The sequence below is a fragment of the Arenibacter sp. S6351L genome, from assembly GCF_023016025.1.
GTDB lineage: Bacteria > Bacteroidota > Bacteroidia > Flavobacteriales > Flavobacteriaceae > Arenibacter > Arenibacter algicola_B.
In genome coordinates this window covers 57,672-261,023 of sequence record NZ_JALKBB010000004.1, presented here as the reverse complement: position 1 = coordinate 261,023, position 203,352 = coordinate 57,672, and the positions used below count along the sequence as shown (strand labels likewise).

General features: G+C 39.0%; 184 protein-coding genes (1 of these 184 cut by a window edge). 82 read left to right on the top strand and 102 right to left on the bottom strand.

Features of this window, described 5'->3' with window-relative positions; all coding sequences use genetic code 11:
- The first annotated feature begins 170 nt into the window (after positions 1 to 170).
- From MWU82_RS05605 to MWU82_RS05590, 4 genes are all read left to right on the top strand, one after another.
- On the top strand, positions 171 to 1,001 hold the full coding sequence (locus MWU82_RS05605; RefSeq protein ID WP_247095540.1) for a S1-like domain-containing RNA-binding protein: 831 nt from the start codon (positions 171 to 173) through the stop codon (positions 999 to 1,001).
- Between the two features lie 180 nt (positions 1,002 to 1,181).
- Complete coding sequence (locus MWU82_RS05600; protein WP_215948306.1) at positions 1,182 to 1,793, top strand: SPOR domain-containing protein; 612 nt, start codon at positions 1,182 to 1,184, stop codon at positions 1,791 to 1,793.
- 1 nt (position 1,794) lies between these two features.
- On the top strand, positions 1,795 to 2,703 hold the full coding sequence (gene menA / locus MWU82_RS05595; protein ID WP_247095538.1) for a 1,4-dihydroxy-2-naphthoate octaprenyltransferase: 909 nt from the start codon (positions 1,795 to 1,797) through the stop codon (positions 2,701 to 2,703).
- 33 nt (positions 2,704 to 2,736) lie between these two features.
- On the top strand, positions 2,737 to 3,492 hold the full coding sequence (locus MWU82_RS05590; RefSeq protein ID WP_215948304.1) for a response regulator: 756 nt from the start codon (positions 2,737 to 2,739) through the stop codon (positions 3,490 to 3,492).
- Positions 3,493 to 3,748: 256 nt separating this feature from the next.
- Here MWU82_RS05590 and MWU82_RS05585 read toward each other — a convergent pair whose 3' ends face one another.
- From MWU82_RS05585 to MWU82_RS05515, 15 genes are all read right to left on the bottom strand, one after another.
- Positions 3,749 to 4,390 (bottom strand): response regulator transcription factor, encoded by a 642-nt coding sequence (locus MWU82_RS05585; RefSeq protein ID WP_215948303.1) that lies wholly within the window; start codon positions 4,388 to 4,390, stop codon positions 3,749 to 3,751.
- A 702-nt stretch (positions 4,391 to 5,092) separates the two neighbouring features.
- Positions 5,093 to 7,054: a PorP/SprF family type IX secretion system membrane protein gene (locus tag MWU82_RS05580; protein ID WP_247095536.1), complete on the bottom strand. Its 1,962-nt coding sequence runs from the start codon at positions 7,052 to 7,054 to the stop codon at positions 5,093 to 5,095.
- Positions 7,055 to 7,308: 254 nt separating this feature from the next.
- The gene (locus MWU82_RS05575) at positions 7,309 to 8,589 is read right to left on the bottom strand and encodes a cell envelope biogenesis protein OmpA (protein WP_215948301.1); all 1,281 of its coding nucleotides are present in this window, start codon (positions 8,587 to 8,589) and stop codon (positions 7,309 to 7,311) included.
- Between the two features lie 233 nt (positions 8,590 to 8,822).
- On the bottom strand, positions 8,823 to 9,410 hold the full coding sequence (locus MWU82_RS05570; protein WP_215948300.1) for a superoxide dismutase family protein: 588 nt from the start codon (positions 9,408 to 9,410) through the stop codon (positions 8,823 to 8,825).
- A gap of 220 nt (positions 9,411 to 9,630) precedes the next feature.
- Positions 9,631 to 10,272: a YceI family protein gene (locus MWU82_RS05565; RefSeq protein WP_215948299.1), complete on the bottom strand. Its 642-nt coding sequence runs from the start codon at positions 10,270 to 10,272 to the stop codon at positions 9,631 to 9,633.
- 122 nt (positions 10,273 to 10,394) lie between these two features.
- Positions 10,395 to 11,612, bottom strand: coding sequence for a bifunctional alpha/beta hydrolase/OsmC family protein (locus tag MWU82_RS05560; protein ID WP_247095534.1), 1,218 nt, complete (start codon positions 11,610 to 11,612; stop codon positions 10,395 to 10,397).
- Positions 11,613 to 11,616: 4 nt separating this feature from the next.
- Positions 11,617 to 12,300, bottom strand: coding sequence for a DUF2490 domain-containing protein (locus MWU82_RS05555; protein ID WP_247095532.1), 684 nt, complete (start codon positions 12,298 to 12,300; stop codon positions 11,617 to 11,619).
- Positions 12,301 to 12,532: 232 nt separating this feature from the next.
- Entirely contained in the window at positions 12,533 to 13,909 is a 1,377-nt protein-coding gene (locus MWU82_RS05550) for an amidohydrolase family protein (protein ID WP_247095531.1), read from the bottom strand.
- Positions 13,910 to 14,029: 120 nt separating this feature from the next.
- Complete coding sequence (locus MWU82_RS05545) at positions 14,030 to 14,764, bottom strand: NYN domain-containing protein (RefSeq protein WP_215948295.1); 735 nt, start codon at positions 14,762 to 14,764, stop codon at positions 14,030 to 14,032.
- A 42-nt stretch (positions 14,765 to 14,806) separates the two neighbouring features.
- A complete protein-coding gene (locus MWU82_RS05540; RefSeq protein WP_215948294.1) occupies positions 14,807 to 15,379 on the bottom strand; it encodes a YdeI/OmpD-associated family protein in 573 nt (190 codons plus the stop codon).
- A gap of 3 nt (positions 15,380 to 15,382) precedes the next feature.
- Positions 15,383 to 17,005: a M1 family metallopeptidase gene (locus MWU82_RS05535; protein ID WP_247095529.1), complete on the bottom strand. Its 1,623-nt coding sequence runs from the start codon at positions 17,003 to 17,005 to the stop codon at positions 15,383 to 15,385.
- Entirely contained in the window at positions 17,002 to 17,790 is a 789-nt protein-coding gene (locus MWU82_RS05530) for a dienelactone hydrolase family protein (RefSeq protein ID WP_247095527.1), read from the bottom strand. The genes MWU82_RS05535 and MWU82_RS05530 overlap by 4 nt, the downstream gene beginning before the upstream one ends.
- Before the next feature lie 25 nt (positions 17,791 to 17,815).
- Entirely contained in the window at positions 17,816 to 19,147 is a 1,332-nt protein-coding gene (locus tag MWU82_RS05525) for a M28 family metallopeptidase (RefSeq protein ID WP_247095525.1), read from the bottom strand.
- 55 nt (positions 19,148 to 19,202) lie between these two features.
- Positions 19,203 to 20,399 carry an MFS transporter gene (locus MWU82_RS05520; protein ID WP_247095523.1) on the bottom strand — a complete coding sequence of 399 codons (1,197 nt, stop codon included), beginning with the start codon at positions 20,397 to 20,399 and terminating at the stop codon, positions 19,203 to 19,205.
- A 67-nt stretch (positions 20,400 to 20,466) separates the two neighbouring features.
- The gene (locus tag MWU82_RS05515; protein WP_215948289.1) at positions 20,467 to 22,674 is read right to left on the bottom strand and encodes a bifunctional alpha,alpha-trehalose-phosphate synthase (UDP-forming)/trehalose-phosphatase; all 2,208 of its coding nucleotides are present in this window, start codon (positions 22,672 to 22,674) and stop codon (positions 20,467 to 20,469) included.
- A gap of 103 nt (positions 22,675 to 22,777) precedes the next feature.
- On the opposite strand from MWU82_RS05515, the gene MWU82_RS05510 reads away from it, so the two are divergent.
- Positions 22,778 to 24,589, top strand: coding sequence for a glycoside hydrolase family 15 protein (locus tag MWU82_RS05510; protein ID WP_247095522.1), 1,812 nt, complete (start codon positions 22,778 to 22,780; stop codon positions 24,587 to 24,589).
- A gap of 68 nt (positions 24,590 to 24,657) precedes the next feature.
- Here MWU82_RS05510 and MWU82_RS05505 read toward each other — a convergent pair whose 3' ends face one another.
- From MWU82_RS05505 to MWU82_RS05495, 3 genes are read right to left on the bottom strand one after another with little or no spacing between them, the layout of a single operon-like run.
- A complete protein-coding gene (locus tag MWU82_RS05505; protein WP_247095521.1) occupies positions 24,658 to 25,422 on the bottom strand; it encodes a TIGR02757 family protein in 765 nt (254 codons plus the stop codon).
- Positions 25,419 to 25,982 carry a CPBP family intramembrane glutamic endopeptidase gene (locus MWU82_RS05500; protein ID WP_247095520.1) on the bottom strand — a complete coding sequence of 188 codons (564 nt, stop codon included), beginning with the start codon at positions 25,980 to 25,982 and terminating at the stop codon, positions 25,419 to 25,421. Before MWU82_RS05500 ends, MWU82_RS05505 begins: the two co-directional genes overlap by 4 nt.
- A complete protein-coding gene (locus MWU82_RS05495; RefSeq protein WP_215948575.1) occupies positions 25,979 to 26,641 on the bottom strand; it encodes an ABC transporter ATP-binding protein in 663 nt (220 codons plus the stop codon). Before MWU82_RS05495 ends, MWU82_RS05500 begins: the two co-directional genes overlap by 4 nt.
- A gap of 208 nt (positions 26,642 to 26,849) precedes the next feature.
- On the opposite strand from MWU82_RS05495, the gene folE reads away from it, so the two are divergent.
- The 5 genes from folE to MWU82_RS05470 all read left to right on the top strand — a co-directional run bounded on the left by folE (position 26,850) and on the right by MWU82_RS05470 (position 30,633).
- Complete coding sequence (gene folE / locus MWU82_RS05490) at positions 26,850 to 27,449, top strand: GTP cyclohydrolase I FolE (RefSeq protein ID WP_215948285.1); 600 nt, start codon at positions 26,850 to 26,852, stop codon at positions 27,447 to 27,449.
- 140 nt (positions 27,450 to 27,589) lie between these two features.
- The gene (locus tag MWU82_RS05485; RefSeq protein WP_247095546.1) at positions 27,590 to 27,826 is read left to right on the top strand and encodes a hypothetical protein; all 237 of its coding nucleotides are present in this window, start codon (positions 27,590 to 27,592) and stop codon (positions 27,824 to 27,826) included.
- 194 nt (positions 27,827 to 28,020) lie between these two features.
- Positions 28,021 to 29,241 carry a sulfite oxidase gene (locus MWU82_RS05480; protein WP_215948283.1) on the top strand — a complete coding sequence of 407 codons (1,221 nt, stop codon included), beginning with the start codon at positions 28,021 to 28,023 and terminating at the stop codon, positions 29,239 to 29,241.
- Positions 29,242 to 29,724, top strand: coding sequence for a monoheme cytochrome C (locus MWU82_RS05475; protein WP_247095519.1), 483 nt, complete (start codon positions 29,242 to 29,244; stop codon positions 29,722 to 29,724).
- A 33-nt stretch (positions 29,725 to 29,757) separates the two neighbouring features.
- The gene (locus tag MWU82_RS05470; protein ID WP_215948281.1) at positions 29,758 to 30,633 is read left to right on the top strand and encodes a sterol desaturase family protein; all 876 of its coding nucleotides are present in this window, start codon (positions 29,758 to 29,760) and stop codon (positions 30,631 to 30,633) included.
- Between the two features lie 69 nt (positions 30,634 to 30,702).
- On the opposite strand, the gene MWU82_RS05465 is transcribed toward MWU82_RS05470, so the two are convergent.
- The 8 genes from MWU82_RS05465 to MWU82_RS05430 form a co-directional block, all read right to left on the bottom strand.
- On the bottom strand, positions 30,703 to 32,994 hold the full coding sequence (locus MWU82_RS05465; protein ID WP_247095518.1) for a TonB-dependent receptor: 2,292 nt from the start codon (positions 32,992 to 32,994) through the stop codon (positions 30,703 to 30,705).
- 241 nt (positions 32,995 to 33,235) lie between these two features.
- The gene (locus tag MWU82_RS05460) at positions 33,236 to 33,568 is read right to left on the bottom strand and encodes a hypothetical protein (protein WP_247095517.1); all 333 of its coding nucleotides are present in this window, start codon (positions 33,566 to 33,568) and stop codon (positions 33,236 to 33,238) included.
- Positions 33,569 to 33,619: 51 nt separating this feature from the next.
- Positions 33,620 to 33,940, bottom strand: coding sequence for a DUF6787 family protein (locus MWU82_RS05455; protein ID WP_215948278.1), 321 nt, complete (start codon positions 33,938 to 33,940; stop codon positions 33,620 to 33,622).
- A 30-nt stretch (positions 33,941 to 33,970) separates the two neighbouring features.
- The gene (locus MWU82_RS05450) at positions 33,971 to 34,426 is read right to left on the bottom strand and encodes a DUF6146 family protein (RefSeq protein WP_247095516.1); all 456 of its coding nucleotides are present in this window, start codon (positions 34,424 to 34,426) and stop codon (positions 33,971 to 33,973) included.
- Positions 34,427 to 34,592: 166 nt separating this feature from the next.
- Entirely contained in the window at positions 34,593 to 35,225 is a 633-nt protein-coding gene (locus tag MWU82_RS05445) for a DUF937 domain-containing protein (protein ID WP_215948276.1), read from the bottom strand.
- An 83-nt stretch (positions 35,226 to 35,308) separates the two neighbouring features.
- Positions 35,309 to 36,259: a D-2-hydroxyacid dehydrogenase gene (locus tag MWU82_RS05440; RefSeq protein WP_247095515.1), complete on the bottom strand. Its 951-nt coding sequence runs from the start codon at positions 36,257 to 36,259 to the stop codon at positions 35,309 to 35,311.
- A 152-nt stretch (positions 36,260 to 36,411) separates the two neighbouring features.
- On the bottom strand, positions 36,412 to 37,476 hold the full coding sequence (gene serC, locus MWU82_RS05435; protein WP_247095514.1) for a 3-phosphoserine/phosphohydroxythreonine transaminase: 1,065 nt from the start codon (positions 37,474 to 37,476) through the stop codon (positions 36,412 to 36,414).
- A 215-nt stretch (positions 37,477 to 37,691) separates the two neighbouring features.
- A complete protein-coding gene (locus MWU82_RS05430; protein ID WP_247095513.1) occupies positions 37,692 to 38,753 on the bottom strand; it encodes an acyl-CoA reductase in 1,062 nt (353 codons plus the stop codon).
- Between the two features lie 86 nt (positions 38,754 to 38,839).
- Between MWU82_RS05430 and MWU82_RS05425 the strand changes: the two genes are divergently transcribed.
- Positions 38,840 to 39,190, top strand: coding sequence for a 4Fe-4S dicluster domain-containing protein (locus MWU82_RS05425; protein WP_215948272.1), 351 nt, complete (start codon positions 38,840 to 38,842; stop codon positions 39,188 to 39,190).
- 172 nt (positions 39,191 to 39,362) lie between these two features.
- On the opposite strand, the gene MWU82_RS05420 is transcribed toward MWU82_RS05425, so the two are convergent.
- The gene (locus tag MWU82_RS05420) at positions 39,363 to 42,038 is read right to left on the bottom strand and encodes a TonB-dependent receptor (protein WP_247095512.1); all 2,676 of its coding nucleotides are present in this window, start codon (positions 42,036 to 42,038) and stop codon (positions 39,363 to 39,365) included.
- A gap of 171 nt (positions 42,039 to 42,209) precedes the next feature.
- Between MWU82_RS05420 and ychF the strand changes: the two genes are divergently transcribed.
- From ychF to MWU82_RS05400, 4 genes are all read left to right on the top strand, one after another.
- Positions 42,210 to 43,304, top strand: coding sequence for a redox-regulated ATPase YchF (gene ychF / locus MWU82_RS05415; RefSeq protein WP_247095511.1), 1,095 nt, complete (start codon positions 42,210 to 42,212; stop codon positions 43,302 to 43,304).
- A 339-nt stretch (positions 43,305 to 43,643) separates the two neighbouring features.
- A complete protein-coding gene (locus tag MWU82_RS05410; protein WP_215948269.1) occupies positions 43,644 to 45,506 on the top strand; it encodes a DNA topoisomerase IV subunit B in 1,863 nt (620 codons plus the stop codon).
- Positions 45,507 to 45,551: 45 nt separating this feature from the next.
- The gene (locus tag MWU82_RS05405; RefSeq protein WP_247095510.1) at positions 45,552 to 48,233 is read left to right on the top strand and encodes a DNA gyrase/topoisomerase IV subunit A; all 2,682 of its coding nucleotides are present in this window, start codon (positions 45,552 to 45,554) and stop codon (positions 48,231 to 48,233) included.
- A gap of 136 nt (positions 48,234 to 48,369) precedes the next feature.
- Entirely contained in the window at positions 48,370 to 49,326 is a 957-nt protein-coding gene (locus MWU82_RS05400) for a sterol desaturase family protein (RefSeq protein WP_215948267.1), read from the top strand.
- 343 nt (positions 49,327 to 49,669) lie between these two features.
- Here MWU82_RS05400 and MWU82_RS05395 read toward each other — a convergent pair whose 3' ends face one another.
- From MWU82_RS05395 to MWU82_RS05385, 3 genes are read right to left on the bottom strand one after another with little or no spacing between them, the layout of a single operon-like run.
- Positions 49,670 to 50,473 (bottom strand): TerC family protein, encoded by an 804-nt coding sequence (locus MWU82_RS05395; RefSeq protein WP_215948266.1) that lies wholly within the window; start codon positions 50,471 to 50,473, stop codon positions 49,670 to 49,672.
- Positions 50,474 to 50,475: 2 nt separating this feature from the next.
- Positions 50,476 to 50,856: a DNA topoisomerase IV gene (locus MWU82_RS05390; RefSeq protein ID WP_247095509.1), complete on the bottom strand. Its 381-nt coding sequence runs from the start codon at positions 50,854 to 50,856 to the stop codon at positions 50,476 to 50,478.
- 50 nt (positions 50,857 to 50,906) lie between these two features.
- Positions 50,907 to 51,284 (bottom strand): helix-turn-helix transcriptional regulator, encoded by a 378-nt coding sequence (locus MWU82_RS05385; protein WP_348646977.1) that lies wholly within the window; start codon positions 51,282 to 51,284, stop codon positions 50,907 to 50,909.
- Between the two features lie 303 nt (positions 51,285 to 51,587).
- On the opposite strand from MWU82_RS05385, the gene MWU82_RS05380 reads away from it, so the two are divergent.
- From MWU82_RS05380 to MWU82_RS05370, 3 genes are all read left to right on the top strand, one after another.
- Positions 51,588 to 52,715: a M14 metallopeptidase family protein gene (locus tag MWU82_RS05380; protein WP_247095508.1), complete on the top strand. Its 1,128-nt coding sequence runs from the start codon at positions 51,588 to 51,590 to the stop codon at positions 52,713 to 52,715.
- A gap of 85 nt (positions 52,716 to 52,800) precedes the next feature.
- Positions 52,801 to 53,280, top strand: coding sequence for a winged helix-turn-helix transcriptional regulator (locus tag MWU82_RS05375; RefSeq protein ID WP_031444145.1), 480 nt, complete (start codon positions 52,801 to 52,803; stop codon positions 53,278 to 53,280).
- A 126-nt stretch (positions 53,281 to 53,406) separates the two neighbouring features.
- Positions 53,407 to 53,928: a DinB family protein gene (locus tag MWU82_RS05370; RefSeq protein WP_215948263.1), complete on the top strand. Its 522-nt coding sequence runs from the start codon at positions 53,407 to 53,409 to the stop codon at positions 53,926 to 53,928.
- Here the strand turns inward: MWU82_RS05370 and MWU82_RS05365 are convergent.
- Positions 53,925 to 54,251: a hypothetical protein gene (locus tag MWU82_RS05365; RefSeq protein ID WP_247095507.1), complete on the bottom strand. Its 327-nt coding sequence runs from the start codon at positions 54,249 to 54,251 to the stop codon at positions 53,925 to 53,927. The genes MWU82_RS05370 and MWU82_RS05365 overlap by 4 nt on opposite strands.
- Before the next feature lie 120 nt (positions 54,252 to 54,371).
- Positions 54,372 to 55,433 (bottom strand): 3-dehydroquinate synthase, encoded by a 1,062-nt coding sequence (aroB, locus tag MWU82_RS05360; RefSeq protein ID WP_247095506.1) that lies wholly within the window; start codon positions 55,431 to 55,433, stop codon positions 54,372 to 54,374.
- Between the two features lie 92 nt (positions 55,434 to 55,525).
- Here aroB and MWU82_RS05355 point away from each other — a divergent pair, with 92 nt between their 5' ends.
- Complete coding sequence (locus MWU82_RS05355) at positions 55,526 to 56,692, top strand: proline dehydrogenase family protein (protein ID WP_247095505.1); 1,167 nt, start codon at positions 55,526 to 55,528, stop codon at positions 56,690 to 56,692.
- Here MWU82_RS05355 and MWU82_RS05350 read toward each other — a convergent pair.
- The 6 genes from MWU82_RS05350 to MWU82_RS05325 form a co-directional block, all read right to left on the bottom strand.
- Positions 56,689 to 57,069 (bottom strand): DUF4258 domain-containing protein, encoded by a 381-nt coding sequence (locus MWU82_RS05350; RefSeq protein ID WP_215948259.1) that lies wholly within the window; start codon positions 57,067 to 57,069, stop codon positions 56,689 to 56,691. The genes MWU82_RS05355 and MWU82_RS05350 overlap by 4 nt on opposite strands.
- Before the next feature lie 3 nt (positions 57,070 to 57,072).
- A complete protein-coding gene (locus MWU82_RS05345) occupies positions 57,073 to 58,272 on the bottom strand; it encodes an alanine dehydrogenase (protein ID WP_247095504.1) in 1,200 nt (399 codons plus the stop codon).
- Between the two features lie 57 nt (positions 58,273 to 58,329).
- Positions 58,330 to 58,887, bottom strand: coding sequence for a hypothetical protein (locus MWU82_RS05340; RefSeq protein ID WP_215948257.1), 558 nt, complete (start codon positions 58,885 to 58,887; stop codon positions 58,330 to 58,332).
- 92 nt (positions 58,888 to 58,979) lie between these two features.
- The gene (locus tag MWU82_RS05335; RefSeq protein ID WP_247095503.1) at positions 58,980 to 59,168 is read right to left on the bottom strand and encodes a hypothetical protein; all 189 of its coding nucleotides are present in this window, start codon (positions 59,166 to 59,168) and stop codon (positions 58,980 to 58,982) included.
- 210 nt (positions 59,169 to 59,378) lie between these two features.
- Positions 59,379 to 59,789, bottom strand: coding sequence for a tRNA (adenosine(37)-N6)-threonylcarbamoyltransferase complex ATPase subunit type 1 TsaE (gene tsaE, locus MWU82_RS05330; protein WP_215948255.1), 411 nt, complete (start codon positions 59,787 to 59,789; stop codon positions 59,379 to 59,381).
- Positions 59,790 to 59,873: 84 nt separating this feature from the next.
- Positions 59,874 to 61,418: a PglZ domain-containing protein gene (locus MWU82_RS05325; RefSeq protein ID WP_247095502.1), complete on the bottom strand. Its 1,545-nt coding sequence runs from the start codon at positions 61,416 to 61,418 to the stop codon at positions 59,874 to 59,876.
- 37 nt (positions 61,419 to 61,455) lie between these two features.
- Between MWU82_RS05325 and MWU82_RS05320 the strand changes: the two genes are divergently transcribed.
- The 20 genes from MWU82_RS05320 (at position 61,456) to MWU82_RS05225 (ending at position 81,983) form a co-directional block, all read left to right on the top strand.
- On the top strand, positions 61,456 to 62,685 hold the full coding sequence (locus MWU82_RS05320) for an HD domain-containing protein (protein ID WP_247095501.1): 1,230 nt from the start codon (positions 61,456 to 61,458) through the stop codon (positions 62,683 to 62,685).
- 23 nt (positions 62,686 to 62,708) lie between these two features.
- Positions 62,709 to 63,725, top strand: a complete 1,017-nt coding sequence (lpxD, locus tag MWU82_RS05315) for a UDP-3-O-(3-hydroxymyristoyl)glucosamine N-acyltransferase (RefSeq protein WP_215948252.1) — start codon at positions 62,709 to 62,711, stop codon at positions 63,723 to 63,725.
- A gap of 2 nt (positions 63,726 to 63,727) precedes the next feature.
- Entirely contained in the window at positions 63,728 to 65,128 is a 1,401-nt protein-coding gene (locus MWU82_RS05310) for a bifunctional UDP-3-O-[3-hydroxymyristoyl] N-acetylglucosamine deacetylase/3-hydroxyacyl-ACP dehydratase (protein WP_247095500.1), read from the top strand.
- Between the two features lie 5 nt (positions 65,129 to 65,133).
- The gene (gene lpxA, locus MWU82_RS05305) at positions 65,134 to 65,919 is read left to right on the top strand and encodes an acyl-ACP--UDP-N-acetylglucosamine O-acyltransferase (protein WP_093979885.1); all 786 of its coding nucleotides are present in this window, start codon (positions 65,134 to 65,136) and stop codon (positions 65,917 to 65,919) included.
- Between the two features lie 6 nt (positions 65,920 to 65,925).
- Positions 65,926 to 66,492 carry an elongation factor P gene (gene efp / locus MWU82_RS05300; RefSeq protein ID WP_215948250.1) on the top strand — a complete coding sequence of 189 codons (567 nt, stop codon included), beginning with the start codon at positions 65,926 to 65,928 and terminating at the stop codon, positions 66,490 to 66,492.
- 49 nt (positions 66,493 to 66,541) lie between these two features.
- Complete coding sequence (locus tag MWU82_RS05295) at positions 66,542 to 67,474, top strand: UDP-3-O-(3-hydroxymyristoyl)glucosamine N-acyltransferase (RefSeq protein ID WP_215948249.1); 933 nt, start codon at positions 66,542 to 66,544, stop codon at positions 67,472 to 67,474.
- 73 nt (positions 67,475 to 67,547) lie between these two features.
- Positions 67,548 to 68,420 carry a succinate--CoA ligase subunit alpha gene (gene sucD / locus MWU82_RS05290; RefSeq protein ID WP_031444162.1) on the top strand — a complete coding sequence of 291 codons (873 nt, stop codon included), beginning with the start codon at positions 67,548 to 67,550 and terminating at the stop codon, positions 68,418 to 68,420.
- Positions 68,421 to 68,607: 187 nt separating this feature from the next.
- On the top strand, positions 68,608 to 69,357 hold the full coding sequence (gene fabG, locus MWU82_RS05285; protein WP_215948248.1) for a 3-oxoacyl-[acyl-carrier-protein] reductase: 750 nt from the start codon (positions 68,608 to 68,610) through the stop codon (positions 69,355 to 69,357).
- 126 nt (positions 69,358 to 69,483) lie between these two features.
- The gene (locus MWU82_RS05280; RefSeq protein WP_247095499.1) at positions 69,484 to 71,520 is read left to right on the top strand and encodes a VWA domain-containing protein; all 2,037 of its coding nucleotides are present in this window, start codon (positions 69,484 to 69,486) and stop codon (positions 71,518 to 71,520) included.
- 12 nt (positions 71,521 to 71,532) lie between these two features.
- Positions 71,533 to 72,348 carry a prohibitin family protein gene (locus MWU82_RS05275; RefSeq protein ID WP_215948247.1) on the top strand — a complete coding sequence of 272 codons (816 nt, stop codon included), beginning with the start codon at positions 71,533 to 71,535 and terminating at the stop codon, positions 72,346 to 72,348.
- A gap of 241 nt (positions 72,349 to 72,589) precedes the next feature.
- The gene (hisG, locus tag MWU82_RS05270) at positions 72,590 to 73,447 is read left to right on the top strand and encodes an ATP phosphoribosyltransferase (RefSeq protein ID WP_215948246.1); all 858 of its coding nucleotides are present in this window, start codon (positions 72,590 to 72,592) and stop codon (positions 73,445 to 73,447) included.
- Positions 73,448 to 73,496: 49 nt separating this feature from the next.
- Positions 73,497 to 73,886 (top strand): GNAT family N-acetyltransferase, encoded by a 390-nt coding sequence (locus tag MWU82_RS05265; RefSeq protein WP_247095498.1) that lies wholly within the window; start codon positions 73,497 to 73,499, stop codon positions 73,884 to 73,886.
- Positions 73,887 to 73,888: 2 nt separating this feature from the next.
- The gene (gene hisD / locus MWU82_RS05260; protein ID WP_247095497.1) at positions 73,889 to 75,172 is read left to right on the top strand and encodes a histidinol dehydrogenase; all 1,284 of its coding nucleotides are present in this window, start codon (positions 73,889 to 73,891) and stop codon (positions 75,170 to 75,172) included.
- Positions 75,173 to 75,240: 68 nt separating this feature from the next.
- Positions 75,241 to 76,299, top strand: coding sequence for a histidinol-phosphate transaminase (hisC, locus tag MWU82_RS05255; protein ID WP_215948243.1), 1,059 nt, complete (start codon positions 75,241 to 75,243; stop codon positions 76,297 to 76,299).
- Positions 76,300 to 76,303: 4 nt separating this feature from the next.
- The gene (gene hisB, locus MWU82_RS05250; protein ID WP_247095496.1) at positions 76,304 to 77,482 is read left to right on the top strand and encodes a bifunctional histidinol-phosphatase/imidazoleglycerol-phosphate dehydratase HisB; all 1,179 of its coding nucleotides are present in this window, start codon (positions 76,304 to 76,306) and stop codon (positions 77,480 to 77,482) included.
- Between the two features lie 107 nt (positions 77,483 to 77,589).
- Positions 77,590 to 78,186 carry an imidazole glycerol phosphate synthase subunit HisH gene (gene hisH / locus MWU82_RS05245; protein WP_215948241.1) on the top strand — a complete coding sequence of 199 codons (597 nt, stop codon included), beginning with the start codon at positions 77,590 to 77,592 and terminating at the stop codon, positions 78,184 to 78,186.
- Between the two features lie 34 nt (positions 78,187 to 78,220).
- Positions 78,221 to 78,949 carry a 1-(5-phosphoribosyl)-5-[(5-phosphoribosylamino)methylideneamino]imidazole-4-carboxamide isomerase gene (hisA, locus tag MWU82_RS05240; RefSeq protein ID WP_247095495.1) on the top strand — a complete coding sequence of 243 codons (729 nt, stop codon included), beginning with the start codon at positions 78,221 to 78,223 and terminating at the stop codon, positions 78,947 to 78,949.
- Positions 78,950 to 79,044: 95 nt separating this feature from the next.
- Positions 79,045 to 79,800, top strand: coding sequence for an imidazole glycerol phosphate synthase subunit HisF (gene hisF, locus MWU82_RS05235; RefSeq protein ID WP_247095494.1), 756 nt, complete (start codon positions 79,045 to 79,047; stop codon positions 79,798 to 79,800).
- A gap of 22 nt (positions 79,801 to 79,822) precedes the next feature.
- Positions 79,823 to 80,443: a bifunctional phosphoribosyl-AMP cyclohydrolase/phosphoribosyl-ATP diphosphatase HisIE gene (gene hisIE, locus MWU82_RS05230; protein WP_247095544.1), complete on the top strand. Its 621-nt coding sequence runs from the start codon at positions 79,823 to 79,825 to the stop codon at positions 80,441 to 80,443.
- Positions 80,444 to 80,570: 127 nt separating this feature from the next.
- Complete coding sequence (locus MWU82_RS05225; RefSeq protein ID WP_247095493.1) at positions 80,571 to 81,983, top strand: Gfo/Idh/MocA family oxidoreductase; 1,413 nt, start codon at positions 80,571 to 80,573, stop codon at positions 81,981 to 81,983.
- 120 nt (positions 81,984 to 82,103) lie between these two features.
- Here the strand turns inward: MWU82_RS05225 and MWU82_RS05220 are convergent, their stop codons facing one another.
- Both MWU82_RS05220 and MWU82_RS05215 read right to left on the bottom strand, forming a co-directional pair.
- Complete coding sequence (locus MWU82_RS05220; RefSeq protein ID WP_215948237.1) at positions 82,104 to 82,493, bottom strand: hypothetical protein; 390 nt, start codon at positions 82,491 to 82,493, stop codon at positions 82,104 to 82,106.
- A 127-nt stretch (positions 82,494 to 82,620) separates the two neighbouring features.
- On the bottom strand, positions 82,621 to 83,436 hold the full coding sequence (locus MWU82_RS05215) for a DUF1853 family protein (RefSeq protein WP_215948236.1): 816 nt from the start codon (positions 83,434 to 83,436) through the stop codon (positions 82,621 to 82,623).
- Positions 83,437 to 83,513: 77 nt separating this feature from the next.
- Here MWU82_RS05215 and MWU82_RS05210 point away from each other — a divergent pair, with 77 nt between their 5' ends.
- On the top strand, positions 83,514 to 84,656 hold the full coding sequence (locus tag MWU82_RS05210) for a VWA domain-containing protein (RefSeq protein WP_247095492.1): 1,143 nt from the start codon (positions 83,514 to 83,516) through the stop codon (positions 84,654 to 84,656).
- Between the two features lie 91 nt (positions 84,657 to 84,747).
- Complete coding sequence (locus MWU82_RS05205; protein ID WP_215948234.1) at positions 84,748 to 86,217, top strand: magnesium chelatase; 1,470 nt, start codon at positions 84,748 to 84,750, stop codon at positions 86,215 to 86,217.
- Between the two features lie 11 nt (positions 86,218 to 86,228).
- Here MWU82_RS05205 and MWU82_RS05200 read toward each other — a convergent pair whose 3' ends face one another.
- A complete protein-coding gene (locus MWU82_RS05200) occupies positions 86,229 to 86,711 on the bottom strand; it encodes a hypothetical protein (protein ID WP_215948233.1) in 483 nt (160 codons plus the stop codon).
- A gap of 252 nt (positions 86,712 to 86,963) precedes the next feature.
- Between MWU82_RS05200 and truA the strand changes: the two genes are divergently transcribed.
- Both truA and corA read left to right on the top strand, forming a co-directional pair.
- On the top strand, positions 86,964 to 87,749 hold the full coding sequence (gene truA, locus MWU82_RS05195; RefSeq protein WP_247095491.1) for a tRNA pseudouridine(38-40) synthase TruA: 786 nt from the start codon (positions 86,964 to 86,966) through the stop codon (positions 87,747 to 87,749).
- A 139-nt stretch (positions 87,750 to 87,888) separates the two neighbouring features.
- Positions 87,889 to 88,983, top strand: a complete 1,095-nt coding sequence (corA, locus tag MWU82_RS05190) for a magnesium/cobalt transporter CorA (protein WP_247095490.1) — start codon at positions 87,889 to 87,891, stop codon at positions 88,981 to 88,983.
- A 21-nt stretch (positions 88,984 to 89,004) separates the two neighbouring features.
- Here the strand turns inward: corA and cysM are convergent, their stop codons facing one another.
- Both cysM and epsC read right to left on the bottom strand, forming a co-directional pair.
- Entirely contained in the window at positions 89,005 to 89,889 is an 885-nt protein-coding gene (gene cysM / locus MWU82_RS05185) for a cysteine synthase CysM (RefSeq protein WP_215948230.1), read from the bottom strand.
- On the bottom strand, positions 89,879 to 90,673 hold the full coding sequence (gene epsC / locus MWU82_RS05180; RefSeq protein ID WP_247095489.1) for a serine O-acetyltransferase EpsC: 795 nt from the start codon (positions 90,671 to 90,673) through the stop codon (positions 89,879 to 89,881). Before epsC ends, cysM begins: the two co-directional genes overlap by 11 nt.
- A 99-nt stretch (positions 90,674 to 90,772) precedes the next feature.
- On the opposite strand from epsC, the gene MWU82_RS05175 reads away from it, so the two are divergent.
- On the top strand, positions 90,773 to 91,453 hold the full coding sequence (locus tag MWU82_RS05175; protein WP_215948571.1) for a DUF2461 domain-containing protein: 681 nt from the start codon (positions 90,773 to 90,775) through the stop codon (positions 91,451 to 91,453).
- A gap of 5 nt (positions 91,454 to 91,458) precedes the next feature.
- Here MWU82_RS05175 and MWU82_RS05170 read toward each other — a convergent pair whose 3' ends face one another.
- Complete coding sequence (locus MWU82_RS05170; protein ID WP_072861371.1) at positions 91,459 to 91,872, bottom strand: glyoxalase; 414 nt, start codon at positions 91,870 to 91,872, stop codon at positions 91,459 to 91,461.
- 360 nt (positions 91,873 to 92,232) lie between these two features.
- Between MWU82_RS05170 and MWU82_RS05165 the strand changes: the two genes are divergently transcribed.
- Positions 92,233 to 92,628, top strand: a complete 396-nt coding sequence (locus tag MWU82_RS05165) for a hotdog domain-containing protein (protein WP_215948228.1) — start codon at positions 92,233 to 92,235, stop codon at positions 92,626 to 92,628.
- Here the strand turns inward: MWU82_RS05165 and MWU82_RS05160 are convergent.
- Positions 92,625 to 93,914: a dipeptidase gene (locus MWU82_RS05160; RefSeq protein ID WP_247095488.1), complete on the bottom strand. Its 1,290-nt coding sequence runs from the start codon at positions 93,912 to 93,914 to the stop codon at positions 92,625 to 92,627. The two genes, MWU82_RS05165 and MWU82_RS05160, sit on opposite strands and share 4 nt — an antisense overlap.
- A 127-nt stretch (positions 93,915 to 94,041) precedes the next feature.
- On the opposite strand from MWU82_RS05160, the gene MWU82_RS05155 reads away from it, so the two are divergent.
- A complete protein-coding gene (locus tag MWU82_RS05155) occupies positions 94,042 to 95,829 on the top strand; it encodes a sensor histidine kinase (RefSeq protein ID WP_247095487.1) in 1,788 nt (595 codons plus the stop codon).
- Positions 95,830 to 95,858: 29 nt separating this feature from the next.
- A complete protein-coding gene (locus MWU82_RS05150) occupies positions 95,859 to 97,673 on the top strand; it encodes a hypothetical protein (protein WP_247095486.1) in 1,815 nt (604 codons plus the stop codon).
- A gap of 651 nt (positions 97,674 to 98,324) precedes the next feature.
- Here MWU82_RS05150 and MWU82_RS05145 read toward each other — a convergent pair.
- On the bottom strand, positions 98,325 to 99,188 hold the full coding sequence (locus tag MWU82_RS05145; RefSeq protein ID WP_215948224.1) for an RNA polymerase sigma factor RpoD/SigA: 864 nt from the start codon (positions 99,186 to 99,188) through the stop codon (positions 98,325 to 98,327).
- Positions 99,189 to 99,407: 219 nt separating this feature from the next.
- On the opposite strand from MWU82_RS05145, the gene MWU82_RS05140 reads away from it, so the two are divergent.
- The 5 genes from MWU82_RS05140 (at position 99,408) to MWU82_RS05120 (ending at position 104,672) form a co-directional block, all read left to right on the top strand.
- Positions 99,408 to 99,917 (top strand): DUF6155 family protein, encoded by a 510-nt coding sequence (locus MWU82_RS05140; protein ID WP_247095485.1) that lies wholly within the window; start codon positions 99,408 to 99,410, stop codon positions 99,915 to 99,917.
- Positions 99,918 to 100,109: 192 nt separating this feature from the next.
- The gene (locus MWU82_RS05135) at positions 100,110 to 101,621 is read left to right on the top strand and encodes a DEAD/DEAH box helicase (protein ID WP_247095484.1); all 1,512 of its coding nucleotides are present in this window, start codon (positions 100,110 to 100,112) and stop codon (positions 101,619 to 101,621) included.
- A gap of 17 nt (positions 101,622 to 101,638) precedes the next feature.
- Positions 101,639 to 102,880: a glycosyltransferase gene (locus tag MWU82_RS05130; RefSeq protein WP_247095483.1), complete on the top strand. Its 1,242-nt coding sequence runs from the start codon at positions 101,639 to 101,641 to the stop codon at positions 102,878 to 102,880.
- A 74-nt stretch (positions 102,881 to 102,954) separates the two neighbouring features.
- Positions 102,955 to 103,800 (top strand): 1,4-dihydroxy-2-naphthoyl-CoA synthase, encoded by an 846-nt coding sequence (locus MWU82_RS05125; protein ID WP_247095482.1) that lies wholly within the window; start codon positions 102,955 to 102,957, stop codon positions 103,798 to 103,800.
- Positions 103,801 to 104,054: 254 nt separating this feature from the next.
- The gene (locus tag MWU82_RS05120) at positions 104,055 to 104,672 is read left to right on the top strand and encodes a DEAD/DEAH box helicase (RefSeq protein WP_215948220.1); all 618 of its coding nucleotides are present in this window, start codon (positions 104,055 to 104,057) and stop codon (positions 104,670 to 104,672) included.
- Positions 104,673 to 105,019: 347 nt separating this feature from the next.
- Here the strand turns inward: MWU82_RS05120 and MWU82_RS05115 are convergent, their stop codons facing one another.
- Positions 105,020 to 105,157: a hypothetical protein gene (locus MWU82_RS05115; RefSeq protein ID WP_247095481.1), complete on the bottom strand. Its 138-nt coding sequence runs from the start codon at positions 105,155 to 105,157 to the stop codon at positions 105,020 to 105,022.
- 24 nt (positions 105,158 to 105,181) lie between these two features.
- On the opposite strand from MWU82_RS05115, the gene MWU82_RS05110 reads away from it, so the two are divergent.
- The gene (locus MWU82_RS05110; protein ID WP_247095480.1) at positions 105,182 to 106,048 is read left to right on the top strand and encodes a carboxypeptidase-like regulatory domain-containing protein; all 867 of its coding nucleotides are present in this window, start codon (positions 105,182 to 105,184) and stop codon (positions 106,046 to 106,048) included.
- Positions 106,049 to 106,090: 42 nt separating this feature from the next.
- Here the strand turns inward: MWU82_RS05110 and MWU82_RS05105 are convergent, their stop codons facing one another.
- A complete protein-coding gene (locus MWU82_RS05105; protein ID WP_247095479.1) occupies positions 106,091 to 107,881 on the bottom strand; it encodes a carboxypeptidase-like regulatory domain-containing protein in 1,791 nt (596 codons plus the stop codon).
- A 529-nt stretch (positions 107,882 to 108,410) separates the two neighbouring features.
- Here MWU82_RS05105 and MWU82_RS05100 point away from each other — a divergent pair.
- From MWU82_RS05100 to MWU82_RS05085, 4 genes are read left to right on the top strand one after another with little or no spacing between them, the layout of a single operon-like run.
- Positions 108,411 to 109,226, top strand: a complete 816-nt coding sequence (locus tag MWU82_RS05100; protein ID WP_247095478.1) for an FRG domain-containing protein — start codon at positions 108,411 to 108,413, stop codon at positions 109,224 to 109,226.
- A gap of 60 nt (positions 109,227 to 109,286) precedes the next feature.
- Positions 109,287 to 109,748: a hypothetical protein gene (locus tag MWU82_RS05095; RefSeq protein WP_348646976.1), complete on the top strand. Its 462-nt coding sequence runs from the start codon at positions 109,287 to 109,289 to the stop codon at positions 109,746 to 109,748.
- A gap of 41 nt (positions 109,749 to 109,789) precedes the next feature.
- The gene (locus MWU82_RS05090; protein WP_247095477.1) at positions 109,790 to 110,449 is read left to right on the top strand and encodes a peptidoglycan recognition family protein; all 660 of its coding nucleotides are present in this window, start codon (positions 109,790 to 109,792) and stop codon (positions 110,447 to 110,449) included.
- 4 nt (positions 110,450 to 110,453) lie between these two features.
- Positions 110,454 to 111,923, top strand: coding sequence for a M14 metallopeptidase family protein (locus tag MWU82_RS05085; RefSeq protein WP_247095476.1), 1,470 nt, complete (start codon positions 110,454 to 110,456; stop codon positions 111,921 to 111,923).
- 2 nt (positions 111,924 to 111,925) lie between these two features.
- Here MWU82_RS05085 and MWU82_RS05080 read toward each other — a convergent pair whose 3' ends face one another.
- Positions 111,926 to 112,093 (bottom strand): hypothetical protein, encoded by a 168-nt coding sequence (locus MWU82_RS05080; RefSeq protein ID WP_215948213.1) that lies wholly within the window; start codon positions 112,091 to 112,093, stop codon positions 111,926 to 111,928.
- A 353-nt stretch (positions 112,094 to 112,446) separates the two neighbouring features.
- Here MWU82_RS05080 and MWU82_RS05075 point away from each other — a divergent pair, with 353 nt between their 5' ends.
- On the top strand, positions 112,447 to 114,261 hold the full coding sequence (locus MWU82_RS05075; RefSeq protein ID WP_247095475.1) for an alkaline phosphatase: 1,815 nt from the start codon (positions 112,447 to 112,449) through the stop codon (positions 114,259 to 114,261).
- 102 nt (positions 114,262 to 114,363) lie between these two features.
- Here the strand turns inward: MWU82_RS05075 and MWU82_RS05070 are convergent, their stop codons facing one another.
- Together MWU82_RS05070 and MWU82_RS05065 are read right to left on the bottom strand one after the other, a co-directional pair.
- Positions 114,364 to 115,191: an OmpA family protein gene (locus tag MWU82_RS05070; RefSeq protein ID WP_215948212.1), complete on the bottom strand. Its 828-nt coding sequence runs from the start codon at positions 115,189 to 115,191 to the stop codon at positions 114,364 to 114,366.
- Between the two features lie 156 nt (positions 115,192 to 115,347).
- On the bottom strand, positions 115,348 to 116,439 hold the full coding sequence (locus tag MWU82_RS05065; RefSeq protein ID WP_215948211.1) for a VWA domain-containing protein: 1,092 nt from the start codon (positions 116,437 to 116,439) through the stop codon (positions 115,348 to 115,350).
- Between the two features lie 345 nt (positions 116,440 to 116,784).
- Here MWU82_RS05065 and MWU82_RS05060 point away from each other — a divergent pair, with 345 nt between their 5' ends.
- From MWU82_RS05060 to MWU82_RS05005, 12 genes are all read left to right on the top strand, one after another.
- Positions 116,785 to 117,495 carry a galactosamine-6-phosphate isomerase gene (locus MWU82_RS05060; protein ID WP_247095474.1) on the top strand — a complete coding sequence of 237 codons (711 nt, stop codon included), beginning with the start codon at positions 116,785 to 116,787 and terminating at the stop codon, positions 117,493 to 117,495.
- A 175-nt stretch (positions 117,496 to 117,670) separates the two neighbouring features.
- Complete coding sequence (locus MWU82_RS05055) at positions 117,671 to 118,132, top strand: (2Fe-2S)-binding protein (RefSeq protein WP_215948209.1); 462 nt, start codon at positions 117,671 to 117,673, stop codon at positions 118,130 to 118,132.
- Between the two features lie 93 nt (positions 118,133 to 118,225).
- Positions 118,226 to 120,454: a molybdopterin cofactor-binding domain-containing protein gene (locus tag MWU82_RS05050; protein WP_247095473.1), complete on the top strand. Its 2,229-nt coding sequence runs from the start codon at positions 118,226 to 118,228 to the stop codon at positions 120,452 to 120,454.
- Between the two features lie 2 nt (positions 120,455 to 120,456).
- A complete protein-coding gene (locus tag MWU82_RS05045) occupies positions 120,457 to 120,711 on the top strand; it encodes a MoaD/ThiS family protein (protein ID WP_215948207.1) in 255 nt (84 codons plus the stop codon).
- A gap of 19 nt (positions 120,712 to 120,730) precedes the next feature.
- Positions 120,731 to 121,714: a GTP 3',8-cyclase MoaA gene (moaA, locus tag MWU82_RS05040; protein ID WP_247095472.1), complete on the top strand. Its 984-nt coding sequence runs from the start codon at positions 120,731 to 120,733 to the stop codon at positions 121,712 to 121,714.
- A gap of 67 nt (positions 121,715 to 121,781) precedes the next feature.
- On the top strand, positions 121,782 to 122,375 hold the full coding sequence (locus MWU82_RS05035; RefSeq protein WP_247095471.1) for an NTP transferase domain-containing protein: 594 nt from the start codon (positions 121,782 to 121,784) through the stop codon (positions 122,373 to 122,375).
- Positions 122,376 to 122,424: 49 nt separating this feature from the next.
- Positions 122,425 to 123,501, top strand: a complete 1,077-nt coding sequence (locus MWU82_RS05030) for a HesA/MoeB/ThiF family protein (RefSeq protein ID WP_247095470.1) — start codon at positions 122,425 to 122,427, stop codon at positions 123,499 to 123,501.
- A 232-nt stretch (positions 123,502 to 123,733) separates the two neighbouring features.
- Positions 123,734 to 124,600, top strand: coding sequence for a polysaccharide deacetylase family protein (locus MWU82_RS05025; protein ID WP_247095469.1), 867 nt, complete (start codon positions 123,734 to 123,736; stop codon positions 124,598 to 124,600).
- 31 nt (positions 124,601 to 124,631) lie between these two features.
- Positions 124,632 to 125,831, top strand: a complete 1,200-nt coding sequence (locus tag MWU82_RS05020) for a molybdopterin molybdotransferase MoeA (RefSeq protein WP_247095468.1) — start codon at positions 124,632 to 124,634, stop codon at positions 125,829 to 125,831.
- Between the two features lie 2 nt (positions 125,832 to 125,833).
- Complete coding sequence (locus tag MWU82_RS05015) at positions 125,834 to 126,844, top strand: XdhC/CoxI family protein (protein ID WP_247095467.1); 1,011 nt, start codon at positions 125,834 to 125,836, stop codon at positions 126,842 to 126,844.
- The gene (locus MWU82_RS05010) at positions 126,844 to 127,449 is read left to right on the top strand and encodes a nucleotidyltransferase family protein (protein WP_247095466.1); all 606 of its coding nucleotides are present in this window, start codon (positions 126,844 to 126,846) and stop codon (positions 127,447 to 127,449) included. The genes MWU82_RS05015 and MWU82_RS05010 overlap by 1 nt, the downstream gene beginning before the upstream one ends.
- A 671-nt stretch (positions 127,450 to 128,120) precedes the next feature.
- A complete protein-coding gene (locus MWU82_RS05005) occupies positions 128,121 to 129,215 on the top strand; it encodes an amidohydrolase family protein (protein WP_247095465.1) in 1,095 nt (364 codons plus the stop codon).
- A 19-nt stretch (positions 129,216 to 129,234) separates the two neighbouring features.
- Here the strand turns inward: MWU82_RS05005 and MWU82_RS05000 are convergent, their stop codons facing one another.
- On the bottom strand, positions 129,235 to 129,375 hold the full coding sequence (locus tag MWU82_RS05000; RefSeq protein ID WP_215948198.1) for a hypothetical protein: 141 nt from the start codon (positions 129,373 to 129,375) through the stop codon (positions 129,235 to 129,237).
- A 715-nt stretch (positions 129,376 to 130,090) separates the two neighbouring features.
- Here MWU82_RS05000 and MWU82_RS04995 point away from each other — a divergent pair.
- A complete protein-coding gene (locus tag MWU82_RS04995; RefSeq protein ID WP_215948197.1) occupies positions 130,091 to 130,636 on the top strand; it encodes a hypothetical protein in 546 nt (181 codons plus the stop codon).
- Between the two features lie 211 nt (positions 130,637 to 130,847).
- The gene (locus MWU82_RS04990; RefSeq protein ID WP_247095464.1) at positions 130,848 to 133,076 is read left to right on the top strand and encodes a TonB-dependent receptor; all 2,229 of its coding nucleotides are present in this window, start codon (positions 130,848 to 130,850) and stop codon (positions 133,074 to 133,076) included.
- Between the two features lie 387 nt (positions 133,077 to 133,463).
- Here MWU82_RS04990 and recQ read toward each other — a convergent pair whose 3' ends face one another.
- Positions 133,464 to 135,590, bottom strand: a complete 2,127-nt coding sequence (recQ, locus tag MWU82_RS04985) for a DNA helicase RecQ (RefSeq protein WP_247095463.1) — start codon at positions 135,588 to 135,590, stop codon at positions 133,464 to 133,466.
- 169 nt (positions 135,591 to 135,759) lie between these two features.
- On the opposite strand from recQ, the gene MWU82_RS04980 reads away from it, so the two are divergent.
- The 3 genes from MWU82_RS04980 (at position 135,760) to MWU82_RS04970 (ending at position 138,742) form a co-directional block, all read left to right on the top strand.
- Positions 135,760 to 136,839 carry a metallophosphoesterase gene (locus MWU82_RS04980; protein ID WP_215948194.1) on the top strand — a complete coding sequence of 360 codons (1,080 nt, stop codon included), beginning with the start codon at positions 135,760 to 135,762 and terminating at the stop codon, positions 136,837 to 136,839.
- A 202-nt stretch (positions 136,840 to 137,041) separates the two neighbouring features.
- Positions 137,042 to 137,824, top strand: coding sequence for a hypothetical protein (locus tag MWU82_RS04975; protein ID WP_215948193.1), 783 nt, complete (start codon positions 137,042 to 137,044; stop codon positions 137,822 to 137,824).
- Positions 137,825 to 138,403: 579 nt separating this feature from the next.
- Positions 138,404 to 138,742 carry a hypothetical protein gene (locus MWU82_RS04970; RefSeq protein ID WP_247095462.1) on the top strand — a complete coding sequence of 113 codons (339 nt, stop codon included), beginning with the start codon at positions 138,404 to 138,406 and terminating at the stop codon, positions 138,740 to 138,742.
- Positions 138,743 to 139,709: 967 nt separating this feature from the next.
- Here the strand turns inward: MWU82_RS04970 and MWU82_RS04965 are convergent.
- The 3 genes from MWU82_RS04965 to MWU82_RS04955 form a co-directional block, all read right to left on the bottom strand.
- The gene (locus MWU82_RS04965; protein ID WP_247095461.1) at positions 139,710 to 142,580 is read right to left on the bottom strand and encodes a hypothetical protein; all 2,871 of its coding nucleotides are present in this window, start codon (positions 142,578 to 142,580) and stop codon (positions 139,710 to 139,712) included.
- A gap of 193 nt (positions 142,581 to 142,773) precedes the next feature.
- Positions 142,774 to 143,025, bottom strand: coding sequence for a hypothetical protein (locus tag MWU82_RS04960; protein WP_215948189.1), 252 nt, complete (start codon positions 143,023 to 143,025; stop codon positions 142,774 to 142,776).
- Positions 143,026 to 143,075: 50 nt separating this feature from the next.
- Positions 143,076 to 145,652: a DUF4838 domain-containing protein gene (locus MWU82_RS04955; RefSeq protein WP_247095460.1), complete on the bottom strand. Its 2,577-nt coding sequence runs from the start codon at positions 145,650 to 145,652 to the stop codon at positions 143,076 to 143,078.
- 337 nt (positions 145,653 to 145,989) lie between these two features.
- Between MWU82_RS04955 and MWU82_RS04950 the strand changes: the two genes are divergently transcribed.
- Entirely contained in the window at positions 145,990 to 146,388 is a 399-nt protein-coding gene (locus tag MWU82_RS04950; RefSeq protein ID WP_247095459.1) for a hypothetical protein, read from the top strand.
- Entirely contained in the window at positions 146,389 to 147,282 is an 894-nt protein-coding gene (locus tag MWU82_RS04945) for a hypothetical protein (protein WP_247095458.1), read from the top strand.
- A gap of 228 nt (positions 147,283 to 147,510) precedes the next feature.
- Here the strand turns inward: MWU82_RS04945 and MWU82_RS04940 are convergent, their stop codons facing one another.
- From MWU82_RS04940 to MWU82_RS04825, 24 genes are all read right to left on the bottom strand, one after another.
- On the bottom strand, positions 147,511 to 148,662 hold the full coding sequence (locus MWU82_RS04940; protein ID WP_247095457.1) for a radical SAM protein: 1,152 nt from the start codon (positions 148,660 to 148,662) through the stop codon (positions 147,511 to 147,513).
- Between the two features lie 2 nt (positions 148,663 to 148,664).
- Positions 148,665 to 148,865 carry a hypothetical protein gene (locus tag MWU82_RS04935; RefSeq protein ID WP_247095456.1) on the bottom strand — a complete coding sequence of 67 codons (201 nt, stop codon included), beginning with the start codon at positions 148,863 to 148,865 and terminating at the stop codon, positions 148,665 to 148,667.
- A gap of 28 nt (positions 148,866 to 148,893) precedes the next feature.
- Positions 148,894 to 149,076 (bottom strand): hypothetical protein, encoded by a 183-nt coding sequence (locus MWU82_RS04930; RefSeq protein ID WP_247095455.1) that lies wholly within the window; start codon positions 149,074 to 149,076, stop codon positions 148,894 to 148,896.
- 660 nt (positions 149,077 to 149,736) lie between these two features.
- Positions 149,737 to 150,336 (bottom strand): DUF6642 family protein, encoded by a 600-nt coding sequence (locus MWU82_RS04925; RefSeq protein WP_215948186.1) that lies wholly within the window; start codon positions 150,334 to 150,336, stop codon positions 149,737 to 149,739.
- Positions 150,337 to 150,699: 363 nt separating this feature from the next.
- Complete coding sequence (locus MWU82_RS04920) at positions 150,700 to 151,560, bottom strand: SDR family oxidoreductase (protein ID WP_215948185.1); 861 nt, start codon at positions 151,558 to 151,560, stop codon at positions 150,700 to 150,702.
- A 23-nt stretch (positions 151,561 to 151,583) separates the two neighbouring features.
- Positions 151,584 to 152,003: a hypothetical protein gene (locus tag MWU82_RS04915; protein ID WP_215948567.1), complete on the bottom strand. Its 420-nt coding sequence runs from the start codon at positions 152,001 to 152,003 to the stop codon at positions 151,584 to 151,586.
- Between the two features lie 161 nt (positions 152,004 to 152,164).
- Positions 152,165 to 153,487 carry a helix-turn-helix domain-containing protein gene (locus tag MWU82_RS04910; RefSeq protein ID WP_247095454.1) on the bottom strand — a complete coding sequence of 441 codons (1,323 nt, stop codon included), beginning with the start codon at positions 153,485 to 153,487 and terminating at the stop codon, positions 152,165 to 152,167.
- Positions 153,488 to 153,719: 232 nt separating this feature from the next.
- Entirely contained in the window at positions 153,720 to 153,941 is a 222-nt protein-coding gene (locus tag MWU82_RS04905) for a hypothetical protein (RefSeq protein ID WP_247095453.1), read from the bottom strand.
- Positions 153,942 to 154,074: 133 nt separating this feature from the next.
- The gene (locus MWU82_RS04900; RefSeq protein ID WP_215948183.1) at positions 154,075 to 155,004 is read right to left on the bottom strand and encodes a carbohydrate-binding family 9-like protein; all 930 of its coding nucleotides are present in this window, start codon (positions 155,002 to 155,004) and stop codon (positions 154,075 to 154,077) included.
- 48 nt (positions 155,005 to 155,052) lie between these two features.
- Positions 155,053 to 156,150 (bottom strand): histidinol-phosphate transaminase, encoded by a 1,098-nt coding sequence (locus tag MWU82_RS04895; RefSeq protein ID WP_247095452.1) that lies wholly within the window; start codon positions 156,148 to 156,150, stop codon positions 155,053 to 155,055.
- 364 nt (positions 156,151 to 156,514) lie between these two features.
- Entirely contained in the window at positions 156,515 to 157,492 is a 978-nt protein-coding gene (locus tag MWU82_RS04890; protein ID WP_247095451.1) for a phosphotransferase, read from the bottom strand.
- A gap of 10 nt (positions 157,493 to 157,502) precedes the next feature.
- A complete protein-coding gene (locus MWU82_RS04885) occupies positions 157,503 to 158,486 on the bottom strand; it encodes a nucleoside hydrolase (protein WP_247095450.1) in 984 nt (327 codons plus the stop codon).
- A gap of 457 nt (positions 158,487 to 158,943) precedes the next feature.
- Positions 158,944 to 159,690, bottom strand: a complete 747-nt coding sequence (locus MWU82_RS24245; protein ID WP_281502400.1) for a hypothetical protein — start codon at positions 159,688 to 159,690, stop codon at positions 158,944 to 158,946.
- Between the two features lie 603 nt (positions 159,691 to 160,293).
- A complete protein-coding gene (locus MWU82_RS04875; protein ID WP_247095449.1) occupies positions 160,294 to 161,997 on the bottom strand; it encodes a hypothetical protein in 1,704 nt (567 codons plus the stop codon).
- A gap of 193 nt (positions 161,998 to 162,190) precedes the next feature.
- On the bottom strand, positions 162,191 to 163,297 hold the full coding sequence (locus MWU82_RS04870; protein WP_247095448.1) for a hypothetical protein: 1,107 nt from the start codon (positions 163,295 to 163,297) through the stop codon (positions 162,191 to 162,193).
- 29 nt (positions 163,298 to 163,326) lie between these two features.
- Positions 163,327 to 164,454, bottom strand: a complete 1,128-nt coding sequence (locus MWU82_RS04865) for a hypothetical protein (protein ID WP_247095447.1) — start codon at positions 164,452 to 164,454, stop codon at positions 163,327 to 163,329.
- Between the two features lie 669 nt (positions 164,455 to 165,123).
- The gene (locus MWU82_RS04860) at positions 165,124 to 165,882 is read right to left on the bottom strand and encodes a phosphoribosyltransferase family protein (protein WP_247095446.1); all 759 of its coding nucleotides are present in this window, start codon (positions 165,880 to 165,882) and stop codon (positions 165,124 to 165,126) included.
- A 12-nt stretch (positions 165,883 to 165,894) separates the two neighbouring features.
- Entirely contained in the window at positions 165,895 to 167,349 is a 1,455-nt protein-coding gene (locus MWU82_RS04855) for a nicotinate phosphoribosyltransferase (protein WP_247095445.1), read from the bottom strand.
- Positions 167,350 to 167,437: 88 nt separating this feature from the next.
- On the bottom strand, positions 167,438 to 168,115 hold the full coding sequence (locus MWU82_RS04850; RefSeq protein ID WP_247095444.1) for an NUDIX domain-containing protein: 678 nt from the start codon (positions 168,113 to 168,115) through the stop codon (positions 167,438 to 167,440).
- A gap of 152 nt (positions 168,116 to 168,267) precedes the next feature.
- Positions 168,268 to 169,485 carry an ABC transporter permease gene (locus tag MWU82_RS04845; protein ID WP_247095443.1) on the bottom strand — a complete coding sequence of 406 codons (1,218 nt, stop codon included), beginning with the start codon at positions 169,483 to 169,485 and terminating at the stop codon, positions 168,268 to 168,270.
- Between the two features lie 9 nt (positions 169,486 to 169,494).
- The gene (locus MWU82_RS04840) at positions 169,495 to 170,241 is read right to left on the bottom strand and encodes an ABC transporter ATP-binding protein (RefSeq protein ID WP_247095442.1); all 747 of its coding nucleotides are present in this window, start codon (positions 170,239 to 170,241) and stop codon (positions 169,495 to 169,497) included.
- Between the two features lies 1 nt (position 170,242).
- On the bottom strand, positions 170,243 to 171,460 hold the full coding sequence (locus MWU82_RS04835; protein WP_247095441.1) for an efflux RND transporter periplasmic adaptor subunit: 1,218 nt from the start codon (positions 171,458 to 171,460) through the stop codon (positions 170,243 to 170,245).
- A gap of 357 nt (positions 171,461 to 171,817) precedes the next feature.
- On the bottom strand, positions 171,818 to 174,022 hold the full coding sequence (locus MWU82_RS04830) for a hypothetical protein (RefSeq protein ID WP_247095440.1): 2,205 nt from the start codon (positions 174,020 to 174,022) through the stop codon (positions 171,818 to 171,820).
- A gap of 419 nt (positions 174,023 to 174,441) precedes the next feature.
- Complete coding sequence (locus MWU82_RS04825) at positions 174,442 to 175,029, bottom strand: DUF6515 family protein (protein WP_215948169.1); 588 nt, start codon at positions 175,027 to 175,029, stop codon at positions 174,442 to 174,444.
- Between the two features lie 238 nt (positions 175,030 to 175,267).
- On the opposite strand from MWU82_RS04825, the gene MWU82_RS04820 reads away from it, so the two are divergent.
- The gene (locus tag MWU82_RS04820) at positions 175,268 to 177,295 is read left to right on the top strand and encodes an NADPH-dependent 2,4-dienoyl-CoA reductase (RefSeq protein WP_247095439.1); all 2,028 of its coding nucleotides are present in this window, start codon (positions 175,268 to 175,270) and stop codon (positions 177,293 to 177,295) included.
- Between the two features lie 98 nt (positions 177,296 to 177,393).
- Here MWU82_RS04820 and MWU82_RS04815 read toward each other — a convergent pair whose 3' ends face one another.
- From MWU82_RS04815 to MWU82_RS04785, 7 genes are all read right to left on the bottom strand, one after another.
- Entirely contained in the window at positions 177,394 to 178,668 is a 1,275-nt protein-coding gene (locus MWU82_RS04815) for a phospholipase D-like domain-containing protein (protein ID WP_247095438.1), read from the bottom strand.
- A gap of 11 nt (positions 178,669 to 178,679) precedes the next feature.
- Positions 178,680 to 179,189: a phospholipase D family protein gene (locus tag MWU82_RS04810; protein WP_247095437.1), complete on the bottom strand. Its 510-nt coding sequence runs from the start codon at positions 179,187 to 179,189 to the stop codon at positions 178,680 to 178,682.
- On the bottom strand, positions 179,186 to 179,467 hold the full coding sequence (locus MWU82_RS04805) for a hypothetical protein (RefSeq protein WP_215948165.1): 282 nt from the start codon (positions 179,465 to 179,467) through the stop codon (positions 179,186 to 179,188). The genes MWU82_RS04810 and MWU82_RS04805 overlap by 4 nt, the downstream gene beginning before the upstream one ends.
- A 10-nt stretch (positions 179,468 to 179,477) precedes the next feature.
- Positions 179,478 to 179,768, bottom strand: coding sequence for a hypothetical protein (locus MWU82_RS04800; RefSeq protein WP_215948164.1), 291 nt, complete (start codon positions 179,766 to 179,768; stop codon positions 179,478 to 179,480).
- A gap of 11 nt (positions 179,769 to 179,779) precedes the next feature.
- Positions 179,780 to 180,061, bottom strand: coding sequence for a hypothetical protein (locus MWU82_RS04795; RefSeq protein WP_215948163.1), 282 nt, complete (start codon positions 180,059 to 180,061; stop codon positions 179,780 to 179,782).
- A gap of 62 nt (positions 180,062 to 180,123) precedes the next feature.
- Positions 180,124 to 181,257, bottom strand: coding sequence for a hypothetical protein (locus MWU82_RS04790; protein WP_215948162.1), 1,134 nt, complete (start codon positions 181,255 to 181,257; stop codon positions 180,124 to 180,126).
- 27 nt (positions 181,258 to 181,284) lie between these two features.
- A complete protein-coding gene (locus tag MWU82_RS04785) occupies positions 181,285 to 183,249 on the bottom strand; it encodes a zinc dependent phospholipase C family protein (RefSeq protein ID WP_247095436.1) in 1,965 nt (654 codons plus the stop codon).
- Between the two features lie 530 nt (positions 183,250 to 183,779).
- Between MWU82_RS04785 and MWU82_RS04780 the strand changes: the two genes are divergently transcribed.
- Complete coding sequence (locus tag MWU82_RS04780; RefSeq protein WP_215948160.1) at positions 183,780 to 184,640, top strand: RNA polymerase sigma factor RpoD/SigA; 861 nt, start codon at positions 183,780 to 183,782, stop codon at positions 184,638 to 184,640.
- A gap of 181 nt (positions 184,641 to 184,821) precedes the next feature.
- On the opposite strand, the gene MWU82_RS04775 is transcribed toward MWU82_RS04780, so the two are convergent.
- Both MWU82_RS04775 and MWU82_RS04770 read right to left on the bottom strand, forming a co-directional pair.
- On the bottom strand, positions 184,822 to 185,877 hold the full coding sequence (locus MWU82_RS04775; RefSeq protein WP_247095435.1) for an NAD(P)-dependent alcohol dehydrogenase: 1,056 nt from the start codon (positions 185,875 to 185,877) through the stop codon (positions 184,822 to 184,824).
- A gap of 126 nt (positions 185,878 to 186,003) precedes the next feature.
- Entirely contained in the window at positions 186,004 to 188,031 is a 2,028-nt protein-coding gene (locus MWU82_RS04770) for a M13 family metallopeptidase (protein ID WP_247095434.1), read from the bottom strand.
- Between the two features lie 28 nt (positions 188,032 to 188,059).
- Here MWU82_RS04770 and MWU82_RS04765 point away from each other — a divergent pair, with 28 nt between their 5' ends.
- Complete coding sequence (locus MWU82_RS04765; RefSeq protein ID WP_247095433.1) at positions 188,060 to 188,302, top strand: hypothetical protein; 243 nt, start codon at positions 188,060 to 188,062, stop codon at positions 188,300 to 188,302.
- Between the two features lie 77 nt (positions 188,303 to 188,379).
- Here MWU82_RS04765 and MWU82_RS04760 read toward each other — a convergent pair whose 3' ends face one another.
- From MWU82_RS04760 to MWU82_RS04705, 12 genes are all read right to left on the bottom strand, one after another.
- Positions 188,380 to 188,976 (bottom strand): DUF6515 family protein, encoded by a 597-nt coding sequence (locus MWU82_RS04760; protein WP_247095432.1) that lies wholly within the window; start codon positions 188,974 to 188,976, stop codon positions 188,380 to 188,382.
- A 415-nt stretch (positions 188,977 to 189,391) separates the two neighbouring features.
- Complete coding sequence (locus tag MWU82_RS04755; protein WP_215948156.1) at positions 189,392 to 190,090, bottom strand: hypothetical protein; 699 nt, start codon at positions 190,088 to 190,090, stop codon at positions 189,392 to 189,394.
- 2 nt (positions 190,091 to 190,092) lie between these two features.
- Positions 190,093 to 194,892, bottom strand: a complete 4,800-nt coding sequence (locus MWU82_RS04750; protein WP_247095431.1) for a BspA family leucine-rich repeat surface protein — start codon at positions 194,890 to 194,892, stop codon at positions 190,093 to 190,095.
- Between the two features lie 153 nt (positions 194,893 to 195,045).
- Entirely contained in the window at positions 195,046 to 195,498 is a 453-nt protein-coding gene (locus MWU82_RS04745; RefSeq protein WP_247095430.1) for a GNAT family N-acetyltransferase, read from the bottom strand.
- Complete coding sequence (locus tag MWU82_RS04740) at positions 195,488 to 195,907, bottom strand: hypothetical protein (RefSeq protein ID WP_215948153.1); 420 nt, start codon at positions 195,905 to 195,907, stop codon at positions 195,488 to 195,490. Before MWU82_RS04740 ends, MWU82_RS04745 begins: the two co-directional genes overlap by 11 nt.
- 4 nt (positions 195,908 to 195,911) lie before the next feature.
- A complete protein-coding gene (locus tag MWU82_RS04735) occupies positions 195,912 to 196,205 on the bottom strand; it encodes a hypothetical protein (protein WP_215948152.1) in 294 nt (97 codons plus the stop codon).
- Positions 196,198 to 196,554: a 5-carboxymethyl-2-hydroxymuconate Delta-isomerase gene (locus tag MWU82_RS04730; RefSeq protein ID WP_247095429.1), complete on the bottom strand. Its 357-nt coding sequence runs from the start codon at positions 196,552 to 196,554 to the stop codon at positions 196,198 to 196,200. The genes MWU82_RS04735 and MWU82_RS04730 overlap by 8 nt, the downstream gene beginning before the upstream one ends.
- A gap of 46 nt (positions 196,555 to 196,600) precedes the next feature.
- Entirely contained in the window at positions 196,601 to 197,440 is an 840-nt protein-coding gene (locus MWU82_RS04725) for an NAD(P)H-binding protein (RefSeq protein ID WP_247095428.1), read from the bottom strand.
- A gap of 44 nt (positions 197,441 to 197,484) precedes the next feature.
- A complete protein-coding gene (locus MWU82_RS04720; RefSeq protein WP_215948149.1) occupies positions 197,485 to 197,991 on the bottom strand; it encodes a DUF1772 domain-containing protein in 507 nt (168 codons plus the stop codon).
- A gap of 4 nt (positions 197,992 to 197,995) precedes the next feature.
- Positions 197,996 to 198,397 (bottom strand): DUF5367 family protein, encoded by a 402-nt coding sequence (locus MWU82_RS04715; RefSeq protein WP_215948148.1) that lies wholly within the window; start codon positions 198,395 to 198,397, stop codon positions 197,996 to 197,998.
- Between the two features lie 92 nt (positions 198,398 to 198,489).
- Positions 198,490 to 199,344 (bottom strand): AraC family transcriptional regulator, encoded by an 855-nt coding sequence (locus tag MWU82_RS04710; RefSeq protein ID WP_247095426.1) that lies wholly within the window; start codon positions 199,342 to 199,344, stop codon positions 198,490 to 198,492.
- 167 nt (positions 199,345 to 199,511) lie between these two features.
- Complete coding sequence (locus MWU82_RS04705) at positions 199,512 to 200,957, bottom strand: CotH kinase family protein (RefSeq protein ID WP_247095424.1); 1,446 nt, start codon at positions 200,955 to 200,957, stop codon at positions 199,512 to 199,514.
- Between the two features lie 316 nt (positions 200,958 to 201,273).
- Between MWU82_RS04705 and MWU82_RS04700 the strand changes: the two genes are divergently transcribed.
- Together MWU82_RS04700 and MWU82_RS04695 are read left to right on the top strand one after the other, a co-directional pair.
- On the top strand, positions 201,274 to 201,510 hold the full coding sequence (locus tag MWU82_RS04700) for a hypothetical protein (RefSeq protein WP_247095422.1): 237 nt from the start codon (positions 201,274 to 201,276) through the stop codon (positions 201,508 to 201,510).
- A 158-nt stretch (positions 201,511 to 201,668) separates the two neighbouring features.
- Positions 201,669 to 202,235, top strand: coding sequence for a hypothetical protein (locus MWU82_RS04695; RefSeq protein ID WP_247095421.1), 567 nt, complete (start codon positions 201,669 to 201,671; stop codon positions 202,233 to 202,235).
- 609 nt (positions 202,236 to 202,844) lie between these two features.
- Here the strand turns inward: MWU82_RS04695 and MWU82_RS04690 are convergent.
- Positions 202,845 to 203,352: the 3' portion of an LLM class oxidoreductase gene (locus MWU82_RS04690; RefSeq protein WP_247095419.1), read on the bottom strand. Its footprint extends 467 nt past the window's final position; the window shows 508 of its 975 coding nt (coding positions 468-975); its start codon lies off the right edge, out of view; the stop codon is at positions 202,845 to 202,847.

Genomic DNA, 203,352 nt, shown 5'->3' with positions numbered 1-203,352 from the left:
AGATTGTAATCGCGTTGTGTCCGCTTATTACCTGTAATCTTTGAATGTTTCATAAATAAGTCGATTTTGTGTCAACTTATTTTAGGACGGGACTGTATAATAAATATGAGCCGCCTTTAAAAAGAGCGGCTTTTTTTTATTGAGATTCTTTTTAAACGTATTTTTGCGCCATGATAGCACTTGGAAAATATAACAATTTAGAAATACTTAGGGATACTACTGTAGGTCTCTTTTTAGGAGATGATGAAGGTAATGACGTTTTACTGCCCAATAAGTATGTACCAGAAGAATTTGAGATCGGAGACCACCTAGATGTATTTTGCTATCTGGACCATGAAGAGCGAATTGTGGCAACCACATTGGTGCCTTTTGTGACCGTTGAACAGTTTCAATTGCTCCAGGTTGCAGAAGTAAATGAATACGGTGCGTTTATGGACTGGGGGCTGGAAAAGCATTTGTTGGTTCCTTTTAGGGAACAACGCAATAAAATGCAAGAAGGTCAATGGTACGTTGTATACTGCTATTTGGATGAAAAAACGGATAGATTGGTAGCTTCCAACAAACTGGATAAATTTTTGTCCAATGATGAATTAACAGTGCAAGCACTGGACCAGGTGGATCTTGTGGTTACCAGACTGACCGATTTAGGCTGGGAGGTGATTATCAACCATAAGCACAAAGGATTGGTCTACTCCAATGAAATTTTCAAAAAAGTAGCCGTTGGGGACAAACTGAAAGGATATATTAAGAATATAAGACCGGATAACAAGATAGATGTTAGCTTACAACCTATTGGATACCAAAGTTTAGAGCCGGCGGCGAACCTAATTTATGACAAACTTGTTTCCAATGGTGGGGTCTTAAATTTGCACGACAAATCCGACCCTGAGGATATCAAACGAATGTTGCAGATGAGCAAGAAGACTTTTAAAAAAGGAATAGGAGCCCTGTACAAGGAACGCAAAATAGAAATTAGGCCAGATAGTATTAAGTTGCTATAATCGACTTGCTGTAAATAACAGTCTTTAAATTAATGGTGTCCAAATATTTAAGGATTTTAGTTTCAATTTTTTGCCGTTTTGCAACAAAAACCATTACTTTTACAACAACCATGTTTGAAAACATAAATAGTCGATTTATTTTTACTAATTTTAGTACTCATCCCCTAAACAATTAAGACTATGCCATTCATAGAGGAAAGTGATTTATTGGAATTGCATAAAGACATAGACAAGGCTCAAATTATAAATGAGCGTCTATTGGATCAAATAAAATACAAGAACAAAGAATTAAAGCGCAGTAAGATACAACGCAATCTATTTGGCAGTATTACCGTGCTTTTTTTAATTGGCACCCTGGCCATTTTCTCGTACAATGCGGGATTTATCAGGTCTTCCAATTATGAAAATAGGAATAACATGGGCAATAACCTGTTGGTGTCCATAGATAGCCTTGAGGTAATAAAGGCCAGAATAGATAATCTTAAGGAGCAAAACGAAGAACTTAGTTTGGTGAAGGAGTTTTATTTGGCCAAAAAGTTTCTGGATAAAGAAAAAATTTATTCAGTACAGGTTAAATCCTTTGTAGACAACAACATAACACTTGCTTCAGAATCACTTAACAATACGATATTTGTAAAAACCAATCCCTTTTATTCCTACTCCCTAGGAAATTTTGAAACCTTGGAAGAGGCCAGATCTTTTAGGTTCCAATTGGTGAAAATGGGTTTTGAGGATGCATTCGTAGCGTCCTACAAAGAAGGAAAGCGTTTAGAAATAGAAGACCCATATTAAATTGCCTAAAATTAAAGCATGGATTAGTGCGGCTCGTTTGAGGACACTCCCTCTTTCGTTGTCCGGAATAATTATGGGTACAGCACTTGGAAGCATGTACAGCCAATTTCGTTGGGACATTTTTGTATTTGCACTATTAACCACCGTCGGATTCCAGATTACTTCAAATTTTGCCAATGATTATGGCGATGGTGTTAAAGGCACCGATAATGAAAATAGGGTAGGACCCAAGCGCGCCCTGCAAGGCGGACAGTTGTCCCGGAACGAGCTTAAAATGGGGATTATTATTTCGATCGCTATATGTATCCTCTTCACAGTAGCCCTTTTATATTTCTCATTTGGCACCGAGAACCTTCTTTTCACCATAATCTTCGGAGCACTTGGAATTCTAAGTATATGGGCAGCCATAAAATATACCGTTGGATCATCGGCCTATGGATATAAAGGCTTAGGGGATTTGTTCGTATTTCTCTTTTTTGGCCTGCTAGGGGTAATGGGCTCCATGTTTCTTTATACCAAAGCGCTTTATACAGTGACTATTTTCCCAGCAGTGGCAATAGGCCTTTTGAGTACAGGGGTACTTAATCTTAACAATTTAAGGGACTATGAGTCCGATAAGAAATCCAGTAAAAACACCCTTATAGTAAAGATGGGCATTAAAAACGGAAAAATATACCACGTTTTCCTCATCATAATTAGTTTTATAAGCATGTTGGCCTTTACCTACATCCATTACGATAATTGGAAAAATACTATCCATTTGGTGGCATTTGTACCTATATTTATGCATTTAAACAAAATGTGGAAACTTAAGAATACGGTTCTACTGGATCCCGAATTGAAAAAGCTGGCATTGAGTACTTTTTTATTGTCGATTCTGTTTTATTTTAGTTTTAATAATTTTTCGTAATTTTGAGATAATAACCAATCAAATAAATACACTTTGGAACAACCAATTAGAATTCTTATTGTAGAGGACAACGTGATTATTGCTGATGATATGCAATCTATGTTGGAAGAGATTGGATACGAAATCGTGGACAATGTTATTGTTTACGAGCAAGCAGTTGAAGTCTTAAAAAACAAGGAAGTTGACCTTGTATTGATCGACATAATCTTAGCCTCCGATAAAACCGGAATTGATTTGGGCAAGCACATTAGGGAAAACTATAATATCCCCTTTATATTTGTAACGTCCAATTCCGATCGTGCCACCGTTGAAAATGCCAAGACCGTAAAGCCCAATGGTTATTTGGTCAAGCCATTTGAGCAGCAGGATTTATACACCTCCATTGAAATTGCGCTATCCAACTTTACTTCCGTCAAGAACAATGGATCATCGGAAAGTCAGGAAGAGGAAGATGACAGGCTAATGTCCAACAAGGTATTAAAGGATTCTATTTTCGTTAAAAAACAACATTTGTATTATAGAATCCAATTTGGGGATATACAGTTTATTAAAGCGGATAACGTTTATTTAGAGGTAAATACAGTAGATAAAAAGTTTTTGGTTCGATCTCCGCTCAAGGATTATTTGGAGAAACTACCGCAACAAAAGTTTTACAGGGCACATAAATCCTATATTGTTAACGTAGATCATATTGATGCCATTAACTCCAAGGATATCTTAATTAACAATACGCTTATTCCTATTTCCAAGGAATTCAAGGAATTTATTATTTCAGCAATGAATTCGTAACGAATAATTTTATACAAGAATACAAAGGTGCTTCAAGGCACCTTTTTTTATTACTACAACCTTTTACTCCATAGATTTAATCTTATAACTAAAGTGGAAATAACTTCGGTAACGGTGTCCAGGTATTAAACCAGAAACCCTGGCAAAAAGCCGGGGTTCTTTATACTATCGTCTTTCAATGGGCCTGTGGCTTTCAAAATACGGGTCTTACAAATAAAATTTAAAGTAGTTATTTAATCATACAGTACCTTTTACATTAAATTAAAGTGGCAGAATACTCCATTTCCCTCAATTTGGACAAAGCCTCCGATTTTGAGTTTACATTTAATTTCAGGTATATATTCTGTATATGAAAATTTACGGTACTCGGGGTAACAAATAAATTATCCGCAATTGTCTTATAAGTAGCTCCCTGACATAAATAATCAATAATCTGATTTTCCCTTTCAGAAAAAGAAGCATACGATTTTCTTTGGAACATAGAAATTATTTTCTTGGCTATATCGTTGCTTATGGTAGCACCTTCATACTTAATTGCATTCAGGGCATGGTACAAACTCTTTATGCCAACAGGCTTGGAAAGATAACCATTTGCCATATTTTTGAAGGCCTTTTTTACGATACCAAAATCACTTTGGCCACTTATCATAATAATTTTAACTTCAGGATCTTTTTTACGAAAGTGTCCAATACCTTCAATACCACAGCCATCCGGCATAGTAACTTCAGAAGCAATAATATCGGGCCGAACATTGTCGTAATCCAATAGCGCTTCCTTTACCGAAACATATATTCCTACAAGTGAATATTCCTCATAAGTTTCGAAATAATATTTGTAGGCATCGTGGAACGACAGGTCATTGTCTATAACAATAATTTTTAGAACGTTAGGTTTCATATCTTTTGGGGTTTGGGGGTATTTCTTTATGCTTTTATGCCAATAATAATCAAGTATTATGCTCAGAATTGATAACCACTTGATCCAAGTTAAGAACTATTGTTCCTAGAAGTGGAAAAGAAATATTTTGCTGGCTGTAATGCCGTTATAATTCCTTTGTTTTCTAAATTGGTAAGGGTAGGTTTTCATGCTTTGGTGATTTGGGATGTAATTAATATTTACTCTATTTCTGTTTTATGCTTTTATTGGAAAATATGGAACATGCAGCTAAACTTCATATTAAGACTGTAGGTAAATCTTAAACGATATGCTTTATCTTCCAATTCTTATTTTTAAAACTTAAAATTATGTTAATAAAATTTAAATATAGATATAAAATCTTGAACCTCCATAAAAAAACGATGTATTTTCCTACAAAATAAAATTGTAAGGGAGATTATGAATTATTAATAAAAATTAACCTATTTCACTGAATTATTATAACTACAATTGTATGTTGCTCACAGCCAAACCAATAGAGTATATTACTCAAATTGGAAGCCCAAGGGATTCAAAATTTATCAATTAGGCTATGTATCTGAAGGGTAGGAGCTGAGTATATTAATACACCAATAGTACACCACAAAATTTTCAATAAAATTTGCAAACCCTCTGTTTGTCTAGACTATCTATACAACACAGTCCTTCCAATTAGATTTTGACCTATTCAAAACGGTCAATTAGCTCATCCCCATCTTCATATAAGTTCTCGGCGGTTGCCGTGTTGTTATTGACCTTCATAATCCATTTTTCATTTAGATACTTACCATCCAAATCCGTGGTATAAGCCATTTCCGCCTCGTTTTTCTTATTGTAATCTGCCAAATACACATAATACAGGCCATTTTCCTTATTGAAAAATTGCTTGGCACTTATACCCTTGTGTTTTAGGTCGCTTATAAAGGAATCCACGTTTTCTTTATTCTTATAAACGTTGGCAATCAAATAATAACCTGTCTTTACCCCGGCTATGCCCGATTGCTGCTCCATCCTTATGGGTAATTTGGCATAATCTTTATTCTCAGCATTATTAATTCGGTATATGGTTTTTTCTTGTATATCGGTAACAGCAGTTTCGTATTGTTCACTATTTAATTTCTGAAGGTCGGTTTTCATATTCTGCTTTATTTCGTCTTTTAGTATTCGTACCAACATATCGAACCTCTTATCTATTTCCCTCTTGTTTGCAGATTCCAACGAGTCCTGTCTTAGTATAAGTCCATCCAATATTAACCGGTTTTCATAGGCAAGAGTATTTTGGCACCCTTCACTTTTGTCCACGTTGTCGGCATTGGCGGTATTAACAGTAAGGTTTATTATGTGATCTTTGGAGTCATCATTTTTGGCGTATTGATTTTTAAGCAACTCCTTTAAGAGCAAGTGATTTTGGTATGCCAATGCACTCTGACATTCGCAATTGCTATTGCTACCATTATCATCGCCAGAACCCAACCTTAACATATCGTTCCCGGAGCCCGCGCTAACGGTATAATCATCAATTACTTCTGAATATTCAGAATCATTTAATTTTATGTTTTGATCCCTTCGCTGTATTTCAGCTTTCAATTTCTTAATCTCTTTCTCATAGTTCTTGACTACTGGGTCCGATTTTCTCTTCTTAGTTTTACTTGAGGTGGGTTTTCTATAGGTCGAATTTACTATTGGTCTCCTGGTATCCCCAAAGTCATTTTTAAACGTGTATGCCAAGGATAGTTCGTGGTTCCAACCAAGGCTGGCACCGTATTTTAAAAAATTCTTTTCAAATACATATCCAAGGGTCATCTTTTTTCCAAGATTAAATCCCAGACCTACAGACAGGCCGTACCTATCATCAAGGGTAGACTGTAGCCATCCATAATCCGGTAAGTCCAACAATACCGATCCCGCTATAGAAAAATTCTCCTGATCATCCCTATGGACCTGTAACAACGGCATAATCCTACCATTGGTAAACAATCCTCTCCTGGCGTCTAGCTCATGTGTATATTGGAGCGAAGCTTTTAGGGTTTTGTCGCTAAAATCCGTGATAACACTATTGGTCGTTTGATTATAACTAATGAGGTCTTGGGCATACAGGCCAAAATCGAACTGACCTATGGAGAGTACGGCCCCAGGCTGAAGTGCCAATCTAGTCTCTTTTCTGGCATCCAATATTTCCGGGTCGTTTTCTGAAGCTATAATCCTGTTTTTATCTATTCCTGCATTGAGATAGGTGATATTGGTTCCGAAACTTAAATTACTATTCCGACCTAATTGTACCGAAGTGGCATAATTGGCGTTTATTCCAAATTCCTGCATAACACCCGCCCGATTGGTATAAATACCAATTCCCATGGCGGTATTATCGTTTAATTTGTTGCCAAATCCCAGAAAATAATTTTGATTATTGTCGTTAAAGGTGGCATACTGATTTTGGTGTAGAATATTTACATAGGATTTGTTTTCCCTTACCAGTGAAAAAGCGGGATGAATTAAAAACCTATTGAAGACCAATTGGTTGTGATAGGAGGTAGAGGAATTGAAATCGGAATCGGCTTCTTGACAAAGCACGGCATCATTGCAGAGTACAATGCAAAATAATATTAGGAGTAATACCTTCTTAAAAATGGCACCTCTGCAGTTCATCCAAGGGGAAAAATTTATGTTAATCCGATTATAATTAGTTTCTTATAATCATATAGTGCGTGTCTCTCGCTAAACTTGGATCATTTATCTTAAGTTGACCGCAAACCTGGTCGGGGCTTTAGAAAAATTCAATTGAAATGGTCCAAAAAAATATAGAGGACCAAATTACAAATATGTAAGTAAATTCCTACTGTTAATTTATCACAGTATTACTCCTGTACAATTTATCCGATGCTTACTAATTGATAAAAGCCTTACTCTTCAAAAACAGTATTTGAGTAATTAATTTGCGCCTTGTCATCAATACTTTCCAAAATATTGAATTGCCTTTTCTCCAACAACCTGTCCCTTTTCTCTTTGGAGTAGGTGAATGCCACCCTTTGTGGATTACTTTTGCTTTCACCTCTATTGGACATAACGTACCCCATTCCGTTATTACCGGTTAGTAAAATTGAAAAGTCATCTTCAACACTATTGATATCGGTTCCAAGATTAACGGAAGTCCCCACTTTCCTTTGATCAACCTGAACCATGTACACATCCAGTCCACCAAAACCTTTTCTTCCTTCCGAAGCAAAGACCAGGGAGGAGCCTCCTATTATTTTTGGATAAAGATCGTTATCGTCCGTGTTTACCTTTTGACCTAAATTTTTAGCTACACTAAAAGATCCGTCGTTTTGAATGTCTGCTACGTAGATATCATATTTCCCAAAAGTACCGGGCATATTGGAGGCAAAGAACAATCTTCTTCCATCCGGAGAAACGGTAGGGTGGATGGCCGAATAATGCTGTGGTGCCAATGCAACTTCTTTTATGTTCTGCCATTCGCCATTTACCTTATTGGCCTTGAATATTCTGTGAACCAATTCTTTTTTTGAAAAGACCCCATACAAAGGTTTTGTATATACGGCCTTACTAAAATAGGCGGTACGGCCATCTTCGGTGATTGCAATTGGCGCATTATAGGCAAATTTAAACTTTTCCTTATCCTCAATATCAGACACCAACTCATTTTCTAATCCCAGATCTTCCAAAGTCAGTTCCCCGGACACCACTGGTTCTTGGGGCTGTTGAAAGTTGAAATCCCTATATTTGCCCACTTTTTCAGGATGATTGATATTTTCTACAGGGGCGCGTTTTATTTGATAGTCCCCTTTAATTTGGGCCAGCCAATCCTTATCTTCGGAAGTACTTTCCACAACTGTGGATCTAATTTTTTTTAGTGCGAAAAGATATCGTTCATAATAACTTGCCTTTGCTGTAGAATTGGTATTTGTATCTATTAACTTGGTATACCAAAATATAGCTTCCTCATAATTTTCGACCAAAAAGTTGGCGTTGCCAAGGTCCTCGAATATTTCGTTTTCCTTATAACCCAGTTTTAGAAGTTGTTGGTACTTGTCAGCTCTTTTGCTGTTTTCGTTACCATTGGACTGGCTGTAGGTAGAAACCTTGGATTCTTGGGCGGACAAAGAACAGAAGAATAACGTAATAATGCAGCCAAGTATCCCTTTAGTGCTATTGGATAGGTTCATATTATTAGATATTGGGGTGTTAAACTAGACAAAGGTCTATTAATTTGTAGGAATAATTATTAGTAAAATTTCATAGGTTTTTATTTTATTTCAATATTCCATCATCCAATTAGGGCTTGGAAGGTTGGCTCAGTGGCCGTGTACCAATGTGTTGCAACCATATCCCTTCCGGAATTTTCAAGAAAAAAAAACTGCCCAAAAAGGCAGCTTAATAAATTTTTCTATATTGATCACTATTCAATAATACCGGCGCAACTTATCCTTCCCCCGGCGTCGCCAGTGGGCTGGGTAACAAAATCATCCACACCTTGGTGTACTATCACGGCTTTGCCCAATAGGTTTTTGGTTTCGTCCGCGCATCCCAAACACCATTCGTCAGTAGAAAACTCCACGGTTGCATTACCTTGCTCGTCTGCTACAAAATTTCCAATATCTCCCCTGTGGTAGCCATCCGAAGAACCCCATTTACCATGAGAGGCAAAGGTTGGATTCCAATGTCCACCGGTAGATTTTCCGTCGGCCGAAGAACAGTCTGCTTTTTCATGGATATGAATGGCGTGTTCCCCTGGTGTTAGTCCGGACAAGCTAGCTTTCATGCTTACAGTTCCGTTTTCTTCAGTAAAGCTTACCTCACCTTTAACATTACTATCACTTTTTGGCTCCATGGGAAACTTTAGGGTCTTAACCTCAACCTCATTGTTTATTTCCTCGGCCATTGCTTCAACATTTTCCATAGCGTCTTTGGTTTCTTTCTTAGCCTCCTTACAACTGTAGGAACCAAGGAAAAGTAATACCAAGAACAATAATTTAATGTTATTCATCTTTCATTTTTTTTAGGTTCTCTTAAAATTAGCAATTTTGAGAAAGGATGTCAAGACCAGAAAGGATACACGTTATTTAATAACTTAATTGAGTCAAAAATTGGTCGATATAAACTAAAAATCCCCGTATTTGTACAAAACAAATACGGGGATTTTTATTCAAGCCTATTATTCCAAGGGAAGGAAACTTAGAATATGCTCATTCCTGAATCTTTAAGAATTATTTTTTTTGCACAAGGACATCGGCATGAACTGCAACTTCACTCCAAGTCTTACTAACGCCATCCTTACCTGTATGTAAAGCCTCACAGGCTTTATTTATGGACGCAACCGCATTCAAGGCGTCCCAGTTCTCCAAATTCATCACACCGTTAAAGGAATGGCCGTTATCGCCAGACACTTCATGTTCCAAGGGAATATTGGCAGTTTTTCCGTTAAGGGTAACATCTATAGAACATTTATCATCACCTGAAACTTTAAATACCCCTGAAATAAGTTCAGTATTATCCATAACACCGAAAAAGAATTCCAAAATCTTTGGATCTCTGGTTCCGGTAGCATCATTGGTAAATAAGCTGCTTACGGGAATACTAAAAGTGGTGCCGTTCAGGGCTTCCATGGCCGTACTGCCTTCAGTAGTATTTGTAATATTAATTTTGGTAAACTTGCCACCAACAGGCAATTTTTCAGTGGTCTTATAAGCCGTAAAACTTACTTTGGTTGAATCTTTGACCAGGCTAAATTTTTCGGAAGAGGCGGCCTCCAATTCTATGGTCCCACCATCTTGCCCTTTTTTGGCATCCTTACAGCTTATCCCAGTAATTAAAAGTAAACTTAAGCATGCAAAAGCGATTTTTTTCATGATTTTTTATTTGAAATATTAGCTATAAAGTTAAGCATAAAAAATATTGTCGAACAATTCTTTAAAATGAATTAATCATATTTTATTAAAGACCCGTTATTTTGGGATAGTGCATTGGCAAATTAATCATCCAATAATGTAGTAGTGATTTTTATCTCGCTTTTCAAGGTCCTGTGGACCGGGCATTTATCTGCGATCTCCATTATCCTGGCAATTTGTTTATTGTCCAGGCTGCCCGTAAGCTTAATGGCTCTCTGGAAAGTATCTATTTTTGCCTCACTTGAATCACAGTTCTCACAATCCGCTACATGTAATTTTTGATAAGAGGTGTGCACTTCCACATTCTCTAAAGGCCATTTCTTTCTTTTTGCATACATCTGTATGGTCATCACCGTACAGGCCGATAGACCGGCAGATACCAATTCGTAGGGAGAGGGACCAAAATTATTGCCACCATATGAAATAGGCTCATCTGCGGTGATATAATGACTCCCAACTTTCATTTGAGTAGTAAATCCATCAGCACTATCCAAACTGGCCACCACTTCTTTTTCCGTTTCCAAGGCTATGGCACCGGGCATCTCCAAATACCTTTTGGACCATTTTCCAATAATCTCCCCGGTATAGGTAGCGTCCTTGGGGTTACTTAGCAAATGGTCTGCCCCATCCAAAGAAACAAAGCTTTTCGGATGGCGAAGGGCAATGTAAATCTCCTCTGCATTTTTTATTTCAACAACTTTGTCCTGGGGAGAGTGAAGAATCAAAATAGATTTTCTATTATTCTTTAAAGTTTCCTGATAGGATTGTGATTTTAAATCCTCCAAAAACTGTTTCTTTATGGTAAAGCTTCTTCCTCCAATATTTACTTCGGCAGTTCCATGATCCTTAATGGTTTCGATATCATTTTTAAAAATGTGTTTTACATGTAAAGGATTGGACGGTGCACCAATAGTTGCAACGGCCCTTATGGATGATATTTTTTGCGCGGCAAGAATGGCCGCAGCTCCACCCAAGGAATGGCCAATGATCAATGTTGGAGCAGTGTAATGCGTTTCCAAATATTTGGCCGCTTCCAATAAATCTTCCACATTTCCAGAAAAATTGGAATCTGAAAATTCACCCTCACTTTCACCAAGACCAGTAAAATCGAATCGTAAAACCCCAAAGCCTTCAGCGGTAAGGGCCCTGCTAATATTCCTAATGGCGGTAAAGTTTTTATTACAGGTAAAACAATGGGCAAATAGTACAAAATTATGCGGATGTTGGTTGGCAGGAAGGGACAAACGCCCTACCAAAGTTTCTCCGTCCACATTTTTAAAATTTACTTTTTGATGGTTCATAATATTATTTTTTCTTCAGTACACCCCTTAAGTCGGGATTATAGGTAACACCTATCTGTAATCGGTCATAATCTGCCCCTGAAAAATGATTTTTTAGGTAGCCAATTTGTACGCTCAAATTATTGGTCACATTAATTCCAAGAGCAGCGTAAAGGCGGTTTTGACCAAAAATATCATCCTGAAGATTGATAAAGATCTCATCGTAGAAATTAAGGAAAAAAGTATTTGTCAAAGGAAGTGTCATCTGCAAACGATACCGCATCCTATGTTGCACATCGTTACGATCCCCAAAATCCAAAAAACGTTGTTCCAGGGTATATCTGTGTTCAAAGTTAAATTCCCACACCTTATTTTTCAGGAAAAATCGTTCAAAAATGCGGTGCTCAATAGAATTAGTTTCATCCGGGAATTCCTCAAAACTGCCATCCGTAACAATATAGCCATATCCAAAAGTGGCCCATGCATTGGCATCAATATGATAGTTTAAACCCGTTCTCAAAAGCAATTGGTTAAAATTTTCGGCCTGTTCGTAATAGCGGAGCTGTGCTTCCGTATGGATACTTAATTTATTGCTAATCTTGTTAGTACCAAAATACATGTGCCAAGATCCCAACTTATTTTCACCATTTTCCTGTGCTTTCATTGTAAGGGTTGAGATAAGGATAAGTAAGCCTAAAATTTTCTTCATAATGTTAACGCGTTTCTTTTTTTGTGTTTGTTTCTATTTTTTAAGTTTAATTTTAGGGAGTCGATAGCACCCAAGTCCCAAAAATACAGTTTCTACAGAAATCCCTATTTATTTCGGGATATCCGGTCAAAAACATTCTATTTCATCATGATTCCGGACCCCAAACAAACATCCAAAATCCTGAATGAATTTTCAAAATCCAAGTAAGGTTTTTTTATGGGAATAACAGATATTAATTGTTTTTGGCATTAATGGCAATTTCCTTCAACTTTTCATCTATAGATTCCTTGGACAACCATTTTCCCCGTACCATAACACCGGAAATATCTTTGAGCATCGAAATATCCATTAAGGGATTGGAATTTAATAATACCAAGTCGGCATCCAGACCTTCCTTTATGCTTCCAAAGCTATCCTCCATCCCAAAGAATTTAGCCGGGTTAATGGTTCCGGATTGCAAAATCTCCAAAGGAGTGAGTCCTGCGGCTATCATCCCTTCCACCTCATGATGAATGGAAAAGCCAGGCACGTTGAACAATTGTGGTGCATCCGAACCTAATAACATTCCATGCCCATTCTCCTGTAGTTTTCGGATCAACTGCCTTCTTATGGCCGTAAATTTATTCCATTGCTCTTCGTTAAAACCGGTTTCAGGTTTAGTGGATTCATCCTTTCTTCTCTTCCAATTATCCAAAGTGGAAACGGGCATATATTTCATTTCCGGTTGCTTCAACAATTCGTCGGAACTTACCGGAGCAAACCACCTCTCAAATAAACTCTGTGTGGGTACAACCCATATCTGGTTCTTTTTGGACAGGGCCACCAATTCATCAATTTTGGAAGTATCGGCCATAGGGGTAAAGGAGTAGCCAAAAAACCCATTGGCAGAAGGGTCAACGCCTTCAGATTCCGGCACAAGTCCTTCCAAATAGCCATCAACATGGTCTATGGAAGCATATTTACTTTCCAGTGCGTGACGTATGCCAACCATTACAGGCACATGGCCAGCAAAGGGAATATTAAGTTCATTGGCGGTTTCCACCATTTGATCAAAAACCTCCAACTGCATCCCCGGGTGTATTTTAAGAAAATCGTAGCCCTCATTCTTATAAGCGGTAACTTTCTGGACAGCCTCTTCCTTGTTGGTAACGGAATTGCCATTAAATGAAGGGCTTGAAGTAAAAATTCTCGGACTCAAAACTTCCCCTTTTAACGCCTTTTCCCTTAATACCAGATGGGTAGGATGACCCAACATTCCCCTAATGGTGGTGACACCATTGGATAGGTATAGATATAAAGTTTCCTCAATACGGGTATCGCTGGTAGGAGGCTGGGGAATGTGCGCGTGCATTTCTGCCAGTCCGGGAATAAGGTATTTGTCCTTAGCTTCAATTTTATTAGGATATTCCTCAGCGTTCTCGACAGACTCAACTATTTTTTTAATTTTCCCAGAGTCGATTACTACCTGCCTATTTTTTAGGATATTACCGTTACTGACATCAACAATATTGACATCCGTTATCAATATGGCCGTTGTGCCAATACTTTTCTTTTTTGGAGAACAGGAAAGAAACGTTACAATACAAATGAGTAAACTAATTATTTTCATGTTGATATAGGTTTAAAGTTAATACGCAATGCCGTTATTGGTGGCAGGGGGAATTAACCAATATGGACAACATGTTTTGTCCTGAATTATATATTCAAGCTAGCCTAAAAAATAAGGGGTCTACCTGTTTCTAACATATATTAATTTAAAACGTCCCTTGACATTTTCGCGTTGGTCTATTTCAAAGTTTTTAATGGACTTTATCAATGGTGTCAATTTTTGAAAACCATAGTTACGTGAATCAAAATTTGGCTGCTTCTTCTGAAGGAGGCTACCTACATCTCCCAAGAAAGCCCATCCATCCTCATCGGCAAGATCTGATATAGTGGAGGCTATAAGCTTAATTTCCTTTTGGGTAATCTTATCCACATTATCTTTCTTATCCCGCTTACTATCCGAAGTTTCAGAGGAGCTTTCCTCTGATTGATTTTTAAGAATTTCGATATAGATAAACTTATCACAAGCTACAATAAAAGGATTGGGGGTTTTCTTTTCCCCAATGCCAATTACATTCATACCGGCCTCCCTTAACCTTGTGGCCAAACGCGTAAAATCGCTATCACTGGAAACAATACAAAAACCACTGACCTTATTGGAATAAAGTATATCCATGGCATCAATGATCATAGCAGAGTCTGTAGCATTTTTACCAGTGGTATAAGCATATTGTTGAATTGGGGTTATGGCATTTTCCAACAACAAATTCTTCCATTTGGACAATTTGGGATTGGTCCAGTCGCCATATATTCTTTTTATGGTAGGGTTGCCATATTTGGCAATTTCCTCCATCATTTCCTTTACATAGGCAGAGGGAATATTGTCACCGTCTATTAGTACTGCTAGATTTATGTCCATTTTAATAAATTATTGGATTTAGATTTTTACGAAGCTAACCATTTATTGGTCGCGCGACTTTTTATTTTCTTTGCAAAGCGATATTATTTCACTTATCCGCTTCTGTCTTGTGACTTCCCGTTTGGCTTGCTTGAGCCAATAAAGATAGCTCTTTCTATAACTGGGGGCAAACCCTTGATAGTTAGCGTAGGCCCCCGGCTCCGCATCGAATGCAAGTTGCAGATCCTCAGGGACAACACCATTTTCAACATCGTCCAAAGCATTCCAGGAACCATCTATTTTTGCTTCCTTAATTTTCTCCAGTCCGCTGGGGTGCATTTCCCCCCTAGATTTGAGTTCTTTAATATAGTTTTTATTTAATTTACTCCAAACACTTTTTGGCTTTCTAGGACAAAAATATTGCTGTCGTTTACCATCCCCAAGACTTTTAACCGTACTGTCTATCCATCCAAAACACAGAGCAACCTTTACCGCATCCTCCCAGCGCATACTATCCTTTTCGTGTGCTACTTTATAGAAAATAAGATGTACACCAGTGCAACTGCTGTGATTGGCCTCTAACCAAGCGCGCCATTCGACGTCCGATTTAAAATAAAATTTTTCAATTGCTTTCAAGAATTACATTTTCTTTTGGTCCACATAAAAGTTCTTTTCCACATTCACCGATATGATATCCTTTTTAAAAGATTTTGACTTCCAATCGGAGGTGGGGTAAAACCACTCTTCGGTACTATTTACATTGATTTTTAGCGGCATGTCAAAACCATCTACTATGTTGGTATATCTAAATAACAGTTGTTTGCCTTTTACCTGGTATTCCAGCATGGGTATTTTAACAGTACGCAGATATTGGTCAAAAAATTGGGTAAGGTCTATTCCCGAAGTGCTACTGATATATTCTTCTATCTGTTTTGTAGTAACAGTCTTATGATAGAACTCTGTATTGAGACCACGTAAAACGGTCCGCCATTTTTCATCATCATCCACCAATTGCCTTATGGTATGCAGCATATTGGCACCCTTGGAGTACATATCTCCAGAACCTTTTTGATTAACGTCATAGACCCCAATAATAGGTCTGTCGTTTTGAATATTCCCCCTGGTACCAATAACATATTCCGATGCAGCTTCTTTACCAAAGTGGTAATCCACATACAAATTTTCCGAATAGGCGGTAAAACCCTCATGAACCCACATGTCGGCTATATCCTTATAGGTAATATTATTGGCAAACCACTCATGACCCGATTCATGGATAAGGATAAAATCGAATTTTAGTCCCCAACCTGTTTTTGAAACATCCTTGCCCAAATATCCATTCTTGAACTGATTTCCGTATGTAACCGAACTTTGATGCTCCATCCCAGGGTATGGCACTTCTACCAGTTTATAACCGTCTTCGTAAAAAGGGTAGGGGCCAAACCAATGCTCCAAGGCTTCCATCATCATTGGAGCCTGTTTAAACTGTTCCCTGGCCTTTTCCTCGTTATCCCGAAGCACATAATAATCCATAGCCAATTTTCCCTTTTCCCCATTGTAGGTTTCACCAAAATGAACATAATCGCCCATATTGATGTTTACCCCATAATTGTTGATAGGATTGGACACATACCAATGATAGGTATTACTATCCTTATTTTCCACCACTTTTAGAAGCCTACCATTGGAAACATCCATCAAATCTTTTGGAGTTGTAATGTTTATGGCCATACTATCTACCTCATCGTACATATGGTCCTTATTTGGCCACCAGACGCTGGCGCCCAAACCTTGACAGGAAGTAGCTACAAAATGTTTTCCATTGTTATCTTTTTTCCACGAAAAACCTCCGTCCCATGGGGCACGGACCGCCTCTTTTGGATGGCCGGAGTAATATACTTTTATTTCATTTACCTCCCCTTTAAGTTGTGGCTTCTTAAGGGTGACAAAATGGGCATTCCCATTTGATTCCCATTTTAAATTTTCTCCTTCCTGGGTGATTTTTTCAATAATTAAGGGCGGTTGAAGGTCTACTTGAAGCCGCTGCTGTTCCTCCAAAACCGTATAACGAATTATATTACTACCCGAAATAAATTTTTCCTCAGGTTTCACTTCAACACTCAAATTATAAAAATTAAGGTCCCACCAAGAGCGCTCCGGGGTAATACTGCCCCTTAGGGAATCCTGTTCTGTGAAATTATGCTGTTGGGCATAGGAGGAAAGTCCAATAGCCAACAACAATGTTGTAGTAATTTTTTTCATTTTAAAAGAGTTATTAATTTCTTCCATGACTTTTCGTAAGCCATAGTATTAGGTCCATAAGCTTCTTCGGCACCCCTACTCATAAAAGCATGCCCTGCATCTTCATATATGTCAAAAGAATAAGGGTTGCCATAATCTTTCATTGTTTTTTCGGTGTCCGGAATCGTTCCATTTACCCTATTATCGGCAGCACCATAAAAACCATAGACTGGCGATTTAATATTTTTTAAGGTCGTTAAATCCTTTGGGGCTGTACCGTAATAAACCATCACACTTTCCAGATCCGGGTTAAGTGCCGCATATTCAAAACTCTGGGATCCACCCCAACCGAATCCAACAACGGAAATTTTACCATTGACGGATGGGTCATTTTTTACGTAATTATAGACCAGGTTCAAATCTTTTGTTATTTGCACCTGATCCAGGGCATAAATGGCTTCCCTGACTTTATCTGCATTTTCAAAATCGGTCGTTTTTTCAACACCTTCAATGCTATTAGATATCAGATCTGGGGCTATTACCAAAAATCCCTGTCCTGCTACCTTCTTTGAAAAAGTCATAATCCAATCATTCAATCCCAAATTTTCGTGAATTATAATCACTGCTTTGGTAGCTGCACCGCTTTCAGGATATACGACCAAAGCCTTTAATAGGCTACCGTTATCCCTTTCGAAATCTACCCATTCCTGATGTATGGGGCTTTCGGAAAGTTGCTGTGATCCTTGGGCTGATAAAATCCAGGTAAAACCCAAAGTGAGGACAAGTAATTGCAAATTTAATTTCATAAAATTTATTTCTAACCTTCCTATCTTACCTTATAATTGCATTTGGAAACACCACTAAACTTTCAAAACCGCCCTTCCCAACAGCAGACACCCCAAAGAAAAAATTGTCGAGCACTACGCCTTCCAAAGTAAATTCAGAAACGTCACTTACAAACCTGCTATGGTCCCAAGTAGGGGAGGTGGTATCCCTCCAATAGATTTTATATCCGGTTGCTCCGGGAACCTTGCTCCATTTAAACTTTGCCGAGGGTTCTACAATACCTCCAATACTCACCTCTTTTGGGGACGGGGGTGCCCAAGCCAAGGAAGCCAGATTAATGGCGTTCACTGAAGTTAGTTTTTTGGCGTAATCAAAATTTACATGCTCCAAAACATCACCATAGGCAATTCCATTTTCAACCCGAATATCCTGATGCTGTTGGGTGTAATTTTCATGTGCCTCCATTATCCTTATTCCGGCATAGCCAGCATCATTAAAAGGGCGGTGGTGTCCACCACGTCCAAACCTATCCAATCTATAGATCATCATTGGGTTCATTTCCGGCATATAAGTTTTCACGTTCTTATATACGTATCTGGCCAATTGTCTGGAAATACCGTCCACTTCTCCTCCATAAAACCTGCGCATATTCCTTTCCCTTTCCGTCTCGGTCGGGGGCACAGGTTCAGAAAAAATCCTAAAATCGGTATTGCTAATAATTCCATCTCCCCCCTTAATATTGCCTATCATATCATTATTGAATATTCCAATAATATCCCATCCCTTTTCCTTGGCGCTTTTTACCAGGCCCTGGCCTCCAAAAAGACCTTGTTCCTCTCCTGAAAGTCCTAGGTATATGATACTGTTCTCAAATTTATAATTGGATAGGACCCTTGCAGCCTCTATAGTCCCCGCCATACCACTGGCATTATCATTGGCGCCAGGAGAATCTGAGGTGTAATTATTGGCGTCGCTAACGCGCGAATCAATATCCCCGCTCATAATTATATAGCGATCCGGATATGTAGTACCCCTTTGAATTGCCATAACATTAACTACCCAGACATCCTTAGGTATCCGATTGCTTTCTTCCTTTTTAACCAGGTCCCTTTGATAGGTCACTTCAAGACAATTATTGCAGTTGTTGGAAATTCTTTCGAACTCACTTTTTATCCAGCGTCTTGCTGCACCTATTCCCCTGCTATTGGAAATAGTATCACTCAGAGTATGACGTGTACCAAAGTTCACCAAAGTAGTGACATCATTTTTAATTCTTTCGGCCGAAACTTTGTTGATTATATCATAGATACGCTGGTCTGTTTGCCCCATTAGGCATAAAGAAAATAGGAATATACAAGCAATAGCAAATTTGTGCATTCGTCTTGGTTTTTAACTTGGTAATTTACGTTTATCCGTAAAATTAGCTTCTTAATTATTTGTTAAGTCCTCCTTTTCGCATAGCCCATAATCCAAGGACAGGACCAATCGTCAGAACTGTAAAAATATAGCTTGAATCTACAACTTCCAACCAGAAAGTTAGCAATTGTATGCTGATTATACTGATGGAAAAACCAATGCAGTTTACCAAGGTAAGGGCAGTACCCTTTAACTCTAAAGGGACTGCAGACGCAACCAAGGTGGAGAATTGGGGCGAATCTGAAACTACAAACATTCCCCATAAGCAAAATGCCAACAGGAACAGAGAAGCGGGCAAGAGAAAAAACAATGGGGAGGTCATACAAAGAAACCCTGACAGCAGCAATGAAATCACAGCTACTTTCTTACTGCCCCACCTAAGTGCAAAATGGCCGCCAATAGCACATGAAATACCGCCCAGACCAATAATAAAAAATGTCCATAAGGAAAATGGAAGATGGTTATTATGAATGGAATTGTATGTTTTAATTGCAAAAGGAATGAAGGCCCAGAAGGCATATAGCTCCCACATATGCCCGAAGTAGCCTATGGCTGCTTTCTTAAAGGCAGGAATCTTAAAAAGTGCTATTCCCGCTCTTAGCTGCAATACCTTACTTGGTTTTCTATAAGGACCATTGGGGACCAGAAAGTAAATGAATACCCCACCCAGTATAGCCAATAAGGAGGTTATTTTTATTACAATGGTGTAATCTTCACTCAATTTCAAACCCTGCAGTAAATGTGGAAATGCCGTACCCAACACCAACGCACCCACCAAATATCCCAAGGCCTTGCCCAGGCCTTTTTCATAGTAATCGGCTGCAATCTTCATCCCTACAGGGTAAATGCCCGCAAGAAAAAAGCCGGTACCCAATCTGGCAATAAAAAGTGTAGCATTGGAGATGTCCTGAAGCAGAAGCAACATATTACATGAGGCCGCCAAGAAGGCGCTGAACATAAAGACTTTGGAAGGGGAGTAGCGATCCACAATCATTAAAATGGCAAACACCAAGGTTCCCAAAATAAAACCTATTTGGACCGAAGACAGTACATAACCAATGATTTCGGTTCCCAATCCTGTTTTTAAGATTAGGTCATCCAAAACGGCGTTCCCTGCAAACCACAAGGAGGTGCACGCAAACTGCGAAATAATAATGATAGGCAGTATATACCACCCCGTCTTCAATTTAGTACTGGGTTTCACAATGGACATGCAAGAACAAATATGATGGAAAATGCTTGTAATAACCCACTATGGATTACGAAAGATTTTCCTTATTCTATTCGATAAAATGCTCCAATAATCCACGGACATTTTTAATACTGTCCAAATAATAGCTGGCCTGGGTTTTTTGTCGACCCACCTTTACCGTAATGGCACTTTCCGGTAATTCTTGAAACATAAACTCATCGGTCCAATCATCGCCTATGGCAAATACAAAATCATATTCCTTTTGTGAAAACACACGCATAGCCGCCCTACCTTTGTTTACATTGCTGCTCTTAATTTCTATGACCTTATTTCCGTTAAGAATACTCAGATCGTCGTTGGCTATTAGACTTGTAAGTACCGTATTGAGTTCGGTGGCCCGTTTTTGCCCAAAATCTGGATCGGTCTTTCGGTAATGCCATGCCAAGGAATAGTTTTTTTCTTCAATAAAACTACCCGGGGTCCTATCCACAAAGGATTCCAGTACTGGGTGAATTTTTTCCATCCAGTCTTTTTTTACATTCTCCAGCATTCTAAAAGCTTCCCCATTTTCGGAAATCCACACCCCATGTTCCACAATCATATTGTACTTCTTTGGCAAAAACCATTTGGTAAAGGTGTCCTTGTCACGACCGCTAATTAAATAGACATCCGTGTTCTCCAATGCGGACAAGCGATCTAGCAAACCATATAATGCTTCATCTGGATTCGCTTTTTGGGGATCGCCATGAAACCCTGCCAAAGTACCGTCATAGTCCAAGAACATCAATCTTTTTTTAGATTTCCCATAATCCTTCATTATAACCTTTAAAATGTCATTGGACAGCCTGCGCGACTTATAGGAATGGTCTATTAGTTTTTGATTTTTCAAGGAGGTCATAAAATCATTGGCCCATTTTTCAACGTTATACCTTTCCAATCTTTTTTGCAAAATGGCATTTCTTGCCTGCTGCTCTTCTACCGGCATATTTATAGCCTCGTATAGTGTATCGGCAATTTCTTCAAAATTATTGGGATTTATGAGTAGGGCTTCATTCATTTCATTTGCGGAACCAGCCATTTCACTAAGGATAAGAACACCGGTTTTATCCGTTCTTGTTGCAATATATTCTTTGGCCACAAGGTTCATCCCGTCCCGGATAGGGGTCAGCCAGGCAATGTCGCTGGAGGTATATAGATCTATTAGGTTCTCGAACGGCATGGAGCGGTAGAAGTACCAAATGGGTGTCCAACTTACCGTAGAGAATTCGCCATTGATCCTCCCAACCAATTCGTCTATTTCTTTTTTTAATAATTGATATTGTGGCACATTTGACCTTGATGGCACCGCTAGTATAATAAGTCTAACCTTTTCTTTGTACTGGGGGTATTTGTTCAAAAAATACTCAAAAGCATTAAGTCGCTTTGCAATCCCCTTGGAATAATCCAATCTGTCTATAGATAAAAAGAATTTGGCATCTGGGTCCGATTCCTTGTGCATATCCAGCCTGCGCTGTAATTCGGATCGTTCACCGGTTTTGTTTTCATCATGTTTTTTTGCGGCATCGCTAAATTTCTTATAGTCGATTCCCATTGGAAAAGAATCTACTTTAATGACCCTATCCTCTAAATAAATATCATTAAAACTAACCTCAAGCCCCAATAACCTACGTACAGAACTTAAAAAATGCCTTTCGTAATCATAGGTATGGAAACCGATCAAATCCGATCCCAACAACCCCATAAGAACTTCCTTACGCCAAGGTAAGGTTCTAAAGATCTCGTAGGACGGAAAGGGAATATGCAAAAAGAAACCAATAGAAATATTTGGGCGTTTTTCCCTAACCATTTGTGGTACCAGCATTAATTGATAGTCATGTACCCAAATGGTATCGTTTTCCCCAGCTTCTTTAAGAATGGCATCTGCAAATTTTTGATTAACGGATTTATAGGTGTCCCAGCTTTCCAGCTCAAACTCTGAATACTCCAAAAAATAATGAAAAAGAGGCCATATGGTACGGTTGCTAAATCCATAATAAAAGCCATCTACTTCCTCCGAAGTTAGATTTACTTTGGACGATCCGTGTTTTGCCAATGCCTTGTCAATTTCAGGAGCAAGTCCGTCCGGAATCTCTTCATCCGTTAATCCACTCCAACCGATCCATAAACTATCTCCTCCCGTATGAACAGATTTCATACCCGTTGCCAATCCACCTACACTTGGTATTGCAGTGATGCTTCCATTGTCAATTTGTAATTGTACGGGTAGTCTATTTGAGATTATGATAGTTTTGTCCATAATTTGCTTTTTTTAAGAGTTTATAGCATTAAATTTCCTTAAATTTCGGTAAAATGATGTGTAAAACCTACTATTTAGGTTTATTTAAAGAATAAAATGATATATGGATAATTTAGACTACGGAATAATAGGAAATTGTAGAAGTGCAGCTTTGATTTCTAAGAAGGGTTCATTGGATTGGTGTTGTTTACCAGAATTTGATTCTTCATCCATATTTGCAAAAATTCTTGATGAACAAATAGGAGGTAGTTTTGAAATCCTAGTGGATGATACTTACACCATAGAACAGAAATATATTCCCCTTACCGCAATCTTGGTCACTAAATTTTCTGATGGTCAAAATAGTTTTGAGATACAGGATTTTATGCCCCGTTATTACAAGCATAGTGGTGACTACAATGCACCACCAGAAATTATACGATATGTAAAGCACCTTTCCGGCAAACCGGTGTTCAAGGTATTGTACAATCCAAAGTTGGAATATGCCATGGGGAAAACAAATACCTATGTCAAAGAAGATTTTATAGCTAGTTTAACCCATGAAGTAAAGTTCGATACCTTTTTTCTTTACACTTCCTTTGATAAGGAAAGTGTCCTGGCTCAACAGGAAATAGTATTGGAAAGCGATGGTTATTTTCTCTTAGGCTACAATGAAAAAATTTTTTTACCAACCCTGGAAAGGGTGTATTTGGAACTGGAGCGTACCAAGGTGTATTGGCTAAACTGGTCCAGTAAGACACCCACTTATAAGAAATACGATGCCGAAATAAAAAGAAGCGCCCTAACTCTAAAAATGCTGAGTTACGATAAGTCGGGGGCAGTTCTTGCTGCTGCAACAACCTCGCTTCCCGAAACCATAGGGGAGGTTAGAAATTGGGACTATCGCTTTTGCTGGATCCGGGATGCCTCCATGGTTATCAAGGTTGTTGGCCAGTTGGGACATAAGAATATAGCCAAACGGTATTTACAATTTATAATAGACCTTATTCCTGATAAGGATGAGAAATTGCAGATTATGTACGGCATCAACAAAGAAAAAAAGTTGACCGAAGAGACTTTGGACCACTTACAAGGTTACAAGGGTTCCAAACCTGTAAGAATAGGAAATGCCGCTTACAAGCAGCGACAAAATGATATTTATGGCATCCTAATGGACGTCATATATACCCAATTGGAAAAATTTGACACGGAAATAGAAAATGGGGAAGAGCTTTGGGGAATTACCAAGGGTATAGTGTGGATCGTAAATAAGCATTGGCAAGAGGCCGATAAGGGAATTTGGGAATTCCGTACAGAGGATAGGCATTTTACGTTTTCAAAAATTCTTTGTTGGACAGCCGTTGACAGGGCTATTAAAGTGGCCGAACTTTTTGGTAAGCATCGTAAAATGGATAAATGGCGTACTCTGGAAAAACAGATCAGGGAAGATATCCACCAACATGCTTGGAATGAAGAAAAACAGGCATTTACACAATCCTATGGGTCGCCGCATTTGGATGCCTCGGTCTTATTAATGGAATCCTACGGCTTTATCGACCCCAAAGACCCAAAATATGTAAGCACAGTACTGGCCATTGAAAAAGAACTTTGCAATGACGGATTACTGTATAGGTATAAAAATGAAGATGACTTTGGACTGCCCTCCTCATCCTTTACCATTTGTACCTTTTGGTTCATCAATAGCCTTTTTAAGATAGGTCACGAAGAGAAAGCTATGAAACATTTTGACCAATTGTTAAGCTATAGCAACCATTTGGGCTTGTTCAGTGAGGATATAGATTTTAAGACCAAAAGGTTACTGGGGAACTTCCCGCAAGCCTATTCACACTTGGCATTGATAGAATGTGCTATGAACTTCTCCAAAAAACACAGTGAAATGGAAATCTTGGAATCCCTTCAAGACCACGACAAGTGATGTAGTTGGCATAATAATTACAAAAGGAAATCCATTGATGGAAGGGGAATAATTATAATTGATCGGAACTAAAATTTCTCAAAAACACCCAGACCAAATAAGGCAAAATCATATTTTACCGGATCCTGTGAATCCAATTTTCTTAGATTAACATCCAATTCCGCCAGGGCCTTGCCGTCGTTCTGTTTGCGTTGGATCAGGCCCAGTTTACGGGCCACATTGCCCGAATGAACATCTAGTGGGCATGACAATTGCGAAGGTGAAATTTTATCCCAGATACCAAAATCCACGCCGCTGTTATTATTTCTTACCATCCAGCGCAAGAACATATTGATTCGTTTTGCCGCAGACCCTTTTTGAGGGTCGGAAACATGTTTTGTGGTTCTTGGCTGATGGTCCAGCTCAAAAAAAATGGTCTTGAATTGGGAAATGGACATTTGCAGGGATGTTGTATCCCCTTTCAAGGCGAATGTATTCTCCAATCCACCATGTTGCTTATAAATATTGTTTAAACTGCGTATGAAATACGTTAGGTCCTCCCCATTAAAAGTCCTATGCACAAACCCTTGAAGGTTTTCCAGATCCTTTTCTTGATGGTTCATTACAAAGTCGAACGGGGAATTATCCAACAGTTCCATCATTCGCTCCGAATTGTTGATGATACTTTTTCTATTGCCCCAAGCAATCGTAGCGGTTAAAAATCCACTGATCTCAATATCTTCTTTTTTTGTGAATCTATGTGGAATCCCCAAAGGGTCTGTAGATAAAAAATCTGGGCGATTGTATTGTTCTACCTTAGCATCCAAAAATTCTTTCAGTTCTTCCTGCGTCATGGCAAAGGGAAATTTAAAAAATTATAAAGAAGTATGGGAGTGATGAGTACGCCATTATACATGGCGTGCAAACAAATAGACCATCCTAGTCCCAGTTTAACACGAATGTACCCCAAAAATACACCTAAGATTAATTGTGGCGCCACTAATAGTGGTGCAATATAATATACTTCCCTAGACATTTCAAAATTGGTCATATGCACGGCCGCAAATAATAAAACAGAAGCATAAAGAATAAATTTGAAATATTTCTTATTCTTAAACCAAATCAACGGGCCTCTGAACAAAATCTCCTCGACCGCTGGAGCAAAAATCACTGCCATAAAGAAAAGCGGAACTATGGAGTAATTCTCTAGAAATTTGTCAATGGCATGTTCTCCTAGATCAATTTTTAGAAGACCTATCAACCATTGATTAAAAATGCCAACAGTCACACCCATTATAATACCCCATTGTAGAAGGGCTAATACAATCTTTATTTTTAAGGGATTTGGGACATGGTCCAAGCGTTTATAAACAGGAGCTTTTGTAAATTCCCAGACCTTGGCAAGCATTTTCATTGCGAAATGGAACCATCCACCATGGTTAGCTTTCTATCGGCCATATTGGCAAGTTCCTCATTATGGGTTACAATGACAAAAGTTTGCCCAAAGGCATCCCGAAGATCGAAGAACAATTTATGAAGATTATCCGCACTTTCAGAATCCAAATTACCGCTGGGCTCGTCCGCAAAAATAACGGCAGGGCTGTTCACCAAGGCCCTTGCTACGGCTACCCGCTGTTGCTCGCCGCCAGAAAGTTCATTGGGTTTGTGTTGCAACCTATGTGAAAGTCCCAGAAACTCCAGAAGTTCTGCTGCCCTTAATTCTGCCTTTTCCTTTTTCGTTCCCTTAATAAATGCAGGGATACAGACATTTTCCAAGGCTGTAAACTCTGGCAACAACTGATGAAATTGAAAAATGAAACCAATGTGGCTATTTCGAAATTTGGCCATAGCCTTATCCGATAATTTAGTTACATCCTCGTCATTAATCAGCAAGGTACTGTCATTCTTATTGCTTAGGGTATCCAAAGTACCCAGTATTTGCAAGAGAGTAGTTTTACCAGCTCCAGAAGGGCCAACAATAGATACCACTTCTCCCTTTTTAATATGCAAATCAACTCCTTTGAGCACCTGGAGATTGCCGTAAAACTTATTGATATTGGTAGCCTTGATCATCATTCTTAATTATGGGTTGAAAGTAAACATTAACAAGAAGAATACAAAATAGTTATTACCCACATGGCCCTTTCTTATCAAATTTAACGGTAGGTAGAAAAAACACGACCGTTTAGGAAAAATTCTGATAGAATATTCTTTTTATTATAATACGGTAATGATTATATTGTGATGGCGACAAAAGAATAAATTTTAGGACAAGGCATTTATGACACAATATAGAAATTTGGAAGAATACAACCTGGAAATTACCGACGAGGTAAAATCCAGATACTCATCTATCATTAAGGAAATAGGGGAGGACCTCAACAGGGACGGACTTATAAAAACTCCGGAGAGAGCGGCGAAGGCCATGCTTTTTTTAACCCAAGGGTACAAGCAGGATGCTGTAGAAATTCTGAAAGGAGCCATGTTCAAGGAGTCTTACGATGAAATGGTAATCATTAAGGATATTGAAGTGTATTCTTTGTGCGAACACCATATGCTGCCCTTTTTTGGCAAAGCCCACATAGCCTATATCCCCAATGGCCATATCGTTGGCCTAAGCAAAATTCCTAGGGTGGTGGATGTTTTTGCAAGACGTTTGCAGGTGCAGGAGAGACTCACCAATGATATCCTGGAATGTATTAACAACACTTTAAAACCACAAGGTGTGGCTGTTGTTATAGAGGCTTCCCATATGTGTATGATGATGAGAGGAGTGCAAAAACAAAATTCCGTAACCACTACATCAGGCTTTAGAGGTCAGTTTGAAAAAATAGAAACTCGGAACGAATTTTTGAAATTGATAAGTTCAAAGTTATCTTAGGACTTTGTACTATCAAAAGTTCAAAATTTTGGCATCTTATTTGATTTAAGGCTGCTGTAAATTAATTGGTAAATACATCTACATTGAAAGACCATAAATTAAGAAACCTATTTTTGGGATTGCTTTTTGACGGGATAGGAATGCTTTCTTTCGTTATTCCAGGGATCGGGGAATTTTCAGACGTGATCTGGGCTCCCGTTGCCGGCTGGCTAATGACCAGATTATACAAGGGCAAAATAGGACGGGCTGCAGGGGTAATAACCTTTATTGAAGAAATGCTGCCCGGCTTGGACATTGTTCCAACATTTACGATCATGTGGTTTTATACTTATATTTTTAAATCTAGTAAAAACAAAAAAATTATATCGGCCGAGTAATTTCATTTTGAAGTTATTAAAGTACATTCAATTACCTTAGGACAAGCCAGCCCCTTCCGCTAAAGCTGGCAAACGTCGGAGCATTCAAATCTCACTTAGTGAATAAAGTCCAGTATAAATATATTAAGTGACCAATGTTACTCAAGTTTTCCGATATCTTTCTTAGATTTATCTTGTATTATAATATTAAGTAAATGAAAAGAAGAAATTTTGTCAAAAAGACCAGCTTAGGGTCTTTGGCAGGAATACTGGGTTTGGAAATTGTATTTGCTGCTAAAATCCCAGAAAACTACACCCCATTGGGGCTTCAGGATCCGGACCCATTTCAAATGTTCAACAAGGATAAGGCAATGGTAGTCTTAAACAGCAAACCGTGGAATATGGAGGCGGTAGCCCATTTGTTAGACGATAGGATTACTCCCAATAAATATATGTTTATCCGAAACAATGGACTGGTTCCAGAAAATATCAATGTCAATGAATGGACTATTACTTTTGATGGTGAATCGGTAAAAGAAAAGAAAACTTTCACCTTGGAAGAATTAAAATCAAAATTTACCCATCATACCTACCAACTTACAATAGAATGTGGCGGCAATGGACGGAGCGAATTCGATCCGCCTGCAAAGGGAAACCAATGGACAGTAGGGGCCGTAGGTTGTGCCACCTGGACAGGGGTTCGCCTTAAGGATGTACTTAAAGAGGTAGGGGTCAAGGATGATGCCGTGTATATAGGCTATCACGCTGCAGACCTACACCTAAGTCGAGATCCCAACAAAGAACCTATCTCAAGGGGGGTTCCCATTTCCAAGGCCATGATGGAGGAAACCCTGTTGGCCTTTAAAATGAACGGAGAGGATATTCCCCTAGTACATGGATACCCATTGCGTTTGGTATGTGGGGGCTGGCCAGCCTCTACTTCAGGAAAATGGGTAAATAGGATCAGCGTGCGAAACATTGTCCATGATGGGGAAAAAATGACGGGAACCTCCTATAAGGTGCCCTGTCATCCAGTTGCTCCTGGAGAAGATGTTAAAGAGGAGGATATGTGCATCATAGAATCCATGCCAGTAAAATCCTTGATTACCTATCCCAAATCAGGAGCGGTGATTCCCAAGGGAAAAAAACTGAATATTAGAGGCCATGCTTGGGCTGGGGAATTGGAAATTTCCAAAGTATCCTATTCCATTGATTTTGGGGCCACTTGGTCCAATTGTATTTTGGAAAAACCTGCAAACCGATTGGCTTGGCAGCATTTCAAAGCGAGTATAGATTTTCCAAAGACAGGGTATTATGAGGTTTGGGCGCGGGCTACAGATTCCAACGGAGTAAGTCAACCCATGTTGTTGCCCGGATGGAACCCAAAGGGATACCTTAATAACGCATGCCATAGAATTGCGGTAAAAGTAAGTTAAATGAGCAAACAGAATAATTTTAGAAAACAGGTCAAGTCCTTCTATAGCATTTTAGTGGTTGCCTTTGTTATGGTACTACTGATAGGCGTCTTGGGCGTTACCTATATGATGGACCCGTCCGCATTTTCATCCAAAAAGGATTCTCCAAATTCAGAAGTCGTTAATGTAACGCCTGATAATGATGATTGGGATAAAATAGAAAATGGCATCCACCTAAGAACAGGGTTTAAGGATGGGGAAGGTTTAATGACGGTGGTCAACAACTGCACCAATTGTCATTCCGCCCAATTGGTCATACAAAATAGGATGAACGAAGAGCGATGGATAGAGACCATTCGCTGGATGCAAAAAACACAGAACCTATGGGATCTAGGGGAGAATGAAAAGGTTATTGTGAATTATTTGGTCACCAATTATCCGCCGAAAAGTAAGGGAAGGAGGGAAGCGCTGACTAATATAGAATGGTACCCATTGGAAGAGTAATGGATCATGGGTATAACGTAAAGGAAAAAGATCGTGGAAAAATATTTTGAAGGTTTCATCAATGCGATTGTAGGAACTGCAAACTGGACATGGAAATCCATAATATTTGAAGTTCCCTGGTATACCAATTATTTTTGGGGGCTGATCATTATTTCCCTAGTGGTGTGGATGCTGGAAATTTTATTTCCTTGGCGTAAGGAACAATCTATTTTTAGAAAGGATTTTTGGTTGGACGGCTTTTATATGTTCTTCAATTTTTTCCTTTTCGCCATTGCCATAAGTGGGTTTTACAAATTATTGGGCCTTCTTTTCAACGATTTGGGAATAAGGCAAAGTAGCCTTGCCCTTATAGATATGTCCCACTTTCCCAATTGGCTTCAATTATTGATCTTTTTCCTTATTTTGGATTTTGTACAGTGGTTTACCCATATTTTGCTCCACAAATATCCATTTTTATGGAAATTCCATCAAATACACCACAGTGTTAAAGAGATGGGCTTTGCAGCCCACTTGCGCTATCATTGGATGGAAAATGTATTCTATAAGCCCTTAAAGACCTTTGGAGTAATGATTTTGGGCGGTTTTGAACCTGAACAGGCCTACATTGTCCATTTCTTTGCCATTGCCATTGGGCATTTCAACCACGCCAATATTAAAATAACCTGGGGTCCTTTAAAATATATTTTAAACAACCCTGTAATGCATTTATACCATCATGCCCATGATTTGCCAGATGGAAAATATGGGGTGAATTTTGGAATTAGCCTCAGTCTTTGGGATTACATTTTTAAAACCGATTATATCCCCGAAGATAGTGGCACCATTGAATTGGGCTTTAAAGGGGATGAAAAAATTCCAAATTCATTTTGGAAACAAATAACCTACGGCCTAAAAAAGTCTAAGCCGTAGGTATTTTTTATAATGGCAATAATTGTTGCGCACAATTTGGAATGAAGATTCCGTTATGGCAAACTTCTTTTACAATAGAATGTTTAGGCCCACAACAACCGATCTTCCCATATTCAATATATCATCACTTTTCAGACGGGACAGATGGGCAATGTATTTTTTGTCCAAAAGGTTATTCGCACTAATGGTGATATTCATAGATTTTTTCAAAAATTGAATGTCCCCTCCTAAGCCTGCGTTTAAAAGGGAGTACCCTGGGGTAACTGTTTCAAAAGTACTTACTTTTCCCTGCTTAAAGTTAGTATTCAAAGAAACAAACGCATTGGACCTAAGCCACCATCCCTTGGCATTGTTAAACTCTACCCTCAAAGTATTGGTCAATTTATTGGCGGGTATCAAAGGCAAGGCGTCACCGGTCTGCAATTCACCGAACACCGTTTGGTAACTACTTTCAATATGCAGCCAATCGTACGGATGGGGGTGTAAATGAAATCCAATTTCCCCTCCATAAAGTGTGGCATCTTGTTGTAGATAGTTGTAAACAGGAGTTTCATCCATAAAGGTTCCGCTAGGTGCTATGAAGATATAGTCCTTTATACTGTTGTGAAAACCGTTTAGAAAAAATTCATAATGTTCATTTTGAAATTCCAAAGCCAGATCAATTTGAAGGTTCTGTTCGTTCTTGAGGTCTGCATTTCCTATTTCGAACCTGTTGGTACCCTCATGGCTACCATAGGAAGTTAGTTCCGCCAAATTGGGAGCCCGGAAGCCTGTAGCAATATTGATTCTACCCGTGAATTGCTCTGAAATATTGTTCTTATATCCCACTGCTCCATTAAAGCTATTAAAGTTCCGTTTTAAAGGAGCAATATATCCTTCATCCCCGCTAACACCGTAGGCCTTTCCGTCTATTTGCCTGTGGTCATAGCGCAGTCCCACTTGAAAATCGTTGTTTTGATCGAGGTGAAAATGTGTGGTTCCCAAAAGCCCTATGTCTTTGGTCGTTGCATCCGGAATTAAGATCTCTTCCCCAAAATTTCTATTGGTTTGATGAATTCCTTGTATACCCACTACTGTTTCAAACCTATTCCACTCAGGAAAATGGTAAAGTACATTATAATTAAAGGTGTTGAGCTTCATGTCTAAAGCAGCTTCCTCATGGCCTTCTTCTTCATGGGCTTCATGATCTTCTTCGCCTTCTTCATGATCTTCCTCATCTTCCTCATGGTGATGGTGGTCTTCAAACTCCTTACGATTATTTCCTATATACCCCAAGGTGATGTCCAAGTTAGAGTTGTTGAAGAATATTTTGGTATTGGAACTCAAAATATGGTTGTCCAATTTTTGATAAGGTAAATCGGGTGTCCTTGAGGTGGTCTGCAATCCTATCTCTTCCGGAATCCCTAAATTGGATTGGTTGTAATTATACCTAAATTCACTTTTAAAGGAAGTTGCCTGGTAACCCAATCCCGCTTTTAAATCTTTTTCGTTAAATCTGGAATTGGTAACCCTATTGCCATCTCCACCTAAATAATCTACATGGTTATTGGTTGCCAATCGTAGAAGGTATTTAAATCTTTCTCCTGAAGATCTTATGCCAGCTCCACTATTTAAACCTTGGGTATTGGTATTGTAGTTGAGGTTTATATCTCCCTCCGTGCTATTAGGGGCCGCAAATTTTTCCGGGTTTAAATAAAGTACTCCCCCCATAGCGTCAGAGCCATATAATAGGGAAGCAGGACCCTTAATTACCTCAACACTTTCTATTCCCGCTTCGTTTACTCCCAGGCCATGTTCTGCCCCAAACTGTTGGTTTTCCAGCCTAATTCCCTGGGTGTACACCAAAACACGGTTGGAAGTAAGTCCCCTGATTACTGGTTTCCCTATTCCCACCCCGGTAGAAACAACATCCACCCCGGGTATGGACCCTAAACCTTCCACAAGAGTAGGAGCTCCCTGGGCCTTGAGGGATGATAGCTTTGCAAACTCCACCTTCATAACATTTTCACGTTGCAATTTGTGGAATGGGGTAGATACAATAACTTCTTCCATTTCAATAGCGCTTGGAAGCAATGAAATATCCAAGGTATTGCTGCCTTTTTCTATAGTAATATTGCCAGAAAAAGTTAAAAAGCCGATATAGGAGGCTACTATTTTATAGGTCCCCGTTGGTAAAGCTTCAATTTTGTATTCCCCATCGCTATTGGTAATACCGCCCTTTTCCATTTGTGGAAAATATATGGTGACCTGTTCCAAGCCTTCTTGATTCTCTTTATTAATTATTTTACCGGATAGGGTATTTTGGGAATTTGCTGATATATATGTCAAAATGCAGAGCATTGACAGAATTACATTTCTCATTTATTTTATTTTAGGTAAAGGCTATAACTCCTAATGAAAGGCAATTCACCTCCAAAGTATTGTTTAAAATTGCTTGGTGTACTTATATGGTAAGGCTTTAAAACCTACAACCCCCTAAAGCTTATGATATAATGCGGCATACCAACATCTATAAATGTATCGGGCCACCTTCTTTATAACTATAGAGTTTCATTGGCAAACAATGTGTATGTCCATGAATATATAAGTCGCGTAAAAAGTATTATATGGCCGATGGAGGTCCCCTTCTTGAGAAATGAAGTTTTTGGTACTTACTTAAAAAATTATAGAAGTTTATAATTTTTTCTGATTTAGGTAATATTGAAAATGTGGTAAACTCCTGTTGCGTATGGGTATAATAATGCGTAAGGTTGAATTTATGGTAATCACAATCCAATTCTACTTCATGTATATGCAGTTTACCTTTTTCCTTACAAACAAAGGTATGGTGCTCAAAGATGGCATGTTTTAATTTTAAGACAGAAGGAAGAATTATTAAACCGACCAAGAGGACGGCAATAAAAGAAAATAGGATATTTCTTAAATTTATCTTCACTTTTCAAATCTAGTGGTATGCCAACAAAATGTTTGTTAAGAAAAATATAATTTATTTAAGCATGAAGCCTAAGCCCAAACGGCTCAACATCTTTTTTTCAAATTCCCAAAAGAATTTGAACTGACCGAACAGCCATCCATAAATAACCAAGAGGAATTGATAAATGGGAAAAATCAACAATATTCTAAAAGTCAGATAAATAAGACCTCCCCATAGAAAATCAGGAGAAAAATTTTCTCTATTAAGTCCGATCCAATTTAGAAACGGCTTTGCAGCATAAACCGCAGATGAACCAGTAATGGAGAATACTATAAAAATTATAGCGAGCTGCAAATTGGAGCTTACTCCCCAACGTTGTTTTAATTTCTTCATACCTTAAAAAATCATTACAAAGATAACTTTTTATACGCGGGGAACAAATGGTCCCAATCTTTGATTGTATTTGCGCTGAAAATAAATAAAGTAGTTGTACAATTTATAATTTACCTCGTACCCATAATCTATATTAGGGTCATAATCGATTCGGAGCTCATATAAATTGGAATTATATCTATATGGTTGCATTACCCTTTGGTTCCATTCTATTACCATAATTCTATTCCTATTTTCCAGAAAGGATTGGGAATAATAACCTTCAGGCTTGGCTATACTTTGAAGCCAAAAATCGAAGCCAGGCTCAATTATAATAATTTCATATTCCGTTTTTTCATCCCTGATGGTTATAGTATCTCCCTCCGTTTGGGAAAAAGCGGCCTTCTCTTCGTCCGTAACCGAAATAGCTTGCTTGGTACTAGTACAGTTAGCCAAGGATAATACAAACAGGATAGCAACCCCTAGTGTAAAAATAATCTTTTTCATCGCTTATATATTTTCAAAAGTCATAGAATAAATACGTAACAGCACAGGTTTTCCAGATGTAATGCCGAAGATTCACTGTGCTTACAGATCCTCCATTTCCTTCTTATAAGATACAAAAAAAGCCATTTATGTTACAAATGGCTTTCCTTATATTATGTTAAAACTGTTATTTTCCAAAAAGCCCGCCAAGCAAACCTCCCAATCCACTTTTCTTTTTACTGGTTCCCATGACCATCCCAGCAACATCATCCAATACACTACCATCGCCGTCAGAATCCAACAAAGTCATAATTAGGCTCTGGTTCTGTTCTGGTTGCCCACCAAGCATACTTCCCAATAAGCTATTTAGTCCATTGGCATCATTTACATTGCTTTGTGCTTTTTCTTTACCCAAGTAGGCCATTACCAAAGGTGCGGCAATTTTAAGGATTTGGGCAACAGATCCTGCGTCCAATCCCGATTTCTGACTTAAAGCATTTTCCACATTGGCCTGCTTTCCTCCAAATACATGTCCTAAAATCCCTGCTCCATCATTAATAACGGATTGATCGACTCCGCCACCAAACAAACCTCCTAGATTATCCAACAATCCACCATCATGTTTAGAAGATAGGGCATTCATTAGACCTTCAGCCCCTTGTGGGGAAGACACGTTCTTCTTCATGGCACCTAATAAAAGCGGCATTGCCATGCTCAAAACGTCTGCCGTTTTGTTTTCCGGTTGTCCAGTTTGACCGGCAACCCCACTAATTAATTGTTTGCCCATTGGGCTGCTTAAAAGATCCAATAATCCTGACATTTTTATAAGTGTTATGATTAGTAATTAATATGCTTTAAGATACAAAAAACAGTTTGAACTGCTTGATTTTATCTTTAATTCCTTTATTTATAAAGTTCAATAATTTGCGAGGCCAGTTCCAATCCTATACGATCCTGGGCCTCCTCTGTAGCAGCACCAATATGTGGACTAAGGGAAATATCCGGATGCATCAGAATCCGTATTTCCGGAATAGGTTCGGACTCATAAACATCCAATCCTGCAAAGGCAACCTTCCCACTTTCCAATGCATCCACAAGGGCTACCTCATCCAGGATACCCCCACGGGCCGCGTTTACTATGCCAACACCGTCCTTCATTAAACCAAATTCCCTCTTGCCTATAAGATAGGATTTTTGAGCAGGAACGTGCAGGCTAATAAAATCAGCGCTTTTCAACAAATTTTCCAAGGGAGTACTAGTAAGTTCAAAAGAAATTGATCGGTTATCAAAAAAGGGTACGGTCACCGTAGCATCATCCAAAAAAGGGTCGGTAAAAATAACCTTCATGCCAATCCCCAGGGCTATCCTGGCGGTTGCCACACCAATCCTCCCAAAACCTATTATCCCTAAAGTCTTACCTCTTAACTCTATGCCCTTGGCATAGGCATTTTTAAGTTTCTTAAAATTACTATCGCCTTCCAACGGCATATTCCTATTGGCATCGTGCAAAAATCTTACGCCACTGAACAAATGGGCAAAAACCAATTCGGCCACAGAGGAAGATGAAGCTTCTGGAGTATTAATAACATGGATGCCCTTGGATTTGGCATAATCCACATCTATATTGTCCATTCCCACGCCACCCCGGCCTATGATTTTCAAGGCAGGGCAACCATCTATTACATCCTTAAAAACTTTAGTTGCGCTTCTTACTAGCAGTACCGAAACCTTATTTTGGTTTATGTAAGACACAAGCTGTTCTTGCGCCACATTCACCGCCAAAACTTCAAAACCGGCATTTTCCAAGGTTTGCACGCCACTTTTTGATATTCCGTCGTTTGCTAAAATTTTCATGCTAATTGTTAATTATAATACTATTAAAATTAAATATTGGCGCCAAATTGATCTATCTGGACACTCAAGCTAATATTTTGATGAATTGCCTTCGCTCTTGGCATAGGCACTATGCCGTGCTATTACAGCAGGCCCAAGACCTATCCGAACTTTTACGCTTTTCGCTCCAATTCGCTCATTACATCTACCAAGGTACCCACACTCTCCAAAGGAAGGGCATTATACATGGAAGCCCTATATCCGCCAACAGAACGATGTCCGTTTATTCCATTTATTCCAGCTTCCTTGCACATTCCGTCAAATACATCTTTAAGCTTTTCCTCTGCTAGCGTAAAGGTTGCATTCATATTGGAACGGTCCTCTTTATGGGCGTAGCCGTTGAACAAAGGATTCAAATCTATTTCTGAGTACAACAGTTGAGCTTTCTTTTCATTAATCTCCTCAATGGCTGCAATTCCACCCAACTTTTGAAGCCACTCCAACGTTAGCATGGAAACGTAAACTGGAAATACGGCAGGGGTGTTAAACATACTTTCTTTCTCAATATGAACCTTATAATCCAGCATAGACGGTATTTTTCTGCTTACCCTGCCCAGGATTTCCTCTTTCACCACTACTAAGGTGGTCCCTGCAGGACCCATGTTTTTTTGGGCTCCGGCGTAAATTAGGTCGAATTGTGAAAAATCCAATTGTCTGGAAAATATATCGGAACTCATATCACAGACCAAAGTAGCTTCCGTTTTTGGAAATTTCTTTATCTGTGTTCCATAAATAGTATTGTTTGAAGTTAGGTGCAGGTAGTCCAAGTCGCTAGGAATAGAATAACCTTTGGGGATATAGCTAAAATTCTCATCTTTGGATGAACCCACCTCAATGACCTCACCAAAAAGCTTGGCTTCCTTTAACGCTTTATCGGCCCAGGTACCTGTATTAAGATATCCAGCTTTCTTCTCCAATAAGTTGTAGGCTACCATTAAAAACTCCATGCTAGCGCCTCCTTGTAGGAATAAGGCCTGATAGCCTTTTCCTTCCAGATCCAATAGCTCCAAGGCGAGGGATCTGGCTTTATCCATTACAGCGACAAAATCCTTACTTCTATGTGAAATTTCGATCAGGGAAAGTCCCAGTCCATTAAAATCCAACACAGCCTCAGAAGCTTTTATGATTACTTCCTGTGGCAGGATACAAGGGCCGGCACTAAAATTATGTTTTTTCATTTATCACTAATTAGGGTTATTCAAAGATTGCATTACATCTCTGAGAGGTTAAAAAAATATTACAATTTCCAGGTAACACGGAACTTAATTATTTTTACCATTTGTCCGTACTACACATGTTATTGGGCTATTTTTAAATTCAGTTATACTTTTTTCAAAGGTTAAAGGTCATAAATATTTTAGGAAGTAGGGTAGTGCCTACCTAAATTATTACATTATATTTTCAACAAAAAATCAACAGTATCAATATTATCCGCATAATCCGTCAAAGATGGTTTTTGGGTCTGTCCAAATGGTACCTCATCTGCCATAAATCCTTTGGCCACCAAACATTGAATCCTATCCTTTTCATCAGCTAGTCTAATTTTCAACTCCTCAGGGGATTCATAAAACTCATAAAAAACGGTAGCAATAGGGGATGCATAATTTTTATCCTCCTTTAACATAAGGAAACCATTTTCCAAAATCTTATATAAACTCATTAGGTACACCGCCTTGTTATAGTCATAATTGTTGGCGTACTTAAGTTGTTCGATTATGCTATTATAAGGGTAAAGAGCCTTAAACAGGGTATCAAAATTATAATCTATTGGAACAAATAATTTGGAAACACTTCTACAGCCCAATCCATAATACCTAAAAATGTCCTCGCCCAAGGCGGTCAACTCATCTTTGGTTTCATTGCCACTAAGGATGGCCACCGAATTCCTGTTTCTCCTGATAATATTGGGCTTTTTTCCAAAATAATGTTCAAAATAGCGCGATGTATTGTCGCTTCCTGTGGCAATAACAGCATCAAAATGTTCCAGTTTGCCTTCATAAAATGAAATTTGATCTTTTAACAAAGGCTCTATTTCAATTAGATATTGAGCAATAAAAGGCAATAAAACTTTGTCGTTGGAAGAGAGTTTTACCAAGACTCTGTTACCTGTTATCAGAGCACTTATAAAGTCATGGAAGCCCACCAAGGGGATATTACCCGCCATGATCAAGGCCACTGTTTTAGGCCTGTTTTTGTTCAGTTCATAGGTGGACAACCAATTTTCGAGCCCTGATGGCGTTAGTAATTCTGCCCAACTTTCTAAACTAAATAAAATATTTTCAGGGGTAAACCAACCATTATGATGTCCGGCCAATTCTAGTATTTCATCGAATTTTACAAACCATGCATACTGATTATCATCTAATTGAGTTTTGTTTTTAGCATATTTGCAATATTCTTTGAAAAAACTACCAAGTTTAACAAAAGCATTAAGTCTATGTCTAAGGTCAGTCATTATATTTGTAAAAGATTTTATTAGGCTTTACCTTTGTACAAAAGTATTGATACTGAAATTAAATCAGCATAAAAGAAATATAAAATATGGCAATTATAATAACAGATGAGTGCATAAATTGTGGAGCTTGTGAACCGGAATGCCCAAATACTGCAATTTATGAAGGTGCGGATGATTGGCGCTATAGCGACGGAACCCTTTTAAAAGGTGATGTTGTACTGCCCAATGGCAAAGCAGTCAATGCCGAGGAATCACAGGAGCCCGTAAGTGACGAGATATATTTTATTGTCCCTGATAAGTGCACGGAATGTAAAGGTTTCCATGACGAACCACAGTGTGCCGCCGTTTGTCCAGTAGATTGCTGCGTACCTGATGAAGACCACGTGGAGACTGAAGAAGTACTTTTGGGCAAGCAACGTTTTATGCACCCTGAATAGGTCAGGCATAAATATAGATGCACATTCCCCAATTGAAATTTAATTGGAGGATATCTAAATTTTTCTGAAAATTCTATGGCAATTACAGTACCTGACAAAGGTTCTTGCCAATGTTTCAAAATAAAAAAGGCTGCTCAAGAGCAGCCTTTTTTATTTTGGGTTCTAGAATTTTTTAAAATGTAAAGCCTATTTTGGCATAGTAATAAGCTCCCCCAAAGCCCATTTGTACGGAGTCCCAATAACCTCCTCCTTCTACCCAATCGTCCTGTTGGTCAGGGTAAACGTTAAATAAATTATTGGCGCCTATATTTAATTTAAGGCCATCAGATAATTTATAACCAAAAACCAGATCTGTAACCAGCCTGGCATCATAGGTATCCGTTGCCTGATTAATTTGATCTTCAAAACTGGCATAATCGGAGGTGGGCTCATACATCTGGTAATCCAGTAACTCCATCTTGCTAAAATGGGTGAAGGCCAGGCCGGCATCAAACTTGTCCCTGCTGTAATTCATATTCAGGGTAAATTTGCTTTTTGGGGCCGAGGCCAGTAGAAAACCCTTATCCCTTTCTCCAAAAAAGGTTTCCGCATCCAAACTACCATTGTTTACCTTATCTATTTTCATATCATTAATATTGCCCGTAAAAGTGGCAGACAACCTATTGTCGTCAAAACTTTTCTTCCAAGCCAAAACAATATCCAAACCTGTAGTTTTGGTATCCACCCCATTTACAAAGAATTGCGCCGCCTCTACATTAGGGATTTGGGGCGCATCAAAATTACCTGTAAGCACTATACGATCGTCTACCTTAATATAGTACCCATCCACAGTTGCCGTAAAATCTCCAAAAGTTGCCGTAAAACCTAGGCCAGCATTTAGGGCTTTTTCCTCTGTCAGCTGATCTATTCCGAATGAAGCTGTTACAGGACTGTTATTGGGAGACAATAGGGACTCCAAGGCAGCCCCACCTACAAAATTCGTAAACTGTAGATTGTAATATTTTTGGGCCAAGGAAGGAGCTCTAAAACCTGTACTTACAGAACCTCTTATATTCACATTGTCCGATGCTTTTAACCTAGCGGCCAATTTGCCGTTTAGAGTACTTCCGAAATCACTAAAATTCTCAAATCGAGCTGCAGCACTTAGAAGAAAGGTTTCGGTTAGATCAAACTCTCCGTCCGCATACAGTGAAAAGTTACTCCTACTTCTATCCACTTCGTTTTTGGGACTGTATCCAGGAAAACCTTGGGATCCTCCGGGACGGGGATCGCCCGAATCCGGATCGATGGGCTGGGTTTGGTTGGCCGGATCTGTAATTAATAGGCCATTTACGTCATAAGTGCCCCAAGATCCTTCCTCACCGGCAAAAATGATAAAGTTTTCCGTTCTATATTCAGCACCAAAAGCCAAGTTCATACCCTCCAAAACATCTTCATAATACTTGGAAAAATCCAAATTCACCGTGTTCTGGGTTAGACTATGTCCACCAGCATCAAAATCGGTGGGAGATACATCTTCCAAAGAAGCATTAAGGGTTCCTTTTATATAATAATGAAAATTATTCTTGCCATAAGTATTGCTTATATCCAGTTTCCAGCCATTATCCAATTCCGTCCTAAAACCGGCCGAAAAGGAATTATCTATAATATTGGAAGTAATCCTTGGGGTAAATCCGTTGGGATAAATGGACGGAATTACCCTATTGCCACCATTCCTGGTAAAGGCGTAGGCATCTGTGTCCCTATAATTTCTTCCACCAAAGGCATATAATTCCGAATTATCAGAAAGGGGAACGGAGGCATTCAACATTAAATTAAATCCGTCAATGGCCGCCTCCCCGAAACCTCTCCTGAAATCGAACCCAGGTCTCAAGGTCTTGTTCTTGCTGATATATTCCGTAGTAACATTTACAAAACCACCATCGTTGCCGATAGCCGCCCCAAAATTAACTCCAGCTTTTAGAGAACCTCCATCAAAACTCTGATCACTACCTATTGCGTTTCCATCCTTCTCCGTGTCCAATCGGTTGCCATCGGTATTAGGTGTTCCTGACGGAAAATCTCCTTTTGCGTTGGTACTATAGGCCCCATAATTAATAAAGCCAGATACCTTATCCGTTTGGTTTTTCAAAACAATGTTGATTACACCTGCAATGGCATCAGAACCATATTGGGCAGCGGCGCCATCCCGCAATATTTCTATTCGTTTAATGGCCGATGACGGAATAGCATTCAAATCGGTACCTGTGTTGCCACGCCCCCTGGTTCCAAAAATATTGATCAAGGAGGATTGGTGCCTTCTTTTACCATTAATAAGTACCAAAGTTTGGTCTGGACCAAGGCCTCTAAGGGTAGCGGGATCTATATGGTCGGCACCGTCCGACCCTGATTGTTTATTGGCATTGAATGAAGGCGCAGCATATTGCAATAGTTCATTTACTTCCACGCGGCCTGTTTGGGTAGAGATTTCCGCAATATCTATAACATCCACAGGAACCGCAGTATCGGTAGAGGTACGTTTTGGACTTCTAGAACCCACTAATTGCACCTCGTCCAGCATCATTCCACCGGACAGGGCAACATTGATAACGGATTTTCCGGAAACATTTTCCTCCTTGGTATCATACCCAATATAGCTAAAGACAAGGGTTGCATTATCCATGACCGATATTTGATAATTACCATCAAAATCGGTAGTTGTACCATTGGTAGTGCCCTTTTCCACAATGTTTACCCCAACCAAAGGTTCGCCACTATCATCCGTAATGTTCCCGGACACCGAATTTTGGGCAACTGTTAAGGCAAAATTGCCCAGAATAAAAGCAGTCAATAAGATGATTTTTTTCATATTAATGGTTTTAAGTGTTTCGACTTCTAATTTAGGTAATTTATTTTTACATAATTAAGATTGTCAATGTGTGTTCATAAACGTACATAAATAGTATCTTTGCAGCTGTTTTAAAAAAAGGCTGGGAAATAAACTTTAATTAATGTTTCCCGTTTAATATAGATCTCGACCATGAAAGCAGGTATTGTAGGATTGCCAAATGTAGGAAAGTCCACACTTTTTAATTGTTTGTCCAACGCAAAGGCGCAAAGTGCCAATTTTCCTTTTTGTACCATTGAACCCAACATTGGGGTGGTAAATGTACCGGATACACGATTACAAAAATTGGAAGAACTGGTAAACCCGGAAAGAGTACTGCCTGCAACTGTGGAGATCGTAGATATCGCAGGATTGGTAAAGGGAGCTAGCAAGGGCGAAGGCCTAGGTAACCAATTTTTAGGTAATATTCGCGAGACAGATGCAATTTTACATGTGCTACGGTGCTTTGACAACGAAAATATTGTACACGTAGATGGTTCTGTAAATCCGGTAAGGGATAAAGAGACTATTGACATTGAACTTCAATTAAAGGATTTGGAGACCGTGGACAAAAAGCTTGAAAAAGTAAAACGGGCAGCCAAAACTGGAAATAAGGAAGCTCAAAAAGAGGAAGCGGTACTATTGAAGATCAAACAAGGACTTGAAACTGGTACCTCTGTACGTGCCCTGGATATCAACAAGGAAGATCGCGCAGAATTTGTTAAGCCTTTACAATTCATTACGGATAAGCCAGTAATGTACGTATGCAATGTGGATGAAGATGCTGCTACCACTGGTAACGCATATGTAGAGCAAGTAAAGACAGCTGTTGCCAACGAAAATGCAGAAGTAATCTTTTTGGCCGTTGGCACGGAAGCCGATATTACGGAATTGGACAGTTATGATGAACGACAAATGTTCTTGGAAGATTTAGGACTGACCGAACCTGGTTCCGCCAAATTAATCAGGGGAGCCTATAAACTATTGGATCTGGAAACCTATTTTACCGCTGGAGTGAAGGAAGTACGGGCCTGGACTATTCCTGTGGGAGCCACGGCACCTCAAGCTGCAGGAGTTATACATACCGATTTTGAAAAAGGTTTTATTAGGGCAGAAGTTATTTCCTATAACGATTTTGTTTCTTTTGGCAGTGAGGCCAAGGTCAAGGAAGCTGGAAAAATGCGTGTAGAAGGAAAAGAATACATTGTCAAGGATGGCGATGTAATGCATTTTAGGTTTAACGTATAAGTTATTATACCCTCTTAAAGCAAACCCAACTAGGCCTAGAAATCCTAGAAGTATTCACAATGGTCCTCTTGGTAGAAAAAAGGCATTTTCAATGCCGATATCTATAAGGTCGTAAAAGCTGGACGGAGTTGCCCTTGATTTTTTTGTCGCCCCAAAGAATCAATAAAATTTCATACTTTTGTTATTGCTATTTTTCTTATAAATAAGAATTTATATTGCACAATACCCCTTACTATCAACAAAACGTTGGTTTCCTTTGTTAATTACTTTAACGCCTAGGGGTTTCATCTTTTTATAACACTTGCTATATTAGCAACACTTTGGATAAAGCCCTAGACCATGTCAGATAACGCCCAATATACAGAAGACAACATTCGCTCATTAGACTGGAAAGAACATATCCGGATGCGTCCGGGGATGTATATTGGTAAATTGGGAGATGGATCCTCTGCTGATGACGGCATCTACATCCTTTTAAAAGAGGTTATAGACAACTGTATAGATGAATTTGTAATGGGTGCCGGCAAGACCATAGATATCGTGATAAAGGATAACATGGTCAATGTGAGGGATTATGGTCGGGGAATACCTTTGGGCAAGGTTGTGGACGTAGTCTCCAAAATGAACACTGGTGGTAAGTACGACTCAAGGGCCTTTAAAAAATCTGTTGGTCTTAACGGGGTTGGTACTAAAGCCGTAAATGCACTCTCCAGTTTTTTCAAAGTGCAGTCCTCCAGGGATAATATGCTTAAAACTGCAGAATTTCAGCAGGGAAACCTAGTAGCAGAAGTAGGCCCGGAAGAAACCTCCAAGCGAAAAGGAACCAAGGTTTCCTTTACTCCGGACGAAATTATCTTCAAAAAATATAAGTACAGAAACGAGTATGTGGAACGCATGCTCAAAAATTACGTATACCTTAATCCTGGTCTCACCATTATTTACAATGGGGAGAAATTCCATTCCGAGAACGGTCTAAAAGATCTATTGGAGGACAATAATAATATTGAGGACATGACTTACCCTATTATACACCTAAAGGGTAACGATATCGAAATTGCCTTAACACATAGCAAAACACAGTATAGCGAAGAATACCATTCGTTTGTTAACGGACAAAATACCACCCAGGGCGGAACACATCAGACAGCATTTCGGGAGGCAATAGTAAAAACCATAAGGGAATTCTACGGCAAAAATTACGATCCATCCGATGTTAGGAAATCTATTATTTCCGCCATAGCCATTAAGGTAATGGAACCTGTTTTTGAGAGTCAGACCAAAACCAAATTAGGATCTACGGATATGGGCGGCGATCTACCAACGGTGCGTACCTATATTAACGATTTTGTGGGTACCCAGCTAAACAATTACCTACACAAAAATCCAGATACCGCAGAAAAGCTTCAGCGTAAAATTATGCAGGCAGAGCGGGAACGAAAGGAGCTCTCCGGGATTAGAAAATTGGCCAAGGACAGGGCAAAAAAAGCCAACCTCCACAATAAGAAATTAAGGGATTGCAGAGTACATTTGGCTGATTCAAAAAATGATCGCTGCCTGGAAAGCACCTTGTTTATCACAGAGGGTGATTCAGCTTCGGGTTCCATAACCAAATCAAGGGACGTAAACACCCAAGCGGTATTTAGCCTAAGGGGGAAACCTTTGAACTCCTACGGCATGTCCAAAAAAATAGTGTATGAAAACGAAGAGTTCAACCTTCTCCAAGCTGCATTGAATATTGAGGAGTCCATGGAGGATTTAAGGTACAACAAAATAGTAATTGCAACGGATGCCGATGTTGATGGGATGCACATTCGCCTTTTATTGATAACTTTTTTCCTGCAATTTTTCCCGGAACTAATAAAAGAAAATCACCTTTACATACTTCAGACTCCGCTGTTCAGGGTCCGCAACAAAAAGGACACCTATTACTGTTACAGCCATGAGGAAAAATTACAGGCCATTGAAAAGTTAACTGGGAAACCCGAAATAACCCGATTCAAGGGATTGGGCGAAATCTCCCCAGATGAGTTTCAACATTTTATTGGCGAAGATATTAGATTGGAACCGGTAATGCTGGACAAAGCGATGTCCATAGAGAACCTATTGGAATTCTATATGGGCAAAAACACCCCTGACCGTCAGGAATTTATAATAAATAACCTTAAAGTAGAGGTAGACCTAGTAGAGGAAAACCAAATATAAACCAGCCCGCCCGCAGGCAGGCCAAACTAATACGAATCTTTCTTTATGGAAGAGAATGAAGAACTGAACGAAGTACCAAAAGAAAACCAAGAAGAAACCCAGGATACCCTTACCAAGGTTACGGGGATGTACAAAGACTGGTTTTTAGATTACGCTTCCTATGTTATTCTGGAGCGCGCAGTACCCGCAATAGAGGACGGATTCAAACCTGTTCAGCGAAGGATAATGCACGCATTAAAGGAATTGGACGACGGCCGATACAACAAAGTAGCCAACGTTGTAGGCCATACCATGCAGTACCACCCCCACGGTGATGCGAGTATTGCGGACGCCATGGTACAAATTGGACAAAAAGACCTCTTGATTGACACCCAAGGTAACTGGGGAAACATCTTAACGGGCGATAGTGCAGCTGCATCCCGTTATATTGAGGCCCGATTGACAAAGTTTGCCCTTGAAGTGGTATTTAGCCCAAAAATTACAGAATGGCAACTCTCCTATGACGGCAGAAAAAAAGAACCTGTAAATCTCCCGGTTAAATTTCCCCTTTTACTGGCACAAGGAGCAGAGGGCATCGCGGTAGGACTCTCCACAAAGGTCCTGCCACACAATTTTATTGAACTTATCGAAGCCTCCATAAAACATCTTAAAGGACAAAAATTCACCATTTACCCAGACTTCCCCACCTCCGGTATAATAGACGTAAGCAACTATAACGACGGATTAAGAGGAGGTAAGATCAGGGTCAGGGCCAAGATACAGCAGTTAGACAAGAACACATTGGTAATCAGAGAAATACCATACGGTACCAACACCTCTTCTTTAATAGATTCCATCCTAAAAGCCAACGAAAAGGGAAAGATAAAAATCAAGAAAATTGAGGACAATACCGCTGCGGAAGTAGAAATATTGGTACATCTACCATCAGGACTTTCTCCGGATAAAACCATAGATGCCCTATACGCCTTTACCTCCTGCGAATCATCCATTTCCCCATTGGGCTGTATTATAGAAGACAACAAACCTCTTTTTATAGGAGTCACAGAGATGCTGCAACGCTCCACAGATTATACCGTGGAACTTCTAAAGGCCGAATTGGAAATACAACTGGGAGAACTGGAGGAACAGTGGCATTTTGCTTCCCTTGAGCGCATCTTTATAGAGAATAGGATTTACCGGGATATTGAAGAGGAAGAGACTTGGGAAGGCGTTATTGCAGCTATAGACAAAGGCCTTGCTCCACATACGACCCATTTAAAAAGAAAGGTTACCGAAGACGATATTGTCCGACTTACAGAAATTAGGATCAAAAGAATCTCCAAGTTCGATTTGGACAAGGCCCAACAATATTTGGATAGTCTTGAAGAAAGGATCGCTGAGGTAAAACACCATTTGGCCAATCTGATCGAATTTGCCATAAACTATTTCAAGTCCCTAAAGGAAAAATACGGAAAGGGACGGGAGCGAAAATCGGAAATTAGGATTTTTGACGACATCGAAGCCACCAAGGTGGTTATAAGAAACACAAAATTATACGTAAACCGCGAGGAGGGATTTGTTGGCACCTCCTTAAAACGGGATGAGTATGTAACCGATTGTAGCGACATTGACGACATTATTGTTTTCACCAGGGAAGGTAAAATGATGATTGCCAAGGTAGACTCCAAAATTTTTGTAGGCAAGAACATTATTCACGTGGCCGTATTCAAGAAAAAAGACAAACGGACCATTTACAACATGATCTACAAAGACGGCAAGGGCGGAGCCAGTTACATTAAACGATTCAGCGTAACGGGGGTTACCAGGGACAAACCTTACGACCTTACAAACGGCAAACCACAATCCGAAGTCCTTTATTTTTCAGCCAATCCCAATGGGGAGGCCGAAGTAATCACCGTCCTTTTAAGACAGGTGGGCAGCGTAAAGAAGTTAAAGTGGGATATAGATTTCGCCGACGTACTGATAAAAGGAAGAGCCTCCAAAGGAAATATTGTCACCAAATACTCGGTAAAACGCATTGAGCTAAAAGAAAAAGGGGTTTCCACCCTAAAGCCGAGAAAAATTTGGTTCGACGAAATAGTTAGAAGACTTAATGTGGATGGCCGCGGAGAACTCCTTGGAGAATTTAAGGGAGACGATATGCTATTGGTCGTCACCCAAAAAGGGGTTGCAAAAACTTTTATCCCCAACCTTTCCACCCATTTCGATGAAGACATGGTTGTTCTGGAAAAATGGAATCCCAACAAGCCATTATCTGCCATATACTATGAAGGGGAAAAAGACCGCTACTATGTAAAACGTTTTATGATCGAGAACGAAAACAAGGAGGAATTGTTTATTTCGGAACACCCAAAATCGTTCTTGGAACTCGTTTCTACCGATTGGCGACCCGTTGTTGAAATTGAATTTTCAAAACCAAGAGGCAAGGATGTTAAACCTAATCAAATAATTGATTTAGAGGATTTTATATCGGTTAAGGGAATAAAAGCTTTAGGCAATCAACTAACTTCGGACAAGGTGAAGAACATAAATGCCCTGGACCCACTTCCTTTTGAAGAACCCAAAGAAAACGAAACTAGTGAAATTGAGGTTATAGACGAAGAGAACATAGAAGCCAAGGAGGACCAAAAGGCGGATTCCCCAAAAACCGGAACAAGCGAACAAGAACCAAAGAAGGAAAAGAACTCGGACAAAGAGGATGACGAAGGACAGACAACACTTTTTTAAGACTTTTCAAGGGTATCTGCAAGATAATATAAAAGCTAACACCCTTTTTAATTGTATTAATTAATGGTTAATTGGGTTAATTCCTTAAGGAAATACCCCAAGAATAGCCTATATTTGCACAAATTGATTTTTTTATATGGATTTTACCAACCCCCTGGTATATGGAGTTCCTTGTTTTATAGCTTTCATTTTACTGGAACTTACTTATAGCAAAACACATGGCGACGATCATTTATATGATTGGAAAGATTTGGCCGCGAGCGGATTTATGGGTGTTGGTTCGGCCATAATAGCACCTTTGATCAAGGTTATATCCGCAATTGTAATATTTGAATTTACCTATGAATTGTTCAATCCAATTACCGACGGGGTAAGGACCAACATTCTTGGATATGAATCTTTTGGATACGCTTGGTATGTTTGGCTCCTTTGCCAGCTAGCGGACGATTTTACATATTATTGGTTCCACAGGGCCAATCATGAGGTTCGTATTTTATGGGCTGCTCATATAGTACACCACTCCTCGGACAATTTCAATTTAGGGACAGCCGTTCGTAACGGATGGTTCACCATTTTATACAAGCCCCTCTTTTACATGTGGCTCCCAGCCATAGGTTTTCCTCCAGAAATGGTAGTTGTATGCCTAGGAATTGAAGCCTTATGGCAATTTCAATTACATTCTGTCTACATCCCAAAGATGGGATTTATTGAAAAAATATTCAATACCCACACCATGCACCAAGTGCACCATGCCCAAAATGTAGAATATCTAGACAAAAATCACGGCGGTTTCTTGAATATTTTCGACAAAATGTTTGGAACTTGGAAAGAGCTGGATGATGATATTGATGTTAAATACGGGGTTATTCACGCACCCAATTCCCACAATCCAGTAGTTATCCTAACACACGAGTTTAAGGATATTTACAATGACGTTAAGAAATCAAAAAAACTATCACACGCCCTAATGTATATTTTTGGCCCTCCAGGATGGAGTCCGGACGGAAGCACACTTACCGTGAAACAGCAACAGCGACTGTTTAAGCAGCAAAAAACTTCAAATCCAGAGGTAGCCTTTAGTCGACCCAATTAACACATTACATCTTACACACATTTCGTTAGACCTATGGATCAATGGCACTACTTGCCACCTTATAAATAATTTAAGGGACTGATCAACGAAACCTATCACCCAAAAAGCTTTAAGAAATTATTGGAACGCATGTTATATAAGATGAATAACAATAACATTGCCTTCCTACAGCGCCCATAGAATTACCTCAATCCTTCGCGAACCTACGTTGCAACAACTATTACATTACCAGAAATTACCCGTATCCAAACAGTCGAAACCTAACCCCTAAATAATTGTTTTTAAATCGAACTACAAAGGAAACAAAGCATAACAAAAAAAGAATCCGCTACGACCAAGACCCTTATTCCTTTACTTCCGAAGACTTATTCTTTTGCATTCGAATATTGAGAAATTCCACAAATAAAGAGAAGGCTATAGCAAAATAAAGGTAGCCCTTAGGAATTGCACCTACTTCATTGCCGAAAAATTTAGCGTGACTCAAATGCGCTGCCTCCATAATCAACATGAATCCGATAAGTATCAAAAAGGAAAGTGCCAGAATCTGCATAGACGGGTGGGCACTTATAAATTGTCGTATTGGATTAGCAAAGACCATCATGATGATAATGGAAATAACGACAGCTATGATCATAAGCAATAATGCATCCCCCGGCTTGTTACCAATACCATTGGTCATACCCACCGCAGTAAGGATGGAATCTATAGAAAAAATAAAGTCGATCAGGATAATCTGTACAATGGCACTGGACAAGCTGGTAATACCCTTGGCACTAACTTGATTCTCATCATGGTCGGGCATTTCTATTTTTTCATGAATTTCAGAGGTGCTCTTATACAATAGAAACAGCCCCCCAAAAAACAAGATCAATGCCTGACCACTAATCCCCAAATAAACCCACGAGCTCTCTATATAGAAAAACGGATTTTTAAGCCCTATTAAGAAAGAAACGGCAAACAACAATATGATCCTTTGCACCATAGCCAAAAGCAGCCCTAGATTAGTTGCTTTGGCCTGCAGTTTTCGGGGTAGTTTGTTGGCGATTATAGAGATGAAGATAATATTATCTATTCCCAAGACAATCTCCAAAAAGGTTAGGGTAACCAACGCTACCCAAGCATCCGGAGTCGATAAGATTTCAAACATAGCTACTCAATTTTAATTGCGGTTCCCTTGGATTTTTTGGTACTGCCAACAACGTTGTATTCAAATTTATACGAATTATCGCTAGTAGACAAAATCTTCATATGAATTGATTTCTCCTCGGCCATATTCTTAGGATGAAGTTTTTTAACGATGTACTCACAATCATTTATCCATCTAACCGAGGAGGTATCAACCCTTCCCTGAAAATAATCCAATTCAATACTATCGTTCCTCACAAATGTTGTAGTAAGTTCCTCCCCGTTAACCTCTGCGGTAAAGGAAAATTTTCCGTTTTTAAAATTGGCGCAATTGCGTTCAGGTTGATAACAAGAGCATACCACCAACAAGAGTAGCACCACCCCTAAAGTCATGTTTTTAGTCATGCTACAAAATAAAGAAATTTGATGCTGAAATCACCTAAAAAACTAATAATTCAACCTCCTTTTTCCGAATAGGATTTAAAACTTCCGTCAGAATAAAAAATAACAATTTTATCTATGGCCTGGGTCTGTGATAAAGCACTTATAGGCACTTCATTCTTTACAACCGCTTTCGAATCGGATTCCACACTAGGGGCCGGTTTGGATTTCTTGGGAAAAGAGCCCTTACCGAACAACAGCCAATACAGATCAACATCCGGAAAAGAGGTAATGACCTTAAGAACAAATTCCAGACTGGGTTTATTTCTGCCCGCTAAAAGATGGGAGATACTGGATCGCTGAACACCTATGGTGTCTGCAAACACAGAAGCGGATAAATCATGGAACTTCAAAATTTGATCTATTCTATTTATAAAATCAGGAGTATTCACAATTGTAAATTTATATTCACAAAAGTAATTAAAAACTGTCAAAGTCTAATAACGAGCACCACCTTTTAGAGCTATAATTATTAATCTAACACTTTAGGTAACTGTACTAATAAACTTGAATAATAATAACATGTATTTTAATAATAGACAAGGTATATTTTATGTCCAAAGACTCAAATTAGTTCCAATATCGACAGTTTTTCATACCCATTTTTGATTTACATTTGTAACATTTATAGTTTACAAATGTAAAACTTTTTGATACTACCTTTGCACGGTTCAAACAAAACCAGAGACTATCGCATGCCGTTAAATTATAAGGATATAAAGGAAGTAACGATAACAGGGAGATACGTTACCGATAAGGACATTGCCCCATTTCTAAATACTGTCGCCAAAGATTTTACAGTTAAAACCGAGGGATTATCGGTTGAAGGACGAGCTATAAAAAGTATAGTGCTAGGTAAGGGGGATTTGAAAATTTTGATGTGGTCCCAAATGCACGGAAACGAATCCACTACAACAAAAGCTGTTTTGGATTTAATAAATTTTTTAAAATCGGATTCAGATCTGGCCAGTTTCATTTTAAAGGACTGTACCCTTAAAATTGTCCCTATATTAAATCCGGATGGAGCCATTGCCTACACTAGGGTCAACGCCAACGAAGTGGATTTAAACCGGGATGCCCAGGAACGAACCCAACCTGAAAGCGTGGTGTTAAGAAAAATATACGAGGATTTTAAACCCAACTATTGTTTTAACCTACATGACCAACGCACAATTTTTAATGTAGGAAATACTCCAAAGCCCGCAACGGTTTCTTTTTTGGCACCTGCCCATGACCCCGAACGCAGTATATCCACAACCAGGGGGATCAGCATGCAGCTGATTGTTGCCATGAACGAAGAATTGCAAAAGTTTATTCCTGGTCAGATGGGAAGATATGATGACGGATTTAACAGCAACTGTGTTGGCGATACATTTCAAATGTTGAATATCCCTACTATATTATTCGAGTCGGGTCATTTTCCCGGAGATTATGACAGGGAAGAAACAAGAAAATATATTTTTACCGCCATGCTCAAGGCCATTGAGGTAATTTCAAAGGGAACCATCGACCAATTCAACAGGGATTCCTATTTTGATATTCCTGACAACAACAAATTATTTTTTGATGTTATAATAAAGAATATCCACCTTCTTGAATCCAAGTACGAATTAGGCAGTAGTGCGGCTATACTATTTGTAGAAACTTTGACAAACGGAAAGATTGAATTCAAAGGGAAATTGGAAGAAATAGGTGATTTGCAAGGTAAATTTGGTCACAAAACATATAATTGCCTTTATTCTAAGGACTTAACGGAGCTTAAAAACAATCCTGACCTGGTCGACCTACTCAACTCCAATGGAATATTTTTTCAAAAAATCTAAAAATGTTACGGTTTTCATAAAAAAACAATGTATTCATTACATTTAATTCGATATTTTATTATTTTTGCATTTAAATAAAACACTAATGGGTAAAGTAAAATTAGACGAAATAGACCACCAAATTCTGGACATGTTAATTGACAATACCAGAACACCATTTACCGATATAGCAAAAAAGCTTCTGATATCTGCAGGGACTGTTCATGTTCGTGTAAAGAAAATGGAGGAAGCCGGCATTATCAAAGGATCATCATTAACATTGGATTATGTTAAACTAGGTTATGCCTTTATCGCATATGTTGGTATATTTTTGGAAAAAACGCATCAGACCAAGTTTGTGCTGGAGCGATTAAATCAAATTCCAAATGTTACCGTAGCCCATATCACTACAGGGAAATTTAATATCTTCTGTAAAATACGAGCAAAGGATACCAATCATGCTAAAAATATTATTTTTAAAATAGATGATATTGACGGTATCGATAGGACAGAGACCATGATTTCATTGGAAGAAAGCATCAACGACAAAAAACGTCTTATGCATACGATCTTCAACGAAATGTAATTAATTCTTAAAGGCAAGAAAATGTAAAAGGTCCCAAGCAGTTTTTGTTTGGGATTTTTTTGTTTTTAAGAAGGTGGGAGCAAAGAAGGCATATTCTGCTCAGAGCAAACTTTTATTATTTACAAAATGAGAAAATCCGATCTACCCAAAGAAGCATACGATCAGTTTTATGGAACTTATTTATCCGTATTGGACGATAGCGAATTAAAGGTTTTATTGGTCAATGGAAAAACAGAGTTTGCAAATTTTATCAAAAACATTCCCGACAATAAATTACATAGCACCTACGAAATAGGCAAATGGACCATTGCGGAAGTAATTTTACATATTATTGATGCCGAACGTGTTTTTCAATATAGGGCCCTGCGCTTCCTGCGAAATGACAAAACACCTTTGCCCGGTTTTGACCAGGACTTATTTGTTAAGCACTCCAATGCCAACACTAGGGACAAGGACAGCCTAATTGCAGAATTTAAGGCCGTTAGGGAGGCATCCATTACCCTGTTCCTTAATTTAAAAAATGAAGATCTTTCCCGTACTGGGACAGCCAGTAATATTGAATGGACCGTAGGAACCCTGGGATTTGTAATCTGTGGGCATCTTAAACACCATCAACAGATTATTCTCCATAGATATCTGCAGGCTTAATCCAATTTAGATTCCTCCTCTTCGTGGTTTAATTCGAGCTCCATTTCATCCGAAGGCGAATCGAAGATTTCGGATTCCGGCTGATCATCCAATTCCTTTTCCATATTATCCTCGAAGTTTGAAATAAAACTGGCCAGACTTTTACTGATCTTTACGAGATAAATAGTATCCTCTGTTTTTACTTCCACGGCTTCAATAATTTCTCCATGGATATTTTTGAACATAATAATGTCTTCATCTCCATAGCCATAGGGATACATTTCTATTAGGCGTGCAGCCACTTCATGACTCAGTTTTTTGTAATCTACAAGTTTACGTAACATAGCAGTTGGTTTATTCCCCAAAAAAAATAAGGGCGGTTATTTACACTACCTAAACTATATAATTTTCCCAATCAACCCCATAAAGAGTTGTAAAAGTGGTAATTATAGTATACGTATCCTTTATTCAGCGTAGTAAGCAAAAGATTCTTCCAGTAATTCGGGGGTTACTTTTATGTCAATCGCGGGTTCACCTATTCTTTTCAACAAAACAAAATTGACATTACCATGAGAGTTTTTCTTGTCAAATTTCAATAAGGTTAGAATGGTATCGATATCCTTCTGTTCAAAATCTACTTTTTTGTACCTCCCTAGAAAGGTTGCCTTAATATCCTCCAAGTCACTCTTACTTAGGCCTGTCAATTTATAGGAAAGATAGCCTTCCAGTATCATTCCAACAGCAATAGCTTCCCCATGCAATAGTAGCTGGTGTTCTTTGCTTTCCAAGAAATAGGATTCTACGGCATGCCCTAAGGTATGTCCGTAATTTAAGATTTTTCTAAGATGCTGTTCTGTGGGGTCCTGTTGTACCACTTCATTTTTTATGGCTACCGACCTAAGGATATATTCATCCAAATCGTCAAAACCTGTAAGACCTTTTAAGGCCTCCCAATAGGCTGCATCGGTAATAAGACCGTGCTTGAGCATTTCGGCATAACCACTATTTAATTGTCTTTGGTCCAACGTATTTAGAAAATCGGTATCCACCACCACTATTTGGGGTTGATTAATAACCCCAACCTGATTCTTTAGAGGGCCAAGATCAACTCCTGTTTTCCCCCCAACGGAGGCATCTACCATAGACAAGAGGGTAGTAGGCACGTTGATAAAATCTATACCCCTCTTAAAACAGGAAGCCACAAAGCCTCCAAGATCTGTAACTACACCACCGCCAAGGTTTATCATTGCGCTTTTTCGGTCTGCATCCAATTCGGACAAAACTTCCCAGACCTGTGTACAGGTGGCTATGTTCTTATTGATTTCACCCTCTTCTATTTCAATAATCTCAAAATCGTATTCACCTTCAATTTTCGACATAAAAATTGGCAGGCAGCAATTATGGGTATTTTCATCAACCAGAATAAATATTTTGGAGTAGTTGGATTTTGCCAAATGATTATTGAGGGCCACATAGGCCTTTTCGTTAAAATGAACAGAGTAGGAGGGTGTCGTAATAGAATTCATTATTGATTTATTTACGGCAAAATAAACATTATTTTATATGATAAGAATATAAAATCTGTACTTATATTTGAATCCTTAATAAATTCATAGGAATGAAGGAAATTTTTGAGGATACGGCAACGGCATTTGCACTTAAAACCGACTCAGAACTAGAAAGAGCATATTTTTTATTCAAACTCATCGCAAACGAACCCCTGGTTAAAATAGGTACTGCTGTAACCAACTTTGCCATAAAGGCACACTTGCCTGTTGAAAAACTTATCCGGGCCAGTGTTTTTGATCATTTCTGTGGCGGGGTAAACGAGGAAGAGTGTTTAGTGGTAGCCGATAAAATGTTTGAAAAGGGGGTAAGCACTATTTTGGATTATTCTGTGGAGGGGCAAGAAGTAGAGAACCAGCTGGATTCCTGTTATGAAAAAGCCTTGAGAACCTTGGATTTTGTTAAAGAAAATGCCGCAATACCTTTCATTGTCTTTAAACCTACCGGTTTTGGACGTTTTAAACTTTATCAAAAGATAACGGAAGGCCAGAGCCTTAACCAAGAGGAAAAAGCAGAATGGCAACGCGTGGTAAATAGGTACGACAAGGTCTGCAAAAAAGCTCATGACTTGGAAGTTTCTATTTTGATAGATGGTGAGGAAAGTTGGATGCAGGGAGCAGCGGATGAACTGGTCGAAGCCATGATGCGGAAATACAACCAAAAGAAGGCCATTGTTTTCAACACCCTACAAACCTATAGATGGGACCGGCTGGACTACCTAAAAAGACTCCATAAGGACGCCATAAAAAACAATTATTTTATAGGGATGAAAGTAGTCCGTGGAGCCTATATGGAAAAAGAAAACGACAGGGCCGAGGAAAAAGGGTATCCATCCCCGATCTGCGCATCCAAAAAGGCCACCGATGAAAATTTCGACAATGTAGTAGCTTATATGGTGGATAATTTGGACACCATGTCCCTGTTCGCAGGAACCCACAATGAAATAAGTAGTTACCGTTTAATGGAACAAATGGAAGCCGGAGATATTAAGCACAACGACCCGAGAATTTGGTTTGGACAACTTTATGGCATGAGTGACCATATATCCTTTAATCTGGCAAAAGAAGGATATAATGTAGCCAAATACCTCCCATTTGGACCGGTCAAGGACGTTATGCCCTATTTAATTAGACGGGCCGAAGAAAACACCTCTGTAGCGGGTCAAACCAGCCGGGAACTCACCTTATTGAAAAAAGAACGGAAGCGAAGAAAAATTTAAAAAGCAACACTCTCTATGACGGCCTTTTCTGAACAGTTTTTCACTTTCAAGATCGCCGTTCTATCTTTTAACATACCTTCAATATAATAAGTTTTACACGGCTTGGTCTTGGTTTCGCTTGCACCAAAGTCCACTTCTCCATTATATAAAAAACCGTTTATATCGGTACTGTCCAATTCCCTTTCTTGCATTAGTTGAACAATGGCGTCCGAATAGGAAATTTGCTTGGATCTGATATCCTTTAGCGTCCTACAATTAGGGAAATAGCAGAATTCAGTACCCGTTTCCTGTGATTTTTTCTTTAGAAAAATCGTCAAAAAAACCAAGCCAATAGATAATCCAAAAAGAAAGAAGCCCAAACGCTTTAAAAATGCCATAAATTAAAAAATAAGAAAATTAATATCGCTGTATGAGAGGTCGAACCACTCGCCAACAGATTTATTGGTCAGTATACCATGATACAGATATAGACCGTTGCGCAGCCCCTTATCAAATCGCAAGGCATTTTCAAAACCGCCATCTTCCCCAATCTTTAGTAAATAAGGAGTAAAAATATTACTAATGGAAATGGAAGCTGTTTTTGGATATCTTGAAGGAATATTGGGCACTCCATAATGCAATACCCCATTTTTAACCTTTATAGGTTTGTCATGGGTGGTAACCTCACTAGATTCAAAACATCCGCCCATATCAATACTCACGTCGATAATTACCGCCCCTTTCTTCATTTGCTCCATCATGGTAGTACTTACTACAACGGGCGATCTGTCTTTTCCCCGGGTTGCACCAATAGCCACATCGCAACGCTTTAATGCCTTCAATAAATTTTTAGGCTGAATGGTAGAGGTGTAAACGGTCTGCCTTAAATTGGTCTGAATACTCCGCAATTTTGTAATGGAATTATCAAAAACCTTTACATTGGCCCCTAGTCCTATAGCCGATCTTGCAGCAAATTCTCCCACAGTGCCCGCCCCTATGATCACAACCTCCACTGGGGGAACACCACTTATATTTCCAAACATAAGGCCATTGCCTTTGTTGGTGGCCGCCATAATTTCAGAGGCTATCAATACCGAAGATATCCCCGCTATTTCACTCAGGGAGCGAACCGCTGGATATTTACCATCGTCGTCCCTAATATATTCGAAGGCAATAGCAGTTATCCTCTTTTTGGCCAGTTCCTCAAAATACTTCTTACTTTGGGTCTTGATCTGAAGAGCCGAAATGATGGTAGATTGTGGATTGATAAACTGGATCTCCTGCAAGGTAGCAGGCTCTACCTTCAAAATTATGGGACAGGCAAAAACTTTCTTGGTATCCCTGGTTATTTCGCCCCCGGCATTGGTGTAATCCACATCGGAATAATTGGCACCATCACCAGCTCCGGATTCAATTAAAATCCTGTGTCCATTGGCCGTAATTGCATTTACGGCGTCAGGTGTTAGACAAATTCTCTTTTCCTGATATTGATTTTCCTTTGGAATCCCAATAAAAAGCTCTCCTTTTTGTCTTAGGATTTCCAAAGTTTCTTCTTGGGGCAGTAATTGCTGCTTGCTAAACGGTGAGGAATGTTGGCTCATATAATGTAAATCTGTCAGATATATACCGATATGTATCGAAACTATCTAAAATCAAAATTACAATAATTTTTCTTTTGCCATTTCGTCTTTTTGAAGACGCTCCTTTTCTTTAAGCTCTTTTTCCTTATATGCCTTTAATTCCCGGTCCATTGCCTCCAAATCAATGCCAAGAACATGCTTGTCAAACAATTTTAAGCGAATAAAATAAACAAAGGGTATTATCACTATCATGATGGGCAACAACCAAAATATCTCGACTTCATCTATAAACCGATCCTCATAAATTAAGGAAACAGCTTGAAAGATGTACATGGCAATTGGAATTAACAACACGTGATACCACCAATGTTTACAGGTAAAAAACCATAAGACCAGGAGCAATAGGGGTACAAATTTGGCCATAAACAGCCACATCACGGTAATAATACTTAGCTGATATTTACTTTCATAAGTATAAAAATAAAGGTTCAATGTACTACCGGAAGGGAAGAATTTATAAGAATAAAATATTAAGGGGGTCAAGGCAATAATAACCGCTACAATACTGCCAATTAGAAGACTTCTCGACTTCTTTGTTTTGTTGCTTTGGTCGAGTTTGCGGAACGGTTTGAACATTTTGGTCAAGTGGGAAATTGTTTTACTCCTATTATAACAAAAAAAATGGGCTTCTAGTATATAAAAGCCCATCTAAATATGAAAAGTTTGTGTTAACCGTTTTTAGGCACTTTTACCTTTAAAATGTCTATGCCATTTGCCGGTACCTTAATTTTTAAAATGTCGATATTTTGCTCATATAATGAATCGTCTTCAGCAGTACTGTTAGGGGTACAGGAGAAACTCATTAATGAAATAAATGCCGCAAAAGCAAAGCCTAGGGTAACTTTTTTAATGTTCATGGTTTTTAATTTTTAAGTTCGATAAAGGGTTTATAGTAAAAACAAAAATATAAAAAAAAACCACATAACATGCATTACATCGGTGAAATCATGCATTTTGTCGAGACACAGAAACTTGCCCCTTCGTCCTAATTTTCAGGAGGGCCAACGGAATTATGGAATTTGCCCTGGCTAAATTTCTTGAATTTTAAAAATTAAACTAAATAGCAACTATATAATTGAAAGTTGCCGGGTTTTTTCATCCAGAATTTCAATTCTAATTTCGGTTCTAGTAGGTGGAAGTAATCCTTCTATTTTTTCTGGCCATTCCATAAAAATCCATGTATCGCTGCTAAGGTATTCTTCTAGACCAAGATCCCAAGCTTCCGATTCATCGTTCAAACGGTAAAAATCAAAATGATACCCCAACAGCTCCCCATTTTCCCTGTGATATTCGTTTACAATACCAAAAGTTGGACTGCTTGTAGAGCCACTACCTTCCAACTCTTTCACCAAGGCTTTTATTAGGGTAGTCTTTCCGGCCCCCATCTCCCCATAAAAGCAGAGCGTTTTTGAAGGAACTTTGGCAATCAACTGTTGGGCCACATCGGATATTTGGGAAATGTTATAGGAAATAGTCATTTTAAAATATTAAAATATGCGCAAGTTAAATCCTATTCCCCATTTATTAAAATAGAAGTTCTATTTGAGCCACAGAAACTGTGATCACCTGGGTTCCAAAACTACAAAGGGAATTATCATTTCCTCCATTGACACCCCTCCATGCTGATAGGTATTGCGGTAATAACTAACATAATGGTTATAGTTATTGGGATAAGCAAAGAACAGATCGTTTTTGGCAAATATGTACGAACTACTAACATTTATATTGGGCAAAAATATTTTTTTTGGATCTTTTGCTTCCAATACATCCTTTTCTTCATAGGTTAGGCTCCGTCCTGTTTTGTAGCGCAGGTTAAGACTCGTTTCCTTATCACCGATTACCTTGGATGGCTGTTTAACATTTATGGTGCCGTGGTCCGTAGTAATGATCAATTTTAATCCCAACCCTTGTGCTTGCTGTATAATTTCCAGTAAGGGAGAGTTTTTAAACCAACTCTGTGTTAGGGAACGGTAAGCTTTATCATTGGCGGCCAATTCCTTAACAACATCCATTTCCGTTTTGGAATGCGAGAGCATATCCACAAAGTTGTAAACTATAACCGTAAGGTCGTTGTCCTTCTGGGACCTAAAATTTTGGGATAGGTGTTTCCCTTGTTTCAAGCTGCTTATTTTATGGTAATCCCACTTCAATTCCAGCCCCAACCGCTTTAACTGTGCTTCTAGGAACTCCGCTTCAAAAAGATTCTTGCCCCCTTCCTCTGTATCATTTCTCCACCATTGCGGATATTTTTTCTCCATATCCAATGGCGTAAGCCCTGAAAAAATTGCATTCCTTGCATATTGGGTGGCCGTAGGCAAAATACTGAAATAGGGTACTTCCTTGCGTTTCCTATAGAAAGAATTTAAGGTGTCTTCAAAAGCCAACCACTGATCATATCGCAAATTGTCTATAACCACCAATAATGTTTTATTATCCTTCAATTCTGGTTTAACCAATTGTCCAAAGAGGGTATGGGACATAATGGGACCGTCCTTATCAGTAAACCAACTGGGATAATTTTTTTCCACAAATTTTCCAAACTGTTGGTTTGCCTCCGTTTTTTGGGACTCCAATATTTCGAACATTCCGGAGTCCTCTATTTCCTCCAATCGTAATTCCCAGGAAATAAGTTTTTTATATAGTTCCGCCCACTCCTCATAGCTATTTACCATAGCCAGTTCCATAGCAATTTTCCGGAATTCCTGCTGATAGTTGGCAGTGGTCTTTTCCGAGACCAGGCGCGAATGGTCCAGATTCTTTTTTAGGGACAATAGAATTTGATTAGGATTTACCGGCTTAATCAAATAATCCGCTATTTTGGAACCAATTGCCTCTTCCATAATCAATTCCTCCTCACTTTTGGTAATCATAACCACCGGAAGCGAATTATTTATCACCTTTATTTCGTTCAAAGTTTCCAAGCCGGAAATGCCGGGCATGTTTTCATCCAAAAAAACAATATCTACATGTGTTTCCTTCAATTCATCCAACGCCTCGCGACCGCTTAGACATGTAATTACTTTATAATTCTTGCCCTCTAAAAATAAGATGTGCGGTTTTAATAAATCTATTTCATCATCTACCCAAAGTATTGTTATCTTGTTCATTTAGTCCTTATATTTGCCTGCGTAAAGAATTCTTGTTTTGATAAAATCAAATAAGCTCAAAATTTTCAATGATCCAATTTACGGATTTATCGGAATACCCAATGCACTAATCTTTAATCTAATTGCTGAACCCTATTTTCAGCGGTTAAGGAGAATCTCCCAAATGGGGTTATCCTATCTAGTTTATCCAGGTGCCCACCATACCCGTTTCCACCATGCTTTAGGAAGTATGCACTTAATGCAGCAGGCCATTCAGGTTCTGCGCTTTAAGTCCATCGAAATTTCAAAAGAAGAAGAGGACGGACTTTTGTGCGCCATATTATTGCATGATATTGGACACGGACCTTTTTCGCATGCCATGGAGCACAGTATTGTGGACGGGGTTAACCATGAACACATATCCTTATTGTTCATGGAGGCCCTCAATGAAAAATACAAAGGAAAATTACGCACGGCCATTGACATTTTTAAAGGACAATATCCCAAGAAATTTTTAAACCAGTTGGTCTCCAGTCAGCTGGATATGGACAGGATGGATTATTTAAAAAGGGATAGTTTCTACACTGGCGTGGCGGAAGGAAATATAAATTCCGAAAGGCTCCTTACCATGTTGAATGTTGTACATGGCGAATTGGTGATAGAGGAGAAGGGGATATATTCGGTTGAAAAGTTCCTGATGGCAAGACGCTTTATGTATTGGCAGGTTTATTTGCACAAAACCGGATTGGTAGCAGAACAGCTTTTAATAAAAATATTACAAAGGGCAAAGGAATTGTTGGCCCAGGGCAAAAATGTTCAATTTAACGGTGCCCTAAAGTTTTTCATGGAAAACAAAATTCCAAAAGAAGAATTTTCACAGGATAAATTGGATTTGTTTGCCCAATTGGATGATGTAGATATTTTGTGGGCCATTAAAGGCTGGCAAGATCATGACGATTTTGTATTATCAAAACTATGTAAGATGATCATTAATCGTAAGTTATTACACGTAAAACTGAAAAACAAGCCTATTAATGAAGCTAAACTGAACAAACACTTTTTAAGCTTCAAAAACGAACATCAATTAACTGATGAAGAAACGGCATATTTTGTATTTTCCGGGGAAATAAAAAACCAGGCCTATAACTCCAAAAGTCAGAATATAAACATTCTGCGCAGTAATGGTAGGATTACGGATGTAGCCAAGGCCTCCGATCAACAATATTTAAAAACACTGTCCAAGACCGTTACCAAATATTATATGTGCTATCCTAAAGTTTCCGTTTAACTATTTTTCTTACTTTTGTCCACATGATATTTACAGCAAGCCAAATCGCGGGTATATTGGAAGGGGATGTAGAGGGCAATCCAGAGATAGCTGTACATAAATTAGCGAAAATAGAAGAAGGTGAAAAAGGAGCACTTACGTTTCTGGCCAACCCAAAATACACTTCGTTCATTTATACTACAAAAGCGTCTGTAACCATTGTAAACAGGGACTTTGTTCCGGATCATCATTTAGAAACCACCTTGATAAAAGTGGATGATGCCTACAAGTCTTTTTCCAAACTTTTGGAATATTACAATCAGGTTAAAAATAACAAAATAGGCATTGAGGAACCTGTTTTTAGAGCGGATACCGCTACCCACGGCAAGGATTTTTATTTAGGGGCTTTTTCCTATTTGGGCAATAACGTGAAGATAGGGGACAATGTAAAAATATATCCCAATGTATATATAGGCGACAATGTTTCCATAGGCAATAATGTGGTCATCTTTGCAGGGGCCAAAATATATTCCGAAACCCTGATCGGTAACAATTGTGTAGTCCATAGCGGAGTTGTTTTGGGAGCCGATGGCTTTGGATTTGCACCCACCGAAAATGGTGAATATATAACTGTTCCCCAGACAGGCAACGTTATTCTGGAGGACAATGTAGATATAGGGGCGGGTACTACCATTGATCGTGCCACCTTGGGCTCTACCATTCTGAGAAAAGGTGTAAAATTGGACAATCAAATTCAGATAGCCCACAATGTAGAAATTGGGGAACATACCGTAATCGCCGCACAGACCGGGATAGCCGGATCCACTAAAATTGGAAAATACTGCAAAATAGGGGGGCAAGTAGGTATTGTTGGTCATATTATAATAGGCGATAGGGTAAAAATACAGGCACAGTCCGGTATTGGAAGAAATGTTAAGGATGATGAAATATTGCAGGGCTCCCCGGCATTAAATTATGGGGACTATAATAAGTCGTATGTACATTTTAAAAATCTGCCCAAAATAGTAAATAGATTAGAACACATTGAAAAAAAGGATTGACGGTGAGTAATACAACTACAAAACAACGGACAATTGCAAAGGAAATTACACTCAAGGGTGTAGGATTGCACACAGGGGAAAATGTAACATTGAAGTTTGTTCCTGCCCCTGAAAATTTTGGTTATGCTTTTAAGCGTGTGGATCTGGAAGGTGAACCCATCATAGAAGCTGACGCCAATTATGTAGTAAATACCCAACGTGGTACCAATCTGGAGAAACGTGGGGTAAAGATTCAAACTTCGGAACATGTTTTGGCCGCCCTGGTAGGCTTGGAAATAGACAATGTCCTAATAGAGTTGAATGCCCCTGAACCTCCAATAATGGATGGGTCTTCCAAGTTTTTTGTAGAAGCACTTGAAGAGGCAGGAATCGTTGAGCAGAATGCCTTGCGGGATGAGTTTATAGTTAAGGACGTTATATCTTACAAAGATGAGGAAACCGGTAGTGAAATCACTATTATCCCATCGGATACCTACCAGGTTACTACCATGGTAGATTTTGGCACAAAAGTACTTGGCACCCAAAATGCCACTTTAGAGAATTTAAGCGATTTTAAATCGGAAATAGCGGACGCCAGAACTTTTAGTTTTTTACACGAACTTGAAATGTTGTTGGAACACGGCCTTATAAAAGGTGGCGATTTAAATAACGCCATTGTTTATGTGGATAAAGAGATTTCCGATTCCACTATGAAAAAGCTGGAAAAAGCTTTTAACAAGAAAAAATTATCGGTAAAGCCCAACGGGATATTGGACAACTTAACGCTGCACCAACCCAATGAAGCTGCCAGACATAAGTTACTTGATGTTATTGGTGATCTTGCCTTGACCGGAACAAGGATCAGAGGGAAAGTAATTGCCAATAAGCCTGGACATTTTGTGAATACACAGTTCGCCAAAAAATTGTCCAAAATCATTAAAATGGAAAAGAGAAACCATGTGCCGCAATATGATTTAAACAAACCACCTTTGATGGATATCCATCAAATTATGGACATGTTGCCGCACAGACCTCCTTTTCTGCTTATAGACAGAATATTGGAACTTTCCGACCAACATGTGGTAGGAATGAAGAATGTGACCATGAACGAACCATTTTTTGTGGGTCACTTCCCCGGCGCTCCTGTAATGCCAGGGGTACTTCAGGTTGAAGCGATGGCGCAAACTGGGGGTATATTGGTTCTGAGTACCGTTCCGGATCCCGAAAATTATCTTACACTTTTCATGAAAATTGATAATGTGAAGTTTAAGCAAAAGGTACTTCCGGGAGATACACTAATTTTCCACTGTAGTTTAATTACACCTATTAGAAGAGGTATATGTCACATGCAGGCCTATGCCTATGCCAATAGTAAATTGGTTTGCGAAGCTGAAATGATGGCTCAAATAGTTAAAAAGAAATAAGAAGGATGAATCAACCACTGGCTTACATTCACCCTGGAGCTAAAATTTCCAAAAATGTTGTAGTAGAACCGTTTACAACTATTCACAATAATGTAGTAATTGGGGATGGTACCTGGATAGGTTCCAATGTTACCATAATGGAAGGGGCACGTATTGGGAAAAACTGCAATATTTTTCCTGGTGCCGTCATATCTGCACCACCGCAGGATCTAAAATATGAAGGGGAAGACACCACCGTCATAATAGGCAACAACACCACTATAAGGGAATGTGCCACCATACACAAAGGCACATCGGATAGGATGAAAACGGTTATTGGGGACAATTGTCTAATAATGGCTTATTGCCATGTTGCGCACGATTGTCTGGTTGGCAATAATTGTATTTTCTCCAACAATTCCACCTTGGCCGGACATGTTACCATTGGTGACAATGTAATATTGGCCGGATTGGTAGCCGTACATCAATTTGTATCCATTGGTCGCCACGCCTTTGTAACGGGCGGTTCCCTGGTAAGGAAAGATGTACCTCCATTTGTAAAAGCGGCACGGGAACCCTTATCATACGTAGGTATTAATTCCGTAGGATTGAGAAGAAGAAACTTTGATTCCGATAAAATCCGGGAGATACAGAATATTTATCGAATACTATATCAAAAGAATTATAATAATACCCAGGCTGTTCAAATTATTGAAGCAGAAATGGAGGCTACTCCGGAAAGGGATGAAATTTTACAATTTATAAGGGATTCCCAAAGAGGAATCATGAAAGGTTATTTCAGTACTAATTAGAATTTTATGGCATCAACATCAGATATTAGAAAAGGATTGTGCATTAGGTACAACAACGACATTTACAAAATAATTGAATTTCTTCATGTAAAACCGGGGAAGGGTCCTGCTTTTGTACGGACCAAACTTAAAAGTGTAAGTACTGGAAAAGTGTTGGACAACACATTTTCCGGAGGTGCAAAAATTGAAGATGTGCGAGTGGAAACCCGCTCCTATCAGTTTTTATATGCAGAAGGGGAAAACTACCACTTTATGAATACGGACGACTATAACCAAATTACGCTTCAAGAAAGCTCTTTGGATGCGCCTAATTTATTGAAGGAAGGCGAAGTAGTAACCATTCTTTTCAACACAGAGGACAGTATGCCACTATCAGTAGACATGCCTGCCAGCGTTATTTTGGAAGTTACATATGCCGAACCTGGAGTTAAAGGCAATACGGCTACCAATGCAACCAAACCTGCCAAGGTTGAAACAGGAGCTACTGTAAATGTTCCTTTGTTTATAAATGAAGGCGATAAAATAAAAATTGATACGGAAAAAGGCGCTTATATGGAGCGTGTTAAGGAATAATACAGTTTACACCAAACTTTTTGCTGCTTAATGGCATAAGAACCTTTTTATGAAATTTCCATCTCCTTATACGCTTAACCAGATTGCGACCATAATCAATGCTGACTATGTGGGCCATGACGATTTTCCTGTTTTGGGCATGAACGAAATCCATGTCGTGGAGAAAGGTGATATCGTTTTTGTGGATCATCCTAAATACTACGACAAGGCCCTAAACTGTGCAGCTTCCATTGTTTTAATCAATAAAAAAGTGGACTGTCCTGAAGGGAAGGCATTATTGATCTCAGACGACCCTTTTAGGGATTTTAATATCCTCACCCTTTTCTTTAAGCCTTTTATTAAGGCCCAAAACAACATTTCGAGCACTGCCAAGATAGGTAAGGATACTATTATACAACCCAATTGCTTTATTGGGAACAATGTAGTAATAGGGGATAACTGCCTTATCCATTCCAACGTATCCATTTACGACAATTGTGTAATAGGAAGCAATGTTACTATTCATTCAGGATCGGTATTGGGCTCGGACGCCTTTTATTACAAAAAAAGACCGGAAGGATATGATAAATTGATCTCGGGCGGAAGGGTCGTTATAGAGGACAAGGTGGACATAGGTGCACTTTGTACTATAGACAAGGGTGTTACAGGCGACACAACTATAAAAAAAGGAACAAAGTTGGACAACCAAGTACATGTAGGTCATGATACGGTAATTGGGGAGAAATGCCTAATAGCATCCCAAACCGGTATTGCTGGATGCGTAATCATCGAAGATGAAGTTACCTTATGGGGGCAGGTTGGCGTAACAAGTGCCGCTACCATTGGAAAAAAAGCAATAGTTAGTGCACAATCGGGAGTTTCAAAATCTCTGGAAGGGGGGAAAAATTATTTTGGTAGCCCGGCGGAAGAAATGAGGGAAAAATTAAAGCAGCTGGCCTTTGTCAAACAAATCCCTTTTATATTAAAAAAATTAGAAAAATAAATATGCAGGAGAATAGTTTAGAATTCCTTTTCAAAACTTTATTTTTGCAAGAATCAATTAAACCAAATATATAATGAGCGTTTTAGTAAATAAAGATTCCAAAATTATTGTTCAAGGTTTTACAGGTAGCGAAGGTACTTTTCATGCCGAACAGATGATCGAATACGGCACCAATGTGGTTGGTGGGGTAACACCAGGCAAAGGTGGACAAGAGCATTTGGGAAAACCTGTGTTCAATACAGTTGAAGAAGCCGTTCAAAAAGTTGGGGCCGATACCACCATCATTTTTGTGCCACCAGCTTTTGCTGCAGATGCAATCATGGAAGCTGCTAGCGCTGGAATTAAAGTTATAATTACAATTACAGAAGGAATTCCCGTTGCCGATATGGTGAAGGTATATGACTATATTAAACATATGGACTGCAGATTGGTAGGTCCAAACTGTCCTGGAGTAATTACCCCAGGGGAAGCCAAAGTGGGTATTATGCCAGGCTTCGTCTTTAAAAAGGGAACTGTAGGAATTGTTTCCAAATCAGGAACTTTAACCTATGAAGCCGCCGATCAAGTAGTACGCCAGGGTCTAGGAATTACAACTGCCATAGGAATTGGCGGGGATCCAATAATTGGCACTACTACAAAGGAAGCGGTAGAGTTATTGATCAATGATCCAGAAACCACCTGTGTGGTTATGATCGGTGAAATAGGCGGACAACTGGAAGCTGATGCAGCTCAATGGTACAAGGCTAGCGGAAGCAAGAAACCAATCGTTGGATTTATAGCTGGTGAAACAGCTCCTGCAGGAAGAACTATGGGACACGCAGGTGCAATAGTTGGAGGTAGTGATGATACGGCCCAGGCCAAAAAAAGAATTATGAGGGAATGTGGAATCCATGTTGTTGATTCCCCTGCCGAAATTGGTTTAAAAGTAAAACAAGTATTGGGATAACCCCCATTCAATAAATTTAATTCCGTTTATACTGTGCCGATTAGCTCGGAATTTTTCAGGATAAGCGGGATTTTTTTTGTCTGGAATTACCAGGGCGTAAAAATTTTATACCAGCATTTAGGGTAAAAATTTTAAAACAGCTAAAACATAACTTATATTTGATTATCAACTAAGAAACTAAAGACAGATGAAGTTACTAGAAGGAAAAAATGCAATAATCACCGGAGCAAGCAGGGGAATTGGAACTGGAATAGCGCAAGTTTTTGCTAAGCACGGTGCCAATGTTGCCTTTACATATAGTTCCAGTGAAGCCCCGGCTTTGGCCTTGGAAAAAGAGTTGAGTGCCTATGGTGTAAAAGCCAAGGCATATAAGAGCAATGCCGCCAGTTTTGCGGATTCAGAAAAATTGGTATCACAAGTATTGGAAGATTTTGGGGGTGTAATCGATATTCTGATCAACAATGCCGGTATTACTAAGGACAATCTATTGATGAGGATGGGTGAAGATGATTTCGATTCTGTTATAGAAATAAATTTAAAATCGGTTTTTAATATGACAAAGGCCGTACAGCGAACCATGCTAAAACAAAGAAAAGGCTCTATAATAAATATGAGTAGTGTAGTAGGGGTGAAGGGTAACGCGGGCCAGGCAAATTATGCGGCTTCCAAAGCCGGAATGATCGGATTTACCAAATCCATTGCCTTGGAACTTGGTTCCAGGAACATAAGATGTAACGCTATTGCACCAGGCTTCATTGAAACAGAAATGACAGATAAGTTGGATGCCAAGGTTGTGCAGGGATGGCGCGATGGTATTCCGTTAAAAAGAGGAGGCCAACCAGAAGATGTTGCCAATGCCTGTCTGTTTTTAGCTTCGGACCTCTCGGCTTATATTACAGGACAAGTTATAAATGTGGATGGAGGAATGCTCACCTAGGTTTAATTTTCAACCTGACAGGCCTTGAACTAGCTGTAGAAATACTTTTTCCCGGTTACGGCTTGTCGCCGTGCTGACCAAGCTCATCAAGTATCCAGCACACAGCAATAATTCCAACGACCATAAATGATACAATTACAAACAGTACTTTTAATATTGCTTGCGGCCATAGTGGCACTGGCACTGGTACTGTTTCAATATTACTACAAAAGTAAAAGGAAGGGAAAACTACAGGTAATCCTTTCCTTTTTACGTTTTTCGGCCATATTCGGAACTATTTTACTCTTTATAAATCCAAAATTTACCAAGAACGAATACAGCCTGGAAAAGCCCAATTTGGTGCTACTTGCAGACAATTCATCCTCAATGACGTCAGAGGATAAGACCCAAGTAATCTCCGACCTTTCTTCATTAAAGAATAATGTGGGATCATTATCCGAAAATTTCAACATACTCAATTACAGATTTGGAGCGGATTTATCCAATTCCGATAGCCTTAGTCTCACAGAAAAAAGCACCAATATTTCCAAGGCCTTGGCTAGTTTAAACGAAATATTCACTGGTACCAATACCGCAGTAGTGCTATTTTCCGATGGCAATCAGACCATAGGAGAAGATTATGAATTTTATGGCAAGCGACAAAAATTTCCTATTTATCCTGTTGTTTTGGGGGATACCACAAAATATGAAGATATAGCAATAAGCCAAATAAATGCCAATAGATATGCCTTTTTAAAGAACAAATTCCCCTTGGAAGTTTTTATTTCTTATGACGGCAAGGAAAAGGTCTCTTCGGAGTTACAAGTTTTTATGGATGACAAATTGGAATACAAGGAAAAAGTTTCGTTTTCAAATGTTTCCAACACTAAGATTGTCAACACACAGATAGAGGCCAATTCGGTAGGGATGAAAAATATTAAGGTGGCCGTAACCCCATTGCCAAATGAAAAAAATAAGGTGAACAATGAAAAATTATTGGCCTTGGAAGTATTGGACGAAAAAACAAATGTGGCCATCATTTCCACTGTCCAACACCCGGATATTGGCGCTCTTAAGAAAGCCATTGAGAGCAACGAGCAAAGGTTGGTCTCCATTTATAGACCTGACACCGATTTAAGCAAATTGCAGGAGGTTGACGTTTATATACTCTATCAGCCCGATGCCTCTTTTGATAAGGTTTACAAACAAATCCAATTGCGAAATTCCAACTCTTTTACCGTATTGGGCACGTATACCGACCTAAATTTTGTAAACAAAATTCAAAACAACTTCCATATAGAAACAGGCTATCCAGTGCAAGAATTATTTGCAAGCCAGAATGCCACATTTTCAAAGTTTGATATTTCGGATTTCTCCCTGGAAGGTTTTCCGCCCCTTGTATCGGACGCAGGGCCGGTGAATATTTTGGGCAGGGGAGAACCCTTGCTAAAAGTCCGCATCAAAGGGGTGGATATGGACCAACCCTTATTGACCACTGCAGAAGAGGATACGGCAAAACATGCCATATTGGTAGGGGAAAACATATGGAAATGGAGGGTTCAAAATTACCGGAACGATCAAACATTTAAGAGTTTTGATGCATTTCTCGGAAAACTGATTCTTTACCTTTCTACCTCCAAAGGTAAAAATAGATTTGTATTGGATTATAGTTCCATTTACAATAACAGTAGTGAAACAAAAATAAAGGCTAATTATTTTGATGAGGCTTTTGCTTTTGATTCCAATGCATCCATCAACATAAAAGTGGAGAATAAATCCACCAATACCTCATTAGAAATTCCAATGTTATTAAAGGATGGTTACTATGAGGCAGACCTAAGCAACTTACCCCCGGGAAAATATGATTTTGTTGCTACTGTAACCAAAGAGAACCTAAGTAGGTCAGGTAGCTTTTCCATATTGGATTTTGATGCCGAAAAACAATTCTCTTCCAGCAATTACAGTAAACTGAATCGTCTGGCAAACAATACAGCGGGAAAACTTTACTTTCCGGATCAAATGGACTCTTTGGTAATGGCATTGGAAACCGATTCTAAGTTTGTCCCTGTTCAAAAAAGCAAACAAATTGTCGTACCTTTAATCGATTTTAAATTTCTTTTAGGATTTATCATTGCGGCCTTATCGCTGGAATGGTTTATCAGGAAGTATAACGGATTAACTTAATAAATATAATAAATGGACAAATTACCAAAAATTGCATTACCGGCCATATTCGGCTTAATAGTTCTTGTAATATTAATTTCAAAATCGGCTGTTACCATTGGTTCAGGGGAAGCCGGAGTGCTATACAAAACTTTTGGTGGAGGAGTGGTCACCGATGAGGCACCACTGGGAGAGGGATTCCAAATAGTAGCGCCATGGAACAAGGTATTTATATATGAGGTGAGGCAACAAGAGCTTATGGAAAAAATGCAGGTATTATCGTCCAACGGTCTTGAAATTAAATTGGAAGCTTCGGCCTGGTTTGAGCCAAAAAGAGAATTTTTAGGAAAATTGCACCAAGAAAAAGGCACTGAGTATGTACAACGTGTATTATTGCCGACTATCAGATCAGCAGCGAGAAGCGTTGTTGGAAGATATACCCCGGAACAGCTCTATTCCAGCAAAAGGGATGCCATTCAACAGGAGATTTTTGAAGAAACCCAGAAAATTGTTGACGGCCAATACATTCAGCTCAATGAAATTTTGGTTAGAGACGTAACCCTGCCAGCTACTATTAAGGAGGCCATTGAGCGTAAACTTAAACAGGAACAAGAATCCCTTGAGTATGAATTTAGATTGGTAACCGCACAAAAAGAAGCTGAAAAGGTGCGTATTGAGGCGCAGGGTAAAGCAGATGCCAATACCATATTAAGTGCTTCCTTAACCGACAAAATATTACAGGACAAGGGTATTGATGCGACTATTAAATTATCGGAATCTACCAATGCCAAGGTAATCGTTATTGGAAGTGGGGAATCAGGAATGCCAATTATACTAGGGAATCAATAATAATTTAACAATTTTAAAATAAATTGTTCCGTATAAATTTTCCAAGGTTGAAAAATAGTTTTAATTTTGCCTTATCATGAAAAACAACAGGACACATCATCATCATTTCTTCACTTGCAATCAAGCGAGCTAGGAATGTATTGTTGTATCTAAACTATATTCTAACCCGTTTGAGCAATCAAACGGGTTTTGTATTTAACAACCTGTTAGATTTGTTCAGGCCAAAAACAAAATACCAAAAATGAAAAAAATTAGAATTGCGATCCAAAAAAGCGGCCGATTAAACGAAGACTCACTTCAAATATTAAAGGACTGTGGTATTTCCATAGACAATGGAAAAGACCAACTTAAGGCTTCTTCCAGAAATTTTCCTTTAGAGGTTTTCTATCTTAGAAATGGGGATATTCCCCAATATCTTAGGGATGGGGTCGTAGATATCGCCATTATTGGCGAAAATGTCCTCATAGAAAAAGGTGAGGATATCTCCATCGCCGAGAAACTTGGTTTTTCCAAATGCAAAGTCTCCCTGGCGGTCCCAAAATCGGTCAAGTACAAATCGGTGACCGATTTTGAAGGTAAAAGGATTGCCACTTCCTATCCCAATACCGTAAAGAATTATTTGGATAGCAAAGGGGTAAAAGCGGATCTTCACATTATAAACGGTTCTGTAGAAATTGCTCCAAATATTGGTTTGGCAGATGCCATTTGCGATATTGTTTCCAGTGGTAGTACGCTGTTCAAAAACAATTTAAAGGAAGTTGAGGTAATGTTGACCAGTGAAGCCGTACTGGCCGTTTCTCCACAAATTTCCCAAGAACGGACAGTCTTGTTGGAGGACTTAAGGTTCAGGATACAATCCGTATTACGTGCCAGACAGTCCAAGTATGTTCTTTTAAACGCACCAAACGAAAAGTTAAACGATATTATCGCATTATTACCGGGCATGAGGAGTCCAACCGTACTTCCTTTAGCAGAAGAAGGATGGAGTTCCGTACATACCGTAATCAATAAGGATAAGTTCTGGGAGGTAATCCAAGAGCTAAAAAAAGCAGGAGCAGAAGGAATATTGGTTTGCCCTATTGAAAAAATGGTGTTGTAATAGTGCTATGGCTACTGATTTTCAAATAGGGTTCATCCCAAAGGAGAATATGAATGAAATTTTACCTTTGGTACAAATGCTCAACAACTATAAAGTACCTGTAGAAACCCTTAAAAAAAGATTGCAGGATATGCTCATGGATGGATATCAATGTTTGGGAGCTTATGATAAAGAAGTATTGATCGGCATTTGTGGGGTATGGATTTTAAATAAGTTATACGTAGGTAAACATCTGGAACCGGACAATGTATTTGTATTGCCAGAATATAGAAGTTCTGGAGTCGGGAAATTAATGTTGGATCAGGTTTTAAATTATGCGTTGGAAATTGGATGCAATACCGCTGAGATCAACTGCTATATAAATAATGAGAAAGGTGTTCGGTTTTGGAACAAACAAGGTTATAAGGCTATAGGTTACCACATGCAAAAAGTATTATAGTAATGAACAAAATATACAATCCGGAAAGAACACAATGGAAGACCGTTTTAAAACGGCCTACACAATCTGTCTCCGACATCGAGGATATTGTCAATTCTGTCTTCAGGGAAATAAAGGCCGGTGGGGATGCCGTGGTAAGTAGCTACACCAAAAAATTTGACGGGGTGCTCTTACAGGACACTTTGGTACCTTCTATGGAGATAGAGGAATCCAACAAATTGATTTCCAATGATTTAAAATTAGCTATTCAACAAGCTAAAAACAATATTGAAAAATTTCACAAGGCACAAAAAACTGAAAGAATTACAGTAGAGACTGCAGATGGTGTAATGTGCTGGCAAGAAAAAAGGCCCATTCAGAAGGTAGGCTTATATATTCCAGGGGGTACTGCCCCTTTATTTTCTACCATTTTAATGTTGGCCATTCCTGCCAATATTGCCGGATGCAAAGAAATTATTCTATGTACACCTCCCAACAAGGAAGGGAAAGTACATCCAGCTATTTTATATGCTGCCAACCTATGTGGCGTTACCAAAATATTCAAGGTGGGCGGCATCCAAGCCATTGCCAGCATGACTTTTGGGACGGAAACCATTCCTCCTGTATACAAGATATTTGGACCGGGTAACCAATTTGTTACCGTTGCCAAACAGATTGCCACTAAATACGGAATCGCCATAGATATGCCAGCCGGTCCCAGTGAACTTTTGGTCATGGCCGATGATACCGCCAATGCCGCATTTGTGGCCTCCGATCTATTGAGTCAGGCCGAACACGGTGTGGACAGTCAGGTCATTTTGGTGTCCACTTCAAAAACCCTAATAGATGCGGTAGAAGCGGAGGTTGCCAAGCAAATTAAGGACCTGCCCAGAAAAGAAATAGCCGTAAAGGCCATCGCCAATAGTAAGTTGATCTTCGTGGAAGACCAACAGACAGCTGTAGATCTAATAAATGAATACGGGCCGGAACATTACATTTTATGTGTTCAAAACGAGGAGTTTTATTTAGGACAAACCTATAATGCCGGTTCTGTTTTTATTGGGAATTACACTCCGGAAAGTGCGGGGGATTACGCATCGGGAACCAATCACACCCTACCTACCAACGGATATGCCAAGCAGTATAGCGGGGTAAACTTGGATAGTTTTATGAAGAGCATGACCTTTCAGAAAATATCTGAAAAAGGGATTCAGGAAATTGGCAAGACCATTGAGTTAATGGCCGAAGCCGAAGGGTTACAGGCTCACAAAAATGCAGTAACGCTTAGATTGGACAGTTTAAAATAAGGGGACCCATGTATTGAGGTAAATCACCTTAATGCTAGCGTAGCCAAATGGCGAAAAGCACAAAAAGAATGAAAACGAAAATATTCAATATCAACAATATAGTACGGGAAAACGTAAAGGGATTGAGCCCCTATTCTTCTGCAAGGGACGAATATGTTTCGGACGGCTCCAAGATGGTATTTTTGGATGCCAATGAAAATCCTTTTGAAACTGGGGTAAATAGATATCCCGATCCGCACCAAAGACGTTTAAAAGAGGTATTGGCAGAAAGAAAAGGAGTTTCTTCCCAACAACTTCTATTGGGCAACGGTAGCGATGAAGTACTGGATTTAATTTTTAGGGCCTTTTGTGAACCCAAAGAGGACAACATTATAAGCCTACCTCCAACCTATGGCATGTACAAGGTACTTGCAGGTATTAACAACGTGGAGAATAGGGAGGTTCTTTTGACACAGGATTTTGAACCCAATGTGCCCAAAATACTTAGTATAGCCGACGACAGAAGTAAATTATTATTTCTGTGTTCCCCAAACAATCCAACAGGGAATAGTTTTTCCAATAGCAGCGTAAGGGAGTTGTTGGACAATTTTAATGGATTGGTAGTCGTGGATGAGGCCTATATCGACTTTTCAAGTGAGAAGAGCTGGATTACGGAATTGGCCAACTATCCCAATCTGGTAGTTACCCAAACTTTGTCCAAAGCCTATGGAATGGCCGGAATACGCTTGGGAACATGTTACGCTTCAGAAGAAATTATCTCAGTATTGAATAAAATTAAACCTCCGTACAACGTAAATGAATTAACCCAGCAAAGAGCACTGGAAAGGGTTTTGGACACAAATGCGGTTAATTTGGAGGTTTCGGATATTTTAACGGAACGGGAGGCTCTTGTTAATGTATTAAGCCAAGTAGATTTCGTGGAAAAAATATACCCTTCCGACGCTAATTTTGTGTTGGCCAAAGTGGATGATGCTACCAAAAGATATAATCAACTACTAAAAAAAGGTATTGTTGTCCGCAACAGAACAACCCAACCCCTTTGCGAAAACACCTTACGGTTCACTGTAGGGACCAAGGAGGAAAATGAGACATTGATAAGTGCATTGCAGAATATAACAACCATATAATACTATGAGTCCGGATACAAATACAAATTCCCCACAAGGGAAGCAAAAGGCGAAAAAAGTGCTCTTTATAGATAGGGACGGAACCATCATTAAAGAAACAGTAGATGAGCAGATAGACTCCTTTGAAAAGATGGTGTTTTACCCCAAAGCCTTTACTTATTTGGGTAAAATAGCCAAGGAATTGGATTATGAATTGGTGATGATTACCAATCAGGATGGATTGGGAACCGATATTTTTCCAGAGCATACCTTTTGGCCGGTACATAATTGTATACTAAAATCCTTCGAAAATGAGGGTGTTGTTTTTGATAAGGTATTTCTGGATCGGACATTTCCCCACGAAAATGCCAATACCCGAAAACCGGGAACCGGATTGCTTACCGAATATTTCTCCGAAGCCTACGATCTAGCCAATTCCTTTGTAATAGGGGATCGCTTGACCGATGTGGAACTGGCCAAGAATTTAGGGGCCAAAGGAATCTTCATCAATGACAATACTAATTTGGGGACTGGGGAAATATCCGTTAAAAGGGAGGAATTGGATAATTTCATAGCCCTGGAAAGCAATGATTGGGAAAAAATTTACGAATTTTTAAAACTGAAAGACCGGGTATCAGAAATAACGCGGAAAACCAATGAAACCGATATTTTTATAAAACTCAATTTGGACGGTACCGGCAAAAGTGATATCAGTACCGGATTGGACTTCTTTGATCATATGTTGGATCAATTGGCGCGTCATGGCCAAATGGATCTGGAAATCAAGGTTAAGGGAGATCTGGAAGTAGATGAACACCATACTATTGAAGATACTGCCATAGCGCTGGGAGAGGTTTTCCATAAAGCCCTGGGCAATAAATTGGGCATAGAGCGATATGGTTTCTGTTTGCCCATGGATGACTGTTTGGCACAGGCAGCCATAGATTTCGGTGGACGAAACTGGCTGGTGTGGGAAACAGAATTTAAAAGGGAGATGATAGGCAAAATGCCTACGGAAATGTTTTATCATTTCTTTAAATCGTTTACAGATGGGGCTAAGGCCAACCTTAATATCAAGGCCGAAGGCAAGAACGAACACCATAAGATCGAGGCGATTTTCAAAGCATTTGCCAAAGCCATTAAGATGGCTGTGAAACGCGATGTAGAAAAAATGGTGCTACCGAGTACCAAAGGAGTATTATAAAATTCGATTACCTCAGGGCAAGCCTACCTTAAAGTAATGGGCAGGCAAGCGTCGGGGCATTCAAATCTCACTTAGTGGGCAAAAAATATGTCCAAAGGACAAAGAAAATGAAAATAGTAATTATAGATTACGGAGCAGGAAATATACAGAGCATTAAATTTGCCTTTCAACGCTTGGGCTACGAAGCTATCTTGAGCAAAGATGCAGATGAAATTATGGCGGCCGATAAAGTTATTTTTCCTGGCGTTGGGGAAGCCAGTAGTGCCATGAAAAAATTGCGCGAAAGTAAATTGGACCAGATTATACCCAAATTAAAACAGCCGGTTTTGGGAATTTGTCTGGGGATGCAATTAATGTGTCATTCCTCTGAAGAAGGAGATACACAGGGCCTTGGTATTTTTGATGTAGATGTGGTTAGATTTTCCAAAGACGTAAAAGTTCCGCAAATTGGATGGAATCAAATTACCAATTTGAAATCCGATTTATTCAAGAACGTGAAAGAAAAAGAGCATATTTATTTAGTTCACAGTTTTTATGCCCCTTTGTGCGAAGAAACCATTGCCGAAGCCGAATATGGGTTGGGATATAGTGCTGCTTTAAAAAAGGATAATTTTTATGGAACCCAATTTCACCCAGAAAAGAGCAGTGAAGTAGGGGAACAGATTCTTAGAAATTTTATCGAAACCATAGAGACCCAAGTATAAATAAATACCAATAGGGACTTAATTAAAAACAAAAATGAGAATAATACCTGCAATAGACATCATTGAAGGAAAATGTGTTAGACTTTCCAAGGGAGACTATGACACCAAGAAAATTTACAATGAGAATCCCTTGGAGGTTGCAAAGGAGTTTGAAGCCCATGGTATAGAATACCTACACTTAGTAGACCTGGACGGTGCCAAATCCAAGCACATCGTAAATCATAAAGTACTGGAAAAAATTGCCTCCAATACCAACTTAAAAATAGATTTCGGGGGTGGACTCAAGACAGATGAGGATCTAAGAATAGCGTTTGAAAGTGGGGCCAATCAAATTACAGGAGGAAGTATTGCCGTAAAGGACAGGGAAACCTTTATCTCTTGGATCAACAAATACAGTCCCGAGAAGATTATTCTAGGAGCGGATGTCAAGGATGAGATGGTTGCCGTATCCGGTTGGATGGAAGAATCACAGGAGGAGTTGGTACCCTTTATACAGGGGTATCAAAAAGAAGGAATCAGAGGGGTTATCTGTACCGATATTAGTAAAGATGGCATGTTGGAAGGCCCTTCTTTTGATTTGTACCGCAAGATTTTGGAAGAATGTGGACCTAAACTATTACTTATAGCCAGTGGCGGTATTTCAACTTATGACGAACTCCCTAAATTGGCGGAGTTGGGCTGCGAAGGAACTATAATTGGAAAGGCCATTTATGAAAATAGAATTAGTTTAAAACAATTGGAAAAGTTCATTCTAAACATTTAACCAATAAATCCTGTTGTAGTATAACGGGGCAAGCTAGTAATAGCATTGAAGATAATAACTGGATTCATCTCCAAAGACAAAAATAAAATTACCCAATGTTAACAAAAAGAATAATCCCTTGTTTGGATATTAAAAATGGTAGAACGGTAAAGGGGATAAACTTTGTAGATCTGCGAGATGCAGGGGACCCTGTGGAATTGGCTGAAATCTATGCCAAAACCGGAGCGGACGAGCTTGTTTTCCTAGATATTTCCGCTACGGAGGAAAGGAGGAGAACATTGGCCGATTTAGTGCTGCGCGTTGCCGAAAAAGTGAATATTCCGTTTACTGTAGGCGGTGGTATTTCTTCAGTGGAAGATGTGGATATTTTGCTGCACAACGGAGCGGATAAAGTATCCATAAATTCATCGGCCGTAAAAAATCCTCAATTGATCAATGACCTAGTGGCCAAATTTGGTTCCCAATGTATAGTTGTAGCCATAGATGCCAAACAAATAGATGGGGAATGGATTGTTCACTTGGTAGGAGGGAAGGTGCCTACAACGCTAAATCTATTCACCTGGGCAAAGGAAGTGGAAGACCGTGGGGCCGGAGAAATCCTTTTTACCTCCATGAACCATGATGGTACTAAGGACGGATTTGCCAATGAAGCTTTGGCCAAATTATCCACCGAATTGAATATTCCCATAATAGCATCGGGCGGCGCAGGAAATATGCAGCATTTCACTGATACATTTATTGAAGGCAAGGCCGATGCAGCTTTGGCGGCAAGCGTTTTTCACTTCAAGGAAATTGAGATTAAGGACTTGAAAGAAGAGTTAAAAAGAAATAATATACCGGTTAGATTATAAAACCATTATGGAATCCAAAATCATGAACATAGACTTTAACAAAAATAACGATGGCCTAGTACCGGCCATAGTCCAGGATGCACTTACCAAAAATGTACTTATGCTCGGTTACATGAACCAAGAGGCCTACAAAAAAACAGTGGATAGCCGTAAAGTAACCTTCTTTAGTCGAACCAAAAAAAGATTATGGACCAAAGGGGAGGAAAGCGGAAATTTTTTGAATCTTGTGGATATTAAACTGGATTGCGACAATGACACCCTATTGGTCATGGTAGATCCTGTTGGACCAACTTGTCACAAAGGAACCGATACCTGCTGGGGCCAAGAAAACAGTACTTCCTTTGGATTTATTTCTGAATTGGAAAATATTATCCAAAACAGAAAAGAACAAGCTAAAGGAAAGGTAGAAATTCCAGTAGGAGCAAAGCCTAGCTATGTTTCCTCTCTATTTAAGAGCGGCATCAATAAAGTTGCACAGAAAGTAGGCGAAGAGGCCGTAGAGGTCGTAATTGAGGCCAAAGACGACAACGACAAGCTGTTTAAGGATGAAAGTGCCGATCTTTTGTTCCATTACCTAATATTGCTACAGGCAAAAGGATTTAAACTTCAAGACATAGTTAATGTTTTGAAGTCTCGGCATTGATTTATGGATATTTTTCATATGTCTTGAAAATTGTGCAATTTCCAACTTGGTTTTTTTTTGTAAAAAAAATTAACTTATCTTCAAAAACTGGAAGCATTATTCAATAACATTAACAAGATGATAGACTATGAAATCAAATAGGAGAGATTTTCTTAGAAAAACATCCATTGCTGGTATGGGTTTGGCAATGACCCCGGCATGGTCCAATTCAATCACTGGCAACAAGCCGTATAATATTCCGGCATCTTTACCTGGCGCCATGTATATGGGTGGATTTTCTGCTCCTAAATTGGAAACAGTAAAATGTGCTTTTATCGGGGTAGGTGCCCGGGGTTCCGGGCATGCACAACAGATTGCGGCCATTGAAGGAACAGAGGTAGTGGCTATCAGTGATTTGTACCAAGATTTGGCCGAGAAATCTGCGAAGGTATGTACGGAGAACGGTGCAGGGACCCGTCACAAGAAGATAAAGCTGTATACCAATGGTGAAGACGATTGGAAAAAAATGCTAAAAAAGGAAAAACCTGATGCGGTTTTCGTCTGTACCCCATGGGAATTGCACGCCCCCATGGCCATTGAAGCTATGAAAAGTGGGGCCCATGTTTTTGTTGAAGTTCCTCTTGCTCTAACCATACAGGAGATGTGGGATATTGTGGATACCTCGGAAAAAACCCAAAAGCACTGTATGATGATGGAAAACGTCAACTACGGTAGGGAAGAACTCCTTTACTTAAATATGTGCCGACAAGGTGTTATTGGGGAGTTACTCCACGGAGAAGCTGCCTACATCCACGAATTAAGAGGTCAAATGAATTCGGTGGAACGCGGTACCGGATCTTGGCGTACCTATCATTATGCCAATCGCGATGGCAATCTTTATCCTACACATGGATTGGGACCTGTTGCCCAATATATGAATTTAGCCCGGGGAGAAGATAATTTTAAATTTATAAACTCTTTCTCTTCTCCCGGAAAAGGACGTAATCTATACGCTGCCAAGAATTTTCCAGCAGACCACAAATGGAATAAGTTGGATTTCAAAGGTGGGGATATAAATACCTCAATAGTTAAAACAAACATGGGCAGGACTATTATGGTACAATGGGATGAAACAAGCCCCAGACCTTATACTAGACATAATCTCATTCAAGGAACAAAAGGAACCCTGACAGGCTTCCCGACCCGGATTGCCCTGGAAGGAGGGGTTGAAGGTGGCCCGGATAACCACCACGAATGGGCAGAAGGAGAGCAATTGCAGAAGATTTTTGAAAAATATGAACATCCATTGTATGTGCGCTTGGGAGAATTGGCTACCAAAATGGGCGGACATGGGGGAATGGACTTCATAATGAGGTATCGGATCATCGAGTGCCTACGCAATGGCCTTCCTTTAGATCAGAACGTATACGAAGGCTGTTATTGGAGTGCTGTAGGAACTTTGAGCGAGGTATCCGTGGCCCAAAACGGTGCACCCCAAGAGTTTCCGGATTTTACACGGGGCAATTGGAAAACCACAGCGCCTTTGGATATCGTCGGCTAAGAATTCTACGGAACAAAAAAAAAGAAAAAGTCATTGCTTACTTGGACAACGTAATATTAAGTTGAACCGGTATACAATGACTTTTTATTTAATATAAGAATGGGTAAAATACCCAAAAAACTAATCTGTACTGTCCACTCCTGCAACCTCAGTCCTACTATCCATATGGCTTATTAGGTCTTGGGTACTTGTGAATACCTTTTTACTATAGTAACGTCCTCTATCCCAGTCAGCAGGGTCCGCAGCCTTTAAGGCATCTGCTATAATGTCCTGAACTTTTTCTGAAAGTCCTTCACATTGACTCCCTTCCAATAGCTTAAAAAGTTTTTCGTAGGACTCCAAGGCCTTGCCTGAATAGTATTTCTGATGATCATAGTTGTTCGCCTTTAATGCACTTTTGGCATGATTCAGGGCATAGGAAGCGGTAGAATAAATTAATTCACAATCGTCCTTTGCCTGTGCCATTGAAAAAACAAACAATGAAAAGAACAACAAATAAACTTTTTTCATAAGTGCGGGGTTTTATGATTTGTCTTGAAAAAACGAAACTTTAAACCCGATATTGCCGACCCAACCCATTTCTGTTATTTTTACACAGGTTTTACACCTCCCTTATTTCCTCCAAATTTAATAGGTTTTACCACCAAACAATGAAAAGTTTTTCAATGGTAAAATCAGATGATTTCATCCATAATAATGGCGAATTTTTATTTTCCAATCCAATTGAAATCAATTCCAGCATATCTTTATGGCTAAGCCAATTAACTCCTTGATGCGGGTCCAGAAGCCATTCTTGCTTGGAGGGTAAATAGTAACGGTGTTCAAAAAACCAAGGGGAATTAAATTTTTGGAAAGGAATCCACCTACCACTTATACAATTGGAATTAAATGGGGCCAAATCCAAATTATTTGCCATATAAGGGATAAATAATTGGGATTTAAAGCAAACCTGATGCAATAGTTCCGAAGTTTCTATATTAAACCGTTGCAGCACAGATGTGGCTTCCGGTGTCTTCAAAAGTGGAATCTGATGATTTATGATCCTGTCTTTCTTGGCTTGAAAGGAATCGCGTTGATTGGGCCCTATCAATTGGCCCTCAATATTCGTTGCTACCTCAGATATTACATAAAACTTATACGTTAATTCAATATGAATATATTCTTGACTATCAACATCTTGCAATAAGAAATCTATTTCCCCTAAACTTACTTTATCCCTCCTTATGGGAATGTTGTGCGCTATTACTTTGTATTGCCCTGAATGTTGGATAAGCTTTAGAAAAATGTGTTCTATTTTATGCCCCAACCTTATATTGGAGGGTATTAATCCCATATCCAAATTTTCAAAATATATTTCTGGAAACACAAATTGCTTCAAACCGTCCAATTCTCCTGTCCAAAGGGAAGGAGTGTTAAAAAATGCCCTGTAATATGAAAGGTTTTTATGATCCAAGCGGTACTAATATAGGTAAACCGTTAAGTTTTCTTTAAAAAGGAAATGGTCTAAACCAAATTAAGTAATTTTATAGTATGGCTGATAATAAAAGAAAAGGGTTTCGATTTTCCAACTATGAAGCCCCAGAGCAAACTCCTTTCGAAAAGCTTTTTGATATTTTCAAGGAACTGATTACACATACTTCGGGAGATGTGGATGAGGCTTTGGATTGGTTAAAGGAGCTGGACAAGGAATATGAACTTACCGATGAGAATTATACCATTGATGATTTTATAGAGGACCTCAAGGCCAAGGGATTTCTTAAGGAAGAACCTAAGGATGGTGATGGCGACGGTTCGGGGGAACAAAAGGCAGATTTGTCCATAACCGCCAAAATGGAACGCATTATTAGGCAAGCGGCCTTGAATCAAATTTTTGGCAAGATCAAACGCAGTGGCTCGGGCAACCATAAAACCGGTTTATCGGGTAGGGGGGATGAACATATGGGAGAATTCAGGGAATATAGATTTGGCGACAGTTTAGAGCGGATTTCCATGACGGAGAGTTTAAAAAATGCCCAGATAAATCATGGTATCGGTAATTTCCATTTAAGCGAAGAGGATTTAGTAGTAGAGGATACCCAATTTAAAGCTCAAATGAGTACGGTCTTAATGATAGACATTAGCCATAGTATGATACTCTATGGCGAAGACCGCATTACGCCGGCAAAAAAGGTCGCCATGGCCTTGGCAGAACTGATTACGACCCGTTATCCGAAGGACACCTTGGAGATTTTGGTTTTTGGCAATGATGCCTGGCCCATTCCAATAAAGGATCTGCCTTATCTAAAAGTGGGGCCCTATCATACCAATACCGTTGCAGGATTGCAATTGGCGATGGACATGCTCCGTAGAAAGCGAAATACGAACAAACAGATATTTATGATTACCGATGGTAAACCCAGCTGCATTCGATTGGCTGATGGCACCTATTATAAAAACAGTGTGGGCTTGGATGATTATATCGTTGAGAAATGCTACAACATGGCCAGACAGGCCAGAAAACTCCATATTCCCATAACCACCTTTATGATTGCCAAAGACCCGTATTTAACACAATTTGTGAGGCATTTTACGGAAGCCAATAAGGGGAAGGCTTTCTTTACCGGCTTAAAGGGACTTGGTGAAATGATTTTTGAGGATTACGAACAAAATAGGAGAAAAAGATTAAAGGGATAATTAATAAAAAACAAAAATTGGTAAAAGCTATTAAGCTCCGTTCCCTGTAGTACCCAAATAGATAGGGAGACCAAAATATAAATTTTTACATATGAAATTGAATCATAAGGAAATTACCAACCTAGGAGAACTTAGAAAGGCAGGATACAAAACAAAAAAAATAAAGGATGAGTTAAGGGCAAATCTTATTGACAAAATAAAGTCGGATGAAATTACATTTCCTGGAGTATGGGGATATGAAAATTCCGTAGTTCCCGAACTGGAAAGAGCTATATTATCTAGGCACAACATTAATTTATTAGGGCTTAGGGGCCAAGCCAAAACACGTTTGGCAAGGCTAATGGTTAATTTGTTGGACGAGTATATTCCAATAGTCTCCGGTTCGGAGATAAATGATGACCCTTTGAGTCCAATCTCACGGTTTGCCATTGAAACTATAAAGGAACACGGCGACTTAACGCCTATTTCCTGGCTGCACAGAAGTGATCGATTCTATGAAAAATTGGCTACACCAGACGTAACCGTGGCCGATTTAATTGGCGATGTTGACCCCATTAAAGCCGCCAACCTAAAGTTGTCCTATGCAGATGACAGGGTTATACATTTTGGAATGATCCCACGTGCCAACCGTTGTATTTTTGTAATCAATGAACTGCCGGATCTACAGGCAAGGATACAGGTCTCCCTTTTTAATATCCTACAGGAGGGCGACATACAAATAAGGGGGTTTAAGCTTCGATTGCCTTTGGACCTGCAGTTTGTATTTACCGCAAACCCTGAAGACTATACCAATAGGGGTAGTATTGTAACCCCTTTAAAAGATAGGATAGGGTCCCAGATTTTAACGCACTATCCTGAGGACATTGAAACCGCACGTAAAATTACGGAACAGGAATCGAAATTGGATAAACGCCAAAGCGAGGCCATTTATGTCCCTGATTTGGCAAAAGATCTCTTAGAACAAATAAGCAGGGAAGCCCGGGAAAGTGAATATGTAGATGCCAAAAGTGGTATAAGCGCCAGGATGAGCATAACTTCCTTCGAAAACCTAATGAGCACCGCTGAAAGAAGGGTGTTGAAGAATGGCCAAGAAACTACTATGGTAAGACTAAGCGATTTTATGGGGGTTATTCCTTCTATTATCGGTAAGATAGAATTGGTTTATGAAGGGGAACAGGAAGGTTCGGGCAGTGTAGCGGAAATATTGATCGAAGATGCCGTAAAGTCCCTCTTCCTAAATTATTTCCCCAAAATTGATAAATTGGAACGCAAGGATGCGGAAGGGCCTTATGATGAATTGGTAAGTTGGTTTTTTGATGGGGAAGGTTTTGATTTGTTGGATGATGCCACTGATAAGGAATACAAGGAAAAGCTCGATAGCATTATTCCACTTCAACAATTGATCGTTAAATACCAACCTGACATTAAAAAGGAAGATACCTATTTTCTAAAGGAATTGCTATTGTGGGGACTTGTTGCCCATAAAAAATTGAGCAAACAGCGTTATACAATAGGGTATCAGATAAAAGATGTTTACGGTAGCTTTATAAGAGGATTGTAATATATAGAAGCTTACTCCCAGGCATCAATGTGATTGTTCAAGTAATCAAAATCATATTTGCCTACTATCCGTTTTCTTATGACAAAGGACCAAACGGTAAGTAGCACCAACAGGGTTTGTAATGCAATAATCAAGAAGCCCATAGGGACGAAAGAACTTGGTATAACATGGTCCTGAAATTCATTTTGGGAACCAAGTATTAAAAAGGTTTCATAAATATTATATCCATAGGCCAATAGGATTCCATACATCACATACTCAATATTTTTCATGATCATATCAGGATATTCCTTTTCTGTTATCTTAAACCATAATACATATAAATAAAGAAAGTGGATCATTGTCAACAAAGGAAAGATATAACTCCCCAATTTATTAAAAACAAAGGTATTCCCGTACATGCTATAAAAACCAAGGATTATTAAGGACAACAGGGAAACAATGGTCAGGATAATATTAATTTGGGGAGTGGTTCGTTTAACGGAATTTTCCATAATTAAGGTTTAAGATTATAGGACAATTTTCAACATAATTACAATTAAATTCCTACTCGATATGCAAAATTTCGTTGAATATATAGAAATTTAAGATAGAAAAAAGGGGGCTCGGACGAAGTACCAAAAAGCACGACGAACTCATGACCAATATATTTTAAAATACGTTTAAGGAGCAAACATAAATCCGACCTTCCTTTCCTATCTTTGCCAAGGTTATGTTCGTATGTAGCCGAGCAACATATACACCAAATGCAAACACCCCGTTTTTACTATTTAATACATGTTCAATTCCTAGGCTTTCGCTATAGCGGTTGGCAAAAGCAGCCGAATCAAAAAACGGTGGAGGGTATGTTGGTAAAGACCTTAAAATTTGTTTTGCCCAATTCCAAATTCAAGATCCTGGGAGCCGGACGTACAGATGCCAAAGTATCTGCCTTAAACACGGCCTTTGAACTATTTTTGGATAAGGAACCCCTAGAAGACCTTCAGGAATTCATGTATGATTTTAATGCAAACCTACCACCGGATATTCGGGTTATCAGTATAGACCAGATCAATGAAAACTTCAATATCATCCAAGAAAGTAAACTAAAGGAATATGTATATCTTTTTTCCTTTGGACAAAAAAACCACCCCTTTTGCGCGCCCTTTTTGGCAAATATCATAGACGAACTCAATGTGGATCTAATGTCTGATTGTGCCCGACTTTTTATTGGCACCCATGATTTTTCATCCTATACGGCCCGACTTCAGCCCAACACAAAAGTGCTTAGGACTATAGAATCATGTGAAATAAAAAAAAACGAAATATTGACGGCCAATTTTTTTCCGGAAGTGAGTTACGCCCTCCATATTACCGGGGAAGGCTTTATGAGATATCAGATTAGAATGATAATGGGGGCTTTGATTCAAGTGGGCAAGGGAGAACTTACAGTAATGGACATTAAAGAATCCTTGAAAAAGGAAAACAATACTGTATTGACATATGTTGCCCCAGGCTCTGGGCTATTGCTAAATCATCTACAGTTCCAATAGTAGCCATCCCATTACCTATGGGAAAAAATTTAAAAAAAACAACATAAATTTTCCAGGAGTTGATTCTTGGACGGTCTGGAATGTATAAATTAGTGCAAATAACAGAATTAAAGCAAGAGTATTCTTAAGATTCCAACCAATGGCCAAAAAAAAATCCACACACAGAAGACAATCAAAAAGACTCGCCAAAACCGGGAAGGCTCCCGGAACAGTAACCTACCTAGGAAATAGGGAAGGAGCCAAGAGTACTGTCAACGTACTGGAATATGATGAAAATGGTTTAATAGAATCGGGCTTTGATGTTTACACTGCTGATAGCTTTGATAAAATTGTTGCCTTCCAGGCATCGCCCTCAATCTCTTGGATCAATGTTATTGGAATAAGTGATGAAAAATTTATAGAAAATCTTGGAAGAGCCTTTTCCTTGAACCCCCTTACCATTGAGGATGCTGTAAACACCCATCAGCGACCAAAGATAGACGAATACGGCAACTATATTTTTGGGGCATTTAAAATGCTCTATTTAGATCAGAACAATGAATTGGTGACAGAACATGTTGCCATTGTTTTAATGAAAAATACGGTTCTTATTTTTCAAGAAATGCAGGATGATGTTTTCAATAGTATTAGGGATAGGGTAAGAGCTAAAACTGGACGAATAAGAAGCAAGCCTGCAGACTACTTATTTTTCACCCTTTTGGACGCCATTATAGATAATTACTTTGTGGTACTCGAAAATATAAATCACAAAATAGACGCCTTGGAGGAGGAAGTATATGAAAACCCCAGTCCCAAAACAGCCCATGCCGTCCAAGACTTGAAAAAAGAGGTCCTAAGGATTAGACGATATATCTATCCTATGAAGGAGTTGGTCCATAAATTAATAGATAGTGAACATGTCTTAATTTCGAAAGACACCCAATTATTTTTAAGGGATGCCTTGGACCATTGTATAGAAATAAACGAAAGTCTAAATATTTTAAGGGAAATGTCCATGAGCCTCATGGAAATGTATATGAGCAACATGAGCAATAAAATGAACGAGGTAATGAAAGTACTGACCATTATGGCCACTATTTTCATCCCCCTTACCTTTATTGTTGGGGTATACGGAATGAATTTTGAATATATCCCAGAATTGAAATACCCCAATGGATACTTCTATGTTTGGGGGCTCATGATAGCAATCTTTATCGGCCTTCTATTTTATTTTAAAAAGAAGGGGTGGCTGTAGTTTCGAACTAAATGGATACAATTAATCGAACAGATCCGAGGAAAGATAACGGTCCCCACGATCGCATACAATAGAAACAATAACACCCTCCTCCAAACTTTCGGCCAATTTCACTGCGGCAGCGGCAGCGCCACCACTGCTCATACCCGCAAAAATACCTTCTTCTTTCGCCAATCGCTTGGCCATATCCCTAGCTTCCTGCTCGGTAACCTCCATAACCGTGTCCACTTTCTTGGGATTAAAAATTTTAGGGAGGTATTCTTGGGGCCATTTGCGAATACCTGGAATTTTGGCCTCATCGGCAGGTTGCACCCCAACAATTTGAATCTTGGAATTCGTTTCCTTCAAAAAGGTAGATGTCCCCATTATAGTTCCGGTGGTCCCCATAGAAGAAACAAAATGGGTAATTCCCCCCTGTGTATCCCTCCATATCTCCGGACCGGTACTTATATAATGTGCCTTCCAATTATCATCATTGGAAAATTGGTTGATCATGATGTAACCTTCTTCTTTCACCTTTAGTTCGGCATAGTCCCTAGCTCCCTCAATACCTACATCGGCAGGGGTAAGGGTTACCTTGGCCCCATAGGCCTTCATGGTCTGTACTCTTTCCTTTGTGGAATTTTCGGGCATTACCAATTCTATGTCCAATCCATAAATTCCGGCTATCATGGCCAGAGCAATACCGGTATTTCCACTAGTAGCTTCTATCAATTTGGAGTTTACATCAAAATCGCCCCTTTCCAAACCTCCTTTTATCATATTAAGGGCGGCACGATCCTTTACGCTTCCTCCAGGATTGTTGCCCTCCAGTTTAAAAAAAAGTTTAACCTTGGGATTAGTGTTGATTACTTTTGATATTACCAAGGGAGTATTCCCTATAATATCCAAAATACTATGAGACATGCGGTAGGGTTTTTATTTTGATTATTGGAGAATGGTAAACAGTGGAATTGGCAGGCACAGATTCTGTTATCCATGCATTTCCTCCTATTATGGAATTTTCCCCGATTACAGTATCCCCTCCAAGGATAGTGGCATTGGCATATATGGTAACATTGTCTTCAATGGTGGGATGACGCTTTGTTTTTTGTAATTTTTTGGCAACATATAAAGCTCCCAAGGTTACCCCTTGATAAATTTTTACATTGTTTTTAATTATCGCTGTTTCCCCTATTACCACCCCTGTAGCATGATCAATAAAAAAAGAATTTCCTATTTGCGCCCCCGGGTTAATGTCTACACCCGTCTGTCTATGCGCGTATTCCGTCATTAATCTGGGAACTAGGGGAAAGCCATCAATATAAAGTTCATGGGCAAGCCTATAAATAGCAATGGCATAAAAACCAGGATAGGCCATGTATACCTCTTCAATAGATAATGAAGCAGGATCACAATTTACAATAGCCTCGGCATCCAAATTCAATTTTTCCAGAATTTTTGGAAGGCGTACCACAAAATTTGCCCAAACCCTTTGGCAGGGTTTGTCAACCTGCCAACAGGCCAAATTTACCAATGCATCAAATTCCTTTTCCAAGAGATCCAGATTTTCATCCACCGGCGTATCTATATCGAACAAGGTGTAAAACAGGCGATTGGTAAACAATTCAGTTCTTTCCTTAAGTTCGAACCTAAGGTTAGGCTGATTTTTATGTTCCTTAATATTCTTTATTATAGATGCTTTATCCATTTGCACTTTTAATTATACATTCAAAATTAACCATTATTTCAAAATCAGCTTATGCTAATTTGGTTAACTTTAGCACAAAGATAATGTGTTATGAGTCGTATACAACAGCAGCTGATTACGAAAGATGTATTTCAATTTTTGGAAAACCTAAAAAAAAACAACTCTAGGGAATGGTTCACGGAGCACAAAACTGAATTCAAGGCACTGGAAACAGAGGTCAAGAGTTTTTATTCCGCATTAATGGACAAATTGAAAACTCATGATGATATTGAAAAATTAAAAATGTTTCGCATCTATAGGGATGTACGTTTCTCAAAAGACAAAACCCCCTATAAGACCCATTTTGCGGGATCTTTTTCCCGGTCTGGGCAGCGGTTGAGAGGCGGATACTATTTACGGTTAAAGCCAAATGAATCCTTTGTTGCCGCTGGATTTTGGGAACCCAACAAAGAAGACCTCTTTAGAATTAGGAAGGAATTTGAAACCGATGCATCGGAAATACGTGCCATAATCAACAAAAATAGCTTCAAGGAAGTTTGGGGCGGAATGCAGGGTGATGAATTAAAAACTGCTCCCTCCGGCTTCAATAAAGATCACCCCAACATTGATTTGATAAAAAGAAAACAATTCATTTTTGTTAAGAATTTTTCCGACAAGGAGGTTTTATCGCCCGATTTTATTACGAATGCAGACCTTGCTTTCCAAGCAATACGACCTTATTTTGATCTTATGAGCGACATACTCACCACCAACCTTAATGGGGAATCACTTTTGGATTAAGAATTCTATACTGCCTGAAGTGAGGCTTTTTCAAAAAATTGAACCTGATCTTTAATGCGTTCAATGACCATTTGCATCATGCGTTTGTTTAAAGACGACGAATTAAGTATGTATAATTCATACTCCTCCGTGGTAAATTGGCCTATGATAATTCCTTTTAGTGAATTTCTAAACTTAATGTCCTTTTGGATCGCATTTTCTATAAAAATCAGACGCTTGTTCATCCCTAGTTCATAAAAACTATTTTTATGTTTAGTGATGTAATTCTGAAAGACCAAAAGTAATAAGGAGTTTTGCATTTTAATTACAGGACGTAAGGTTTGGTTTTGAAACCTCTCATCACTGCTCATAATTTCCGTTACTTTAGCCGAAGGGATTATAGGACGAATTTCCAAAAGACTATGGGACCTATCGCTCATATCATTGGTGTTTTTATAAAGGTAGGTATAAGGTTTTTTCTTAATTCGGCAATTCTATATAGTTTTTAACGAGGTTATGAACATTGTTATTTTTTACTTGGAACAATACCTTGACTTTGTGGGGGAACAAAAAATTCAACTTTTACTACTACACCATAAACCACAATTAATTAAAGAATAATCTTACTTATTTACTACTTATTGATTATGGGAATCTAATTATTATTACCCCTATTAATTCCCAAATTGAACAAAAAATTAAGCTGTAATTTAGATTTACCTAAATCGGTTGACATTTCCAAGTGAAGAGTATTATAGGGCAGATTTCTTTACTAATTTTGCAGTTAAATTTTAGATACTATGAGATTTCATACAAGAAAATGGGTGAAACCAGAAGATTTAAACGCCAATGGCACTCTATTTGGCGGCAAGTTACTTGCCTGGATAGACGAGGAAGCCGCACTATATAGTATTATACAATTGGAAAACAAAAGGGTAGTTACCAAGTATATGTCCGAAATAAACTTTATGAGCACCGCATTAAAAGGTGATATTGTTGAAATAGGTATAGGCGTGGTAAAATTTGGAAAGACCTCCTTGACGCTGAACTGTGAGGTTAGGAACAAAATGACCAGGGAAACCATTGTGACGGTAGACAATATTATCATGGTAAATCTAGGTGCGGATGGAAAACCCAAACCACATGGAAAAACCAAAATTGAATTTGTAAGGGACCGTCTGGCTTCGGAAGTTTAGTTTACGGCATAAGTTTTCGCCACTTCCTGTACCTTATCCAGTACCCTTAGTAAATTGCCCCCCCAAAGTTGAGCAATTTCCGCTTCGGAATAACCTCTTTTGACCAGCTCCAAGGTTACATTAGGGGTTTCGGAGGCATCTGTCCACCCGGCAATGCCTCCACCTCCATCAAAATCAGAACTGATTCCCACATGGTCTATTCCAATTAAACTTACCATATAATCAATGTGGTCAACAAAATCGGCTACATCCACAGCCTGTGGCCGATCTGTCCTATTGCCAACCTTGGCCTTGGCCAAAGCCACTACTTTGGAATAATTCTCTATAAAAGTATTTTTCTTTGCTTCTGAAAGATCGGCAAGCTCGTCAAAGGAATACCAATCTATCCCCAAAGAATCGGCAACCTCTTCATAGAATCCTTTCAAGAAGGCTGCATGGGTTTCGTGCTTTTTGGTATTCAAATAAGAACTAAAGGCTACCGTTTGCACCACGCCTCCATTTTCCTTCATAAGCAACAATTGTTCGTCATCCAAATTCCGGCTATGGTCGCACAGCGCCCGTGCAGAGGAATGGGAAGCAATAATTGGAGCTTTGGACAAGGCTATCATTTGCTTCATGGATTCTTTGGATACATGGGATACATCTATCATTATCCCCAGCCTATTCATTTCCTTTACAGCCATTTTACCAAGGTCGCTCAACCCGTTATGCAACCACACTCCATCGGCCTCACCAGTATTGGAATCACAAAACTGGCTATGCCCGTTGTGGGAGAGGGAAATATATCTCGCCCCTAAATTATAATAGTTCTCAAATTCAGAAATGTCTTCTCCAATTGGATAGGCATTTTCAACCCCTATCATGGCCACTTTTTTACCCGAACCTGCAATTCGGTGGACATCCTTGGAGGTATAGGCCAGATCTATCTCTTCCGGGGCTATTTCCTCGCACAATCTGTGAATGGCATCAAACTTTGCCATGGCATTGTCCTTGGCTTTCGCATACCCTTCTTCCGTTAAGTCGCCCTGACCGGTATAGACTATTAACCAAGGAACATCCAAATCCCCACTTTTAAGTTTTGGGAGATTTACCTGATTGTCCAATTTCTGGGTATAATTTATAGTATCGGTAAAATTGGCCACATTAATATCTACATGGGTATCTATAGTAATAACGTCCTTGTGTATACGTGCCGCTTTTTCTTCGACCGACTCGGCCAATTTTTCTTGTTTTTCCTTACAGGCCATAATCGCTAAAAGGCACATAAATCCGACAAACTGCTTCATGCTTATAGGTTTTGATACATACAAATAACGGCATTTGACAACATAAAATGAAGCGTAGATAACATTTAATTGTAAACCGCACTTTAAAAGGGGAGTTTTAGACTTTCAGAACCCAAACTATTAAAAATTGAAAACCAACAACCTACTATCCCATCTGACAAATCTTGAAGGTCAACTAAATCATTTTTCATTTGAGGAATTAACCTCGGAGGAAGCTTCTTTATTAAAAAAATCCTTTATGACCTTTAAATATCGTCTGGAGGAAAAAGTATTGGGGCCAAAGCCAAAAGTTTCCAACTCCAATGTAGTCAACAAGGATTTTGAATCGGGCATTGGGAATAAAGAATTGGCAAATCCGTTAAAAAACAAACCGAACCGGGAAGAAGGTAGGCTTCTTGCAAAGGTAGGTGATGAGATTAGAACCCCAATTAACGGAATAATAGCGTCTGTAGATCTGCTAAAAGAAGGCAACATAAGTGCGGAACAACTAGTGCAACTTAATTCCATAACTGCTACCTCCAATAACCTTTTGGATATAATTAATGAGCTGTTGGAATATACCAAGCTTACTTCAGGAAGGGAAAAGTTTGAAAGCATCGATTTTAATTTCTACAGTATTATTAGGGATACCATGTATCTATGCAATACCCTAATAATCAACAAGGATGTTACCTTGGAAGTAGATCTGGATACGGAAATACCCGAGGTTCTTCTAGGAGATCCATCAAAGTTGTCCCAAATTCTACTTACCCTATTGGGCAATTCGATAAAACTTATAGATGAAGGAAGTATCCTTCTCAAAATTAAACTACGAAGGCAGCACAGTAATTACTTTGTGCTCGATTTTGAAATTAGGGATTTGCGTACCGGAGCATTAAAGAACGACTTAAGGCCTAATGTACCCACTGAAAATATGGAACCCAACACAAATGATTTGGGAATTGGTTTTGCCATGGTCAAGGGAATATTGGAAATTCTAAACGGGTCCTTGGCAACGATGGCCACCTTAGACGACGGATGTGCTTATAAGTTCACCATCCCCTATAAAAAAGGCAAACAGATCAAAGCATCCGGCCACCAGTTGGATTCCAACCATTTAGATACAACAGACAAAATTATAGAAGGTCTAAATGTACTTGTTTTTGAGGACAATATTCTCATTCAAAAAATAATTGAACAGCGCTTAAAAAATTGGGGATGTACGGTGTATGTAACCGATAATGGCCTAACTGGAATGGATTATTTGTTAAAGAATAGGGTAGACTTGGTTTTAATGGACCTTAGAATGCCGGTAATGAATGGTTTTCAAGTTACCCAAATAATTCGGGAATCCAGCAATAATCACGTTAAGAGCATACCCATCATTGCCTTAACGGGCGATATTACCATTAATGATAAAATTAAATGTAATGCACTGGGAATAGATGATTATATCCTAAAACCTTATAGCCCTGATGAATTACTGACCACTTTATATAAATACAAAAAGGACATAGGGTCCAAGCCTCTATTGGCACCTAGTGAAGACCTTGCCCAACTTTCAGTAAATAAGGAAGTGTGGGAGGTTAGCTTAGCAGATATACTGGAAGAGTGTATGGGTGAAGTAGACCTATTGGAAGAGCTAATCGGCTTATTTAAACAAAATATGCTGGACTTCATCGGTAGGGCCAATGTCTATATCCCAGAAGGCAATTTCAATCGTTTGGGGTTTGCTGCCCATAAGGTAAAATCGGGACTTTCCATGATGAAGGCGGATCACCTTTATTCCCTTGTGGATAAAATTACGGTAGGCTGCAGGACCCATAGAAATCTCCCGGAAATTGGACGGTTATATGATCAATTACTATTGGCATATCCCATGGTAGAGAAAGCCATTGATAGGGAACTGATGCTCTTAAAAAGAAGGGGGAAGTAAGCGTAGAGTTTAATGGAAAGTTTGAATAAGTGAATATACCCAACATACATACCAACCTTATATGGGATTTAACGGCCTTGTTCCTGCTTATAACTATTGGATATTTGACCATCATATTCTTTTTAAGAAACAACACACTGTTAAAGTGGAACAATAAGGAAGAAAAAAAGAAACATCTACGTGGAATAATATGTGAGCTTTTACTTTATGACCAAGGAAAGTTAAAAATGGCAGAAAGAGAGCTCATAGACCTAAAAGTGGAATTATGGAAGCTTCTAAGGCAGTCGAGAAATAAACGCATCATGTCCAAAATATTGATGGAGATGAACAACGATCTGGATGACGGGGCAAAACAGATAATCCTTAGACTTTCCAAAGAATTCGGACTTCAAATAAATGCCTTTGAAAACTTGGAAAATTTGGACAGCGGTACCAAAGGGAATATTACGGCACAGAATTATAAAACTGGCAATGTAGACAACTTACAAGATACAGAAAGAATAATGGAAGCACCCAAAATGAATCAACCATTGAAGAGCAATACCAATAAGTTGGATACAAAAACCGATTTATTAAAAGGGGAGGAGCTAGATCTTAGCTTCGTTCCCTTGGTAATTAATAATGAGGATATAAATGACGGTAGCAGTTCGGAAGTAGAGGAAGTGCTTATGATTAGTAACGACTTGGAATTCTTAACGGAATGCCTCGGCAAGGAAAGTTTTGAAAGAAACCCTTATGAGGCAATATACGAGGAAATTTATGGGGAAAATATAATTCTCCCCCCAAACAAACCACATAGGAAGGAGGCTTCTTTTTTAAACATAGATTTCTTGCCCTTGATAATGGAAATTGAAGAAGAGGAAGAGAAACCAATTACAAACATCAATGATCTTGAAGTGGAATATGAGATGGTCTTGGATCCGCACTTTAAAAAACAGATCAGTGATATATTAAAGTCGCATGTAGAGGAACAAAACAAGGTAGCGACCACAGAGGAAGATGATAATATATTGGATCTAGGAGAAATGTACCTTCCTGCGGCCAAATTTTACACAGATTGGGAATTTAAAAAAGTTAAATTACTACATTCCATAGCAGAAATGGGAGATATACGAGAGGTTCCCCTATTAAATGAAATGTTGGATGAAGAAGAAAATGAATCTATTGGCAATCTCATTAAAGAAATAATTTTCAGGTTCCTTTCAGAGTATCCCTTGGATATCGATGAGGAGGAGGTGAACGACAACAATCTGGTAGATTTTGGGGAACATTATGTGTTCAACCATTTATTCAACTCTTTGGGTAAGGAATCGCAACTGCTATTATTGGAAGAGATGCAGCAAATAGGGGACCTAAGTGATCTATATTTTTTGGAAACCCTTCACAATCATTCGGATAAAGCTATAAGGGAAAAGGCAAAATTGGTTTCACTTTATATGGAAGCGAAAATACCGGCTATTCCAACTAGCAGCATAGAAATCCTTTCAGGACACAACTTGGATTTAAAGAAGGAAATCAGTAAACCCCAAAAGTTGCATTTAGACCCTTCGATCACTTTTGAACTAGGAAAATCCGGCTTTATATCTACGGCATCATCCAAAAGGGAAACCCTGGAAAACGACAAGACAACATCCTTGGATCATTGCGCTACACCTCTGGATAACGAGGAGGAACCCACTGGTCACACTGACCTGTTCAACATCGATTTTGATATTACAACCTCAGAGAATATTACGTTCTACCACAATGGCAACCAAAAAAAGGAAGAAAGTTTGGAGGAATTGGAGGAAATGAAATTCCTAGACCAATTAAAGGACCTCACCAATAAAATTTTTAAGAAATAAAAGGTATTAAACCCTAGGGAAAGCTCTAGGCACCCTTTAAGAAACCGCCACAAGCTTAGGCGTATTAAACCAGAAACCCCGCCAAATAAGCGGGATTCGTTCCACTATCGTAATCCAATTGGTCCGTGGCTTTTTAAATCCGGGTCTCATTAATAAACCCATAGCAAATTGAACAATTGGAACAATCAGATTATGTGCCAATAAAAAGATTAAACTTTATGAACTCTACATTTTACAACTAAAAAACACTTTTACACAACATTTTATTGGTGAGAAAAGAGATAATAAATATGTTTACCATATAATTATTGACCCAAACAATAATAACCTAAACCAAGTCTTACTATGTTATACGACACCTACGGAGAGGAATACCTAGCATTCCTACAAGATTTAAATGAAATTTTGAGTTTAAACGAATTGGCTGAGTTGGACTACATGTAGTTCGGCCCACAATTCAGAACCTAAAAACCCCTATTAAGATGGCAAAACAAAATCCAGACAACGCAGCTTATTTAAACTTCATTGAAGATTTAAATGAAATTCTAATCGATTTCAATATTAGTAAATTAAGTTATTCTTAAACCCATAACTTTAGAAACAAAGAGGCCGAATAAATAGTATTTATTCGGCCTCTTTGTTTTGGGTCAATTATCCCAAATAGGTTTTGAGTAATTTACTCCTGGAGTTGTGGCGAAGCTTTCTAATAGCTTTTTCCCTTATCTGCCTAACCCGTTCCCTTGTAAGGTCAAAAGTAAGTCCTATCTCCGCCAAGGTCATGGATTGCTGATCGCCTATGCCGTAATATAATTTAACAACATCTGCCTCCCTTTGGGAAAGTGTATCCAAAGCCCTATTGATCTCTGTATTCAAAGACTGCTGTAAAAGAAACATATCCGGTCTTGGAGATTCACCTGAACGAAGTACATCGTAAAGATTGGAGTTTTCCCCTTCCTTCAAGGGGGCATCCATGGAAACGTGTCTTCCGGAATTTTTTAAGGATTGCTTAACCTCACTAACGGACATTTCCAATTCTTTGGCTATCTCCTCTGGGGATGGTGGCCGCTGATGGGCCTGCTCTAAATATGAAAAGGTTTTTTTAATTTTATTTATGGAACCGATCTTGTTCAGCGGTAAGCGCACAACCCTGGACTGTTCCGCCAGTGCCTGTAAAATAGCCTGACGTATCCACCAAACGGCATACGATATAAATTTAAATCCCCTTGTTTCATCAAAGCGCTTGGCTGCTTTTACCAACCCTACATTTCCCTCATTGATTAAATCAGGGAGTTTCAAACCTTGATTTTGATATTGTTTGGCGACAGAAACAACGAATCTTAAATTTGCAGTTGTAAGTTTTTCCAAGGCAATTTGATCCCCATCCCTAATTTTCTGAGCCAATTCAACCTCTTCATTAGCGGTGATCAACTCTATTTTACTGATATCCTGCAGATATTTGTCTAGTGACTTTGATTCCCTATTCGTAACCTGCTTGATAATCTTTAGTTGCCTCATATATTTTTTATTTGGATTTTGAAGTGTTAATCTCTCATTATACCCTTTTTTTGTGTCTTTTCCAAAGGAAGCTGCATTACTTATACATAATTTATGAGAAGTTTATGATATTCATTGTCCAATCCAATTATTAAAATACTAATTTACCTTCTTGTGCTATTTTTTGATTTTTAAATGGGAAATTGCAATCCTTAAGTTCAAATCGAATTAATTGGGAGAATGAGTAAAAGGGCATTGGTAAAATATTTGTCGGAATTAAAAAAAAAGGAACTGGAAGAACAATTGATTGATCTATATCACAGATTTCCGGTAGTAAAGGAATATTACGATTTTGTTTTCAATCCTAAGGAAGATAAACTGGTGCAGGATGCGAAAATAAAGATCTCCAATGAATATTTTCCGTTAAAAAGAAAAAGGCCCAAGGCCAGAAGGTCCGTAGCCCAAAAATACATAAAGCACTTTGTGAAATTGGGGGTAGACCCGCATTTAACAGCCGATCTAATGTTGTACAATCTGGAAGTGGCACAATCTTTTTCCCTAGAAAAAAATGTCCCTGAGGCGTTCTACAAGAGCATGGGTAACTCCTTTAAAGAACTGGTCCAATTTATTTCCGTGAATGCCTTATTAAGCGATTTTAAGGACAGAATTGTTGCCTGTTATATATTTACCCAGGATCACCATTGGCCCAACAGGGAGGACTTCTCAAAGTCCTTGGATATTATAGACTAAGCAAATGCGAGCACCTTTTTCACTTATTTAAACGTATTTGTTATCCCCTGACCTAGGGAATTCTCCTCTTAAATGCACCCCATGAACAATTTCAATTTCATGTTTTTAACTTATAAATTTGAAACCGGCATAAAAAACTCTTAATTTTGTAAGGTTTGATTTTTCTTAATTTTAAAAAATTTCATTTCCCGTTTGGAGCTACCTAAAGAAAGTACAGAAAAGACCCTTTATGATTATCAAGAGGAAGACCTGAATACCATTTTTAAGTGTTTGGAGGAATCCCCTGACGATATGAACCTTTTATACCAATTACCTACAGGCGGAGGTAAAACGGTTGTTTTCTCGGAAATTGCCAAAAGATATATTCATAAAACCAATAAAAAGGTAGTAGTTCTTACCCATAGAATTGAATTGAGCAGCCAAACCTCCAAAATGTTGAAGGGATTTGGCGTTAAAAACAAAATTATCAATAGCGAAGTAAAGGAGTTACAGGACCAGGACCAATACATGTGTTTTGTAGCCATGGTAGAAACCCTTAACAATAGGCTTCAGGATGATAAGGTAAAGATCAATGATATTGGACTTGTCATCATTGATGAAGCACATTATAATTCCTTTAGAAAATTATTCAAATATTTTAAAAAGTCCATTATCCTTGGGGTTACCGCAACGCCCTTGAGCTCTAATATAAAACTCCCGATGAAGGACCACTATCAGAAGTTGATCGTGGGAGAATCCATATCATCGCTCATTGAAAAGAATTTTTTGGCCAAGGCCAATATATACAATTACGACGTAAGCCTTAAAAGTTTGAAGTTAGGCATAAGCGGAGATTATACGGTAAAATCATCGGATGAGTTATATGGCAACCAGAATATGCTTACCAAATTGGTAAATGCCTATGAAGAGATTGCGAAAGGTACCAAAACCCTTATTTTCAATAATGGTATCAATACGTCTTTATACGTTTTGGACACCTTTAAAAAGGCAGGGTACAACATTCGGCACTTAGATAATAAGAACAGTGCTTCCGAGCGAAAGGAAATTTTAAAATGGTTTTCAAAAACCCCTGATGCCATACTCACCTCTGTAAGTATATTGACCACCGGATTTGACGAACCCACAGTGGAAACCATTATTTTAAATAGGGCTACCAAATCCTTGACCCTTTATTTTCAGATGATAGGAAGGGGTTCCAGGATATTGCCCAATAAGAGTGAGTTTACAGTGGTAGATCTAGGGAACAATGTAGCCCGATTTGGACTTTGGAACGCTCCCATAGATTGGCAGGAAATTTTTCATTTCCCTGATTTCTTTTTGGAAAGCATAAAAAATGATGAAGAAATAGAGCGGGAATTTGTGTACGAGATGCCGGCCGACCTGAAGGCGCTATTCAGCAAGTCCAAAAATATCGAATTTGACATCAAGGCAGAGTACAAAAAAGTTTTTGCCCAGGGACTTAAATCCAAAACCGTACTGGAGAACAGTATTGAACAGCATGCCACCATATGCGTAGAAAATAGTGACGATGTATTTGACGCCCGTATCCTGGCCAAAAAATTAAAGGAAGAGATCGCTTATCGCGTACGCCAGTATTCCTATTGTATAATGAACAATACCAAAAACTACAAGGAATGGTTGGAGGAAGATTATGAGCGGAAACTACGTTCCAAAATTTCCCAGAAATTCGCCAAGCGTTTATAGAACAAATGTTCCCGCAAATGGACAAAAAAATGTTGATCATTGGCTATGTATGGCCAGAGCCCAATACAACGGCTGCTGGTGGAAGAATGCTGCAATTGATCCACTTCTTTTTGGAACAGGAATACCAGATAACCTTTGCGAGTACTGCGGCAGAAAGTGAATATTCCTATGACCTGTCGAGCATTGGGGTAAGTAAACAACCCATTTTACTCAATCAATCCAGTTTTGATACTTTTTTAAAGGATTTAGATCCGGACATTGTAGTCTTTGATCGTTTTATGACCGAAGAACAATTTGGATGGCGTGTTGTGAAAAATACTCCAAATGCCCTGCGTATTTTGGATACCGAAGATTTACACTCGCTTAGGATTGCCAGACAATTGGCGTACAAAAAAGCCATTCCCTTTACGGAACAATTTTGGTTGGACCAGGACCAGACAAAAAGGGAAATGGCCAGTATTTACAGATGCGATCTTAGTTTGATCATTTCCCTACATGAAATGGAGCTTCTGACCAAGACCATTAAAATAGATAAAAGCTTACTATTGCACTTACCCATGATGTATGATGCAATAAATGGGGAAGAACAGAATAGTTGGCTCCATTTTGAACAGAAAAAGGATTTTGTCTGTATCGGCAATGGGAAACATGCACCCAATATAGACGCAGTGCAGACCCTTAAAAAAGAGATTTGGCCATTGATCCGTAAGGAATTGCCCCTTGCCAACTTATTTATCTACGGAGCTTATATGCCAGAAAGCATTAAACAATTGAACAGTCCAAAACAAGGGTTTCACATTATGGGACATGCCAATGATGCGCGTGAGGTTATATCCCATGCCAGATTGAATCTTGCGCCCATTAACTTTGGGGCGGGAATAAAAGGCAAACTGCTCAGTGGCATGGTATGCGGCACTCCCAGTATTACGACGAAAATTGGCGCAGAAGGCATCTGCGAAAACTTGCCCTGGAACGGAATTATTGCCAATGATGCGGAGACTTTTGCAAAGGCCGCCGTTCTCCTTTATCAAAATGAAGATGAGTGGTCCATTGCCAGACAGAATGGAACAGCCATTATTAATAATATTTACAACAAGGCTGTTTTGCAACAAAGATTAAAGAATAAAATAGAGCTACTTGCCAAGAATTTAGAAGGGCACAGATCCTGTAATTTTATAGGCAGCATGCTCTTGCACCATACCTTGGCCAGCACCAAATTTATGTCCAAATGGATCGAGGAAAAAAACAGCAATCCATAATTGGAAAAAAACATTGGTCGAAGTTTACCAAAATAAAGAGTATTATCTTTGATAACTGTTAAACCATTTTTGAAATGCAGAAAAAAATTGATTGGAAAGTAGCTAAGGAATTTGAGGATATCACCTACAAGAAATGTGGTGGCGTTGCTAGAATTGCCTTTAACAGGCCCAACGTTAGAAATGCCTTTAGGCCCAAGACCACAAGTGAACTATACCAGGCGTTTTATGACGCCCAGGAGGATACCAGCATAGGAGTGGTTTTACTTTCTGCCGAAGGTCCGTCTACGAAGGATGGAGTATATTCCTTTTGCAGTGGTGGCGATCAAAAGGCCAGAGGGCATAAGGGCTATGTAGGGGAAGACGGAATGCACCGCTTAAATATTTTGGAAGTACAGCGCCTAATCAGGTTTATGCCAAAAGTGGTGATTGCAGTGGTACCCGGATGGGCCGTTGGGGGAGGCCATAGTTTGCATGTGGTCTGCGATCTAACCTTGGCCAGTAAGGAACACGCCATCTTTAAACAAACGGATGCCGACGTAACCAGTTTTGATGGTGGATACGGGTCTGCCTACCTGGCCAAGATGGTGGGACAAAAAAAGGCGAGGGAGATATTTTTCCTCGGCAGGAATTATTCTGCCCAGGATGCACTGGAAATGGGAATGGTAAATGCAGTTATTCCCCATGAGGAACTGGAAGATACAGCTTATGATTGGGCCCAGGAAATACTTGAAAAATCGCCAACCTCCATTAAGATGCTAAAGTTCGCCATGAACCTTACGGACGACGGTATGGTAGGACAACAGGTATTTGCGGGTGAAGCAACAAGATTGGCCTATATGACGGAGGAAGCAAAGGAAGGAAGGAATGCCTTTTTAGAAAAGCGAAAACCAAATTTTGGCAAGAACAATTGGATTCCTTAACTATTTATACTTTATAGTTTCCAAAACCTTAGAAACTAAAAAGAGCCTTGTCTTTTGGATCAAGGCTCTTTTACGAGAACACTATATGAAAATGAAAAAATTATTACTTCGTTTTTATTACACTGCTAAAGTAGGGTAGAAGGCCTTATTGGGAAAACTATTGTTGTGAAGTGATCAAAAGTTGTGGTTAGGCTAGGAAAACTTGTTATGTACCAATTACAGAGAATTAAAATTGGAATAGTTAATACAAAAATATGGCATTTAAAAAAATACAGGAACAGTTAAGAGAAGTGTTGGAAGTACAAGGAATAAAAGATCCGCTTCCATTTCAAAAGGCAATCCTTTCAAAAATAAAAGGGGGGTCAAGTGTTTTTGGTATAGCCCCTGAAGGTGCCGGTAAAACTACCTCCATTATAATTAGTACGCTTCAAAAATTAAATTGTGCTGCCTTTGAAGAGGCTCCAAGAGCCTTGATCTTCGTTAAGGACAAAGAAGCGGCATTGGCCCTTCAAAGTGAATTTGAACGCTTTACAAGAAGAATGGATCTGCGCATTTACCCAGTTTATGAAGAACACAATATAGAAGCCCAGAGAAATGAAATTTTCGAGGGAGTGGATATTGTTATTGCCACACCAAAAAGATTGAGCAAGATCTTTTACCTCAACGGTATCAATCTAGGGAAACTAAAGTTATTTATTGTGGACGACGCTGAATTCTTGTCCAAAGCCAGCCCTTTTTCCGATGTTATCCGAATCCCTGAGAGCTTGGACAGGTGTCAGTATGCCATTTTTTCCACAAAGTTCGATCACCGCATGGAGCGGATGCAGGAATTGTTTATGGCCAATGCACAGATAGTTGAAGTAGGGGAGTGATCCAATGTAACAATGTATTAGTACAACAATTGTTCCATATTTAATAGCAATCCAAAAAGGCCTGTAACTAAAAAGAGCCTTATCCTTTGGGACAAAGCTCTTTTACGAGAACACTATATGAAAATGAAAAAATTATTAATTCGTTTTTTATTACACTGCTAAAGTATAATGCTTGTACAGTTGTAAGAAATTAATGTTGGGAAATAGGTCATTTATGTGGTGAAAGGGGCAAATTGTGATATTTTGAAAATTTACCGACTTCAAAAAACAGGGTTCTACTGCTTTAAATGGATACCAATAAATCAAATTTTAGCTGGTAATAGATTCCTAAATACATGGATTGGGCCTCATTCCAAATCCTTGTAGCCATAATGGCCGTATTGAAAAGCCGCCAAATAATTCAACTTTACCAAAGGTTTTATAATTACAAGCAAACACTTTTTACTATCTTTAATACTCGCTATTTCCCGATTGGATTTCATCATAACAGGTTGATTTATCAAACAAGTATGAAAAATTGGTTGACGTTTTTAGTTTTATTGTTTGTATTACCATTTCACTCCCAAACTTCTGAAAATACAATTTCGGGAAGGGTGACCGATGTATGGGAAACTCCCATTCCAAATGTAAATATTTTGCTAAAAGGTACTCAACGTGGAACACAAACAGATGAAGGAGGATGGTTCTCCCTAAATGCGCAAGCCAATGAGGTTTTAGTGTTCTCTTCCCTGGGATATGGTAGTTATGAACTTGTTCTTACGAAAACGGAAGAGATACTGAAAATTGTCTTATCGCCAATGGCAACTGAGTTGGATGAAGTAACCTTAAAGAAAAGGAAACGAAAAACCCAAAAAGACATTTTGGCCGAATTCCCCGAAAACACAAATCTGGTAAAGACCTCAAGAGGTGTTTTAAACAAAGACCGTTCTTCATCATCTTTTCAGGTTATCAGCGGTAAGGATTTGGTGGCAACAGGACCTGATTTTTTAACTTCTTTGTTAACCTATAGCCCTAGTATGAGGGTTGTGCGAGTGCCTGAGGCAAGGGTTTATTTGCGTAGAATAGCTTATTCCATGTATGATTCCGTCAGGGCACCTCCGAAGGCCATTTTTGATGTGGACGGATTCATCCATGAAACCGCACCTACGTATCTATCATCACATGATATAGACCGTATTGCAATTCTGGAGCGTAATGCTGCGATTTCGAGATATGGGCCAATGGGAGTTGGAGGGGTTATTGTAATCAATACCAAGGCCACTACCCAAGTAGACTACAGTGAAGTTGATAAAAAGTATGATAATTCCGCTTTAAGGGACAGTCTAAATGAATTGTTTATAGACCAAAGTAGGAATGTGCCAATACCACCTGATTAAATGGAAGCTTTTTGGAAGATTTCCTCATAAATTAGTAAGTGCTTATTTTAACGAAGCAAAATTGTCAATATTTAATTTTGTTTTTATCCGGTTGTTCCATTTAACCAAACCTTCATAGTCACTACCATTACGTGTTTCCTTTTCCATTTTTTTCACTTCTGTTGAAGCTCCCTTGTACATTTCATCATAAATTAATTTTGCCTTATCAAAGGTCGTATTCTCCGTAATCCGGGAAGCGGCCAATTGTCTATAAACCTCATAAATATCAAAAATGATATTGAAATAGACCAGCTTATTTTTTGTACGCTCATAGCTGAATTGAGAGGAATCGATATCCAACAGAGTTCGGCTCACTATTTTTGTAATCCCATTTTCACCTTTATAACTATCCACCATATAACAGATATTGATATTGTCTTTGTCATTTCGGAAAGTCTTAGTTTGCAGATGTTGAAACGGTGTATCGTAGGCTTTGCCAGTTAACTCCCTTAATCCTCGATTATAACCCATTGTGTCGCTCTCATATTCTTCGGTAGTTAAACTATGTAAATGTCCCCAATTAAGCCTGCGACCTTGCAACCATGAAAGCACCGTAGGTCTTGTAAATTTTAGATCATCCAATGGGATGTAATTATTAAAATTAATCAGGAATCCATTTTTTTTCATGAAGTCCATCGACTTATTTTCATTGATACTTTTGGGAAATTGGTAGTTGGTCTCCCAAAAATCATCGGATGCCTGCAAGGCAATCATTTTGTCATAATCATTGTTAAAAGGGATTGTCTTTGTAAAATAGGGATCTTCAAAAAATGTGTCATAATCAAAGAAATATAAAAAAGTGCGGGAATCAATGATTTCCGAAACATAATTGGATCTGTAACCCATCTGAAAGTTAAGTTCCACATACTGGATCTTTTCAGGATCAATAGGGTTAAAAACAATGGCGAGCTGAATTTCCTTTGGGGTCAGCACCACATCTGGGTTGATGGAAGCCAATGCATTTGTTATAGGATCAACAGCCAAAAGTTCTATTTTTTTGATCATCAACAATTCAGGGTCTACCAACATTTTACCATTAAACAATCTACCATTTGCTACTTTGGGGGCAAACGAAATGGATACTTCCTCCTTGCTACAGCTGATGCAATCATCAATTTTTACATCGTATATTCTTTCAATGGCATTATAGCTCAAATTCCCTGGATAATCGGGCAATATTTGTTTGGAGGCCCCAAAAAGTTGAAAGTCACTCAAAATTTTGGTATTGTCCAGACTATAGAAGGGGAATGATCTGTTTTGGCCAAACCGACCACTTTTGACCCTAAGGTCCAAGATTCCCTCTGCTAAATTTTGCTCGCCGTTGTAGAAGCCCTCTACATGCTCTATCGGAATATTTCTTGTGGAGGAAATCATGGTTAAAAAGGCCTTGCTGACCGTTGTATTTGTGCTCTTTCGGTACACTTCTATTATCCTGGCCAATAGCTTATATGGGTACACCTCGTCTTTGCCGGCAGTCAGCACAACTTCGTCCAAAACGGAAACATCCATTTCCAATTTAAGTTTGGATTCCTTCTCAAAATAGGATACTACTGTTTTTATCGTTTTAAACCCTAAGTGCCTTACTTCTATAGAATCTTTAGAGAAAATACTATCTACTGCAAACTTTCCATCCTCATTTGTTATAGTAGAATGTGCCTTAGTGCCGTAAATCCTTATAGTACAATAGGGTAGTGGATCATCGGACATCCCATCGTAAATAAAGCCTTCTATTTTAGACTGCGCCAAACTTGTTGTACCAGTAATAATTATCAAAAGGAAAATGATTTTTTTCATACCGCCTATTTCTTCCTTAAAAGAATTCTCACCCTAAGTTAATCGTTTTATTTTTAATACGTTACGTGATTGGAGGTTTCTTACTTCTCCTTTTTTAAAAGGAATTTGCACTAATTTTTGTTATGATGAATGTAACTCTAATTACCTTATTCGAAATAAATTAATAGTATAAAACGACCACACTGCTATGAGATAAAATTATAGATTCCATGAAAGTACCGGATGGTTTCAACCTAATAATTGCCACTCAAACGGTAAATCGTCTACTTTAATGGACCGATAATATCTAAGTTTTGAAAGTGATTATCAAAGATTCCACTTATTCCTAAATAAAGGGTTAAATTTATTCCTCTCAAGTTTCTAATTTGGGAATGAAATGTATATAAGTGAATATTGTGTTTCAAAAAGAAAATACAGGAATAAAGTATGCATCGGCCCCATAAAAGGCTAGTGCCAACCATTTAGTTGGTTTACAGGTATATGGTATTAATAGGACCAGCTTGGATCCGCACTTAAATTATTCAGATATATGGCAGATTTCGAATTATTTGAACCTAAGAGTTGGCTGGAACTACAAGCATATTTATTCAATGAAAAAGACGATAAGATCGATAGGTTTCGTTCTCCGTATGCCTACAGAGGCGTCTATAATGCCCAATTTGGATTAGAGACCAGTCTGCAAAGATTGGGAAGAATACCTTCTAAAGTTGAAGGTACTATGATCAGAAACTTTAAGAAGTACTCGCCTATCAACACCTTGATCGATGATTACAACAACCTTTGGAACTGGATCTCCTTGGGACAACACCATGGCCTGCCTACAAGGCTAATTGACTGGACCCACTCTCCAAATGTTGCATTACATTTTTTAACAGAGGATATGGGCACTTATCATTTGGATGGAGCCATCTGGATGGTAAATTATGTAGCGTTAAGAGAGCATCTACCGGATGAGCTCAAAACCCCCATTTTAAGCAAAGATATTTTCTATTTTAGTTCAATGGAGCTTAAACAAACCATAGGTAATTCCATAGAGGAACTATATGATTTTTCAAGTCGGAACGCCAATACCATGATATTTTTCGAGCCACCCTCCCTTGATGATCGTATAATTAACCAATTTGCACTTTTTTCGTTCATGCTAGATCCAGATTCCAGTCCATTGGAATGGCTTAAAAACCATCCCAAATATTTAAAAAAGGTCATTATTCCATCAGGATTAAAGTGGGAAATAAGGGATAAGTTAGATCAGGCAAACATTAATGAAAGAATAATTTATCCCGGCTTGGAGGGAATTTCCAAATGGCTAAAAAGATGGTATAGCGATAAAAACAAAATCAAGTAATTTTTAACTACTTAGTACCAAACCCTCTATATTATGGGTTTATTAAACTAAAAAATTGAAGTGAATAATTTTATAAGCAAATTGAGTGCCAAGGGCAGGCAACTAACACTATGGTCAGTTTTGCCTGGAATTCTTTTTACTTTGGTTACCTGCAAGGAAAAAGTTGTGGATGACGGTTATATCTGGAAAAGACTTAGGGTAACGGCCACCGCATATAATTCCTTTCCCTCACAAACCTCCAAAATCCATCCGGGAATTACCGCCTGGGGCGATTCATTACAACCGGGTATGAAAATAATTGCCGTGTCCAAAGACCTGATTCCCTTGGGATTGGATTACAATACCCAAGTAAAAATTAAAGGGGATACCAGTATTTATCTGGTGAAGGATAAAATGCATTCCAAATGGAAAAATAGGATCGACATCTATATGGGGGAGGACAAGGAGAAAGCTTTGAAATGGGGACGTAAAAAAATAACTATCCACTATAGAGTAAAAAGGGATTCCACGGAAACAAAATGATATTGTATCTTTATCTCCTAAGTTTATATGCTAAAAAAACAATGAAGAAGATAGTTCTTTTGGGTTCCCTTTTTATGACCATTTCATGCTCCATACAACGTGAAATAATTGACAAACCCATTATTTTTGACGAAGAGCGAAAAGATCTCACATTGAAATATATGTCGGAACATTACGGCCTTATCCAAGACGAACCCCTTATAGTGCCCAAGATGGTGGTATTGCACTGGACCGTAATCCCTACTCTTGAAAAATCGTACCAAGCCTTTGAGTTGCCTTCTTTGCCAGATTGGAGGCCTGAGATTAGCTCGGCCAGTGGTTTAAATGTATCTTCCCAATTTCTTGTAGATCAAGACGGTACAATTTATAGGTTAATGCCGGAAACCACTATGGCCAGACACGTAATAGGTCTAAACCATTGCGCCATTGGCATTGAAAATGTTGGAGGAACCGGGGATACCAAACTCACGAGGGCACAATTAAGATCCAATAAATGGCTTGTAAAATATTTAAAATCCAAATACGATATAGATTACTTGATAGGTCACTATGAATATACCCTTTTTGAAGATCACGAATTGTGGCTGGAGAAAGATCAGGGTTATAGGACCGTAAAGACCGACCCCGGTGAAAAATTTTTAAAAAGAGTAAAAAGAGCTTCCAAAAAACTTAATTTTAAACCTACACCAGTTACAAAATAACAATATGACATCACATAAATTAACCCTTATCATTTGTTTACTAATGGTATTTTCGGGCTTTGGGCAGGAAAAGGATTTTACTTCCAACTTGTACTCGACCTACGGAAAATACAAAGAGGCTACTCTGGATAAAAGAAGAATAAAACATACTGATATTCAGCCACTTATTAATAAATTATCTACCAACCCCAAGTTTAAGGTAACGGTTGTTGGTAAATCCATCGAAGGGCGTAACCTTTCCCTAATAAGTATTGGAACAGGTGCTACCGATGTTTTTCTATGGTCACAAATGCACGGGGACGAGCCCACGGCCACCCAAGCTATATTTGATATTTTCAATTTTTTAACCAGTGGCGATTTCAAAAACGAAAAGGAAAACATTTTAAAGAATTTAAAGTTGCACTTCTTGCCTATGCTCAATCCGGATGGGGCAGAAGTATATCAGAGGAGAAATACCTTGGGAATAGATATCAATAGGGATGCGCTTGCATTACAATCTCCCGAGGGAAGGACCTTAAAAAGGGTAAGGGACAGTTTGGAAGCGGATTTCGGTTTTAATCTTCACGACCAGAGCACTTATTACAACGCGGAAAGAACAGATAAGCCCGCTACCATTTCCTATTTGGCGCCGGCCTTTAATTATGAAAAGGATATCAATGAAGTGCGCGCCAATGCTATGAAGGTTATCGTTTATATGAATCAAATAATTCAGAAATATGCCCCGGGACAGGTAGGGCGCTATAATGACGATTTTGAGCCCAGGGCCTTTGGCGACAACATTCAAAAATGGGGCACAAGTGCCATTTTAATAGAATCTGGCGGTTATAAAAGTGATCCGGAAAAACAGGAAATTAGAAAATTGAATTATGTTTCCATTCTATCCGCCATCTATAGTATCGCCAAGGGCAACTATAAAAACATTCCAATTTCGGACTACGATAAAATCCCCGAAAATGATCGAAAACTTTTCGATCTAAAACTCAACAACCTCACATACAACTTGTTGGGCAAGAATTATACTTTGGATGTAGGCATACACCAATTGGAAGTTGATGACCCCTCACATAGCACGTATTATAACAGCAGCAGGGTAGTGGACCAGGGTGATCTATCCACCTACTATGGTTATGAAACCTTGGAAGGAAAAGGATACTCTATGGTAGGTGGAAAGGTATACCCAAAAATCCTACCTTCTATAAAAGAGGTGTCACAATTGAAGGCTTTGGATCTTCTAAGATCGGGCTTCACCTACGTTCGGGTGGAGAACATTCCTAAGAGCGAAAATTATGTATCCTTTCCTATTAACGTTATTGGAAAGGACTATAAGGTTCCGGAATTTAAAATGAGGGTAGGTGTCATTCCTAACTTTATTTTGGAAGATAAGGGCAAACCACGTTATGCCGTTATCAATGGATTTCTGATCGACCTAAAGTCGGGGGAATGGAATTTTAAAAATGCATTGATCTTGCGATAGTTTTAATATCCAAAAGAAATACGCATGTTATCCCCATAGGCAAGTATCCAGTAGAGCATTATAAAAAGTATGCTTACAATACAGGTGAAAATAGTTATGGCAAGGCCCTTAAACCCAGTGGATAGCTCACTGATAGCGCTATACTTAAAGATGTCGTTGATTACAACCATGATATTCTTTTTTTAAGTGATACAAAATTTAGTTTTTAGCATACATTATGAACATAGGTTGATAAGGGTTGTTATAAGTAAAACAATTATCTAGCCAAAAACCCTACCTTCCGCTGTATTTTTTTTCGATTTAACTTCTTGGAAGGCTTACACATCCCTATTTTATCTGGAAACCTTATATGGGACAGATTATTTCTTGGTTAATTTAACCTTATGTAACAATTTCCACTGAAGAAATTACTTAGTTTTGGTTAAATTGGTCTAGTCCATTTTAATTCTGTAAAAAAATTAAATGGCAATACCGTTTTGAACACCGCAAATTTTAATATCGATAGTCTTATAAATCAATTTCAATGCTTAAATCCAATCGCTTTTTTTTAATGCTGTTTTTACTGTCCCTTCAAATCGTATTGGGACAGAAAACAAATTCGTTTAAAATACATTCCCATAATGATTATCTGCAAACTGCACCGTTTTGGGATGCCTATGCACATGGGGCAAACTCCATTGAGGTAGATGTATTTCTAAAAAATGGCACCTTATATGCCACCCATGACGAGGTAGATATTATTCCAAGCCATACCATGGAAAGCCTGTATTTGGAACCATTGAAAAAGGTGATGGAATTACAATTGGGGAAGGGCCAGGAATTGCAACTTCTAATAGATATCAAATCGGAAACCTACGCGACCCTGGCGAAGATAGTGACTGTTTTGGAAAAATATCCCAGCATTATCCAGAATCCCAATATCACCATGGTGATATCCGGAAATAGACCTAAACCGGAAGAATACAAAAATTATCCAAAGTTTATAATGTTCGACTATCAGAGTTTGGACGATATCCCAAAGGGGGATGCTTGGGAAAAAGTAGCGTTGATAAGCCTTCCTTTTTATAAGTTTTCAAGATGGAACGGAAAAGGAAGATTAACTGCCGAGGATCTGCAAAGGGTAAAATCGACCATAGACAAAGCCCACTCCTTTAACAGACCCTTCCGTTTTTGGGCCACCCCGGACTCCAAGTCCGCATGGAAAGCCTTGCACGATCTTGGAGTGGACTATATCAATACGGATATGGCGGATAAGGCATCTGTATATTTAGAAACATTGGGGAATAGGGTATATTACAACAAGGCCAAATCCCATGTATATATACCTACCTACAAGTCCGACCAAACTGAAAAGGCTGTTAAAAATGTAATATTGCTCATTGGCGATGGCAATGGACTCACCCAAATTTCTTCCTCGGTTTTGGCCAATGGCGGTAGCCTTACCCTGACCCAGTTGAAAAGTATAGGCTTTATTAAAACCCAGTCCTCGGACGATTTTACAACCGATTCGGCTGCAGCCGGGACTGCTTTGGCCACAGGGGCAAAAACCTACAACAGGTCTATTGGAATGGCTTCCAACGGGCAAGCACTTGTAAATATTACCGAATTACTGGACCAACATCAATTTGTAACCGGCTGTATCACCACGGATAAAATTGTTGGAGCTACCCCTAGTTCTTTTTATGCCCATCAAAAAGACAGGGACGATACCGACGGTATTGCCAAAGACCTTTTGAAGAGTAAACTCTCCCTTTTTGTTGGAGGAGGGGAATCCAGTTTTAACACAGCGGATTTTCAAGGGAACAGTTTTTCAATTTTAAAGGAGGTTGATGAACTGGGAGCCAGCAAGAAAGACAAAATAGGATTGTTCATTGCGGAGAATGACGTTCCCAGTTTTTTGGAGGGCAGGGGAAATATACTTGCCGAAGCCACTAGAAATGGGCTTCAATTCTTAAACGCCAAAAAAAAGCCATTCTTTTTAATGGTGGAAGCCGCACAGATAGATTCGTACGGACATAAGAATGAAGTGGGCGGTATAGTCACGGAAGGTATAGATTTTGACGTAGCCATAGCGGAGGCCATAAAATTTGCCGATAAATCTGGAAATACCTTGGTGGTTATAACGGCAGATCATGAAACCTCCGGATTTACCATGCCACAGGGGAATATGGAAATGAGCATGGTGGAGGGCGACTTCACAACCGATGACCATACTGCCACCATGGTTCCTATTTTTGCCTACGGACCCCATTCACAGGAGTTCCAAGGTGTTTATGAAAACAATGAGGTTTTTCATAAGATATTAAAGGTGCTCAACATAAAGGAATCCCGGAAATAAAATAAGCTAATCTAAAATTCCCGAAACCCGCGGAATAAAAAAACCCCGATGCGTGCATCGGGGTTTTTAGTTAAAACAATAATTATAGTAATGGTAGTGTTTCTATAATGACTCGGCATCCAAAAGGGCAAAAAACTTATCCAAATTTGGAATAATTACAATTCTGGTACGTCTGTTTATGGCCATATTCTCCTTGCTATTGTTCTCAACCAAAGGTAAATAGCTACTTCTTCCCGCAGCGATCAAATTAGCAGGATCAACATTGTATTTGTTCTGCAAAAGACGAACTATGGATGTAGCTCTTTTCACACTTAGATCCCAGTTATCCTGAAACATTTCGGTGCTGATGGTTCTGGAATCGGTATGCCCTTCAACCATAACTTCCATGCTAGGCTCTGAGTTGATCACTTCAGCCAATTTGGCCAATATGGTGTTCGCTTTATTACTTACCCTGTAACTCCCGGAATTAAACAATAATTTATCCGAAATATTGATCATCACAACAGTTTTGTTGATATCTACAATAACATCATCGTCCTCATCAGAAATGGATTTCTTCAAATTGTAAGAAATGGCAAGGTTCATGGAATCTTCCAAGGTCTGGGCCTTGGCCAATTCACTGGGGTCTATTTTTGCCAAAGTAGCCCTCATTTTTTCTTTTGTATTGTTGCTCATTACAGCAACATCACCAATAGAAGTATATTGTGAATCATTTATTTCCTGTAGGGAATTTATTTTTTCATTGTATTCTGCAACCCTTGCCTCAATTTTGGAGACTTTGGATTCCAATTCCTCTTTCTCTACTTGGGTTTTTGTCAACATACTTTTGGTATTGGACAAGTCCCCCTCAAGGGCTACATATTTTTTCTTAGATACACAGGAGGCTAAAACTACCATTCCCATCAAACCAACTAACGTTACTTTTCTCATTTCTTTATTGTTAAAAATTTACAAATAGTTTTCTGTAAGGTTATACGGTCATTTAGCAGAAAAAGACGTTTCGCCCTGAATAAATTTTAACAAAAAAAAAGAGCATCAAATCAATTTGATGCTCTAATTGCATGATTTAAAGAAGTTTAACCAAGATTATTCACAACCTCCGGTAAACCCTTTTGCGTTAAATTTAGTTTGTACCGCACCCTGTCTGTTCCCTTCCTTCACTTGAATGGCAAGGTTATTTTCACCACTTCCATCACGTTTTGGACTACAGTATTCAAAAAGATAAAAACTATTGGCCTGCTCCGAAACCCTGAAGGAAATATCGTTAAATGTTGTTTCCAACTGCTCTTTATTCCCAGCAAACACGCTAAAGGTCTTTCCAATTTTCCCTAAAACATCGGTATCGATTTCAGCTCCCAACCCAATACTGAAGAAGGCAATGTTCTTATTGGCATTGTCCACCTTCTTCAAGGCTGCAGTTTGTGTATAACGGGAAGCCTGATCGGTACCATCGGTAAAGATAACCACCGAAGCAGCGCCAATACGGTCATTGGTAGTACTTGCTGCCAATAACTTTTCTGCCTTGTCCGTAGCTTTGATCACCGCACCGTATAGATCGGTAGAAGGATCTTTACTAATATTGGCATTAATCCCGTCAATAGAAGTTAAAAGTTGCTGTTTTACATGGGTCAATTCGTTTAGTACATGTAACTTATCCTCCCCATCAAACCAATAAATGGCCATTTTAAAGGATTCGGTATCAGATTCCGGCATAACATTGTTTACGAAACTTGCGGAAGCCGTTTTTAATTCTTCCATACTACTACTCAGAACACTGTTACTTAAATCCAGCACCAAAATAGTGTTGTTATTAAAAATTTGTGAATTGGGGGAAATCCTGGCAAAGGATTCTGTAGTAGAAATGGTACTGAAACACTCATCATTTCTACCTTGCTCATAAATGGTAAACTGACTTGCCTTTAGTCCTGGGACCGGATCACCGTCCGTATCGGACACCTTGAAAAATATGGATACCTTCCCTGGCAGGGTGGTGTATTGATCCTGAATGGACAATACCAATTCGCCATCCCCTAAATTTAAACAGTCGTCCACCGGTTTTCCTAAACCTAGATCGCCGCCGCCATTTACGCCGAATTCCACATCGTCATCCGCATTTCCACAGGATACAAATAAGGCCATACTGAAACAGATAGCCACCAACTTAGTATATAATTTCATTTTCATAATTTTTAATGTTCACCTAGCAGAACGTTCAAAACTATTTAAAATTATAATTCAATTAAAAATTGGTGTTAATATTTGTTAAAGACTTTATTCACATTTTTTAGAGGCTTACATAGGAGGCGTTCTAAAATACATTAATAATGGTATTTATTATTGATGGGGGCTATCGCAACAAATTTATAGACTTGTTAAATTAGGCTGCCGTACTCCTATGCTGCATACCATATTATGTGCACTAAAAAACGTAAGAAAAAAATGAAAATTTTTACCCTTATGCACGACCAATGCTAAATTTTTGTATTTTACATATCCCTTCGGAAGATAATGCTTGGGCTTGTTATGAATATACACTACTGTGCAGATTATGAAGGCATGAGCCAAATGGCTTTTGATTTCCTATTGACCAATTTAAAAGCAAAACCACAGCAATTGATCTGTACGGCTACAGGTAATTCGCCAGAAAGGCTTTATGAAAAATTGGCGGAATCCTACAAAGGCGCTCCTAAGATTTTTAAGGAAATAAAAATTATAAAACTGGATGAATGGGGAGGAACCAATGGAGATTATCCAAATACCAGCGATTATTATCTTCAAAAGAAACTCTTGGAACCTTTACAAATTTCAAAAAGCAATTATTTGTCTTTTGACAGTAGCCCAACGGATGCAAAAAAGGAATGCTATCGTATGGAAAATGAAATTCAGGAACACGGTCCAATAGATATCTGTATCCTTGGTCTGGGAAAGAATGGGCATTTAGGATTTAACGAACCTTCAAAAACCCTGTATCCTGATTGCCATATTGCAGATTTAAGTGAGTCTTCCTTAAAGCATCCCATGGCCAATAAAATGAAGACCAAACCCACATATGGCTTAACCTTGGGCATGGCCAATATTCTAAAATCAAAAAAAATTATTCTGCTGGTAACCGGACCGAGCAAGAAAAAAGCCATAAAAAAATTGTTGAGCAGGGAAATAACAACTTCCTTACCTGCATCCTTTTTATGGTTGCACCCTAATGTGGATTGCTTTTTGGATAGAAGTTCACTTTAGATCAAGTTAATTCTATGTATGCCAATTTCTTCCTAGAATTTATTGGTTAGACTCCAAAACAAAAGGAACTGATAGGAGGGAAGTACCTCCTTAACAAACTGTTAAAGTGACCCATCTTTTCCTTAAATTTGGTAACTTGTAGAGTATTAATTTTATCAACTTAAAAACATCAACTATGCCAAAATACGATATTAATGTAAACGGAGTTTCCAAAAGTGTAGATGTTGCGGAAGACACCCCATTATTATGGGTGCTACGTGATCATTTGGATTTGGTAGGAACAAAGTATGGTTGTGGTATCGCCCAATGTGGTGCCTGCACGGTTCATTTGAACGGCAACGCGGTAAGAAGTTGTTCTTTGCCTGTTGCTTCGGTAGCCGGACAGCATATTACTACCATTGAAGGACTCTCCGAAAATGGCGACCACCCTGTGCAACTAGCCTGGAAAGAAGTAGATGTTCCCCAATGCGGTTATTGTCAGGCCGGTCAAATAATGACCGCCTCCGCTTTCCTGGACAAAAATCCAGATCCAACATCGGAAGAAATAAAAACAGCCATGCACGGTAACATATGCAGATGTGCTTCCTACACTAGAATTCATAGGGCTGTGGAAATTGCCGCTACCAAAATAGGGTAGGTCTATTCCTTTTGGGAAATATAGGCTACACTATTTACTTACCTCAAAAAATTAAATCCTCGGAATATTGAGGACTAAAAAACTAAAAAAATTATGTCGACATCATCAATAACATTTAACAGACGGGCGTTCATTAGAACATCATCACTAGCTAGTGGCGGACTCCTCATAGGCTTTAATCTTTTTACAGCCTGTAAACCTAAGGTGCAACCCCCAGTAGATATTTCCAAATTAAATTTTAATGATTTCAATGCCTTTATAAAAATTGCCGATAATGGTGCAGTAACCATTTTTTCACCCAATCCTGAAATAGGGCAGGGTGTTAAAACGGCCATGCCCATGTTGATTGCAGAAGAATTGGACGTAGCTTGGAACAATGTATATGTGCAACAGGGAATTTTGGACACCGAGAATTATACCCGCCAGCTTGCCGGAGGAAGTCAGTCTATCCGACTAGGATGGGAGCCTTTGCGACAAACTGGAGCTACGGCCAGACAAATGTTGGTAAATGCCGCTGCCGCCAAATGGGGTGTAGATCCATCGGAATGCACTACCTCGGAAGGGGTAATCACCAATGCCAAAGGGGAAACTTTGGGTTATGGCGATGTGGTTAGGGAAGCCGCAGCCTTGGAGGTTCCGGAAAACGTAACACTAAAGGAACCCAAGGATTTTAAAGTTATCGGGACCGACGCACCCAATGTGGATATTGACAAAATAATTACCGGAAAACCACTTTTCGGTTTGGACTATAAAGTAGAGGGTATGGTATATGCCAGTGTCTTGCGACCTCCTGCCTTTGGTAAAGTATTGGACTCCTATGACGATGCCAAAGCCAAGGCCATGCCCGGTGTTTTGGATGTAATTAGAATAGGGGAGAAGGCTAAGGAACTTTCAAAAGACGGGGTAGGCAACTGGACAGTAGCTATGGGTAAAAGTGATAAGGTGGTGGTCATAGCCAAAACTACTTGGGAGGCCATGAAAGCAAAAGAAGCCATATCCGCTACTTGGGTAGATAATACCAATATGGAAAGTACGGAATTTCAGGATAAGCAATTACTGGGTCTTTTGGATGGAAAGGAATTTAAGACCCTAAGAAAGGATGGGGATATCAAAAAAGCCTTTGCCAAGGCCGATAAAATATTGGAGCGCACCTATGAATCGCCCTTCCTGCCACATAACTGTATGGAACCTATGAATTTTTTCGCCAATATTACCGATGAAAAGATACATTTGGTTGGACCTGTACAGACACCCGAATTTGCTGCCACTGCGGTAGCTGGTATGTTGGGTAGGGATGTAAAGGACGTTCATTTGGAAATGACCCGTATGGGTGGAGGATTTGGAAGGCGATTGTACGGGGATTTTGTATACGAAGTTGCGGAAATTGCCGATGCCATAAAAAAACCGGTCAAGTTGGTGTTTTCCCGTGAAGATGACATGACTGCGGGTACCTATCGTCCAGCTATAAAATATAGAATTAAAGCGGCCATAAAGGATGGCCAGGTGACCGCCTACCATTTAAAGGAGGCAGCTATAGGTGGAAACATGTATGGATTAATACCTAATTTCTTCCCTGCCGGGGCCATAGAAAATTACCAGGTAGATGTCGCCAATTATCAAAGTAATATTACCACTGGGGCGTGGAGGGCACCTTATACCAATTTCTTGGCTTTTGCCGAACAAAGTTTCTTTGATGAACTGGCGGAGACCATGGAAGTGGATCGCATTAAGTTACGTTTGGATTTATTGGAAAAAGTAAAAGGTACTACGGACGAGCGTATACAATACTCCCCTGAGCGCATGCAGAATGTTATAAAAGTAGCTGTGGACAAATCAGGTTGGGGTAAAAAAGAAGATGGAGTTTTCCAAGGTTTTGCCGCTTATTATTGCCATAATTCGCATGTAGCTGAAGTCGCCGATGTGGAAATTGAAAACGGAATGCCTATCGTAAAAAAAGTTACCTGCGTGGTAGATTGTGGTATAGTTGTAAATCCTTTGGGTGCCATAAACCAAATAGAAGGTGGCGTTATAGATGGAGTAGGCCATGCCATGTACGGTGATCTTACTTTTCTGGATGGACAGCCCCAATCGCAGAACTATGATAAATACAGATTGATCCGGATGGGGGAAATTCCAGTGGTAGAATCCCATCTTATTCAAAATGACCTGGCACCAACGGGATTGGGCGAACCCACATTGCCTCCGGCAGGAGCAGCTGTGGCAAATGCCTTAAAAGCCGCTACGGGAAATAGATTTACCCAACAGCCGTTTTCCAAATTCCCGGAACTAATGCAAGTCCCGACTAAACCTATAATTGGATAAATATGACGATACTACTTTTTGGTGTTACAAAGGACATTATAGGTAGCTCAACATTGTCCATGCCCAGCTCCAGCGAATTTGGATCGAAAAAATCCAAGACCGTTAAAGAGCTTAAGGAGTACTTGGGCAAAATGTACCCTGAACTCAAAAAATTATCATCTTTAGCCGTTGCGGTAAACAATTCTTATGCAAATGATGATACCATAATCGATAATTTTGATGAAATTGCACTAATTCCACCTGTAAGCGGGGGATAAGTAAAAAACAAGAGGATTAATGCTGATAGACAATCACAATAGGAAAATAAATTATCTGCGGTTGGCGGTTACCGATCGCTGTAACCTGCGTTGCAACTATTGTATGCCCTCGGAAGGGATAAATTTTGCTGAAAAAGACTCCCTTTTTACCATTGAGGAACTCTGTAAATTGAGCGAAATTATGGTAGGGCAGGGGATAGACAAAATAAGGATTACCGGTGGGGAACCTTTTGTTAGAAAGGACCTAATGGTATTATTGCGCAAACTTTCGTCTTTAAAAGGTTTGAACGATATTTCCATTACTACCAATGCCACCTTGATAGGCCCCTATATTCAAGAATTAAAAACCTTGGGCATCAAAAACATCAATGTTAGCTTGGATGCCATTGACAAAAACACCTTTGAACGCATCACGAGACGTAATCAATATGATACCGTATATAATAATTTGGTGAAATTGATAACGGAAGGTTTCAACGTCCGCATCAACTTTATTGCCCTCGAAAATCAAAATACCCAAGACATAATACCCATTCTCGAGGTCATGAAACACTATCCGGTTTCCGTACGATTTTTGGAAGAAATGCCATTCAACGGTGGCTCCAAGTCCTTCAATACCATAACTTGGGATTATAAAAAAATACTGGGCCACATTCAATCGGAATATCCGGAAATAACAAAGCTGGAATCGCCCAAGACATCGACCTCCATAAATTATAAAATCAAAGGCCATAAAGGTACTTTTGGACTTATCCCTTCCTTTACCAGAACTTTCTGTGGGAGTTGTAATCGACTAAGAATATCGGCCACGGGCGATGTAATAACCTGCCTGTACGGCAAACCTAGAATGAATTTAAGGGAAGTAATGAGAGGGGACAATGTGGAATCCCAAATTAAAGAGCATATCCTTAAGGCCATTGGCAGCCGATCCAAAACTGGTTTTGAGGAACAGGAAAAATATGATGGAATCTTTGAAAATTCAATGACCTCCATAGGAGGATAATTCCACATATCCACTAACAGGGACAAACATGTTCTTATAGCGGAAATTAAAATAATAACTACGAATAATGAGCTCCACTAAAATATATGGTCTAGTACTTACCGGTGGAAAAAGTACCAGAATGGGAACCGACAAGGGATTGATAGAATACCATGGCGTAGCACAACGTGAATATCTATATCAACTCCTGCAAACGGTATGCGAAAACACCTATATGAGTATACGCGAGGAACAGGCAACGGAATTCTCGGCGAATCACAATCTAATTATTGATCAGAACAAATTTAAAGGTCCCTACAACGGTCTACTAAGCGCCCACAATTTTAATCCTAGCGTAGCATGGTTGGTATTGGCCTGCGATCTGCCGCTAATGGATCAGGATGCCCTTGAACAACTGATCTACTTAAGGAATCCGGACAAATTGGCCACTGCCTTTGCTACCAGGGAAAGTGGCTTACCAGAACCGTTATGTGCCATTTGGGAACCTTCCGGTCTACAAAAATCATTGGATTATTTAGAAAATGGGCCCGGTACCTGTCCGCGTAAATTTTTGATCAATGAAGATATTAAATTGGTATTTCCAGAGAATGAAGAAGTATTATGGAATGCCAACTTTAAGGAAGACTATGAAAAGGTATTGCTAAAATTAGCTCACAATTAGGGAAAGAGGCAGGCTACGGAAATTATAAAAATTGGATTGCTATTTGTTTATGAACACCAATAGATACCAGAGACAGACCATTTTAAGGGATTTTGGTCCAGAAGCACAACAAAAACTAAAAGGTGCCAGTATTTTAGTGGTTGGTGCCGGCGGATTGGGCATTCCTGTTTTACAATATTTGAATGCCATGGGGGTTGGTACTATAGGTGTGGTTGAGCAGGATGTTATTGAAATCACCAACCTGCAACGACAAGTGCTGTATACGGAAAAGGATTTGGGAAGATCTAAAATTGAGGTTGTGCTGGAGCGATTAAGTTCTCAGAATTCCGACACACAAATCAGAACTTTTGATACTTTTCTCACTAGACACAATGCCTTGGAAATTATTTCTGAATTTGATGTTATAGTAGATGGCTCCGACAATTTCCCAACGCGCTATTTAATAAATGATGCCTGCATAATCCTAAAAAAACCATTTGTTTCGGGCGCCATTCAGGGCTTCGAAGGCCAACTAAGTGTCTTTAATTATCAAGGCGGTCCTACCTATAGATGTTTATTTCCAAAAATGCCTACGCGAGAAGAGATACCAAATTGCAACGAGAATGGGGTATTGGGGGTAATTCCCGGTATCATAGGAAATCTTCAGGCATTGGAGGCCGTAAAAATAGTTACTGGTATTGGCGAAGCATTAAATGGTAAACTACTGTTATTCAACGGATTAAATCAATCTTATCAAACCATTACATTTAGTCTTCAACCAGAAAATTTATTATTGAAAAAACTTCAAAAATCCTATGGAGCAGAACCTTGTGAAGCAACTATTGGCATAAGGGTAGAGGAAATTGAGGAAAAGTTAAACGCGGGCATAGCTCTTCAGATAATCGATGTAAGGACTGTAGTGGAATTTGAAAACTTTTCCTTACCGCAAGTTAAAGCTGTAAATATTCCCTTGGACGAATTAAAGGGCAGAATAAAGGAATTGGACTTCCAAAGACCAATTTATCTACTTTGTCAATCCGGAAAAAGAAGTGAAATGGCAGTAAGAATATTGGAAGAGTTAAATAGCAAAATTGAACTTTACAATATCATAGGAGGAGTTGATAAGTTTCTAGCGCTTCATAATTAGCACTAGTATTATTTGGGCCTCAACAGCCTACAAATTAGAATTATATGGCCAAGTATTACGACCTAGAGCGATTGGGGTTTTATTTTACCTCATCCGGAACAGCGGAAAAAAGCAGTTCCGACCTCTCCAAAGGAGAGGTAAAATTATACTAGAACCCCGGCTACCCAAACAGGCTAATAGCAAAGCCTTAATGCAATTTTTAGATTAAAACTGATTAAAACAACATAACGATATGGCCAACCAATACGACCTAGAGCGATTGGGGTACAGCAAAGATGACACCCTTTTGATGATTCATGCCGATGACGCCGGTCTATCATGCTCAGAAAACGCAGCCACCATTGAAGCTTTGAAAAAAGGGATTGTAAACTCCTATAGCATAATGGTGCCCTGTCCATGGTTCTTGGATATGGCCAATTTCGCCAAAAATCACCCGCAGTACGACTGCGGAATTCATTTAACATTGACCTGCGAATGGAAACAGTATAAATTTGGCCCCGTTCTGCCTTATTCCGAGGTGCCAAGCTTGGTGGATAAGCAAGGTTTTTTCTATGCCAAAAGGGAGCAAGTAAAAAAATTGGCGAAGCCAGAGGAGGTTAAAAAAGAACTGAAAGCACAAATTGATAGGGCATTGGCAGCTGGAATTACACCTACCCACTTGGATTCCCATATGTACACCTTAGGGCTGACCAAAGAATTGCTGGACGTATATAGGGAATTAGGCAAGGAATATAAACTGCCCATTTTCTTAAGTGAAGAGTTACTGGAAGGTGTCGGGAATCTTGCCTCACTACTAGATTCGGATAGCGTTGTACATAAAGTACATATAGGCAATTTTGGAGCCATGGAGAGTATAGGTTTACATGAATTGTATACACAATTATTAAAAAATCTAAAAGCAGGATTAAATGTGATTTTAATACATCCTGCCTTTGACAATATGGAAATGAAGCAAGTGTGTGTGGACCATCCCAATTTTGGTTCCCAATGGCGACAAATGGATTTTGACTTTTTCACGGACCCCAATACAGCTGCCCTGCTCAAAGAAAGGAACATTAAACCCATAACCTGGAGAGAAATACAAAAGATAACCCTTTAACAAATCTCCTATTAATTGTAACTTGTGTTCCATGATTTCCTTTAAAGACGCTTATAAAAAAGTATTGGACCTTTATCAGGACTTTGGCCATGAACAGGTTCCCTTGGAAACGGCTATGGGCAGAGTACTTGCCGAAGATATTGTGGCCGATAGAAATTTCCCTCCATTTAACAGGGCTACCAAAGACGGAATAGCCTTAAACTACGATGCTGTTGAAATAGGGAATACCTCGTTTAAAATAGAAGGGGTATTGGCCGCAGGGATGCCCTCCCAACTTCTGGAAAACACTTCCAATTGTCTAGAAATAATGACAGGGGCCGTAGTTCCGGGAAACGCGGATACTGTGGTGATGTACGAACATTTAATTATTGAAAACGGATCGGCCACCCTTACCAAAACCCCAAACAGGGGACAGGACATTCACCTCAATGGAAGTGATCAGAAAAAGGGAGATCTGGTTTTGGAAAAACACAGCACCATATCAGCCGCAGAAATAGGGGTATTGGCTGCCGTGGGAAAAGCATCCATTAAGGTACGCACACTGCCCAAAGTAGCAATCGTATCCACAGGGAACGAATTGGTAGAGGTAGAAGAAATCCCCTTGCCCCATCAAATACGCAAATCCAACATCCATACCCTTTACGCAGCATTGTCGGAAGAAGGTATTGTCCCGACCAAGCTCCATTTACCAGATGAAAAAGCCAGTATTAAAAACGCCCTTCAAAATACTTTAAAGGAGCATAACGCAGTACTTTTAAGCGGTGGGGTATCCAAAGGCAAGTTCGACTTTCTTCCCCAAGTATTGGAAGAATTGGGTGTAGAAAAAATATTTCACGGGGTTTTCCAACGTCCAGGAAAACCATTTTGGTTCGGAATTCAAAGAGATACCAACACAGTGGTTTTTTCCTTTCCCGGTAACCCGGTATCCACCTTTGCTAATTATAATGTCTATTTTAAGGATTGGTTAAGACGTTCCTTGGGCCTTCCACAACCAAAAATTGATGTTATCTTAAAAGAGGCTGTTGAGGTGAAGGGCGATTTAACTTTGCTGTTAAGAGTTAAACTAAGCTTTAACCGAGGGCATTTAGTAGCCTCCCTGGTAAAAGAGAATGGGTCCGGGGACCTCTGCAGTTTGGTGAATACGGATGGATTTATAGTTCTAGAACCCAAAATTGATGCGTATGAAATAGGGGAGTTGGTACCTTTTGTCCCTACCAGAGATTTATTATAATTATGACACACGAACTAAAAAAAATTATACGCGAATATCAGTCGGCCACTTCAAAGGGCCTAAAATGTGTTCTGGCCACTGTAGTGGCACTGGACGGTTCTTCCTACAGAAGACCAGGGGTAAGAATGTTGATCTTGGAAGACGGACATATGATAGGGGCGGTAAGTGGCGGATGTGTTGAAAAGGAAGTAGTAAGACAGGCACAGTCCGTTTTTTCCGATGAAATATCCAAGGTAATGACCTATGACGGTCGATATCGGCTAGGTTGCGAGGGAATTCTTTATATTTTGTTGGAGACCTTTAGACCGGACAAGCTTTTTTTGGAAACCTTTGAACAAATCATAACATCAAGACAGCATTTTAGAATACGATCCTTTTTTGAAAAAAAAGAGGGCCCCAATGCCAATTACGGCTCAACCGTCGTATTTGGACAGGAGCAATTGCCACTGTTGCCCGGATTCCATGGCCAAGACAAGCTTGAGATTTTTGAACAAAACATGAAACCCTGTTTTAAACTATTTATTATTGGCGCCGAGCATGATACGGTGCAGTTATGTAACTTTGCCGCCATGGCCGGATGGGAAGTTACCATCGTAGCCGACCCTTCCGAAGAAAAGAATATTCTGGATTTTGAAGGAGCCCATGAACTTCTGGGGATATTACCAGAGAGCTTTCCATTGGCCGAAGTGGATGGGCATACCGCCATTATTCTAATGAACCACAGCTATTCCAAAGACTTAAAGTATTTGTTGACCTTAAAGGACTCAAAACCAATATACTTAGGGCTTTTAGGGCCATATAGAAGAAGGGAAAAACTTTTTAACGAACTAATGGAACTAAGCCCTGATATTTCGTACGAATTCCTGGACGGAATCCACGGACCGGCCGGACTCAACATTGGCGCCGAGACCCCTCAGGAAATAGCCATATCCATTGTTGCCGAAATTTTATCGGTCATTAGGGAAAAGGAACCAATGCTCTTAAAAAATAAAGAAACCGGGATTCACGATTGATGCCTAAAAAATTAAAAATAGCGATTTTGATCATGGCGGCCGGTACTTCTTCCCGAATGAAGGCCATAAAACAATTGTTACCCTGGGGAAATACTACCTTAATCGGCAATGCCCTTAGAAATACCCAAGATTCCAATGCCAATACCATACTGACCGTTTTAGGGGCCTATAGGGAGGAAATAATACAGGCAACCGACTTTAAAGGCTGTGAAACAATTTATAACCTCGATTGGAAAATGGGATTAGGAAATTCCATTGCCTGTGGAACCAAGCATCTTCTGCGGCAGGACCCGGACTATGATGGTATTTTAGTAATGCTGACCGACCAACCCTTGATAGATAATCAGTATTTAAATGTGTTGATCCATAATTTCTCCAAGACCAAACACAGTATTGTAGCTACCAAATACAACAATAGGGTAGGAGTGCCCGCTATTTTTGGAAAAATCCATTTTGAGGCCCTACTGGCATTGAATTCCGATTATGGAGCTAAGGAAATTATCAAAACCCATATAAATGATGTCCTTTCCCTATCCCCTAATGGAAAAGAAGTAGATATAGATACTTTGGAAGAATACGAGCGGGTGAAAAAGAGTAATAAGTAGTCTGTGATCACTTGTATCTACAGTGAACAGTTGGTATTTTCTAGATTTAATGTTCAAAGTTATTTAATCCAAAAACCCTATACGTCATTGCGATGAGCTAGGGCGAAGAAGCAATCTCTTTCTTATAGAATAGGCAGTGGCGGCTGGTAGTAACAAAAAGTGGTTCCAAATTCAAAATCTTGAATGAGTGGAACAAATTCCATTACTTCATTGCGATGAGCTAGGGCGAAGAAGCAATCTACTTCTTAAATAGTGGGCAGCCGCAAAGAGATAATCTCTCCATTAACAAACAGATTGCCACGCTACGCCTGCCTAGCGGCAGCCTTGCGCTCAATGACATATATAAACGATCCTTCCCCCATATCGCTAAAAAGGGAATTCAAACATAATTCAAAAAATAAAAGGTATTAAACCTCAGGGCAAGCCCTGAACCCAATAATAGGAATCGACCCTAGGGTCGAGGTATTGAACCTAGATCCCGCCGAAAAAGGCGGGATTAGTTCAACTTGCAATTTTAAGTGCGTCTTACTGACTTCTCAAAATTGAGTTTCACTAATAAAACAACAGTTGTAACGCTAAGACCAAACAATTAATTATCTGGATATTTTTTAGCTTCAAACTTTAGGTTGTCCTCTATATAGCATAAATTTAGGATCTAATTTGATGACGTAATGACTTTAAAGAATTTAGTCCCACTCTGCATTTTGCTTATAGCCCTTTCCAATGAAGCTTTTTCCCAGAACATGAGTTTCGAGGAATACAATCCCGTTTCAACCCTTAAAGTCCCTGGAAAGGAAATACATAGGGCCAAATTTCCATTTATAGATGTTCATGGCCATCAGTACCAAATGCCGACACAGGACCTCTCCCTGCTAATTGCAGATATGGATAAGCTCAACTTGGCAATCATGGTCAACCTTAGTGGTGGCTCGGGAGAAAGAATAAAACAATCATTGGAGAATATAAAGAACCATTATCCCAACAGATTTGCGGTCTTTGCCAATGTGGATTTTGATGGAGTTGGCAAACCGGGCTGGTCCGAGAAGGCCGTTGCACAATTGGAAGCCGATATAAAGAATGGCGCCAAGGGACTTAAGGTGTATAAAAGTCTAGGATTGCGGGATACCGATACCTCTGGAAAACGATTGGCCGTAGATGATGATCGCTTAAGTGCCATTTGGGAAAAATGTGGGGAAATGGGCGTACCGGTCCTAATCCACTCAGCCGACCCCAAACCCTTCTGGGATGAGGTGAATTCGGATAACGAACGATGGTTGGAACTAAAAACACACCCTAGGAGAAAGCGCTCGGCAACGGACCCGGCCTCTTGGGAACAGATAATTGGGGAGCAGCACAGGATGTTTAAAAAGCATCCGAAAACCAATTTTATTAATGCCCATATGGGATGGTACGCCAATGATTTGGGCACCCTGGCCAGTTTATTGGACGAAATGCCCAATATGTACGTAGGTATTGGGGCCATTATTGCAGAATTGGGCAGACAACCGAAAAATGCACATAAATTTTTTGTGAAATATCAGGACCGAGTCCTATTTGGTAAGGATAGTTGGAAACCGGAAGAATTCCCTACCTATTTTAGGGTACTGGAATCCGATGACGAATATTTCCCGTACCACAAGAAATACCACGCCTTCTGGGCCATGTACGGGATGGACTTACCCGATGAAGTACTAAAAAAGCTATACTACAAGAATGCACTAAAACTTATCCCTGGATTGGACAGGAGCTTATTTCCAAAGGATTAGCAATGCCCAAAAAATTGGGCTATTTACTTTCCCTGGGATTTTGAATCTTTTCCAATTTCCCATATTCCTGAAAAATACCACAAGAATCGGGTTTTTTAACAAGGGACTGTTCTTTTTTTCTTTTGGCCAAAGCTTCAATCTGTGGTGATAAAAATGACATATCTAACTTTTTTTGTGATATAAAATTACTTTTTTTTAAGAACGCGTTTGGAATTAAATTGTTGTTTTATTGTTAATTTTTTTATTCGATAACTATGGCTACAGAACTTCCCTAGTCAATCCCAACAGGAGTTCTCGATACAAAATGCCAAACGGCCCGTCACTTCGAGTGATTTTGCATAACGAAGTGGAGCAAAATTGTATCGAGAGGCCCACGAACTGACGAGAGTACTATCAATATCAACATTCAACTTCAAACTTTTAACTACAGTCAGGAGTTACCAGTGCAATTTCTCCTCGCTTTTGCTCGATCGAAATGACTTCCTAGTTTTGAACTTGAAACTTTGAAACCTTAAACTTTTAACATCCGAACATTCAACTTTAAACTGCATGCAGGAGCTACTAGTGCGATTTCTCATATTCATTCGAAATGACTTTCTATTTTTAATATTTATGTAAATCTAGATTCGTTAGAACTTTCTACACTTTTAAACTTCTATCTTCTAGGCTCTTGGTTCTTTTTCAACCAATTTACTATACCCATTTACCACTTCTCAATACTCTCTTTTAATTACTCACTACTAACCTCTCCTTAAAAAAATCAACAGAATGTTTCACGATATTTTAACAGTTAAACCGTTGCGATTTTATATTTTTCAGCAAAAATGAAATCCAACACATATATTTTCAGAAAGTAGAGTAAAAAAAAGGTATCCGTGACCCAGAAAATTGAAAAAGGCTTTAAGCCGTGGTTGTTTAGAAGTGTAGCTGTCTTTATTGGCATCTGCTATCTAATAGCCCCTTTGCAGCAGGAGTTAACGGAACTCATGCACCTTTTATCCCATTCCCTGGATCAAGGAATGGGGCATCACTCCATTGCCTCACATACACATGATTTTAACGACCATGACGGGCAGAATAAAGCCCAGGCTATGGCATCAACCTATTCACTAGAATCCCATGAACATATAGCATCAAACGAAATAGGCTTTCACAGTCACCCTCATTCACCCAATTCGGAACCCCATAAGCATGAGGTTATAGATTTTATGAGTATGGCATTCAGTGATTCAAGCCCTACCCATCAAGACAACGACAAGATTAAGGTGCAATCCGATTTGGACAAGCATATAGTGGTCGCCCATTATAAAACTTCCCCTGGCATAACTATATTTACCAAATCCTATTTTTCCAAAATACAGGAAAACACTTCCAAAGGAATTCATTACCCCATGGTACCTCCTCCAAAACCCGCTTGTTAATTTTTGGAACGTAATAATTTCCAAAAGGCATCCAACATCCTATACTGGATAAATTGGTTCGCTTCTAAATTGTTATTATCCAATCCCAGGATACTTTAAAGAAAAGGCATTCAACTTCTTCCAGTTCAAAGCCAATGGCTTTACATGGATAGGTATGCCCAAAATATATATCAAGGATAGCACCTAGCTATTCGGAATAAAAATTAATACTATGATTAAAAAAACCCTTGGCCTATTGATTCTTTTACTTTCCGGTACCTTAAATGCGCATACCATAAGTGGAACAATAACCAACCAGGACAACACGCCCCTTAGTGGAGTAGGGGTCTACAATAAGAATACGGGTAATTATACCTACAGCAATAATTCGGGAGCTTTTAGTCTGGCAAACGTAACCATCAATGATCGTATCTATTTTTACAGTCTTGGATTTAAGAACAAAGAACTACTCATATCTGAAAATCAGTTGGATACACCACTTCAGATTGTCCTGGAAGAGGCTGCAGTTTCCTTGGATCAGGTGGTACTGGTATCCAATATAAATGCCATGAGCAACTTTGTAAACGTGGACGTTAAATCCGATCCCGTTAAATCTTCCCAGGAAATACTTAGGAAGGTACCTGGTCTCATAATTGGCCAGCATGCCGGTGGCGGTAAGGCCGAACAAATTTTCCTAAGGGGATTTGATATAGATCATGGAACGGATATCGCTATAAATGTGGATGGTTTACCAGTAAACATGGTATCCCATGCCCATGGCCAGGGTTATGCCGATATGCACTTTATAATACCTGAAACCATAGATAATATAGATTTTGGCAAGGGACCTTACTATGCCGATAAAGGTAATTTTAATACGGCCGGCTATGTGGACCTCACCACCAAAAAAACATTGGATAAAAATGTGGTTAGCATGGAGGTCGGTAAATACAATACCTTAAGGGGCTTGGGGATGCTAAAACTATTGGAAAGCGATGATGACAATGCCTATTTAGCCTCAGAATATTTGATTTCCGACGGAGTTTTTGAATCTCCCCAGAATTTTAATAGAATTAACATTATGGGACGGTACAATCATAAGGACGATGACGGCAACGAAGTGAATTTGACCGCCTCCCATTTTCAGAGCAAATGGGATGCTTCGGGACAAATTCCCCAACGGGCCGTTGATAATGGAAACATTGGCAGGTTTGGCGCCATAGACGATACCGAAGGGGGCAATACCAGCCGTACCAATCTATTATTGAATCATGACAAACAATTGGACCAGCATAGCCGGTTTAAATCCAAGTTCTTTATTTCCAAATATAGTTTTGAGCTGTATTCCAATTTTACATTTTTCCTTGAAGACCCCATTAATGGAGATCAAATAAAGCAAAAGGAAAATAGAACCCTGATCGGGGGAGAGAGCAGTTATGATAGAACCATACATTTAGAAAATAATTCACAGTTCAGATTCAATACGGGTTTAGGGTTTAGATACGACGACATTAACGAGGTAGAGCTTTCCCATACCATGAACAGAAAGACCACCTTGGAGCAACTAGCGTTGGGCAACATAGATGAATTGAACGCCTATGGGTTCTTCAATATAAATTACAAAATCAATAGGTGGAACATTAATCCGGGTGTTCGTATAGACTATTTAAAATTTGATTATGAAAATTTATTGACGACGGCCTATGACCAAAAGAGTGAAAACAAATTGGTGGTCAGTCCCAAGCTAAATGCCATTTACCAGGCTTCCCAAGACCTTCAGTTGTATGCAAAAACCGGAATAGGGTTTCATTCCAATGATACCAGGGTAGTCACAGCCAATAATGGGGAAAGAATATTGCCATTGGCCTTCGGGGCCGATATAGGAACAATTTATAAACCAAAAGACCGATTGGTATTGAATATGGCCCTGTGGCACCTTTTTTTGGAGCAGGAGTTTGTATACGTGGGGGATGCGGGAATTGTGGAACCTAGTGGTAAAACCAAGCGTTTTGGGGTAGACCTAGGAGCGAGGTACCAGCTAACGGATTGGTTGTACGCCTATGGCGATGTTAATTACACCTATGCCAGAAGCGCGGAAGACCCTAGTGGGGAGGATTATATTCCATTGGCACCAGACCTGACTTCTTCGGGCGGACTTACCTTTAAGGGATTTAAGAACCTATCGGGGGGAGTGAACTATCGATTTATTAAAGACAGACCTGCCAATGAGGACAATTCCATTATCGCCGAGGGGTATTTTGTAACTGATTTCAATCTGAATTATTCCTGGAAAAATTGGAGTTTTGGACTCATCGTGGACAACCTGTTTGATACGGAATGGAACGAGACCCAATTTGCCACCACCAGTAGGTTGTTCAACGAAACGGAAGCGGTAGAAGAAATCCATTTTACCCCTGGTACGCCGTTTTTTGCCAGGGGCAAGGTATCTGTTAGTTTCTAACGGAGGTTGTAACCAAATTATAGCTCCTTCCCTAAAGTCCTCTGAGGGGAAGGTGTTTTTTTGTGTCGTTCTTATCAAAAACTTTCTACCCTATAAAGAGTTCTCGATACACAATGCCTACCGACACGTCACTTCGAGTGATTTTGCATAACGAAGTGGAGCAAAATTGTATCGAGAAGCCCTCGAACTGACAATAGTACTTTCAACATTCAACTTTAAACTTTTAACTACAGTCAGGAGTTACCAGTGCGATTTCTCCTCGCTTTTGCTCGATCGAAATGACTTTCTAGTTTTGAACTAAAATTGGGGTATTACCAACCTATTTTTTAAACTTGAAACATTGAAACCTTAAACTTTTAACATTCAACCTTCAACTTTCAACTCAATTTATAAAATCTTCTCCCTTTCAATAATGCTGAGTGCCAAACGAATAGTAGAGTATTCCAATTTTTCTTCAAAATGCTCAAAATAAGGTTTTAGGCCTTCCGGATCTTGAAGTTCTTTCTTGGCCTCGGCAACTTTGGCTACATCTTCTTTCGATATCAATTGATATATGTCTATATCCTTCCCGTCATGGTACAACTTTTCCAAATGGGCCAAAATGGTATTGGGCTTTAGGCCCCTGATCTCTGCAATTTCCTCAACGTTTTTACCTTCCTTAAACAGCTCATAACTTTCCAATGCCGTGTCCGATTTCCTTTTTTTCTTCTTCTTTTTCTTTGGGTTTGTTTCTATAAAGGCCTTGATTTCATTGATGAACATTTCCCCATACACTTCCAATTTACGTTGCCCAACTCCGTTGATCTCTTTGAACGTTTCACTGGTCACCGGCTTTTTGGATTCCATTTCCTTAAGGGTGGCATCATTGAAAACAAGGTATGCTGGAATATTCTCCTCCAAAGAAATTTGAAACCGCAATTGCCGAAGTTTTTCAAACAGGGAATTTTCATTAACCGACTTGGACTTGCTTTCCTTGCGGACCGCGATTTGCTCTTCCTTGGACAAGGGCTGACTCAATTGTACCTTGGTGTTATTGAACAATACGGCCTTGGCCAAATCGGTCAAACGAAGTACGTTGTTCTTATGAAAGGCAATCTCGCAGAGGCCTTGGTTTATAAGCTGTATGGTATAATGCTGCCAATGGTTCCATGAAATATCCTTGCCAATGCCATAGGTCTTTATTTCCTGATAATTTTTATCCAAAATGTTGGCATTCTGCGCGCCCCTCAGCACATCTATTACTGTTCCTGTTGCCTCCGACTCCTTAAGTCTGGCAATGGTAGACAATATCTTTTGTGCTATTACCGTACCATCAAAAAACTGTGGTGGATTTTTACAAACGTCGCAATTGCCACAATCGGCCTGCAAATACTCCCCAAAATAACTCAGTAAAATCTTTCTTCTACAGCTAGAGGCCTCCGAAAACTGCTTCATACGCTCCAACTTGGCCAACTGTACCTCCTCATTGGCGGCGCCAGAGGCAAATCTTTGCAACTGGATTACATCGGCATAACTATGGAACAAAAGAGCATGTGCGGCCAGTCCGTCCCTTCCGGACCGACCTATTTCCTGATAATAGCCTTCTATATTTTTGGGCATATTGTAATGTATCACCCAGCGCACGTTGGATTTGTCTATTCCCATACCAAAGGCAATGGTGGCGCAGACGATCTGGGTCTTGTCAAAAATGAAATCCTCCTGTACCTTATTGCGGCTGTCAAAATCCAATCCCGCATGGTAGGCGGCTGCCTTGATACCGCTATTGCGGATCTTTTCTACCAGGGTTTCAGTGGATTTTCGACTTAAACAATAAATAATGCCGGATTCATTGGGTCTTTGTGTTATAAATTGAAGTATTTGGGACACCCTATCATGGGCTGCACGTACTTCCAATGAAATATTCTTTCTATCAAAGGAAGCCAAAAATTGCTTGGCATTGGGAATCTGCAATTGTGCCAAAATATCCTGGCGGGTAGCCTTATCCGCGGTAGCCGTTAAAGCAATAATAGGTGTTTGGGGCAGGGAAGCCTTTAAAAATCCCAATTGTTGGTAAGACGGCCTAAAATCGTGTCCCCAGGAGGAGATACAATGGGCCTCGTCTACCGCCACACAACTAACAAACTCTTCCTTTAAAATAGGGGACAGGCCCTGCAGGCTTTCCGGTGCTACATATAGCAACTTTAATTCCCCTTTATGGGTGCTGTCCAATATGGCCTGTTGTTCCTCGGCAGACTGACTACTATTAAAAAAAGCTGCGGGAATACCGTTGGCAATAAGTCCATCTACCTGGTCCTTCATCAAGGCAATTAATGGCGAAATTACCAAGGTAGTGCCCTTGAACAATAGGGCCGGTAACTGGAAACAAATAGATTTTCCGCCCCCGGTAGGCATGATGACCAAACAATCCTCCTTATTTAAAACCGAAGTGATAATGGCCTCTTGTTGTTGTCTAAAGCGATCAAAACCAAAGTACTTTTTTAGATAGGGAACTAATTCGTTCTGGAAATCGGGCATGGGTATCGGTAAAACTTTTGTAAGGAACGAAAATAATCATATTTGGAGTCCTACAACAACTTTCAAGGTCTTAAAATCCCAAGAAATAAATCAAAATAGAACAACGGTCTTTTTGGTCTTAACCTAAAAAGGTTAAATTTATCCATTGCAACCATAATAATCCACCAAAATGAACCTAAGACACTGTTTTTGCCTTTTTGTTTTATCCCTTTTCTTACTTTCCACTGCAGCAAGGGCACAAGAAGCCTATATGCCTCCCAAATTATCCAATCCGGATTCCTGGTCCATTATTTTGGTTCCGGACACCCAGACTTACGTGAAATTTGAAAGAAACCAGGGCACCTTGGAAACGATGACCGCTTGGATCAGTGAAAATATAGATGCCCTAAATATAAAAATGGTGCTGTGCACGGGCGATTTGGTGGAGCAGAACGAACTACTGGTCCCGGACAAAATAAACGGAAATATGCCCAGTAGGGACCAATGGAGGGCAGTCTCGCACGCCTTTGAGCGTCTGGACGGGAAAGTCCCCTATATCTTGGCAGCGGGCAACCACGATTTTGGTTATAAAAGTGTTGAAAACCGAAAATCCAATTACAGCCAGTATTTTCCTGTGCATAAAAACTTATTGAATGCAAAGGCTTTACGCGCCGCTGGAAAGAACATAGATGGATTGCCCTCGGTTGAAAATGCCACCTATGAACTGATATCTCCCCAACAAAGAAAATTTTTATTTCTGAACCTGGAATTCGCACCACGTGACACTATTTTACAATGGGCCAACAATGAGATTTCCAAAGAAATTTATAAAGATCATACCGTGGTAATGCTCACCCATTCCTATCTAAGTGCCCAAAACGAGCATAAGGAAAAAGAAAACTATCCCATAGAAGATGCCAATTATGGTAAGGCCATATGGGAAAAGCTAGTGGCCCCTTCCAAGAACGTACAAATGGTCTTTTCGGGCCATATTGGCTCCCCTGATAATTTTAAGGGACATACCGCATTTAAGGTGGACAGGAATGCAGCCGGCAAAAAAGTGAATCAGATTACTTTTAATGCGCAAGCCATGGGTGGAGGTTGGAATGGAAATGGGGGAGATGGTTGGCTCCGTATCATGGAGTTTTTACCCGATGGCAAGACCGTAATTACTACAACATTTTCACCTTATTTCGCCATCTCGCCAGCTACACAAAAAATGGCCTATCATCGGGACGACTACAACAATTTTAGCTTTCAATTGGATTGATGCTACTATAAGAAGGAGTAATTACAACGGTTTTTGGAAAAAGATCCTGATAATTAAGGCTTAATTCGCCCTGAAATCAATTCGTTTGTAAGATATTTCTTAATAATACATACTGTAAGTCGAAAATCTGCGTTTTTTTTAACACAATATTATATAAGGGCTTATTTTAGCCGAGTTAAATATGTTTTAAACCCCACAAACAATGAAAACATTTAATTATTTAGTTTTAAGCTTTGCATTTATTTTGATGGCTGCTTGTAGCAATGATGCTATGAATAGTTTAAATGATGAAAGTCTGACCCCCGAACAAGTTAAAGCCCAAATGCAGGTCAATTCAATTTCTGACGGACTGGACGAGTTGGTCTCAGAATTATTGATCAACGACAAAGCAGGAAAAACTAACAAGACCAACACAGAGTGTGCAACACTTGCATTTGCTGAAGAAAGTATTACGGTAGTATACAATCAATGTATCATACAAGGTAAAACCATAAGTGGAACCATTGTATTAACTGGAAACAATGGTAGTACCGATGGCAGCAAGGGCAGTTTTGAAGTTACGTTTACCGACTTCACTTACAATGATTATTTATTGAACGGCACCAAAACCATGTCTTTCGATTTCTCTGATCCCAACAGTCCAACATTTACTGTAGTTACCGATGCCACTTTTGAGGATGACAATGGAAACACTGTAATCTGGAAGGGAAATAAAGTACTTAGCTGGCATTTGGATCAGATCAATGCTGAAGGAGCAGATGTTACCTGTACAGGAGATTGGGACATAACCGTAGATGGTATAACCTACGAATTTACAGTGACCGAACCATTATCCGCCAACTTGGGATGCGCCTTTATTACTTCTGGCGTTATGCAATTGGAAGTGAATGGTATGATGGCTTCCTTGGACTTTGGTACTGGTAGTTGTGATCAAACGGGTACTGTTACCTATCCTAATGGAGAATCTGAAGAGATTAGCTGGTAGTTACAAATAATTTATAACGATATTTTGAAACCCCGATGCATTGCATCGGGGTTTCTTTTTGATCCTAATGGTGTAGTTTTTCTATTGTTAATTGAAAATTGATTGCTAAAAAGGAAATTAAGATAGCCTAGACAGTTTGATTTAAGTCGAAATCGAAGATTCACGAAAACCTATCAAAAGCAATAAGAAACACTTAAGTAAATTGAAAATAGGTTGCTTACGGGTCCCGTCAACTTATAACCCTTCGGCTCCGCTCAGGGTACACCCGCGGATTGGGACTAGTGTTAAATTAAAGATTTTAGGGCAGGAGGGGAGTGAAGAGGGTAATTCAATTCTGAGAATAGTAGGGAGCTAATGAAAGGCAAGGTTTCCAGAGAAATTAGGCCGTTTGTCGAAGAAATAACCCAGTACGTCGATGCTACGAAGGTGTTAATATTGCTTTAAACTAATGTTAATGAGGAATTTACTAGTACAAAAGTGGGAATTTTGTCGTATCTTTTTAATTCAAATCAATAAAATCAAATTATATAAGAGTGTACCAAAGAAAAATCCGTTAACCCTAAAACAAAGCTTACACCTATGGAAACAACCCCAAAAATTAGTAGAAATTTAATTAGCAGGCCTTCCAACAGTGGATGTATTCTAAAATTGGAGCGTACCAATAATGATTTATGCCAATTGGAAAGAAAATTGACCTCTTATGTATGTGAACCCAACACATACTCCTTGTTTATTAAATCTGAAACCCTCCGACAAACTTTAAGTAGCCTGAAAAATTCGAATTCAGAATTGATCAAGGCCTTAAAGAGGGAAAAGGATTTAAAGATTGAACTCTTTGAGAAAACAATGGCTCAAATTCGTTCTTATCTAGAAATACAAAAATCAGTTGAAGAATACAGCAACATGTTGAGGTATTAAAACATTCCTATAATTTTCCTGTGACTGTTTAGACAACTAACTGCATTCACCTAAAAATGAAAACATCATTGGAAAATTAGGAAGAAAAGCTCCGGACATTTATATCCGGAGCTTTTTTTTGGATTTAAAACGTTCCTAGAGTTTTTTTTAAATTATCCAGTGGATGATTTTAATGATCGGCGGGACGATGTAGAGGGAATGAGTGGAAGAGGGTTTAATGTAATTCCCGGCCACGGCAACCAACTCGTTAAAATTGGTGTATACGAGGACTTCGCAGGAGTACTTCAACTATTCTATTTTACATAATGTAAATTATAGAACAAATATGCTTATAGCGTAAAACGGCGTATGCTTGCATTTTACATAATTGCAGATATAACTTACGCGATAGCGTATTATATCGTTAGCCATTATGTAAAAGCCGTTTTACTGGAATGTCTCTTTCCATTAAACTTTTTGCACACTAGGCCAACGGCATCATCTCGCCGAAAAAATCAATTACCCACTGGGTCATCAATTTTTATCGCGTATGTAAAAGCCGTTTTACTGGAGTGGTCGTTTCCATTAAACTTTTCGTTTACTAGGCCAACAATACAAATATGAACACACACCATAGTTTCAATATTCCGTACAAAAGCCCAGGAATTTTCAAATACGCCAATTATGAGTTGCCAATAAATACAGTTACCGTTGTCAATCTGCCCGTGCCACGCTAAAAATTCTAAAGATTGGGAATCTTTGGAATTTTGAGCGAGTTGATGCGGCTGTAAATTTTTCAGGAAATTCCTGCCTACGTCAGCCAGGATTGTCATCTTGCTGCAACTTCTTAACACTACCTTACTCCCTGTTGAAGCTTTACTTTAAATGCTCTAACATTATGTAAAATAGGATATTAATTTCAAAGATCTAGTATCTCTGAAATTAATCCGTTCTGAAACTTTTAATCGAGGTATTATATTAGAAGAGATCAGCAAATTCGTTTACGCCAAATGCCTCTGCCCCTAGTGCAAACATATAAGTACCCATTGTCATATTGCATTTTTCGAATTCTTACTTTGGGTAAATTCATATCAAAAGGAGACCAATGATCACCGTTGTCATAGGATATGTAAATCCCATTACTCGCACCTAAATAGAGAATTTCATTATCAATCGGATGGGGTACCAAAAACCAATAATGGGAATCATTATCCAAATTTGGTGCTATTTCTAGCCATGTCCTGCCTTCGTTCAAGGATCGTTTTACCGTCCTGTAACCTGAAACGTACAAACATTCCCTTCCGCCTACTACTGAAATAGCCAGATGATATAGTGCAGTAGACCCAGGAAGTTTCGGTAGGGTTTCCCAACTCCGCGAATCATCAACATTGTTCTTCCTATAAACATCATGATTCCACGAAATAGCATAGGCTTTACCAGGTGTTTTTTTTGAAAAAGAAATGGCAATAATATAACTGCTAGGTAAATCCAAACTCTCTTCCCATTCCGGTAAGTTTTCCCAAGTTCCAGCCGGATTAAGGAAAGGCAGTTTGTTCCCTTCCCGGGTAATTAATATGGATCCCTCCGGAATTACCTCTCTAGTACCTGAAAGGATGATATTCGACCCCCGTCTTTCGTCAACGGCCATAGCCATGTTGTCCGATGGAGCAGCAGAACCAAAATCACCATAAAAACGGAAGTCGCCGGGATATATAATCATCCACTGGCGACGCTCTATCTGAACATAATAACGTCCGATTCTCTTGGGATCTGCATGAATATTGTTTATATAAGGCCCATCATGGTCGGATTGATCCCAGTTACCTGAAGTAATATTCGCACAACTATAGACCTTTCCCCAAAACAGTCCCATTGCCATATCATTCTGTATAGCTGCACTCATATCGGCTGTAACCAGATTTAGATTGAGGTTTCGACCGGCCGCGATTTCTTCATCTCTGCTAAATCCTTCAACATACCATGTGATTCCCGAATCGATAGATCGGAATACTCCGGTTTCTGTTGCAAGGTATCCAAGGCCACTTGTATTTCTGTCGAAGATAACGGCACGATATCTATTAAATTCATGATGATGAAATGTTTCAATCGCTGACCAATGATCCCCACCGTCCGACGTACGGAAAAGCACATCAAAACCCGCCAAAATTATATTTGGATCAAAGGGATTTATATCCAATGCCAGTTCAGCGGTTTCGAACTCGTCAAGAGGTTCGTTAAATGCCAATGCCCCCTTGAACTGCCATCCTTCCCCTATATTCCTGCCTCCATGTTGATTCAAATAGATTCGTTCTTTACTCATATAAACAACGGTACGGTTCGAATCTGTTTGCCGACTTCCATCTGCATTGTTATTCCCCAGAGCAATCTTAGCCGAGTAGACTGAATGGTCCAAATCGGCTTCAAACAAAAGTTCCCAAGCATCTGCACCCAATCCCCCACTAAAGGTTTTAAATACTTTGTTTCGGGATATGATGTATATAATTGAAGCATCCTCTGGATCAATTGCAATATCCTTGATATTATTGTCATGGATTTGGTTCCATCCAACACCACCATCATCAGAATAAAAAAGACCATTTTGCGAGGCTACATATACTATTTCAGGGTTGGTAGGGTGAACGGCGATTTGGTGGTAGTATCCCGCTCCTGTAATTGAGATTTCATGCCAAATACGACCACCGTTGGTGGTTTTATATAGCAAATATGGTAATTGATCAGGTTCAGAGGCAAAAGCGTAGATCACATTTTGATCCAAGTTAAAAACCGATAGTTTACGAAGGTAATTTGGAAGTATACTCTCTGAGATTGGGACCCAACTAGTTGCCGGGTAGTCAGATACTTCATTTAGGCGCCAGGCGCCAGAATGAAGCGCGGCGACATAGAGAACATCGCTGCTACTAGGGTTTAAGGCTATGTCCAAGACCATTCCCGATAAATTTATTGGCCCAATAGATTCCCAGTTGGTGGAATAGCAAACTGGATCTGGAAATGGAATTAATGGAATATCCAATTCGGGTGGATTTCTGGGAAGTCCCAGACAGAAATTACATAAATTACCCAATCCACCGCCTCCAGGAAGTAGGCCAGCCGAGTTTCTAGGCATGGGATAACCCTTTGCGCTACCAATAAAATCGAGCTTTTCTATAAATTCGACATTTGCAACGAGCTCCCTGAATTCGCTGGAACAAAGAATGACAAGACACAAGCGATCTCTGATAAGCTTTGAGACTGTAGGGTCGGCTAGCGCAGTCACCTCTTTTATGCTCCCCAGCATATGTAATGTATTCTGAACCAATGGATCTGTATTGATTCCGATCACCGCAAAGCTTCCTGCCTGATGTATTTGTCCCCAAACATAGTTGCCCTGACGACCTAGGCCCGAACGGACAATTAACTCATACCCTTCTTTTTCGGGGTTAAAACGAAATAATCTAAGGGATCGGAGAGCTACCATCCCGAGTTTTCCAGGATCGAACTTTAAGACCAAAGTGCTTCTGACTATTTCTTCCTTGCTTTCAACCCGTGCAAAAACATCGATAAATCCAAAACTTGCATTCTCTTGCGGATTTTTGCAAGTGATTAGCTTTACATTCTTAGTATCACCAATAATGGTACCGATTTCTTTAGGCCCGATTTTATCTAAAATGGCGGGACCCGGATCCAAGTTTTCCGGTATATAAACAGGCATCGCCCATTTCTTATTTAAGGTTTTACGAATTTGTTCCTCGCGATCCGCGAATTCCAATCCGGGAGTATTTTCTTCATAATCCTTTATTTCAGACCGATTATTTGAAGTTTTTTTTGAATTGGATTGTTCAGGTAAGTTGTTCTTCTCCATGGGTTAAATTTTTATCAAAATTATTTTAACTGGAGGAACGGTAAAACTACCTACTTGTTGGAAGGTCTTTACAAGATAGGGTTTAACCTCAAAAAAAACAAGACTAGCCCTTGGTAATTGTTGGCCTTAAAAAGTAAGCTTAATATTATCCTTTTCAAGATGCTGTGTTGAAGTGTGGAATCCTTAAAAGATACTAAGGATTAATTACTTGATTGTGTTTGTCTGTCCAAATACCACTGGTAAAAGTTATTAGGCCATATTTTTGATGATAACAACTTTCTCCAGTTCGGTACTCTGTGCCATCTTCTCTAAATTCTTCAACACACCATTCAGAAGCATCTGGTCCAACTTGCCTTACATAACCTTCTTCACAGCCATCACCATTACTTTCACAACCGAGACTAAAAAATACTAAAAGCAATAAATAGCTAAATTTTCTTACCATAATTTTAAGTTTAATTTATTCTTAAAATATTTGGGGAGAGCGAGGAACTTTTAATTATTCGTTATTGGTGCTTTATCCAAATAATGTATAGCGTACGCGTAATTTGCCTCCTGCCCCGCTTTTAGTTTTTTAACATTAGGCGTCATTTCCAAATTGATCTGTACTCGCTCTGGACTCCAGAAAAGGTTTAAATTTTCGAAAGTACCCGGTTTAAAACGTTGCTCGACACCAAATCCAGATTTCTGATTATAATAGGCAAAGGAACCCCCTTTAAGACCTTCTTTCATTATTGAATTTGTCTTATCCGTTGGTTTTGCATTTTCCCAACCTTGGTTAACCTGCAACCAATGGTTGGCTTTAACATAAACACCAACTTCTTGAGGGTCCAAAGAGCCTGACCCTGCATTGTATTCAGGGTGTACGAAGAAATTAAATGTACGGTCTATCTTTGATTTTAATGATGTTTCAAAGTGGATGCCATCTCCTTGGAGACTGATGGTACGTACTATTCGTGAACCATCCTTTGTTGTAAGTGCAATAATTACTTTTGTAAGGCTTTGCTCAACAATTTCATACCCCAAAATTCCATCAGGTTTTGGGCCATCTCCCTCCCTCACCCATTCTTCAAAACGAAAACGATCAAATGCACGCGTAGGTTGAACAACGTTTCTATCTGTAGGCTTATAGGTCATCTCCACCACTTTAGCATTACTTTCAGGTAATACCACTAAACTCCAATAGTTATTTTCTAATTTAATTGCTTTCATACCTGAAAAAATATTACGCATATTTTCTAGGTAAGTTTCAGTTTTTACATATTCATTATCCATTATTACATGGTATTTTGCACATAAATCAGTGTATTTCTCCAATAAAGACTCATCACTTTCATTTAATGAAGGCTTGCACAATCCATTTTCATAGGTAAGATTCATGGTAGCTACACTCAATTTTGCACGATAAACACATAGCGAAGCCTTTTCTACTCGCGTACGCACCTCTTCTGATTTTGCTAATGAAAGTGCTTCCTTAAAAAAAGAATCTATATGATCTACTGTTTCGGCATTTAAGCATAAGGGTGCTTCCGTAGAAAAAAGACCGGGGTGGCGGTTTTCTTTTTCAATCAAATTGTGATAATAGCTTAAGTAATCAATAATAGGTTCTGCGGCTTCCTTATAATGCATCCGGCAAAAGTCAATTGTTTCTTGCCAACTATCGCGACCAGGTTTCCATAGACAGCGCGAAATTACATAGTTTCGTAAGTCACTGAGCTCAGTAGAAAAACCATTTCCGGCCGCCTGCATAAATACCCCACGACCACTATTGTTTGCAAAATATTCCACATTCTTCCCAATGCTTTGTAAATTTGGAAAAGGGAGGAGATATCCCCGGAAATTGACATTATAATTCCAAATAAAGATGTTTTCGGCTATTTTATTCCAATCATCCATATCCTTACTAAATTCTTCGTTCAGGGTGCAAGTAGGATCGTCGATCGCATGAAAATTGCAACATTCAATACTACACAACATCAGCATAACATTGTCTCTGGGACGTATTGTTTTAGGTGGTTTACGCGTGTATTCGTAGGCATAAGTACCAATTAAAACCTCTGGATGCGTTTTTTCAACCCGCTCTGCTACTGCATTGACAAAAGAAATCATTGTACCCGCATGGGATTCCTCTTGAGCATCGAGAGCAGCACAGGATTCGCAGGTACAGTAACTACCATTATCCATTTGTGCAACATTAAAATTTTTCCTTGTGGGATCTTTCTCAATGGCCTCCAAAGTAGCCTCTGTTACTATGTCTAGAACGTCCTTATTTGTTAAACATAATTGTGGTCCACCGCCATGCATACTTACTTCTCGCCTTCCGTTGACCAAAGCATAGTATTCTGGATGTTCTTCGCCATAAATGGAAGGAGGAACAAGATTAGATACATTATGACTAACACGTATATACCCCGTAATACCGCCAAATTTCTCATCACCTTTAACCGCATTGGTGCGCAGTTTAGCAGCAAACGAAGGGTTTTGGAGTGTTTCACCATAATGGGAAGAACGAAAAGCAAAGGGAGGAACGTAACTATAATTTTGACCTTTGATTCTAAAATTCTTATTTTTCCCTTCCTCTGGGTAGAAAGTATGATCCTTTGTCAAGAATCTAACACCACAATATTTTTCAAAAAACTCATAAACACCATATAGTGTCCCACGGGGTTGACCACCGTAAATAGCTATTTGATTTTTGGAAATATCTATATTAAACCCTTCTTCGCCAAGCTTATTTATATTTGTCCCTAAACCAACGTTGGCAGCTGCTTCAGGACCTATTAAAATGGTTTTTCCAATCTTTGATTCGGAACTGTCTATAGGCAACTCTTTACCTGTAAATTCTCTAAAAAATCTTTGAAATTCAGTTGCTGCATACAATTCTGATACTGTTGCGCCCGAACTGCAAAAGATACCGGTAAAAGTGGACAAATTGGGCCCGTCTGCGGGTAGAGCAGCCCATTCTTCTTCTGAAAATGAGGATGCTACCTTTGGGGAACATTGTATTAAAGAACCCATTAACAAGATTAAAAACACCCCTTTTAAGAAAGTAGGTTGCATCTTTTCTTTCATTTTAATATGTATTTAGATTTGTGAAAATAACATTTTATAAAACAAAAGACCATGAATTTTCAAATACGCGAATTATGGAGCACACGGAGATAATAACTCCTTGGTCCGGTCCCTAAATTTTAGGATCCAGCGTTATCCTTAAGCCCCTACCCCACCAGTTAAGTTATTTAAGGATAACTATTAGCTACAAGGCCAACGACATCATCTCGCCGAAAAAATTAATCACCCACTGGGTCATCAATTTTTATCGCGTTTACCAAAGTTCTCTTAGGCCGGAAGTCAACATTTTTAAAGATTTGAAGGCTTATTTACTACCTTTGAAATAGACAAAACTATTATGAAGCTAATCCCATCAAAATTACAATGGAAAAATTGGACCTTACCAAGCAAGATAGGATATGTTAGTTTTGTTATTGGTATTCTTAGTATTCTTCTTGCTATCGTAATTCCTCTAATATCAGAATCTGAAAAAATTGATGTTGAAAATGGAGAAGGAAATGTTAATATAATCAATGGTGGTCAAAATGTAATTATTAACCGTACTAATAACTCAAAAAGCGAAGACGAAATTAGCATTAAGAACTCAAAAATATCTGAAATCACAGGAGATGGCTCATCAGCAATTGATTATAGTAGCATCAAAGATTCTAACGTAAAAGTTGAAGTTGACAGCTCGACAATTGAAAAAGTCTCTGATAGAGGTAAAGCAATTAATATAAAAAAAAATAATAAATGAATGCGATTTTTTAAAGCAAATAGGATCAAAATAATTATAATATTTATATTCACTTTGGTTTATTTCTTCAATTATAGTAAACAATTTTTCGATTTGAATTCTAAGGGGAAATACGGTATATATACAACTATAAATAGCAATGCCCCAAAGAATGGAAAAGAAATAAAATTCAATTTTAAGGGAAATACTATCGGAAATATACACGGAAACCGAGCTGCTGCCATTGAAATAAAAAACTTCACTGAGAATGGAATTGATATCCAATTAGACAACGTTACTATTGATGGTATTTCTTCTGGTGGTAAAGGAATAATTTATAGTCGAGAGAAAAATGGTATTATTGATAGTATTTCTTCAAATTATGAGAAAAACGTCATAAGAAAGTCCTTTATAAAAGAGAATTTCCCGCATTTATATAACATAACATTATGGCAGCAAACATATAATGAAATTAGTTTTGCAGAGGTATTTCCGGTTAACAATTTGTTTAAGGAGAAATATTCTGCCTCAGTTTATTCAGACCAATATAATACAACTTATTTACAAGTTAAAGATTTAGAAGTTTCCTCAAATGATGGTGCCATTCTCCTTGAAAAATCGCAGTATATTGGTCTTGATCCTATTTGGATTAATGAAAAAATGGTATTGAAATACCAACCACTAGAAAATGCAAGTACAAACTTTGGAGAACCTTCTGAACCTAAGATTTCATTTAGCTATGATAATCTTGTGGATTCTTGTGTTTATTTCATTTTATTAAAGGTTAGTGAGAATGAATTAATCTTTTTAGTAGGAAGAGATAAATGCATGCCATGGAAAGAAGAGTTTGCTTCTTGGCCAGATTACATAAATTCAGAAGACCTAAGCCTATCGAACTATTTAAGAGTGAGATAGATTTTCATTTTTCAAATTAGGGACCATTTCAGTAGAGACTTTTAGAAGAAAAATTTAAATAAAGAGTAGTACCAAATATTTTGCTTTACCCAAGCAAAGTGTCATAACGCAAGTACATTATAGAACTATAATGGCATATTGGCGGATAGAAAATTTTCGTAATCTTAATTTTGCTTGGAAACATAAACCATTGCCACATCCTATGATTTATATTTATGGCAGTCGTTTTTACATAATTGCTAGATTTTCTTTTAGGGTTTCAAATGGAAGTCCATTAGACAACAGATATTTTGTTGCATTAGTAAAATAAATCTTCATATCTGCACAATAAATTGATTTATTTGAGAAACCATTGTTTGCTTTGAATCGATGAACTGGATGTGTTGCTCCACAAGTTTTTAACCAACAACAGTCCATACATTCTTGGTTAATATTCTCATTAATTTTTTGGACAATTTCTTCTTTATAAAATCCTAAATACTCTGAGTATGAACTATTAAAAACATTAAGTCCCGTTCTCATTATATCAGTCCCCGTAGACCTAAGAATATCATCTGGTCCAACATCTCCATCAGATGAAATAGTTATAGCATTTCCTATATCATCTCCGAAACCTACAACAAATGATTTACCACCTAAAAGTAAAGAAATGGCAGAGTTTAATATACGAATCTGAAGTTTTGGGCTATCATCATTTACCCAAGAATTAAATAACTCACTGAGGTATGTTCCATAATTGCCATGCTCCCTTTGGTTAAAGGTATCGTGAGTATCATCAGGTAAAAGAAATTCGACCAAGTCAAGGTTTAATTCATGCACGAAATGATTATATATTTTCAATGCTGAAAAGGTTGGATTAATTACACATATTACACCAACAGATGAAAGTCTTCCACCATTGTAGGCTGCTTGCAGAAGCTTCAGACCTTTTAAAGTCTTATTGTATGTTCCATGACCTCTAAAATCTATTCTACCTAGGTCATTTATTTCTTGAGGTCCGTCAAGACTTGTGGAGACTTTAACATTATAATCTTCAAAAATTTGTATCCAATTTTCGTCGATTAGTATTGCATTTGTTTGAAGACAAAAAGTTAACTTACATATTGGTGTAATAGATGTCTTTAGGATTGAACAATACTCAGCGAATTTAGTTTTGCCTACAATTAGAGGTTCTCCTCCATGAAAATCAATTTGTATCTCTTTTAAACTGTACTTTATAACTGCCTGCTTTAGATATGCTGAAAGTGCAAGTATAGTATCCTTTTTTATTTTTTTTGAGTGATATTTATAAGAGTCATCCTGTCCATTAAAAACATAGCAGTAGGTGCAATTTATATTGCACCTTTCTGCTACTTTTAATATTACTTCTAATTTGGACATATTTAGAAACTTTTTGACCAAGACACCCAAGCAGCAAAGTTTGCACTTGTTTCATTTGAAATCTTGTCTAAGGTTTCTCTTGAAATGTTGCTGCTTTGTTTCAAGTTTTCAATGTTAGAGTCTCCTTTGGCGTCTTTTACGTCGTATCCTGCGTCTTCAAGTTGTTTTAAAAGCTCGCCTAGCTTTTTTGAATCTTTTCTCATGTTACTAAGTTAAAAATATTATATATGTTTAAGGACAAGGACAAAGCTTAATGGCTTCAGCTAAAGCCTTATCGCATAATTCTTTTTTTGCATCATCGTCTCCTGCTGAAATATAGCAGGCTATATGTTCGGCTTGTGCTTTTTCCAAACATTTCATGCATGGAGTTTCTTTCGCTTCCTTAATAAGTTTTAAAATTTGTTTTTCTTCCATATTCTCTAGTTTTGATTATGAGTACTCTGTTAAGGATTTTCCCCATTCTCCTAGATTGCTATTAGGTTCTTTTCAAATCACTTCCAACTATGTATATTTCTAAATCCAAAGCTTCTTTTATCAATCAATATTTCAGGATAAAAAGACTACAATGGTCTTGTTTATAGTTGGCAAAAAGTAAAATATAGTGACAACTATTTTATCATGACTAGTTATACACTACACGAAACATTACGGTTCTGTTCAATCCAAACATACCCAATCATGAGTAAACCTAAATTTCGGATGGGGGAAGTAATTGTAGGAAGTCAAATATTTAGAGACCAAAAAGTTATGATTTAATTTCCAATTCCAACTACAGAAAAACCATAGACTTTTTAAGGTTTCCATTTTATTTACAAACAATGTGTAAGGTAGTTATAGGGACGCTCAAAAAAATAAAATATCTATAAGATCTTCCATTTATATGCTGTATTATAGGTTTGGCCTGTTGCAATATGGTTTAATAAAAGGTATTAATCCTCATGGCAATCCCTGAACCCAATAATAGGAATCGACCTAAGGGTCGAGGTATTGAACCAAGATCCCGCCGAAAAAAGCGGGATTAGTTCAACTTTCAATTTTCAGTGCGTCTTACTGACTTCTCAAAATTGAGTTTCACTAATAATACAATCTAAAATCCAGTAATTTACAGACGTTGTAATGTCTTTGGTGCAACTCTTCTACCACATCCAACATATTATCATCTTCCATAAATAAGTTGAAGAATGCTTTATCAAGATTTGCGCTACTTATTCCATTAAATTCCTTACCATAGCCAGAAACACCTTTTGCGCCAGTGATATCCAAAAAATATTGTGCTTCCTCTTCGTCTAAATCCAAGATTTTTGAATTCGAAAAATGTAAAATCTTTCCTTTTAACCTTCCTTCAAAAATTTCTGCAATTTCCTGCAAACTATAATAATAACCATTTAGACAAATACTATTGGCCTCACCGGACATGACCAAATAGATGATTTCATAATTCTTAAAATGATGGTCGTCCAGAACCAATGCATTTAAGCTATCTTCTAGTCCTTCAATAGTGTCGCATGTTTTATATATGCTAGCTACCCCATAATTCATGGCCAATTGTTCCAAGTTTTTTTGGGCTTCGGTAACCTTGTCCGTTTCTATTTCATGAACCGCTTCTAAACAATAAATGAAATAATCTGCATCTATAAATTGTTCTTGGGGCAACTGACGTCTTTTCTCTAACAAGTTTCTGAAATTATTTAAAGTATGTTAAACACAAAATTACTGTAACTCTTCTAGTTTTTCAGCGTTTTCATATAAAATCCCATTCCGCATACATTTACAAATGACTTATTAATTTGTTTTTTATCGGATTTGTGAATCTTGATTAAGATTTGGCTACCGCCTAATCTAATTCTTCTATTTATTCATAACTAATTATTTTAAAGTGAGGAATTCATGCACCTCACAAAAAATTTCGGTGTCACTCTGTAGGCTTCCCCTTTTTAGGACACCTCTAATTTCGATAAATAATTGTTGTTGCCCCCTCCCTTTATTAGGTACCTGTCATAAATAGAGAATCAGGGCTATTTTGATCCATTTAAGGTCTTATAGGTTTTTGGCCTCTTCTATGTAAAAATCTTTTAGATGTTCATGTCCACAGGTTGGTGCAATATTATCCTCCGCCATCAGGGTCAGAAAAAACTCGATAGGTCCATAGGTTTTTACACTTGTGAAAGATCTTAAACACCGAATGGTTAGTTTTCTTGACCAATCGGGTAAATGAACGATTTTTATGGGCTTGTTCAAAGCGGTCAGGGCGAGTTTGGCAATATCATTAAGACTCAGAACATCGGGGCCTCCAATGGTCAATTCCTTATTGTCATCATCCAAGGTATCTACAATGGCCCTTGCAAGGTCCGCACCATGAATAGGGTTGAATTTTTGATTGCCAGATCCAAACAAAAACACACGACCAGATTTGGCCATTTGTAAAAAGTCGCCCATATCTGAAAAGAAACCGTTTGGCCGCACTATGGTATAGTTGAGCCCAGAAGATTTTAAAGCATCGACAAACTTCTCTTTGGCTTCAAAAATCTTTAAATGCCGATATTTGTCGCCATTAATGGCAGAAACGTATACAAAGTGTGCTACACCACTTTTTTTGGCTTCTTCGAGCAAATTCATATTGGCCCTATAATCTACATCCATATAGGTTAGACCATCTTTTTGTCTCGTAATGCCGACCGTTGATATTACCGTGTTTATTCCTTTACAAATGTCTCGTAATGTTTCAGGCTTTGTAACCTCGGCCTGTTTTATCTCTAAATAGTTTTCATTACTATTTTGCAACTTATCAGGACTTCGTACAATAGCGATTACCTGATTTTTTTTCTCTAGCAGTTCATTTAATAAATAATTGCCCAAATAGCCTGTGGCGCCCGCTAATAATATGTTGGTATGTTTCATTTAGGTAACTATATAAGGCCGGTTTAGTTGAACTTTCTTTTAAGAATATAGCGGGTAATAAAAATACCGTTGTCATCGTTTTTCCCCGCATCGCTTTCTACCGCACTGGTTATGAACATCAGGTCCCAACCTTCAGAAAGCATTTCGGTTAATTTTGAAGAAATTAAGGCATCATTGGCGGCTATATTTTGAAACCGGATTCCGCCTAGGTTATAAAAGTTCAATAATTTCGTTTCTTCAAAATTTTTAAGTCTAATATCTTTTCTTTTCGATTTGTTTCTGGTATTATTTTCTTCTGTTCTACTAGAGGTAAATTGTTTGTAATCCCTTTCGTCGTTGGACGAAATTAAACGTGATCGTCCCAGCCCGCTAGGAATGATAGATTCTACACTTGTAATGACCTTGATCTCAAATGCTTGTTTGGATGTTTCTTGCCCATACATATGTGCTACGGACAATGTAAGTAATGTGATAATTGACGCTAACTTTTTCATGTGTTTATTGATTAAATGATCGTTTTTTGATTATAAATTATGCAGCAAAGATTCACCGGATTATTAAGTAAATCGTTCTAAATTATAATCTGAAACGAAATAGGCGAGGTTTACAATGAGTTGGCTTTCATCCAAGCCCTAGGGGTTACCCCTTCTATTTTTTTAAAATAGGTGTTGAATACGGTTTTGGAATTAAAACCACTATCATAAGCCAACCCAAGAATGGTAAGGTGCGAATTATTAGCATCGAGTGCTATTAATTTAAAGTGTTTGAGGCGATAAGAATTAACAAAGTCGTTAAAATTAACATCAAACGCCTGGTTGATCAGAAATGATATTTTATTGTTGTTCAGCTCCAAAACCTGAGCAACGACATTTAAGTTTAATTGTGGATTTAAAAAAGGTTCTTCTTCCTTAAAATAGGAAAGTAATTTGCCTTTTAGTGTCTTTATTTGGTCTTTATCCAGGACATTTGTTGTTGCTTTCTCTTCATCTTTCTTGGTGGATGTGATATCCGCAGACGATAAATTTGACCGGTGCAGATCTGTGAAACCATTTATTTTATGCAGAGGCCTCAAGAATGGTTCTTGCCTATAGTTAATGATTTGACCGCGTCTTTGGTCGATCATTTCCTTTAAGAGAGAAAAGGCCGTCGCCGTGTGATGTGAGTTGGCCAAAATAAACACGTCATAAGGTACCAGCATGGTTTTATCTTTACTGAGACTAGACCATTTTTCAATAATTTGATGGGGAACGTGAATATGCTTTTCGTTAACAAGTCTGAACAATAAATTTTTCTCTTCTATTAATGAGGTGTTGTTTATAAATTCTTGAAACTGCTGTTTTTTGTTCAGCCATATTAAACAAAAGCATTTTAAATGATGCGCTAATTCTAGTTCAGGGTTAAGTGTTAACGCGTAATCGACATTTTCAAGGGCTTTGTTAAATAAGCCTTGAAAATAATGAATATGGGCCAATGTGTAATGATTGTTTGCAGAAAGCGGATCTACCTCTAAAAGTTTGTTTGCATATGGTAAGGCCATGTCAAAAAAACCAAGCGCTATGAACAACTCTGTTAAAGCTTCTAAACCGTCAGTATGATTGGGGTTAATGGCCAAGACTTTCTTAATATGAATGTAGGCATTCTTAAAATCCCATTCTTCCCAAAAAAACTTTCCGACATAAGACAAAGGATATTCCGGTAAAGAGGCGTCTAATTCTTTTGCCATAAGCAAATTGTCTATGGCCGACTCCATAGCTTCTTCATAAGGTATATAACCCCACATTGCCGATAATCCATAGCATTGTAAATTGGCATAATAGGCCTTGGCGTAATTTATATCCAATGCAATGGCCTTGTTATAGTAGTGTATGGCCTGGTTAAGGCCCTCTGGTGTCCATTTCAATTGAAAAGAACGTCCTTTCAAATACATTTGATAGGCATCTACGCTGCTTGTTGGCTGTTTTATTAAATGCTCTTGAATTTCAAAATGCCCAAAATTGTTTCGAACTTCTTCGGCTATTGCTAAACTAATTTCATCTTCTAAATCAAAAATATCCTTTAATTGCCTATCAAATTTTTTAGACCAATAGTGCGTACCGTCTTCAACGTCTATTAATTGGGCCGTAATTCTAACCCTTTCCTGGGATTTCTTAATGCTTCCTTCAAGAATTGTGCTTACCCCCTAGTTGCCCCCCAATTTTTCTGATATCTATATCTTTTCCCTTAAAGGCAAATGATGAGGTTCTGGCAATAACCTTAAGTTTGTCAATTTTTGTTAATGCGTTTATAATTTCTTCAGTGATTCCGTCACAGAAATATTCGTTGTCAATATCATTGCTCATATTAACAAATGGTATAACTGCTATTGATTTTTGATTGTTCAAAGTGTTGATTTGCTAAAACAAATCTATAAAATTAAATCCTTAAAATTAATTACACAAAGAACCCACTCCACACAGATTGACCTCTACAGCCCATAAAATCTTTAACAAATCAGCACAATAGGATTTAAATGCTTCACTTCCTTTCTGTTTCTCCTTTTATTAGAGAAACATCCTTCTTTGAAAAGTGGATGTACGTAAAACATTCGGGAACATGGGAATCCCAAACACCATGGGGACTCCATACCCATCCCCCGCTGTCCTCAGCCGGAACAGCCTCCTTGTACTGATTAAACCTTGAAAAATCCATTCGCCAGATATCCTCTTCATTGGGCGGCAAGCTCCTGTTGTCCCCTAAAGCCAATGCTGACATGCCCGACCATGGAATGGCCAATTCTACCGTCCAGCCCCGATCCCGATCACTATCATCATTTATAGTGCCATCAATATAAACAGCGCTTTTTAATCCCGGGAAGTCCCAATTCCAATACCCGATCCGGCCTCCTCGCGGATGCGGTTGATAACCTACTCCCGAAAAGGGTTTCCTACCTGGTTGGTCGCTACTAAATTCAGGGATGGAATCATAGACTCCGTTTTTATATGAATCCGAATCTTCCCAAATAAAGAAAACCTCATAGATAGTTCCAAAAGAATTGATCTCAAATTCATAATAAGTATCCTGTCCCGCAATGAAAAGCTCTACATCGTTATCCTTGTAAATCAAGGCATCGCGTTCCGTTAGGGTAGCCTGAACATTGGGTTCCTCTACCCAATAGGCAACATATAAATATTCATCATCCCACAGCACCGCGGCCCTTGTATCATGGATGGTCTCCGTTCCAGAAATCAGATCCCTAAAGCTGGGTGAGGTTGGTGCAGTTTGCCAAACCGAATCATCCAGACGGCCATCGATCTTTGGTGGGCTACCCACCATGTAAGCATTATAGTGCGGTATATCCTCCTCTTTACAGGGTGGGTATTGTAGGGCATCCACGGCAGCAACCTGGGCAGATGACCAAAAACTCAAGAAAACGCATAATGTCTGTAAAAGAACGAGTTTATTCATGATTCTTTTTAAACTTAAATTTCAAAAACATAGCTGATTAATATGATTTTATGCCTTCCAAAGTTCGGTAAGCACTTTAGTAAATTCTTTAGTTTCTTCCACCGTTCCCATACTCACCCTACACCAATTCTTGCCCAAATAATCACGGGTCCCGATCAATATTCCCTTGTTTTTCATGTCTGTCATAAACTCCGTTGGATATTTAGAAATATCAAAGAGAATAAAACTGGTCTGGGACGGAATGTAGTCGATTTTCAATTTGCGCAAAGTTTCCACTACAATGGTTTTGGATTCTGTGTTTTTTTGCACCACAAAATCTACAAAATTTTGGTCATCAAGGGCAGCTGTAGCAACAGAAAAGGCTGGGGAGGATATAGGGAGACCTGCAAAAATCATATATTTTTCCAATGCATCGACCCACGCTGCATGAGCAAAACCATAACCGATACGTAGCCCTGCCAAACCATATACCTTGGAGAAGGTTTTGATAACCATGACCCTTGGATTTACAACCATATCTATCATCGATTCCGAGTTATCGCAAAATTCAAGATAGGCTTCATCAATTAATACATAGGAATATTTAGTGGCCTCAGTAATAAACTGTCTAAGCTCTTTAGGACCTACCGCTGTACCAATAGGGTTATTAGGATTTACGATATATACCAAACCCGGATGCTCTTTGGTCTTGTCCAACATAGCATTTAAATCGAGGGTATGATCTTGTTTTAAGGGAATGTAGTGTGTTTTTCTGCCAAACTTTTCCAACATTGCAGGTAATATATCAAAGGTAGGTGTGGCAGTGGTTACATCACCTTCTCTTTGTAACATGAACTGGGCGACGGCTTCCAAGAGACCGGAGGAGCCCGCACCCAATAAAATGTTTTCCGATGTTAGCTGGAAACGTTTTGCCAGGGCTAATTTTAGTTCAGGAATTGACGCAAAAGCATATTTATTAATAGCCACAGCTGAAGTTGAAAAAGACTTTTTCACTTGTTCTGAACACCCATATGGGTTTTCATTGGAAGCTAATCTTAGATAGGCCTCACCTAGGTTCGTTTTAGGCATAGCTATTCCTAAATGTGGAAGCATCATCACGGCTGTTGAGCCCAGTGTTGCCTTTGATATCCAGTTCCTTCTATCCATTTTCAAACTATTTTGAATATAAGGTACGCATTATTTTTGTTCGTGCGCAGGCAGTCAGATCCCTTAGTCTAATTTTTGCCTTTTAAACAAATTTGATATCCATTTCTTGCGAATAGCCATTGCATGAATGGGTTTATTTTAATATTCTTCCACGCTCATTGCCTTACCTCCTATCCCTTCGACGGAGCCTGTACTGAGCTAAGCCAAAGTACTCAGGACAGGCTTTAGGTCGCAAAATAAGCCCGCCTATATGATAAAGTCGGGCAGGCCCGCCTGAAAGATGAAGTCGGGCAGGCCCGTCTGAATGAGAAGGTCAGGCGCCCATAAATTTTCAACTACGCGAATTATGAGCTACCAAAAAACCTTAATTGCCTTTATCCATAATCAAAGTACGGGCCATCTCCAAGAGCAACTTTTTTTCTTGAATGGATCTTACTAAAGGCAGTTGGGCTAAACCTATTATTCTGCGCATCACCTCTATTCCGGCCACTTGAACAAGTAAGTGTTCGTTCAGCCTTCCGGGATACCCTTCTTTTATTGTTTGAAGACAAGCCATATCCATCGTAATCATAATACTATGTGCCGATAGTACCCCAATGTCGAATTCGGCAAATCCCATAAAGCTGAATTCTGGATCAATTAGGTAGATGCGGTCTCCTTTTGTCATCCAACTCCCGGGATAATAATCACCATGCAAAAGAACATTGCCCTGGGACAGGTACTGTTCTCCCACCTTTGCAATCTCCTTTTTTAATGTTTCATCAGTTCTATAGTTAAGAGCGAGTTCCTGAAGTCCTTCCTGAATAGCATTAAGGGAGAAATCACTTTCCTTAAGAAAAGGCAGTACAAATATGTGTTGGTGATTAAGTAATCGCAATTCCATATTTTCAGGATATTCTATGGGCTTGGATGTATGGATCTGGGAAGCAATATCCAAAAGCTGATACAATTGGGCGGTGCTAATATTTCTTTCATCATACAGGTAGGACATATCCTTACAATCCCCTAAGTCGTCCAGGATTAATAAATGGTTGTCTGCATTATATGCTAGAATTTTAGGTATATGTGGTTCAATAGCTTTATTGGTAACGGCTTTGTAAAATTGATACTCAACATCAATACGCTCAATGGGAGCATTTATCTGTGGATATTTTTGAACAAATGGCCGTGATTGCTTTACAATAAAAGAACGCTTATTGGTACGGATTCTAAGGACAACGTTCATGTTTCCCTCACCTGGCTTTTCAACGGAGAGAATTTGTTCGTGTTTTGGATCAATAAAACCAATATTATTTAAACAAATCCCAATATCTGCAATTGAAGTAGTAGCGTCTAGGTACATACTGTATTTTTTATATTTTTTTTAAGCTTTGCCAGAAATCTGTTTTCATATTTTCTACCTCTATTTCGGTATGGATGTTTATTAAGCGTTGCGTATTTTCTGTAGGCGTTAAAAAAGTTTCGGTTTTTGATAATTCGGGACGGGCCAGTGCTTCTATGATAGCGACATCCCACATAATCCAGCTTCTCTTTTCCGGATCTTCTTTGGTCCACCAGCGTTCATAGGTTTCCCATCGGTTTATGAGATAATCGGAGACACCTCCCCTATTCTTCAAATTACCATCTACTTCTACTTTTGAAAACACAAGGTGCTGACTGGTAGTTGCCGTCATTACAGTAAGATCTAAACCTTCGGTATTTAGAAGTATCTCTACCGCTTTAGGGTCATTTCCTGTATTGAATTCCTTTTTGTTATAAGTATTGGTTTCCACATTATGCCAAAAACCAAGATAGTGTACTTTCAATTTTGGAATAATGGACGGATCCTCCAAAATTGCACTGGCAATATTGGTACAAGAACCTAATACAACTACATTCAATTTTTGACCGGCGGGCAATTTATGCGCCATATCAACTATAAAATTGGAAGCAGGGGAACTAGCTGGTTCTGTACTATTATTAATGGGTACATTACTCCCCAATGGAAGCGGAATAGCATTCTGCCCCATTAACTTTAGTATTCTTTCATTAATTCTTTGGCTTTCATAAACACTACTATCCGTTGCCAATGGTGATGTATGAAACTGCCCTGAAGTAATGCCTAGAATATTGAATTTGGGCTCTGCAATTGCCCGTACAATGGCATAAAGATCATCTACCTCATTTGCCGTATCGGCATCTATAATGAGGGGTAAACGCGTATCTTTCACCTGGGCTTCTACAGTAACATGTACAAAAAGAAATATTGGAATTATAAATTGAAGCAAAGGGAAGTGAATAGCTTTAAGAAAATTTAAGGTATTAAATGTCCGGAGTTTATTGTTTTGCTGCTGCATTCATTCTAACTATAATGGTTCATCCTACTTTTGGTCGTACAAAGGGATAGAACATTACCTATGGTAATATTGAAAACCTTTTTTTTGTAGTTCTCGAAGGTTGCGCTAAAATATAGATGCCTTTGAATAATTAATTGCCTGCACACAAGCTGGCTCGTTCAGTAAATAAGTCCACTGGACATATTCATTACGCTCCGCCCTGTTTTGACTTAAATTTTGGGAGGCCTAATAAAAAACATGATCCTAGCTATTCTATAATTAATTAATTCATGAACGTAGCAACAACTTTGCCTTCGCCCCACCTTGCAAAAAAAGAAAGAGAAGGCACTGTAATTCTATGGCTTTAAAACGCCCAGTTGGCAAGAGTAACCTTAAGCCAAAATGAAAATTAAACATATAAAAAAACGTTCTCCCCTCGGTTGGAAAGAACGTCTTTTTTTATATCAATAGACTTTTCCTATTGTAAATCGAAATAAGAAATTACTTCTTCATAACTCATTTTCTTAAAATCCTTCTGGACGCCTTTAGCCGTAGGTGCTATGGTTGTAGCCGGAATGATTACAAACCTAACGCTGATTTCCAATGGATCTGTTAATCCCATAAAATCAAGCTCCTCGGCAGGTGTTACATTGATTCCTAAACTATTCAACGTAAGAATAGCGGTATATGCAACTGCCCCATGACCGTCTGAATGATATACATAGGGCATTTGAACAATTTGGCCCGAATTCAATTTAAGGTATACCAAAACCACATCCTGATCCAAAGCCGCTTGCGTTAATAGCGCAGTGCTGTAATGGGCGTCGTACATAGTCCCAAAACCAGCTGTCTTTGAAGAAGGTGTAAAATCGCTTTCCGTTAGAGCGATCCATGTACTGGCAACGACTGTGGCATCCACACCATCTTGACCATCGGCACCATCTTGGCCATCAACTCCATCCTGTCCATCGATTCCATCAACACCATCTTGGCCGTCAACTCCATCCTGTCCATCGATTCCATCAACACCATCTTGGCCGTCGGCTCCTGTATCACCAGTTTCCCCTTTGTCTCCCTTAGGTCCCTGCTCACCTTGAATACCCTGCTCACCTTGAATACCTTGGAGACCCATAGCTCCATCAACGCCATCATCTACACTACATGAGGTAAGTGCAATAGACGACAACAATACACAACTAGCAATAATTTTTAAATGTTTTTTCATAAAATAGATTGGATTGATTTGGTTTATATTTTTATCAAAATTTAATTGAAAAGAAAAACGCACCAGTTATTTTTATATTGTAAGAAAAACATCACATTGCTGTTATAATTGGTTAACTCCTTGAAAACATGTGTACTTGAATTTTTATTTTTTTTTGAATAAATAGCCATCTCCCAAATGCCTACTTACGGGCAGTTAAAAAAGAGTTCATTGACGAAGTTTTTATTATTTTGTAAAGGAGTCCATAAACAAAGCAAAATTGCTCGATTTATGCATTGCAGATCTACTGTTTTTGATTGGCCCTTTCACTACCTCATTTTTTTAATTCGAAAATAACCAAAGCTCAAGTTACATAACCCTACAGTGCAAAATCCTTGGCAAGTAGGCGCAGGATATTTTAGTAATAACTTTGCCTTCGCCCCAACCCGCTCAAAAAATAAAAGATCTATATGATCTACTATTTTTATGCCGTATTATTGGTTTAGCCTGTGGCCAAAGCAATATTCAAGAAAGCTGGCGTGCTGGCGAAATCTACAGAGGTTTAATTTATAAAGGCACTAATTCCTTTATGTACAGAATATTTTGAAAGATTGATTTACATAACTAGTTACCTATAAAAACCCAGTTATAATCTAGAACCAATTCATTCATCTTTACTATGGTGGCATTGGCTATGTCATCCATTCCAGGATTATGGCTGTAATTGATATATCCATTTGAGACTGGATATAAAATGGTTTGTTCATAGACTCTCGAGATTATTTCATCCAACCTTCCGCCAGTCAATTGATTGTTATTAACGTCCAAATCAAATATTTTAAGGTTCGCAGTTGTGTCAAGAGTGCTTAAATTATTATTACCTATAATAAGGCGTTCCAAAAGGGAATTTGCGGATAAGTCTATCTCCGACAACGCATTGTTATCAATATATAAATCCCTCAACTTATGATTCGTCGATAGGTTAATGGTGGTCAGTTGATTCGCGTACAAATCGATGCGAACAAGATCGATGTTTTTTGAAAGGTCTATACTGCTTAGACTATTTGCCCCTACGTTGATTTCCGTTAAGGGGAGATTTGACGAAATATCGATGGTCTCTATGGTATTATTTGCGATATCGAATCGTTCCAATTCCAAGTTTTTGGAGAAATCTATACTACTTAGGTTATTTTCCCGCGCCAAAACCACTTTTAATTTAGAATTATTGGATAGGTCTAAGGCTGAAATTTGATTGCCATCGACCCACAGGAATTCCAAATTAGGATTTTGTGTTACGTTCAACCCGGTTAATTGATTGTCACGTATCCAAACAGTTTTCAAATTAGGATTGTTGCTAAAATCCAAACTTGTTATTTGATTTTTCCCAAGCCCTAAATATTCTAGAGCCTTATTTTCAGAGGTATTCAGGCTTGTAAGTTTTCCAAGATATAATTGACATGATTTGAGCAAAGTTAATTTGTCGATGTCCATTGAAGTAAGATGGCTTTCGTAGTTGTCACCTTGATCACTACCAAAATCTAGGAATTCAATGGCTTCAATAGCTCCGCTAACGGTGATGGTATACACCCCTTTTTGGGCATAGTTGTGTGATATATTATTCTCAATACCCGAATTATTTATGGTGGATACATATTCATCTATTGTACCATCTCCCCAATTGACCAAATAGGTGGATCCAGTGATCGATTTTAAGTTCAGGACTTTTCTCGTAGTGGCATCTGAATCATCTACAATCATGCTGAAGAAATCGGTATTATCGGGGAATGTCAAACTTAATCCCGTATAACCAAAATCAACGGAAGTATACCCGGCAGCATTAATATTTTCTGTAGCGGTTTCTTTTGTTTCATTTGTTGACACATCAAAATCAAAGGGTAAAGGACTTGTAGCGAATTGGGCTAAAACTGAATCTTCTTTAGGAGCTATAGAAATGACAATATCATTTTCATCGGTTACAATAAATTCTATCAAGCTATAAGTGCCGGTTTCTAAGGCAATTTCAGCAGTGATATGGCTGTCGCCCAACTTTGTCAAAACAAGCTTTTCTCTAGTGAAAATTGAAACACCATCACTGTCGATTATGCTTACATGGGCAAATGCAGGTTCAAGATTTTTTTGGCCACTGCCTAAAGCCGTTTTTGCGGAAAGCTCTTTTAAATCTATTCGAAAAACCTGCTTCCCTTCCTTCACCAACGAATCATTATCTATTAAAGCTCCATCATCTATGGGTAAAATAGGGGCTTCATTCTCGGAAGAACATGAAATAACAAAAAGGGAGGCAAAAAGAATATAGAATAGTTTTTTCATAAGATCAATTGACTTATAATCATTAAATACCGGTTTATATGGTTTAATAAATACACTAAGTATGGTAGCGCAATACCCCAAAAGTTAAATCCATATAGTTAAATTCTACCTTAAATAAAAATTACAGTAAGTGAATATAGTTTGGTGTCAAAACTTCCATACACTTGCTCACATACCCTTCCAACTTTAATGATCAAGGCTGGTGCTGAACAATAATAAGTTCAGTTTTACCTGTTATATATATTAATTCATCCGAAAGCTCGCAACCTAAAAATAACCTTAAGGTAGTCTCCCCGTCGGGAATATTCTCCAAAAAGTTGTCCGATAGCACTGTTCTAAACTCTGTATCCGTGGTACTTACGGCACTGTTGGCTATGACTCTTCCAAAACGATCCGTCAATTCAGCCGTTGCCGTATTATTGCTGTTGGAGGTGCGAATGGTGGCCGATAAATAAACCTCGGTGGCATTATCCCAATTGTTGATATTGAATTGAAGTACATTAATTGCATAATCGTTTCTATAACCTGAGCTTCCGCCATTTTGATGATACAGGAGTATCCGAATTTCTTCATTTGGCCTTCCATCAATACCATCGCATACAAAACGGGTCATCCCAATTTCATCATCTTCCAAAATATTGTTTGCATTGGCATCCAGCCCTGACGAAATGATAATGCCCCCGTCCAGACAGTTTTCATCGGGATTGTTATTGGCTATATTCACCAGGCTCTTATCTCCTGTTTCACCATTACAGATGGTATCCGAGTTTTCAATTTCTTCCAAATCAAGTTGCCCGTTTCCATTGATATCCGTACCCCAATCGATCTGCACGCCACCCAGCCCACATTTTGTCCCAATCGGCGCACTGGTAAGGCGGGTAAGGGTCGTTGTGCCAAGGGTCCCGTTACATAGGTTAACAATTGTAGTAATTTCCTCAGGTTCCAAGACAGCGTTTTCATTGTTATCGATCCCCATACTCAATTGAATGCCCCCATTTGCACATACTGCTCCCTTGGGAAGGGTTACATAGGTGCTCAGAGTGGTTTGGGCATCGGTACCATTACAGGCAAATTCGGTCATGGTAACCTCACCCGAGTCCAATAGGTTGTTCATGTTAATATCCAAACCGCTTTCAATGCGAAGTCCACCAAAGCTGCAATTCTGTCCTGCAGGCTCTTCCTTAGCCAACACAAGGCTGTTCAGGCCAGGCTCCCCCACTACTCCATCTTTACCGGTACAGGCCCAGAGCAAAATTGAAACCCACAGCATGGTCAAAACCTTGTTTCTTATAATGCACATATATTTTTTATAGTCTTGCATCAGCTATATCAATTGCCCCGTGTTAAAATCAATTCGCTTCTCCCAGTGATATAAACATTAACACCCTCATTCCCTGAACGGAGTCGTAGGCCCAGCGTAATCTCTTCTTGTGGGAAGTTTTTATAAATATTGGGTGAAATCAGTAATTGTCCTGAATAGGACGTAAAGCTTGAGGAAAGTGTGCTATTGGGAATCACTTCTCCAGTGTCTTCGTTGACCAATTCAATAAAACTTTGGGTAGCACTGTTTTCGGTATATGAGCGTGTTGTAAGAATGGCTTCGTGCAACAGGTCGTAATGACGTATATCAAATTTTTGGAGTGATGTAAGAATCCTCCCCTCAACGAAATTGGTGCCACTTGAAATACCTACGGTTGAACTTCCGAATACAAGACGTATTTCTTCATTAAAGGCGCCATCCAAACCATTGCATACATTTCTAGTAGACTGGATTTCAGAATAATCCAAGATACCATTTCCGTTATCATCGATCCCCGAATCCAGAATTATACCACCATTTGGACAGTCCACATTGGCTGCAATTTCTGTTAAATTTACCAAGCTAATATTTCCATCCTCCCCGTTGCACAACAAAGCTGAGGAGGTAACCTCTGATTCTGCCAGTATACCATTGGCATCCAGATCTATTCCAGAGTCAATCTTGATTCCTCCTTTGGGACAATTGTCTCCTGCTGGTTCATTCATAGTGCGAATCAGGGCATTTCCTCCATCAAGACCATTACAAATAAAGGCGTTTGCGGTAATCTCATTGGCTTCAAGCGTACCGTTTGAGTTGGCATCCAAGCCTGAATTAACGTTATAACCTCCATTAGGACAGTTAGCTCCAATAGGTTCCATGATTACATTCGTTAAGCTTACCAAACCATCTAAACCATTACATATATAATTGGTAGTCATAGTTTCATTGGTCTCCAATATCCCATTGCCATTTGCATCCATACCAATGTTTATCCTTACACCTCCATTTTCACAATTTGTCCCCGAAGGTTCGGCACTCAAACTGGTCAAACTATTAATCCCTGCATCTCCTTGGGGGCCCATATCTCCTTTACATCCCAGGACCACTAACAAAATTGAAAGATTACCTAAAAGATATACTTTTCTTATACTCTTCATTGAAATATGATTTTACGGAATAATCTAGTGTATTTTAAGCTTCGAAAATAGATATCCCCTTTGGCATCTGAAATTAAAATCTACATAATACCAATATTCACACCTGTCCGACCCAGCAGCAGGCCCGCCCGTACCGAATAGGGATACCTGCCCGAAGGTCATGGCGGGCGTTCGGGCGGGCATTTGTTCATAGCCCCGATTTTTATGTAAAGAATTCATGCGCCCAGCGAAAAAGTTTGTGCCTCTGCCCTACCTCTTAATTATTAATGTTTTGAATATACCGGATTTCTAATCCTTAGGTTTATGTCTATTTGATTTTAGGCCAGGGTGTTTTGGTTGGTTGTCCAGGGTAACCCGTCTTCTTCTGTCGGGAGTACCATCTGGCTTTTTTGGTTTTGGACCGGGTTTAATAGCTTCAATCTTCAGCCTAATTTTGGTTAATAATTCAACCTAAATATATTGCATAGGTTAGGTAACCAACTGCTGAAAACCGCAATGCAGATTATTAATGTATTGGAACATCATTTTTAGAGGATGCTGTAATTAATAAAGATTGAGAGTCTTTAATAATTGAGGCAAGATAGTGCGCAGGAATCAGAAATTGTAGTGCCAAACACGTCCGGGCTTATGGCCCATAAAAAAAAGCTTATCAACATTCATTCCAAGAATTTAGATCACCTTAAACTGTGTAACAAATTCGTCATCAATATCCTTAAAGCTGTTGGTACAATACACATGATCTATGGATTGTTTTAATTCATCAAAACCATAATTAAATTGTGCGTGGGTAACATATAAGAACACCTTTTTGGCTCCTTGGGATTTTAATTCCGCCGCCAAGAATTTAAAGGTCCTCCCTCCATCGGCCAGGTCATCTACAATTAAACATTCTTTTCCCTTTACCTCGCCTTGAATACTTATTACAGGAGCTCCGTTTACCCTAACCTTATTGGAGGGAACCAAATCTGCATCTAACCTTTCTGCTATCTCGTGGGTGGTCTTATAGGCCCCGGCATCAGGACTTACCAATACAGGATTGCCAATAGCCCTAAAAGCCTTTTCTACAAATTCCAAATGGGATATCTTTTCGGAATTATTGATCAAAGCCAATGAAATGGGACTATGTGGATGTAATATGGATATTTTATCAAATTTCATGGCATTAATAAAATTCGAAATCACTTTTAAATCGAAAGACTCCCCTTTATTAAATCTTCTATCCGAACGTTGACCTATTAAGCAACATAGGGTCAAGGTAGCTACTGCGTTTTTATTGGTTGAGTTTTCTGCGTCCCATGCTTCTTTTATAGCGGCTGCCCTAAATAGATCTTCATAACTATTTCCCCTTATTTTAATATCTATATTACCGTTTTCAATGATTTTGGCAGTTAGCTGTCCATCATTAAACTTCTTTATTTGATAGTTCATAATTTTAAATATTTAAAGGTTTTGGTCAATTCTATCCCTTATTTCCTGTAAACTCACCGGGTTAACAAAATGGCCGTTTTCATAAATTACCTGTAAAGCTCCTTCATTTTCCTGCTCTGGAGATACTTGGTCCAAAAGAACATATTCATTGTTAAGCATATCGACTTTTATTAAGCCCTTTGCTGATTTTTTAACTCCGTCGTCCGTTATTGGGTCTTTAAAAATTTCCCTACGCTCTCCATTTACAACCACAGAAGTTGCTTTCATTGCAAATCCGAAGGTATCCCTTGTATTATATTGATAGGTAAACGATCCTATTCCCAAAACTACGTTTGTTGTAGCAAAGCCTTTATCGTGCAGACGTTGACAGATATTTTCCGCTCTTTCCGTAGTTATACTATCACCGTAAATTGCCCCTATATGCGTATCCAAAACTTTAAAACCTTGTGCATTTACAGTTCCTCCAAAAATATCCCAAAGTAACTCTACCACTCCTTTATCCTTGGCAGAATTCCCTCCCAATACCCTGGATTCCCCACAGATAATATCTACCGGGTCCCCGCTATCTGGTCGGATTACCAATTTCCCATCTCTTGCCAGTACTTCTTCCTTTAGCTCGGGCAAATAAACCGTAAGCACTTTCCATAAATCCCAAGTATCGCTCACAACGGATAGTATCCCTGTTGGATAGGTTTGCATTAATTGCCTAAAAGTTCCTATTTCATCATCTTTGGTTCCTGCGCACATTACCGAGTGTTCAGTTGCATTTACAGAACCTACAACAAAGCCTTCCGCATTATAATATTTACGTAAACTACTAATTACCGGAAGCGTATCCGAACCTAAAAAAACTGTTGCATGGCCCATTCCAGAGGAAACGGCACTTTGCAGACCTCCCATCCCTCTCATAGAAAAATCATGTCCTTGAAAATCAATGAAGGATACATTTTCTTTATCTGTCAACAGTGCCCAACTTTTAAAAATCCTTTTATATCTAAGTGCTATGGATGCCGATGTCATTGGCTGCCATAACATGGTTGATAGGATAGTCTCCAAAAAATTAGTGATCCAATAAAATTCTTTTTCTGTATTTACAACCGTAACCATAGGAACACGAACAGGGACCTCTACCCCTTCCGGTAATGATTTTACTTTTATAGGCAAATACTGTAAATCGTGCAATTTCTCATAGTGTGTAACGTCATAATCGGTACCCAGATACATGGATAATTCCTCTTTGATTTCCTTACAAACCTGCTCCTTGGGTCTGGAGAAAAAATTATCATTAAAATAATCGTGCAACCATTGGAAAACATACTGTTGACCAAAAGAAACAATTTTATCACAACCTTTTGAGGCATATTTATTACTTCTAGGTGTCCAATTGGAATATACTTCTTCGGTTCCTTTTGGATATTGTTGGTGATGTCCAGTTTTATATCCGTCTGTTAATAGTAGTCCGTTCATAATATATTTTTTTGCGTAATTATAACGCAAATACAGAGTAGTTTTTCAATGTACAAAACTAATTTGCGTTTTTTTTACACAAATTGGCTTATATTTCGAAAACAATACCCTTTTTCTTAAGGTGATTATAGCGTTTTTGATTGAATTTAAACAGGTTGGCAGGTCTTCCAGATCCTTTGGATATTTTTTCATCCAATTCATCAAGAATATCAAGACTAAGTATTTTCTTTCTAAAATTACGTCTATCTACAGGCCTTCCTAAAAGTGTAGTATATAAATTTTCTAAATCGGAAAAGGGAAATTTTTCATCCAACAATTCAAAGCCAATGGGTTCATAAGTTATTTTGGCCCTTAAGCGTGTTATGGCAAATTGAAGTATTTTGTCATGGTCAAATGAAAGTTGGGGAAGGTCATCTATTTTGAACCATTGTACTTCCTCAGCATCTGTCGATGCAAAAATATCAAAGGTACTGGGGTGAACCAAACCAAAATATGCAATAGACACTACCCTACTCCTTGGGTCCCTCTTGGGATTTCCAAAAGTATAAAGTTGTTCCAAATAGTCTATTTCAATTCCTGTCTCTTCTTTTAGCTCCCTTTCAACAGCTTCTTCCAAAGACTCGTCCTGCAATACAAATCCGCCTGGAATAGCCCACATGCCTTTAAAAGGTTCGTATTTTCTTTTTATAAGCAATACCGATATTGTTCCTGCGTCGTAACCAAAAACAACGGCATCTACAGATAATCTTATATTTTGTCCACTCATATGTGTAATATACACACAAATATAAAATTATAAAACTAAGAATGTAAAAAACTTAGGAAGCCATGTGGATTAAATTAGGGAAATTAAGAAAACAAAGGTGTAACTCCCCTCCCTACCCATTGGTAAAGACGATACCCCTATCATTAAAATCCCTACTCGTAACGCAGGGCATCAATAGGGTTTAATCTAGCAGCTTTTCTGGCTGGGAAATAACCAAAAACAATACCTACCAGTACCGAAAAACCAAAGCCTATCAGTATGGAGTCCATAGCCGTAGGTATATAAAAATTGGTAGTCCTATAAATAATTTGATTGCCCAGAACCCCTAGCATAATCCCTAAAATACCTCCGGCAAGACTCAGTACGATAGCCTCTATCAAAAATTGGGTCAAAATATCGCTTTCCCGAGCCCCTATGGCAAGTCGGGTGCCAATTTCCCGAGTACGTTCAGTTACCGAAACCAGCATAATATTCATTATACCAATGCCACCCACAATAAGGGAAATACTGGCAATAGCACCTAAAATAAGGGTCAAAATTCCTGTAACGTTGCCTGTTATTTCTTGAAGCTCCACTTGGGTCATAATTTCAAAATCATCCTCCTCCCCTTCCAGGATACGGTGCGTTTCCCTTAAGAGCTCTGTGGCCTCAACTTCCGCATCTTGTATATGGTCTTCGCTTAGAGCGCTGGCCATTATCATATTATAGCCCCTACGCCTTCCGTACAACCTATTCTGTATGGTGGTGTAGGGTGCAATAAGCATATCGTCCTGATCCTGGCCCATAGTACCCTTGCCTTCCTCCTTTAGGATACCAACAATAGTGAAGGGAACTTTATCTATTCTAATTTGTCGTCCTACGGGATCTGCACTGGAAAATAGTTCTTTCTTTATGGTTTCACCAATGACACAAACCTTACGGGCCGTTTTCACATCTTCCTCTGTGAAACCATCCCCTGAAACTATTTCCCTATTTAAGATATCAAAGTAATCCGAAGAAACTCCATAAATGGTGGTAGATTTATTGCCCTGTGGACCAATGGCCCTTACTCCATTTGCTACCAATGGCGACAGTTTTGACATCCAAACGGAATTTTTTTGTAACATAAGCAGGTCTTTTTCATCTATGGGCCTACCCATTCTTACATCTATACCCCCTCTGTGTTCCGTTTTGGTACTGATCATTAATAAATTGGTACCCAAGCCCGAGATCTGACTTTGCACTTCCTGTGTGGCGCCCTGACCGGCGGAAATGGTCATAATTACCGCCGCAACACCAATAATGATGCCGAGTGCCGTAAGCAAACTTCGCGTTTTGTTCTTATAGATAGACCGAAAAGCGACCTTAAATGTTTTTAATAATTGTTTCATTCCCTTCAATTAAGTAGTTTGCTCCAAATCTTTTAAAGCACTCTCTTTGGTACTTCTGTTTTTTATAAGCTCGTCCGTTAAAACCCGGCCATCTCTTAAATAAATCATCCTTTTCGCGAACTGGGCTATTTCAGGTTCGTGGGTAATCATCAAAATAGTTTTTCCCTCGTTATTTAAGCGAACAAACAAATCTGCGATATCAATACTGGCTTTGCTATCCAAATTACCGGTTGCTTCATCCGATAAGATGAGCGCCGGATTGTTTACCAAGGCCCTGGCAATAGCGACTCGTTGTTGTTGTCCCCCAGAAAGTTCATTAGTTTTATGGTGTATCCTATTGCCCAAACCTACTTGCTCCAATGCTTTTTTTGCGATTTCACTTGAATTGGAAAAGCGACCCGATCTATCATAAACCAATGGTAATTCTACATTTTCAAGGGCCGTGGTCCGGGATAACAAATTATAACTTTGAAAAATGAATCCTATTTTTTGATTGCGTATATCTGCAAGTTGATTTTTGTTCAATGAATTTACATACACCCCATCCAAATAATACTCCCCGGAAGAGGGTTTGTCCAAACAGCCTAAAATATGCAGCAAGGTTGATTTCCCTGAACCCGAAGATCCCATAATAACCACAAATTCGCCTTCTTCAATAACAATATCAATGTCTGTTAAGGCACGTACTTCAATATCACCTGTTTTGAATACGCGACTTATTTTTTTGGTCTCTATGACTTTTTTTTTTGGCACCATCCTATTTGTGAGATTTAATACCATTGATGGCTTTTGTTTGTTCACCTAGCTCAGAACCATCCATAAATCCAATGATTTGAGACTGCATACCCGTTTTTATCCCTATTTCAATAAAATTGAAATCCAATTTCCCTGCTGTATCCTTGTAAAAAAAACCATTGATATTGGCCGGTAGACTTTTCTTAAAATTGGCAGGGGTAAATTGTTCCTCACTGTTAAGGGCGCTTAAAAAGCCCTGTTGTATAGAATCCGGAAGCATCTTTTTCGCTTTTTGTTCCAAGATGGGCTTAATTTCATTGAGCATTTGTGTATTGGGCCTAAAACGCAAGGCCGAATTATTGATCAGCAAAACATCTTTGGCAGATTGGGTTATAAATTCGAGACTTGCGGTCATTCCGGGAAGTAAACGCCCTTCGTGGTTATCAACATCTACGACCACCTGGTAGTTCACAACATTGTTCACCTGAATAGGCTGTAACCTGATCTGACTGACCTTCCCATTAAACACTTTTTCAGGATAGGTCTGTACCGTAAAACGCACTTGAAGACCATTGCTTATATACCCAATATCACTTTCATCCACATCTGCCAGGATTTGCATTTTTGATAAATCTTCAGCAATGACGAACATTTTTGGGGTAGCAAAGGAAGCGGCCACGGTTTGGCCCTCTTCAACACTTCGTTCCGTTACCGTTCCGTTAATGGGCGATTTTATATGTGCAAATTCTATACTGACCTTGATATTCTTTACAGCAGCCAATGACGCCTCTTTGGCGCTTAAAGCCTGATCATAGCTATACTGGGAATCCTTATATTCCTGTTCCGATATGACCGATTTTTCATATAAGACCTGGTTTCTGTTGTAGGTATCACGTACTTGATTTAATTGCGCTTGGGCAACAGCCAAATTTGCCTGGGCACTTATGAGGTTGGTCTGCAATAGGTTTAAGTCCATTTCTGCCAAAAGCTGCCCCGCTGTGACCTTATCGTTATAGTCTACATATATTTTTTTAATGGTACCCGAGATTTGGGTTCCTATTTCTACGGTATTAATGGCTTCCAATGTTCCTGTACTGGATACTACTGCCTCAATGTGGCCTTTTACCAAGGGTATATAAGTGTAGTCCAGGTTTTTTGCATCCAATTTTGGCTTCATTACAAAGTAGCCAACTATTGCTATTGTTAAAATTCCTGGGATGATCCATTTTAATTGCTTCATAATTAATCCTTTTTCCTGTCTTATGAATTAGAAAGGAATAAAAGTAGTTTGGATTGGCAACAATATATATGATATTCATCAGGAGAACTACCTCAGTAAACAGTAATGGCTTACGGCAGCTAAAAAAAAGGTAATCTTTTCAAAGTGGACAACATAGTCTATTAAACCTCTAAGCCACAGAAATTTAATTTATGCCCACTAAAATTCCCTTAAATAAAGTATCCCTAAACTTTTCGTCTTTTATAGAAATTACCAACTGAAGCAGAAAAGAACCACTGGTAAGAATTTAAAAATACCATGCTAAGCACCATAGGAACAAAGTCCTGGCGCCTGGCTTATTTGTTATTATTTCCTTTCTTATTCCGCCTGCGGGGCACTAATGGCATCCACATATCTACCGGCCCAATAGGGCAACAAATAGATATACGGGGCATATTCCCGTTTACCATCACTTCCGCCATTGTTCCTATACGCTCCATTGTGCAAATGGAGGGTCCTCTCGTCACCGGGCAACACCTCGGTATAGGTCTGGCTTCGGAAATTAGGGGCTATTTTCGTCAGGTCCTTTCTGTGGTCATTGTCTATTTTCCAATCGATCAAGTCCATAGGAAACTCGCGTAACCACCAGGCAGATTCTTCACTATCTATATTTTTTCCACCAGAAAGTGCAAAAAGATAATTCCATAGGGGATTTTTTTCGGAGCGCTCTACTTCCCAATGGCTTTTTACCGTATTAAAATGGGCTTCTTTTTGTTCTTCGGAAAAGGAATAATTAACAAATCCGGGAATGGTCAAGAAATACATCTCATCATCGGAATGGTTCCATTTATCACTTAAATCCTCTCCTTCGACAAAACCGATGACCGTAGCCGGTCTGTTGGCATTCACATCATATCCATATTTTTTTATCAACTTCTCGGCCCCTTTTTTATATTTTTTGTCTTGTGTAAAATGATAGGCCGTTTGCAGGAAAGATAGAATAAGTGTGGAATTCAGCCTGCGATCACCTACATTGGTGGGGAAGCTATTTACATATTTTGGATTCCATTTTCCCCAAGCGGTCGGCTTTCCGTTCCAATCCATTAAGTACCAATCGTTATCCATAATATGGTCCATCTCAATTTTTATTTGATGTATGGCCCTATCCCGCCATTCCTTATCCGGTGCCAGTTCAGCAAAAAGTGCGTACACGAAAAAATGTCCGCAAGATTCATCGCTACTTGTGGTGGACTTCCACCTCCAAAGTTCATCGTCTGACAATTGCCAGATCCTTCCATTTTCTTTCTCCCATTGCTTTCTCCACTCTTCGGAAAATCCATTGGCGTGTAGCCCAACTTCATAGCCGTCCCTTTCAAAAGACCTTGCCGGAAAGCCTTTTAGATTGGGAAGTGCCGTTAACCGCTCCATGGCCTCAAAGGCTTCGTAGGCGTTTTGCTTGGCATCTTCTGACTTGGTTACTGCATATCTAAACAACTCCCCTGCCAAGTACATAGAGGTCCAAAGTCCATCATTATCGGTATCATGAAAGTAGCCAGTAGAAAGGTCTCCAGGTGTTCTCATGGCCAAATCGGAAGTAAAACCGTAACGTATATGCCGTAACCGCTGAATTTCTTGAAAATACTCCGCTTTTTGCGCCAGTGTCATGGGTACGAAGTTAATTTTACTCATCCCTTTTTGAGTGAGGACCAACACACTTCCGTCAGGACCTTCTGACAAGTCTACTACCTCATCGTCTACCAACCATCGCTTTGAAGCGTAATAATCGTATTTACCATCTTCACGTAGTTTAAAAGCCCCTTTGGTTGAACCGAACCATAGACTTCCGCGAATATTTTTTACAGTTGTAATTTCTGTCCAAGGCAGTTTTTGGTCCAGTTTATTTGGGGCAAATGTTTTGCGATCCAAAATTTGTACCCCATTGGTAGTCCCCAAAACAATGCTGTCTTCATGGAAAGTGAAGGCCGTTAAATTAGTGGCGTCAAACACTTTTTTTGCTGTTTTTGAACTACTATCCACTTGGTACAGTCCTTCTGCCGTTAAAAGAAAAAATTGATCGGAATTAGAGTCGTAGTGCGCGGATATCGGCTTTAGGTTATCGATGGAAGACCTCCAAATTTCTTGGTTGTCCTTAAAAATAACAAAATCGTTTTCCCCCGCTATAAGGGTCAAAAAATCAGGGCCCATGCCCATAGCCTTAGGAGCCTTTATGTTATGGTTGATGTATAACTTTCCGGCCCAAGCATTGCTTAAAACTGCCTTGTCCGTTAAATAAACAAATTGACCTTGGTACTCGCTCATTGCTACAATGTTCATATCTAGCAATGGTCTATATTGTAAATCTTGCCGGATTTGTTTTTCATGTGGGAGCATCAGGCCTTGGCTGCTATGAACTTTAATGGCCTTATTGCGGTCACTGGCAATTTGAAGCAAGTCTATATTCCCTTCCCCCTCTTCCAAAGTGAACTTTTCAGCACTATCCTGAAGAAACGACTGATCTGTGACCGTTTGTGCCTTGGTGGCGAATCCTACTAGTAAACAAAAACCTAAGAATAATTTTTTCATATTTTATATATATTGTAGAATCGATAAAAATAAACGTATGTGAACTAAGTCGTACCACTATTCTTGATGAATACCTATGGTATTTTAACCTATTCGGTTTTTAACATTTAAAGAATTTAAATAAAATTTTATGGGCATATCCGTTGCATCCTAAAAAGACCAACAAAGTTGCTACATCAAAATGTATAGGTATACGGTTGATTACATATGTTTATTCAGTCAATCCGTCTTTAGGAATTATACTTTTTAAGACCTGGGAATTTTGTCTTCAGGATCAAAGACCTATCGAAAAGCAGGCTAATATTCTATGCATTTAATTGGATTAGCAAGTATGTCTTCTCCCCTTTTACAAACCAAAAAAAGCGCTTACCCTTGGAGGGTAAACGCTTTTTAAATATAAAGGAACCGTTACTTAGTACCTAGTCCAAATCTATAATACCAACAACTTCATAGGCTCTGGTGCCATTTACCTGTACTTTCTCATATAGAATATTGCCGTACTCGTAATAGCTCTGCCCGTCTATGGTTACTTTTTCATAATCGTCCGGGAGTTCATATACAATTGTCCCTATTTCCGGTTCTACAACTTCATATTCATTTCCGATCTGGGTATAGAAAGTACCGCTTACCGTAAAGTAGATATGGTTATTAAAACGAACTCTTCGATAATTGGCAGGTAAGGTATTTATTCTAAAACCTATTTTGGGAGCAATTACAATATAGCGGCCTCTGGAATAGGTATAAAATCTGTTGTTGGAATAGTAGTAATTTTGCCCTTGGTACTTCACTACTTTTCTGTTGGGTACTGTTCTAACAGAAACAACCTTCTTTGTAGGGGTCCTATAAACCACTCTTTTACTGGACACCCTATTTGGTGTCTTTTTGGTTACCGTTCTAGTTGTTTTGGTTGTGGTAGTTGTACGTGTCCGCGATTGGGCAGTACCCATGTACATAAACCCTATAAGTAATATGGACAGGACGAAATATGTTTTGCTATTTGTTTTCATAGGTCATAAATTTTAAAATGTTAAACTTTAAAGTATACTTATACTCCTTTGACCTAAGTTTTCAATTTTGGTTTAATCCCAATAATTATATTTTATGGGATTTTGGACAAAATGATGTTTTCTCTCGATAAGGGCAAGAATGGCCCCCTACCTCTGCCCTACCGTTAAATTTGAGTTCAATCCAAAAAAACCGTACCTTGTTAGTTATTATGCATGCATAATAAAAATAACGATAAAAATGACTAAGTACACACATATTTTTGAACCCTTGGATTTAGGATTTACAACCCTAAAAAACCGTATTCTAATGGGTTCCATGCATACAGGACTGGAAGAGCAAAAAAACGGCCTTGAAAAAATAGCAGCCTATTATGCCGAGCGGGCAAAAGGTGGTGTTGGCTTAATTGTTTCGGGTGGAATTGCCCCGAACGTCCAAGGTTGGACGGCTCCCTTTTCTGCACGTATGAGCAACAAAAAACACGCAAAGCACCACAAAATAATTACAGAAGCAGTACATAGGGAAGACGGTAAAATATGTATGCAAATTTTACACTCCGGACGTTACGGCTATCATCCTTTAGCGGTGGCCCCTTCGGCCATAAAGTCGCCCATTACTCCCTTTAAGCCATTTAAACTAAAACCATCTGGTATAAAACGTACGATCCGCGATTTTCTGAAATCGGCCAAACTAGCAAAATTGGCGGGCTATGATGGTGTGGAAATTATGGGGTCTGAAGGTTATTTGATCAACCAATTTATTGCAGAAAAAACAAACAAGCGTACGGACGATTATGGGGGAACCTATAAAAATAGAATTCGCTTACCCATAGAGATAGTAAAACAGACACGTGAAGCTGTGGGAATGGAATTTATCATAATCTATCGTTTATCCATGTTGGATTTGGTAGAAAAAGGTAGCAACTGGGAAGAAATAGTAGCCTTGGGAAAAGAGATTGAAAAAGCCGGTGCCACTATTATAAATACAGGAATTGGCTGGCATGAAGCACGAATACCCACCATTGCAACATCGGTACCGAGAGCTGCCTTTACTTGGGTGACCAAAAAAATGAAGGAAGAACTTTCCATTCCGTTGATTACTTCCAATAGAATAAATATGCCGGAAACCGCCGAAAAAGTATTGGCGGAAGGTCATGCGGATATGATTTCGATGGCTCGGCCATTTTTAGCGGATCCCGAATGGGTAAACAAAGCACAAGCAAATAAATCAGACGAAATAAACACCTGTATTGGTTGTAATCAAGCCTGTTTGGACCATGTTTTTGCCCAGAAAGTAGCCAGTTGTTTGGTAAATCCGAGAGCATGCCATGAAACCGAACTAAATTATCTGCCAGCTGAAAAAAAGAAAAAAATTGCCGTTATAGGTGCCGGCCCTGCCGGTTTGGCCGCAGCAACCATTACAGCACAAAGGGGACATGAGGTGACCCTATTTGATGCCGACAAGGAAACTGGTGGACAATTCAACATGGCAAAACAAATTCCAGGGAAGGAAGAATTCTATGAAACCATTCGATATTTTAATACCCAATTGGCATTACATAATGTAACCGTTAAATTAAATACCCGGGTAAACGCCGAAGATTTAAAAAATGAATATTTTGATGAGGTTATATTAGCTACTGGAATTGTACCAAGAACTCCAAAAATTGAAGGGATAGATCATCCCAAAGTATTGAGTTATATTGATGTTTTAAAATTAAAAAAGCCAGTTGGTAGCCGGGTTGCGGTTATAGGTGCAGGAGGAATTGGTTTTGATGTGTCCGAATATTTGGCACATGAAGGTGAGAGCACCGCTTTGAATATTGACGCTTGGTTAAAGGAATGGGGCATAGACAAGACCATGAAGGCCCGCAGCGGAATTGAAGGTGTACAGGCCGAAGTCCACCCCTCGCCAAGGGAAATTTTTATGTTGAAGCGCAGCAAGGGAAAATTTGGTGGTGGCCTTGGCAAAACCACTGGTTGGATACATAGAACCAGCTTGAAAAATAAAAACGTACAGTTCATCAACCAGGTGCAGTACACCAAAATTGATGATGAAGGCTTGCATTATATTCAAAATGGAGCGCAAAAAGTGTTGGCAGTAGATAACGTTATCATTTGTGCAGGTCAATTGCCATTTAAGGAATTATTGGAACCTTTGGAAGCAAAAGGTATAAAAGTACATGTAGTTGGTGGGGCAGATGTGGCTGCCGAATTGGATGCCAAACGCGCCATAGATCAGGCCAGTAGGCTGGCAGCTAAGATTTAAAAGTACTTTATTAGTTTTGGAAATTCATGGTAACGGTATTATAATGGAGGGCTGCACCCGAGACCATACAACAGATTCCCAATACTTGTAAATTCCATCTACAAAGATGGAAGCGAATTCCACAACTCAAGAAAACGTTTACTATAGCCCACTGCAGTTTCGTTTTGCTCGAAGTAGACACTAATTTCATTGGTATTGTAAAAACTGTTAAAGGTCCAATTATGACTTCCGATTACAACTTTACTTTTATCAATTATCAAAACTTTGGAATGCAATAAGGTGTCCTTCTTATCGAATTTTACTTTTACTGATGTTGTTAATAGCCGCTGTACTAGCGGACTATTAATGAGCAAGCTCTTATAAGGCTGTCCAACATCGTCTTGATCTAGGATTACCCGTACATCAATCCCATTGGCGGCAGCAAGTTCCATGGCCTTTATCAACTCTAGAGGTCCTAATTGTTGAGGATTCCCCGTAGATAGAGTGCCTAGGAACATCATAAGATAAATCGACGTATTGGAAGCTTCAATCTGACTTTTTACAAAAGGCAGGTAAGCTTCCCGTAATAAAACCGAACCCTGACCTGGTTTAAATTGGGCTTTGGTCTGTGCACAGACATTCCTACGGTTTGCCCATTCGGTTATAGCACTGGCCTTTACTCCTTGGACTTTTGAATATCGTCTTGTTGACTGTTCCTGAACCATCTCCAACAAGACATTGAAGCGTTCAAAACCAGTAGTATTGTTTTGGTTTTGATTTAGAAATTTACTTCTATCCCCATAGAAATAATCCAATTCTGAAACATCCATTAATTTTAGTAGCGAATCTATCCCTGGATTGGAAACAAACTCTGAAAGTAAAGGCGATAAGAAATATACTCCGCTGGAATCTATATAGGTTAATTCCTTTAACTGCGCTACTTTGGAAGGTCCAATGCCATTTATTTGGATAAGATCATCCACCGAGGTCAATTTTGGCCTTTGACTTACAAATTTACCAATCTCCCAGGCCAGCTCATTACCGATACCGGGCAATGCCTCTAACTGTGCTATCCTAGCACTTCGGATTTCCAATTTTGTAACATTGAACTCTTTGCCATAATGCATTCTTTTTTTTAGTCTCAATTTCCTATAGTTATCCGAAATACGCATCAACCAATAGTGAACTTCCTGCGTTGCATTATATAACAAAAAAGACTGTTCATTCTCATAGGAAACAACATCATCCTTGACCACGTATTGGGTAACTGCCCTTGAAATTCCTATAATTCGATTTATCAGGACTTCTTTCTGGGACATTGTCCATGGATCCTTGGTCATCAAGGCACTCCAAGTTTCTACCAATGGTTTTACAGTTGTTTTCTTTAGTTCCATTTAATTTCATTTTAAGGTTTAGGCAACCCTTTACCCAGTTCCCATTGGCGTAAAAATTCGGACTCCAATAGAAATACTGCATCCCCTTTCAACACTATGGCGTCCTCTATATTTAACCGGAAGCCGTCATCGGTCCAGTTCTGGCTTCCCACAATAGCCATCTCGTCGCAAATGACATATTTGGCGTGGGAACCCAATTGTGTGTTATCGTGAACACTTCTGCGATGGGGAACTCCAAATTCCTTAAGATATAATCCAGAAGCCAAATTTGCCGCTGCAATATCGGCCGTATTTAAATGCCCAGCCAGAAGGACCCTTACATCCAGTCCATGTAGTTTTTTATCTATAAGTGCCGTGGTTAATGCCAACACCTTTCCTCCGATATCGCGCGAAGGTCTTATATCATAGATAAATAAAGAGACCCAAATATGATGGGTTGCCCTTTCTATGGACCCCAGCATAAAGTCAAAATATGCGCGATCGGCTAAGGGAGCTATTTCAGTTTGTGTAAAAGGTATCATATGAAATCTAAACTTTTGAGTTCTTTAATACGTTTTTCAAGCTGAGATATCCGCTTTTTAAAAACCAGATCCGTTTCCATGGACAAGGCTTCCTTTTGCTGCAATTGTATGAAAGCATCAGTTTTCTTGTCCCCTTCCATAAAGGTGTTGTGGATAACGTTATGCCTGATATTGCGCATTATCCAAATATTAGCCTTGCTTGTTGCCCTGTAGGCATTATACAATCGTCTCAACTCCTGCGCAGCAATGTAGGTCGTTACAGCTTCTTTTTTATCCATTTTACTATTTTTAAAATTCTCCGCTCCAGTTCAATCCTGGACCGTTATCCCAAGAGGGCGAAAGTTCTGTATCCCCAATCGGAATACCGGTAGGAAAGTCATCGAATAGTCCCCCATCATCGTAGTCGCCAGGGTCATCCGAATCCCAAAATCCTGGATCGTCCCAGGGCTCTCCTGGTTCAAATAAGTCACCGAAATCAAAAGGATCAAAATCTGAATCATCATCATCAGATGAAAATTGATTATCGCAAAGTTCACATTCCAAGCATTCCGCAAAGCAACCAAGATCTGGATACGACATAATACATTTAATTAAATTTGTTGAATTCCATAAAAATCAAAAGACCGATCAATAAAGGATCTTAATTCTTCCATGGTGTATACCTCCTTATAAAGGAGTCTAAGCCTGCCCAGTTCACTGGGCTTTTCAGTTGTACTAACATTAAGAATGGCCTCCAGAGCTGCAGTTTTTGCCTGTTGAAGACCACCTATTTGCTGCGATCTACGAAATATATTTAGCGCTTGTCTAGCAGTCTTTGCAGGCGCACTCGGAATGCGCGGGATTTCTATAAAATTTTCAAATGTTAAAGCCATTTTTTGGTATAATTAAAAACGTGTTTCTTCTAGATATTCTAATCTGTTGTTACTTCATTGATTTATTTCCCAATGGCAATCAAAGTAATTCCTCCTTTTATCGAACCATCAATCTTATTTCTATTGACAATTTCTAAGCCTACTGCATAGCCCTTACGGGTACCAAAATCCGGAATGGTCATTTGGAAGGCGGTGACCGCTACAAGCCGATTCATGTCAGTAAACGGTTTTAAATCCCTTTTAAAATGCTGATGACTTCCTTTGCCGGAGTGGATGGCCTTAAGTATTGCATTGGTCTTTTTAAAGATTTCACCCTGTTTATCTAGGCTAAGTCCTTTACCGCTTGTCGTAATCTGCATAATTCCTTTCTCACTTTTCATTCCTATTTCATGGGAAGTTTTTGCTGCTACTTCCACTTTAATACGGGCTAACGTCTGTTTATCCTTCAATTGAGTAATCTTCAATTCCTGTAAAGCCGGATGCTGAAGGACCATAACCTGTCTTACAGACAAAGGACGGAATTCAATGGTTTCCAATGTATTGGGCTGATGCACAAGATTGAATGTATAAGTGCTACCCTGTGGAACAATGTTCAGGTTCTGCTGACCAATATGCCGGTCCAACCTTGGATCCAGGGCATTTAGATCGAAAGGTTTGTCCAAAGGACTAAATGAATAGGTCCGTGCGAACAGGCATTTATGGCCCGACTCTGAAGCTGGTACAGTATATCTCATTATTGCTTCGTCATTACTTGCAGGTAACAAAAGGCCTTGTAATTGGGTCAGACCAAGTAATTTTGCAACCGTCGTGTTAAAGCCTAGGCTTGGATCTGTTAGAAAAAATTCCACTTTGGGATAAGGAATCATGAGATCGCCCCTATTATTTAGGCGACAACGAATATTATAAGTATTACCTGCATATAATTCCGTGGTGTTTATACCGGAATTAGATATCGGATTAATTGTAATATCTGGTGAATTCCAGAAATTAATCCCGGAGAAAGGCCTTATCCCTATATCCCCGTTATAGGAGCGAATATAAAGAAAGGAACTTTCCTTGAAATGGTCCGGTTTCGGCCGCTTATCCTTACCTCTATAGATCTTTGCAAGTTGATCAGGTACTTTTTTGAGGTACTCTTCCCTGGATTTTCTGAGACCACTGATATAACCAGCAGCTTTTTTAACATTTACTGACATCTTTAGGTGTTTTAGTGTTAGTTGTACTTAATGCCCGATAAAATCAAGTTTCACGGGAGTAATCGCCTGTCCGTTCTGCTGTTGATCGTTCTGCAACAACTCTTTGGGGGCTTCAGGGGCGTTTGGACCAGATTCATCCTTCTGTGTCCAGCATGTATAGGCGTAACCACGATCTGCATCCAAGTTGAATTCTGGGATTTCCTTATTTTTAATAAGGCGGTCATAGAGTTCCTCTGTAAGGTCCATTGCATTTCCCAGAGTAGGCAAACCCCGCTTTTCTTTTATCGCTGTAGCCAAATAATCCTTAAGCTTTTGCTCATCCCCTTCCAGTTGAGTTAGAAAGTCAATGAATTTTCTATCCAAGGGGATATTTCCAAAAGCATAGTGCAGAGGATCTTGCTGGAAATAGGAATCTGGCCCTGGAATTGCCGCATTGGGTTCTGAGGCAGTTTCGGAGGTTGGAGGGTACACCAAATGCTTTTCTTTGTGAAACAGTTGATCTAGAAATCCTCCGCCATCAAGTAGAACCTTTAATTTAGGCAAGCTGCCTTTAAGATCTCTTGAATCAAAACCAAAGGGATCGTCAAAAGATGTATTCTTAAACTGGTCAAAACGAACTTCGTTCATATGCTCGGTCATCGGGTAAGCCAGACCATTAAAGGATACCCCCAGCCTGAAAGTCTGGAAGGCATTATATAAATGCTCATAAATTAAGCAAGCCGCATATCGAATACCAGCAACAGTAAGGGTCGTCAGCGCCCCTAAAACCGCATCGATCAAGGCCAGTGCTGCCGCCACAGCTGCAATTATCAGAGCAGCCAGTATTATAAAAATAGCTAGGATATTGAAACTTCCGGCCAAATCTGCCGCGTCTTCCAAAAAATCTCCTATATCGCCAAGATTATCCATGGCCGTTTCCCAAACTTCTTCCAACTCCTCGGTGAGGGAATAAGGTATGGGTTCGGGCAAGGTTCCGGTTTCGGTAGCCGACCTCATCCATTTATACCATAGGCGGTAAGCAGCATCCACATCTCCTTTGGAAATCGTCCGACCATATTCGTTATCGTCCATGTTTCCCGTATTGTAGATTTCGTTCATGGTATCCGCAATTAGGTCTGCAAGATCGTCCGGCAGTTGTGTATTTCTATCGGGTTCAGGATTTGCTGCATCAATAGGAGCTATATTTCCTGTAAAATTAAAATTGTAAAATGCATGGAGTTGTGAGCGATTCCAATCGGTACCTGAGGTATGTTGAAACATATGAAAGACATCCTGAAAATTCTCTCCTGTCTTATGTCTTTGCGATTGTGTTCTGTAAGCACCCCCGCTATTAATATTCACAAACGGATGACCAACGGTATCTCCTGTCACGTGGGTCAGGTACCCCAGCGCATAGAGATGTAAGGGAGAATCTGGACTCGTCTTATCTACCAAGGCCTGGGCAAACTTACCGGTTTTACGATAATGCATGGCATCAAACCACCACCACTCCCCTTTGGTCTGTCCATCTCGATAAGGATGTTCCAGCAGGTCGTAAAGATTAAAATCTGTGATAAATTTCTTAATCATTTCGGTAAGGTTGGCCAGTAATCCATCAACCACCTGTTGCATATCACCAAAAAGTTGTTCCAATTCTGTAAGGGTGGACGAATTTTCTACGACCGCATCTGCAGCAGCGTCCAATGCCTCCAACGCATCTATCACTGGTTGGGGAACCAAACCTTTCAAGGTTTCTTTTATATCGTCTATGGCATCATAAACTTCATAATAGATTTTAACGGCATCACCCAAAGGCAGACCGGTCCAATCTTTGGTGTTGAAAAAGAGAAAATCCGGTCCCTGACACCCTAAAAAGAGGTAGGGGAAATTCTCACTTTTGGTTAACAATTCTTGAAGCTTTTCGTAATCTGCATCATCGCCCAGTCCATTACCAGACTGAATGCGTTGTTTAAGCTCCTTTGCGATAAGATGATGTATAGCAGGTCCCGGCATAACTATATGTTTAGAGTTGAACAAAGTTTCATCGGGGAGCAAAATAAAAGTACGAATTATATTACAAGAAAAGAGTTTAAGATGTATAGTTTGTAGTGTTTTATGTACAAATGAAACGAACCCATGTATAATTAAGTAGTTGACGATTAAGCATTTATTAACTAGAACCAATATTTTAACATAAACAAAAAAAGAAAGTAAGTCTACTTTGACATTCTCGCCATTGTCAAAGAAATTATGTAGATGATAAATTAAATTATATTGTTAATTATCTAATTACGGATACTATAAGCCCTATAAGGTATCTGGAATTCAAATATATCAAGATATAAAAATATAGTTTGGAGATATGGTGCTTTTTCCAATTGTGCTTCTGCACTATTAAGGCAAGTCTCATTAGAAATGAAATTTAATTAAATCTTATGATTTATTTATTTTAATGAAAATAATTTAAAATATATTCAATAAAATTAGGAATTACGTAAAAAATTGTTAAATTATAAGATGTAACTAATAATTAAAACAAATATATGAGGCAACTTAAGATCACTAAACAAATTACGAACAGAGACACCAGATCCTTAGAAAAGTATTTTCAAGAAATATCAAAAATTGAATTGATTACCCCAGATGAGGAGGCGGAACTGGCCAAAAGAATTCGTGAAGGAGATCAAATTGCCCTTAATAAATTAGTAAATGCCAATTTACGTTTTGTGGTTTCTGCCGCAAAACAATATCAAGGTAAAGGATTACGCCTTTCCGATCTAATCAACGAAGGTAATATTGGCTTGGTCAAGGCGGCCAAACGTTTTGACGAAACCAGAGGTTTTAAATTTATCTCCTATGCCGTTTGGTGGATCAGGCAATCTATATTGCAAGCGATGTCCGAACATTCCCGTATGATACGATTGCCACTAAATAAAATTGGTGAAATTAGTAAAATAAACAAGGTATACTCTTCCTTGGAACAAACCTTTCAGCGTCCCCCAAGCGCCGTAGAGATTGCCAGGGAGCTAGATATGAGTCCCGCACAGGTGAAATTGGCGATTAAAAATTCCGGAAAGCATTTGTCCATGGACGCACCTTTTGAGGAAGGGGAATCCTCCAATTTATACAACGTAATAAAATCGAAAGAATCGAACAGTCCCGATACCAAAATGATGAAGGACTCACTAAGAACAGATATTGATATGGTGTTAAAAACACTTCCCAGTAGGGAAAGTGAAATTATTCGTCTGTACTATGGTATTGGGGAACAAAACCCTATGAGCCTTAGCCAAATTGGCGAACTCTTTGATATCACCAGGGAACGTGTACGGCAAATTAGCGCAAAAGCACTGCGGATCCTTCAAAACAAATCCCGTTCCGAAATTTTAAGGGCTTATTTATAAGAGTACATAATCCACATTATTGGAATTAAAGCCGACTTTTAGAGTCGGCTTTACTATTTTATTCCCTCTTCCTAATTCATACTTCTAAAAACCTTCCCTTCTTTTATTTAGTTATAGGAATTGTGCTCCTTGTTGGCCAAAATAAAATACCACATTCTAGGCAGAAGTCCTTTTTTTGGAATTATTTCTTGAGCGATTTCATATCTATAACAAATCGATAATGTACATCGCTCTTCAGCATACGCTCATAGGCAACATTGATATCTTGCATTTTAATGATCTCAATGTCCGAAGTAATATTATGTTTTCCACAGAAGTCCAACAATTCCTGTGTTTCTGCTATCCCACCTATTAAAGATCCTGCCACTGCCCTTCTCCCCATAATCATAGGCACGGTTACCAGCATGGGATCCAGAGGCCCTAAATAGCCAACGACCACCAAGGTGCCATTGGTTGACAAAGTTCCAATGTACGGATTCAAATCATGTGCATAGGGAACTGTGTCTATAATAAGATCAAAATGGTTCATAACACTTTCCATCTGTGCTTCGTCGGTTGATATAATTACCTGGTGAGCACCCAGATCCAGACCATCCTGAACCTTATTTGGACTTCTGGAAAACAAGGTGACATCTGCCCCTAGGGCATTTGCAAGTTTAAGGGCCATATGCCCCAATCCTCCAAGACCTACCACTGCCACTTTACTCCCTTTGCCAACATTCCAATGTCTTAAAGGTGACCAAGTCGTGATTCCGGCACACAATACCGGTGCAATACCTGCCTGATCCAGATTTTTTGGCACACTCAGTACAAAGTCTTCATCTACAACTATAGTTTCGGAATAACCACCATGGGTAGGCGAATCCAAATGTTTATCGTACCCCCCATAGGTGCCGACCCATTGTGGACAATATTGCTCCAAATCATCCTTACAATTGTTACAGGTCCTACAGGAATCTACCAAACATCCTACAGCAACCAGGTCGCCTACTTTATACTTTGAGGCTCCAGACCCAACTTGGGTTACTCTTCCCACAATTTCATGACCCGGTACTACAGGGTATTGGGTCATGCCCCAATCATTTCGCGCAAAATGCAAATCGGAATGACAGACACCACAAAAAAGAATATCGATCTCTACGTCTTTTGCAGTAACCGATCGTCTATTGATCTTTAATTGTTCCAAATCGGATTCGGCGGATTTTGTTCCGTATGCTTTAACAGTTTTTGCGCTCATGATATTTTTGCTTTAGAAGGATAAATTGTTGTGTATTAAATATACAAAACATAACCACTCGGATCTGAAAATTAGCGGCTTACATTTATTTTGATTAACAATGGTTTTTCCATCACTTTTAGGTACCTACCATATCTTAATTCTTTCCTCCGCTGGTTTGAAATTATGATCCCCTGGCTCAACATTAAAAGCGTCATAAAATGGCGTAAAGTTCATTAATGGGCCATTTACGCGCCAAATGGGTGGCGAATGCGGATCGGTCATTACATAATTGCGCAAGAATTCCTCGCGCATTTTTACCCGCCAAATATTGGCTAAGGAGAGAAAAAAACGCTGATCTGGGGTATAACCCCCAATTTTGGTGGAATTCTGCCCCTGTTCTGTTAGCTTAAACGCATCATAGGCAATGGCAATCCCGGCGTTATCAGCCGTGTTTTCCCCAACCGTCAACGCCCCCTTTAAATGGATACTATCCAAAACAGTGAAGGTTGAATAAAGGTCTATGATCTTTTGCGTTTTGGCCTTGAACTGCGTGTAATCGTGCTCTGTCCACCAATTGGCAACATTTCCATTTTTGTCATATTGTGCCCCTTGATCATCAAAGGCATGTGTAAACTCATGACCTATTACCATTCCAATGCCACCGTAATTCAAGGCATCGTCCGCATACAGATCAAAATATGGAGCTTGTAATATTCCTGCGGGAAACACAATTTCGTTCAACGCTGGATTGTAATAGGCCGTAACCGTAGACGGGGTAGTATGCCACTCGTCCCGGTTGGGCGCCTTATTAAGTTGCTTAAGTTCGTATTGATATTCATCTTCTTGCAAGGCCACCACATTTTCAAAGAACTTATCCCGATCTATAACCGCATCATAGGTTCTCCACACATCCGGATAGCCTATTTTTTTGTTGATGGCATATAACTTGTCCTTGGCCTTAAGCTTGGTACTATCACCCATCCAATCCAGGTCATCTATACGTTTCTCCAATACTTTCTGAAAATTATTTACCAGATCCAGGGCCCGCTTTTTGGCATCTTCCTTAAAGTAACGCTTTACATATAATTGCCCCAAGGCAAAACCTATTTGATCATCTACGCGGCGTACCATCTGCTTTGCCCTTGATTGCTGTTGTGCCTGTCCTGACAATACTTTGCTATATTCAAAAGCAGCATCCCTAAAGGGTGTGCTTAAAAAATTGGCATGTGAATCCATGGAGTGTGCTTTAAGATACCATTTCCAATGGGCCAATGGCACCTTGGTCAGCAACTTGTTCAAGGTATCGTAATAATCGGTTTGTGAGACATCCAAAGAATCAATCTCCGCACCTAAATTTGACAATAGCCTCTTCCAACCCAGGTTGGGATGTTTTTGGTCCAGTTCGGAAACGGCTATTTTGTGATAGTTCTCCTTAATGATCCTTTGTTCTATGCGGGTCTTGTGAGATTGTGCCAATTGTTTTTCTATATCGTAAACGATAGCGGCCAAGGCTTTGGGATCCTTTTCCCCTACCAATTTAAACAGCGAGGCCAGATATGTTTTGTAAGCCTCCTGAATACCTTTTACCGAAGCATCTTCCTGAAAATAATAATCCCGATCGGGCATGCCCAATCCAGTCTGGGCAACATGTAAAATATTAAGGGAGCTATTCTCCTGATCGGGAGAAACATAGGGTGCAACCATGGAATAATCCCCGGACTTGATCTGGGCAGCTACAAAATCCATCACAGCTGAAATATCCGTTATTGCCTCTATTCTATCCAAGATGGGTTGTATAGGTGTAATTCCTCTTGCATCAATACTCAGGGTATCCATCCCTGAGGCATAAAAATCGCCCACCTTTTGTTCTATACTCCCTTTAGGGTGCTCTTGCTGGGACACTTCCTGCAAAATATTTCTGAGTAATTCCTGCTGTGGAATATTTAAAAATCGATAGGACCCTACTCCAACCTGGTCCTCTGCAATTACAGCTTTATCGAACCATTTTTTATTAACATGATTAAAGAAATCATCCCCGGGTCTTATGGAATCTGTAATACCATCGAAGACAACAGTTTTATTATCGGTTTGAAGATCGGTTTTATTGGAAGACTCATTTTTACAGGAAAGACATAACCAGAAAATCAAAGAGACATAACATAGCGTTTTCATAACAGAATTGTTTTGTTTGCTCTAAGATATGTTTTTCTTATTATTTGACTATGGGATTAAGGTCATAGATGGCAATAAATGTTGTTATGATAAACAACAGGTTATGCTTAGATGGATGAAGGTCTTTTCTTGGATTATGTATTGTATACCATTTAAGGGCAAGGTGATTCAGCAACCTTTACAGGCGAAACACTCCCTTTCCATACACATGCAGTATCTGCCTTTGGGATTGTTAAGTAGAAGACGGATGCAATCCCTGCAATTGAACTAGTATACTACGCAAAAAAAAAGAGGATAATTAAACAAGTAATTACCCTCCTTCTCACTAATCAACCAATCTAACCATCTTTATTCCATATCTATAAAGCCTACTACTTCGTAGGCCCTGGCGCCATTTATTTGTACCTTTTCGTAAAGGATACTGGCATATTCATAATATTCCATTCCATCTATAGCTACTTTTTCGTAATCTTCCGGAAGCTCATACACTATGGTACCTAATTCAGGTTCTACAACTTCATATTCATTATTTATTTGAACATAAAAGACCCCTTGGGCATTATAATAATTGTAATTATTATAATTGACCCGCTTATAACCTGAGGGTAAGCTATTTAACCTGAATCCTATTTTAGGAGCAATTTCAATATACCTTCCACTGGATTGTGTATAATACTTGTTGTTGGCATAATAGTAGTCCTGCCCTTTATACTTAATAACTTTTTTATTGGGTACTGAACGCACCGAAACTACTTTTCGCATTGGAGTTTTATAAGTAACCTTTGTGCTGGGAACTTTATTATACACCGTTTTCCTTACAGTGGTTGTCTTGGTATCCCTATTGGTTTTGGAATTTGAGTTACCTACGGATTGCCCGGAAGCTTGTGTTACAAACGCAAGGGCAAGTAAAACTGATAAACTGTATATTCTAATAAATGCTTTCATAATCTCTAAGATTTTGGGTTCCAATTGTTGGATATACGTAGTCATTGCAACGTATTGATAAACCAAAGGTATACGTACGCTATAGAAATATGAAAGCAAATAGACAATGGCTGGATTTCTATCTATGAATATTGGAATTTAACAGATTAAAAGGAAAGGGCTACTAGTAAATGTTGGGTATTACCAGTTGTAAACCAAGAATGTTTGGTTGGTAGTGTTCACTTACCGCTACTGGTTAATGAACTAAAAGATCATTGGTTTTAACGACCATGACCCCCCCTTCCCAACTGAAATAGTTTGGAAATCCTTGTAATGAGAACTTTTTAATATTTTTTTAAGGGAGATACCATTTATTGGATAAGAACCTCAAGACGAAATTACCCCTAGGAAATCCAAATTAGATATACTTTCCCGTCTATTCTGGAGATATGGCACTGAATTCAGATATAGAATAATTCCCAGAAACGTCCTTACTTATAACTTCTACGGTATATAGCATATTTGGAGAAGTTGCTATGGGATCCAGCGTGTCAACAGTTAAATCATTAAATTCCGCAATGGTCTCTCCCTCTTCCTTCACCACAACATCATATGTCAAAACATCACCATCCTCATCTTTGCCAATCCATGAGGTATTAAGATCGGCGGTGGTAACATCAAATATAATGGCAATTTCGGCCGCATAGGGCACATAATTACCTACAGGAGTACCTGGAGCGGCAAAAGACATGGTATCACTATTGGTTTGTCCGTCGCTATTTTTTGAGATTATGTTCCATGTATATACCTTGCCTCTATTCAGTGTCACTTTAGCTACCAATGCATTAAATATATTTCTAAAAACCTCATTACCACCTTCGTTCACCACCAATTCATAATTCTGGGCATATTCTGCTTCCTGCCAGCTAAAGGAAATACTTACTTGAGCGTCGTTCCCTGAAACCGCTTCATAGTCGGAACAAGGCTCGCCGTTTACTGGTAAAATTCCAATTGCCTTAGTAGGAGGATTAACTTCTTTGACTATTGGTTCTTTTGCACTATCACTGCCACCACTACAGGAAAATAGTAGAGAGGATAAAACTAAAATCGCATTGATTATAATTGATTTTGTCATTTTCATTTCTTAATGATCTTTATTGATTCCTCTGTATTATCAGTTCTTATTTTAAGTATATACAAACCTGATTCCAAAGAAGAGATATCCAAAATATTTGTCTGTTGTTGGTAATCTATTACTTTGATCAATTTCCCTTCTAAGTTGAAAATCATTAGATTCAAGAAATTTCCTTTACTTAAAAGGTGAATGTAATCCGAGGAAATCGTAGGGAAGACCTGTATGGAGTCACCTATATAGAAACTGTCGGTAATGTGACCTTGGCAATCGCTCTCTCCAAAAATCGAAACATCTGTTTTACCAGATAGACCGTCTATAAAGATGGTTTGATCTCCAAGATCGTCAAAAGTAAAATTCATTAACTGTCCGTTCACCAGTACCTCATATTTTTTACTACCCGAAACGTTGTAGGAAACAGTTCTTGCTGTAAGGTCCAACGCTTCTCTTTTTCCACTTACAGAAGTCAGCCCATTAATGGCAACGCCATAAGTTTGTTGAAAGAGAATCTCAGGAATAGCAATAGTAACAGTATAGGAACCGACAAGCAATTGATCAATTTTAAAGGGTTCATGGGATGCAACGCTTTTAAATTGATTGGAAATTCCTTCGCCCGAAATGGATATATCCAGCAAATATTCTGTTTCATTCATAGATATTTCAATACTCCCATCGTTACTGCCCGTACAACTTGGCGTTAAGGCATAAACCTTAACACCGTCTGAAGGTACAATATCACAACCATTACTATTGACTTCCATGCCTGGTCGGGTACTCAAACAAAGATCATACTGGTCCAAAACTCCATCCAAGTCATTGTCTTCGTTACAATAAGGAACTTTACCGCCATCTGTTATGATCCAACCATAATTATCAATAAGGCTTTGCCTTGCTAATTCTCCATCGCAATACTGGCTGTTATTCATAAATAATAAAACATTGCTTTGTAACACCGGTATATTGCTCCAACCAATAAGGGTTTTGTCATAGTTTTCTAATGATAGTCCTCCACCAGAGAAAAGATGATCCATCGTTGTAACCATACTTACATCCCATTTTCCTAGGTTCTGGTCAAAGGAAGATGCCCCATTGAACATTCCTCCAATAGAAGTCACTTTGCCCATATTCCAATCTGAAATATCTTGATTAAAAGAAGTAGCTTTTCCAAACATACCGCTCATATCAGTAACATTTGATACATCCCATTGGTTCAAGGGCTTGTTGTACGAAGTGGCCTCGACGAACATTATAGCCATTTGAGTTACACTGGAAACATCCCAAATGTTTAAAGGCTGATTAAAACTAGTTGCTCTTTCAAACATTCCACTCATATCAGTAACAGCACTCACATCCCAACTCGATATATCCTGATTAAACGTCTCTGCCCCTGCGAACATTACGTTCATTGATGTCACGCTTGAAACATCCCAATTTCCGATATCCTGATTAAAGGACGTTGCACCCGAAAACATAGCGCCCATATGTTGCACATTACCAACGTTCCAAGAAGAAATATCCTGGTTAAAGGAACTGGCCCCTCCAAACAAGGCATGCATTGATGTTAGGTGATCAACTTCCCATTTTCCGACTGGCTGATCAAAGGCTTTGGCACCAACAAACATACCGTCTATGAATTCAACATTACCTATATCCCAATTGGAGATATCACTATTAAAATTAATTGCATCGGAAAACATGAATGATAAATAAGTTGCATTGGAAACATCCCAATCACCTATATCCTGATTAAACAGGCTTGCCCCATCGAACATATTGCCGAAATTCGTAATAGAGCCTACCTTCCAATCGGAGAAGGAATCATTTCCTACCAAGGCTTCACAAAACCTGAACATCCCAATTGCAGAACTAACCTTTTCCAAATTTGGAATATCGGTAGCCAATACATCTAGATTAGAGCAGTGTGTGAAAGCATTATCCATGGAAGTCCATTCCCCTAAACCCCACTGGTCTATGGAAACAATTTTGTCCGAATCTTGGGTCGTTCCATAAAAATCATTAAAGTATATTCTAGGAAATTGCCCGTATACGGATACTGTATACGTTCCAGGTACTGCATATTGGTGAGTTATATTTCCTGTAATCCCTGTATCACTGTTACCATCGCCCCAATCTACAGAGTAATTGTAGATTTCACCTGGAGCTGTAGGAATACGTATTCTATCATCACTGGTAGCACCAGGGTTATCTGTCTTCCAAGTAGTTACAAAATGACAATCGGTGTTGGCACCTGCATCGGAAATAGTCCATCCATAGGTATCGATAATTGCTTGTCGGGCCCAATCTGAGCTGCAATATTGGCTATTTCCAGCATCAAAAACCAGATTATTTTGAAGATTGGTTAAGCCGCTCCAACCTTTTAATAGACTATCATAGTTTTTTGTTGATAAAGTAACACCGGATAAAATAGATGTCATATCTACAACATTACTTACATCCCAATTTCCCAGATCTTGATCAAAAGAAAAAGCTCTTCCAAACATCCTGGCCATATCGGTGACACTTGAGACATCCCATTCCCCTATGTCTTGATTGAAAAGGGGAGCATCATAAAACATGACGGCCATACTAGTGACATTTGAAACATCCCATCCATCTAGCCTTTGGTTAAATGCTTGGTTACCCAAGAACATTCCTTCAGTTCTTTTAACATTGGAAACATCCCAAGTTGAAATATCTTGATTAAAACTATTGGCAGAATTGAACATGTAACCCATATCATTGACTTTAGATACATTCCAATCTCCTATGTCTTGGTTAAATGAACTGGCACGGTTAAATAAGCCCGACATACGAATAACATTGGATACATTCCATGAAGAAATATCTTGATTAAAAGAATAAGCTCCTGCAAACATGGATCCCATGTCCGTTACATTATCAACATACCAATTGCTTATATCCTGGTTAAATAATGGGCAGTCAATAAAAACACCAAACATCCCTGTTATATTGCTTACATCCCATTCGGAAAAACTAGCATTGCCAATTAATTTGGTACACCCTCTAAACATGTAACCCATATTCCTGACATTGGATAAATTTGGGGTATCGGTAGCTAGGATATCTAAATTTGAGCATTTTGTAAACGCATCTTCCATTGAAGTCCAGTTTATATCTCCCCATTGATCAATAGATATAAGCTTCTCATAGTCCTTTATTTCATCAACGGGGAAATAGTTGAAATACATTCGTGGAAAGTTACCTGTAATGGATATTTCATAAGTACCAACTGCGGCATAGGAATGTGTTATGTCCCCTGTTACATTGGTATTAGAGGACCCATCCCCCCAATCAATGGTATAATTATAGGTTTCACCCGGAAAAGTTGGAATAGTGACTTGGTAACTATCAGAAATACCGGGGTTGTTGGTCTTCCAGGTACTAATAAATGGGCAGTCTTCCCCAGCATCGGTAATTATCCAACCCTTGGTATCTATTAAGGCTTGCCTTTCTGCAAAAGACTTGCAAAAACTACTATTACCTCCATCAAATACCAAATTTGGTTTTAATGATGGTATACTGCTCCATCCCTGAATTAAACTATCGTAATTTTTTGAAGATAATTTTGCCCCAGTGAATATATTATTAACATTTTCTACATTTTCAATATTCCAACTTCCCAAATCCCGGTCAAAATTACTTGCCCCATCAAACATAGAGGCCATGTTGGTTACCTTACCAATATCCCAAATCCCGATTGGCTGATCAAAAACTACGGCATCCATGAATAGTTCCGACATGTTCGTTACATTGCCAACTTCCCAATTTGAAATATTTTGATTAAAGGATGATGCGCCCCGGAACATAGAATTCATTAATGTTACGCTCTGTACATTCCAATTACTGATATTTTGATTAAAATTGGTAGCCCATCTAAACATGGCATCCATTCGTTCTACCTTGCCAACATCCCATGAGGACATATTTTGGTTATATGATGTACTCTGCTGGAACATACTGCGCATATCAGTTACTTTGGACACGTCCCAATTATCAATTTCTTGATCAAAAGAACTTGCTCCACTGAACATATACCCCATATTTGTTACAGAACTCACATCCCAATTTCCTATATCTTGATTGAATGAAGATGCCCTTGAAAACATGCCACCTATAAATGTTGCCGAACTTAGAATCCAATTGTTTAAAGGCTGATTAAACTTGGTGGCACCATTGAACATGGAGTTAAAAGATTGTACATTAGAGACATTCCAATTATTCAATGGGCTATTGAATTCTTTGGCATCGAAGAACATGGTACCCATGTCCGTAACATTACTCACATCCCAGTCATTAAAAGAAGAATTGCCTACCAGATTACTACATTCACGGAACATAGCTTGGACACTGGTGACATTCGACAAATTCGGCACATCGGTTGCATTGACATCCATGTTTGCACACCCATAAAATGCTCCTGACATGGAGGACCATACTATGTTACCCCATTGCTCAATGGCAAGTAACTTCTTCTCATCGGCAGCAATTGGGTTTCCCGTCTCGTAGTTAAAATAAATTCTTGGAAAAACCCCAGTAATCGAAACTTGATAGGTTCCCGCACTGGCATAGGTGTGGGTAATATTCCCCACAACATTTAAATCCGAGGTGCCATCTCCCCAGTCCACTGAATAATCATAGTTTTCTCCGGGATAGGTTGGAATTGTAATCTGGTTATCCTCTGAAATTCCTGGATTATTCGTTTTCCAGGTCGTGATGAATTCCGATTGTGCCGAAACGGCAAAATGGAAAAAGCTCAAAAGAGCTAAAAAGTAGATTTTTTTCATGCAAGGGTATTACGGTACCAACTTACATTTTGTTTCTGACATTTCAATGACCTCTCGTTATTCTGTCTGCTTTTTCCTGTTAAATGTTCTTAAGAACAACTATATAAATCAACATCATAAGGGTGTTGTCGTTTCGCTTTAGTAATGATACAATCAGAAATGCATCTTCATCCCTTCATGGCTGTCGCTAAACCCAAGTTTTGTATAAAAGGCTATTGCCGATGGCCTTTTCTTGTCCGTGGTTAACTGCAATATATGGGCATTTCTTTCTTTTGCTCTATTTATGGCCCATTTAAACATTTTGGTTCCAATGCCCGTTCCCCTTTGATCCTTCCTAATTCTCACAGCTTCGATCTGGGCTCTTACACCACCACGATAGGTGAGGTATTGGATAAAGGATAATTGTAAGGTGCCTACCACCTCCCCCACTTCATTTTCCACAACTATAAGTTCCTGGTTGTTATCGCTATTTATGTTCGCAAAAGCTCTATAATACTCCTCTGGCAGGGGTGTTTTGAAATTCTCCCTTGTTTTTCCCAACTCATCATCGGCAATCATTTCTACAATTGCTATAACATCGTTCTCTGTTGCTTTTCTAAATTTCATTTTTATTTCTGTTAACTGTTCCTTTAAACTTTTCAACCATTAATAGGTACAAAACCAATATAAAGGCCATCCCAAATCCTAAAACACCAATATTGATTCCCAATAATGTTTTTTCACTTCCATCCAAATATTTCATGGAACCACCATAAGCATTCTTTAAGCCATAAGCCAATAAGAAGCCCCCTGTTACCAATAAACTTAAAATACCACTGATCTTGGTTTCCTTTTTAACCCATACCAACCACAGACACAGCAACCCTATTCCGGAATTTGTAATTAATTGCCATACCTCATGAATTCTAACATGGGGAGTCCAATTGGGATTGAAAACATGGGTTTCATTAATTTCCAAAAAAGGAACCACAATGGCATAAAGAAGGATACTGAAGGTAATTATTGATTTTCTCATGTAATTATAAATTATCATACAATTTTTCAGTGGCCTTTTTTAGATCAGCACTTGGTAGAAACTGATCTGCTATAGTAAGTATGGCATTCATATTATCACGCAATCTATCTAATTCAATATCACCTGGTTTGATAGCTGTCTGCAATAAATGTAGTGCCATATCCGCCAGAAGTATACGCTGTTTTTCCAACCACTCCGTATCACCTTTATTCGCGGGATTATTCAAATAACTAGTTTCAACTTGACTATGCAACTCCCAACTAATATCCAATATTTTTATTTTTTCTTCTTTAGTCATCTTTTTTAATCATCGATTTATTAAAATAAGTAGCCTCTTCAAAATCTCGGATGTTCATGGATAGAATCGGAACTTCCGGAAACATTTGCTTTAATTTGGTTACCAATGTTTTAGATAACATAGCCTTTTGGTGTACCGTTCGCCCTTCCATAATATTGGCAAAAATGTGAACAAAATCATTGGTAGAGTTCCCTACATTGTAATACTTAAATGGATTGATTCTCACCTTTATGTCTCCAGGGTCAAAAAGTTCTGTAGACTCGGCGGCATCATATACATTTTGCATAATCTCCTGAGGTGATTTTAATAAAACAATGTTTTCCGAACAATCTATTATAAAATGTGGCATACGTTTAAGGTTTTAATAATTCTTTCCCGTTATCACTTACTGTATTTTATAAAGAAGGTGAATTCCAAATCCCTGTATCTGTAGTTTCCTTTACATATTCCGAGAAATCTTTTGGCTTTCTTCCCAACACTTTTTCTATATCATGGGTAATATCCGCATTGTCCGGATTACCCAGAACCTCTGTAAACAAGTACTCTATCAGCCAAATATAATCGGCAGGGACTCCCTGTTGTTGCATTACTTGGGTATAGGCCGACAGGGCAATTGGCGTAAATGCAATGTCCCTTCCAGTGGCTTCCGAAATTTCCTGGATCACTTCTTTAAAGGTAAGTTGTCTTGGACCGGTAAGTTGGTAAATCTCTCCATTGTGCTTTTCGTTCAGCAAGGCAGCTACAGCCACATCGGCAATGTCATCCGTATCCACGTAGGGAACTTTAACATCTGCCTGTGGCAAGGCTACAAAGCCCTCCAAAATAGGCTCCAGGAAAAAACTTTCACTAAAATTTTGATTAAACCAACTAGCCCTAACAATAGTATAATCCAGACCAGAGTGGATCACCACTTGTTCACAGAGTTCAGCTTCGCGCTCCCCTTTTCCAGATAAGAGCACTACCTTTTTCACGCCCGATTGTTTGGCTTTTCTGATCAGTTCCTCTATTGCCTCCAAAGCTCCCGGAACTGCTAGGTCTGGTTGAAAGGTGATATAAACCTTGTCTATCCCTTTCAAGCTCTCTGACCATGTTTCTGGTTGTTCCCAATCAAAGGCCGGGGAAGCCGATCTGGAACCTATCCTGACCTTATGGCCCGCCTTAATTAATCTATTTACTACTTTGCGGCCCGTTTTTCCGGTACCGCCGATGACTAAAATATTACTCCTGTTTTTCATTTTTATTTGTTTTAAAATTATTGTTTAGAATTTGGGGACATCTATTAAATACTGTTCTTAGCGGCCTGTATTAATGCCAATAGAAGAAAGAGAAAGGAAATAACCGAGGTGATGGTCCTTATAAGGTGCAAACGATTCCATTTTAGTTCGAAGCTTTCCCTCAATCGTCCCAATTCATTTTTGCTTGCCGTATTCAAATCAACTTTATCCAGCATCTCGTTTAAAGGAACATTCCCGAAAATAGTGACCAGCACTACTCCAAAGAAGTAAGTAGCCGCGGCCAAAACCAATAGCCACATAAGTGTAGCCGGACTTCCTTTGAACCAATACAAACAGATAAACCCGAGTATGGAAGGACCAAAGAACACCACAAAGAACAGTGGATTTATTATGGTTCTGTTCATTTGTTGAAAGGACATCAAATAGCCCTGGTCATCCAACCTTCCAATTCCAGGGGTAATGGCATTGGTCCAAGTGAAGCACAGTCCCGCCGATAGACCGGTCAATATTATCAATACACTGATTAATATAGTTTCAAGTGTGATATCCATGGCCTTAATTCTTTAGAAGTTTGGTTTTGGGGTATACACGGGCATACCAGTACAACACGGATACCAATAAAAACTCGGCCGCTATGATCCAGAATCCCAAAGAGGTAAAAAAGCTAAAATGACTACCTCCTTTTGGGATTACGAAGAAGGGGACCGTGATTAAGGCATCCAATATAACAGCTGTCAACAACATGGTTTGCCCCACCAGATATCCATGGGTTTGAAGGTCCTTTTTATAGTAGAAAGTACAGCCCAACCAGACCAGTGGAATAACCACAACAAACAACACAAGATTTGCCTGTGCATCTTTATTTTCCAAGATGGGTACATAGTAAGAAACCGAATAAAAAAGGATGGCAATAATCCAAATGACTATACCAATAAGTAGTGCACGTTTAATTTTCATGACTTTTATTTTTTAAAGTTACATGCCAAAATTATTAGAATGCGCTCAGGACGGGTTGTCCCAAATGGAGTAAGATTTGTTCGAAAGGGAATTTACTTGATCTGACTAGGTCTATAGCCAAACTTTTTTGCGAAGGCGTTGGAAAATGAGCTTAGACTATCATAGCCTACATGCCAGGCAGCTTCCTGTACCGTAGCATCCTGATTGCGGATCAACTTATGAGCCAAGGTCAATCGTTCGTTTTGAAGGTATTTGAACACGGGAACGCCAAAATATGCCTTAAAGTCCTTTTTTAATTTAAAGGTGTTTAACCCTATTTGTTTGGAAAGTTCACTTAGGGAAGGAGGGTTATCAATATTTTCCAATAAGATATCTTTGGCCCAATTGAGTTTACTGCGTTCCTGGGGATTTATTTTTTCTGTTTTTAAGCTGGCCAATTGACCAAAAAAATGGGAAAGCAAAGTTGTTATCTGACTTCGGAAAAACATCATTTTGGTTTTTCCTTCATATTTAATATTGAATAAGCCATCTACAATGGCTTGCATTTCCGGGGTCATAATGAAATGGGGACCTTCCACATAATGATCGGAGGGGTTGACCAGCTCTCCCAACATATCTCCGAATAACTCCCCCTCTTGGTTGGGAAGTTTATCCAATGCTTTTATGGAGGTGGCTATAACCAAGCATTCCAATGGCTTGGCGGAGGAGACAGTATGTATGAATTCTACTTTATCATCTGCGAAAAAAGAAAGGGCCAAACCCTTGGTATGATTGAAGTCTTTTTGTTTGTTCCCATATTTTACCTTTAAATCAACATTACCAGAACCATAAAAAGCAACGGCGATCAAAGACTCTTCAAAGGAGCATGAATCTAAGGTAGCCTCATTTACTTTGGCTTCTTCTACCAAAATAATAAAGTCGTTTATATCTATAATATCCCTTGTCATACAGTTATTAGCGAATTTACAAAATTTTAGATTTTAAATTTTTCACTGCTGTAAGATTCCAATAATTTAAAAAAACTAAAAATCCAGCCACTTTTGCAAGTAGCCGGATTTCGGTCGGGGGAACAATAAAAATTAATAAACCTGTAGGTTCATCAACTCAAAAAAAACTAATCGTTCAAATAATTATTTACTGCTGTTGTTCGTGCGCTAACGTGACTATTTAATTGACTTATGGCAGCCTGAAAATCGGCACTTGAACTTAGAAATGAATACCCGGAAACTTCAAGGTTGGCATACGGTTCTACCAATGCCGAATAGACTGCATATTTGGATTGCATAGTACTCACATTAAAGGCATTATCCACCACTTCCTGTACATAGGCATCATACTGTGCCCTATAGGTGGCATCTTCATATAGATAACCTATCAATGGCCATTCAGTGTCATTTAGATCGGAGAAATCCAAAGCTAATGACCCTTCCCTATTACCATTTTGCAAAGCCTCGTTATTATCCCATGGAATCCATGATAATTTCTCCGTATCGGGATTATTGTACAGATAATAATTATGCGTCATTCTACCATAAGTATCCCAATTTTGAATTACGGTATTTACAGCCAAATATTTCAAAAAGGTATCAGTGTCAAAAACACTTTCCAAATTGGCACGCCAGGTTTCGGGATCCGTTGTTCTATCCGCTGCATGCAAAGCCGTAAAGACACTTTGTATATCGCTAAAATCGGCTTCATCTTCATTGGTCTTCTTTACAAATACATCTTCGGTGAAGGTACCCTGTGCAAAACTGGCACCGGTGCCATCAGGTTTGTATAAATTACCATCATTATCCGAAAACTGGGTATCTATTACCGTGTCATCCACTTCTTCTACCAAGGTATATACTCCAAAATATTGGGGACCATCGCCATGATCCACGTAAACGGCATAAAATGCGGCGTGTGAACTGGCTATACCGGCATCCCTGAAAACATCGGTAGCCACCTTTTCCCTTAGCATGGATTTGTCATTGTAGTTATTTTTCAAACTCAATTTCTTAAATCCATAAAAACGTTGATTGTCTATTTGGGGATATTGATCTTCAAATTCATCAAAATCAAGCTTAAATGACAATTTTAGGATACCACTGCTCCAGCTAGACTGTAAACTGGAGTTGCCTTTAAAGCGCACTCCAACCCTGTACCATTCCTTGCCGTTGTACAACACCTCTCCGGGTACAAAAATAGGATCCTCATCAACCTCTACCAATCCTCCTCCACCAGGACCTCCACTACCACCAAACGCCCCATATAGTGACGTCATATCAGCCAACATACTCTGCCAACGCTCTTCTGTGATGACAATATCCATACGCTTTACAGCCTCATCCTCAAAAACTTCATCAAAATTTGGATCGGCCGATTTGCTATGCGTATCATCGGTCCAGTCCACGGCTTCAAAATCGGCGTCGGAATAGGTTTCTACATAAGTTTCACTTTCTGTTACCACTTCCCCCTCTTCCTCTACTGCCGTATTTTCTACCAAATCGTTGGAGCAGGAAAACACCAACAATAATTGCATCATTAATAAAAACAATAAGTTTACTTTTCTCATCATTATATACTTTATAGGACTATTATTACCCTACAAAGATGTGGATTGGAACAACATGAATTTTAAGGAATCAGTGAATGGCCTATTCTTTTAAGTGAATAGGGATATATAATTGGTGGGTAAATTATGGGATCTCCGTAAAAGTGATAAGCCTTGGACAAGATTATTATATATTTTACCCATAGGTCTACATCATCGGTACAATATATGCCTTGGGCCCGGAACCTTATCAGGTAATAAATCTTAACGAACCCAAATAGCACCTTTCCCCTACCAAGGCGCAAAGATTGCCCCTTGTCCAATCTTAAAATAAAGTATCATGAAAAAAGTATCAAAAACAATCGTTTGGTGTATGGTCCTGCTATTTTTCATAGTCCACAAGACCCATGCGCACACAACTGTAAATGAAGAAATGAACCCCCATACGATCAAGAATTGGATAGAGTTACAAGCGATAACAGGCCAAAAATATCAAGATGCAGTTAACAAATATCACCAAAAAGGGTTTAGGCTGACCGTCGTAGACGGCTATTATGTAAACGGAAAGATATATTAATTATAAGGATGGTACATGTTACTTCTCTTATATATTTTGTTACATATGTGACATCCCTTCCTGAATGGCATCTTTAATTTAGGCCTTTAAAATAATTACCCTCTCGCACTGATTTCGAGATGTAATTTAAATACTATTAGCCATAAAATAAAGGTATTATGAAAATGAATTCCACAACGCGATTATTTGCCATTCTTTTAATGGGCACTTTAACCATGGCCTGTTCGAAAGATGGTGATATTGGTCCACAAGGAGAACAAGGAATACAGGGCCAACAAGGGCCTGCCGGACCACAAGGCGAAGTAGGACCTGCTGGTACAGCCAATGTGATTTATTCCGAATGGATAACATCCCCTTTCACTTTTGATCCTAATACCTACTTAAATTGGAATTCTTTTATAATTGCTCCGGGACTGACTGAGGATATCAAAGAAAATGGCGCAGTTCTCGTGTATGGCAAATCAGCCGGCGAGGTAGTATATCAACTCCCTGCAGTAATTTTCGGTCGTAACCAAAGTTATTCCGCACGGCCAGGTAGTTTATATAATTTAAGACTTATCGTTGAATCGATAGATTCTGATGTAATCGGTCAGCCTTTGCTGCTCATAGAATTCCGATACATTTTGATTCCTGGGGGCATTCCTGAAAGCGGAAAATCAGCTCCCGTAGATTATACCAAATTCAGTTATGAAGAAATAGCCGAGCGGTTCAATATTCCCGATTAGACCACAAAGCACCTTATCAGGTGATAAATCTTGACGAACCCAAATAGCACCTTTCCCGGATCAATCCCAAAAGTTGTGTGTGAATAACAAAAAAATATAATTTACTATTTCAAGTTTGTGTCCTGTTCATTTTTTGCATCGCCCAAATGCGTAGCATTCATGAATACCTTTAAAAATCAATAGACCAGCCGATGAATAAAAAACGACCAGGGCCGAATAACCAAGGTACGGTGTGCCTTGGTTAGGAGGAGACAGCTGTAGCCATGGCCAAGCTGATTTTAAATTTCTTTAAATCTACGCACTTTCCACGGCCCCGGCGTCCAGGCCGCTTTCACTTGGGTGAAATGCTCTATGGACGCCTTCCGCCTTCCAATGTGAAAACCACTTGATTTAATACGAAATCGAAGATTCACGAAAACCTATAAAAAACCTGTCTGCCGAAGGCAGGCAATAATAACCACTTAAGTAAATTGAAAATAGGCCGGTCCTTACGTGCCGTCAACCTTCATGTGGGGATAAGTCATTTTCCGTTATTAAAAACCTTTGGGCATTGCCCTCAAGGTCTATCGTTTGGTGTCCGCCTTCCTCTAACAACTTGTGCTTTGCCCATTATATTTTTGCTGACTTTTTATTCTTTTGAAATTCTGGCAATACTTTTTCTGCCAGTCGCTCCAAGGTGCGTTCCAAATCATTGGAATTGAACCTTAGATTTATACTAACATGGTTTACGCCAATAGTTTTTAAATGATGTAAATAGGTGTTCAAATAATTAGCACCCGTCCTAAAGCCTAAATGAATGGGTTCTGGCCTAAAATCATCGTCTTCTTGAAGATCTACATACATAGGCTGCATAAAAGGCTTGTCAAAAATACATGTTTCAGCAACCAATGCCCGCCATTCTTCAATTCTGTATTTCTGTTGTCTTGGGTCTCTGGGGTAATACATCCAACCATTGGCATTTTTGGCGTTCCACTCCAAAGACTGCTGACTAAAGCCGGTCATCAATAAGGGAATTTTATGGCTTTTGGCTTTTGGAAGGATATCTATATCCCCTTTTAAAACGCCAAAATTTTTGGTTTCCAATTTAGGGTAACTCTGCTGTGACTTACGAATGTAT

Excerpts from the sequence above, each read along its gene's own strand:
- MWU82_RS04745 (WP_247095430.1), bottom strand. The coding sequence starts at position 195,498 with ATGAAATTTAGAAAAGCAACAGAGAACGATGTTATAGCAATTGTAGAA.
- MWU82_RS05200 (WP_215948233.1), bottom strand. The coding sequence starts at position 86,711 with ATGGAAAATTCCGTTAAACGAACCACTCCCCAAATTAATATTATCCTG.
- hisIE (WP_247095544.1), top strand. The coding sequence starts at position 79,823 with ATGAACATAGACTTTAACAAAAATAACGATGGCCTAGTACCGGCCATA.
- MWU82_RS04945 (WP_247095458.1), top strand. The coding sequence starts at position 146,389 with ATGCGATTTTTTAAAGCAAATAGGATCAAAATAATTATAATATTTATA.
- aroB (WP_247095506.1), bottom strand. The coding sequence starts at position 55,433 with ATGAATTCTATTACGACACCCTCCTACTCTGTTCATTTTAACGAAAAG.
- MWU82_RS05560 (WP_247095534.1), bottom strand. The coding sequence starts at position 11,612 with ATGAACCATCAAAAAGTAAATTTTAAAAATGTGGACGGAGAAACTTTG.
- MWU82_RS04770 (WP_247095434.1), bottom strand. The coding sequence starts at position 188,031 with ATGAAAACGCTATGTTATGTCTCTTTGATTTTCTGGTTATGTCTTTCC.
- MWU82_RS04915 (WP_215948567.1), bottom strand. The coding sequence starts at position 152,003 with ATGTATGGGCAAGAAACATCCAAACAAGCATTTGAGATCAAGGTCATT.
- MWU82_RS05370 (WP_215948263.1), top strand. The coding sequence starts at position 53,407 with ATGAGAAAATCCGATCTACCCAAAGAAGCATACGATCAGTTTTATGGA.
- MWU82_RS05325 (WP_247095502.1), bottom strand. The coding sequence starts at position 61,418 with ATGAACAAGATAACAATACTTTGGGTAGATGATGAAATAGATTTATTA.
- MWU82_RS04815 (WP_247095438.1), bottom strand. The coding sequence starts at position 178,668 with ATGGAACTAAAGAAAACAACTGTAAAACCATTGGTAGAAACTTGGAGT.
- MWU82_RS04740 (WP_215948153.1), bottom strand. The coding sequence starts at position 195,907 with ATGAGAAAATCAATAATTACCTTCAGTATCCTTCTTTATGCCATTGTG.
- MWU82_RS05355 (WP_247095505.1), top strand. The coding sequence starts at position 55,526 with ATGAAGGAAATTTTTGAGGATACGGCAACGGCATTTGCACTTAAAACC.
- MWU82_RS05405 (WP_247095510.1), top strand. The coding sequence starts at position 45,552 with ATGGAAGAGAATGAAGAACTGAACGAAGTACCAAAAGAAAACCAAGAA.
- MWU82_RS05060 (WP_247095474.1), top strand. The coding sequence starts at position 116,785 with ATGAATATACACTACTGTGCAGATTATGAAGGCATGAGCCAAATGGCT.
- MWU82_RS05600 (WP_215948306.1), top strand. The coding sequence starts at position 1,182 with ATGCCATTCATAGAGGAAAGTGATTTATTGGAATTGCATAAAGACATA.
- MWU82_RS04820 (WP_247095439.1), top strand. The coding sequence starts at position 175,268 with ATGACTAAGTACACACATATTTTTGAACCCTTGGATTTAGGATTTACA.
- MWU82_RS05105 (WP_247095479.1), bottom strand. The coding sequence starts at position 107,881 with ATGAAAAAAATCATTTTCCTTTTGATAATTATTACTGGTACAACAAGT.
- MWU82_RS04885 (WP_247095450.1), bottom strand. The coding sequence starts at position 158,486 with ATGCAGCAGCAAAACAATAAACTCCGGACATTTAATACCTTAAATTTT.
- MWU82_RS05225 (WP_247095493.1), top strand. The coding sequence starts at position 80,571 with ATGAAATCAAATAGGAGAGATTTTCTTAGAAAAACATCCATTGCTGGT.
- MWU82_RS05365 (WP_247095507.1), bottom strand. The coding sequence starts at position 54,251 with ATGTTACGTAAACTTGTAGATTACAAAAAACTGAGTCATGAAGTGGCT.
- MWU82_RS04790 (WP_215948162.1), bottom strand. The coding sequence starts at position 181,257 with ATGTCAGTAAATGTTAAAAAAGCTGCTGGTTATATCAGTGGTCTCAGA.
- MWU82_RS04955 (WP_247095460.1), bottom strand. The coding sequence starts at position 145,652 with ATGAAAGAAAAGATGCAACCTACTTTCTTAAAAGGGGTGTTTTTAATC.
- MWU82_RS05090 (WP_247095477.1), top strand. The coding sequence starts at position 109,790 with ATGAAGAAGATAGTTCTTTTGGGTTCCCTTTTTATGACCATTTCATGC.
- MWU82_RS04930 (WP_247095455.1), bottom strand. The coding sequence starts at position 149,076 with ATGGAAGAAAAACAAATTTTAAAACTTATTAAGGAAGCGAAAGAAACT.
- MWU82_RS04750 (WP_247095431.1), bottom strand. The coding sequence starts at position 194,892 with ATGAAAAAAATCTACTTTTTAGCTCTTTTGAGCTTTTTCCATTTTGCC.
- MWU82_RS05020 (WP_247095468.1), top strand. The coding sequence starts at position 124,632 with ATGATTTCCTTTAAAGACGCTTATAAAAAAGTATTGGACCTTTATCAG.
- MWU82_RS04940 (WP_247095457.1), bottom strand. The coding sequence starts at position 148,662 with ATGTCCAAATTAGAAGTAATATTAAAAGTAGCAGAAAGGTGCAATATA.
- MWU82_RS04760 (WP_247095432.1), bottom strand. The coding sequence starts at position 188,976 with ATGAAAGCATTTATTAGAATATACAGTTTATCAGTTTTACTTGCCCTT.
- epsC (WP_247095489.1), bottom strand. The coding sequence starts at position 90,673 with ATGGATAAAGCATCTATAATAAAGAATATTAAGGAACATAAAAATCAG.
- MWU82_RS05425 (WP_215948272.1), top strand. The coding sequence starts at position 38,840 with ATGGCAATTATAATAACAGATGAGTGCATAAATTGTGGAGCTTGTGAA.
- MWU82_RS05475 (WP_247095519.1), top strand. The coding sequence starts at position 29,242 with ATGAGCAAACAGAATAATTTTAGAAAACAGGTCAAGTCCTTCTATAGC.
- MWU82_RS05545 (WP_215948295.1), bottom strand. The coding sequence starts at position 14,764 with ATGGACATAAATCTAGCAGTACTAATAGACGGTGACAATATTCCCTCT.
- MWU82_RS05480 (WP_215948283.1), top strand. The coding sequence starts at position 28,021 with ATGAAAAGAAGAAATTTTGTCAAAAAGACCAGCTTAGGGTCTTTGGCA.
- MWU82_RS05015 (WP_247095467.1), top strand. The coding sequence starts at position 125,834 with ATGACACACGAACTAAAAAAAATTATACGCGAATATCAGTCGGCCACT.
- MWU82_RS04920 (WP_215948185.1), bottom strand. The coding sequence starts at position 151,560 with ATGAAACATACCAACATATTATTAGCGGGCGCCACAGGCTATTTGGGC.
- MWU82_RS04950 (WP_247095459.1), top strand. The coding sequence starts at position 145,990 with ATGAAGCTAATCCCATCAAAATTACAATGGAAAAATTGGACCTTACCA.
- MWU82_RS05485 (WP_247095546.1), top strand. The coding sequence starts at position 27,590 with ATGCTTTCTTTCGTTATTCCAGGGATCGGGGAATTTTCAGACGTGATC.
- MWU82_RS05170 (WP_072861371.1), bottom strand. The coding sequence starts at position 91,872 with ATGAGCGATAGGTCCCATAGTCTTTTGGAAATTCGTCCTATAATCCCT.
- MWU82_RS04780 (WP_215948160.1), top strand. The coding sequence starts at position 183,780 with ATGAGGCAACTTAAGATCACTAAACAAATTACGAACAGAGACACCAGA.
- MWU82_RS05450 (WP_247095516.1), bottom strand. The coding sequence starts at position 34,426 with ATGAAAAAGATTATTTTTACACTAGGGGTTGCTATCCTGTTTGTATTA.
- MWU82_RS05420 (WP_247095512.1), bottom strand. The coding sequence starts at position 42,038 with ATGAAAAAAATCATCTTATTGACTGCTTTTATTCTGGGCAATTTTGCC.
- hisA (WP_247095495.1), top strand. The coding sequence starts at position 78,221 with ATGAGAATAATACCTGCAATAGACATCATTGAAGGAAAATGTGTTAGA.
- MWU82_RS04710 (WP_247095426.1), bottom strand. The coding sequence starts at position 199,344 with ATGACAAGGGATATTATAGATATAAACGACTTTATTATTTTGGTAGAA.
- hisD (WP_247095497.1), top strand. The coding sequence starts at position 73,889 with ATGAACAAAATATACAATCCGGAAAGAACACAATGGAAGACCGTTTTA.
- truA (WP_247095491.1), top strand. The coding sequence starts at position 86,964 with ATGCAAACACCCCGTTTTTACTATTTAATACATGTTCAATTCCTAGGC.
- MWU82_RS05130 (WP_247095483.1), top strand. The coding sequence starts at position 101,639 with ATGGACAAAAAAATGTTGATCATTGGCTATGTATGGCCAGAGCCCAAT.
- MWU82_RS04900 (WP_215948183.1), bottom strand. The coding sequence starts at position 155,004 with ATGAATAAACTCGTTCTTTTACAGACATTATGCGTTTTCTTGAGTTTT.
- MWU82_RS05125 (WP_247095482.1), top strand. The coding sequence starts at position 102,955 with ATGCAGAAAAAAATTGATTGGAAAGTAGCTAAGGAATTTGAGGATATC.
- MWU82_RS05445 (WP_215948276.1), bottom strand. The coding sequence starts at position 35,225 with ATGTCAGGATTATTGGATCTTTTAAGCAGCCCAATGGGCAAACAATTA.
- MWU82_RS05530 (WP_247095527.1), bottom strand. The coding sequence starts at position 17,790 with ATGAAATTAAATTTGCAATTACTTGTCCTCACTTTGGGTTTTACCTGG.
- MWU82_RS05100 (WP_247095478.1), top strand. The coding sequence starts at position 108,411 with ATGGCAGATTTCGAATTATTTGAACCTAAGAGTTGGCTGGAACTACAA.
- cysM (WP_215948230.1), bottom strand. The coding sequence starts at position 89,889 with ATGTCTCATAGTATTTTGGATATTATAGGGAATACTCCCTTGGTAATA.
- MWU82_RS04845 (WP_247095443.1), bottom strand. The coding sequence starts at position 169,485 with ATGAAACAATTATTAAAAACATTTAAGGTCGCTTTTCGGTCTATCTAT.
- MWU82_RS04725 (WP_247095428.1), bottom strand. The coding sequence starts at position 197,440 with ATGAAAAACAGGAGTAATATTTTAGTCATCGGCGGTACCGGAAAAACG.
- MWU82_RS04850 (WP_247095444.1), bottom strand. The coding sequence starts at position 168,115 with ATGAGTGGACAAAATATAAGATTATCTGTAGATGCCGTTGTTTTTGGT.
- tsaE (WP_215948255.1), bottom strand. The coding sequence starts at position 59,789 with ATGACTATTTCCTATAACATTTCCCAAATATCCGATGTGGCCCAACAG.
- MWU82_RS05565 (WP_215948299.1), bottom strand. The coding sequence starts at position 10,272 with ATGAAAAAAATCGCTTTTGCATGCTTAAGTTTACTTTTAATTACTGGG.
- MWU82_RS04980 (WP_215948194.1), top strand. The coding sequence starts at position 135,760 with ATGAACCTAAGACACTGTTTTTGCCTTTTTGTTTTATCCCTTTTCTTA.
- MWU82_RS04695 (WP_247095421.1), top strand. The coding sequence starts at position 201,669 with ATGAAAATGAATTCCACAACGCGATTATTTGCCATTCTTTTAATGGGC.
- MWU82_RS05220 (WP_215948237.1), bottom strand. The coding sequence starts at position 82,493 with ATGAAAAAAGTTTATTTGTTGTTCTTTTCATTGTTTGTTTTTTCAATG.
- MWU82_RS05145 (WP_215948224.1), bottom strand. The coding sequence starts at position 99,188 with ATGAGGCAACTAAAGATTATCAAGCAGGTTACGAATAGGGAATCAAAG.
- MWU82_RS05085 (WP_247095476.1), top strand. The coding sequence starts at position 110,454 with ATGACATCACATAAATTAACCCTTATCATTTGTTTACTAATGGTATTT.
- MWU82_RS04910 (WP_247095454.1), bottom strand. The coding sequence starts at position 153,487 with ATGTATTTGAAAGGACGTTCTTTTCAATTGAAATGGACACCAGAGGGC.
- MWU82_RS05535 (WP_247095529.1), bottom strand. The coding sequence starts at position 17,005 with ATGAAAAAAATTACTACAACATTGTTGTTGGCTATTGGACTTTCCTCC.
- hisC (WP_215948243.1), top strand. The coding sequence starts at position 75,241 with ATGAAAACGAAAATATTCAATATCAACAATATAGTACGGGAAAACGTA.
- MWU82_RS04830 (WP_247095440.1), bottom strand. The coding sequence starts at position 174,022 with ATGAAAAAATTATTCTTAGGTTTTTGTTTACTAGTAGGATTCGCCACC.
- MWU82_RS05115 (WP_247095481.1), bottom strand. The coding sequence starts at position 105,157 with ATGATGAAATCCAATCGGGAAATAGCGAGTATTAAAGATAGTAAAAAG.
- MWU82_RS05000 (WP_215948198.1), bottom strand. The coding sequence starts at position 129,375 with ATGTCATTTTTATCACCACAGATTGAAGCTTTGGCCAAAAGAAAAAAA.
- MWU82_RS05390 (WP_247095509.1), bottom strand. The coding sequence starts at position 50,856 with ATGACTAAAAACATGACTTTAGGGGTGGTGCTACTCTTGTTGGTGGTA.
- MWU82_RS04765 (WP_247095433.1), top strand. The coding sequence starts at position 188,060 with ATGTTTTTCTTATTATTTGACTATGGGATTAAGGTCATAGATGGCAAT.
- MWU82_RS04860 (WP_247095446.1), bottom strand. The coding sequence starts at position 165,882 with ATGAACTATCAAATAAAGAAGTTTAATGATGGACAGCTAACTGCCAAA.
- MWU82_RS04775 (WP_247095435.1), bottom strand. The coding sequence starts at position 185,877 with ATGAGCGCAAAAACTGTTAAAGCATACGGAACAAAATCCGCCGAATCC.
- fabG (WP_215948248.1), top strand. The coding sequence starts at position 68,608 with ATGAAGTTACTAGAAGGAAAAAATGCAATAATCACCGGAGCAAGCAGG.
- MWU82_RS05050 (WP_247095473.1), top strand. The coding sequence starts at position 118,226 with ATGTCGACATCATCAATAACATTTAACAGACGGGCGTTCATTAGAACA.
- MWU82_RS05055 (WP_215948209.1), top strand. The coding sequence starts at position 117,671 with ATGCCAAAATACGATATTAATGTAAACGGAGTTTCCAAAAGTGTAGAT.
- MWU82_RS05295 (WP_215948249.1), top strand. The coding sequence starts at position 66,542 with ATGAAATTTCCATCTCCTTATACGCTTAACCAGATTGCGACCATAATC.
- efp (WP_215948250.1), top strand. The coding sequence starts at position 65,926 with ATGGCATCAACATCAGATATTAGAAAAGGATTGTGCATTAGGTACAAC.
- MWU82_RS04700 (WP_247095422.1), top strand. The coding sequence starts at position 201,274 with ATGAAAAAAGTATCAAAAACAATCGTTTGGTGTATGGTCCTGCTATTT.
- lpxA (WP_093979885.1), top strand. The coding sequence starts at position 65,134 with ATGAATCAACCACTGGCTTACATTCACCCTGGAGCTAAAATTTCCAAA.
- MWU82_RS04735 (WP_215948152.1), bottom strand. The coding sequence starts at position 196,205 with ATGACTAAAGAAGAAAAAATAAAAATATTGGATATTAGTTGGGAGTTG.
- MWU82_RS05430 (WP_247095513.1), bottom strand. The coding sequence starts at position 38,753 with ATGACTGACCTTAGACATAGACTTAATGCTTTTGTTAAACTTGGTAGT.
- MWU82_RS04890 (WP_247095451.1), bottom strand. The coding sequence starts at position 157,492 with ATGTACCTAGACGCTACTACTTCAATTGCAGATATTGGGATTTGTTTA.
- MWU82_RS05280 (WP_247095499.1), top strand. The coding sequence starts at position 69,484 with ATGATACAATTACAAACAGTACTTTTAATATTGCTTGCGGCCATAGTG.
- MWU82_RS04795 (WP_215948163.1), bottom strand. The coding sequence starts at position 180,061 with ATGGCTTTAACATTTGAAAATTTTATAGAAATCCCGCGCATTCCGAGT.
- MWU82_RS04785 (WP_247095436.1), bottom strand. The coding sequence starts at position 183,249 with ATGCCGGGACCTGCTATACATCATCTTATCGCAAAGGAGCTTAAACAA.
- MWU82_RS05510 (WP_247095522.1), top strand. The coding sequence starts at position 22,778 with ATGGATAATTTAGACTACGGAATAATAGGAAATTGTAGAAGTGCAGCT.
- sucD (WP_031444162.1), top strand. The coding sequence starts at position 67,548 with ATGAGCGTTTTAGTAAATAAAGATTCCAAAATTATTGTTCAAGGTTTT.
- MWU82_RS05495 (WP_215948575.1), bottom strand. The coding sequence starts at position 26,641 with ATGATCAAGGCTACCAATATCAATAAGTTTTACGGCAATCTCCAGGTG.
- MWU82_RS05275 (WP_215948247.1), top strand. The coding sequence starts at position 71,533 with ATGGACAAATTACCAAAAATTGCATTACCGGCCATATTCGGCTTAATA.
- serC (WP_247095514.1), bottom strand. The coding sequence starts at position 37,476 with ATGAAAAAACATAATTTTAGTGCCGGCCCTTGTATCCTGCCACAGGAA.
- MWU82_RS04935 (WP_247095456.1), bottom strand. The coding sequence starts at position 148,865 with ATGAGAAAAGATTCAAAAAAGCTAGGCGAGCTTTTAAAACAACTTGAA.
- MWU82_RS05520 (WP_247095523.1), bottom strand. The coding sequence starts at position 20,399 with ATGTCCATTGTGAAACCCAGTACTAAATTGAAGACGGGGTGGTATATA.
- MWU82_RS04895 (WP_247095452.1), bottom strand. The coding sequence starts at position 156,150 with ATGGATAGAAGGAACTGGATATCAAAGGCAACACTGGGCTCAACAGCC.
- MWU82_RS05515 (WP_215948289.1), bottom strand. The coding sequence starts at position 22,674 with ATGGACAAAACTATCATAATCTCAAATAGACTACCCGTACAATTACAA.
- MWU82_RS05605 (WP_247095540.1), top strand. The coding sequence starts at position 171 with ATGATAGCACTTGGAAAATATAACAATTTAGAAATACTTAGGGATACT.
- MWU82_RS05080 (WP_215948213.1), bottom strand. The coding sequence starts at position 112,093 with ATGGTTGTAATCAACGACATCTTTAAGTATAGCGCTATCAGTGAGCTA.
- MWU82_RS05165 (WP_215948228.1), top strand. The coding sequence starts at position 92,233 with ATGAGATTTCATACAAGAAAATGGGTGAAACCAGAAGATTTAAACGCC.
- MWU82_RS05345 (WP_247095504.1), bottom strand. The coding sequence starts at position 58,272 with ATGAGCCAACATTCCTCACCGTTTAGCAAGCAGCAATTACTGCCCCAA.
- lpxD (WP_215948252.1), top strand. The coding sequence starts at position 62,709 with ATGATATTTACAGCAAGCCAAATCGCGGGTATATTGGAAGGGGATGTA.
- MWU82_RS04715 (WP_215948148.1), bottom strand. The coding sequence starts at position 198,397 with ATGAAAATTAAACGTGCACTACTTATTGGTATAGTCATTTGGATTATT.
- MWU82_RS05580 (WP_247095536.1), bottom strand. The coding sequence starts at position 7,054 with ATGAACTGCAGAGGTGCCATTTTTAAGAAGGTATTACTCCTAATATTA.
- recQ (WP_247095463.1), bottom strand. The coding sequence starts at position 135,590 with ATGCCCGATTTCCAGAACGAATTAGTTCCCTATCTAAAAAAGTACTTT.
- MWU82_RS05030 (WP_247095470.1), top strand. The coding sequence starts at position 122,425 with ATGAACACCAATAGATACCAGAGACAGACCATTTTAAGGGATTTTGGT.
- MWU82_RS05550 (WP_247095531.1), bottom strand. The coding sequence starts at position 13,909 with ATGAAAATAATTAGTTTACTCATTTGTATTGTAACGTTTCTTTCCTGT.
- MWU82_RS04705 (WP_247095424.1), bottom strand. The coding sequence starts at position 200,957 with ATGATGAGAAAAGTAAACTTATTGTTTTTATTAATGATGCAATTATTG.
- MWU82_RS05140 (WP_247095485.1), top strand. The coding sequence starts at position 99,408 with ATGAGTAAAAGGGCATTGGTAAAATATTTGTCGGAATTAAAAAAAAAG.
- hisB (WP_247095496.1), top strand. The coding sequence starts at position 76,304 with ATGAGTCCGGATACAAATACAAATTCCCCACAAGGGAAGCAAAAGGCG.
- MWU82_RS05585 (WP_215948303.1), bottom strand. The coding sequence starts at position 4,390 with ATGAAACCTAACGTTCTAAAAATTATTGTTATAGACAATGACCTGTCG.
- MWU82_RS05340 (WP_215948257.1), bottom strand. The coding sequence starts at position 58,887 with ATGTTCAAACCGTTCCGCAAACTCGACCAAAGCAACAAAACAAAGAAG.
- MWU82_RS05570 (WP_215948300.1), bottom strand. The coding sequence starts at position 9,410 with ATGAATAACATTAAATTATTGTTCTTGGTATTACTTTTCCTTGGTTCC.
- MWU82_RS05350 (WP_215948259.1), bottom strand. The coding sequence starts at position 57,069 with ATGGCATTTTTAAAGCGTTTGGGCTTCTTTCTTTTTGGATTATCTATT.
- MWU82_RS05210 (WP_247095492.1), top strand. The coding sequence starts at position 83,514 with ATGGCTGATAATAAAAGAAAAGGGTTTCGATTTTCCAACTATGAAGCC.
- MWU82_RS05160 (WP_247095488.1), bottom strand. The coding sequence starts at position 93,914 with ATGAAGCAGTTTGTCGGATTTATGTGCCTTTTAGCGATTATGGCCTGT.
- hisH (WP_215948241.1), top strand. The coding sequence starts at position 77,590 with ATGAAAATAGTAATTATAGATTACGGAGCAGGAAATATACAGAGCATT.
- MWU82_RS05400 (WP_215948267.1), top strand. The coding sequence starts at position 48,370 with ATGGATTTTACCAACCCCCTGGTATATGGAGTTCCTTGTTTTATAGCT.
- MWU82_RS05525 (WP_247095525.1), bottom strand. The coding sequence starts at position 19,147 with ATGCACAAATTTGCTATTGCTTGTATATTCCTATTTTCTTTATGCCTA.
- MWU82_RS04810 (WP_247095437.1), bottom strand. The coding sequence starts at position 179,189 with ATGATACCTTTTACACAAACTGAAATAGCTCCCTTAGCCGATCGCGCA.
- MWU82_RS05375 (WP_031444145.1), top strand. The coding sequence starts at position 52,801 with ATGGGTAAAGTAAAATTAGACGAAATAGACCACCAAATTCTGGACATG.
- MWU82_RS04875 (WP_247095449.1), bottom strand. The coding sequence starts at position 161,997 with ATGAAAAAACTATTCTATATTCTTTTTGCCTCCCTTTTTGTTATTTCA.
- MWU82_RS04870 (WP_247095448.1), bottom strand. The coding sequence starts at position 163,297 with ATGTGCATTATAAGAAACAAGGTTTTGACCATGCTGTGGGTTTCAATT.
- MWU82_RS05380 (WP_247095508.1), top strand. The coding sequence starts at position 51,588 with ATGCCGTTAAATTATAAGGATATAAAGGAAGTAACGATAACAGGGAGA.
- MWU82_RS04965 (WP_247095461.1), bottom strand. The coding sequence starts at position 142,580 with ATGGAGAAGAACAACTTACCTGAACAATCCAATTCAAAAAAAACTTCA.
- MWU82_RS04800 (WP_215948164.1), bottom strand. The coding sequence starts at position 179,768 with ATGTCGTATCCAGATCTTGGTTGCTTTGCGGAATGCTTGGAATGTGAA.
- hisG (WP_215948246.1), top strand. The coding sequence starts at position 72,590 with ATGAAAAAAATTAGAATTGCGATCCAAAAAAGCGGCCGATTAAACGAA.
- MWU82_RS04755 (WP_215948156.1), bottom strand. The coding sequence starts at position 190,090 with ATGACAAAATCAATTATAATCAATGCGATTTTAGTTTTATCCTCTCTA.
- MWU82_RS05455 (WP_215948278.1), bottom strand. The coding sequence starts at position 33,940 with ATGAAGAAATTAAAACAACGTTGGGGAGTAAGCTCCAATTTGCAGCTC.
- MWU82_RS05395 (WP_215948266.1), bottom strand. The coding sequence starts at position 50,473 with ATGTTTGAAATCTTATCGACTCCGGATGCTTGGGTAGCGTTGGTTACC.
- MWU82_RS04865 (WP_247095447.1), bottom strand. The coding sequence starts at position 164,454 with ATGAAGAGTATAAGAAAAGTATATCTTTTAGGTAATCTTTCAATTTTG.
- MWU82_RS05075 (WP_247095475.1), top strand. The coding sequence starts at position 112,447 with ATGCTTAAATCCAATCGCTTTTTTTTAATGCTGTTTTTACTGTCCCTT.
- MWU82_RS05440 (WP_247095515.1), bottom strand. The coding sequence starts at position 36,259 with ATGAAAATTTTAGCAAACGACGGAATATCAAAAAGTGGCGTGCAAACC.
- MWU82_RS05065 (WP_215948211.1), bottom strand. The coding sequence starts at position 116,439 with ATGAAATTATATACTAAGTTGGTGGCTATCTGTTTCAGTATGGCCTTA.
- corA (WP_247095490.1), top strand. The coding sequence starts at position 87,889 with ATGGCCAAAAAAAAATCCACACACAGAAGACAATCAAAAAGACTCGCC.
- MWU82_RS05500 (WP_247095520.1), bottom strand. The coding sequence starts at position 25,982 with ATGAAAATGCTTGCCAAGGTCTGGGAATTTACAAAAGCTCCTGTTTAT.
- MWU82_RS05205 (WP_215948234.1), top strand. The coding sequence starts at position 84,748 with ATGAAATTGAATCATAAGGAAATTACCAACCTAGGAGAACTTAGAAAG.
- MWU82_RS24245 (WP_281502400.1), bottom strand. The coding sequence starts at position 159,690 with ATGAAAAAACATTTAAAAATTATTGCTAGTTGTGTATTGTTGTCGTCT.
- MWU82_RS04855 (WP_247095445.1), bottom strand. The coding sequence starts at position 167,349 with ATGAACGGACTACTATTAACAGACGGATATAAAACTGGACATCACCAA.
- MWU82_RS05265 (WP_247095498.1), top strand. The coding sequence starts at position 73,497 with ATGAATGAAATTTTACCTTTGGTACAAATGCTCAACAACTATAAAGTA.
- MWU82_RS05555 (WP_247095532.1), bottom strand. The coding sequence starts at position 12,300 with ATGAAGAAAATTTTAGGCTTACTTATCCTTATCTCAACCCTTACAATG.
- MWU82_RS04720 (WP_215948149.1), bottom strand. The coding sequence starts at position 197,991 with ATGGATATCACACTTGAAACTATATTAATCAGTGTATTGATAATATTG.
- MWU82_RS05010 (WP_247095466.1), top strand. The coding sequence starts at position 126,844 with ATGCCTAAAAAATTAAAAATAGCGATTTTGATCATGGCGGCCGGTACT.
- MWU82_RS04970 (WP_247095462.1), top strand. The coding sequence starts at position 138,404 with ATGGAAACAACCCCAAAAATTAGTAGAAATTTAATTAGCAGGCCTTCC.
- MWU82_RS05505 (WP_247095521.1), bottom strand. The coding sequence starts at position 25,422 with ATGACGCAGGAAGAACTGAAAGAATTTTTGGATGCTAAGGTAGAACAA.
- MWU82_RS04835 (WP_247095441.1), bottom strand. The coding sequence starts at position 171,460 with ATGAAGCAATTAAAATGGATCATCCCAGGAATTTTAACAATAGCAATA.
- MWU82_RS04960 (WP_215948189.1), bottom strand. The coding sequence starts at position 143,025 with ATGGTAAGAAAATTTAGCTATTTATTGCTTTTAGTATTTTTTAGTCTC.
- MWU82_RS04840 (WP_247095442.1), bottom strand. The coding sequence starts at position 170,241 with ATGGTGCCAAAAAAAAAAGTCATAGAGACCAAAAAAATAAGTCGCGTA.
- MWU82_RS05035 (WP_247095471.1), top strand. The coding sequence starts at position 121,782 with ATGAGCTCCACTAAAATATATGGTCTAGTACTTACCGGTGGAAAAAGT.
- MWU82_RS05045 (WP_215948207.1), top strand. The coding sequence starts at position 120,457 with ATGACGATACTACTTTTTGGTGTTACAAAGGACATTATAGGTAGCTCA.
- ychF (WP_247095511.1), top strand. The coding sequence starts at position 42,210 with ATGAAAGCAGGTATTGTAGGATTGCCAAATGTAGGAAAGTCCACACTT.
- MWU82_RS05575 (WP_215948301.1), bottom strand. The coding sequence starts at position 8,589 with ATGAACCTATCCAATAGCACTAAAGGGATACTTGGCTGCATTATTACG.
- MWU82_RS05410 (WP_215948269.1), top strand. The coding sequence starts at position 43,644 with ATGTCAGATAACGCCCAATATACAGAAGACAACATTCGCTCATTAGAC.
- hisF (WP_247095494.1), top strand. The coding sequence starts at position 79,045 with ATGTTAACAAAAAGAATAATCCCTTGTTTGGATATTAAAAATGGTAGA.
- MWU82_RS05110 (WP_247095480.1), top strand. The coding sequence starts at position 105,182 with ATGAAAAATTGGTTGACGTTTTTAGTTTTATTGTTTGTATTACCATTT.
- MWU82_RS04805 (WP_215948165.1), bottom strand. The coding sequence starts at position 179,467 with ATGGATAAAAAAGAAGCTGTAACGACCTACATTGCTGCGCAGGAGTTG.
- MWU82_RS04730 (WP_247095429.1), bottom strand. The coding sequence starts at position 196,554 with ATGCCACATTTTATAATAGATTGTTCGGAAAACATTGTTTTATTAAAA.
- MWU82_RS05025 (WP_247095469.1), top strand. The coding sequence starts at position 123,734 with ATGGCCAACCAATACGACCTAGAGCGATTGGGGTACAGCAAAGATGAC.
- MWU82_RS04975 (WP_215948193.1), top strand. The coding sequence starts at position 137,042 with ATGAAAACATTTAATTATTTAGTTTTAAGCTTTGCATTTATTTTGATG.
- folE (WP_215948285.1), top strand. The coding sequence starts at position 26,850 with ATGACACAATATAGAAATTTGGAAGAATACAACCTGGAAATTACCGAC.
- MWU82_RS05335 (WP_247095503.1), bottom strand. The coding sequence starts at position 59,168 with ATGAACATTAAAAAAGTTACCCTAGGCTTTGCTTTTGCGGCATTTATT.
- MWU82_RS04990 (WP_247095464.1), top strand. The coding sequence starts at position 130,848 with ATGATTAAAAAAACCCTTGGCCTATTGATTCTTTTACTTTCCGGTACC.
- MWU82_RS05070 (WP_215948212.1), bottom strand. The coding sequence starts at position 115,191 with ATGAGAAAAGTAACGTTAGTTGGTTTGATGGGAATGGTAGTTTTAGCC.
- MWU82_RS05120 (WP_215948220.1), top strand. The coding sequence starts at position 104,055 with ATGGCATTTAAAAAAATACAGGAACAGTTAAGAGAAGTGTTGGAAGTA.
- MWU82_RS05465 (WP_247095518.1), bottom strand. The coding sequence starts at position 32,994 with ATGAGAAATGTAATTCTGTCAATGCTCTGCATTTTGACATATATATCA.
- MWU82_RS05005 (WP_247095465.1), top strand. The coding sequence starts at position 128,121 with ATGACTTTAAAGAATTTAGTCCCACTCTGCATTTTGCTTATAGCCCTT.
- moaA (WP_247095472.1), top strand. The coding sequence starts at position 120,731 with ATGCTGATAGACAATCACAATAGGAAAATAAATTATCTGCGGTTGGCG.
- MWU82_RS04825 (WP_215948169.1), bottom strand. The coding sequence starts at position 175,029 with ATGAAAACAAATAGCAAAACATATTTCGTCCTGTCCATATTACTTATA.